The following is a 230,686-nucleotide window of genomic DNA, read 5'->3' on the forward strand; positions in this document are numbered from 1 at the left end:
GCGACTCTGCTTCCTTGAACATCTCCAGCCCGATCATCGCCTCGGTCCGCAGCGACTCGTCGCGTGCGTCGAGCGGGATGTGCCCGGCCTCGGCCTTGGAATAGTGCTCCACGATCGCCGAGTTGTTCTCGCGCCGGTTCACGCCCAACTCGCGCTGCCCCAACGCGACCGCCCGGGCCGTCAGGAGCGACATCTCCGCCAACTGCTGGGGCGACAAGGCGCCCTTGGCGACCAGCGGCAGGACGTTCGTGTTGATCGAGCCGAGGGCCTCGGCATATTTCTGCGAGGCGAGTAGCGTCTGGGCCTCGTGCAGCACCCCCGAGTGGTCGGGCTTTGGCGCACGCAGGAACGCGATCACCACGCCGGCGATGAGGAGTCCGACGCCCGCGAGCGTAACCGGCACCTGCCAGACACGTGCCAGACTCGGGGTCGTGGCGGGCGCACCCTCACCACTCGACGGAAGTTCTCCCGTAGTGGCCGCCTCTGGTTTGGCCGCCGTCTCGCTCACGCTCGGTCCTTTTGGACGTGCCGGGCGAGACACCCTCGTCTCGTCGGCACGCCAACCCTGCGCGTCCGATATCGGCCAACGCGCAAGACCGGCATGAACCAAATCGGCGTTTGTTGCGCGTCTGGGGCGGGCCGCCCCGCGTGTGCCGCCAAGATCGACCTAGGCCGGGTCCGTTTCCACGCGGATCACAACGACCGACCGCGAGTACCGGTCGCCGGGGTGGCGCCACTCGGGATCAACCAGCGCGACGATACCCAGGGGTGGGAGGCTCCATTTCAGGACGTTCCGAAGGAGGCACATACTGAGTGAGGGACGCTCCACAGGCCCCGTCCCCTCGGGCCCGCCGCAGCCGGCGTCGATCACCTCGCACGCCGTCAGCATCTTCCCGAACGATCGCCCCCAGAACGCCTCGCCGATGGTCCCGGCGACGCATCCCAGAATCAGGCCCACAAGCACGACGAGGAAGGCCCGCCCACTCACGAGTCCCTGCACGGAGAAGGCCTCGACCAGGGACGACCCCATGCTCGTCGCGGCCACGACCGCCCAGATCGAGAAGTCGAGCAACGTCGCCATCATCCGTCGCCCCGGCTCGGCGAGCGCGAACCCCGTGGGAAGGAGCACGCCTTCGCGCGTGTCCGCGCGGACCACAAAGAGCAGCACGACCGCCGTGATCGCGACGAGCAGCAGCATGATCTGCCACACGTCATTCTTCGAGATTGCCGCGACGAGGCGCGCGTCGCCGTCATAGAGCGTCGCGCCCGTCACGCTGGACAACTCGGTGATCCTGCTGAGCGCTCCATCGCTCGCGGAGGCCGCTGCAAAGGCGACAATCATGCGGTCCAGTCCCGCGATCGGGATCACTATCCCTCCGCCATGTGGCACGTCGGCGAGCGTTCGAAACCCTCGGCGATCGAGCGACTCGCGCCAGAACGACATCGTCGGTCCACGGTCGCACCAGCGCAAGAGCCACTCCCCCACGTTCGTCACGCCCCCCTCGACGCTCGCCCCGATCGGGTCGATGCGCGTCGAGTGGGTCCACACGCATGACACGAGTGCCGGCCCATCGTCATTCGATTGGAAGATCGATGCTGGTCGCTCGCCCGGCGACGTGAATCCACGATCCCGGCTGGCCTTCACGCGTTCATCGAGCCGCGATCGAACACCCTGGAGGGCGGGCCCCTCCCACACGTCGATCGTGCCGCCTTGCTCGAGAGCAAGGCGAATCAGCAGCACCCGATCGCCCCGAACGAGCACGTGCCATCGATGGGGATCAAAGGGCGATCGGTCCTCACTCGCCGAAGCCTCTCTCGCGGGTTTGGCCGACACCTCGCCCCGAAGTTCGTTGGGGAGTTCGACATCGAACCAGCGCGTGGGACCCGCCGCCCGAAGCGAGAGCCGCCACGTCGTGCCGCGTCCTACGGCCTCACTCGTCAGCGCCACAGGCCCCGTCTCTCCCGCGGCAAAGCCCAGCACCACGCCATCGCCTTCCAGCGGCGGATGGATCGTCGCGCCCTGCACCGGCTCATAGCGCCACAGGTCCAGCCCACCGGCGGCCCGGATCGCCCGGATGGAAAGCACGCGCCGCGATCGCGCGTCGGAATTGCCCATCGGGCTGCGCTCGAGCACGTACACACGATCATCCCACGCCGCGGCTTGCCCGATGGTGTGCGCGAACTGGGCCGCCAGTCGATAGCCGCCATCCGAGACGCCACGCCCCTCGGTACCCAACCCTGTCGCCGCGCGCCGGGGCGGCAGGTGAAAGAGCGTGCTCCCCCCGGAACTCGTTGGTTTCACAATCCAGGCGTGCGTCACGAAGGGAAACGCCTCGTCGCCACCACTCGCGCTCCCGGCCCCGAGTACGTTCGGATCGGCGCCGCGTGCGACGAGCGAGATCGCGAGCACCGCCACGAAGGTGATGGTTCGAACCATGGAGCGACTGAAGAACGTCCCATCAATCATCGATCGCCTCCACGCTCGATGTTCGATCCGCCTCGCGGCTCATCGATCGATCGCGTCGGCGATTGAGCCGTCCCCGGCTTAGGCGCCTCATCGAGCGCGTAGAACTCGTCCACGCGATAGATGCCCTTCAGTCGCTCCAGATCGAAGTTCGCGCCCTTGATCTTGTCCACGCCTGGATTCTTCACGTCGTTCAGTCGCATCGTCACCTTCGCGGGCATTCCCGGCAGGTCCACGTCCAGATTGGCGGGCATCGCCGCCCCTGTCAGCGCCTCGCCCTCGACCGACACGTCCACCCAGCGCGAGAGTTCGCCCGACGCCGCGATCCCGCCCTTGGCGTCGAGCAACTCGATCTTCACCGGGAGGAAGGTGACTCGATCGAGCACGTAGCGCTTGCTCCCCCACTCGCGTCCTCGGCCTGGGAGCACGATCTCGAGCCGCCCGTCCTTACGGAGCGTGGGCACAACGAGATTCAGCGACGACTCGTCCTCGGGAAGAGGCATCACGCCGAGCATTTCCAAGAGATCCAGCGGATACACCGGCACGCCGAACGCCGCCGCCGACTGGGGCGAGGCGAGGCGGTGAAGCCCCACAAGCCCGAGGCGCTTCTCGCCGCTGAGATCCAGCCACCAGTAACGCGACGAGTCCGAACCGAGCACGAAGTAGGTCTGCGAGACCTTGTCGATCCGGAGCGAGACTTTGCGCGGGCGCACGAGCAGGAGGAATCCCTCGGCGTTGTTCTCGACCGCCTTGCCCTCGTTGTCTCTGCTCTCGACGTGGATCTCGGCGTTGGCGGTCACGCACTCGAGTCGGCGGATGCGCGCGTTGTACGCCGAGGCGACTTCCGCGTACGTCACGCCTGCGGCCCGCGGCCCCTTGGATGGCGCCGATTCGACCGTCGCCCCGGGATCAATCCGACGCGGCGCCTGGGCTGTCCCGGGAGATGGTTTGGGCGTGCTCTGGCAGCCCGCGAAACCCATCGCGATGCCGGCGACCACGCCGATCACACCGTGCCGAAGGCCCGCGCCCCAATGGAGATTGCGCGTCGATGTCCACGGGGTCAATCGCCGGCCCCCGGCGCGCCACCCGATGAGCCTTCGCCCCCCGTGTCCATGATCTGTCCGACCTGGTCCAGCGCCTCCTGGATCGCGCTCTCGCTCAGACCCGGGTCTGGAATCGAGAACGTCTCCTGTGGCGTGGGGTCCTTCACGCTGACCTTGCGTTGCACGCTCAACTCGCCCTCGCGCTGCGAGACGACACGAAGAACGCGCCGGCGTACGAGCAGGAGCGTGAGCAGATATCGAAAGCCGTTCCGCCGGGCGTCGCCCTCGACCGTTGCGTCCCGCGCGAGTTCCTCGAAGAGATCAAGAAGATCCGCATCACCCAGGAGCGGACGCTTCTTCTCCTCGCTCGTGCCCATCGTGCTGCGCCACGACGCGAAGAGGACAAACGGCGCCTCGGGGCGTGAGCCGTGCTGCCACGCGTCCAGCGAGTAGTCGAGGCGTTCGAAACCACCAGAACCTTCCGGCGGATCACGCTCCACCAGCGCGGCGACATAGGCCTGCCCAACCTCGATCGGGGTCCCGGTCGCGGCGCACCGTCCTGTGGCCCGAATCAACGGGTACGAACTTCCGGTCATCATGACGGGGCATCGTAGCCGACGGCGGCAATTCACCACCGACGCATCAACCCAGCCCGCATTGAACCTCGAAGAAACGCGCCGAGGTCCCGCCCTGGCCAACGGCGAAGCGAACGCTCTTGCCACAAGTCGGACAGGTCGCGACGTACCGATCGCCGTCTTTGCTTCGATACACGCGCAGGTAGTCGCCGCGACACGAGAACCTCACACCCAGCCAGGGGCGAGCAGACCCGGTGTTTTCCCCAGTTCTATCGCGCGCATCTACATCAACGATGTCCACAGTTCCCGGCTGGCGCGGCATTTGAGGATCGATTTCCACGTACTCTCAATCGACAACGTGCCTTGCTCGGATTGAGCAGCAGTACGGACGCATTTTGTTAGGTTTCTATGGACTCTGTTTTCGGTCGCTGGGTGGTGAATGCCGATGGAACTGACGGCTCGTTGCCGAGTCGGAATCCCGGGTATAGTGTCCGCTCGCTTCGGAGGGCCGATTCTGGATGTATTGGGCAGCAGACGACCGGAGGTCGTTTGAGGTTGCCTCGCCCCCCGTGGAACGTTCGACGATGACCTCCCTATACGCTTCCCCCACCATCACGATCCTGCCCGATCCGCCGCCGCCGCCGACGGCGATTGGTCTGATTGCGGGCGGGGGTCGCCTGCCGATCCTGGTGGCCGACGGGTTGCGCGCGCAAGGCCATCCCGTGCATGGGCTTGGGCTGTCGAATCAGTATGAGTTGGAACTCCCGTCGCGTTGCTCGACCTTTGAGGAGGTCGGGCTGCTGCGGATCGGGTCGTGGGGGCGGATCCTGGCCCGCAAGGGCGTCCACCATGCCATCATGGTCGGCAAGGTGGACAAGGCCAAGTTGATGCACGACCCGTGGCGGATGTTCAAGAATCTGCCCGACGTGCGCTGCGTCGTCAACTGGTACAAGCACCTGCGCCACGACCGCCGGTCCCATGCCGTGCTGACCGCGATCGCCAACGAACTCGATCGCTGGGGCGTGGCGCTGCTCGACTCGACGGCCCCGATCACCAATGAACTTGCCGCCCCGGGGATCATGACGAACCGTCGTCCGACCGCGGAGCAGCAGGCCGACATCGATTTCGTCTGGCCCATGCTGGGCGAGGCGCTCCGGCTGGATATCGGGCAGGCGATCGCCGTGCGCGAGCGCGACGTGATCTCGGTCGAGGCGGTCGAGGGGACCGACCAGATGATCGACCGGACCGGGAAACTCTGCCGGGCCAAGGGGTGGACGCTCTGCAAGGGCGCCCGCACCGGGCACGATCGTCGCAGCGATGTCCCGACCGTCGGCATCAACACGCTCCGCAAACTCCACGAGAACGGCGGCGGGTGCCTGGCGCTCGCGGCGGGCGATGTCATCATGCTCGACAAGGCCGAGATGATCGACGTGGCCGACCGATTGGGCATCTCGATCGTCGGCGTCCCTCCCGCGCACGCCTGAATCCCATCCCCAAGCACGCGATGGATGAGCCGAAGTATGTCTCCCGCGGCGGCCTGAAACTCCGGCACGCGCTGGAGACTTTTTCAGTTGACGCCCATGGAAACGTCGCCGCCGATCTGGGGTGTTCGACGGGCGGCTTCACCGATTGCCTCCTCCAGGCTGGCGCGACAAAGGTCTATTCGGTTGACACGGCCTACGGCGAACTGGCATGGACGCTGCGCAACGATCCGCGCGTGGTCGTCATGGAGCGCACCAACGCGCTGCATGCCGAGGCACGCGAGCGTGTGGATCTTGTCGTCGCGGACATGAGTTGGACGCCCCAGCGTCTGGTGATCCCGGCGGCGCTCCGCTGGTGCAAGCCGGAGGGGCGGATCATCTCGCTTGTCAAGCCGCACTACGAACTCAAGGACGTGGACCCCAAGGGCGTGCCCCGAGGCGGTGTGCTGAGCGAGGAGCGAGCCGAGGCCGAGTTCCAGCGTGTATTGACGACGCTGCCGGGGCTTGGCGTCCGCGTCCTCGGCTCGACGAAGTCGCCGATCCTGGGCGGCGGGGGGAAGAGCAAGGGCAATGTGGAGTATCTCGTCCTGCTCCAACCGGTGTAGGTTTTTTCAGTAATCTGAATCGCTACTCACGATTCTGGACGAGATTGCCCTTGTGTGGGCCGGCTGTCCGATGGAGAATGGACCTTATCCATTCGACTAGGGAGGCCACGATGCGTTCCCACACGACCCGTGCGTTCACTCTGATCGAACTTCTTGTCGTCATTGCGATCATTGCGCTACTCATTGCGATTCTTCTTCCGGCGCTCGGAGCGGCGCGTGAGTCGATGCGATCGACCAAGTGCGCCAACAACCTCCGGCAACTGGCCGTGCTCATGACGACGTACACGGTGGACAGCCGCGACGTCTACACGCCCCACCGCTCGTCCGGCGGGAGCGCCTTCGATATGGATTGGTGGTGGGGAACGCTTATCTTTGATACGCCGCTGGGGACGCGCGCCACGCGCGAGTCGGCACCGATCGAGGCTCGGCGCGGGATGTACGAGATTTTTCGCTGCCCCAGTTTCCGAGACGGGACGAGGGTGCATGGCTTCGACTGGTCGTGGGACTTTTCGATCCACCGGGCGTCCTACGGCTTCAACGGATTCTGGCTCGGATTCTCGCCGTATGACGGCTCGCTCGCGTCGCAGTACAACGCCGGTTGGGCCAATCGAGACGGGCGTCCACTGATCACCACACGATTCGTGCGATCGTCGGACGTCTCACGCCCATCGAACACGATCTTGTTCTCCGACTCGAACCCGACACCGCATGGCGATTGGTCCGCCTCGCTGTGGTTCCCGCATCTCGAGTCCCAGTTCGAAGGGGTCTACACGCTGCACTCGAAGAAGGGGAACGTCGCGTTCACCGATGGTCACCTGGGCAAACTCGACGACGAGACCGCGAACCGGCTTGTGACCTCGAGACACCTGTGGGACCCGCGATATCCGTCATCGAGCGGCCGCTGGTGGTGAGTCGCTGTATCACCTCTCCGGCGAGGCAAGGCTCTTCCATCCTGCCGCGGGCTCGTCGGTGGGGTGGAGTTCTCGCCAGAGGCGTTCGAGGAGCGGGCGCAGGCCGAGTTTCGCCGCCCCGCTGATCGCGAGGACATCGCGCTCGGGTTGCAGCGAGAGTGCCGAGCAGAAGTCGTTGACCGCGGCACGCTGCTCCTCCTCGCCTCCAAGCAAGTCGATCTTGTTGAGCACGACGATCTCGGGCTTGTCGGCGAGGGCGTTGGAATACGCCGAGAGTTCCTCGCGGATCGTGCGATAGTTGTCGGCCGGATTGCTCCCGTCAGGCGGCATGGCGTCGAGGAGGTGCACGATGATCTTGGTGCGCTCGATGTGGCGGAGGAAATCGTGCCCGAGCCCCGCGCCGTGGGCGGCGCCCTCGATCAGCCCCGGGATATCGGCGAGCACAATTCTCCGGCGCGGATCGACCTCGGCGATGCCGAGTTGGGGGCTGAGCGTCGTGAAGGGATAGTCGGCGATCTTGGGGTTCGCGCGGGTGAGGGCCGCGAGGAGCGTGGACTTGCCCGCGTTGGGCATGCCGACAAAGCCGACGTCGGCGATGAGTTTGAGTTCGAAGCGGAGTTCGAAGCGTTCGCCCTCGCCGCCGGGCGTGGCCTTGCGGGGCGTCTGGTTGACCGCTGATTTGAAGTGCTCGTTGCCGAACCCGCCTCGTCCGCCCCTGGCGATGACGATTTGCTCCTCGGGGCGAAGGTCGTGCATGAGTTCGCCGGTCTTGTGGTTGAAGACCATCGTGCCAGGCGGAAGTTTGATGATGAGGTCCGGGGCGTTCTTGCCGTGGCACTGCTTCTTGCCGCCGGCCTCGCCCTCCTGGGCGCTCCAGAACGGGTTGCCTCGGAAGTCGTAGAGGGTGCTCATGCCGCCCTCGGCCTGGAGGATGACCGAGCCGCCGTCGCCACCGTCGCCGCCGTCGGGCCCGCCCTTGGGTTCGGCCTTTTCACGGCGGAAGGAGACATGCCCGGCCCCGCCGTGGCCGGCTTGTACGGTGATGATGGCGCGATCGACGAACATCGACGATCGTATGGACCGCCGATCGTGCTCGCGTGGCGAGACGCGTTAGGCCGCGCGGGAGAGTAAGCCGCGGTGGAAGCAGGCAAAGAGCCGCTCCCGATCGCCCTCGCGGGCAAAGCGGGTGAAGGCCAGGGCCATGCGGACGGGGCCCGCCTCGGCGTCGTCCATCCACACGACGTTGCCAAAGGCGAAGACCGAGCGCCCGGGTCCGCCGATCTTCTCGGTGACATACTCGGGAAGGTCGATCCGGATCGCGACGCCGGCACCCGGCTCGAGGGCACGATCGAGTTCGAACTGGACGCCGCCCTCGGAGATGTCGTAGGCGTGCCCGTCGAGAGTGAACTTCTCGTCCGAGAGCAGGCGGATCGAGAGGGGGGCGTGCATGGGAAGGAGCGCGAAGCGCTCGAAACGACGACGATTGGTGATGTATCCGCTCATGGTGCCTCGCCCGGTCTGGTGGTGTGCCGTGGATCGACCCTCGCAGACCCGTGCCCGCGACGCGTCCATAGATGAGGTATCGGACCCGGCACGGGGCGACTTCAGGCAACCTCGGACAAATCGGAAACTTGCCGTGTTTGGAGCACCACGCTGCAGGTCGAGTTCACCGGCCCTGCGGGGGGATCCCCCTGCCTTCGCCCGTATCAGGCGCCCCGCACGTCTGGCGGCTCGACGATGACCTGGACGCTCAGGCGGTCGATGGGCTGGCCCACGATCCTGGCGATCTCGGCCCTGGTCTCACCCTGGAGCGCCTCGAGCAGCGGGCGAATCACCGACTCGGGAAGATCGACCACGCGACCGTCGGGAAGCGAGGCGTGCGCGTGGGGCGAGAGGTCGGCATCGAATCGGCAGGCGCCCTGGCTCTTGCCCCCACCACGCGTGTCAAACGTCGGCACGCGTCGGCACAGCCCGGCCACACAGAGCGCCTCGAGCGTGTTGTAGACCGTCGCGAGGCTGAGGCCCGGTTCGCGCTCTCGCACCTGCGCGTGGAGTTCCTCGGCGGTCGGGTGCGTGCGGGAGTCACGGAGCGCGGCGAAGACAACCTCGCGCTGGCGCGTTGGGCGGATGCCGTGACGCTCGAGCGTGGGCCCGACGGTCTGAGTGTGCGCCTCGTGGTTGGACGGCGTGTCGCGCATACGGGTCTCGAACGGTTCCGATGAAATGATAGGAACTTTGGTGTGGATCCGGTTCTTGGGTCCTCCTGACGCGGCAACCGGGCGTTCGCATTCGCGTACCGTGTTGTGCCATGCCGATTCGTGATGGGGACACACGCGAACACGACCTGCTCTGCGAGGACTGCGGGTATGAACTCCGCGGGCACTCGGCTGACGCGTCGTGCCCGGAGTGTGGGCTTCGCGTTGCCGAGTCAGTGCCGGAGGCACGCACTGGATCTCCATTCCAGATCGCACCCTCGATCACGTCATGGGCGGCGACCTGCTGGCGCGTGCTCCGCCACCCGCGAACGACGATGCGGCGGGTGCGCGTCGAGCGATCGTCGGCCAAGCGATTGCTGCTCGTGAATCTCACGCTTGCGGGATTGCTCGCGGCGGGGCCATGGGTCGGCGTGCTCATCGGCGACCCGGCGCGATCGGCCTCGTCCCTGGGGCCCGTCCTGGGGCGCGTGGTCTTCGCGCTCGTCTTTGTTGCCGAGGTCGCGATGGTGGCGCTCATCATGCTCGCGCTCACGTGGATCGAGCAGCGCGGCATCCGGTTCTTCGCCGCCAAACGCGGATGGCGGCTCACGCGCGACGCGTCGTGGCAGGTCTGCGCCCACGCGAGCGTCGGATGGATCCTTGCGTCCGGGCTCGCGTTGCTCGGCATGGCGTCGCTCTACGCGATCCTGCTGGTGACGCATCGGGCGCCCACGTCCACCATCACGCTCAAGCCCTATGTCAACTACACGATCAACTCGAGCAGCGTGATCTACGCGATCATCATCGGCTCGGGGTTCTTCGCGGGGCTGCTGGTCTTCGAGTGCCTGGTGTACGTTGGCGTGCGATCGTGTCGATTTGCGAATCCGGCGAAACCGGCCACGCCACATCCAGCGTCCGCCGAGCCGATTTCGGCAGGACCGGCACCGAACACGTGACGCCGTCGTATCGGACGCCCTCCGAGCCCGCCCTAAGTCGCGACGATCATGCCGACAGATGCCGTCTGCGCCGGTTCGTGGCCGCTCGGCCTAGACTCGCCCCGACGCCATGGACACGGCCCCGGAGGAATCGTCGAAGGAAGGGAGTCTGGGGGACCGCGCCACCACCGCACCACCCAGCGACGCGTCATGGCTTGATGCCATGCTTCGCTCCTCCGTCCTGCGCCACAAGCACTTCCGAAACGTCTGGATCGCGTCGATCGTCTCCAACATCGGGAACTGGATGGAGATGATGGGCGTGCAGATGACCGTCGCGAAGGCGACCGGTTCTCTCACCTCTTTGGGCTACTTCGCCGCGGCCCAACTAGCGCCGATCCTAGTGCTGGGCCTGCTCGGCGGGATCGTGTCCGATCGTGTGAATCGGCGACGCCTGCTCGTCTTCACGCAGATGCTCCTCATGATCGTGGCGCTCGGGCTGACGATCCTGTCCTACACCGGCGGCGAACACCTCAACCAACTCGTCCCTGAGAAGGTCCCCGGCGGCGAGCACCGCGGGCTGATCGCCGGGATGTTCCTGCTCTCGCTGGTGCAGGGCATCGTGATGGCGTTCAATATCCCCGCGTGGCAGGTGCTCACGCCGAGGCTCGTGCCGCGCGATGAACTCACGCGCGCCATCACGCTCAACGGGATCCAGTTCAATCTCGCGCGCGTCATCGGGCCGGCGCTCGCGGGGTACGCCCTGCACCTGTGGGGCCCGACGCCCGTCTTCGCGCTGAACTCCGTGACGTTTCTGGCGATCGTGATCGCGGTCTGGTTCACGCCCGACGCGCCCGCGCCCGCGAATCCGCCGACTCACCCCTGGACGCAGATCACGCAGGCCTTCGGCTTCATCTTCAACAATCGCGGGCCGCTCGCCGTCTTCATCGCGATGGTGCTCATGAGTTTCCTCGCCGCTCCGCTCATCCGCATGCTCCCACTCGTCGTGATCGACGTGCTGGGGGTTTCCGAGGAGGCGTCAGATGGCGTGACGGGAATGCTGATGTCCATGCTGGGCGTTGGCGCCGTCGCCGCCGGGATCGGCATGCGATTCGTCCCCTCCTGGTATCCCAAGCACCACTTCATACCGCTCGCGCTCTTCGGCGCGGGGGCGAGCATCACGTTCTTCAGCATGACGACCACGATGCCCTTGGCGATTGCGAGCATGATCCTCGTGGGGGTGTTCTGGATCTTGGGATTCAACCCCGTCTGGGCGGCGATGCAGCACCTCGTCCCCGACAGCATGCGCGGACGCGTTCTCTCGGTCGCGAACGTGGCGGCGTTCGGCGCCAATGCGCTCGGGAATATCGCGGCTGGGTGGATCGGAGATGCTCTCTCCAAAGTGCTCGGCAGTCGAGCCGTCGGAACGTCCTTCGCGGAAGGCTCGCTCTCGATCCTTCTGACGATTGCCGGGCTGATCATGATCTTCTATCGCGTCCCGGAGATCGACGGGCTGACGCCCGAGCATCCCGAGTACAAGCCACGCCGCAGCCTCATCGCGGGCGTGCTCGCCACGGCCCATCGCCCGAGAACCGGCGATCCCACCACGCTGGCGAAGTGAACCGATCCACGCCTCGCGGTGTACAGTCCACTGCATGACGCCACGCAGGCCCACACGACCCATCACGCTCGGCGACGACCGCGTCGGGCGCATCACCATCGGAGGCGGCCTCCCCGACGCTTCGGGCGCCCCCACCCTTCCCTCGCCCGTCAGCGTACAGACGATGACAGCGGGCTTTACACACGACGTCGAGGCGTGCGTCACCGAGATCAACAAACTCGTCGCCGCCGGGGCCGACGTGGTTCGTGTCGCGGTCCCTGAGAAGAAGGACACGCAAGCGCTCAAGGAGATCATCCAGCGCGTGCGTGTGCCGATCGTCGCTGATGTCCACTTCCACTTCCAGCGCGCCCTCGAGGCCGTCGAGGCCGGCGTCCACAAGGTCCGCCTGAACCCGGGGAACATCAGCGACCGCGCCCAGGTGATCGACGTCATCCAGGCCTGCCGCGCCCGCAACCTCCCCATTCGCGTCGGCGTCAATGAAGGCTCCATCATCGAGCGCAAGGACAAGCAGAAACGCCAGAAGGAACTCGGCGCGATCTTCTCCAACCAGAAGAACGGGCACCTCCTCGCGATCATGATCGCCAAACTCGAGGAATACCTCGACATCTTCTATGAGCAGGACTTCCACGACCTGTGCATCAGCGCCAAGAGCATGGACGCCGCGTTCGTCGTCGATGCATATCGCGAGATCTCCTCGCGCTTCGATCATCCGCTCCACCTGGGCGTGACGCATGCCGGCCCGCGCGAGACGGGCATGATCCGATCCGTCGCCGCCCTCGGTGCCCTCCTCGCCCAGGGCGTCGGCGACACCATCCGCATCAGTTACGCGAGCGACCCCGTCTTCGAGGTCGAGGACGGGCTGGAACTCCTCTATTCCCTCGGCCTGCGCGAGCGCAAGGGCGTTGATCTCATCGCCTGCCCCACGTGCGGGCGCATCCAGGTCGATCTCTTCACGCTCGTCCAGGATGTCCGCACTCGGCTCAAATCATCCATCACGATCCCGATGAAAGTCGCCGTCATGGGCTGCATCGTGAATGGTCCGGGCGAAGCCGAGGGCGCCGATGTCGCCGTCTTCGCGGGCGATCGGCGTGGCATCATCTACGTCCAGGGTGAGCGTGTCGCCAATGTCATGGAGCACGAGATCCTCGATCGGTTGCTGCTGGAATGCGAGTCGTTCCAGTCGCGCGTCCTCAAAGGCGAGGCAAAACTCGGCGAGAAGAAGGTCGAGATCCTCCCACCCGACCCCCTCGGGGAACTCGGGAGCGGCCTATTACGAATCGCGAGCGGCGAGGTCGACCGCGTACCCAACGCGCCCACGCCGCTCACCGTGAAAGGCCGCTGAACACGGCAGTTTCGAAAGGCCGACGCCTCCATGCCCAACAACGTGACATGGATACCACGGCCGGCCTCACTTCTCGTCCATCCTCACGCGTGCCGTCTCGCCACTTCCGCATGATCACTAACCCCGCTTTCGTACTGTCGCACGAGGACGCCTTGACCGAGGCCCGTTCCCTTGCCGCCGACCCGAGACCGCTCGCACGCCCTGTCGTCGTTCTCGGCGGCTATCGCGCCCCGGCATTCGTCTCGAATCGGCTCGCCGACCGACTCGCGCGGCTCACCAGCGGTCGAGACGAGGACTTCCTCCCCATCGCGTATCCGTGGCTTCCCAGCGTACCCCGATGCGTCGATCGAGCCGCAGAGTTCATTTCTGCTCATGCACCCTCGCGTGCCTCGGGCGAGATTGACATCGTCGGCATCTCGATGGGTGGGCTTGTGGCACGGGCCTTTGCCGCGCGTGCTGCCCGCGATCCTTCGCTCCCGCGCGTGAGGCGCGTCTTCACGCTCGCGACGCCCCATCGCGGCGCGTCGCTCGCCAACATCGTCCGACCCGACACCGCGGCAAAGCAGTTGCACAAGGACAGCGGATTTCTCCGTGAACTCGACGAGCGCCTCGAGCGTGAGCCGATCGACCTGACGTGCTACGCGATCCTCCACGACTGGTGGGTCGGCGCCACCAACGCCTCGCCGCGCGAGCCGCTCCCCGGCTGCGTCCCCATCTGGATCGACGGCGCGACGGCGATGGAGCGTGCGTTCGCCCACTTCAGCGTCTGCCGCGCGCCGAGATTGCTCGTCGATCTCGCGCGGCGACTCACGGGAAGAACCCCGCTGGCCGGGTTCTCCTCGCCGCCGCCGATCGACTGATAGAGCATCTGGAAGCGTTACGGCATTCGCCCGGTCATCGAGTCCACGCCGAGTTTCTCGCAAGCCTTTCGGAGCGCACGCGTATCGCTCGAAGACGTCACCACAGCACCACGCTCGGCGATCGCTTGCGTGAGCGCGGGCGTCGAGACGATGAGGCCCAGCGCTCGTCCCGGCTCCCCGGCGAGGCGCTCAATCGCTTTGACCTCTCCCCGCGCCAGGCCCAGTTTCCTTCCCGCCAGAAGCAGGGTTTCGCCGAGCGGGTCGGCCTCGAACGCGCGCCGACGAGCCGCGGACACACTGATTGCAACTACGCCGATGCATACAACCACGCCGCCGAGCCACCACGTGGGGTGCCAGTTCGCGGAGCCCGCACTCGGAGTCGATCTCTCGTTCATCACGATTGATTCGCCAGAGGTCGGCGCCGACGAAACATCGCCGGGGGCCGTGATCGTTCCTGGAACTTCGACCGATCGCCCATCCGCATCGACGAGTCGCACCGGTTCGGGCTCTTGCTCCCCCCCGAACGTCGAGAGGATCACGGTCACATTCACAGCCACAAAGAGTGAGACACCGATCGCCCAGATCCACTTCGATCGCGTGCTCTGTCGCGGCGGCAGGGGCATGGTCTGTTCGAACGCTCCCGACGTCACGTGTTCGCCTCCATGAGTCGGATCTCGCGCTCGAGCCGCAGGACCCAACCCCGCGCCCTCGCTCGCACGCGTGGATCCCCATCGGTCGCCACGAGTTCACCCGCCCGCCGGACGACGGCCGCCGCTTCGGGCAAGCGCCCCGCGCCCAGTCGCACGCTCCGCGACGCCGTCCACACGCCCGCGAGCCGGTGCGGGGCTCGCTCGTCATTCAGCATCGCGAGCAGGTCGCGCGAGGCCTCGCTCGCCATCGCCGCGGCCTGGGCGTGCTTCGATTCGATCTGTGTGCTCGCGAACTCGACCAGGCCTCGTACGGCCGCACCTCGAGCGCGATGGTGATCGTCCTGCTTCAGTTCGCGAAGCGCGGGCGGGAGTGAATCCTCCCCATGCAACCCTCGCGTGTGCTGACGCCGGAGCGCCTCGGCAGCGTTGGCGCGCACGCGTCCGTCGTGATCGCGAAGGGCGCCCAGGAGCACGCCCCTTGCGGGAAGCGAGGCGACCGACCCGAGTGCCGCCGCCGCCGTCGCTGCGACGCGGTCGTCGCCGCCCTCGCGCACATGCGATTGGAGCAGATCGCCAAGTGGCTCGGCAACCTCGTCCGCGAGGTCGAGGGCGCGCACCAGGGCGAGCGCCTCGAACCGCTCACCCTCGCTGCCCCTGGCGAGGGCGAGGCGGATCGTGTCCAACTCGCGTTCACGATTCATCCGGAGCCGTTCACGGGCGGCATTCCGCCACAACGCGCCCGAACCCGGGAGAGTGTGCGAGAGTTCTGTGCTCGCCCAATCGCGCACGCTCCGCGACTCCACGCGCGACATCGAGAGGAGCGAACGCCGATGGTCCTCGTCGTCTCCCGGACCACGCGCTCCCTCGCCCGCCGCCGACCATCGCACGAAGGCCGACCGAGCCACGCGATCGTCGCGGTCGAAGCACAAGTCCTCGACACCACGGCGATCGCCGAGCCGTGCGAGGGCATGGCGGACCATCGGTTCGGCGTCCACAAGCAGCGGCTCAACCGCGCGACGCCGGAGTTCGGTCGGGGTGCGTGTGGCGCGCGCGATCTCCACTAGCCCACGACGGGCGTGCGTCGAGAGCCGAGCCACGCGCTCGGTTCGGGGTAGGAGGCCATCCTCTTCCGTCGCGCGTCGCCCGGGCTTGGAAGAGCCTGTGAACTTCTCATTCGATGTCGCCCCAGTCGTGCCCGACGTTGCTCCCGCGCCGCCCGCGGATATCGGCTCTCGCCATGAACGAAGAACCCGACGCGGCTCGATCGACTGGAGTGCCGCCCGTCGTGCAGGCCGGAGCGCCAGGTGCCACTGGCCCAGCACCGCCTCGTGGTCGTCCAGGTCCATCGCGTGCGCGAGCCTTTCGACACAGACCGATCGCCACGACTCGTCAAAGGCCCACTCCCACGCGCGCCGCCGAACGATCGACGAGGGATGCCAACGCACGATCCCGCGCATCGCGGCATGGGCGACATCTGGCTCGGCGCGCATCCACCGAGCCAGCGGATCATCCGACATCTCGCGGGCGGTCGTCTTTCGATCGAGCATCGCGATCGCGGCAAGGAGCACGCCCTTGCGCCGATGTTTCGCGAATCGCCCGAGCGCGAAGGCGAGTTCCTCGCGCAGCCGCAGCGCCGAGTCGTCATCGAGCACCGCAACATCCACGCGCTCGCGGGCCGTGGGATCGTCGAGGAGCGAGACCACGCCGGGGTCGGCGCAGGCGCCAAAGGCCAGCCGCAACCAGGCCCGCTCGGCCTCGTTGGAGACACGATCGTCCTGGTCCTCCAGCAAATCCGTGAGCGGGCGCGCCAACGCGGGGAGCATCGTCGAGGCCGCCACGGTCGCGACCGCCGCTCGAGAAGTCGCATCCGGTGCCGTGAGCACCAGTTCGCACACCCGCTCCAGTCGCTCCGGCGGCACAGCGTTCACAACCGCGCGCGCGTCCTCAGACAATCCCGGATACGCCCTGATGAGCGCTCGCAACGCGACATCCCGGGGAACCAGCCCAAACACCTGTGGCCCACGGGCCCATCGCGCGAGCCACGACTTGGGCTCTGGTAGCGTGGCGATCTCCAGCAGCGCCCCTTCGATCGCTCCACGCTCGGAATCATCCCCGACACTCGCCGAAGCAACCAGCGCCTCCCCCAGCGCGAGGGCGCGGGCCGACAATGGCAACCTGGAGAGACTGCGAAGGCGATCGGTCTGGGTTGGACTGGTTCGAGACATGGAATGGATTGTGGACACGGCTGCGACGCGCAACCTTTGCTCCTCGCTGGTCCAACGACAACTCGCCGCGGAGTCACGCGAACATTATGTGAATCAATCGGCTCGTAAACCGTTGACAGGTCCGGAAAATTCGAGTAAGAATGAACACTCGTCGAGTGTGTGGCGGCAGGCCAGGACGGCGTGCTTGGCTCGACGGCGATGGATTCTGGACGGGCTTGTCGCTTCTGGACGGAAGCGCCGGCCTGAACTCGTGCCAAGATACCCGCTCGGCGTCATGCCGGCGAACTTCACGACCCAGCCTTCCACCGCATCATGGATGTGGCATCGGTTACCAGTCGAGGTTTGGGGGAGTGTATCTCCGACCCTTGGCTGGTATGTCGTTTGGCCCGCTCGATGGATGTCGATGGGCCTGCCGGAGTCGTGCCTCACCCGAGAGTTTGTGGGTGAGGCGCCCGCGGGACCGCCCGCCTTGGACCACCCATGAGCAGCCAATCCACCCGTACCACGGTCCACACCCACCAGATGGTGGTCTACAACCGCGCCCTCCACCCCGAGCACTTCGAACTCAAGGCCCGCCGACTCGTCAAGCACGAGGGGATGGAACTCGAGGCCTGGATCATGGGCCATGGCACCCACGTCCTCCGTTTCGGGCACCGTGGGTCGTGCGCCTGCGAACTCCTCACCGACCAGCACAAGAGCCCCAGTTCGGGCGTTCTCGCGGCGTACCCCTGCCTCGGCGAGCACGATCACGAGTGCGTCGTCGATCCCCTCCGAATTTCATACATGCTCTCCATCCAGACAGAAACCGTCCCCGAGAGCGTCTTCCAGGCGACTATGAGAGAAATGAAATCCGCGGTCGAGACCAACGACCGACTGGTGCTCGAATGGAGCGATTCGGCGGGCCCCTGCCTGAGCGTCATCGAGTTTGAGCCGTTCCCGAACCAGATCCACGCCCACTGCTATCACTTCCTGGCGCAGGGGCACATGATCCTGAAGACCTCGACGCTCTTTGAGGGGCGGTAAGGCACCCCATCGGCGCGTTCGGCCGCTCCCACGTCGTCTAACACGATTCGCCTACTATTCCTGCGTGAGCACCTCGCCACGTCATGTCCTGCGAATTACCACGCCCCGGTCTGGGGCGTGAGCGCGACCGTCGCCATGGTCCATTGACCTCCGCAACGGCACCGATCACACAACAACCGGGGCCGACCACGATTCCCAGCCGGCTGGGTCCATGACCCGAGTGTGGCCTATGTCGCATACCCCGTACGATCCATGAACAAGCCTCCGACCCGGCGGCATCCCCTGTTTCGACAGGCGGCCCCCGAGGTCAAACCCGAAGGACACGACCGATGTCGAATCCATCCACGCCAAGCACCGCCTCGACCAAGGCCGACACAGGAAAGGCTGATGCGGGCAAGCCGGACAAGAACCGTTACAAGTCCACGCTAAACCTCCCCGCCACGTCGTTCCCGATGAAGGCGAACCTCGTGCTGAACGAGCCGCAGAGCCTCTCGCGCTGGGACCAGATGGGCCTGTACGAGCGCACGCGGAAGGCCCGCGCCGGCAAGGCGAAGTTCACGTTCCACGACGGGCCGCCCTATGCCAACGGGAGCATCCACCTCGGCCACCTCATGAACAAGTGCCTGAAGGACTTCGTCGTCCGCAGCAAGACGATGCAGGGCTTGGACTGCGCGTACGTCCCCGGCTGGGACTGCCACGGCCTCCCCATCGAGCACAAGGTCCTCACCGAACTCAACGAGTCGGGCAAACTCGGCAAACTCATGTCGCTGGAGGAAGCGCCCCGCAAGATGGCGATCCGGCGTGAGTGCCAGAAGTACGCCGAGAAGTTCCACGCGCTGCACACCAAGCAGATGAAGCGATTGCTCACGCTTGCCGACTATGAGCATCCGTACCTGACGATGCAGCCGGCGTACGAGGGCGCGACGCTGGAGGTCCTCGCGGGGCTCCTCGAACAAAACCTGGTTTATCGCGCGGTCAAGCCCGTGCACTGGTCGATCGCCAACGAGACCGCGCTCGCCGAGGCCGAACTCGAGTACTACGACCGCGAGGATGTCTCGGTGTTTGTGGATTTCGAGGCGATGGACGCCGACGCCGTGTACGACGCCTTCGGCCTTCCGCCGCATCCTTCGAGCGATGACGAGTACGCCGACGAATCGACGGGCGATGCCGCGCCCGGCGTACGCCCGCACCAGCGTCCATGCTTCATGATCTGGACGACGACACCCTGGACGCTCCCCGCGAACGTCGCGGTGGCGGTGCACCCGAAGATCGAGTATGCGCTCGCGCTGATCGATGGCAACGTCACGGTGCTCGCGGCGAACCTCGTGGAGCGGACCGCGAAACTCACCAAGGCCGAGCGCGTCGCCGTGCTCGCGACGACCATGGGCGAGAAACTCGAGGGCCTGCGGTACACGCATCCGTTCGTGACCGACGTCCCCGAGTGCGCCCTGCAGCGCGCCTGCGACCGGTCCAAGGTCTGGTCGATCGTCACCGCCGACTATGTCACCGTCGAGGATGGCACGGGCCTCGTCCACACGGCACCCGGGCACGGCACCGAGGACTACCAGACCGGGCTCAAGCACACGCTCCCTGTGTATTGCCCCGTGCGCGGCGACGGGACCTATGACAAGACCGTTCCGCAATGGCTGCAGGGCCTCGACATCTGGAAGGCCAATGACCTCGTTGTGAAGCACCTGCGCGACAGCGGGCATCTCTATCACGAGCAGAAGTTCACGCACAGTTATCCACACGACTGGCGCAGCAAGACGCCCGTCATCTTCCGCTGCACCGAGCAGTGGTTCGTGGGCGTGGACGAGCCGACGAAGCGCGAGAAGAAGGGCTTGCGCGAGATGGCGCTCGAGGCCATCGCCGCGCCCACGCCGGGTGCGAAGCCGACCGTCGCGTTCGTCCCCGAATGGGGCCGAAACCGCATGCGCGGCATGGTGGACTCCCGCCCCGACTGGTGCATCTCGCGCCAGCGCGCGTGGGGCCTGCCCATCCCCGCGTTCCTCATGAAGGACGCCGACGGCTATGACGCTGCACTTATGACGCCGACGACCGTGCGTGCCGTCGCGGCGATCGTGCGCCAGAAGGGCGCCGACGCGTGGTTCACGCTCGCCCCAACCGAACTCCTCGCGGGATATTCGCCCGAGAACGATCCGGACCTCAAAAACGACCCGCGCGTGCGCGAACTCGCGATCAAGGCGATGAGGGACGGCACGCTCCGCAAGGGCCCGGACATCCTCGACGTCTGGTTCGAATCGGGCTCGTCGTGGAATGCCGTCATGCGTGAGCGGTCGCTTGGGTTCCCCGCCGATCTGTACCTGGAAGGCTCCGATCAGCATCGCGGCTGGTTCCAGTTGTCGCTGCTGCCGGCGCTGGGCGTGACGGGGGCACCGCCCTTCCGCACGCTCCTGACCCACGGCTTCATGGTCGATCGCGACGGACGCAAACTCAGCAAGAGCCGCCCCGACGCGCACCGATACGAGGTCGACAGCCTCTGCACCGAGTTCGGCATGGACGTCATGCGCTGGTGGGTCTCGTCGCTCAACTATGAGAACGACGTGAAGGTGGACGTCGAACTCTTCTCGCTCGCCGGCGAGAGTTACCGCAAGGTCCGCAACACGCTGCGCTTCATGCTGAGCAACCTCGCGGACTTCACGCCCACCTGCCCCGGCAAGCCCGGGCACTGCGTCGATTTCGCGACCATCCCCCCCACCTCCATCGACGCGTGGGTCCTGGGCGAGTTCAACACGCTCGCCAAGGCCGTCGTGAGCGCGTACAACGCCTACGACTTCCGCACGGCCCACCAAGCGCTCTTCGACTTCTGCAACTCGACGCTCTCGTCGGTCTATCTCGCCGCGGTGAAGGACCGGCTGTACTGCGACGCGGCCGACTCGCCGCGCCGGAGGCAGACGCAGTCCGTGCTCTTCGATCTCGCCGACGGACTCGCGCGCCTGCTCGCGCCGATCGCGTGCCACACGGCCGACGAGGCCTATCGCGCCCTCTGGAACATCGCGAGCGACGAGCGAGAGACCTCCGTCCACCTCAAGGAGTTCGTGACCGCCTTCGACGTCAAGGTCCACCCCGCCTTCGATCGCGTCATGATCGCGCGCGAGAAAGGCCAGGGCGCGCTCGAAGCGGGCAAGGCCTCGCTCGGTGTTGAGAACCCGCTCGACGCGGGCGTCACGCTCCCCGATCCCGACGGCGTCCTCCGCGAGTTCGACGCCGTCGATCTCGCCGACCTGCTCGGCGTGAGCGAGGTGCGGCTCGACGCCAACGCGAAGGCGCCCGCCATCCACGACCTCCGCGATCGCCCGCGCTGCGAGCGATCCTGGAAACGCGACGGCACAGTCCGCCAGCGGTCCGACGGCGGGATGCTCTCCGACCGCGACGCCAAGGCCGTCGGCGTGGCGTGAACGCGGCAGATTCGCGTCCGAAAACACACCTTCGCGCCCCCCGCGTTGCCCAAACTCAACGTCACGTTTGAGCCGCGCGCCACGCGCGCCGATGCTTGTGGGATGCCCGATCGACCCAAGCCCAACAAGCCCGGCGCGAAGGGGAAAGTTCTCGGACGCACGATCCGCGAGCATCCCGCGACCGATCCCGACGCCTCGCCCGTCGAGGCCGTGCGCCTGGGTGCGCTCGTCCATGAACTCCGCAATCTGCTCGATGGCTCGATGCGCTTCGTGCTCCTCGCACGCAAGGAACTCGAGCACGGCGTTGGTGTCGCGAGCACCGCGTCGGTCGATACCGCGCTGCGCCAACTCGACGTCGCCTCGCACGCCCTTGAGCGCATGTCCGGCCTCGCGCATGCCGCCCTGCAATCTAACTCCATGTCGATCGGATCGGCGCTCCTTGTCGGGGCCGCACCCATCACGCTGGCGCAGGCGATCGACCACGCGGCCCTGGTCACCTCGGCCGTCGCCTCGCCGAGGACCAAGATCCTGACGAGCCTCGACCCCGCGATCGCGGACCTTCCCGCGGGGCCTCTGTACACCGTGCTCCTCAACGCGTTGCGGAACGCCGCTGAGTCCATCGGTCGGACCGATTCGGACGCCGCCCTCGCCCAAGGTCTCATCGAGATCCGCGCCATCGCGGTCACTCGCCCGAGTGGCGCGACGACTCGTACATCGACGGGCCATGTCCACGACACGTGGATCGAGGTCGAGGTCCTCGATGACGGCATCGGCCTCGCCACGCCGCCGGGCGTCCCCGCGCGGCTCTCCCTCCAGCCCACCCCGAGCCATCGCTCCGCGGGATTCGGCCTCGCCATCTGCTATCACATCGTCCGCGAACTTGGCGGCACGCTCGAACTCGCGACGCGCGTCCCGTCGCGCGAGGCCCCGCGCAAGGGCGCCTGCTTCCGCGCCATCGTCCCGCTGCGCAGCGCGAGCGACGAGACCATCGGCGCCTCCTCGGAGGGGGCGGCATGAGCCTCCGCATCGCGCCACCCAAGGGCTCTGCCGGACGCGTCCTCATCGTCGATGACGACCCGATCGTCGCCGACTCCCTCGCCGAGTTCCTCAGTAGCGACGGCTTCGACTGCGCCACCGCAGGCAACGCCGGCGAGGCCATCGCGATGCTCCAGCGTGCCAACGAGGACGCCGACGCCGCGCCCTTCGATGTCGTGCTCTGCGACATCTCCCTCCCCGGCGAGAGCGGGATCGAACTCCTCCGCGACATCCGCCGCAAACGCCTGGGCTGCGCGGTCGTCATGCTCACGGGGTATGGCACGATCGAGTCCGCCGTGGAATCGCTGCGCCTGGGCGCGAGCGATTATCTCGTGAAGCCCATCGTTGATGCCGAGATCCGCTCGAGCCTCGATCGCGCGCTCCAGCAGCGGGCGCTCCTCGCGGAGAATCGCACGCTCCGCACACGCCTCGAGGGACGCCTGAGCGCCAGCGAGGTCATCGGCTCCGACCACCGCATGGCGAGGATCTTCGAACTCGTCGAGGCCGTCGCGCCCAGCAAGACCACCGTCCTGATGTGCGGCGAGAGCGGCACGGGCAAGAGCCTCATCGCCCACGCCATCCACCAGCGCAGCCCGCGCCACGACAAGCCCTACGTCGAACTATCCTGCGGGAGCATCCCCGAGACGCTGCTGGAGAGCGAACTCTTCGGGCACTCCAAGGGCGCGTTCACCGGCGCCCACGCCGACAAGGTCGGGCGCTTCCTCGCCGCTAACACGGGGACGATCTTCCTCGACGAGATCAACTCGGCCTCGCCCGCGATGCAGTTGAAACTCCTGCGCGTGCTCCAGGAGCGCCGCTTTGAGCCAGTCGGCAGCACGCAGACGATCGAGGTCGATGTCCGCGTGATCCTCGCGAGCAACCAGCCGCTGGAGCAACTCGTCGCCGAGGGTCGCTTCCGCCAGGACCTGTACTACCGCATCAACGTCGTGCCGATCGAGTTGCCGCCGCTACGCGACCGCGTGAGCGACATCCCCCTCCTCGCCGAGCGATTCCTGCACAAGCACTCGGCGGACCTGGGGCGACAGGTCGTCGGCTTCACGCCCGACGCGATGAAAGCGCTCATGGCCTATCGCTACCCCGGCAACGTACGCGAACTTCAGAACATCATCGAGAGGGCCGCCGTCCTCGCCAAGGGGCAGACGATCACGCCCGCCGACCTTCCCGAGCAGATGGTGCATCCCGACGCCGCGCCGACGCACGCGGTCCACTCACCCGGTACAGACGACGCCGACGTGCCGTGGGAGCCGATGACGCTCGACGCCGCCCTTCGCGAGCCCGAACGCCGCATCCTCCTCAAGGCGCTGCGCGCGAACCACTGGAACCGCCAGAAGACAGCCGAGCAACTCGGCATCAACCGCACGACGCTCTACAAGAAACTCAAAGCCCTGGACATCGAGCCAACCGAAGACGACATCCGCGACGCTGGGTGATGGCCCTTGGCTCCGCGCACACAAGAGCCGGATTGTGGGAACACACGAGGCCGATTCCATCTACCGTCGTCGCCGACGCGCAGTTGCGGCGATCCCTACAAGGATCAGTGAGCCGAGCACGCCGGGCGGGGATGGTGGCGACGAAGCCGCGTGCACCGACGTCCACAAGGCCGATGTTGCCGCAAAAATGGAGTCCATCGTTCGAAACGAGAAGCGAGCCGATATTACGATCAAGCGGCACATCCACGCCGTGCAGTTGAAGAAACTCGTTCGCCCTCATCGCACCGGTCTCCTGCGTCCAGATCCAGGAGCCGCCGCCGGCGCTCTGGCTCAGCGAGCCCACGAGCACGCGGCCATCGAACGACGCGTACCGTGGAAAGATGTTCGCTCCCGCGAGCGGTCCACCGAACACCCAGGGCTCGACGACGCCGTCGCGGGAGACGTACCGCAGGCCGGGTCCCGCATCGGAAACATAGAAGATCATACGTCCGTCGCCGCTGATCGCACCGACGCCGCCGATCTGGATCGGGACTCCCGCCGGATCGAGAACCGGAGTGAGCGACGCCGCGCCGTCCGCCCAGATCCACGGCCGATCCGTCGACAATGAACTTGGAGCCCAATCACCGACCACGATACTTCCATCGCTCGACACCCCGTTGGTCTGGTTCCATGTGCTCCCGCCGGGGAAGGGGGGGATCTGGGCACCGCCGGATTCCGTCCAGCGGTACGCCGTCTTGCGGCCCTCGCCCGGACGGTCGAAGCCCGCGACGAGCATCGCCACGCTCCCGTCGTGGTTGAGATGGGTCACGAACCCCTGGCGCTCCTGTCCGACGAGCGTCAGGTTCGGAAGATCGCGCGTGGTGCCGTCGTCGTAATACAACCGTGGCGGCGCCAGCGCGCCGCTCGTGCCGATCGAGATCACACGCCCGTCCCCGGAGATGACCGCGCCGAATCCGACACCATACTCCGTTCGCGTTCCGCCCGGGGTGTACCGGAAGACTGGTCCGCGGGCGGAATCATCTAGATTGAAGCTGTATCCGACGACCACCCCGGAATCAGAAATGCTCGTCACATTGGTGCGTGTGAAGCCCGCTAAGGGTTCAATGTACTCGATCGAGGGCGTCTGGGCGAGGGCCTGCCCCGCCAGACTCAGGAAACCGACGGCACTTCCGATTGCCGCCCGAACCCAAACCTCCCGCCGAGCCGTGGTCCGCACTGTACCGCTGTTCGTCTCGCACCGCATCTGGCCGCCTCCAAGCCCCGTCAGGTTGGACCCTGTCACACTGGGGCCTCCAGGGAGGAATGTGCACCACGATTCCGGTTTGTCAACCAAAGTGGCCAGAACTTAGAAGATTCGGGGAAACGACGAGGCCCGCGCTCACCTGCACCCGACCCCAAGCGCCTACTTCGACGCCATCGGCAGGAACTTCTCCACCACCTCCAACGCCGCGTGGAGATATTTCGGGTTCCCCTCGCGCTCGATCAGCGCCGGGGCACACGCCGCCGCCAGCACTCGACGCACGCACGCCAGATGCGCATAGTCGCCATCCTCGGCCGCTCCCCCTCCGCTCCCGCCACCACCCATCCCCCGCTCCCGCCGCAGCCGCGCCAGTTCCGAGACCGGCTTGATCCCGTGCAGGAACTGCTCGTGCCCCCAGAACTGCCGCTCGAGATAGAGCGCATCCTCCAGCCAGTGCCCGGGATGCACGAGCGCCATGTCGATCAACACGCACCCCCCCTCCCCCGCCGCATCGTTTCCGCTCTCTCCCGCAGTCGAGCAAAACGGCGCACCGCCACCAATCGCAAACCCGTTCTCCCCCCCCGGCATCGTCGGCGTCCCGTTCTCCTTTGAACGCCGCATCGCGTTGCCCGGGTGCACATCCCCATGGCACCACGCGTTGATCGGCCTCGCGTGCCACGTGTTGAGCAGCCCCGGCAGCGCCCGCCCCACTTGCCGCAACGCCTCGCTCCACCGCGGTGCATCGGCAATCACATGATCCCGCGCCTCCTCGCGCCCGCGCGCAATCAGCGCCTCCCAGTCCGGCTCCTTCACCGCCCGACCGGCCTTCGAGTCCACCGGATGGGCCGCCACCGCCCGCGACTGGAACTCCACCACCGCCTCGAGCATGTCTCGCACGTCCTGCTCAACGAGGTGGCACCCATGCCCGCCCAGCGGCGAGCCCGACAGCCGCTCCACCACCACCCACGCCAGGTCATACCCCCCGACCTCCGTCCCGCACGCCACAACCCTCGGCACAGGCAACCCCGCGCCATCCGCCCACCCCTGGTCGTCCACCTTCCCAAGCCGCGATGTCCAGCGATACTCCACAGGACCCACCGGCAACTTCACGAGCACCGGCACACACCCGCCGTTCTCAAAGGACCACAACGAGAACCCCGTCGCCGCCCCTCCACGCTGCCACTGCGAGCGGAACCACTCGATCGGGCCCAATCGCCCGCCGCAGTGGTCCCGCAGCACCGGCTCCAGCATGTGCGCCAGACCATCGGCGTCCTCGGCCGACATCCCAGCATTCACCCCGTGTTCCGCCATCGCACCTCCAGAATACACCCACTCCACGAAACCCTCAACTCGAACTCGTCGCGTCGATCACGCCTCGCCAGAACGCCCCCCCGCCGCCTCCCACGCCCGCCACAACGCCTCCATCTCGTCCAGATTCAGATCCTCCGCCCGCCTCGATGGATCAATCCCCATCGGCATCTCAAACCCCCGCCCCAGCACCGATCCCAGTTGCTTCCGCCGCTTCCCCAGCACCATCTGGGCAAAGTCGAACAGCCCGCGCGCGTCCAGATCCTGGGTTCCTCCCCGCCGCCGGATCGCCATCATCACGCTCGTCACGTCAGGCCTCGGCCAGAAGCACTCCCCCGGCAGGACCGCGACACGCTCCACCTCCGCCACACGCTGCGCGAGGATCCCCACAGGCCCGAACTCCTTCGACCCAGGCTTCGCCATCATCCGATCCCCAACCTCGCGCTGGATCGTCACATACATCCCCCGGCACACCGCCCCACCGTCCGCGCCCGACCATTCCGCGAGCAGCGTCGTCATCACCCCCGTCCCCGCGCCATACGGCAGGTTCGACACCAGCACAAACTCATGTCTCCTGGCTCTCTCCATCGCCGCCTCTATCGCCGCACGCAGCGCCGGCGCAAGCGTCCGCTTCCCCTCCAGGCAATCGCCCTCGACCAGCACGAATCGCTCGCTCAGCGATGCGTATCGCTCACGCAGATGCGCGCACAACCCGCGATCGATCTCCGCCGCCACTACCACGCACCCGCGTGCCACCAACTCATCCGTCAATGTCCCCGTCCCTGGCCCGACCTCGAGCACGACATCCCCCGCCCCCACGCCCGCCGCATCGACGAGTTTGCGGATCAGGTTCTGGTCGAGCAGGAAGTTCTGCCCGAACTGCTTCCGGGGCGAGAGCCCGCGCGACTCCAGAATCAGTCGAATCTCGGCCAGTGACTGCATGCGTTACCACGCTCCCGAGAGGACCATCTCCACCGCCGCCGCCACGCCATCCTCGTTGTTCGATTTAGTCATCCGTTTCGCCGCCCGCTTCGCCTCCTCCACGCCGTTCCCCATCGCGATCCCCAGCGCCGCGTTCTTGAGGAGCACGACGTCATTCACCTGATCGCCGATGGCGCAGATCCGCGCGACATCCCGCCCGCGCCGCTTCGCCAACGCACACACCGCGTCCCACTTGTTCGCCTTGCTGTGGAACACTTCGAGGATGTGCGTGGACTCGCCGTCCTCCTCCTCGCGCACCACCGCCGGAAAGTTGTGCATCACCGTCTCGCCGCCGAACTCGCCATGGATCGCGCGTTCCAACGGCATCAACCGACTCGCATACGAGCACGCCCCCACGCGCACTGTGTGCTCCGGATGCTCATCATCCTCCACCCGCCGAACCTCGCGATACTGAATCCGATGCTCGTCGAACCACCACCGCGTCGTCGGGTCCAGCCGCTCCCCGCCGCGACCCGTCACCACGAGATAGTCGTACCCCGTCTCCAGCGGATCCTTGAGGACCAGGGCCGCGTGCCCGTGATCCACGATCCGCGTCGTCACGCCCCGCGCCACGTCCGTCGGCAAGCCGAACCGCTCACGCGTCCTTCGCTCCACCGGGCACGCGATGATCGACCCCCCCGCCACGACCACGTGCTCTTCCTGCCGGATCCGCTCGAGCGCCCCCAGACACTCCACAAGCCCACGCCCCGTGCAGATCGTCACCAGCACCCCTGCCTTTCGCGCCCGTTCGATCGCCCCGACGTTCGCCTCGCTCACGCGACCGCGCGAGTCCAGAAGCGTTCCATCGAGATCGATCGCCAGGACGTCATACGCCGGCGTGCCCGCTCGCCCTTGATGTGGAGTTTCAACCTCGCGTTGGCTCACGGCCTGAGCGTACGCCCATCACCGCTGATCGCGTCGCCGCCCGTCGCCCCGAAGACGATCGCGTTCTTCCCCAGGCGCTTGCTCTGCATCGACCGCTCGTCGGCCTTGCGCAGGAGTTCCGTCGCCGACGCCCCGTCCCACGGATACGTCGCCAGCCCGCCCGACACCGTCAATGTTCCCGGGGCGCTCCCGCCCAGTTTGGGGAACCGGTGCGCGTTGATCTGCGACTGGAACCGCTGCGCGATGTCGAACACGGTCTTGGGGTGCTTGCTCTCGGGCGAGCGCGGCCCGCGCGGGTCATAGAAGACCACCGCGAACTCGTCGCCGCCGATCCGACAGACTCGATCGCTCGGACGGATCACGCTCTGCATCAGGCGCACCGTCTCGACGAGGATCTCGTCCCCCGCCTCGTGGCTGTACTGGTCGTTGTACCGCTTGAAATCATCGATGTCGAACATCAGCACGGTGACGTTCCACCGCTGCTCACGCGCCGCCTCGATCGCCGTCGCCAGATAACGCTCGAAGTATCGACGGTTCCACGCCCCCGTCAGCGGGTCCATGAACGCGGCCTGACGCAACTGCATCTGCTGGTCACGTAGCCGCAGCCAACTCGCCAGCCACGACGCGTGCGCCAGCAACTCCGACGCGTCCGAACCGCTCGCCAGAAGCCGTCCGTACACCACCGCCTGGTAACTCACCGGCACGCCCACCACGCCGAGCGCCTGGGGCGCACTCGGCTCGGCGGCGACAAACTCCACCGTCGGATCGCCGCAGCGACCTCGAATCTGCTCCAACGCCACCGGCAGAATGTCACGCCCCTGCAGCATGCACTCGACGATTGGCCCATCACCAAGATCGAGCACCGCCGCACGAGGCCCAAAGTCGGTCATCGCGCCCTCGGGAGGCTGGGGCAAAGACTGCTCGCTCTCCGCCGAAACAGGCACCGAGACGCGAGAACTTTCCGTCCCTTGCACGCGCCCCTCGGTCGGGACGCTGAGCAGGCTCCGCACGCCCTCGCTCGCCGAAGAGCCATCGATCGACGCGTCCAGAAGGCCCTTCGCCTCCGACGTGTCCTGCCCGACAATCCCGCACACTCTCACGCCCGGATCGACCATCCGAAGCGCGCGGAGAAAATCCACAAACCGCTCGCGTCCGCCGCCATCCTCGGCCGACCCAAGCCACGCCTGCGCGTCGCCCGCCAGAATCACCACAGACTGCGTCGGCGATTCCTCGTCGATCGGCGTCGCGAGTTCACCGATCGCCTCGTACGCCGCGCCGACTCGGACCAACTCAAAGTGGGCATCGCGACGCAATGTGGCGTCCAGCCCCGTCCGTCCGACGAGGATCACCCGAACACCCGTTGTGTGATCGATCAAACCCACCAACCGCGGCCTCCACGCAGAATCCCAGTCTTTATCGTCCCTTCAACCACCCGAATCGAGCAGACCCACCCGATTCACGACCACGATCGCACCATACCCAACACCCCATAACTCATTCACGATTCCGTACGCCCGTGCTCGTTCCCCGGATCGCCCATCAGCATCCGCAGTTCCTCGGCCGTAAGGTCCGGGCCGCTCGCCGACTCCGGATCGCGATCCGCGACCACAGGGTCCGAGAACGCATGTCCCGTGAACCCCGACAACCGCAACTTTGGGCCGCCCGGCGCGCTCGAGTCGCCACGCCCCCGGATCACGTCGGCCAAACCCGATCGGACCACGACTTCGGGCTTTGTAGGCACGTCCTTGGCGCCGCCCGCGGCACCAGTGCTTCTTAGTTCAGCCGTGCTCGAACGCGAGAGCGCCGTGCCATCAAACTTCCAGATCGGCGTCTCCGGGCGATATCGCTCCACGACGCCGATCACCGCACCGAGTTCTTTCAGTCGTCGCGGCTCGACGACCAGCAGCACGGCCCGCGTGCCGCCGTTGTCCCGGACCACATCCGCGAGCGTCATCGCCCCCGAGGTCCACTCGCTCCAGGTCAGGCCGCGCCTTCGGAGCGCCTCGCCGAGTTTCGGATGCACCTCGCCGGCGTGATAGACCACGCACCGCGCCCGCCCGGATTCCGTTCGTGTTCCGCCCGATGGCTCCGCCATGCCCAGAGCGTAGGTCGATCGCGTCTCCGATCGGCCTGCGGAATCACCGGCGAAGTTCGTCGGCGATCACCCGGGCCACACGCCTTGCCCCGTCCGCCGGACCGAGTTTGCCCAAATTCTCACGCATGTTCGCACGCACGCCCGCGTCGAGCCTCGATTCCACAGCCGTCCAGAGTGCGGCGGCGTTCTGCCCCGGCTCAATCAGGTCGGTCACGAGCACCGCGCCGCCGACCTCGACCAGCCGCGCCGGGTTGCGCGCCTGGTGCGCGTCCTTGTGATAGGGATACGGCACGAAGATCGCCGGCACGCGGTTCGCCCAGACCTCGGCGACGATCCCCGCGCCCGAGCGCCCGATGGCAAGATCGGCGGCCACCCAGGCGACGCCCATCTCGCGCATGAGCGCACAGACATGCGCGCGCACACCCAGCCGTTCGTACGCCTCTCGCACCTCGCGCTCGTCGTCCTTGCCGGTCTGGTGGATGATCTGCCAGTCGGCGAGTGCGTCGCGATGGGCCTCGACCATGGCGACGACACCACGGTTGATGCTGCGCGCGCCCAGGCTCGCGCCGGTGATGAAGAGCGTTGGACGATCGGGATCGAGGCCGAGTTTTTCGCGGCACGACGGAGCATCCGCGGCGGCGATCGCGGCGGTTCGGACGATCGGCGGAATCCGTGGCCACGACGGCGGCCCAGCGTCGGCGGTCGTGAGCACGCGCGTGGCAAACCGGGCAACGAAGCGGCTGGACAGACCCGCGACGGCGTCGAGATTGACCATGATGACGGGAATGCGCGCGCGTCGCGCGCTCCATGCAACCGGGGCCGCCACGAAACCACCGAGGGCCACCACCGCGCGCGCACCGGCGATCAATCGCGACGCGTCGGTCGTGCTCGTTCTCCAGTGTGCCGCGAAGGCCAACGCGCGCCGCGGGGAGAGGCCGAACGGTCGGGCCTCGAGCGGCGTGAAGTCCACGGCGGTTCCGGCAAGTTTCTCGTTGGAGAGGATCGCGCGGTCGATGTCGCGGGTGGAGCAGACGAAACGGAGGCATTCTGATGTGACCGATGGGTCACATTCGAGGAGTTTCTCGGCGATGGCGAGGCCCGGGTAGATGTGCCCGCCCGTGCCGCCGCCGGCGAAGACGACTCGCGGCGTGCTCATGCCGGCACGAGTGCGTCGAGGGCGACCTCGTCGTCGTACTGGGTGCGATCAACGGCGAGGACGAGGCCGAGGGAGAAGGCGGTGAGGATCCAGCCGGTGCCGCCGGAACTGAGCATGGGGAGGGCGATGCCCTTGGTCGGGGCCATGCCCGTGGCGACGGCGAGATTGATGAGGGCCTGGAGCCCGACGGTGGAGACGACGCCGAGTACGAAGAGGCGGAGGAGTGGCGACTTCTCTCGGGCGTAGATGGCGTATCCCGCCCAGACGAGGGCGAGGAAGAGGCCGACGACCAGCCCGGCACCGGCGATCCCGAGTTCCTCGCAGATGACGCCGAAGATGAAGTCGGTGCGGCCTTCGGGGAGGTAGCCCATTTTCTGGAGGCCGAAGCCCAGCCCGCGTCCGAAGCCGTCGCCATTGGAGACGGCGAGGAGGGACTGGATCATGTGGTAGCCTGTGTCCTCGGGATCGGCGTAGGGGTTCAAGAAGGCGGTGATGCGGTCGATGCGGTAGGGGTTGGTGATAATGGCGGCGGCGAGACCGGCGAGACTCAACGGGACGAAGATGAGGAACTGCCAGAGTTTCGCGCCCGCGGCGAGGAGGACGACGCAGGCGCTGGCGGCGATGAGGGCGCCGGTGCCCAGATCCTCGAGGACGACAAAGGCGGCGACGAGCGCAACGGCGACGAGCGCCGGGACGAGGCCCTTCCAGAAGCGGGCGAGTTCGCCCGTGCGCGCGGCGCTCGCGGCGTACCACGCCATCAGGCCCGCGAGCCCCCACTTGGCGATCTCGCTGGGCTGCATGGTGAGCGCCTTGGCGAAGGGGAGGGCGATCCAACGGTGTGAGCCGTTCTTGGAGAGGCCGATGAAGGGGACATAGACAAGAGCGCATACGGCGACGAGCACGAGGCTCGCGGCGAGGAGGAGGGTGACGCGTCGGCGGGTCTCGCCGGGCATGGGTGAGGCGGAGGCGTTCTCGAATGCCGCGACGAGTCGACGCACGGGGACGTAGGTCCCGGCGATGAGCGCGGCGAGGGCGAGGGCCATGTAGGCCGAGGATCTCGAGAGGACGATGGATTGGAAGGTGACGCCGTCGGTGGCGGGATGTCCGGCGCCGACGAGTTGGACGCTCATGTCGGCGGAACTGACCATGACAACGCCGAGCGTCAGGAGTGCGAAGACGCAGAGCGCGATGATGTGCCCGGGTCGGAGCATCGGAGGAGTGATATCGGCGAAGCGGGTCGACGCGGGCCAGAACGGAGTTGTGATGACCAGAAACGAATCGCCCGACCCACACGAGTGAGTCGGGCGATTGATTGTGCATCGATTGGACCGGTTGGCGTTAGGGTTCCATCTCGCCGGCGTCCTCGGGCTTGGGTTCGGCTGGAGCCGGGGCGGCTTCATCGGGGGACTTGCCCGAGGCGGCCATTTCCTTGGCCCGTGCGGTGGCCTTGACGACCTCTTCGGCGCCCAGGATCATGCCGGTATTCTGGAAATCTTCCCGGCTGGAGAAGATCCCCCGGAGGCCTTCCATCTCGTCCTGATCGGGCATGACCATCGTGCCGACGCCGACGACTTTGCCGTGGAGATCGAAGACGGGGAGGCCGAGAGAGACGATGCTGTTGGAGGAGTCGAAGTAGATGTGGCGAGGCTTCCTGGTGATGCCGCTGATCCTTGCCTGGCTGATGAGTGTGGCGCGATCGAAGAACTTGCCCATGCGTCGGATGCCGAAGATAGTGTCGCCGATGTCTGGTGTCGCGGCGTCGGCGAAGGAGACGAAGGGATATCCCTCGGCGGCGGGCTCGTTGATCTGGATCCAGGCGAGGTCGAGTTCGCCATCCTTCGCGATCATTTTGGCGTCGACGCCCTGGGTGTCATCGCCGATGAGGACCTTGATGTCGGTGGGGGTGAGTGAGGCCCCGCCTCCGAACCGTGACATGAATCCGCCGAGATAGGTGTTGGCGACGAGCACGAGACCGGGTTGCTCCACGATCAGCCCGGGGGCTTCCATCTCCATGTCCTCGTCGAGTCCGGCGGCACCTCCCTTGAGGACGTACTTCACGGTGACGAGGGCCGAGGCGCGAGTCTCGGCGAGGGATTTCATCGAGTCGGCGACGGGATCATCGGCGCGGACGCGGGAGTCGCTGGGCGCGAAGGCCGCGAGGGCGAGGAGCGTGACGGAGGCGGCGGCGGCGAGGAGGACGCGATTGGTGCGGGACATTCGGGATTCCATGGTGGCTCCGGGTGAGGCTCCCCATTGGGGAGTGAAGGGTGATCGGGCTTGGTCAGATGGTGCGGAGGAAAAAGAGCGAGCACAGTTTGTCGCTGGGAAGAGTTGTAGGAGAAGAAGACCCAGGCAGGACGCCTGGGCCACGAGACTGGGTCGGGACGCAAGTGTTCTCAGGGCTTAGGGGCTTCCTTGGCGGTTTCCTCGGCGGTTTTGGGCTTCCAGGAGGGCTCGGCGAACTTGAACTGGGTGCGCTGCCCACGGAGGACGACGAAGGTGACGCGCTCGGGCTGGTCCTTGGCAATCACGTCCATCGCGTCGCGGTAGGACTTGATGTCGGTGATCTCGGTGTTGTTGATGCGCTGGATGAGATCACCCATGAAGATTCCGGCGGTCCCGGCCCAGCCGGCGTTGTCGGCGTTCACGACGATGACACCCTGGATGGTGTCGTCCCAGCGGTTCTCATCGCGATCGAAGAAGGTGAGTTCGCGGACGGTGAGTTCGAAGTCCTTGTTGGTGTCGCGGAGGGCCTCGTCCTCGCCGATGCGGGTGCGCTCGAGGGGGACGTTGACGGCAATCGATTCGCCCTCGCGGGTGAGGGTGAGGTTGGCGTCCTCGCCGATGTTGAGTTTTCGGATCTGTCGCTGGAACATCCCGGCGTCCTGCATGCCGCGGGGGTTGAGTCGATCGCCGTTGATCGCGGTGATGATGTCGCCGACCATGAGGCCGGCGGTGGCGGCGTCGGTCTTGGGGTAGACGCGCGTGACCCGGAAGCCGACGAGGTCCTTGTCGCCGAGTTGCTCGGCGAGGGTGCGGAGGATGGGCTGGGTGGCGACGCCGATCCAGGCCTTGGGGATCTCGCGCGGCGGGTCGTGGGGCTTGTCGCGGCGCGGCTTGAGGAGCGTGATCTGGTTGGAGCCTCGTCGCTCGAACTCGACGAGGACGTACTCGGGGAGCGGGTCCTGGTTGGCGATGTCCTTGTAGATATCGAGGAGGTCCTTGAGGGAGTCGACGGGCTTGGAGGCGATGGAGCGGATGATGTCGCCGTAGCTGAGTGAGGGCTCGGCGAGGCCCGCGGGGCCTCCGGACGTCACGCCGCGGACGAGGGCGCCTTTGTTGGAATCGAGGCGCCAGGCTCGGACGATCTGATCGGTGATCTGGGAGGCGGAGAGGCCGAAGAGTCGCAGGGCGGCCTCGTCGGGATCGTTGCGGAGGAGTCGCTCGGTTGTGGCCGAGACGCTGAGTTCGTCGTGATCGCGCAGGACGACGAGGTTGATGGTGCTCCCGACGGGGGAGTCGGCGATTGCCCGGGCGACGGCGGGGATCTGCTCGGGGAACCGGGCGGAGACGGGCTGGTCGTTGAGTTTCACGATGACATCGCCGGCGTGGATGCCGGCCTTGGCGGCTGGGGAATCGTCGTCGACGGAGTTGACGAGGATGCCGTCGTCATAGCCGGAGCGTTTGATGCTCTTGAGGGAGATGCCCAGGGTGCTGCGGATGACCTCGCCGTCTTTGATGATGCGGCTGGTGATGTTGCGGGCGAGTGCGGCGGGGATGGCGAAACTCATGCCGGCGCCGCCCCGGGCGTTGACGCCGACGAGTTCGCCCTTCATGTTGACGAGGGGGCCGCCGGAGTTGCCGGGGTTGATGAGGGCGTCGTGCTGGATCCACTGGGTGAAGACCTCGGGGGAGGAGTTGAAGTCGAACTCCTGGTCGGCGAGGTCGTCGCCGGAGGACGAGGTGAAGACGCGCTCGGTGTTGGAGACGATGCCCAGCGTAACGGAGCGGGAAAGGGCGAAGGGGGAGCCCATCGCGAGGACGTAGTCGCCGACCTGGAGGTTGTCGGAGGTGGTGAACGAGGCGTTCTGGAGCGGACCCGTTTCGTTCGGATCGATCTTGAGGACGGCGAGGTCGGTCATGGGGTCCTCGCCGATGAGTTTGGCGGGGATCTCGCGTTTGTCGGCGAGGGTGACCTTGAACTCGCGGCCGTCGTTGACGACGTGGGCGTTGGTGACGATGTATCCCTCGGGGCTGAAGATCGTGCCGCTGCCGACGGATTGGGACTTGTTCTCCTTGCCGCCGTAGTAGGAATAGGAGACGACGCGGATGTGGACGAGGGCGGGGGCGACCTTGTCTCGGGCGAAGGAGATGGCGTCGCGGATGTCTGGGGTTGTGCCCGCGGGCTGATCGGAGAGCGTGTGGTTAGGGGCAACCTCGAGTGGCGTCGTCTCGGGAGCGGTCTCGTTGGCTGGTGCCGTGGCGGCGCAGCCCAGGAGCGTGGAAACGGCGAGTGAGACGGCGAACGCGTGTGTGTGCATGAGTTATCCCATCGGATCGCCGAGGTGGCGAAGGTTCGGGGCGAGAGTGGATCAACGCCTGGACGAGTGTCGAAGGGGTTCGACTCGCGAGCGGCGCGGAAGATCCTTGGCATGCCGAGGGCGGCGAGCCGATGGGAGTGACTTGATGGTCACGAGGATCCGGTCGGAGCTGGGCCTGGCGTGATTCACGTTGGACCGAGCGGCCGGGATCCGGAATCGCAAGCCCGACAGGCGACCAGTTGTGTGACCTGGCGTGCGACCTGGCGGAGTTCGTGGGCTATATTTTGGCGGATTTGCTTGGGGATTGGTGTAACGGTAGCACGACTGACTCTGACTCAGTTAGTCTAGGTTCGAATCCTAGATCCCCAGTTTTCAAGCACTTACGTGTAGCATCTGCGCCCAGCCCGACTCTATAAGTCGGGGTGTTTATGTGCGCTTGCGATACGTGGACTCCACGTCCGGGAACTTGGGCTTGAGCGGGGGTCGGGGCGGGTCGATGTTGGACATGGGTTGTTCTTGGGCCACGCGGCGGCGGGGAAAGTGTCCTGTGCCGGGCGTGTGGCGTCGGGAGGCGCATGTCGAGGCGTCGTTGGTTGTGGTGTGTCGCGGCGTTGCTGGCTGGGGTGGCCGGCGGGCCGTGGTGCGCGCGCGTGGACGCGGCTGGGGTGACGCCGGCTCGGGCTCGGGTGCTGCTGGAACAGGGGAACGGGCGGTTTGCGCGCGGAAGGCCGGTGCGACCGAACTCGAATATCGCGCGCGTGCGTGAGACTGGGGTTTCGGGGCAGAGTCCGATCGCGACGATCGTGGCGTGCTCGGATGCGCGGCTGGTGGTCGAATCGATCTTTGATCAGGGTGTCGGTGACTTGTACGTCGTGCGTTCGTTGGGGAACGTGGTGGGCGAGGACGCGCGCGCGAGCGTGGAGTATGGCGTTTCGCGGTTGCGCACGCCGCTGGTGGTGGTGCTGGGGGATAGCAAGTGCGGGGCGGTGACGGGGGCGATCCTTGGGGGGAAGGCACGCGAGGCGTGCGCGTCGGCGGCGGCGGCGATCGACCCGGCGGTGGCGACGGCGAAGCAGTTGTGGCCTTTGGCGCAGGGGTTGGACCTTGTGCCCCACGCGGTGAAGGAGAACGTGCTGCTGCAGATGGCGGCGCTGCTGCGGCGGAGCGAGAGTGTGCGTGAGGGCGTGCGTGAAGGGACCTTGGCGCTCGTTGGTGGCGTGTATGACGTGGACACGGGGCGTGTGACTCTGATTGGGACGCATCCTGATGAGCGGGCGCTGCTCGAGATGGCGCTCGAGGTTGTGCCCGAGGTCGTGCCGCGTGAGGTGCGTGAGCGGGAGCCTGTGATAGAGGCAAAGCCCGAGCCGAAGGATAATCCGCCTGAAGTGATCGTGCCTGAGGCGCCTGTGGCGATCGCGACAGCGCCCGAGCCTGTGGTGGTGGAACGGGTAATTGAGCGTGTGGTGGAGGTGCCGGCGCGAGATAACGGTGATCGTGCGACGTTGATTCCGTGGCCGATCCTGGTGCCTGTGCCGATGGTTCGCGCGGAGAACGATCGAGCGGGGGATGGCCTGAACTCGACGGAACCAGTGGCTACTGACAGTCCGCGAGTGACAACGTCGGTTGAGACGGGTGCGATTGCGATACCTCCCGAGTTGGGAATGGCAGCGGAGAAGGAATCACGAAGCAATGCATGGCGTGACGCGACGGTCGCTCTTGTGGGTGGGTTGGCCGGAGTTGGCTTTGCGGCTTGGATCCTTCGGCGACGGAAGCGTGAGGCCGTTGCATTGGGCGTGAAGGAGCGGTCGATCGGGGAGCCGGATCGCACACCAGACAACTCAATGCCGGAGGCTTGCGAACCGCGCGACTCGAGTCCTGTGGCGGCGGTACAGATTTGGGTCGGTGAGATCGGCGACGTGTCCTCGACGGTGAACGTGATCGTGCCGAGGGAGCCGATGACGATGACGTCTTTGGTGGGCGAGACAGAATCCGAGGACTCGGTCACGACGGACGCTGCTGAACCTTCCGCGATCTCGACGGAGCGGACACGCTTGGCATTCGCGGTGATGGACGAGATCGAGGACGAGTGCGCGTCGGTGTCGACGCTTGGAATCGCCGGCCCGGTGGTGGGCGAGTTCGCGGCACATCGGAAAGTAGAGTTGGCGAGCGATGGCGAGCATCGACAGTCGAATAACACTTGTGATGTGCCACATTCGATCGAGGATGAGGCGAGCGGCGTGATGGAGGCGGGAACGATCGATGGAGAGATCGTGCCTGTGGCGAGTGGACATGGGTTCGTGGCGTTCGAGGATGAGCCGACAGACGAACCGAGGAGTCCCGGCGACGACCAAGGTGATATCCCGATCGAGTCGATCGTCGAGCGTGTGATCGCGCGGATTGGATCGATGGCCGTTGAATGTGGTGTTGAGACGCCCGCGGAGATGGACGAACGTGTCGGATCGGTTGAACCGGTTCCGTTCGAACCTATCGCCCCTGTTGTGGAGTTCCCACCGGCTCAAGAGCCTGACACGCCATGTGCGGCTGACGTGTTCGTTGGCTCCTGGAACGAGGAGAACGAGAGGGACGAGGCGGCCTTGGAGTCGCGGCTGGATGATGTCGCACACGTCGTCGGCGAGATCGTGGAATGGCTGAATGAGGCGAGCGTGGTGAGGGGCGACTCGAACGAGCGCGATTGTGCGTCGTTCGACGATGCCGCGGCGGTCGACAATGCTCCAGCAGCCGTGGACGAGGCCACGGTCGATGTCACTCCCACCGAAGCAACGGCTGAAGTGTTCGCGGCGATCGAGATGGGAATCGAGCCAACCGAGTTTGAGCGAGGGATGATCTCGAGTGGTGATCTGGGCGGCAACTCATTGGACGCGGTTGTGCCGCGTGACGCCGACGAAGCGGAGACACCAGACACAATTGACGCGGGCGCGATCGACATGGTTCCGGTCTTCTCGGCCTCGACGGGAGTGCATCCCAACGGGCAGCGCCCCGACCCGGCAACTGATTCGACGACTCAAGGGCGTTCGTCTGATTCAGAACACGAAGACGCGAGGGCCTCTGAGGAGTTGCCGCCGGGAGTGGAACCCCTGTTGGAAGTTGAACCGGCTCTGGATCACGCACGCAAAGCGGCTGAGATTTCAGCCGCATCGCACGGACGGCGGGTTCAACCGATACGAGTGCTCGAGTCGAGCGTGCCTGAGCGTTCGCGTGGCACATCGACCGTTGATGCCGAGTCACAGACCGACGGGGCCGTTGGGGGAGATACCGGGGCGCTCCTGCGATCACTTGAACGGCTGGCGGATCAGTCGAACTTGCTGGCGTTGAATGCCGCGATCGAGGCGGCGCGGGCCGGGGAGCATGGGCGCGGGTTCGGGGTGGTGGCGTCGGAGATGCGCCGGCTGGCGACGCAGGCGACGCAGACGACGCGGTCGCTGGGGGCGATGCTGAAGAAACCCGCGACGGGCGAAGGCGGGACGCCACGGAGCACATCGGCGGAACCGGGTGCGGATTCGGAGCGCACTAGACTGCACGGGGCGCGCGGCGGGAACGTGGCACGCTGAGACCGCGCGTGGACGAGGCTCGGTGAAATCGGGCAAGGGTGACGATCGAACGGAGGTGCTGGATGTCACGAGTCGTGGGCGATCCTGGCGAGATTCGGCGATTCGCGATGGACCTCAAGCGGTTCAATGGCGGGCTGGCGTCGCAGATGGCGGTGCTGCAGACGCGCCTGAATGACCTCGGGCAGACGTGGCGCGACCAGGAGCACGCGAAGTTTGCCGAGAACTTCGAGCAGACGATCAAGATCCTGGCGCGGTTCACCGAGAGCGCGGACCAGTACATCCCGTTTCTCATCCGCAAGGCGGAGAAACTCGAGGAGTATCTGCATCAGCGGTAGCGGCGCTCGCGGGTGCACCATGCTCCCGCGACGCGAGCGTGGGAGGCGTGCATGCGTGAGGCGGCATCGGTCCGGTCGATCGAAGCACTCCGGCGGTTCCGCGCGGCGTTGCAGTCGTTCATCGAGGCCGCGAGCGCGGCGATCATCTCCGCCGACGTGGATGCGCAGCGGACCGGGCAGTGGCTGACGATGGAGCGGCCGGCGTTCTGGAAGCATCGCGTGCGTCAACTCGAGGACGAGGTGACGCGGGCGAGGCAGGAGATCTCGAAGAAGATCATCACGCAGGCGCCCGAGCCGCCGAGCCTGGTGCTGGAGCGCAAGGCGCTCAATCGGGCGATTGGCACGCTCGACCGGGCGAAGGAGCGGCAGGCGGCGACGAAGAAGTGGGCGAGCGTGTGGGAGCGGGAGTCGCTGTTGTGCAAGGGGCCGATGTCCGGGCTTTCGGACGTTCTGCACGGCGAGTTGGTGGATGGTGTGACGCGTATCGAGCGGATGATCGATCGGCTGGATGACTACCTGCGGGCGGTGTCGCCCGAGGCGCCGATGGATGTTGATGAGGGCGTGATCGAGAGTGCCGCGCGGACGCCGACGGCGCATGCGCCGGGCGTGACGGTGTCACGGGGTGGAGGTGATGCGCCCTCGCCGACGGAGCGATTCGGGGCGTTGCGTGATGTGGCGAGGGAGGTACGCGAACGGGCGCGGGTGCCACGAGGCGAGTTGCTGCTGACGGCGTTTCCGGCGGGGGAGCCTGTGGAGAGCGACGCGGAGGCGCTGCGGTCGTTGTCGCTCGTGGGCGAGGCGGTCGATCCACGGCAGACGCTGGCGATCTCTTGGCGGTGCGTGAGCGAGCATGAGGTGGTCTTGGCGCGATTCGAGCCGAGGGATGAGACGGATAGCGGCTGGAGCGTGGGCCCGATCCATGACGCGAGGGTGAGCGGGGCGTGCTGGAGGGTGGCGGTGTCGGCGCTGTTGGAACTCGTGCCGGGGCTGGCGTCGGTGCTCTCGTTGCGTGTGGGGACGATGGTGGTGCTGTCGCTGGGGAACGTGCTCTCGGTTCTCGGGCCCGACGACGAGGACGCGTGGGCGGGAGGATGGACATGAGCGTGACGGCGGCAAAGGCGGCGTTGACGGACGCGCTCAAGGAACTGCACTTCGCGTGGTCGCGGGTGCGGGCGGACTGGGACGACCCGGCGGCGGAACGCTTCGAGCGCGAGGTGCTGGACCCGATGGAGCCCAAGGCCATGGCGGCGGCGAAGGCGATGGATGAACTGGCGGAGTTGATCTCGCGGGTTCGGCGGGAGTGCGCGGATTCCGGCGACGTGGAATAAGCCTGACGCGAGAGATCGGGGGATTCTCACAAGAATGGAATCTCGGAGAATCCTGCCAGGGATCCGCAACGCGAGAGGCCGCGAACGGGTATGCTGGGTGCGCGATGGGTCGGGGTTGTTGCCCCGGCAGTAACACCCGCGGGGCCTCAGCATGGGCTACTCGCGGGGCGGACGCGGGACGACGGGCACCGACACACAGCCATGAGCGACGCGAGTTTCACAGGTCGTGAGCGGGGCATCGTGGGCGGATTTGTGCCGCTCATGCTCGAGCGGTCCAGGTCGGACGCGGCGATGCAGAGCGCGCACAAGGAGTCGATCGCGACGGCGGATCGGACGTATCGCGGCGTAGCCGAGGACGCGCGACAGCAGGCGGAGACGGCGCGACAGGCCGCCGACGCGGAACTGGCGAGCGAACTGAAGCGGGCTGGAGATGATCTCGAACTGATCCGCGAGGCGACGACGCGCACGATGGAGGCGGAGGTCGCGGCGTTCCAGGAGCGTCTGGGATCGATCGAGAATGCCGCGGAGCGAGAGTTGGACGATGCGGCGTGGCTTGCCGAGACGGTGGTGGAATCGGCGGAGCAGAAGGCCTCGGGGGATTTCTCGAACGCGAGCAAGGCGCACACGCACGGGCAGGCGGAACTGACGCAGATGCGCGCGCGGGCGAGTGATTTGCTCGCGAGGCAAGGGCACGAGGGGCTGACGGAGGCGTCGGAGTTGATCGAGGGTGTGGAGCCGCCGCCGCCGGTGGTGGGCCAGCGCGATTATGACGAGGCCCGGGCGCGGGCGACGGCGGCGCTGGCGACGCTGGAAGAGCGGCTGACGCCGGCGATCGTGCGCACGCCGACGCTAGTGGTGATGGTGCTGCTCTTCGGGGCGTTCGGGTCGGCGGGGAGCGCGATCATCGCGACGCGGACGGGGCGGCTGGAGCCGTGGGCCGCGGGGTTGACGGGCGCGGGATTCGGCGTGGCGCTGGCGATCGTGGTGCAGTTGTTCCTTCGGCGGGCGCTGCGCGGTCGGGTGCGGACGGCGCGCGAGGAGTTCGAGAAATCGGCGGAGCATGCGCGTGCGATGGGCGATGCGTGGATCACGCAGGCGGAAACAGAGCGAGATCGGCAGGCGGGAGAGATCCGCCTGCGGCGCGAGAGCGAGATCCGCAAGGCGCGTGAGCGATTCGCGGCGATCAAGCAGGAACTCTCTCGCAAGCGTCGCCTGGAAGAACCGTCGCTTCGAGAGAAGCACCAGTCGAAGATCGCGAAGGCGACGCAGGAGCACGACGAGGCGGCGCGGCACGCGCGGGCCGCGCACGCCCAGCGTGTCGAGGCGATCACTTCACGCGAGCGGACGGTGACGGAGGAGGCGACGAAGAACCGCGAGGATGCGCATCGCCAGGCGGACGCGACGCTGCGGGACGAGCGCGAGGCGATGACGCGGCGTTGGACCGAAGCGGTGGCGAATCTGGATGACGAGTACGAGTCGCTGGTCGCCCAGGCCGAACGCTTGTGCCCGGCGTGGGATGACGAGTCGTGGGCTCGGTTCACGGCGAGGGAGCAGGTGCCCGAGGCGATCCGGTTCGGGACGCTGGAGGTGGACCTGGCTTCGGCGCCAGGTGGATTGCCGACGGATGGATTGCGTGTGCCGGCGCAGACGCACTTGCGGCTCCCCGCGATGCTGGATCTTGCGGGCCACACGAGTGGTGGTTCTTCATCGGAGGGCCCGCCGCGGCGAGGATCTCTCATCGTGCACACGGGTCCGGAGGGGCGCGCGACGGCGCTCAAGATGCTGGAGAATGTGCTGCTGCGCACGCTCACGGCCTTCCCGCCGGGCAAGGCCCGCTTCACGATCATCGATCCCGTGGGACTGGGGCAGAGTTTCGCGGGGTTCATGCACCTGGCGGACTATGAAGAGGCCCTCGTCGGCGACAAGATCTGGACCGATCCCAAGCGCATCGAGCAGAAACTCACGGACCTGACGGAGCACATGGAGAATGTGATCCAGAAGTATCTGCGCAACGAGTTCGCGTCGATCCAGGACTACAACGTGCAGGCGGGGGAGATCGCCGAGCCGTTCCGGTTCCTGGTGATCGCCGATTTCCCCGCGGGAATCTCGGAGGCGGCGGCGAAGCGGCTGGCGAGCATTGCCGAGAGCGGGCCACGCTGCGGGGTGCACACGCTGATCGTCGCGGACAATCGGCAGCGCCCGCCGGCGTATGTGCCCATGAGCGATCTCGAGCGGAGCGCGACCGTGCTGCAATGGCAGGGAACGGGAGGCGGGAGCGGCGCCGGTCGATTCGTGTGGAAGGACGAGGTGCTGGGCAAGTGGCCACTGCGGCTAGAGATGCCGCCGGGCGACGGCGAGTTCAATCGATTGATCCACGCCGTCGGGCGATTGGCGAAGGACTCGAACCGGGTTCAGGTGCCGTTCGAGACGGTGACGCCGCAGCCGGCGCAGCGCTGGACCGGGGACGCGTCGGAGGAACTCCGCATCCCGGTCGGGCGGAGCGGGGCGACGAAACTGCAGTATGTCTCGCTCGGGCGCGGGACGGCCCAGCATGCGCTCATCGCGGGGCGCACCGGGTCGGGCAAGTCCACGCTGCTGCACGCGCTGGTCACGAACTTGTCCTTGTGGTACAGCCCGGATGAGGTCGAGTATTACCTTGTGGACTTCAAGAAGGGCGTGGAGTTCAAGACATACGCGACGCATCGCGTGCCCCACGCGCGGGTCGTGGCGGTTGAGAGCGAGCGTGAGTTCGGGCTGAGCGTGCTGCGCCGGCTCGACGCGGAACTGACGCGGCGCGGCTCGCTCTTTCGCGATGCGGGCGTGCAGGATCTTGCGGCGTATCGGCGTCACGCACGGGGCGCGGGGCTTGGCGTCAGCCCGATGCCCATGCCCCGGACGCTGCTCATCGTGGACGAGTTCCACGAGTTCTTTGTCGACGACGACAAACTGGCGCAGGAGGCGGCGCTCCTGCTCGATCGGCTTGTGCGACAAGGGCGTGCCTTCGGGATCCACGTGGTCCTCGGCTCACAGACGATCGGTGGGGCGTACAGCCTGGCGCGGAGCACCGTGGGGCAGATGGCCGTCCGCATCGCGCTGCAGTGCTCCGAGGCCGACTCGTATCTCATCATGAGCGAGGACAACCCGGCGGCACGCCTGCTCTCTCGCCCGGGCGAGGCGATCTACAACGACGCGAGCGGCATGCTCGAGGGGAACAGCCCCTTCCAGGTCGTGTGGCTCCCCGAAGAGAAGCGCGAGGCGTGTCTGAAGCAGGTTTCGGTGCTTGCGGACCAGATGCAGAAGCGTCCGCCTGCGCCCGTGGTCTTTGAGGGGAACGTGCCCGCGGACCTGGATCGAGACGCCCGCGAGTTGGGCCTGGGGCGATGGGTGGGCCAGACTGCGGCCCCGCGCGAGACGGGCGCGACCGCCCCACTGCCGCGCGTGTATCTCGGCGATCCGATCTCGATCAAGGAGCCGACGAGCGTGTCGCTGCGGCGACAGAGCGGGAGCCATCTGCTCCTCGTCGGGCAGCAGGAGAGCGCGGGGCTTGCGCTGTGCGCGTCGTCGATTCTGAGCCTGGCCTCGTCGCACGCGCAGGGTCTTGCGAGTTCGGGCGAGGCGTTCGTGCACATGCTCGACGCGGGGACGGTGGATGCCGATCAATCGCCGGTGCTGGTCCATGCCGCGAGGGCGCTGGGTTCGCGGGCGACGTATGGCGGCGTGCGAGACGCGGGCGCGATCGTCGGGCGCGTCTTCCAGGAACTCGAACGCCGCCGGCAGGACGAGCATGGCGAGTTCGCGCGGCAATACCTCATCGTTTTCGGGCTGCACCGCTTCCGCCCGTTGCGACGGAGCGAGGACGACTTTGCGTTCGACTCGGACACCGACGTCGAGACGCGTGCGGACAAGCAGTTCGCCCGGATCGTCCGTGATGGGCCGACGCACGGCCTGCACGTGATCACCTGGTGCGACAGCGTGACGTCTTTGGAACGGACGCTCGATCGGCGGGCGGTGCGTGAGTTTGATGCGCGGGTGGCGTTCCAGATGAGCGCGAACGACTCGAGCGCGCTGGTGGACAGCCCGCAGGCCGTCGGGCTTGGGCCGAATCGGGCGCTGTTGTACACGGAGGAGACGGGGCACGCGGAGAAGTTTCGGCCGTATGCCCTTGCGGATCCGCAGTGGCTGGCCGAGCAGTTGCGATCGATCCTTGCCGCTCCGGCCGGGGGGACGAGCCGTTTCCTGTCGTAACACCATCCAAACACAACGGGCGACGATCCCGGCCCGAATGTGGTTATCCGGCAACTTTCGGGCATGACGCCCCGGGATCGAGCCGATCCTCTCCAGGCGATACAGTGTGAACCCGCGCGATCGGATCGTCGCGGGTTGTGGTCCTCTCTCGATGTGGGACCTCGGACGCGTGGGAGTAGTGAGCAATGAAGGGTGTGATTCTCGCGGGCGGGCTTGGGACTCGGCTTCGGCCTTTGACCCTCGTCACCAACAAGCACCTCTTGCCGGTGTATGACCGGCCGATGATCTATTACCCGATCCAGTGCCTGCTCACGGCGGGCATCCGCGACATCCTCATCGTCACCGGGGGCGAGCACGCGGGGGACTTCCTCAAACTGCTGAAGAACGGCAAGCACCTGGGGATCAACCACCTCGAGTACGCCTATCAGGAGGGCGAGGGCGGGATCGCCGACGCGCTGCGCCTGGCCGAGGAGTTCGCCGACGGCGGGAAGATCAGCGTCGTGCTGGGCGACAACATCGTGCAGCACAACATCCGACGCGCGGCGGGGGACTTCTTCTCGCAGGCGTCTGGGGCGAAGCTGCTCCTGAAAGAGGTCCCCGATCCGCAGCGATTCGGCGTCTGCCGATTCGAGGGCGAGGGGAAGGCACGCCGGATCGCCGAGATCATCGAGAAGCCCAAGGACCCGCCGAGCAAGTGGGCCGTCACCGGGATCTACTTTTATGACGCGGACGTCTTCAAGTTCTGCAACGCGCTGAAGCCGTCGGCTCGCGGTGAACTCGAGATCACCGACGTGAACAACTATTACCTCAAGCGCGGCGACCTCACGCACACGGAACTCGATGGATGGTGGACCGACGCGGGGACGGTCGAGAGCCTGCACCGGGCGGCGAATCTTGTCGCCGAGGGCGGGGCGAACCTTGTGGATGGCAAGCCCGTGGACCTGACCGCGGTGGCAACGAAGGCGTAGCGGATCGCGCGTGAGTCCGGCGTGTGAAGAGTTTTTTTGCGATCGAGTGTTTGGAGCGATGCATCGATGCAACCGGTTCGTGCCATCTCGCCTCGTGTGTGGACGCCTGGGGAAGGGACGCTGCGCCAGGCGTGGGACGCGGCTCGTGAGAAGATCGAGCCGATCGTGTATCCGCTCGCGTTCTTCACGGACGACCGCGGTTTCTCGCTGATGAACCTCATGCAGGGCGTCGTCGAGCCGAGCGGGCAGGTGAACTTCAGCGTGCAGTATCCGGGCGTCGTGAAGGCGTGGCACGCGCATCGATTGCAGACGGATTTCTGGGTCTGCGTGCAGGGGCATCTCAAGGTCGGCTGCTATCGCGAGTCGGACCACACGGCGTGGGCCGTCGTCACGGGCGAGAGGCGGCCTGCGATCGTCATCATTCCGCCGCCGTTGTGGCACGGTGCGGCCACCGTCGGGCCGACGCCCGCGAGCCTGATGTACTACCTGACGCACGCCTTCAATCCGCAGCAGCCCGACGAGAACCGGCGCGCGTGGGACAGCGTCGTCGGATTCCCGTGGGCGCCCGAGAACAAGTGAGGGCATCGCGTGCGTGTGCTCGTCATTGGAAAATCGGGGATGCTGGCGCGGGCGCTCGCCGGGGAACTGACGCATCGGCGCGTCGCGTTCGAGGTTGTCGGGCGGCCCGAGGTCGATCTCTCGAAGCCATCGACGATTCCCGGCGGATTCGCGGGGTTCACGCACGTGATCAACGCGTCGGCGTGGACCGATGTCGACGGGGCCGAGACGCATGAGCGCGAGGCGACGGTGGTGAACGGCGAGAGCGTGGGCGTGCTCGCGAGGGCGTGTGCGGCGAGCGACACGACGCTCGTGCACTACTCGACGGACTATGTCTTCAATGGGCGGGCGAATACGCCGTACTCGATCGACACGCCGCGTGATCCGGTGAGTGCGTACGGGCGATCGAAGGCGAAGGGTGAAGCGTCGCTCCAGGAGACTCATTCTCTTGCCCCTCGCTGGCTGTGCCTCCGGACGAGTTGGCTTTATGCCCCGTGGGGGAAGAACTTTACGCGGACGATCGCCAGGGCCTCACGGGAGCGGGACGCCTTGAAAGTCGTGATCGATCAGCGCGGGAGGCCCAGCAGTTGTCTGACGCTCGCGCGGACCACGCTGGATCTCCTCGAGAAGAATGCCACGGGCATGCTGCACGCCTGCGATGCGGGCGAGTGCACGTGGTTCGAGTTCGCGAAGGAGATCGTGCGGCTGGCGGGACGCGAGGGGACGTGCCGTGTCGATCCGTGCACGACCGACGAGTTCCCGCGCCCGGCGCGACGGCCGGCATATAGCGTACTGGACCTCGCGCCGACCGAGGCGCTCGTGGGTCCGATGACGCCTTGGCGCGAGGCGTTGGCGGAGGTCTTCGCGCGGCTGGAGGCTTGATGGATGATTCGGAGCGTCAGTACGAACTCGCCGGATCGCCGATGACCGGCGAGCCGTCGCCTCGGGCTTCGTTCGTTGCGAATGTCGCGCTCTCGGTGCAACTTGGCCTGCTGGCGATCTCGCTCCTGATGGTTGTCTCGATGTGGATCGTGCAATCGAAGTCGGGCGGGTTGTCCGGGCCTGGCTTGGTCGATCCGAAGGTCGCGCCGCGATGGTGTCTCACGGCCAGTCTGGCGATGCTTGTCGCGGGGATTCTGCTCGCGGTGCAACTCGCGAGCGCGTCGTGGCGCGAGGGGCGATCGCTGGGACTGGGCGTGACGATGGCCGGGCTGGCGGGCGTGGGGTTCGCGTGGGGCTCGCCCAAAGATGGCGTCTTCTGGGTGGCGTGGGTCGTTCTGGGGTGGTCGGCGACTCTGACAGTTGCGGGGCTGTCGATTGCGATTCTCGCGGTGCAACGCTCGATGAATCGCTCGAAATCACGCTGAGTTCAGGGGTTGTGAGCAGCCAAATGCCGCTCCCGGCCACCCCAGGAACCGCCGATACACTTGTCTATGAGCATCGCATCTTCCGGTGGGCGTCACAGCCCCACTTCGTTAGGTATGAGTCAGGGTTCGGTCCCTTCGGCGACGCATGGCGGGCGTCTCGTCGCCAGCGGCGTCGTGGCCCAGGCCGCGGATCAGATCATGCAGGAAGTCGAGCGCGCCCGCGGCTCGATCACCGGCGTGCGTGGGCCCATGAGCGACCTCAAGGTCTCGTACGACGACCTGCTCGCGCGGGCGACGGCCGTGCGCGGCCGCGGGCTGCTGTATCCGTACATCTCCTCGGGCCTGGGGAACGGCGCACTCGTCGAACTCGCCGACGGCTCGGTGAAGTGGGACATGATCTGTGGCATTGGCGTGAACTTCTTCGGGCACGCCGACCCGGACCTGATCAAGGCCTCGATCCTCGGGAGCATCGACGACACGCTGAAGCAGGGCAACCTGCAATCGGGGTTCTCGTCGTATGAGTTCGCCGAGACGTTGCTCGCGGAGGCGAAGAAGCACAGCCGCCTGAAGCACGCGTACCTTGCGACGGGCGGCGCTATGGCGAACGAGAACGCGCTCAAAGTCTGCATCCAGAAGAAGTTTGTCGATCATCTCACCTCGCTCGGCGCGAACGCGAATGCGAAGCCCGAGCAGTTGCTGCTGGGCGCGAGTCCCACGCCCCGCGTGCTGGCGTTCAAGGACTGCTTCATGGGTCGCTCGCTGACGATGGCGTCGATCGGCGACAACCACGCGGGGCGTGAGGGACTGCCGATCGTCTTCCCGGTGGACTACATGCCGTTCTGGGATCCTGCGGCCGCCGAGCGTGTGGGCAAGGCGCGGTTTATTGACATGGCCGTGGATCACCTCGAGCAGTACGCGCATCGCTACCCTGGGCAGCACGCGTGCTTCATCTTCGAACTCGTGCAGGGCGAGGGCGGCTTCAACGTGGGCGACCGCGACTTCCTCAAGGCGCTCATGGACGCCTGCCGCCGGCACAAGATCGCGATCTGGGACGACGAGATCCAGACGTTCGGTCGCCTCGAGCGCATGTTCGCGTATGAGCACTTCGATCTGGGTGACTACGTCGATGTGTTGTGCGTCGGCAAGATGACGCAGGCGTGCGCCACGCTGTGGACGCCCGAGTTCAATCCACGATCGGCGATCCTCTCGGGGACATTCACCGGCGAGGGCCCGTCGTTCCGCGTCGGGCAGCGCGTGATCGAACGCCTCCGCGACGGCCACTTTTACTCCAACGGAACGACACCCGGCCTCTTCGCCCAGCACCATGCGAAGTTTCGCGTGCACACCAAGACGCTCATCGCGAAGCACCCCGAGTGGTTCCCCGCGGTCGAGTCGCTCGGCGGCGGCGGCGAGAAACTCATCGGCGGCGCGGGGGGGATGATGCGATTCACTCCGTTCGGCGGCGTGAAAGACAAGGTCAACAAGGCCTGCAAGGCGCTCTATGACGAGGGCGTCGTGCTCTTCTACTGCGGGCACGGGCCGTACCACGTCCGCATGCTCCCGCCGCTTCCCTCGATGAAGATGGACGACTGGCCCAAGGTCTTTGAGTGCGTGGAGCGCGGGCTCGCGAAGGCATCGGCGTGATCGCGGCGTTGTGACCCCGACGTAGTGATCCAAGGTTCATCGGCACCCCGCGTGCCGCGGCGACTGTCAGGAGCGACTTGTGTTCGTCATCCGCCAATCTAAACCCGATGATGTCCCGAACTTCCTCCGCCTCGCGCGGATGGTGTTCTTCATCAATCTGCCGCCCAACGAGGCGATCCTCCACGCGAAGGTCGAGCACTCGATGGCGTGCTTTCGCAAGGCCGCGGGTGTGAAGGAGTCGGCGAACGCTCCGGCACGACGGCGAAAGTCCGCCGGCGGCTTCGCCGAGAGCGAGGGCGACAGCGAACTCTTCGTCTTCACCATCGAGGACACCGAGACCCGCAGCGTCATCGGCACGTCACAGGTCCGCGCCCACCAGGGCGGGCCCGGCGATCCCAACTGGTCCTTCCGTATCACCGAGAAGACCTTCCGCAGCGAGCGCCTCGGCTGGGGCACGACGCACAAGGTCGGACAGTTGTATGGCGACGAGACCGGCCCGAGCGAGGTCGGCGGGCTCATCATCCAGCCGAGTTATCGCGGGCACAAGGATCGCCCCGGGCGGCTTCTCTCGTTCATCCGATTCCACTGGATCGGCCTGCACCGCAAGCGCTTCGCCGACCGTTTGCTCGCCGAAATGATGGCGCCGATCTCCAGCGACGGCGACAACGTCTTCTGGGATCATTTCGGACGCAAGTTCATCCCCGTGAAATATGGCGAGGCCGACCGGTTCTGCCAGCACAATCGCGGGTTCATTCCCGAACTCTTGCCCAAGGACGAGATCTATCTCTCGCTCTTCCCGCTCGAGGTGCAGAATCTCATCGGGGCCGTCTCACGCGAGACGATCCCCGCGCGGCGGATCCTTGAGAGCCTCGGCTTCCAGTATCGTAACTTCGTCGATCCCTTCGATGGCGGCCCGCACCTCGATGCCGTCACCGACGACGTCCCGCTCGTGAACGCGACCCGGCAAGTGACGCTCGTCGAGGCCGATGAGGATCGCTGCGACACGCCAGCGATCGTGAGCGTGACGGGCGAGGACGGCGAGTTCCGCGCGACCGAGGCGCTCGTGCATGCGACGAAGGCCGGCGTCGGCGTTCCGCGGGCCGTGCTCGATCTGCTCGGCGTAAGTGAGGCGAGCACCGACGGTGCGTGGACCCCGCTGTCGAAGTGGGCCGGGCGTTCGTCTTCGAGCGGCGAGACTCCGGTGACACGCAACGGACATGTGAAGGCCGCGAAGGCATCGAAGCGATCCGATCGATCAACCGCGCGGACGCCGAAACCTGCTTCTCGCTCCTCATCAAAGCCATCTTCGAAGCCCGCCAAATCGAAGCGAGCGCGTTCGTGAGCGGCCAGGCCCACCACCCCTCGCTCTCTCGCGGGCCCGCGGACCTCATCGCCGGCGAGTGGCGTTCGCTGGAATCAGGCGCGGGTGAGCGCATCGTCTCGACCAATCCGGCCCATCCCTCGCGCGTGGTCTGGCAAGGCGTGGATAATCCATCCCATGTCGACGCCGCCGTCGCCGCGGCGAGATCGGCCTTTGCCGAGTGGTCCAACTGGCCCTTCGAGAAGCGCGTGGGCGTGCTCCGCGCTTTTCAACGCATCGCCAAGTCTCGTGAGGCGGCCCTCACCGAACTCCTGCGCGACGAGATCGGCAAGGCGACGTGGGATTCCAAGGGTGAGGCGGGCCTGCTCTCGGGGAAGGTCGATATCACGCTCGACGACTCCGAGCACGGGGCGATGCGTCGTGTATCGGCGTTCGATGTCGCCGTGGGCCCGACGCGCGCTGGACGCGCGTGGTTCAAACCGCATGGCGTGATGGCGGTCCTCGGGCCGTTCAACTTCCCGATGCACCTTCCCAACGGGCACATCATCCCCGCGCTCGCGATGGGGAACACGATCGTCTTCAAGCCTAGCGATAAGACGCCCGCGTGCGGGCAGGCGCTCGCCGAGATGTACCACGACGCGCTCGTTGAAGCCGGGGCGCCCAGGGGCGTCGTGAATCTCGTGCAGGGCGGCGCGAAGGTCGCGGCGTCGCTCGCGTCGCACCGCGACATCGACGGTGTACTCTTCACCGGTTCCTGGGACGTCGGCCGACGCATTATGCAGGCGAATCTCGATCATCCCGGTCGCATCCTCGCCCTCGAGATGGGCGGCAACAACCCCGCGATCGTGATGGACGATGCCGATCTCAGGCAGGCACTGGTCGAGATCGTGCGATGCGCCTTCGTGACGAGCGGGCAACGTTGCACCTGCACGCGGCGCGTGATCGTGCATGAGAGAGTCGCGGATCGATTCATCGGCGCGCTCGTGGAGAGTGCCAAGCGCCTCGTCGTGGGCGATCCCGCGACGGAGGGCACGTTCATGGGCCCTGTGGTCGCGAAGGGTGCTCGCGATGGGATCCTCCACGCGTTCGAGTCACTCGTGAAGGCGGGGGCGAAGGCCCTGCTCTCGTGCGAGGCACGGACCATTGACGCGAAGGACAACGGCTGGTACGTCTCGCCCGGCATTCTCCGCGTCGATCGTTTCACGAAGAATGCCGATATCGCCACACCGGGTGGCGGGGTCGATGTCGAGGTCTTTGGACCGTTGCTTCGCGTCAGCGTGGTGAAGACCCTTGACGAGGCGATCGAGCAGGCCAACGCAACGTCGTTCGGGCTTGCGGCCTCGATCTTCACGCACAAACAATCGTCGATTGAACAATTCCTTCGCGACACTCGCGCCGGGTGCCTCAACGTCAACACCGGGACCGCGGGGGCGAGCAGCAAACTCCCCTTTGGCGGCCTGGGGCACTCGGGCAACCACCGCCCCGCCGGCGCGTTCAGCCTTGATTACTGCGCCTACCCGATCGCCGGCATGACCGAGACCGGTGCCGCAAGCACCATGGCCCCAGGGATGACGATCGACGACGCGTGGTTGATAGGGTAACGGCTCACCCCGGCGTCACGGTTCGCTGCTCGATCCGCTTCTCGCTCGTCGTCTGGATCACGCGATCGATGAAGTTGCCCGGCGTATGGATCGCGTCGGGGTCGAGCGAGCCGAGGGGGACGAGTTCATCGACCTCGGCGAGGACGAACGCCGCCGCGGTCGCCATCATCGGGTTGAAGTTCCGCGCGGTCTTGCGATAGACGAGATTGCCGAAGGGGTCGGCGCGGTACGCCTTGACGAGCGCGAGGTCGGCGTAGAGCCCGGTCTCGAGGACGTACTCGCGCGGCGAGGCGTGCTGTTCCGCCTGGTCCTTGAGATTCTGGATCGCTCGGCCCGCGTAGCCGCGACCGGGGATCGTCGCGCCGCAGCGTCCATCGGTCGGGCGGAAGAGTTGGCGTGTCTCCTTGCCGTCGGCGACGATCGTGCCCGCGCCCGTCGCCGTGTAGAACGCGGGGACCCCGGCGCCGCCCGCGCGGATGCGCTCGGCGAGTGTCCCCTGCGGGTTGAACTCGACCTCGAGTTCGTTCGAGAGGAACTGCTTCTCGAAGGTCGCGTTCTCGCCGACGTAACTGGAGATCATCTTCCTGATCTGGCGCGTCTGAAGGAGCAGGCCAAGCCCGAAGTCGTCAACGCCGGCGTTGTTGCTGACGCAGGTGAGTTGCTTCACGCCCGAATCGCGGAGGGCGGCGATCAGATGCTCGGGAATGCCGCAAAGCCCGAATCCGCCGACCATCACGGTGATGCCGTCCTTGAGAACGCCCTTCTGCTTGAGGTCGGCGAAGGCGTCGCGGGCGGACTGGTAGACCTTGGACTTCGCTCCGGTGGAATTCGCGTCGTGTGCCATAGGCGGAAGGGTACGCGACCGGTGTCTCTCTCGCGACCGAAGTTTGGTCCGGTTCGATCGTGAGCGAGGCCTATTCGCCGAGCGCACGAAGGAGGACCGTCGCGTAACTCCCCGAGGGGAGCGTGAACGACACCCGCCGCAGGAACATCTTCGGCGATCGCGGCGGAGCGAACTCGTCGTGCTCGGCCCGAGACATGGAGAAGTCCGTCGCGCTCGCGATGAGTAACCGATCCACCGAGCGGAACATCGGGCGGCGCAGTCCGGGGAGTTGCAGATCCTTGAGCGTGATTCCAGCCTTTGCCAGCACCGTCGCGAGCGGCTCGGCCCATGGTGCCCGTGGCCTCAGTTCCATCGATGCCGTGGGGAGCACAAGCCGATCCACACCGCCCAGCGATTCGAGTGCCGGGCGCACCGTTGCGGGCGAGGCGAACTGCAGGATGCCGTGGTCGTCCATCACGGCGCACGTTGTAGATCCCGCGAGGCGCATCGTGAGCAGCGCCGCCGTCTCGTTCCACAGCCAACTCTGGAAGGCGTCGACCGCGAACTGCTGGGTCTGGGGCGAGATCGACGCGAACGCCTCCGTCGGCGACTTTCCTGCCGCCAGATGCTCGATGGGCCGACGATCCGCGCACGCGGGCAACTCGCGCGCGAGTTCCTCCCATCGCCCCCACTTCGTCGCGCACAACCTTGTGAATGCACGCTTCGTTCCCGTGTCCTTGCGTGCCGGTGTCGCAATGAGCAGACGGATCCCCTCGACATAGTCCCCCGCAATGAGCGATCGAGCGGCGAATCCCTCCTTGTGCCGCGCCGAGCCGAATCGCTGCGAGCCGAAGTAGTTCGTGAACCAGAGCGTCGCGGCGTTCGAGTCGCCCTCGGCACGATACTCGTGCGCGAGGCGCTCCATCTCGCCGACGCGTTGGCGGTCCAGCCCGCGGACGACGATCTCAAAGGCGTTGTGTCCGATGTCCGCCGCGACGAGCGCCCGCGGCGCGAAGCCGACGGGCTCGTACGAGAGGCCGGGCCCCTCGAGCCGCGCGAGATCGCGAGCATCCTCAAACTTCACGCTCAGGTGCTGCGTAGTGACGGCGTGTTTGTCCTTCAGCCCCGCGTGGGCCACGCTTCCTGGCTTGACACCGAGCAGTCGCCCCAACGCGATCGACGCCTCGGGCGTGGTCTTCTGGCGTTTCTCGCAAAGGAAGACCGCGAACGGTGCATCCTTCGACCACTCTGGTCGGATCGCCGCGAGCGTCTCGTGTTGGAGAACCTCGCGCACGCGGAAATCTTCGGCGACTCGCCGCAATGTCATGGCAGATCATTCGTCGGGTGAGGGGAGGGGGTGCGGAGAGGGGGGCGTCACGCTCCGGGGAACATGGAGGCCATCATGCGGGCGGCGTCGTTGGCGCCGTCGTCGTTGCCGGCGTCCATCCAGCCGCCGACGGCCTCGATGCGCTCGCGGACGTCGCCGATGAACGTCACCCGGATCCCGAAGTTCTCGCCGACCTTCACCGCCTCGCCGAAACCGACGTGTCGGTTGTGGACGAGCAGATCGAGTTCCTCCTCGGCGTTCTTGGTGAGTTCGATGATCGAGCCGGGGACGAGGGCGGTGATCTCGCTGACGCGCAGTTTCCGCTCGGCGACGCGCACGATGATCGGCACCTCGAGGGACAGGATCTGCTTGTACGTCAGGTCGGACATGCACGCTCCCGCGCCCCAAGCCGAAAGGCCTCAGGCGTCCGCCCGCGACACGCACGGCGCAGCGCGGGGCGCGGCACACGTCGCAACACCCATGCCAGGCGCTCCGATCGGCACGCTGACCTCCTGAAACGAGACGCCCCGCCGTTCCGTGCGGTCGGGCGGGGCGCTACGTCCTGTGTGTGGACGATTTCTGTCCGTGGCGACCCCGAGGATCGCGACGTGGTTTACTTCCGGCGGCGGCGGCCAGCCATCAGCATCCCGCCAAGGGCGAGGCCGAGGGTGCCGGGGGCGGGGACGAGTTCGGCGGTGAAGATCCAGTCGTTGCTCTCGATGTAGGTGTTGGGGTCACCGGCCATGAGCCAGCCCCAGCCCGAGATCCCCGCGAAGCCGCGGTGGCCCAGGTCGTTGTCCTCGTCGCCGAAGCGGAAGGCGTGGTTGCCGTCGCTCTTGTCGTAGAGGTTGATCGGGCCCAGGGGTGTGCCGATGACGCCCTGATTGTTCCCCGCGTCGGAGGAGACGTACACGTCGTCGTCGCCGGGGACGGGGCCGACGTTCAGCGAGTACGTGAAGTCGAAGGTGTACAGGGCCTGATAGACATCTGCGGCGTATGTCCCGCCGATGTCGCGTCCGCCGTAGGCCTGACCATAGATGTGGATCGAGGTCCCGTCGTAGTCGAGGAACATCGCCGACGAGGCGTGGTCAAAGTCGAAGGTGAAGATGTCGTGTCCACCCGTGACATTGAACAACTCGTCGAGGCGTGCGCCGTAGGGGGGCGGGACCTCGTTGCCGTCGGGGTGGTTGTGGAGGCGATAGGTGCCGGTGTCGATCGTCACGGCGGAAGCGCCAGCGGCGAAACCACCAAGCCCAACCGCAACAACCGCAGCCAACGCCAAGCCACTCACTGTGTTTCGTGCGCCTGTCATCGATCTCTCCTCGTGCCCCCTTTCGGGGACTGGGACTCTCGTCCCGAAATGCCTTGCATCCAGCCCGGGCGCAAAGACGGCCCGGCGCGGATCTCTCTGGGAGCCAGAATACCGGATTTCCCCGGCAGAACAAGCGATTTCTTATCGAACTGTCCACACGCCACCCAAAACAGGGGAAAACCCTGGGATTTCGCGATCCAACCCTGTGGAAATGGGGAACGTAGGAACGCCGCGATGTCAGGCTGGGCGATCTACAGGCCGGAGCAGTTCGAATCGTGGACTGCCCCCGCGAACACCAACACCCACCCCGACTCCGCTCCACGCCGGACTCACATCTCAGAGCCGCTCCGCGCGATTCTTGCGCCACAATCCGCAAGGAACCGCGTTCCAGGCCTCCCAGGGGCCTTCGACCCGTTCGCCGGGAAACTCCTCCTCGCGGGGGATGAAGAGTTCCTGATCAGGATTGCTTCCCACCCGATTCGGAATGCTCCGGACCCGATGAGGAATGCTCCATTCCTGATTGGGAATGCTCCATTTCCCATTTGGGGGACTCCACACCCGATGGGGAATGCTCCATTTCCCATCGGGGGCGTTCCACCCCCGATGGGGAATGCTCCATTCCTGATTCCCTGGACTCCATTCCTGATCAGGAACTGTTCATTTCCGACGGGGCGGGCTCCATCCCCCACCCGGTGGAGCGCCCTTCGGACGCCCCGGGGTCCAATGCCGCTCGGAGGAAGAGTTCCTCCGACGGAAGGCGTTCCACAAGGGATCCCCTTTGCTTTGCATCTGATCCCCTTTGTTCCACATTTCGGGCACGATGCCCATCGGACAACCCCCGTGGGGGCCCCGAGAGCCGGAATTTTCGCTCCCCGGCCCCACAGCAGGCCGCCAATCATGCATCGTGGGACCGGGACGATCGAGCGGGGCCGGGCACGCGCAGTTGCTGCCGATCCGCCCGCCCGGGCGTCTCCATAGGCTCCTCGGATTCTCCTCATTCCGCATTCTCCGCGAGCCTCGTCACCTCCTCCGCCTCATGCCCCGTTCCCATCCCCTTCGATTCCCATGACCGATCCCAAGACTGAGAACACTCTCGACCTCTTCGGGCAGCCCGCGAGTGCGCCGAAGAACGCGACGCCGGCGCTGGGCGCGAACCGCGAGCGCGAGGCCGCGCTCGTCGCCGCGTACATCGAGGCGTGCCATGATGGCAAGACGCTCGATGATCTGCCCTACACCGATGAGTTCGAACGCCTGTGCGCGCGCATCGAGCCGTTCTTCGCCGCGAACCCGGCGTTGATGGCTCCGCGCGAGCGGCGGCACGAGATCCTGCGCCTGCTGCAGAACATGAGGAAGGCCTCGAAGTTGCCGACTCGCAAGGCCGTGTCGGAGATGGAGGCCAGGCCCGCGGCGGGTCTCGACGCCCCCCCCCACGCCGCGAGCGGGACGATGCCCATCCGCGTCACCGAGCAGGAAGAATCGCTCGTGCGCGATCTCATCGCCAAGCACACGGGCCTGGAGGGCAGGACCGGCGTCGGCAAGCGCGATCGACTGCCGTACTCTCCCGAGTTCGATGCGCTGCGCGACGAGTTCGTGCGGACGAGCGGACGCGACATCAGCGACCACGACCTGTGGCGACTCATCGCGAAACTCGCGAAGTAGTCACACTCACCTCTTCACTTGCTCACGCCCCCACCTCTTCACCTCCCCACCTGCTCACCTCATCACTCAGGAACTTTGCCGGTCATGTCCAACCCCCCCCACGCCCCCCACGCTCTCCGCACCTTCCTCACCGGACTCGTCGACTACGCCGGGCTCTTTCCGCCCGCGAAACTCGACATGGTGAGGGCCGTCGAGACCTACGCCCGCTGTGCCCGCGGCGAGCACGAGTGGATGCTGGGTCGATTCATCTGCCCCGCGGCGAGACTCGGCGAGTTCGAGAAGGCCGCGGCCGGTGGAGGCATGCTGCCGGGCACGCTCGCGACGAGCGGGTATCGCGAGCATGCCGAGCATTCAGGGGGACGTGAACCGTGGCGGCTGAGCGTGCTTGTCGATGCGAGCAGCAGCGCGGCACTCGACACGGATCTCGACGCGATCGCCGCCTTCAACGAGCGGCACGCGGAAGAGGATCAGGGGCTGGCCGTCGTGGACGCGGTGGAACTGAAGGTGGATTCACCTTCGAAGATCGATCGCGTGCTCGATGAGATGCCCGAGTACCTCTCGCCGTTCTTTGAGATCCCCGCGATGGTGGAGAGGGGCGAGGACTGCCGCGGGTTCGTGGCGGCACTTTCGGGAAGTAAAGCGTCCGCGAAGATCCGCACCGGGGGCGTGACGCCCGAGGCGTATCCGAGTGCGGTCTCGATCGCGGTGTTTCTGCGGGCGTGCCATGCCGCCGACGTGCCCTTCAAGGCGACGGCGGGCCTGCACCACCCGATCCGCTCCGAGCACGCGCTGACTTATGAGCCGGGAAGCGTGCGCGGCGTGATGCACGGGTTCGTCAACGTCTTCCTCGCGGCGGCGTTCGTGCGCGTGCTGGGCACACGAATCGACGACCACACGCTCGTGAAACTCCTGAGCGAGACGAGGGGGCAGGCGTTCGCGTTCACCGACGAGGGCGTGACGTGGACGCCCTCACCCACGGGAGCTGCGGTCGGAATCTCGGCGACGGACCTCGCCCGCGTCCGCGAGTCGTTCACGCTGTCGTTCGGCAGTTGCTCGTTTGATGAGCCGGTGGAGGATGTGACGGGGTTGGGGTGGATGTAGACAGCACGCGACACGCATGAGGAAACACGCGATCTCTACGACCGCGCCGGAGGCGGTCCCGCGAGGGGATCGGCCTGGGGCGTGACCGACGGCGTCGGCGTTGGTCTTGGCGTTCTCGACTCGATGCGGCCTGTGGTGCCCGACTTCTTCATGACGGCGTGGAGTCGCCACATCTGGTACGCGGACCAGACGTGGGCGATGGCGGCGAGGGCGAGGGGGATGTCGAAGGCGTGGAAAATCTCGTAGAGGGTGATGCCCAGGGCCTGGAAGATCGTGCCGCGGACGCCGACGAGCGTGGCGTGGATGGAGACGTACTGGGCGGCGCGCCGCGGCGTCGGGGCGAAGGCGACGGGCCCGAGCATCCAGCCCATGCTGGCGCCGGCGTGGGCGATGCCATAGAAGATGCTGATGGCGAGCAGGTCGGCGTGCCCCCGTGCGAACATCAGGCCCATGGGATAGAACGTGAGGAGGAAGAAGGAGAGGGCCGTGCTGCGAACAGCGCCGAGGCGATCGAGCAGCCACCCGGCGGGGAGGATCATCGCGACCACCGCGATCTGATACGGCACGTGGGTGGAGTTGGCGATCGTGTCGTAGGGAAGATTCAGTTTGTCGGTGACGAGGTTGGGGAGGAGCGCGGTGGCGATCATCCAGCCAACGCCATAGGTCATGTAGGCGCCCTCGTAGCGTGTGAAGGCTGGGTCCTCGCGGAGGACCTCCTTCATGTGGACAACGGGGTAGAGCAGGGCGCGGACGGGGTGCTCGCCGCGCTTGGTGGCGAGGACGCGTCGTGCGTCGTGGCCTGTTCGCGTGGCGAGGAAGGTGAGTACGCCGACGCCGAGTAACTGGGCGAGAACGAGGGCGGGCATGAAGACGCGGAAGGAATCCGGATTGGCGTTCTGGACTTCGCCGAGGAGGTACCCGATGCCGCCGCTGACGAGCATGGAGGAGCCCCAGATGATGGAGTAGACGCGCCCACGGGACTTGGCGGGGTAGAGCGATCGCAGGAGATCGCCCGCGGCGGGGTGATACGCCGCGCCGCCGATTGAGGCGATGACCTGGGGAATCGCGAGGAGCCAGAAGTTGGTCGCGAGCGAGGTGAAGGCGAGGGGGAGCGAGGCGACGATCCAGTAGATCGCGGCGTATGGCTTGAACCGCAGTCGCGAGTAGAGGTCGTTCCAGAAGATCGAGAGGCAGAAGAGGACGACGGGGGCGGCGGTCAGGATCACCACGTGCCTCGCGTCGGCGTCGAAGTACTTCTTCGCGATGATGGGAACGATGAACCACGCCGCGAAGGACGTTGATTGGATGAGGATCACGCCCAGGACGTGGAGCGGGAGGAGCCAGTGGGGAACGCTCGAGGACGCGGGCGGCAGGCTCGCGTCGGAAGCCGACGGCACGGATCTGGACATGGACGGAGAGCGTAGGACGCCCGCTCGATCACGCTTCATCCACCCCTGCGAGTGTCAAGGAATGTGCGCGTTCAAGCGGATTCGGCGGCGTGCTTGAGGTCCTCGAAGTCCTTGGCCATGCACTTCCTGATCGTGCCCTTGAGCATCCACCCGGTGAGGGCGCTCATGATCCTGGCCGGCGTGGTGAGCGGCGTGGCCTTGAACTTCATGGTGACACTGGTGGACGTTGGGCCGGCCGGCTCGAAGACGAAGGTGGAGACGTAGTGGCAGCCGTGGTTTCGGCATTCGACGGTGTATCCTCGCGGCGGGTTGAACTCGGTGATCTCCATCTCCTCGGTGGCGTCCTTGCCGAACATCGTGCGTGTCTCGCGGAATCGGGTGCCCTTGCCGATCGGGGCAGGTGTGAGCAGGACGAGCGACGTGATCGCCGAGACGTTCTTCCCGGCGTTCTCGAGATCGGAGTAGATCGCGAAGACCCGCTCGACCGGGGCGTTGACCGTCGTCTCGCACGTGATGCCGGCATCGAGAGCCATGGTGTTTCCTCGGTGCGACGACGGACCGTTCCACGACGACGATCGCGTGTCGTGTGGCTAGTTTACCGGGATTTCAAGGCTTGTGCCCGCGCCAGGCGGCGGATGAGGCCGACCTTGAGCATCACCGACCCGGCGATGGACACGACCACGCCCACGGCCATGATGGCGAGGCCGGGGATCATGGAATGGGCGACCTGTTTCCCATCGGCGAGAGGATCTGATGTTCCCACGGCACGCGCGTCGTTGCCCATCGGGTCGTTCAGTGCCTCGGCATACACGCCCAACACTGGCCGGAGCGCCAGGAAGAGTCCGACAAGCGCCACGAGAAGCCCGATCACCAGGGCGATGCCGCCGAGCACGAGCGTGACTTTCGACGGAGTTCGTGGACGTGACGCGGTGTCGCAGGGCATGCGGGTCTACTCGCCTCCTCCGCCTCCATCACCACCACCCCCGGCACAACCGGAGTCGTGGCTGCCGGCATCCCCAGACAGCAACCCCTAGCCGTGCCGACCGTCATCGTGAGGGACATGATCGAAGGGGAATGCGCCGAAATGGGGTGACACTCCGCGCTTTCTCGGCGCGTGAGCAGGATTCTGGCGTGTCATGATCGCCTTCGACGCGCCGATGAACAGCGACATCGCTCCCAGCACGCCCATCACAAGGACCACGACGGCAAGGCCGGTCTGGTAGGGCGTCATCGAGGCGTGAGGCGGCGATACACCTTGCGTCGTTGATGGCGTGATCGGTGCACGCGTGGATTGGATAAAGATACCAAGACCGATTGCCGCGGCAAGTGCGGCGGCCCACATCCACACGCCGAACCGGGTCTCGGGACGAGACCACATGCGCCGCATCATGTCATTCAACTCTGTTGGAGGCTGCTGTTTCACGAGGGATTGTTGCGGGGGTGGACGCGCGGCGCGAGAGTGACGCCAAGAAAACGGCCCCGGACGAATCCGGGGCCGTGCGAAGCTTGCTGGAACGTACGTTGTTGGATTCAGCAGCCGGCGTTGAAGCGTGTGAGGTAGTACAGCAGATCGTCGACCGTGACGCCGCCGTCGGGCGTGCCGGTCGCCGATCCATCATCGACGTCGGCGACGAGGCTGCCGGCGTTGAACTGGGTGAGGTAATAGAGCAGATCGTCGACGGTGACGCCGCCGTCGGGCGTGCCCGTGCCCGAGCCATCGTCCACGTCGGCGACGCAGCAGGTCTGCACGGTGAGTGCGGCGGCGGCACTGGTGGCCGTACCGCATGCATTGGTCACGACGCAGTCGTAGTTCCCAGCGTCGGCGGGTGCTACTGCGGCGATGGTGTAGGTGTCGGCGTTAGCGCCCGAGATGTTGCTCAGGTCCTTGCGCCACTGGAAGGTCGCGCCGCTTCCGCTATACGAAACGGAGAAGGACGCGAGCATGCCGGTGCACGCCGTCGCGGGCTGAGGATCGGCGGTGATCGACACGCCTTCGCCCACCGTCAACGCCGCAGCCACACTCGTGTCGCTTCCGCACGCGTTGGTCACGACGCAGTCGTAGTTCCCGGCGTCGGCGAGCGCGACAGCGGCGATCGAGTAGGTGTTGCTCGTCGCGCCGCCAATCGGCGTGCCATCCTTTCGCCACTGGAACGTGGGCGAATCGCCAGACACGACAACGACGAACGAGGCGATCGAGCCAACACAGGCGCTGACCGGCGAAGGATCGCTGGTGACCGAGGCCGGGGCGCTTACCGTCAGACTGGCCTGGTTGCTGTTCACGATGTTGCAGGCGCCGGTAACGACGCAGTCATAGTTTCCCGCATCGCCGGCGACGACGGAGGCGATGGTGTAGGAGTTCGAGGTCGCGCCGCCGATGTTGATCCCGTTCTTGCGCCACTGGAAGGTGGGCGCGGTGCCCGAGGCGGCGACGGTGAAGGTCGCGGGCGAGCCGGGGCAGGTGGTCACGGGGTTCGGCTGGCCGGTGACCGAGACCTGGGTGTTCACGCCGAGTGAGGCGGCGTTGCTGGTGATGGTGTTGCAGGTGTCGGTGACGACGCAGTCATACGAGCCCGCGTCGCCCGCGATGACGGAAGCGATGGTGTAGGAGTTCGAGGTGGCGCCGCCGATGTTGGTGCCGTTCTTGCGCCACTGGAAGGCTGGGGTATTCCCAGACACCGCAACGGTGAACGTCGCGGGCGAGCCGGGACAAACGGTCGCGGGGCTTGGCTGTGAAGTGAACGAGGCGCTCCCGAGAATCGTGAGCAGCGCCGGGTTGCTGGTGACGTTGCCGCAGGTGTCGGTGAGGACGCAGTCATAGAACGCGGCTGAGGCGGGCACAACCGAGGCGATGGTATAGGAATCGCTGGTAGCGCCGGAGATTGCGACGCCGTTGCGGCGCCATTGGAACGTAGGCGAATCGCCGTTCCATGTGATGGAGAACGTGGCCGGAGACCCGAGGCAGGTCAAGACCGGCTGGGGCTGGGTGACAACTTCGGCAGAGGGGACGACCGTGAGTTGCGCCGGGTTGCTGGTGGTGGAGCCGCAGTCGTTGGTGACGACGCAGTCATAGAACGCGCCCGAAGTAAGGACGACGGAGGCGATGGTGTAGGTCGTGCCGGTGGCGCCGGAGATATCCACCCCGTTGCGTCGCCACTGATAGGTGAGGGTCCCGGTTCCGGTCGCGGCGACGGTGAAGCCGAATGATGTGCCCGTGCAACCCGTCCCGCCGACGGGCTGGGTCGAGATCGTGGGCACGTTGCACGCCGCACCGGCGTCGTCCCAGCCGATGGCGTCGAGCATGTCCTTGTCGGCGGTCTTGTAGAAGTTCGGCGAGAAAGTCACGCCGGTGGAGAGGATGGGCTGCATGATCCCGATGGCGCTCGGTGGGCTGAAACTCTGCTGGAAGAAATGGCTGGCCTGGTTCGGGCTGCCGTCCGACATGCGGTACTCCGCCGAGATGAGATCGCTGTTGGCGTCGTCGTTGGTCGGGTTGTTGAAATCGATCTCGCGCGCCGCGGTCTGGAACTCGGCGGTGGTGTCGGGGTTGGTGTCACCGAGACCGGCGCGGTCGACGCGAGCGAATCGGAAGAGATCGAGCGCCTCGGGACGTGTGCCGCCGTCGGCGTTGGAGGTGAACCCCTGCGCGTGACCGACCTCGTGGACGATGGTGTCCACGAGCGAGAGGAGCGAGCCGCCCACGCCATTCGTGGGATCGAAGTCAAAGGAGAAGGCGCTGTTGTACTGCATGCTCGCGTCACTGTTGGTGACGGAGCCGATCGTGGCGCGGTAGTTGGCGCGGGTCCAGTCCATGCTTGTCTGATTCGTGACCGTGGCGCTGGTCGCGTTGAATCGCACGGGGAAAGACGAGCCGGTGGGGAGGAACGATTGGATCGTGTCGTTCCCGTCCATTCCGTTGATCAGCCCATTGCGCACGTTGGTGTACGAGATGTTCGTCACGTAGTTCGAGCCGGTGGCGCCGATGACGCTCCCGCCCAGGTTCGCCCACGAGACGCTCACGGTGATCGAGATCGGGTCGGACCACTGGCTCTCGATGTAGGCCTCGGCGGCCGCAAACGACGCCGCGGCCCCGGAGGGAGCGCCCGTCGCGTTGATGTTGAAGATCACGTTGAGGCCCGCGGCCCGGGAGTTGATCCCGCCCCGAGGGACGCCGCCGATCGTGTTATCGACCACAAGAAGATTCTGAACCTCACCCATCTGTCGCTCGTGGTCCCGGGCGATGCGATGGAGGTCTTCCTCGGTGAGCGCTCCCGCGGGCGTGCCGCACATCGGACGCCAGCGATCCTCGGTGTCGATCGAGATTTTCTCCTGCGTCGCGTAGAGCGTCGAGGTCTCTTTGTGCTGGTTGGTGGCGAACGTCGGCACGCCGCGACGGGCGACCTGGCCCATTGCGGGCACCGCCAGCGTCGAGAGGGCCATCGCTGCCAACAGCCCAATGCGGGAAACAAGCACCCCTCGCGCCTGGGGCGCGTCCGTTCCACTATTCATGTTCATGAGACCCCTTCCGAATACGTACTCGAGAATCCGAAACTGTTCGCCCACTCTACAGCAATGGTTCTCCGCAGAAAAGGGCGTTTTTACGTCCGACATTGTGCGAATATGAATCGGAACCGTACATTATCCGAATATTGTCGATTCAACCCGCATCTGTTGCGGATCGTTCAGGAGAACCCCGGCAGACACCGAACTTTGACCTTGCCAGAACATGTCCGGCACTAAACTCACCCCCATGATCGATCTGAAGCAACTTCGAGAGAATCCCGCCCGCTTCGCGCTCGGCGCCAAGGCCAAGGGCGTCCATGTGGACATCGAACGTCTCGTCTCGCTCGATGAGCAGCGTCGCGCGATCACCCTCGAGCGCGAGAAACTCCGGGCCGAGCAGAACCGGATCTCCAAGGAGGCCGGGCCGGCGATCGGCAAACTTCAGGGGCAACTCAAAGGTGCGCACGGCGACGCGCGATTGGCGATCGAGCGCGAACTCGACGAACTCAAGCAGAAGCCCGCACAGTTCAAGGCCGCCATCCAGGAACTGGAACATAAAGAGGCCGCCCTTTCCACCGATATCCACGACCTGCTCCTCGCGGTTCCCCTTCCCCCTGATCCGGATGTTCCCGAAGGCAAGGGCGCCGAGGATAACGTCGAGGTGAAACGATGGAGCGCACCCAAGAGCCAGGCCCATCCCAACGGCTTCGACACGACAAAGTCCTTCGAGGCCAACAAGGGCTTCAAGCCCAAATCCCACATCGAAATCCTCCGCGACCTTAACCTCTGCGACTTTGAGCGAGGCGTGAAGATCGCCGGTTCGCGGAGTTACGTGCTCAAGGGCGCGGGGTTCCGCCTGCACCAGGCCGCCCTGCGATACGCCTTCGATTTCATGGTCAGCAAGCACGGCTTCACGCCGATGTCCGTCCCCAGTCTCACTCGCGAAGAAACCATGATCGGCACGGGCTTCTTCCCCGCGGGGCGCGAGCAGGCGTACCAGATCGAGGAATCCAAGCGTGGCGGCGGGTACGACCTCTTCCTCGCGGGTACGGGCGAGGTCGGGCTGATGGGCCTGCACATGGGCGAGATCCTCGACGAGGCGCACCTGCCGCTGAAGTATGTCACCGTGTCGCCGTGCTTCCGTCGCGAGGCCGGGGCCGCGGGCAAGGACACCGCCGGGCTCTATCGCATCCACCAGTTCGACAAGGTCGAGCAGGTCGTGATCTGTCGCGCGAGCGAGGAAGAGTCCCGTCGCTGGCACAAGCAGATGATCGCCTTCGTCGAGGTGCTGCTCCAGAGCCTGGAACTCCCGTATCGCCTGCTCCAGTGCTGCACGGGCGACCTGGGCGTTAAGAACGCCGACATGGTGGACATCGAGTGCTGGATGCCCGGACGCGGCGAGATGAAGAACGGCTCACCCACCGGCGACTTCGGCGAGACCCACTCGGCATCACGTCTCTACGACTTCCAGTGCCGCCGGCTGAACATGCGCTACCGCATGGGCGGCGAGCAGGGCGCGGGCGAGACGACCTTCTGCCACTCGCTCAACAACACCGTTCTCGCGAGCCCGCGCGTGCTCATCCCGATCCTCGAGATGCACCAGCAGCAGGACGGGAGCGTCCGCATTCCCGAGGCGCTCCGCCCGTACATGGGTGGGATCGATCGAATCGGCCCGGCGTAATCACGCGGCGCACGCTTCCTCCACGGGTGACTCTGGATCGCGTGACGACCAATTTCGCACCAAGTGGGCCAAGTCTCGCCAAGATCGCCGGGGTTTCCAGCCGATAATCGTGGGTCGGGTCCGGTCTGTCGGCCCGCATCCGGGAGCCTTCCTCGTGCGTTGCACCTGCTGCGAGTCGAGCCATCTCTTCGACGTCCTCTGCCTCGAGGGCGTGCCGGTCTTCTGCAACGTGCTATGTGAGACGGTCGAGGACGCGCGCGCGTTCCCGCGCCACGACATCCGTCTCGTCATGTGCCGCGAATGCGGACATCTCTATAACGCCGCCTTCGATCCCGCCCAGGTTGAGTACTCCGGGACCTACGAGAACGCGCTTCACTTCTCGAGCGTTTTTCGCGAGTACCAGGCTCGCCTCATCGAGGAACTCGTCGAGCGCGACGGCGTTCGCGGCAAGCACATCGTCGAACTCGGCTGCGGCGACGCCTCGTTCCTGAGCGCGCTCTGCGAGAAGGGCGCGAACACGGGCATCGGCTATGACCCGGCATTCGACCCCGCGCGCGCGACTATCCCCAATCCGGATCGAGTCACCGTTCGACGCGAACTCTTCACGCCCGCGACAGCCGCAGGTCAGCGGATCGATGTTGTCTGCTGCCGGCACGTGCTCGAGCACATCGACACGCCGAACACATGGCTGAAGGGCGTGCGTGACAGCGTGGCGCGCGCAACAAGGCCTGCGGACACGCTGCTCTTCTTCGAGGTCCCCAACGCGGCGTACATGCTCCGTGCCCTGGCGATCTGGGATCTGATCTACGAGCACTGCAACTACTTCATGCCCCGGGCGATGGCACGCGCGTTCCAGCGTGCGGGTTTCCGCGTGGACCGGACCGACGAGGTGTATTCCGGGCAGTTTCTGACGCTGCGCGCGCATCTGGCGCCCGCGAACGCTCCGGCCGCGATCGAGCCGCGATCGACCGAGGACGAGTCGAATGAGACGCTCTCGCACCAGTTCGGCTCGGCGTGCCGGGAGAAGATCTCGCAGTGGCGGTCGCGATTCGGCGGATGGGGAAAGTCCGGCAAGCGCGTCGTGCTGTGGGGCGCGGGGACGAAGGGCGTGATGCTGCTGAATCTCGCGGACGCCGATCGGGCCGCGGTTGGAGTTGTCGATCTGAACCCGCGCAAGCACGGGCATTTCATCGCGGGGACAGGGCAGCCGATTCTGTCGCCGGGCGAATTGGCGAGCGTCAAGCCCGATGTCGTGATCGTGGTAAATCCGGTGTACGAGGCGGAGATCCGGCGTGACCTCGCGTCGCGCGGGCACTCGCCGGAGGTTGTGCTCGCGTGAGCGAGTCTCGCGGCGCATCCACCGATCCGACCTTCAGCGATTGCTTCGAGGGGCCGCACCAAGGGCGAGAGATCGTCGATGCCGAGGGCGTCGTGTCGATCGATCATGGGGAACTGCGAATCCGTCCGCTCGCGAAGCCCGGGTTTGGGCGGGCCGGGGTTCGATATGGCGACACGCCGACTTCGCCCCGCACGCTCGTGTATGCATCGATCCTCAACGGGCACAACACGTCGCAGACGTATCGATTGAAGAACCTTGCGAGGCAGGTGTATCGCTTCACGAAGGGGAGTGGGAGCACGCCGCACGCCCTGCACGTGCTGTATTGGCTCTTCCACCAATCCCGCGAGTCGTTCGTGCGGCGGTTGTGGTGCTGGGCGTGGGCACGATTCGCTCCGCCCGATCCCGTGATCAAGGACAATCTGTCGTTCGGCGTGCGTCGTCCCGGCTCGTCGAGCGTGACGCCCGATGCGGACTTTCTCGGGCTGGTTATGCATGCCGCGTCGCATGACTGCGGCGAGTTGCACGCGATCGGCGCCACCCGGACGAGGCTCCTGCGCGGCGTGCAGAACGTCCCATTCCATGTCGCGATTGTGCTGCGTGAGCGAGAAGCGATCGTGCTCTTTGGCGGCGTGCCCGGGGCGCGATCGCACGGGCCTGGTCCGGGCCTCATGCCGATCGCGGTCGTCGATCGTCCGGCGTGGTTGGGCGATCAGGCGACGCTGGAGTTGCAACAGGCGGTCCTCGGCGAGATCGGATTCTCGGTGGACACCCGCGTGTGCGAGATCGGCGCGATGGCCGACTCGCAGGACAAGATGGGATCCAGTGACACTCACGCGGGGCTGATTCTCGTTCGCACACGGCGAGACGTGGACACCCTTTCCGTGTTCGTTCGCGCCGGTGCGTTGGAACTGAGAGTGGGACCGACGAGTGTCGCGTGGGTACGGCATGAGCATGGTCACGAGGTCACACTCTGTGAGGATTCACGCTCACTGCGGCTGGCCAATGGATCCCGGCTCGTGATCGTGGACGATGGCACGCACATGGGCGCGAGCCTCGATGGCGTGCCCGTGATGGGCGAGTTTGCCAACGACCAGATACGGCTAAGCGATCACGCTGCGCCGCAGGGCGGAGCGCCTCTGGTTCGCGTCGTGACGGGCGACGGCACAACGCTCGAAGCCCGCTCAAACACGACTACGTCTGAAGGATTTGAGATCGAGGTCTTCCCTCGTTCCGTGACGCCGGTTACTACGGGGAGCACGACCTCGAATGCCCGATCCGCGACCGGCATGACAACCGGCACAACGGCCATGAAGTCGACCGGACACTCGACCGAGTCCTTCGCTCCGTTTGTGTTGCCCAAGGATTCACGCGTGGTCCTGGACGAGATGTTCCCCGACGCCGGAGATTCTGCGGGCACACTCGACACGCTCTCCAATGCGCTCGGCACCTGGCAACGCACGCTCGGCCACGGCGTCATCGAACGGATCGCCGGTGGTGGCGCTCGCGTGCGCGCGGCGGTCGGTAGCCCGTGCCCCAATCGCACGCTCTACACGCTTCCCTGGCGCGATCCGTCGTACGCGGCATTGCGTGTGGAGATGACGCCGCCTGGGTCTGGGCGAGGTGAAGGGCACGACGGGCGTTCCGGCGTCGTCTTCGAGCAGGACGCGAAGAACTCGATCATCGTGAATCTCTGGCTGAACGATGGCTATGAGGGGGCGTCGATCTCGACGTTCTTTGTGGTCGATGGGTTTGACGACATCTACTCGGCGGTGTGGACCAATGTTGGCGATCGCGTCTCATGGGGGAAACGCTTCGCGCTCGACGTCACCATCGATGGCGAGTTGATCTTCATCACCCTCAACGACGAGCCGGTCCTCTGGAGGCGGATGTCCGACGTGTATCCAAAGCGTGGACCGCTGCGGATCCATCGCGTCGGGCTCGCTTCGAACTGGGAATGGGGACTGGACACGGGGACGATCTTCCACTCTTTCACGGCTCGCATGCGGGCCACGACGTAAGGCACGATCAGCATGGAACACTTCAACACAGTCGTGATTGGCGGCGGGATCGTGGGTCTCGCGACGGCGTACAGGCTCCAGTCGCTCTCGTCGGCTTCGGTCGCGGTCATCGAGGCCGAGGGCGAACTCGCGACGCACCAGACGGGACGAAACTCGGGCGTGATCCACTCGGGGCTGTACTACAAGCCCGGCTCGCTCAAGGCGACACTCTGCGCCTCGGGGCGGGACGCGATGTACGACTTCTGCGCGCGCCACAGCATTCCGCACGAGCGATGCGGGAAGGTCGTGGTGGCGACGACGCCGGAGGAGATCCCGAGGCTCGACGAACTCGAACGCCGCGGGCGCGCCAATGGACTGACGTCGATCCGGCGGGCGTCACGCGAGGAGATCTGCGAGCGCGAGCCGAATGTCTCGTGCGTCGCGGGATTCATCGTCGAAGAGACGGGGATCGTGTCGTATCCGTCGGTCGCGAGGCAACTCGCGCGGTTGATCAATGGTTCGGGCGGGAGCGTGCGAACGAATGCGAAGCTGCTGAGCGCGGGCGTCGAACCTGGCCAGTTCACGCTTGAGACCTCGGCAGGACCGATTCGCGCGTCGTCGATCGTCAACTGTGCGGGGCTTCAGTGCGATCGCGTGGCGAAGATCTTTGGCGTGGAGCCGAACGTGCGGATTGTGCCGTTCCGGGGCGAGTACTACGACCTGCTGCCGCATGCGCGCGGGCTGGTGAAGGATCTCATTTATCCCGTGCCCGATCCCGCGTTTCCGTTCCTTGGGGTTCACTTCACGCGCGCGGTGGATGGGACAGTGGAGGCGGGGCCGAATGCGGTGCTCGCTATGGCGCGCGAGGGATATGACTGGGAGACCTCGTCATGGCGCGACCTCGCCGACATGGCGCGATACCCGGGTTTCTGGAAGTTGATCAACAGGCACTGGCGCACGGGCATGATGGAGGCCCGGAGGTCATTGAGCAAAGAACTGTTCCTCGGTGCTCTCCGGAAGTTGATACCGGACCTTGGCCTCGAGGACATCACGCCGGGACGCGCGGGTGTGCGAGCCCAGGCGGTTGAGGCGGATGGCGGCCTCGTTGACGATTTCCGCATCATCCGAGGCGGCGGGATGGTCCACGTGCTCAACGCGCCCTCGCCCGCGGCGACGGCGTCGCTTGCGATCGGTGCCACCATTGCCGACATTGCCGCCCAGGACTTCCATCAGGCCCGAAAATAATGGATTGGGACAATCTCCGTGTTGAAGGAAAGGGCTTGGGGGGCCGATCCTTCTGCGGTATCCTTCCGGGGTTGCTCTTGTCGGCGAACACCCCGTACAACGCACGAACGTTTCGTGCTCGGATGCTGTGCGCGTTCTAGGGATTTTCAGAAAGGTGTGGATGTCCGGGGGTTCGTCCAACTCGACGCATGTCTCGCTGGCGATGCCGGTGTACAACGGCGCGCGATTCATGCCTCGCGCGCTGGAGTGCATCCGGTCGCAGACGCACCGCGACTGGACGCTGCTCATCAGCGACAACGCCTCGACGGACGCGACGGAGTCGATCGGACGCGAGGCCGCGGCCGGTGATTCACGCATCCGGTACCACCGGCACAGCGAGAACATCGGGGCGGCTCCGAACTTCAACTTCGCCTTCAAGCAGACATCCGGCGCGTTGTTCAAGTGGTGTGCGCACGATGATGAGTTCGCGCCGACGTTTCTGGAGGCGTGCGTGAAGGCCCTGGGCGAGAATTCCAAGGCTGTGCTCGCGCACACGAACACAAACTCGATCGATGACTCGGGCGAGGTGCGGTCGCGAGATGGATATGAGTCGCGTGTGCCGTCGGATCGTCCCTCCGCGCGGTTCCGGGCGGCGATGGAGATGGCGTATCCGACGATCGTGTGGGGGGTGATGCGTCGCGACGCCGCCGCCCGCACACCGCTCATCGCGAGTTTTGTGGGGTCGGATCGGTACTTTCTCGCGGAGTTGCTGCTGAGCGGGTCGCTTGTGGTGGTGCCCGAGTATCTCTTCTCGGTGCGATTCCACGAGGGGCAGTTCGCGGCGGCGTTCGAGAAGAACTCTGCGGCGGAACTCTTGCGGTGGTTCGACCCTCGCGCGAAAGCGGGCGGGATCGGGACCGCGTGCCGATCGGCGCTGCACATCGCCGGCACGCTCGCACGCTGCGAGGCGTCGCTGGGCGAGCGGGTCCGCTGCGTGTCGTATCTCACAGGTCGGATCGCGCGCCGGGTTCGCCGGCGGTTGTTCGGAACACGCCCTTTGCCCACGCCGCCCCCGTCGCACATGGGCGCGCAGGAGACCGCTTCATGAAGGTTGCCATTCTTGCCGGTGGAGTCGGCTCTCGCCTCGCCGAGGAGACCGAGATCAAGCCCAAGCCGATGGTCGAGATCGGCGGCAAGCCGATCCTCTGGCACATCCTGATGCACTACGCGCGGTACGGGCACAAGGACTTTGCGATCGCGCTGGGGTACAAGGGCGACTACATCAAGAAGTATTTCACCGACTACGCGTCGCTCGCCGGATCGATGCGGATCAGCCTCCGCTCGGGGAAGGTCGAGCAGTACGACGCGCAGGTTCCCGACTGGAACCTCGACCTCATCGACACTGGGCTGCCCACGCTCACGGGCGGGCGCATCAAGCGGCTCAAGCCCTACATCGGCAACAACACGTTCATGCTCACGTGGGGCGATGGGGTCGCCGACGTCGATCTCGACAAACTGCTCGCGTTCCACAAGTCGCATGGCAAACTCGCCACCGTCACGACCGTCCGCCCCACCGCTCGTTTCGGGCACATCGAGTTCGATGGCGATCGCGTGGCGAGTTTCTCCGAGAAGCCGCAGACCGCCGAGGGGTGGATCAACGGGGCCTTCTTCGTGCTCGAGCCGCAGATCTTCGACTACATCGAGGGCGACACGACGCAGTGGGAGAAGGAGCCGATGGAGGGCCTCACCCGCGACGGGCAACTGATGGCCTACAAGCACACCGGGTTCTGGCAGTGCATGGACACGCTCCGCGACAAGAAACTCCTGCAGGATCTCTGGGACGCGGGCAATCCGCCGTGGAAGACCTGGGCCTAAAGACATCGCACTCACCTTCCGGTTCACCACTCACGATTCACGACTCACCATTCACGTTCCGTTCGCTCTGGGGGTTCTCATGAAAGTTCTCGTCACGGGTCATCTCGGGTACATCGGCGTCGTGCTTGTGCCGCTGCTCCAATCGCGCGGGCATGAGGTTGTCGGCTATGACAGCGACCTCTACCGGCGTTCGACGTATGGACCGGCGAGCCGACTGCCCCAGGTCCGCAACATCCAGAAGGACATCCGCGATTCGGAGTTGAAGGACGTCGAGGGCTTCGACGCGATCCTCCACCTCGCGGGCCTCTCGAACGACCCGCTGGGCGACTTCAACCCGTCGCTCACGTATGACATCAACTATCACGCGTCCGCACGTCTCGCCGAACTCGCGCGCAAGGCCGGGGTCTCACGGTTCATCTTCTCGTCGTCGTGCTCGAACTATGGTGCCGCGGGCGATGCGCCGGTGGATGAGTCGTCGGCGTTCAACCCCGTGACGCCGTATGGCGAGTCGAAAGTGCTGACCGAGCAGGCGGTCTCGAAACTTGCGACGGACTCGTTCTCGCCGGTCTTCCTCCGCAACGCGACGGCGTACGGCGTGTCGTGCCGAATCCGCTTCGATCTCGTCCTCAACAACCTGACCGCGTGGGCGTACACGACCGGCAAGGTGCACATCAAGAGCGACGGCACGCCGTGGCGCCCGATCGTGCACATCGAGGACATCTCGCGCGCGTTCGTCGCGACGCTGGAAGCCCCCAAGGAGAAGGTCCACAACCAGGCCTTCAACGTCGGCGCGACGAAGGAGAACTACCGCGTCCGCGAGATCGCGGAGATTGTGCACGCGACCGTGCCGAACTCCGAGGTATCCTTCGCCGAGGGCGGCTCCCCCGACAAGCGGAACTATCGCGCGAACTGCGACAAGTTCACGAGCACGTTCCCTCAGTGGGCGCCCAAGTGGACGGCGAAGGCCGCCGCGAAGGAGTTGCACGACAGTTTTAAGGCTGTCGGCGTGACCCTCGACGAGTTCGAGGGCGATCGCTACAAACGGATCGGGCAACTCAAGGCGCTCCTCAAGGAGGGGCAACTCGACGAGTCGTTCCGATTCACCCGATAGTCTCTACTCGACCTCGTGGCACAGGCGTCTCGCCTGTGCCACCACAATCTTCAGACGTCACCATACCACCGACTGATTTCGAACCCAAGGATCCCCATGGCCGCCGATACCGCCTCCGTGTTCACTCCCGCGTTCGTCGAGAAATGCAAGCGCGTCCGTTGCCGCATCAGCGGCGAGGTCGGCGTGGAGCCCGTCGTGGACCTGGGCATGATGCCGCACATCAACGCGCTGCTCACCAAGGAGCAGCTCGGCAAGATCCGCTCGGGCGAGGTGAAGGAGCCGATGTGGCCCCTCGAACTCATCTTCGCCCCGGAGAGCAAACTTGTCCAGATCACCGAGACCGTGGACCCGTCGATCATCTTCGGCGCCGATTATCCGTACTTCTCGTCGTTCATGGACGCGTGGCTCGCCCACTGCAAGAACCACGCGAAGCACCTGATCCAATCGCGCGGGCTGAACATGAACAGCCTCGTCATTGAACTCGCGAGCAACGACGGCTACATGCTCAAGAACTTCGTCGAGGCGGGCGTGCCCGCGCTCGGCATCGACCCCGCTCCGGAGCCGTGCAAGGCCGCCGAGAAGATCGGCGTGCCGACGATGTGCGCGTTCTTCGGCGTGGACCTCGCGCAAAAACTCGTGAACGAGGGAAGACGCGCCGACGTCGTCATCGGGAACAACGTCATGGCCCACGTCGCCGACACCAACGGCTTCGTCAAGGGCATGGGCATGCTCCTCAAGGACGACGGTACGACCTCTGTCGAGAACCCCTATCTCCGCGACTTCATCGAGAAGTGCGAGTTCGACACGATCTATCACGAGCACCTCTGCTACTACTCCGCCACCAGCGTCACCTACATGTTCGAGAAGAACGGGCTCTATCTCAACCACGTTGAGCGCATCCCGACGCATGGTGGCTCGCTCCGGTACTACGGCGGGAAGAAGAAGAACCTGCAGGACTCGGTCAAGAACATCCTCGCCGAGGAACGCGATCTGGGCATGGACAAGCCCGGGTATTACCGCGGCTTTGCCCAGCGCGTGCATGGCATCCGCGAGACGATGCGGAGCCTCATCGCCGACATCCGTCGCCAGGGAAAGACGGTCGCGGCGTATGGCGCAGCAGCGAAGGGAGCCGTCATGCTCAACTTCCTCGGCGCCGACCACACCCAGATCGACTTCTGCGTGGACAAGAACCCTTTCAAGCAGAACAAGTTCATGCCCGGCGTGCACGTCCCGATCCTGCACCAGGACGAACTGCTCAAGCGCAAGCCCGACTACTGCATCATCCTTCCCTGGAACTTCAAGGAAGAGATCATGCAGCAGCAGGCCGAGTATCGCAAGCAGGGTGGACGCTTCATCGTACCGATTCCAAGCCCCGTGATCGTCTAAGCCATCATGTCGAGATCCACGCACAACACCGGCCCGCGCTTCGACGTCCACCACGACGCGGCGGCCCAGTGCCCCAACTGCGAGCACCAGGGGCTCACCATCTTCTATGAGGTCCACGGGATTCCATGCCATAGCATGATCCTGCTCGATTCCGCGAAGGAGGCGAGCGACTATCACACGGGCGACCTGCGCCTGGGCTTCTGCGAGTCCTGCGGCTTCATCACCAACACGCGATACGACATCGCGAACTCGGAGTATTCACAGAAGTTCGAGGAGAGCCAGGGGTTCTCCGCCACATTCAACAAGTTCGCCCGCGAACTCGCGAAGCGGTACGCCGATCGATATGACCTCGCCGGCGACAAGGTCGCACTCGAGATCGGCTGCGGCAAGGGCGAGTGGCTGTGCGCCCTGTGCGAGGAATCCGGCGGGCGCGGCATCGGGATCGATCCGGGATACACACCGAGTCGATTGACAAGCCCCGCGGCCGATCGTATCGAGTGGATCATTGATTTCTACGGGCCGAAGTTCGCCCATCTCCAGGCGGACTTCATCGCCTGCCGGCACACGCTGGAGCACATCCAGCCGACGCTGGAGTTCATGCGATCGATCCGCGCGACCATCGGCGATCGCAAGGACACCATTCTTTTCTTCGAACTCCCCGAGGTGCTCCGCGAACTCGAGGAGGGCGCCTTCTGGGACATGTACTACGAGCATTGCACGTACTTCAGTCCGGGCTCGCTCGCGCGGCTGTTCCGCAAGGCCGGGTTCGACGTGACGTACCTGAGCGTGGAGTACGCGAACCAGTACATCATCCTCGATGCTGTTCCCTCTGATACGGAAACCAAAGCGAGACTGCCCCTCGAGGACGACATGGCGAGGCTACGCGCTGGCGTGAAGACGTTCGGCGAGACGGCGTCGCGTGTCGCGAGGTATTGGAGCGACTCGATCCGTGCCGCCCACGCCAGGGGCGAGAAGACCGTCGTGTGGGGAAGCGGGAGCAAGGGCGTCTCGTTCCTGACGACGCTGGGCCTGCGCGACGAGGTCTCGTGCGTTGTGGACATCAACACCTTCCGTCAGGGCAAGTTCATGGCCGGCTCCGGGCACGAGATCGTCGGGCCCGAGGCGCTGACTCGTGTTCGCCCGGATCACATCGTGATCATGAACCCGATCTATGTCCCCGAGATCAGCGAACAGGTCCGCTCGATGGGTCTTTCACCGAAGATCGTCGCGGTCTAGTGGTCCATTCCCAATAGCCGATACCATCGCCGACGATGTCTCTGCTCTCTTCCATCGAGTCGGCGTGTTTCACGGCACTTCGGCGCCTTCTCTCGGCCCGCGCCAGGGACATCACCTCGGAGACAGGCTCGCGATCCTGCATTATCATCGCACCACACCCGGACGATGAGGTGCTCGGGGCCGGGGGCACGGCCGCGTTGAAAGTAGCCGCAGGATCAGAGGTGACGATTGTGATCGTGACCGATGGGCGGCAGTCGCACAAGTCGACGAAACTCGCCAGCGAGGCTCTTGTCGCGATGCGAGAGCAAGAAAGCGTTGATGGTGCGGCACGACTGGGCGTTTCCAAGGATCGGTTGCTCCATCTCCGCGTGCCCGATGGCGAGACCGACAACAACAGAGACGTGATCCGCTCGGCGTTGCTTGCGATACTTCGTGATCGATCCCCAGCGGAGATCATCTCGCCCAGCCCGATCGATCGGCACGCGGACCACCGAACGCTCGGCGTGCTCGTGGGTGAGATGCTCGCCACGGATGAGATCACGGTGCCCGTTCTCGAATACCCGGTGTGGTTCTGGAGTTTCGGCGCGTGGCGTCCGCGTTCCGGCGGGGCCGGTCCTGTGTGGTCGATGGTGCGCATCGCGAGGGCGCTCCTGAGTAAGCCTGTGGTGTCGGTCGATGTACGAGCACACTTGACGCGCAAGCGTCGCGCACTGGCCGAGCATCGCACGCAGATGGAGAGCATCACGGGCGAGCCGGACTGGGGCGTGCTCGACGAGCGGTTTCTTGCACATTTTTTCGACGGGCGTGAACTCTTCTTCCCGCTCTCCAAGGAGAAGGCGACGCTTCGCGCCAGACGGGGGTTCGCGTGAGCAGCGCCGTGCGTGTCATGCACGTCATGCCCGACCTCGCGATGGGCGGCGGACAGCAACTCCTCCTGCGCAACATCTCGGGCATGACGCCGGGCGCGATCGAGCACCATGTCGCGAGCGTCAAGACCGATCTCGAACTCCGGGCGCGATTCGAAGATCTCGGTTGCTCGGTGCATCCGTTGAACGTACGCCAAGGGTCGGACGCCCCCGGTGCGATTGTCCGCCTTCGTTCGCTCGTCCGTTCGCTTGGTATTGATGTCATCCACACGAATAACACCGGCTCGGATCGCCGCGCCGGGTATCTCGCCGCGAGTGGGCGTCCAGTCGTGAACTCGCTCCATGCCGAGGCACCAGGACCGACACGCTCGTTCGCCATACGTGCGTTCGATCGGGCCGATGGGCTGCTTTCGCGGCGTGCCGTCCACTCGATCGTCGCCGTCTCGAACTCAGCGCTCACGAGTTGGACGCCCTGGCTCGACGCGCATCGCGTCGCGGTTGGGTCTCGCGTCGTGAGGCATCCGGGTCTTGATTTGACGAGATTTCCTGAGATGAACGCGGGCACACGACGGTCGTGGCGCGAAGCACATGGTCTCGGCCTTGGATCCGTGGTCCTCGTCCACGTCGCGCGGCTTGTGCCCGGCAAGGGTGTGAACTTCTTCCTGGATGCGCTCGCCGCGTGTCGTGCAGTAGGTCTCGATGCTGCGGGCGTCATCGTCGGCGACGGGCCCGACCGCGCGATGCTCGAGTCTCACGCGGTGTCACTCGGCATCACCGATCACGCCAGATTCCTCGGTCCTCGAGATGATGTCCCCACCATCCTCGCGGCGTGCGACCTCATGGTTTTTCCCTCGCTCAGCGAGGGTTTCGGGCTTGCACCGCTCGAGGCGATGGCCGCCGGGCTCCCCGTTGCCGCGTTCGCGCTGCCGTCGCTCACGGAGTTCATCGAGCCGGGGCGCAGCGGCGAACTCGTCGCGCGGGCCGATGGTGAGGCACTTTCCAGGGCGGTCGTCTCTCTCGTGCGTGACGCGGGCATGAGACGCTCCTTCGGCGATCGCTCCCACGCCATCGTGCGCGAGCGATTCGACCAGCGGATCGTCTCGGCGTGGTGGGTCGATCTCTACACCTCGCTCGCGGGACGTTCGACGTGATCCGTCGCCTGCGAGGCACAATCAGCGGCGTTTGTCGCTGGTGGCGAACACGACGCCCCGTCGTCGTCGAGAATGGCCCGGGCAAGGGCCTGCGGCTATCGCTCCGATTCGCCAGCGCCGACTACACATCCGGGCGCAATGAAGAGGCCGTGCAGCGTGCGTTCGTGGATCTTGTTCGAGGCGTTGGCGACGCGTGCGTGCTTGATGTCGGCGCCAACATTGGCTTCTTCGCGCTCCTGGCGGCCCGCGAAGGGAAGTTCGTTGTCGCGTATGAGGCCGTGCCACGGCTCGCACGAGAGATCGAACGCCACGCCCAGTGGAATGGAGTCGCGCCACTCGTTCGCGTGGATGGACGAGCCGTGTCCGACTCCCCGGGAACTGCCAGACTCACGCTCGCCCGTCATCCCGGCGGGGCGGCGCTCGACGCCTACGCGAGCGTCCCCGATGCGTACGCCTCGATCGATGTGAAATGCACGACGATCGACGCCGAGTTTACTGCGGGGAGGCTCGATCGAATCGGCGCAATAAAGGTTGATGTGGAGGGCGCCGAACTGGCGGCTTTGCGAGGCGCGGAACGCACGCTGCGTGAGCAAGCCCCGGGGCTGCTCATCGAGGTTGATACGTCGAGCCGCGACGCGGCCGAGTCACGCGCGAGAGCGATCGAGTCATACCTTGCCGGGCTTGGGTATCGCGTTCACAGACTCGAGTCGGCGTACGACGCGGCGTGGACAGTGATCCATCTCGTGGGGGTCAGGTCGGTTACCCGTGCGTGATGGCGCGGCAGGTGTAGGGCCAAGTTCCTCGCTGAAACTGACGTCTGGGCTGAGCACTTCAAGACCCCACGCGGAGCGTGGGGGTACCCAAGGCACGTGTTGTTGTGCGCGAGCAATCGAGAGAAACAGGGGCGATAGAGAAGTAGTCAAGGTCGGCTCGGATAGCCGATCGTGCTTGATCATCCGAACGCCTTGCGATAGTCGGCGAGGAACTTCTCCAGGCCGATGTCCGTCAGAGGGTGCTTCATGCACTGCTGGATCACGCTCAAGGGACACGTCGCGACATCGGCCCCGGCGAGAGCGCACTGGAGCATGTGGTTCGGGTGGCGGATCGATGCCGCGAGAATCTTCGTGCGAAAACCGTAGTTGTCATAGATCGTGCGGATTGAGCGGATGAGGTCCATGCCCTCCTCGCCCACGTCGTCGAGTCGGCCGATGAACGGGCTGACGAGGAACGCCCCGGCCTTGGCGACCATCATCGCCTGGAGCGACTGGAAGCAAAGCGTCATGTTGGTCTTGATTCCCTCGTCGCTGAAGATCTTGCACGCCTTGAGCCCGTCGATCGTGCTGGGGAGTTTCACGACGATGTTCGGCGCGATCTTCGTGTGCTCGCGGCCTTCCTTGAGCATACCCGCCGAATCCGTAGCGATGACCTCGGCCGAGACCGGGCCTTTCACGACCCCGCAGATTTCGGCGAGACGCTTGGTGTAGTTCACGCCCTCCTTCGCGATGAGCGTCGGGTTGGTGGTGACGCCGTCGAGCACGCCGAGGTCGTGGGCCTGCTTGACCTCGTTGAGGCTGGCACTGTCGAGGTAGATTTCCATGGCGGAGGGTAGTCGGGCGAGGACTCGTGAACCGCGAAACCAATCGTCCTGTCGGTTGCGAACGCCCCGCGGAACGCCAAGTATTCGCGATGCCGCGACCACACCCGCAATCCGTACCAGGACTGATAGAGGACCTGCCATATGGCGTGCGGCTGTCGCCGAGCGGCGGGCAGGGGCTCTTTGCGACGCGCGGAATCCCGCTCGGCACGCGCGTCATCCAGATGCGGGGCGAAGTGCTCCACCGCGATCAGGTCGACTGGAGCCGTCACTGGTCCATGCAGGTGGATCGCGACCGGTATCTCTGCAATGACGAGTCGCACACGGGCGTGGACCATTTCCTGAACCATTGCTGCGAGCCGAATCTCGGCTTTGTCAACGGCGGCATGCCGCGACACGAGCCATGGCTGGTCGCGCTCCGCGAGATCCACTCGGGCGAGGAGTTGTCGTGGGACTATTCCACGTCGATGGGCGAGCGCGGGTGGGCGATGGAGTGCCGATGCGGGTGCGACACGTGCCGGCGTCGCATCGTCGGGTTCTGGGACCTCGATGACGCCACACGTGCACGTCTCGCGCCGAACGCGCTGGCGTATCTCGTTGATCGACCGCTTCTCGGACGCGAGTGAATCGAACGCCCTCCCAGGCGTCACCGCCCGCCGCGGCCCATCTATCCCTGTTCATTTCGACGAACGTGCAGACCGATCCACCACATGGGACCGCGCGTGCACTCGCGCGTGGTTGCGCGTGGAATGAGCCGGTCCTACGTCCGGCGACGGTCGCCAGAGCGTTGGAAGTTGGGGAGCGATGATGGCAGGCACGAGCCGGGGACGCATGTTCAGCAAGGTCGAAGCGTTGCTCCTGGTGCTCATGATCGGGACGCTCGGCGCTGTGCTCATGCCGCAACTCTCGAGCGCCGGCGAGGATCGCCGCATCGGTGAACTCCAACGCTCGCTCGAATCGCTCCAGCAGTCGATCGATCTCTATCGGGCGCGCGACGCGTCGGGAAGATATCCGGACCTGCTCGGATCGGGCTGGAAGCCGCTGATCGAGCGGGGTTTTCTGGAGAGAGCGCCCGAGAACCCGTTGAACGGGCATTCGGACGTTTCGCGGGTTGCATCTCCGGGCCACGGATGGCACTTTGATCCTCAGACAGGTCGATTGGGCGCGTGTTATTTCGACGAGCCGAGTGGAACGATCACGGAGCGCCCGTAGGCGAGTGATCGATGGAGGAGTCCCGATGTGCGTTGACATGATGAACGGACGATCGATGACGCGTGGCCCCCGAGCCATGGCGCGCCGAGCGTTCACGATGGTCGAAATTCTCATCGTCGTGGTGATCCTGGGGATCCTCGCGGCGCTCGTCGTCCCCCAGTTCGCCAACGCGACCGAAGAGGCCGGACGCACCGCGACCATCGACTCGCTCACGAAGATCCGTCGCGCGATCGACGTGTACTACATCCGAAACGGGAACTTGTGGCCGAACATCATCGAGGACAACGGGCAGGCCGCCTGGGGTGAACTGATGACCAACACCTCCAACACGTATCTCCGCGAGGTCCCCCACAACTACTGGGTGCCCAGTTCGGCGGCTCGAGTCGTGATCTTCGGCACGGCGCCGGACGTTGCCTATCAGACCACCCACGGCTGGATCTTCGATCCGACGACCGGGCGCGTCTGGGCGGGTGGATTCGACGGGCTGGACCAGGCCTATCCGAAGCCGTGATAGTCCGGATAACCCCATGGAACGCCGGTGTATTCGCGACGGATTCCCTGCATGGGCGATCCGAGAACGCCGATGTCATCGAGGCCCGCGGTTGTCGCGGCGAACTCCAGAACCGTGCAGAAGGACCACATCCATGAACGCCCCGAATCAGACGACCAACCCCGCCCGCGCCTCCTCGAGGACGTACCTGAACGCCGTGCTGACGGCGAACGCGCTGTTCCTCGGCCTGGTGGCGTTCAACGGACTTGTGCCCTCGGACCACACCGCGCTCTCCGGCTCCGTCGCGATCGCCCAGCCGTACGTCGGCGTGGGCCAGCCCGACGACGTGGACGGCGGTCGCGTGAGTGCCGCCGAGCAGCGGAAGCAGATGATCAACGAACTCCGCTCGATGTCGTCGCGTCTCGACCGGATCGAGGCGACGATGCGTGCGGGACTGAATGTGAAGGTGCTCTCGATGCCGCAGATGCCCGACGACAAGAAGGCCGACGCGGGCAACCAGAGCGAGAAACAGATCAAGCCGGAATCGCGGATCGAGATCCGCACGGACGCGCAGGGCGGCAAGTAATCGGCCGATCCGGTGGCGTCGTCCGGCGTGGGGAGTGAGGGGGGAGTCATGGGAGTTCGCACACACGCCGGTTCGTCTCGCACACGTCGCCTTGGCGCGAGGCGCGGCTACACCCTCGTCGAGGTCCTTGTCGTCGTGACGATCCTGGGGATCGCCGGGGCGATGGTTGTGCCCGTATTCTCGCAGACAAACATCCTGCGGGTGCAGGCCGCCGTTCGCCAGGTCGTGGCGGACATCACCGTCGCGCAGTCGGACTCGCTGGCGTACCAGACAGGCCGCGCCGTCGTCTTCACGCCGATGGTCGGGACCACACCCAGCACCTATCGCATCGTCGAGGTCAAGGGCGGCGCGATCGACATCGCGACCAACACCCTCGAGACCCGCGACTTCACCAACTCGGAGTACGGCGATTCCAACATCGTTGGGGCCGATTTTAGCGGAACTACCACCCTCGTCTTCGACGAGATCGGAAGCCCCATCACCGGCGCGGGAACCGGAGTGGCGGCGGGCGACGGATATCTGGATATCACCGGCTCGGGCGAGACCTATCGCGTGCACGTCGAGGCCTACACCGGACGCGTCACCGTCGAGAAGCGTTGAGCACGAGTCACCACACAGTCGGCGGAGGCGAAGACATGACCAGCGGACAGCAGCACAGCCCAAACACGAGGTCCTCCTCGCGAGGGATCCTCATGACGACGGCGATCGCGTGCACGCTCAGTTTCGCCCTGGTCATCTGGCTGAAGTTGCGGGTTGTGACCAGCGTGCCGCGCCAGGCCTACGCCGATCCCGATCAGAGCGCGCCCGTGGCCACTGACCCCAAGGACTCATCGACCACGGCCTCGCATCACACGCCCAAGGGCGAGTGAGTCGGATTGACGTGCCCGTGAAGTGATCCACGCGTACGACATCACTCTCAAACTCGGTTTCGCGATGATCCTCACCCTGGATCCGATCTCGGATCGAGGGAGTAGGTCTCGCGCACTTTGTGCGAACTCCAAGGAGATCGACCCCGCGCACAACCTGCGCGTCAGCCTGTGCCGCTCGCAACGGTCGTGTGGTTTGCGACGGATAGCCCAACCGGGATATTGATGCCGCAGAGGCGTTCCCGGGGGAACAGGAAAACTCGGGCCAAAGTCGGGGGTGTGAAACGACGACGAATGAGAGGCCGGGTTCCTTGGTCCGTTTGCCAAGGTCCCGACAACGCAGTCAACGTCCGGGCAGTGGGCCCGACCGTCACGATCGTTTCCCAAGTTCAGATAGGAAGATTTCCATGGCAACGAAGAAGGGCTCGCACAATGGCTTTGAGAACGCGGCTCGTCGCGTGACCGGTGGAGCGATCGTCTCGACGCTCGCTCTCGCGGCACTCGCCGGCACCCCCACCACCCTCCTCGCGCAGAACGCGCCGACGGGCGGCAACGCCTCCAGCGTTCCCCCCGCCGCCACCGAGGGCGTCAAGGGCACGAACTTCGGCGAGGACGCTCTCATCGACCTCCACGTCAACGACGAGGATCTCGGCAACGTCCTCCAGATGCTCTCGCTGCAGAACCAGCGCAACATCATCGCGAGCAAGAACGTCTCCGCTCGCGTCACCGCCAACCTCTACAACGTCAGCTTCCGCGAGGCCCTCGATGCCATCCTCCACGCCAACGGCTTCGGCTACATCGAGAAGGGCAACTTCGTCTATGTCTACACCCTCCAGGAACTGACCGAAATCGAGAAGGCCAACCAGGTCATGACCAGCAAGGTCATCCGCCTCAACTACCTCAGCGCCGTCGATGCTGCCGACTTCGTCTCCTCGCTCCTCAGCGAGAAGGGCTCCATCAAGTCCAACGGGAAGGTCGAGGCCTTCGGCTCACTCGACGGCCCCACGGGTGGCGAGAACTTCGCCCACGGCGCGACCCTGCTCGTCGCCGACTTCGAGGAGAACGTCAACGAGATCCTCGCCCGTCTCGCCGAACTCGACACGCCTCCCTCCCAGGTTCTCGTCGAGGCGACCATCCTCCAGACCCGCCTCAATGAGCAGAACGCGTTCGGTGTCGACTTCGCCCTCGTCGGCGACATCGACTTCGCCGACTTCGCCGCGCCACTCCAGGTCGTCAACGCCCTGCAGTCCGACGCCACCAATGCCGGCTCCACTGCCGACGGCGAGGGCATGGGCCTGGTGAGCAGCGTCGGCGGCACCAGCGGCGCCAACACCCTCAAGCTCGGCATCACCAACGGTGACGTCTCGGCCTTCATCCGTGTCCTCGACGAGGTCACCGACACCACCATCCTCAGCAACCCTAAGTTGCTCGCCCTCAACCGCATGCCCAGCCGCGTCCTCGTCGGTCGTAAGGTCGGCTACGTCAGCACGACGTCCACCGACACCGCGACGACCCAGACCGTGCAGTTCCTTGACACTGGTACGCAGTTGTACTTCCGCCCCTTCGTGAGCAACGACGGCAAGATCCGCATGGAACTCAAGCCGCAGGTCTCGGAAGCACAGATCCGCGACGTCCAGGACTCGGGCGGGCAGACCGTCACGATTCCCGACGAGATCACCAACGAACTCGTCACCAACGTCATCGTGCGCGACGGCGAGACGATCGTTCTCGGCGGCCTCTTCCGCGAGTCCACCACCGCCACGCGTCGCCAGATTCCGTTCCTCGGAGACCTCCCGTGGATCGGCGCGGCATTCCGCGGGAACGACGACGTGACCGAGCGCAACGAGATCATCTTCCTTATCACGCCCAGCATCGTCAACGAGGCCACCCTCGCCGACATGGGCGCTCGGGGCATGGAGTTCGCCGATCGCGCCCGCACCGGCGCCCGCAACGGCGTCCTTCCGTGGAGCCGCGACCGCATGAGCGCCGCCCGCAACGTCGAGGCCGAGCGCCTCTTCCGCGAGGGCAAGAACGACGAGGCGAACTGGAAGCTCTCCTCCTCGCTCGCGCTCAACCCCGTCCAGGCCGACGCCATGGCTCTCCGCGAGCGCGTCACCGGCCAGGTCAAGACCTCCGCGGGGCGCAGCATGCTCGAGGAGATCATCCATGGCGAGAGCATCCTCCGCCGCGGCGAGACCCAGGTCCGCTCGGGCGAGCCGGTTCCCTTCGACGTCGCCGAGTTCTGGCACGTCAACCCCGGGCAGAACGCCAACGTCACCGTTCCCATGAACGAGCCGTCCGCCCAGCCCGAGGACTTCAACAACTGGGACGAGCCGACCGACGGGTCCATGAACGTCATCGTCGAGCCCGCGCCGGCTCCGGCTCCCGCGCAGCCCGCGCCCGCAGCGAACCCGGACAATCAGTCCGTCTTCACCCCCGCGCCGCAGTCCAACAACACCAATCCCTCGAGCGGCGTCCGCATCGAGACCAGCGCCAGCGATCAGGGCCTCGAGCCGAACCTCGATGAGTTCAACCTCGACGCCGCCCCGGAAGTCGAGCCGGCTCCCGAGCCCCAGAGCAAGGTCGACAGCACGGAGTTGCGTCGCCTCGCCGACACCCTCCCCCGGGGAGCCACGTCGGGGATGTTCCGCTGGATGATCGTCCGGAATTCCGAGAACTCTTCCTTCACCCCGGCCTCGCGCCTGTCGATGAACTCCAACGACTGAGTTCTCGGCACTCCCGCACATGACACACGCGGGGGCGTCGAGAGACGCTCCCGCGTTTTCGTTCCGACACACGACACGAACACAAGAAAAGGACACCGATTATGAAGACCCGTTCGCTGATTCTCGTCGCCGCCATTCTTGCCACCGGCTCGCTCGTCGGATGCTCCGGACACGGCGCCTCCACGGCCCAGCACGTGAGCAGCGCCAAACTGAAGATGGACGCGATCAAGGCCGCCACCCAGTGGCAGACCTCGCACCAGGCCTTCCTCGCCGGCGATCTCAACAAGGCTCTCAAGCATGTCAACATCGCCCTCGAACTCAACCCTTCCGTCACCAAATCGCACGTGCTGCGCGGGCGAATTCTGATGGAGCAGGGCGAACTCGAAGAGGCCGGCCTCGCCTTCAACAACGCCGTCGCCATCGATCCCAACGCCGTCGATCCCCAGTACTTCCTGGGCGTCCTCCACGAGCGCTTCGCGCAGAAGGACAAGGCGCTGGCGTTCTACACCAAGGCCGTCGAACTCGACCCGGAGAATCCGCAGTACGCGATCGCCGCGGCCGAGATGATGATGGACCTCGACCGCATGCTCGAGGCCAAGGACTTCCTCACGCAGCGTCTCAACACCTTCGAGCACAACGCCGGCGTCCGCCAGACGCTCGGGCACATCGCCATGATCGAGAAGGACTACGACAAGGCGGCCGACTTCTTCGAGATCGCCCGCATGCTCAGCCCTGATGATTACGGTATCCAGGAGGACCTCGCCCGCGCCCAGGTCCAGACCCAGGACTACGCCGGCGCCGAAACCACGCTCGCCCGCCTCATGTCCAACGACGCCTTCAAGGAGCGTCGCGACCTCAAACTCCTCCAGGCGACCTGCCTCATCAAGACCGATCGCCCCGTCCAGGCGCGCGACATCCTCTTCACGCTCACCAACGACCACGTCGGCAGCGCCGACGCCGAGGCGTGGATCGCCCTGGGCAACGCCTGCTACCTCGTCAACGACCTCTCGAACCTTCGCTCGGCGGCGAACCGCGTGGTGGCGCTCGCGCCGCGTCGGGCCGAGGGCTACTTGCTCCGTGGCCTGCACGCCCGCGAGACCAAGGACTTCCCCAATGCCGAGCGTGCGGTCCGTCAGGCTCTCGCCATCGAGCAGACCGCCGACGCCTTCATGCTCCTGGGCATGATCTATCAGGACTCGGGCAAGGACCGCCTCGCCCAGGCCAGTTTCGAGAAGGCCCAGCAGATCGCCGCGTCCGACTCCTCCACCACCAACGGCACCATCACCAACGCCTCCGACGCGGCCGACCTCCCCACCGAGTAATCACGGGCCACGCGCCCGCTGGGCGCTCGCCCATCGAATCCGTGTAATCTCCTTTCTGTGGCGGCGGAACGCGCACGAGCGCGTTCCGTCGTTTTTTTGTGCACCCCCACCACCCACGCCGCGCCCATACCCGCCCATGAAAACAGGCCCCCTAGAGCGGGGCCTGTGAACGAGGTCATGTGGTTGTTCAGGTGCGCCGACTCGCACTCGGCGCGTGGTCATGTCTTATTCGTCCGACGGCTCTTCGTCGTCGTCCATCGCCGCGCTCGCCGGAGCGTTCTTGAGTTGGGCGCCGCGGATCGCGAGGACGGCCTGGCGGAGTTCCTTCGCGAGATCCGGGTTGTCCTTGATGAACTGCTTCGCCGCCTCGCGTCCCTGCCCGACGCGCGTGGACTTGTAACTGAACCACGAGCCCGACTTCTCGACGACGTCGCAGGCCACGGCGAGATCGAGCAGGTCGCCCGACGCCGAGATCCCCTCGTCGTACATGATGTCGAACTCGGCATCGCGGAACGGCGGGGCGATCTTGTTCTTGACGACGCGGGCACGCGTGCGGCTGCCGATGGTTCTCTCGCCATCTTTCAGAGCGCCCGTGCGACGGACGTCGATTCGGACCGAGGAGTAGAACTTCAGGGCGCGTCCGCCGGTCGTGGTCTCGGGGCTGCCGAACATCACGCCGATCTTCTCGCGAATCTGGTTGATGAAGAGGACGGTGCAGTTCGATCGGGCGATCACGCCGGTCAGTTTTCGCATCGCCTGGCTCATGAGGCGGGCTTGGAGCCCCACCACCGCGTCGCCCATCTCCCCCTCGATCTCGGCCTTGGGCGTCAGCGCCGCCACCGAGTCCACCACGATCAGATCGACCGCATTGGAACGGACGAGCATCTCGCAGATCTCGAGCGCCTGCTCCCCCGAGTCGGGCTGGCTGACGAGGAGTTCGTCGATGTTCACGCCGATCTTGCGGGCCCAGGAGGGGTCGAGGGCGTGCTCGGCGTCGATGAAGGCCGCCACGCCGCCTTCTTTCTGGGCCTGAGCCGCGATCGTCAGGGCGAGGGTCGTCTTGCCGGAGGACTCAGGTCCGAAAACCTCGACGATGCGCCCACGCGGGACGCCCTTGCCACCCAGGGCCAGGTCGAGGGAGATCGAGCCCGTGGAGATGCCGGGAATGGCGAGGAAGGCGTCCTCGTCCATCCGCATGATGGCGCCCTTGCCAAAGGTCTTGTCGATTTGCTGGAGCGTCCGGTCGAGCGCCTGCTGCTTGGCCCGGTCTTCGAGTTTGATCTCGACCTTGGGGGCGTCGTTCTTCGGTGCGCGCGCGGACTTCGACTCTGTTGCTGTGTTCGAGGCCATGCCGGCCCCTCCCTTCTTGGGTGCCCTCCCTACGGCCGCCGGAACGGACGCGGTTGGACGGACCCAGCGTGAGGCGGCCTTGGACCAACCATGATCCAAAAACCGGTCAGGGGCGACGCTGGACGCGAGCCTGACATAAACATGATACCAGAACCCAAACGTTCGTCAACAGTTTGGAGTGTGAACGGAGAATGATCGATATCAAAGCCATGCTGGACAATGACTTGCGTCCACGAGATTCTTCACGCATGGGGATTCGAGAGAAACTCCAGTCCCGCATGAACGCCCTAGCGGTCTCGTCGCTCGCGCACACGCCGACGTGTCCGAGGTGTCATCAGACCATCCCATCGGAGGATGTGAACGTCGTCACGGATGTTGCCTTCTGTCGGGCGTGCAACGTGACGACGTCGCTCTCGGGTCAGGCGAGCAGCGTGCCGCTGGATCCGAATGTCGACATCACGAATCCACCAGCGGGCGCCTGGTATCGCGACGACGGTCTCGAACTCCGCGTGGGCGCGTCGTGCCGATCGCTGGGGTCAACGCTCGGTCTGCTCTTCATCTCGGCGTTCTGGAACGGCATCGTCTCGATCTTTGTGGCGCTTGTGATCTCGGCGACGCTTCACAACCTGGGCCTCGCCCAGCCCAGTTGGTTCCCCGCACCGAAGATGAACGGCTCGACGATGAGCGTCGGCATGACGCTGTTCTTGTGGCTCTTCCTCACGCCGTTCATCCTGATCGGGTCCGCGATGATCGGTGCGCTTCTCACGTCGATGATGGGGCACACCGAGGTCCGCGTGCGGGGCGGCGAGGGGAAGGTCTTCACCGGGATCGGATCCATCGGCTTCACGAAGCGATTCGACGCCACGGGCGTGAACGAGATTCGTAACGAGGACCGGCAGTACCGCGACAGCGACGGCGACAAGCGCACGAAGAAACAGATCGTGCTCGAGATCACCAACGCGAAGCGGATCACCTTCGGGTCGATGCTCCGAGATGATCGACGGGCGTTTGTGGCAAGTGCCCTGGCAAAGGTCCTCCTGCCACAAGACCGTGGCTCGTATCGCTCCGCGGTCTGAGCCTCCATGGCGAGTTGGATCAGGCGACCTTGAACCGCGAGACCGCTTCGACGAGTTCGCTGGACTGCGACGCCAGCGTCTCGGCGGCACGCGTCGTGCGCTCGGCGCCTTCCGCGGCGGACGTCGAGACCGCGGCGATCTCCTGGATCGCGGCGCTGATCTGATCGCTCGCCGCACGCTGCTCTCCGGCGCCCGCGGCGATCGAACTGATGTTCTCGGAGACGTCGCTCGCGGCCTGGACGATCCGATGGAGCGTCTCCCCGGCCCGGGTCGCCCGCTCGACGCCGATCTCGACCTGCGAACTCCCGGTCTTCATCTCCTCGACGCTGCGCTGCGTCTCGGTCTGGATGCCCGTGATCGAGTGCGCGATCTCGGCCGTTGCCTTCTGCGTGCGATCGGCGAGTTTGCGCACCTCATCGGCGACGACGGCAAAGCCGCGGCCGTGCTCGCCGGCTCTGGCGGCCTCGATGGCGGCGTTGAGCGCCACCAGGTTCGTCTGGTCGGCGATGTCGTTGATGACGCCCACGATCTCGCCGATCTCCTGCCCGCGCCGACCCAGGGCCGAGACCAGTTCCGACGTCCGGGTCACGGCGTGCGAGATCGACTGCATCTGTTCGATGGTGTCGTTCACCACGTTCACGCCCTCGCCCGCGACCGAGCCCGACTCGGCGGCACGGCCCGAGGCGGACTCCGCCTTGTGGGCGACCTCGATGGCCGACGCCGAGAGCTCCTCGATAGCGGCCGCGATCTGGTTCACGCCCTGCGACTGTTGCCGGATCGAGTGGGTGGACTCGTCCGCCGCTGAATCGATCTCCTGGGCGGCGCGGGCGACTTCCTGCGCGGCGCGGGTGACCTGGGTGATCAGTTCGCCGGTGCGGATCGCCGTCTCGTTGCAACTCTTTGCCAGGTCGGCGATCTCGTCGGTGGTGCCGACGGTCACACGCCCAGTGAAGTCACCGGCGGCCATGTTCGCGAGAAGTTCACGGCACGACTCCAGAGGGCGCGTGATCGAGCGGACGATCAGATACGCGGCCGTGAGAGCGCCCACGCCCATCACACCGATGGCGACGAGGATCAATGATCGCGCGTGCGCCAGCGTGGACTCCGCGGATTCCCGCGCGTCGTTCGCGGCCTTCTCGAAGAGATCCGAGGCCGAGCCCTGGAGTACCTCGAGATTCTCGAAGGCCGTGATGAAGTTGGGGAGATCCGCCTGGGCCCTAGCGCGATCGGTCGCGGCGTGCGAGACGAGCTCCTCGCCGGCGCGGATGTAGTCCTCGAGCGCGGGCGCGATCCTGGTCAGGGTCCGCCCCACTTCCTCGGGGAGTTGCAGTTGACGATTCGCCGAGAGTGCCTCCTTGAAGGACTTGGCGTGCTCCTGCAGCGAGTCGATCGCGGCCTTGGATTCCTCGGGCGTCGAGGCGAGCAGGGCCGCGAGCACGTCGGCCCGGATGGCGTCGTGCATCATGTCGCCCTCGAGGTGGTGTCGCAGGCCCGCCGTCGTGTTCACCACGCTGTCCAGCGAGTCTTTCGAGTCTCCGAAGCCGGACATCCCGATGGTCCCGATAACACCCGCGGCACAGATCCCGCCGAGCGAGAGGAAGTAGAGTTTCTTGGTGACCGAGATGCGCATGCTGGGAATCCTTTGGAAATCGCCTGGTGCTAGTGTGCGAAACCGTCTTTTCAGGCCGGCGCAGACCTCGACTTGGGACATCGGCCCGACGTCGAGCAGCCTGAGTCGCCGCATGCAGGGCGAGGCGTGTTCGGGCGGGTCTATCACGACATCCCCCTCGGGGAGGGGGTAGTCCTGCCACAAGCGTGAGCGAGATCCGCAACGAGGATCGGCAGTGGCGCGGCTGCGACGGCAACAAGCGCACGAAGAGGTCGATCGAGCTCGAGTTCACCGATACGAAGCGGATCACATACGGGTCGATGAGACGATCGGCGGTCGTTTCTGGCGAGCGCGCTGTTGCCGAGCGACCGTGAGATGGTGCGAGCCACTAGGTGTGGATGGCTTGTTCCGGCGGCAGACCGCGTCGCGGCTCAGGCGATCTTGAACCGCGAGACGGCCTCGACGAGTTCACGCGACTGGGACGCGAGGAGTTCGGCGATGCGCCTCGTGCGGGCCGTTCCCTCGGCCGACGACGACGAGATCGAGGCGATCTCCTGGATCGTCGCGCTGATCTGATCGCTCGCGGCTCGCTGCTCTCCGGCTCCAGCGGCGATGGATCGGATGTTCTCTGTCACGTCGCTCGCGGCCCTGACGATGCGCTGGAGCGTCTCCCCCGCCTGGGTCGCGCGCTCGACGCCGGTCTGGACCTGGGCTCGTCCCGTCGCCATTTCCTCCACACTCCGCTGGGTTTCATGGCGGATAGCCTGGATCGACTCGCCGATCTCGGCGGTGGATTTCTGGGTGCGATCGGCGAGCTTGCGCACCTCGTCCGCGACGACGGCGAAGCCGCGCCCGTGCTCGCCGGCGCGCGCCGCCTCAATTGCGGCGTTCAGCGCCAGCAGATTCGTCTGATCGGCGATGTCGTCGATGACGCTGACGAGCTCGCCGATCTCCACGCCTCGCTTGCCCAGTTCCGTCACGAGCTCGGAGGTGCGTATGACAACGCTGGAGATGGACTGCATCTGATCGATGGTCTCGTTCACGACGCTCACGCCCTCGCCCGCGACCGAACCGGACTCGGTGGCACGCCCCGAAGCGGTCTCGGCCTTGCGGGCCACCTCGATGGCGGACGCTGACAGTTCCTCGATGGCGGCGGCGATCTGGTTGACGCCCTGGGACTGCTCCTTGGCGGAGGCCGTGGACTCCTCCATGGCCTCATCGATCTCCTGGGCGGCGCCTGCCACCTCCCTCGCGGAGCGCGTGACTTGGGCGATCAGTTCGCCCATGCGTGTGGCGGTCTCGTTGCAACTGATCGCGACGTCTGCGATCTCGTCTTTCGAACGGACAGTCAGCCTGCCCGTGAAGTCTCCCGCCGCCATACGCCCCAGGAGTTCGCGGCAGGCCGCGAGGGGACGCGTGATTGAACGCACGATGAAGAATGCGGCGGCGAGGGCGCCCACACTCATGAGCGTGACCGCGAGGATGATCAACGCCCGGGCGCGGGCCATGGTCGCCTCCGCGGCGGATTGGGCGTCGCTGGCGGTCTTCTCGATCAGGTCAGATATCGTTCCGAGTTCCACTTCGAGGTGCTCAAATGATTCGGTAAACTTGGGCATCAGGGACTCGGCACGGGCGCGCTCGGTCGAAGCAAGCGAGACCACGCCTTCCGCGGCGTCGATGTAGGACTCAAGGAGGGGCGCGGCTTTGGTGAGCTCGGCCCCCACGTCGCCGGAGAGTTGCAGTTCGCGATTCTCCGCGAGGAGACGCCTGAAGTTCGAGGCATGCTCATCGAGCGACTCCTTGGCCGAAGCGGCGTCCTCGGGGCTTGCGGCGAGCATGGCCGCGAGCACGTCCGACCGGATCGCGTCGTGCATCATGTCTCCCTCCATGTGATTCCGGAGGGCGGGGGTCGCCATGACCACGCTCTTGAGCGCCGCTTCCGAGTCATGAAACGCGGAGATCCCAATGGACCCGATAACCGCCGAGGTGACAACCCCGCCTAGAGAGAGGGCATAGAGCTTGCGGCTGACGGTGATTCGCATCTGGGATACCTCGATAACTCTGTGGGCACCACGTGCCCGGGGGATGGAAACGCACAAATGGACGTTGGCTCATGGACATCGGGCGTGGCTGGAATGGTCTTGAATGAGGCAAGATGCCAGAACTCGTGCGACTGGCACACCCTGCATAAAACAACAACCTCATTGGTGCGGAAAGGGGTAGCCTTCATCTGCACACACTCCGGAGACGCCGAACGTGAACCGCACCGCCACGACCTCTCAGTCTTCCAGCAGCCCTTCCATGCTCCGAGACCTCGCCGATGGCATGCTCATCGATGAGTTCAAGATCCGCCAGGGGGGCGGGGCGAAGGCCATCGAACGCCAGCACGAGAAGGGGCGGCTGACGGCCCGTGAGCGGGTTGCACGGCTGGTGGATCCTGACCATTCGAAGTCGCCCCACGCGGAGCGTGGGGGTACCGGAGGCTTCCAGGAACTTGGGTTGTGGGCCGCGCATGGCATGTATGGCGAGTTCGGCGGGGCGCCAGCCGCGGGTGTCGTCACGGGCATCGGCGTGGTGCACGGTCGCCGAACGATGATCATTGCGAACGACGCGACGGTGAAGGCCGGGGCGTTCTTCCCGATGACGTGCAAAAAGATCATCCGGGCGCAGACGATCGCGATGATGGCGCGCCTGCCATTGATTTATCTGGTGGACAGTGCGGGTGTGTTTTTGCCATTGCAGGAAGACGTCTTTCCGGACACCGACGACTTCGGGCGGATCTTCCGGAACAACGCGGTGATCAGCGCGATGGGCATCCCGCAGATCGCGGCGATCATGGGGTATTGTGTGGCCGGGGGCGGATATCTGCCGGTGCTCTGCGACACGCTGCTGATGACGGAAGGCTCTGGGTTGTATCTCGCCGGGCCCGCGCTCGTGAAGGCGGCGATCGGACAGGACATCACGGACGAGGAACTCGGCGGGGCCGAGATGCACGCGAGCATCAGCGGGACGATCGATTTCAAAGAGAAGGATGATGAGGCGTGCATCGAGCGCGTGCGCTCGCTCGTCGCGAAGTACTCCGACGCCTCGATGCCGAGATGCCGAGATGCCGAGATGCCTTCGTCTGCATCACCCGCCCGGCCGGCCACGGGCATCACGTCGTCCTTCACCGATAAGCCTGGCGCGCAGTACGACGTGAAAGAGATCATCGCGTGCCTGGTGGATGCGAAGGCTCTCGGAGACTCTCAAGCCACCGACTTCGACGAGTACAAGGCCGAGTACGGGCAATCGATCGTCTGCGGCTATGCCACCATCGGCGGGCACGCGTGCGGCATCGTCGCGAACCAGAAGAAACTCACCCAGAAGACCATGGCGGGCGGCAAGGCCGGACCCACCAAGAGCGTGAACATGCCCGGCGTGATCTATGACGACTCGGCGGACAAGGCCGCCCGCTTCATCATGGATTGCAACCAGCGCAAGATCCCGATCATCTTCCTCCATGACACGACCGGCTTCATGGTCGGGCGCGACAGCGAACAGGGCGGCATCATCCGCGCCGGGGCGAAGATGGTCAACGCGATGAGCAACTGCATCGTGCCCAAGATCGTCGTCGTCATGGGTGGCTCGTACGGCGCGGGGAACTACGCGATGTGCGGGCGGGCCTTCGATCAGTTCCTGTCGTTCGCCTGGCCCAACGCGAAGTGTGCCGTCATGGGCGCCAACCAGGCGACGGGCGTGCTGACGACGATCGAGGAGGCGAGCCGGAAACGCAAGGGTGAGACGATCGACGAGGAAGCGCACAAGGCGATCTATGGCGCGATCCACGCGGCGTACACGGAGCAGGCCGACATCCGCCACGCCGCCGCCCGGGGGTGGGTGGATCGGTTGATCGAGCCGGAGAAGACCCGCGACGAACTGATCGCGGCGCTCGATGCGGCGAATCAGGGGTGGGACTACTCAGCCGGGTTCAAGACGGGAGTGTTGCAGACGTAACGACTGCAACCCATATGGTGCCGTGCTCCGCACGCCCCTAGGGTTGGTCCATGGACGTCAATGATCGCATCCGTCAGTTCGAGACCATGGTCCGCCCCGAGGCCGACCCGACCAATGACATGGCGTGGTTCAGCCTTGGACAGGCCTATGCCCAGGCCGGGCGTCATCGTGACGCCGCCAACGCCTTCACGCGCTGCACCGCCCTCAACCCGGCGATGAGCAAGGCCTATCAACTCGCGGGGCAGGCCCTCGTCGAGGTCGGCGACACCGAGAAGGCCGCCGAGGTGCTGACCGCGGGTTACGTCTCGGCCGGTGAACGCGGCGATCGACTGCCCCAGAAGGCGATGGGCGAACTGCTTGCGGCAATTGGGGCGACGGTACCTGAGGTCAAGGCAAAGGGTCCCGCGGCGGGCGCCAGCGGCGGCACGTTCGTGTGCGGTCGAACCGGCAAGCCCGGGCACCAGATGGCCCGACCACCCTTCAAGGGACCCGTCGGCGAATGGATCAAGGACCACATCTCGCAGGAGACCTTCAACGCGTGGATCTCGCAGGGGACGAAGGTCATCAACGAACTTCGCCTGGACCTTTCACGCGAAGAAGATAGCGACACCTACGACAAGCACATGCGCGAGTACCTTGGCATCGATGATGAGTTGTACGAGTCGCTCATGCGCGTCAAGGGTGTGTAGAAACGGCATTAACAGGCGGGACGCCTGTTCCACAAGATGATGAAGGGCTTTGGAGCCTTGCTTAGTCGGCCTGGGCCGTGGGGCGCGAGGAGTCTCGCAGCGACGCTGCGGACTCACTGGCGGACATGATCCGTCCGGCGAAGACGGCGAGCACGATCACGCCCACCGCGGAGATGGCCGCCGCGACGCGACGAGCCTGGAAGGGCGAGCGGGCGAGAGCGTCCTGCGTGGGCGTCGCCGCCTCGAGCAGGGGGGCGCTCATGAGGCGCAGGTAGTAGAACGCGGCGATCGCGGAGTTCAGGCCGAGCACGATGACGAGGGTGATCTCGCGCGCGCTGATCGCCGACGTAAACAGCGGCAACTTGCCCCAGAAGCCAAGCAGCGGCGGGAAGCCCAGAAGGCTCAGGCTCGAGAGGACCATCGTCCAGCCAAGCAGCGGGTGCGACGAGCAGAGGCCGCGGAGATCCTCCACGCGATCGATCTCGCGAGGCTCGCCCTTGCTGTCGCGATCGGGGGACTTCTCGAGTGCGGCGACGACGGCGAAGGCGCCGACGTTCATCACGCCGTATGCCGCGAGATAAAAGAGGACCGCGGCGATGCCGTTGCGTGAGAAAGAGCCATCGCCGGGGCCGGCGATGACGCCCACGAGCATGTAGCCCGAGTGGGCGACGGAGGAGTACGCGAGGATCCGTTTCACCGAGGACTGCAGGATCGCGAGGACGTTGCCGACGGTCATGGTGAGGGCGGCGATGACCCAGAGCACAACGCGGACGGCGACGGGCAGGCCGTGGTCCACGCCCTCGTGGCCCGTCCACCCGATGGTGGCGCAGAGGAGGATGATCGCGAGAAATCCGGCGGTCTTGGGAACGAACGCGAGGAAGGCCGAGACCGGGGCAGCGGCGCCCTCGTATACATCGGCGGTGTAGAAATGCATCGGGACGGCGGCGATCTTGAAGGCGAACCCGACGAGCGCCAGCATCACGCCCGCGAGCGTGATCGCGTTGAGGCCGCCGGTCGAGATCGCCTCGTGGATGGCGTTGAGTTTCGTGGAGCCGGTGCCGCCATAGATGAGGGCGAAGCCATAGAGGAAGACCGCGGCGCCGAGCGCGCCGAGGAAGAAGTACTTGACGCCCGCTTCCTTCGCGCGATCTCGCGACGAGGAGATCGTCACCATGATGTAGGTCGGAAGGCTCGTGAGTTCGAGGGCGAGGAAGAGCCAGATGAGATCATCGGCCGAGGCGCAGAGCATGAGGCCCGTGATCGAGAAGAGGAAGAACGCGTAGAACTCCGCCCGGTTGGTGCGGAGCGGATTGAAGGACGCCTTGCCCGAGGCGACGAGATCCTCCTCGTGTCGATCGACCGTTCCGGCGGCGAGGGCGAGCAGCAGGAGCGCCACCAGCGCGATCATCACCTTGGAGTACATCGCGAGCGAGGGGAGCATCGTCTGGCCCATCGAGGCGTTCACGACCTCGCCCACGGGCGTCGTGGTGTACGCCGAGATCGCCGAGACGACCAGACCCAGGCCGGCGATGAACGGCGTGGCTCGTCGCGACGCCGCCGATTTCGACAGCCCCACCACCATCACCGCGCACGTCGTCACGAAGAGGATGATCTCGGGATAGAGATAGGCGAGACGATCGATCATGGGTGGAGTTCCTCGGCGAGCGAGGCGAGGGGTGAGGAGGTTTCCGTCGCCGCCGGGGTGTGATTCGTGGACGAACGCGGGGCGGGAGCGTCGGTGGACTTGCTCTCGGCGAGCGCGGCATTGCGGGCCTGGCCCAGGGCCTTCACCGTCTGCGTGATCGGGGCCTCGAGCGGGTCGGTGATGAGCGAGGGATAGACGCCCAGCACCACGCACAGGACCGCGAGCGGGATGAGCAGGCCGATCTCGCGACGCGTCAAATCCGCCGGGAGTGCGTGCTCATCGTGATGATCCGTGGCGTGATGCGCGTGCGGCTCGAGCAGTTTGCCCCACACCACCTTCCCCAGCATCAGGAGCAGGTACATCGCCGCGACGATCATGCCGATGCCGGCGATCGCGGCGTACCACGGGCCCAGCGAGCCGAGCGTCGCGCCGGGGATGGCCGCCCCCAACGACCCCCACTCACCCGACCCCCACGCGCTCGAGGCGCTGAACGCGCCCTGCAGGCAGAAGAACTCGCTCACGAAGCCGTTCAGCCCGGGAAGGCCGACGCTCGCCATGGTGAAGAAGACCATGAACGTCGCCCACACGGGCATCTTGGTGGCCAGCCCGCCGAGTTCCTTCATCGAGCGCGTGTGGTAACGCTCGTACATCATCCCGATGAGGAGGAAGAGGGCTCCGGTGGAGAGCCCGTGGTTGATCATGTAGAGCACCGAGCCTTGCAGCCCGACGTTGTTCATCGCGAAGAGGCCGAGCATGCAGAAGCCCAGGTGGGCGACCGACGAGTAGGCCACGAGTTTCTTGACGTCGGTCTGCACCCAGCAGATCAGGCCGCCGTAGAGGATGCCGACGATGCACGCCGCCGCGAGCAGGGGCGCGTGCTCCTGCACGGCCAGGGGCGTGAACGGGAGCACAAAGCGGAAGATGCCATATGTCCCGAGTTTCAGCAGCACGCCCGCGAGCACCACCGAGCCGACCGTCGGCGCCTCGGTGTGCGCCAGAGGGAGCCACGTGTGGAACGGAAAGAGCGGCACCTTCACCGCGAAGCCCAGCAGGAGGGCGAGCATCACCCACCCCTGGATCGCGGCGGGAAGCGCGGCGCTCGTCGCCTCGAGCGTCTTGATGTCGAACGTGAGCGTGTTGCCCATGTCCACGTGGCACCAGGCGACGTACGCCAGGCCCGCGAGCGTGATGATCGAGCCGGTGAATGTGTACAGGAAGAACTTGATCGCGGCCTTCCTGCGATTCGTCGAGCCGAAGAGGCTGATCAGGATGAACATGGGGATCAGCGTGAACTCGAAGCAGACGTAGAAGAAGACCAGATCGCGGGCCGCGAACACGCCCGTGACGGCTCCCTGCAGCACGAGGAACCAAGCGTAGTACGTCCGCTCGCGCGTCGTGATCGCGGTGGTCGAGGCCAGCACGCAGATCGGCCCGAGCAGCACCGTGAGCGCGATCAGGAAAAGCGAGACGGCATCCGCCCCCACCGAGAGCGTCACACCGAGTTGCTTCAGCCACGGCACCTGCACCGCGAACTGGAAATCGGCGCTGTTGGCATAATCAAACGTGAACAACGCGTACGCGCCGCCCAGGAGCGCCGCCAGCGTCGTGAAGAGCGCGATCGGCCTCGCCTGACGCGACGGCCCGAGAGCGACGACGATCGCGGCGACGATGGGGAGCAGGATGAGCCAGAGAAGAATCATGGAGGTGTGTGCTTCGTGTGACTAGTTCCAGGCGACGACAAGAACAATGGCCAGAATCATCGCGATGCCACCCGCCATGCCTAGGGCATAGCCGTGGAGCACGCCCGACTGGCTGGGACGGATGGCGTTCCCGGTGAGGCGGGGCAGGATTCCCGCGAGGTTCACCAGCCCATCGACGAACATGCGATCGATGAAGTGGAAGATGTGCGCGAGCACGAGGATCGGCTTGCGAATCAGGAAGTCATAGAACTCGTCCACGTACCACTTGTGCTGCGCCCAGCGTGGGATCGAACCAAGCATGGGGAGCAATCTGTCGGCGTTCGCCGTCGCCGCGGTCGTGCGCCCGAGGAAGTGGAGGACGAACGCGATCGCGATGCCCAACGCCCCGACCACGCCCGAGACGAAGTACATCGCCTTGTGCGGGTCCATCCCGAAGATCGTGCCTGCGTGGGCCTCGTGGGGATGCGCGACGAAGTTCGGCACAACGCTCAGGGCCGCGTGGGCGTCGGCGACGTGCTCGCCCGCGCCGGCCTCATGGTGGGCGAACGGCGAGGCGAACTGGGCCGTGGAATGCTCCACGAGCGACGCGATCGCGCCGTGCTTCCCACCGACAAAGAACAACCCCATAGCCGCGATCGCCAGGATGGCGAGCGTCGCGAGGACGGAATTGATCGCCCAGCCCGGCGCGTGGGGATGGGCGTCGTGATGCCCGTGATCGTGCGCGTGATCGGCACTGTGTGAATGCCCTTGGTCGTGGCCATGATCATGGCCGTGGTCGTCGGCGTGGGCGGCGTCGCTCCCGTGTCCCTCATCGCCCATCTCGAACTGCACGGGTCCCATGAAGACACGGAAGAAGACGCGGAAGGTGTAGTACGCGGTGAGCCCGGCCGTCAGCACAAGGATCCACCCGACCATCGACATCCCGGGCGTGACGAACGCCTCGGCGAGGATCATGTCCTTGGAGAAGAACCCGGCCGTGAAGGGGAACCCCGCGAGATTGAGGCACCCCACGAGCATGCCCACGCCCACGATCCGCCACCCGGGCATCTTCATCACGCCCGACAACTTGCGCAGGTCGAGTTGCCCCCCAAAGCCGTGCATCACCGCGCCGCAGCAGAGGAAGAGCAGTGCCTTGAAGAACGCGTGAGTGACGACGTGCGACACGCCGCCCGCTGTCGAGAGCACCGCCAGCCCGGCGAACATGTACCCGAGTTGGGATACCGTCGAATAGGCCATGATGCGCTTGATGTCGAACTGGGCCATCCCGATCGTCGCGCTGAAGAGGGCCGTGAGCGCCCCGACCCACGCCACGATCGGCAGGGCCGTCTCCGAGAGCAGGAAGAACGGGAACATCCGCGCGACGAGGTACACCCCGGCCGTCACCATCGTGGCGGCATGGATCAGCGCCGAGACCGGCGTCGGGCCTTCCATCGCGTCGGGGAGCCACACGTACAGAGGCAACTGCGCCGACTTGCCGAAGGCCCCGCCAATGAAGAGCAGCGGGATGATCTTCGCGATCATCGGGATATCGCCCAGTCTTCCGGCCTTGAGGGCGTCCAAGTACACCGCGGCCTTCTCGAAGACGACGCTGTACTCGACGCTCCCGAAGTGGACAAACGTCAGCATGATGCCGAGCGCCAGGAAGAGATCGCCGATGCGGTTGACGATGAAGGCCTTCTTCGCCGCCGCCACCGCCGCCGGCTTCTTGTAGAAGTAGCCGATGAGCAGGTACGAGCAGAGGCCCACGCCCTCCCAGCCGAGGTAGAGCAGGACGAGGTTGTCCGCCATCACCAGGCAGGCCATCGAGAAGACGAAGAGGCTGAACGCGGCGAAAAACCGGTTGTATCCGCTGCCGACATCGTGCGACATGTACTCGCTTGCGTAGAGTGCAATCAGCGTCGCCAGCCCGGTCACAAAGAGCATCCACAGGACGCTCAACGAATCCATGTAGAACGAGAAGTTCGCGACGAACGACGACGTGTCCGAGGTCTTGATATCGAGCCAGCGAAAGGCCTGAACGACCTGGAACGAGGCTCCATGTCCCTCGCCGCCACTCCAGCCGTGCCCGTTCGCCGTGAAAAAGGTTGCCGCGGTGCAGACGAACGCGAGCGCGAGGCACGCGACCGTCATGTACGCCGGGAGTTTCGATTTGACGCGCATCGCCGCAAAGATCGCGTTGAGCACAAAGGCGAGCATGGGCAGGCCCACGATCGCCAGCACAAGGCCGCTCGAGAGACCCAAGGCCGCGTGCTCGGCATCGCCAGCACCAGGCGTCGCGCTGGTCATGCCGGCGAAGGACGGTACGACGTGGGACAAGGTTTGGTGGAGAGCGTCAAGCATGGCGGCGTCGATCGAGATCGGCGAAAAACTCACCCCTTCAGGTCGGACCATTCCTCGGCAGACAACGACTCGTTCCGGCGGAAGAGCAGCACCACGAGCGCCAACGCCATCGCCGCCTCCGCTGCGGCGATCGTCAGCACGAAGATCAGGAACGTCTGCCCGTTCATGTCCAGGTGGTACCGCCCGAACGCGACGAGCGCGATCCCTGCGGCCTGGAACATCAACTCCGTGCACAGGAACATGATGATGAGGTTGCGCCGGGTCAGGAATCCGATCAGCCCCAGCGTGAAGAGCACCGCCGACAGGAAGAGATAGTGCGCCAGCGTCGGGTGCGACACAAAGGCCGGGTACGCCAACTGCGCGAGCGTGGAGGACGTAGTCGACATCGCGGTTGTCATCATGACATCGCCCCCTCGACCCGCTCGGCCGCGTCACTCAACCGGCGCGATTCGTGGAGTTTGCGATCCTCGTCGATCTGCACCTGCTTGCGCGACAGGACCACCGCGCCGAGCATCGCCATGAGCAAGATCACGCCGGCGATCTCGATCGAGCCGGGGTGGTCGCGCAGCAGGTTGAACCCGACCTGCTCGACGTTGGTCAGACGCAGGTCCTCGGGCCACTCGTTCCGTGCCAAGACCCGCTCGCTCTGGTCGGCCTTCACGATCGTCAGGAACTCGCCGCTCGGTCCCATCACAGCACGATCGCCGGCCTGAAGCAGCCCGTGCGCCTCGAGAATCCGGTCAACCTTCCGCGGCATGTCCACGAGTTGCGACGAGACCGCCCGTGGCGTCGCCTCGGGAAGTTTCGGAATGCCTCGGAAGAGCAGCGTCGTCAGCACTGCGAGTACGACAAAGCCGGCAATGGTCGCCGCGATCGGCTCGCGGGCCACCGTGTCATACTCCGCGAGCACCTCATCCTCGCCCTCGGCCGGCGCTTGTGTCGCGAGCATGATCACGAAGAGGTACGTGATGAGGATCGCCCCGGCGTACACGATCACCAGTGCCGCCGCCATGAACTCCGCCGATAGCAGCACGAGGATGCCGGCGGTCGAGAGTACGGTCATGATGAACCACATCGCCGCATAGACGGGCCGCTGGTGCGTGATCATCCGCAGTGCCGACCCGCACCCGAGCAACGCGAAGACGTAGAAGAACGGATTGGTGAGCCCCACAGAGTTCCCGGGAGCCGCATCCGCCGCGTGCTTGGCGTTCATGCCCAGCACGATAAAGACGATCCCCGCCGCCGCCCCAGCCAGGAGCGCGCCCAGCACCTGCGGGTTCGGGCCCTTTCGCGGAAGCGACATCAGCACGCCCACGGCCCCGAGCGCGACGCAGGCGTACAGCAGAATCGGTTGGATCAGGTCGCTCACTCGGGCGATTCCATGCGGATAGAGCGGTCGGAAGGACCTCCGATCGGGGCACACGCCACCGATCAGGGTCAAGAGCCATGGGAGTGTTCGCCCGTTCGATCCGGCGCGGCACCCCATAAGGCCCTGAGGATAGTGCCCGCTGACCCGATCTTCAACCAACCAACGCCGCACCAACGTCGGCTTTGGGCACGCGTGCCGCTACGCTCTGGGTGCGATGACGCACGCGGCTGCCTCGACAGTTCCCGCTCCAGCAACCCTTGGCTGGCGACGATGGTTCCCCAACGCCTTGACCGGCATGAGGTTGCTCATCGCCATCGCCTTCTTCACCCTGTTGGCCGTCTGGAACTATCCCGCCCGCGAACTCGTCGTCTCCCCGCGTCATCCCCTGATCGCGTATCTCGTCGCCGCCGCACTCTTTGGTCTGGCCGCCGTCACCGACGCAATCGATGGCCCGCTCGCACGGCGCTGGAAGGTCGTCTCCGCCTTCGGCCGCATCATGGACCCCTTCGCCGACAAGGTCCTCGTCGTCGGCGGGTTCATCATGCTCGCCGGCCCGACCTTCGGCACGCCCATCGCCGACGGTGAGGGCGGCCTCGAGATGCTCCACGTCAGCGGCGTCCACACCTGGATGGTCGTCGTCATCCTCGGGCGCGAACTCCTCGTCACCTCCATCCGCGCCGTCGCCGAATCCCAGGGGCACGACTTCTCCGCCACCTGGTCGGGCAAGGCCAAGATGATCCTCCAGGCCTGCGTCATCCCCCTGATCCTTCTGGTCCTCGGGTTCACCAGAATCACCCCGGGCACCTGGGGGCGCTGGGTCATCGACATCGCCGTCTGGCTCACCGTGGGCGTCACGATTCTGAGCGGGATTCCCTATCTCCACAGGGCGATGCAGATTTTCGGGCGTCAGTAGCCTCATTGCGTTCGCGGGGCAGTCTCCTGTTGACCTTCCGAGTCGTTTCCTGTACGTTGATATCCGGCTGCTCGCGGGGGCAACTTTTTTCGGCGAGCCCACATCATGAACATTCGACGCTGCGCATACATCGGAGCCGTGCTCGGTGTTGTCGTCTTTACTTTCCGCGCCCTCGCCGTCGACCCGCCCATCCGATTCCAGAGCGTCGCCACCGGGCTGACCCAACCCATCTTCGTCACCCACGCCCCCAACGACCCCTCGCGGCTCTTCATCGTCGAGCAGCGTGGCAAGGTCAAGGTCATGGTCAATGGCGTCATGCAGCCCACGCCCTTCATCGACGTCGGCGCACGCCTCACCGGCTCCGATGGCTATGTGCTCGAGTACGGACTCCTCGGCATCGCCTTCCACCCCGACTACCAGAACAACGGCTACTTCTATCTCAACTACACCGTCGGCACCTCTAGCCTCGCCGACACGGTCATCGCACGTTTCCGAGTCTCGGTCGATCCCAATGTCGCCGACCCCAACTCCTTCCAGCAGATCCTGCGGATTCCGTACACCGTCAAGCAGCACCGCTCGGGGTGGATGGACTTCGATCCCGCGGGGTATCTCTACATCCCCACGGGCGACGGCGGCGAGACCGATCCGCAAAACAACGCCTCCAACACCAACGTCCTCATGGGCAAGATTCTCCGCCTCGACCTCAATGGCCCCGACGGAATCCCCGGCACAACCGACGACGACGGCTTCCCCGCCGACGCCAACAAGCACTACCAGATCCCCGCGACCAATCCGCATGTTGGCGAAGCCGGATTCCAGCCCGAGATCTGGGTCTATGGCCTGCGCAACGCCTGGCGATGCTCCTTTGATCGCGAGACGCACGATCTCTGGATCGGCGACGTCGGGCAATCGGCACGCGAAGAAGTCACCGTGATCCCGCCAACCACCAACGGCGGATTCCTCGGCTGGCGCTGCCGCGAGGGTACCTTTGCGACCGGATACGCCGGCTGCCCCGCAACACTTCCGCCCTCGCTAGGCCCGACCTACGAGTACACCCACGCCGTCGGCACCGCCATCATCGGCGGGTACGTCTACCGCGGCTGCGCCATGCCCGATCTCCAAGGCACCTACTTCTTCGGCGACTGGAATCGAAAGATCTTCTCGTTCCGATACGTGAACGACACCGTCACCGCGTACGTCGAACGCACCGCGACGCTCCCAATCCCAGGCACCTTCGTCTCCTTCGGCGAGGACTTCTACGGCGAGATCTACGCCTGCAACTGGTCCACCACCGCCGGCGCTGGCTCGATCTTCAAGATCGTTCCCGTCACTCCCGCGCCCGACACCAACGCCAACGGCATCCCCGATTCCTGCGAATCGAACTCCTGCATCGCCGACACCGACGACGGCTCGGGCACAGGAACACCCGATGGCGGTGTCACCATCGACGACCTCCTCTACTACCTGGATATTTTCGCCCAGGGGTCCATCGCCGCCGACGTGGATGATGGCAGCGGCACAGGCACACCCGACGCCGGTGTCACCATCGACGACCTGCTCTACTACCTCGTCCGATTCGGCGAGGGGTGCTGATCACGCCCACGATCGCCCAACGCCAGTCGACCTCGACACCGGCGCGTCTACCCTGATGCTCTCGCGGCTGGGCCATCCCCTCCATGCCGCGAGCACACCCAGGAGCTTCATGGCGATCGATCCCTTCCAGCGGCGGCCACTCCGCCTCATCACCACCTTCGGCCTGGGACACATGCGCCCCGCCTCGGGGACGTGGGGCTCGCTCCCGCCCATCGTCCTCGCCCTCATTCTCGTGGCGGTCGGCCTCGGGCCCGCCGATCACCGCGCGTTCTTCGACGCCGCCATGGTCCTCATCGCCGTCGTCTTCTCCTGGGCGTGCGTGCGCGACGGCGACTTCGCCGAGGCACGATTCGGAAAGAAAGACCCGGGCCAGGTCGTCGCCGACGAGACCGCCGGCCAGGCCGTCACCCTCCTCATGCTCCCCACCGCCGCGATGCAGGACGTGCGCGCCGCGATCTTCACGATTGTCCTGTCGTTCTTCGCCTTCCGCATCTTCGACATCCTGAAACCCTGGCCGGCCCGCTCGCTCCAGCGCGTCCCAGGCGGCTGGGGGATCCTCATCGACGACCTTTTCGCGGGTGTCTACGCCGGCGTCGCCGTCTGGCTCGCGTGGCATCTCGGCGTCGCCTGGCGCGGCTGAGATCCAGCACACCAACTCTTCACCGCCAATGAAACAGGCCCCAGCAAACTGCCGGGGCCTGTGTCGTGCTTGGACATTCCATCAGAAGTGAAGCCAGCGAGTTACTGCGCGGTCTCGGCCTTCGCCCGCGGCTTGCGGGCCTTCTTCTCGCCGCCCTCGGCGTTCTCCGCCGGAGCCGCGCCCTCGGCCGGAGAGTGCTCGCTCGCCGCCGCCTCGGGCTTCTCCTCGTCCAGATCCAGTTCGCGATCAGGATTGATCTTCAGTTTCAGCGTCGCGTCGAGGTCCGAGTCGAGTTTCACGTGGATGTCGTACGTCCCGAGGCGCTTGATCGTCTCGTTGATGCGGATCTCACGCGGCTTGACCTTGTAGCCCTTCTCGGTCAGCACCGTCGCGAGTTCCTGCTGCGTCACGCCGCCGTACAGGATGCCCTGATCGTTGCACGAGCGGATCAACTCGATCGAGATCCCCTCGATCTTCTTGACCATGTCCTCGCGCTGCTTGCGGAGGAGCGCGAGCTGCTTCTGCGCCTCGGCCCGCTTCGACGCGAGTTGCTGGATCAACTCGTCGCTGGGCGTCGTCGCCAAGCCACGCGGCAGGAGGAAGTTCCGGGCGTACCCGAGACGAACGCCGACCACATCGCCGACGATGCCCAAGCTATCGACGGACTCGGTGAGCAGAAGTTTGACGGTCTTGGCCATGATGCTGTCCTTGTCTCCCGCGATATTGGCTAGGCGGGGAAAGTGAGGAGCCGGAGAGCGACACCACGTCGAACCGACCCCAACGGGGGTGAGATGTGAACGGAAAGTGTAGGCGATCGACCCCGAGGCCGCCCGTCCCACGCGTGCGATCTAAGTCCAACCCAGAGAACGATCTACACAATCTCGTGGCACAAGCATCCCGCCTGTGACTACCCGTTCTACTGGACCAACTCCAACGACTTCTCAAAACGGAATGTCATCCGGCTCAGGCTCATGCGCCGGCGCAGGCCGCCCGGAACCAGTCCCCGAGGCCGACCGTGAAGCCTGCCGAGGCGCCGACGAGTAGTTCCCGCCGCCGCCACCACCTTCGCCTCCCCCACCGCCGCCGCCTTTGCTGTCGACGAACTGAAAACTCTCGACAACAACCAACATTTTTGATCGGTTCTGTCCGGAGTCCTTGTCCTGCCATTGATCGAGTTTGAGGCGCCCCTCGATGAATATGGGGCGGCCCTTTGAGAAAAACCTCGCGATATTCTCAGCCGTGCGACCCCAAGCTTCGCAGTCGACGAATGTTGTTTCTTCTTTCTTCTCACCGTCAGGACTAGTCCAGTGCCGGTTCACAGCCAAGCCAATCCGAGCAACTTGATTGCTCCCAGATGTTGAACGAAGTTCAACATCACGCGTGAGATTGCCCATTAAAAATACTTTATTGAGATTGCCCATACGCGCATGGTATCCGAAACCATGCCCGTGGGGAACAGAATCCGGCCAAACCGCCATCCACTCACACCAAATCCACACCCCGTCAACCGGTAAATTGACAACCTCCAGCTAGACCCTTCGGCCAGACCGGCTCCTCCGCCGCAAACCCCGAATACCTGAATACGAATGCCGAATCACGAATGCCGAATGCCGAGCCCCCAGTGCCCAATGCCTGGTGCCTAATGCCTACCCCTTCGGCACATAGGTCGCCCCCGCCAGCACATCGAAACTCACCAGTTGCCCCGCCTCGAACTTCTCCGCGACCTGCCTCGGGTCCGTCGGCGTGCAGTGGATCACCGTCCCCGCATCCACCACCACCGCCCCGCCTTCAACGCGAACCACGACACCTTGCACGCGACGAGGCCGCCCCGCCACAGGCTCCACGAACCGTCCGCCCGTCTGCACGACATCGATCCGCCTCGCCTGCGCGTGGATCGTTCCGATGAGGCGCCCGCCCTTGGCCGCGCGGATCTCACCCTTGGGCACCAGGTGCAACTGGTAACTCGTGTTCGGCACGCCAAAGACCAACAGCGCCGGCCGCCCCGACACCGACGAGGTCATCCCCTCGTACACCCCGCGTGCAAGCCCGGCATCAATCTTCGTCGTCGGTGAAGGCGTGATCATGGCCGATCAGAATAGGAACCCCGATCGCGCCCCATCCACGCCCTCATCCTTCCCACCCTTCTCAGGCTCACCCCCACGCTCGGGCACGCACGCGATCAACTCCCGCGAATCGTTCCGCGGGTTGTTCACAAGCGACCGAACACCATGCCCCACAAGGACCCCCTCCGGCGCGGGTCGTATCAGGCTTTGTGCCGCCTCCACAGGCCCGCCCACCCACGTCCACGCGTCTCGCGCCTCGAGGATCACCGGCATGCGATCGTGCATCCGAGACATGAACCCGTTCGCCGACGTCGTCACGATCGAGAACGTCGGCAACGCCCCGTCAACCATCGACTCGTGCGCCGCTTCCCACACCCCCGCGGCAAGCAGCGGCCTCGAGTCCGCACGCGTGAGATACCACGGCCGCTTCCGCCCGCCCTCGATCCCCGAACGCTCCCACTCATAGAACCCGCTCATCGGGACGATGCCACGCCGCCGCGCAAACGCCCCGCGATACGCCGGCTTCTCCGCGATCGTCTCCCCGCGAGCGTTGATCATCCGCGAGCCAATCGACGAGTCCTTCGCCCACGCCGGCACCAGCCCCCACCGCGCCAGCACGCACGCGATCTCGCCGCCGGCATCCCCGGCACACAGCAGCATCGAACGCTGCGTCGGCGCCACGTTGAAACTCGAGCCGATCCCGCCCGCGAACGGCGACAGCGTCACCCCGTCGGGGAGAAACACCCGCATCAGTTCATGGAGGTCCGCCCACGAGAAATCCCGTGTGAATCGCCCGCACATGCCGAACTCTACGTGTTCCGCACCAACTGCGCCTCAGGCCGCGTCGCTGCTCTGGTCGGGCGTCCACGCCTTCGTCCCCGCCACGCCGTCCCGCGTCACGAAGAAGAAGTCCGCGCAGATCGGATAGGGCAGGCGCCGATAGTCGTGCTCGACGCGCCCGTGCAGCCGCTTGAGGAACGGATCGGGCCCCGACGACATCGCGACGAACATGTCCCGCGCCGGCGTCGCCACGTAAAAGTCACCGCCGAGTTGCGGCGCGAGCCGATCGTGCAACCCACTCAACAGCAGGCGGGCCGCGTCGTACCCGTCGTGCTGCGACAGGATCGCCGCCCGCCCCCCCTCCTTGCTCTCCACCAGTTGCACCTCGAGATCCGGCGCGTAGTCGTCCAGATTCTTCCGCGCGATCTCCTCCATCTCGTCCACATCCAACTTCCAGCGCACCATCTGCTCGGTCGTGATGCTCACCGTCATGTTCGGGAGGTCCGTCACAAAGACAACCACCGTGTCATTGACAAATGGCACGTGGGCCACCTGCTCGCGCGACAGGTGCTCAAAGATCGACTCGGGCTGGATCCGGGGCATGATCCGGTGACGCGCAAAGTCCAGCGTCATCGCGTTCGCCTGTACCGAGTCGCTCGCGAATAATTGCTCGATGTAGTGCGACACGATCTCCGTCCCGCGCCCCGGCTCGTGGTTCACCATCCGGAAGAGGTTCTCAAGGTCCAGGCGACGCCCGTTCACCAGGAGTTCGCGAGGGCCCACCAGGTCGATCGAGTACCCGGGTTGACGCTCGCGCAGCATCGTCGCGACCTGTTCGGCAAAGGCTTCCGGCTCGTGAGGCATGAGACCCATCCGCGCTCTCCCCCGCTGTCGTCCGTGGGCCTCTCACCACAGAAGCGGGGCCGCTCCACGCGTACCCACCACGCCCCTCCGGCGGTGCCGTGGGCCAACCATCGACCGATGCGACCCCGATCTGAACCTCCCGTTCGGGTTCTCGAGTCAGACCGCCTGTGATTCCGGTCCAAACGGTCCGAGACGCGCCGACTCACACCTCGAACAGACGAAAGCCGCATCGGCGTCACCGCCTATAATCACCGCTCGACCCAGACTACACCCACCTTCCCCGGGCACTTTCTGCCGCTTCGATCGACGACCCCACCTGAACCATCGCCCACCAAAGCCTCTACCCGACCACACAACCCTCCGGACACGCCCTACCCCAGCGTGATATCCTCCAACCAAGGATCGTCCGGAAAGATACCGAACGTACCTTCAAGCACCGGCTCAACGAGCCCTCTTCGGAGAATCACTGTGACCGAACAGGAAATCGAATCCAAGGTCATCGAGATCGTCGCCCAGCAACTCGGGCACGACAAGGCCAAAATCAGCCGGACCATGAGCTTCACCGAAGATCTGAACGCCGACAGCCTCGATCAGGTCGAACTCGTCATGGAACTCGAGGAAGCCTTCGAGACCGACATCCCCGACGAGCAGGCCGAGAAGATCAAAACCGTCGGCGACGCGGTGGACTTCATCAAGACCCAGCACGGGGTCGAATAACCCGTCTCCACGGGCCCGCCGCCCGACCCCTGTTGACGGGCGAGTCCAACCACCTCCCCTCGGAGCCGCACGCGCCGTGAGCCTCAACCCAGCCCAACCCAACGAGCGCCGGGTCGTCATCACGGGCATGGGCGCCATCACCAACCTCGGGCTCAACGCCAGGGACACCTGGGCGGGCATGCGCGAGGGCCGATCCGGCATCACCACCCTCGAAGGCGACGACTTCACCAAGTACAAGAACTGGACCGTCTCCGTCGCCGGGCAGGTCAAGGACTGGGATCCCACCCCCCTCATCGACGTCCGCGAGCAGCGCCGCATGGACCGCTTCTCGCAACTGGGCGTCTGCGCCGCCCACGAGGCCATCCAGCACTCGGGGATCGACTTCGCCAAGGAAGACCCCGAACGCTGCGGCGTCGTCATCGGCGCCGGAATCGGCGGCATCAAGACCATCGAGGATGGCGTCATCACGCTCTCCGCCAAAGGTCCAGACCGCATCAGCCCCTTCACCGTCCCGCGCCTCATGGCCAACGCCGCCGCGGGCAACATCTCCATCCGCTTCAATCTCCAAGGACCCGCCTCCACCCACGCCACGGCCTGCGCGAGTTCGGGGCACGCGATCAGCGACGCCGTCGTCGCCCTGCAACGCGGCTGGGCCGATGTCATGCTCGCCGGCGGCGCCGAGGCCGCCTGCACGCCCCTCTGCATCGGCGCGTTCATGGTGATGAAGGCCCTGAGCACCAACAAGGACGCCTCGGGCGCCAGCCGTCCCTTCGACAAGAACCGCGACGGCTTCGTCCTCGCCGAAGGCTCGGCCCTCTATGTCCTCGAGACCCTCGAGCACGCCAAGGCCCGCGGCGCGAACATCCTCGCCGAGATCGTCGGCTGCGGCAACAGCAACGACGCCGGGCACATCACCGCGCCCGACGAGCAAGGCCGCGGCGCCGCCCGCTCCATGAAACTCGCGCTCATGGACGCCCGCCTGAACACGGGCCAGATCGACTACATCAATGCCCACGGCACATCCACACCCCTGGGCGACAAGGCCGAGGTCGCCGCCGTCCTCTCCACCTTCAAGGACCACGCCCGCAAATCCGCCGGCGGCAAACTCCTCATGAGTTCCACCAAATCCATGCACGGGCACGGCCTTGGAGCCTCTGGAGCCATCGAGACTGTCGCCTGCATCCACGCCGTTCGCGACGGCGTCATCGCCCCCACCATCAACCTCCACGAGCCGGACGAGGGCTTCGACATCGACCTCGTCCCCCTCCACGCCCGCGAGCGGCGCATCAAGTACGCCATGAACAACACCTTCGGCTTCGGCGGGCACAACGTCACACTCATCATCGCCCGCTTCGAGGGCTGAGCAGACTCTCCAAAACTCACGACACACAATATCTCGTGGCACAGGCGTCCCGCCTGTGTCTACTACTTCTACTTCTTCTCGCCGCTACGTCGGCAACCCAAGGTCGTCGCCGCCCATCTCGTCGTCCGCGTCCGGCCCGCCACCATCGCGGAACCCCGACACAGGCCCCGTCTTCTTCCCAGGCGAGAACGCCACGCTCCCAGGCTCGAACGGCGAGCCGAAACTCTGCGCCGCCTGACTCGGCGACGAGTATCCCGAGGCCTGCCCGCTCGGTCTCGCCTCCATCATCGATCCCCCACCAATCGAGCCGCCCATCCCGCCGCCGCCGAACGAGTGCGGCTCCATCGCCGTCGCGTCGTAGTTCATGAACCGCGTCCGCCGGTTGTCCCACTTGAGTTCCACGATCCCCGTCGGCCCGTTACGCTGCTTCGCGATGATCAACTCCGCCATCCCCACCTTCGTCGGGTTCTCGATCGCCCAGTCCTGGTTCTGGACGTGGTAATACTCCTCGCGGTGAAGCAGGATGATCACGTCGGCGTCCTGCTCGATCGACCCCGACTCGCGAAGGTCGCTCATGCGCGGGCGATTCCCCTCGCGCTGCTCGCTGGCGCGGTTCAACTGCGAGAGGCAGATCACCGGCACGTTCAACTCGCGCGCCAGCGCCTTCACACCGCGCGAGATCGCCGACACTTCGACCTGCCGGCTCTCGCGCGCCGCCCCCGGCGCCGTCATCAACTGGAGATAGTCGATCATGATGACCTTCACGCCGTGCTGCGCCACCATTCGCCGCGCCCGCGCGCGCAGCGACAGCACCGTGAGGTTCGGCGTGTCGTCGATGTACACCGGCGCGTTCTTGAGATCGTCCGCCGCCTCCAGCAGCCGCCGGAAGTCGTCATCGGGAATCCGATGCCCGCCGCGCAGCATCTGCGACGAGACCCCAGACCGCGCGCTCAGCATGCGCTGCACGAGCGCGTTCTTCCCCATTTCCAGGCTGAATATCGCCGTCGGCACGCTCCGGGTCGCCGCCGCCCCGGGGACGGGCACGCCCCCGATGGAAATCTGCTCCGCCATGTTCAGCGCCAGCGCCGTCTTCCCCATCGACGGCCGCGCCGCGACGATGATCAACTCGCCCGGCTGCAACCCCGCGAGCAGTTTGTCCAACTCGTGGTAACTCGTCTTGATCCCCTGCCCGCCCGTCCCGTCGAAGTCCGCCGCCTCGATCCGCTGCATCTCCGCGTCGAGCAACTCCGACAAACTCTGCGGGTCCGCCGATTCCTGCTCCTGCGCGATGTCGAAGACCATGGTCTCGGCCTTGTCGAGCACCTCCTTCGCCCCCTCGGGACCAAGATCCCCCGAGTGATACGCGTCGTACAGGATCTGCCCCGCCGCGTCGATCAACCGACGCAACTTCGCTTTCTCCGCCACGATCCGCGCATAGTGCTTCGCGTTCGCCGCGCTCGGAACGGCCTCGGCCAACTCCCGCAGATAATCATCCCCCCCGATCAACTCCAACTGGTTCTTGCTCCGCAGCGTGTCCTGCAGCATCACCAGGTCGCCGTCGCTCCGCGCGTCGTACACCTCCACCAGCGCCCGGAAGATGTGCCCGTGCGCCTCGGTGTAGAAGTCTTCGCCACTCTTGATGTGCGACAAGACGTCCGCGATCATCCGCGGGTCGAGGATCATCGAGCCCAGCAGCGACATCTCCGCCTCGACGCTTCGAGGCGGATCCTTCTCAAACAGTCGCTGCGCCGAAACCCCCGGCCCCGCCCCGCCGCGCCCTCGTCCACGACCATCCCTGTTGAAACGGCTCTCGCCCACTGCGTCCATGCGGCCCTCCAGATGTGGTTGTAGGCGCTTCCCGCCCTCGCACACCCGACAACTTCCCCACACCCCGTCCTAGGCTTTCCTAAGGGCATTCCACTCCATCTCCTTCACCCCCTCGTGGCGCGGGCTCTCGCCTGTGTCTACTCCTACTTCCGCAACTCTCCTCGATGCCCTTTGGGACATTGTTTCTCTCCCCAAGGAGCCGCCCATGAACCCCTCCAATCCCGCCATTCCAGTCCCCGAGGCCCTCCTCGAACACCTCCGATCCCACCATCCTCTACCGGCGCCGCTGCCGACCGCCCCATTCGCTCTCTTCAAGTCCTGGCTCGACGCCGCCGAACGCCACCGCCACACGCCCAACCCCAACGCCATGTGCGTCGCAACCGTCGATCCCGACGGCACGCCCTCGGCCCGCATCCTCCTCTGTCGCGGTGTCGACATCGCCCAAGGCAGCATCACCTTCTTCACCAACTACACCAGCGACAAAGCCGCCGCCCTCGAGGCTTACCCAAACGCGTGCGTCAACTTCCACTTCGACCACGCCGAGCAACAGGTCCGCATCAAGGGCCCAATCATCAAGGCCTCGCCCCAGGCCTCCGACGAGTACTTCAACGCACGCCCATGGGAGAGCCGCCTCAGCGCCTGGATGAGCCACCAGAGTCAGCCCCTCGCCAGCCGCGAGGAACTCTTCGCGCGCGTCCCGGGCATCCTCCAGAAACTCAACCTCGCCCCGGACGAGATCCTCTCCAAGGGCAACGACGCCCCCATCCCGCGCCCACCACACTGGGGCGGATACCACCTCATCGCCTCCAGCGTCGAACTCTGGCTCGGCGGCCCGGGACGCCTCCACGACCGTGCCCGCTGGACACGATCCGTCACCCTCCACGCCTCCACGCCCAGAACCGGCCCCTGGAGCGTCACACGGCTCAATCCGTGACGCCACGTCTCGCATTCGACGCCACCAGCAGCGACTGGATCATCCGATAACCCGCACGGAAGACCCAGATTCCAACCCACACTCAGGGGAGGTCCGCGCCATGCCGATGACCTCGTGGTGGTGGTGATTTCCATCACCCAGTCCATCGCGCCCAATCCCCAACTCACACGATGCCTCCCAAAGCCGACTCCACGACCGCCACCCTCCCCGCGCCCATCGCGTCCTCGCTCATGGACCGGCTCGCGACGCTCTCGATCCCCACGCCCGATCCCGTGGCGTTCCGGATCCTCGAACTGGGGTCCAACCCCGACGCCGGCATCCGTGAATACGCCGCCGTCCTCCGCTCCGATCCTGCCTGCGTCGCGCGCCTCCTTCGCCTCGCCAACTCCGCCTTCTGCGCCCAGCGTACCTCGGTCACCACGATCGAGCGCGCGTGCATGCTCCTGGGTGTCGGCCGCGTTCGCGCGGTCGCCCTGGGCATCCACCTCTCAAGGGCCGCCCAAGGCAGCACCGCCGATTCCTTCACGCGCCAGGTCTGGGGCGAGTCGCTCTTCCGTGCCTGCCTCGCCTCCTCGCTCGCCAAACTCTCCAACCCGACCTATCAGGGCGAGGCCTTCGTCATCGGTCTCCTCCTCGACGTCGGCGTCACGCTCCTCACCCGACTCTACCCGGGCCTCTACCCCACGCGTGAGTCGCGCGATCTTTCCCCAGCCGTCCGTGCCGCGTGGGAACGCGAGCACCTGGGCGTCTCCCACGCCGATGTCGCCGCCGCCCTCACGCTGATGTGGAAACTCCCCGATCTGCTCGCGTTCCCCATCGCTCACCACCACCAGGTCCCGCGAGATCTCACGCGCCCCGAGCCGGTCCATCGCCTCCACCGTCTCGCCTACGCCGTTGGCATCGTGGAACTCGCGGCCTCACCCGCGCGCACCAGGCCCGACACGCTCCCCAGCGTCGCCTCTCCCACGCGTCACGCCATCGCTGAACGCCTCCTCACCATCGACCACCACCAGTCCGAGGCCGCTCTCGCCGCCGCCCGCGCCGAGTACGCCCTTCTCGCCGACACCTTCACCGACATCGCGCAGCCGATCGACATCGCCGACGCCATGCTCGAGCGCATGCAAACGTTGCTCACAACCACGGTCGACCAACTCCTCCTCGAGACCATGGGCCCAGGCCCCAACGAGCCCCTCGCCCAACTCACTCTGGGCGGGCACCGCATCGAGATCCAACGCGAGAACACCGGCAAACTCACCGCCTTCCTCTATGACTCCAAAGGCCAGAGGCTCGTCGGCCACTCCTTCTTTCCTTCCGACGAGTCCGCCTCGACGATCGCCGGCGCGCTGGGACTCTCGATCGCCCCCAACGACGACCTCGAGCCGCTCAACCGTCTCCTCGATCAGGCTTCGACCTCCACGCGTCCGTCCTAGTCCGCGACCGACGCACTCGACTTCGCACCGCGCGACTTCCCGTGCGCGTGCGACGCGACGACCTCCACAATCTCCACCAGGCCCATCGCTCGCGCGCCGCGATCACGTCGATCCGCCCCCAACGCGTACATCCGCGCCCACAACCCCAGTAGCACGCCATACGCCCACACCGGCGATCGCCCGGGGTCGTACATATTCGTCGGCTCCGAGGTCAGCCCGTTGAGTTCCACGATCCCGAACTCACGCCCCTCGCGCAGCGCCTCCACGCTCGTGTACCGAAGATCAAAGCGTCCAAAGTCCAGCCCGCCAAAGTCGCGCACCATCGTGTCGATCGCCGCACTCAACTCGGGTGTCACCAGGTGCGCCCCGTCCCGAAAGAGCGTCCCCTGCGCATGATTCCCGGCCTGCGCCAGCCTCACCTCGTCGCCGGCCCCGGGCACGCGCGACAGTTCCGCCGCGAACCGATCCAGAAACACACCCGCCTGCCGCCGATATCGCGGATGTGTGAGAATCAACTCCTCGAGCGTGCGAACGCCGTTGCCCACAAGAACCGGGAACTCCTTGTGCGTCACCGCATAGATGGACCCGAGCGCGCCCGGGTCCGTTTCTCGCCTCCCCGGATGCCGGACCCACAACACGCCGCACTCGTGAGGCCCCGGGTGGTACGCCTGCACCACCACGTCCGCGGAGATCTCCCCCAGCACCTCACGCAGCCGCGTCTCATCACGTACCAGCCGCACCGAGTGCCCGCGCTCCCCCTTGTCGGCCTTCACGATCACCGGAAATCCGCCCAGACGTGCCTCGGTCCGAATCGCCTCGAGCGCACACTCCACGCGTCGCTCCAGCGACTCATCCGCCTCCACGAGCATCGCCGTGAGCACCCCCGGTCCGCGCGACGCCATCACCGCATGCCCCGCCTGCACGAACTGTTGCACGATCGCGTGCTTGCTCTCGCCGGCGATCCCGCCGCCCTGCTCGATCCCCGGATTGCAGCACGTCGGCAGCAACGCCCCGCGATGCCGGATCGCCAGCCACGCCGCCCAGGGCACTACCGGCATGTACCACGCCCACGTCGGCCAGTACTCATGCCGCCACAATCGCCCCACCCACGCCTTGATCCGCGCCCGCCCGCGCCACGACGCCACGTGCACCAACAAACCCACAGTCCCCGCCGCCACAAACCCCTGAATCAAAAGCCCCCACACGCCCCACTCGATCGTCAGTCGCTTGCACACGCCGACCGCGATCACCGCCCCGACCATCGCGAGGCCGCCAACAACCACGCTCCCCATCAGTCGCCACACCAGCAACCACACCGTGACGATCCAGCCGCCCCGATCACGTTCCCCAGCCGTCGCACGCCCCACGCCCACCGCCGAAGCCCGGCGTGACCGCGTCTCAAACGTGCTCTGCAGCACCTCGATCGCCACGCCGCGAGACATCCGCAGTCGCCAATCCGCGCCCGACACCCTCGGCCCCACGCAGCCCAGCCACGACACGTCCATCAAGCCCGCCGAACGCCGCCCCACCACCCACAATCCCACGCTCTCCACCACTAGCCCCACCATCACGCCCACCGCCGCCACCGCCGGATCCAGCGACGCCCGCCCGATGAGCAGCGACACCACAACCCCCGCGAGCACCGGACCACGCAGACACACTGCCGCGATCACCAGCACCTCCACCCACCACGGCACCGCGTCCACCACCCGCCGCATCACCGACACCACCCACTCCCCCACGCCCCGCCGCGCCACGCTCAGGTCCTCAACACCCGCCCACGCCGTTCGCGCCCCATCACCCTCCGCCCCGCGCGCCACCCGATCGATCCACGCCGCGGACACTGCCGTCTGCAAGATCGGTAGAAAGTGATCCGCCTCCAGGATCACCAGACGGCTCGTCGAAATCAACGCGTGCGCCGACTCCGCCGAACGCTCCGGCGCCAGCGAGTCGTACTTCCCATGCAGGATGAGCGTCCGCACGCCATGCTCCCCCACGCGCCGCATCGACTCGCCCAGATCCCGTTGGTCCGACTCGTCGAACGAGTCCAGCCACGCCGTCCGAGTCGCCGCCGTCCCCAGCGCCCCAAAGTGTGGCAGCACCTCCACGCCCCACCCCAACCCCAACTCGCCGACCGCGTACTTGAAGTGCTCGAAGCGATAACTCCCCGAGCCTTCGAACCTCTGCTCCCCGATGCTCGCCATCAGCGTCATGCTGGCCGTGCGCTCGCTTTGCGCGTCGGCCATATGGACCACCACGCCCCCGCCATTCGACCACCCGACGAGACTCACCCGCTCCACGCCCATCGCCCCCAGCACATCCCAGCACGTCCGCGCCGTCGCCCGCATCGATCGGGCGCCAACCGGGAATCGCCCGCCGCCCTCCAGACGCGTCCCCGCATATCCAAAGAGATCGATCGCCGCCACGCGAAAGCCCCGCCCCGCCAGCGCCTCGCCCAGTCGCCCAAAGTCCCGCGAACTCCCCGGCGAGCCGTGCACCAGAAACACCACCGGCCCGCCCCCTCCTCCATCTCCATCCCACTCCCCCCACCGCGACACCACAAACCGCGCCGAGACCCCCGCCGCCAATCCATCCGCGTGATACAGCGGCGCCTCCACCACGATCTCGTTCGCCTCGAGCGCGATCTCCCGCGCCGGCGAACGCCGCTGCACCACCCACGACGCCGCCACCGCGATCGCCCACACCGCCAACGCGATCACCATGAATCGCCGGCGGCGCGCGCGACGCCTCGCCCATCCCACGCTCACGCCGCCATCACTCGAGGTCGCCCCGCTCATGCCCCCGGCACGCTGACCTGCACCAGTCGCCGCCGGCGGATCTCCTCGCTCCCCAACTGCCCGCACGCCCCCATCATCCGCCGCCCTTTCGTCCGACGCCGCTTGGCAAACACACCATGCTCGTACAACTCCTCCAGGAACCGCGTCACCGACTCCTCGCTCGGCGCCGGCCAGGGCGACTCGCGCCGCGGGTTGTACGGGATCACATTCACGATCGCCCGCCTCTTCCCCTTGCGATCCACCAGCGGCATCACGAACTCCGCCACCTCCGCCGCCGCCTCCATCGAGTCGTTCACGCCGGGAATCAGCACATACTCCACGCAGATCTTGTTCCCCGCGAACTCCGGCCACTCGCGCAGCGCCCGCTGCACTTCCGCCAGATTCCACTTGCGATTCACCGGCATCAACTCAGACCGCACCGCGTCGTTGGGGGCATTCAAGGACAACGCCAATCCCAACCGATGCCACCCCGGCTCGCGCACCTTCTCCGCCAGGCGCCGGATCCCATCCACCCGCCCCACCGTCGAGACCGTGATCTGGCTCATCGCGATCCCCGCCCCCACCTGATCCGTCAGCACCTCGATCGCCCCCAGCACCGCCTCGATGTTGTCGAGCGGCTCCCCCATCCCCATGAACACGATGTTCTGCGGGCGGATCCCCACCTCGTGCGCCGCCGCGTGCCACTGCCCCACGATCTCCGCGACGGTCAGCGACCGGATCAGCCCCATCTGCGCCGTCTCGCAGAACCCGCACCCCATCGCGCACCCGACCTGGCTCGACACGCACAGCGTGTACGTCCGCTCGCCCGAACTCCCGATCATCGGGATCAGCACCGACTCGATGTCCAGATGCGGGAACCGCTCGCGGTCCACGCCATCGGCCGGCAACCGCTGCACGAACTTCACCACCTCGCCCTCGTCCGACTCCTCGCGCAGCATCCGCACGATTCCCGCCCGCTCGACCCTGATCTCCCCCGCTTCCCCTCCCTCGTCCGTCGCCACACGCATCACCCCGTCGCGCACCATCGCCCGATACGCCGCGATCGCCCCGCCCCGCCCGCCAACCCGTTTCCCATCCGCGCCCTCATGCACGATCCGCCCCCCCCAGCCCCGCCCCCCCCCCCGCCCACGCGACCACCGCGCCGCGAACGCCGCGCTCGTCATCGACAACGGATTCTCCCCGCCCATATCGCTCGGCATCCCCAAGCGTACGCGACGCGGCCTCTCCCCCCCCGCCCTCCCCGCCCTCCCCGCCCTCTACCCGACTCACCCCGAACCACGCCCACCCGCCGAGTCGCCCCAGAGCGCACGACGCTCTCGTCCTGTCGCCCGCCCGACGATCGTCGCGATCGCCCCTTCCCGCGCCTCCCCACCGTCCGACAATCCTTCTGTTCGGGTGCGGCGGACTTCCAATCGCCTCCGCGACGTCCACGCCGAACACGGCAAGGTCCGAATCGAAAACGGCGACGAGCAAAGCGTCCCGGTCAGGAACCAAAGCGGCCACGGCGACGACCAAAGCGTCCCGGTCGGGAACCAAAGCGGCCACGGCGACGACCAAAGCGGCCACGGCAACGACCAAAGCGGCCCGGTCGGGAACCAAAGCGGCCACGGCGACGACCAAAGCGGCCACGGCAACGACCAAAGCGGCCGCCGGGAGTGTTCCCGTGCCCGCCGCAAGACCTCCGGCGGGCGTGGGAAGAGTTCGCCCGCCCGCCCATCACGCGAACACCCCCACCCCGCGCGCGAGCACCCCCGCCCCGCGCGCGGACGAGCGAGGTCCGATCACGCCTGCGGGCCGGGCCGAGAACAATGGAAGATCGAACAACGAACCGGGGTGTCGGCGATCGACACCCACGCCGTGGGGTTCTTACCGTCGCCGCCGCGTGGTTGCGAGGGTTCCGCCAAGAATCAGTGAAACCAACGTGCCAGGCATTGGGATGGTGACCAGAGCGCCGCCGGTCGGACCACTCCGACCCGCGAAATGCAGTCCATCACCCGAGACCACGAGGCCTGTGAAGAACGATTCTAGATTGACATCGACGCCGTGGTAGGCAAAGAAGTCGGCGGCACGCATGGCACCTGTAGATTCTGTCCAGACCCATGAGCCTTGCGCTCCGAGTGATCCGACGAGCACGCTGCCGTCGTACGATGCACCACTCGGAAACAACTCCGTGAATCCGGCAAGGTCGCCGAGCTCGAGCGGTGTTGTTACGCCATTCGTGATCATGATCGCGGGCGACGCGAACTGACCGGAGTTGTACACGCCATACTTCTTGGTCCCATCGCCGCTGATCGCGGTGAGTCGGCCGTTGAAGATCGCCTGGCCGTTGGGATCGAGCACGGTGTCGAGGGTGGAGCCGCCGCCCGTCCACGACATCGGCACGGCGGGCACCGACGAGTTGGGCGCCTGCTCGCCCACGACGATGCTCCCGTCGCTTGACATGCCGTACGCACGATTCCATGTGCTCCCGCCGGGAATGGGGGGAAGGCTGGTCGTGTTGCCGTCGAGCGTCCAGCGATAGGCGGACTCGTTGGATACTCCCGTCCCCACGCCGAGCATCGCGACCGTGCCGTCGATGTTCAGATGGGAGACGCCGCCGGTGCGGAGTTGGCCCTGGTAGACCACACCGGGGAGGACGCGCTGGGAACCATTGGTATAGTGCAGCGTCGCGATGGGCCCGTTAGGGCCGCCGAGGGTCTTGATCCCGATGACCTGCGCATTGCCCGAAATGCGAGCGTCGGTGCCCGAGGGATAGAGCACGCGATTCCCCCCGGGTGAATATCGAAGCACCGGAGACGTGCCCGGCCCGGAGCCGGAGTAACTCAAGGCCACGACAGTCCCGTCGTCGGCGATGTCGCGGATCGAGACAAACGTGAACCCCGCCGAGGGCTGGATGAACTCGATCATCGGCGTCTGGGCGAGGGCGGATGTGGTCGGCGTGGTCAGGCCCGCGAGGACGACCAAAACACCAACCGCCGCCCGAACCCTGGCGGAGGTCTTCGCCCGGTTCGCCGACGGGCCCGTCCGATCTTGATGGTCGCTTCGCATCTGGCCGCCTCCGATCGCCCCACTACGGAGAATGTGCGCCATGTTTTCCAGAATGCCAACCAAAGTTGGCGGAATTGTGATTCCCGATTGCGAACTCGTGATCGTGGGCTCGTTTTTTTGCTCTTCACGGGTGAATCCCGCGTTGCGGATTTGCCGCGATCGTGGATAATCAGGCCGGGCGAGCGGTCGCCCATCCTGGAGGCACACGCATGGGCATGTCACGTCGCCAGTTTGTCGGTTCCGGGCTTGCGGCCCTGGCGGCGGGACTCTCCGCGCGATTGACCTTGGGTGGAAGGCCTCCGCTTGGGCCTCCTGGGCATGGCGGTCGCCCTCGCCCCGTGCCGGCGGGTGTGCCGTGCGACACCGGGGGCGTGCCGATCGGGTTCAGCGGGCCGCTGCGTCCCCTCGCGTGGACGCCCGAGTCGGTGATGGTGGACGGGCTGCCCTTTGAGCCGTGGTGGCTGGGCGAGTCCTTCCGCGCGGCAGAGATCCCGTTCCATCGACCGGAGTTGCCCCTGCCGCCCTTTGAGCCCCCCGAGCCTCAGGAGACGACCGAGGTCGTCGTCATCGGCGGCGGGCTGGCGGGACTGACGGCGGCGTACGAACTCCGCGAGTTCTCGCCGATCGTCTTTGAACTCCACCCGCGCTTCGGCGGGACGGCCCAGGGCGAGACCTGGCGCGGCACACCGTACTCCCTGGGCAGCGCGTACTTCATCGCGCCCGACGAGGGGTCGTATCTCGAATCGCTCTATCGAACGCTCGGCGTCGATCGGATCGTCCACGAGAGCCCCCCCACCGACGATCCATATGAACTCAACGGGAGCGTGGTCGGCGACCTGGGTGCGCTCGGCACGCTCACCGCGGACGAACGCGAGGCCTTCCGCCAGTATCGCGATCTCGTCGCGTTCTATGGCGAGAACTATCCCGAGATTCCCCTCATCGACAACGGGCCCGGGGGGAACGACTGGATCCTCGACCTCGACCAGATGACGCTCGAGCAATCCGTGCGGAACGCGCTGACGGTGCCCGTGCCCGAGATTTTGCGCAGCGCGATCGAGGGGTACTGCTTCTCGTCGTTCAACTCGTCGTGGCGGCAACTCTCGGCGGCGAGCGGGTGGAACTTCATCGCCGCGGAGGAGTTCGGGCGCTGGGTGCTCCCCGGGGGGAACGCGGGTCTGGTCGCGGCGCTCGTGGATCGCCTGCGTCCGCTGGAGCGCGGGACGCGCCGCGGTTGCGGGCCGGCGCGCCTCCGCGCGGGGTGCCGCGTCGTGGACATCCGAAAGCAGGGTGACGAGCACATGCTCGTGACGTGGAAGGGCGTCGATGGGGCGCTCCGATCGCTCACCGCCCGGCGCGTCGTCTTTTCCTGCCCCAAGCATCTCCTCCGCCACATGATGCCCGAGGTGCACACGTACGACCCCGAACTCGCCGAGGCCACCCACCGCGTGAGCACCGCGTCATACATCGTCGCCAACGCGCTCATCGAGGGCGAACTTCCCCCGCAGTTCCAGGAGTACTACGACCTGTTCCTGTTGGGGAACGGGTCGTATCCGGCGACCGACGCCGAGATCCCGCCCTTCGCGAGGATCACGGACGCCGTCAACGCGGGCCTCTCGCTCACCCCGACGGGGAACCCGGGAGCACCATCGAGACACGGACACCATCATCACGGGCACACCGGCCGGCGCCATCCCCACCACGCCCCGCAGTCCTCGGTCCTTACCATGTACTGGCCCCTCCCCTTCGGCACGAGCCGATTCACGATCATCGAGGACGAGGCGTGGCTGACGCACGCCCGGTCGGCGGCGGCGCAGGTCCGCAGCCTCCTTAGTCTCATGGGCGTGAACGAGCAGCGCGTGCGCCAGATCCGGCTCGCGCGATGGGGGCACTCGATGCCGATCTCCACGCCCGGATTTATTGCGTCAGGAACGCCCGAGATTTTCCGCAGGCCGTACCTGAACCGCGTGTACTTTGCGCACTCGGATAACTGGGCCCTGCCGGCGGTGGAGACGGCGCTCCTCGAAGCGAAGTTCCAGGCCGACCGCGTCGCGGCGAGCCTGTGATCGCGAGAGACCTGTGATCGTGAGAGGACTCAGCGGGCGGCGCGGGCGTCTTCGTCACGCTCGCGGGACTGGCGATCCGCACGGCGGCGGGCGCTCTCGTCGAGAAGTTTCTTGCGGAGTCGGATGCTCGTGGGCGTGAGTTCCACGAGTTCGTCGTCCTCGATGTACTCGAGCGCCGCCTCGAGGCTCATCTTGCGGGCCGCCTTGAGGACGACCGTCGCGTCCTTGCTCGCCGCACGGAAGTTCGTGAGTTGCTTGAGTCGCGTGATGTTCACCGTCAGGTCGTTGTCGCGGTTGTGCTCGCCGACGATCTGCCCGGCATAGACCTTGTCCTGGGGGACGACAAAGAGCGAGCCGCGGTCGGAGAGCGCCTCGATCGCGTACGACGTCACGCTCCCGGTCTCGAGCGCGATGAGCACGCCCTGGGCGCGATGCGCGATCTCGCCCGCGACGGGGGCGAACTTGAGGAACGAGTGGTGCATGATCGCCATGCCCTGCGTCGCGGTCAGGATGCGTCCCTTCATCCCGATGAGGCATCGCGAGGGGATGTGGAAGAGCATGTGCGTCGTGCTCTCGCCGCGGGGCTCCATCTTCTTGAGTTCGCCCTTGCGTCCGCCGACGAGTTCCATGACCGAGCCGACGGTCTCGTTGGAAGTGTCGATGACGAGTTCCTCGATCGGCTCGTGCATCTCGCCGTCGATCTCCTTGAGGATGACCTCTGGCTTGCCGACGCTGAGTTCGAACCCCTCGCGGCGCATGGTCTCGATCAGGATGCCCAGGCTGAGCACGCCGCGCCCGCTGACCATGAACTCGTCGCTGCTCCGCCCCGGCTCGACGCGCATCGCGACGTTGCGCTGGAGTTCGTCCATCAGGCGATCGCGGATCTGCCGGCTGGTGACGAACTCACCCTCCTGCCCCGCGAAGGGCGAGTCGTTGATGCGGAAGAGCATCGTCATCGTCGGCTCCTCGACGCGGATCGTCGGGAGGGCGACGGGGTTCTCAAAGTCCGCGACGGTGTCGCCGATGTCCACGCTCTCCAGTCCCACGATCGCGCACAGGTCGCCCGCCTCGACGCTCTTGACCTCGGTCCGCTTGAGCCCCGAGAACTGGAGGAGTTGCGCCACCTTGCTCGAGACGAGTTTCCCGTCGCGCTTGATGACCTTCACCTGCTGCCCGGCCTTGATGGTCCCGCTGAAGACGCGGCCGATCCCGATGCGCCCGACGTACTCGTTGTAGTCGATGTTCGTGATGAGCACCTGGAGCGCCTTGTCCGTCTCGGCGAGCGGGCCGGGGACTTCCTTCACGATCGCCTCGAACACCGCGCGGAGATCCTTGGGCCGATTCGCCGGATCGGGCACGGGCCACTCACGCGTCGCCCAACCCTGCTTCCCCGAGCAGTACAGAATCGGGAAGTCCAGCGCGTGGTCATCGGCCCCGAGATCGACCAACAGATCAAAGATCTCATTCACCACGTCCGTCACCCGCTGGTCCGGGCGATCGACCTTGTTCACGATCACCACCGGCTTCAGCCCCGCCTCGAGCGCCTTGCCCAGCACGAACTTCGTCTGGGGCAGCGGGCCCTCCGACGCATCGACGAGCAGGCAGCACCCGTCGGCCATGCGCAGCACACGCTCGACCTCGCCTCCAAAATCGGCGTGCCCCGGCGTGTCGAGGATGTTGATCCGATAGTCATTCCCGTCGGCGCTGTGATAGTTGACGGCACAGTTCTTGGACAGAATCGTGATGCCGCGCTCGCGCTCGAGCGGGTTGCTGTCCATGATCAGCCCGTGCTGCCCGCCCTCGAGTTTCTCGAGTTCGCCCGCGCGGAAGTTCCCGCTCTGCTTGAGGAGCGTGTCCACGAGCGTGGTCTTGCCATGGTCGACGTGCGCGATGATCGCGACGTTGCGGATCGAGTCGTTCCGCGATCCCTGGTTGGTGCTGGTGGTGGAAACGTCCGTGCTCATAACCGTCATGCTCGCTCCGACTAGGTCTGTGTCCGCGTTCTCCGGCGTCGGCGGTCGGCGCGCACCGACGACTCCCGACCCCACACCCGACATCACTCAAACAACTTCCGAATACGCCCGAAGAAAACGCCGTCAATGGTAGACTCCGTGCCACGGCCACGCCGATTCCCCCACATCCGTTCCCCAATGACCACGTTCTTTGGTACACTGGACCGGCTCGATCGTGGGGTTTATCCAGGCGCGACCCGTTCTCGGCACTCTCCCGGCGTTCTGCCGTGTGTCCCGCGCCCACTCTCGGAGGACCACCATGACGAACATCCGCCAATCCCTCAACTTGACCGCGCAGGGCACGATCGCCGCGCTCGCCCTCGGCACGCTCGTCACGGCGACTCACGCCCAGACCATCGGGCCAGACCTCGTCAACTCCAGCCTCAACGACGTCGCCATGAACGGCACGAGCGCCGATGGCACTATCACCGGCTATTCCTGCGGCAACGTCACCTGCAATCGCGGCGACATGAACCTCGATACCTCGCCAAACACATCCGTCCGGCCCATCGTCGGCATGAACATGTACCGTTTCGTGCCCGGCACGCTCAACGCCTTCCAGCAACTCGGCCAGGGCTGGGGAAAATGGGTCGCTCTACCCATCAACGGCAGCCACGCCTCCTGCGGCGGCGACTGCAATGGCGGTGGCGTCGGCAATATGCCCCCCAACTGCGCCGACCTCTATTCCTCCGGGTTCAATAGCCCCGGAGGCATGTGCCCGCGATCCCAGGTCAACGTGACCCTCGGCACGCTCGCCGGAGGCCGCGGCTCCAATACCGGCGAGGCCAGCATCTCCACTCGTGTGCAGGTCCCCACCTCCGCCGTCACCACCCAGCTGCTCGGCGTCGTCTACTTCTTCGAGACCGTGGACTCACTTCCCGCCGACGCGACGTATGTCCGCCCGGGCCAAACCGTCGCGGTCAACGCGATGAACAACGCCACGAGCCAGCAGATCAACATCAACCCGGCGACCAAGCAAGCGACGCTTGTCGGCGGCTCGGGCGCGGGCGGGGCGCAACTGCTCCCTGCGATCGCCCGCTGGGCCGAACTCGATGACGATGTCGTCCTCGTCACCGCCGACCACGACGACACCCCCAACCCCAACGCCTCCTTCCCTAACACCTTCATCCGCTCACGCTACTACCTCGCGGGCAAGGCCACCGACCTCGGCGGCGGCTCGTGGCACTATGAGTACAACGTCTACAACCTCAACTCCGACCGTGCCGCCGACACGCTCCGCATCCCGTTCCCGTCCTCGGCCACGCTCAGCGGTGTGTCCTTCCACCATCCTCGATCGCACTCCGGCGAGCCGTTCACCAACGAGGCGTGGACCGCCGTACGAAGCGGAAGCGAACTCGTCTTCGCGACCGAGAAGTTCGACACCAACCCCAACGCCAATGCCATCCGCTGGGGGACGATGTACTCCTTCGGATTCACCACCAACGTCGCCCCTGACCAAGGCTCGCTCACGCTCGAACTCTTCAAGCCCGGTTCGACGGCCTCGATCCAGGCCTCGGGAATGACCGTCCCCGGCACGCCGGCTTGCCTCGCCGACGTGACCGACGACGGTGGCGTGACGATTGACGACCTGCTCGAGTATCTCGATCGATTCAATGCGGGAACCATCAACGCCGATCTCGACGGCGACGAGGGAGTCACCATCGACGATCTGCTCCTTTATCTCGAACACTTCTCCGCCGGCTGCTGATCACCACATGAGACATTGATTCCGAGTGCCCCCCGCGCACGCGTGGGGGTATTTCTTTCCTTGTACTCTGCTCAACTGGCCCAGCATCCGCACGGATCGTGTGCCCTGCGGTGGCACGGATACGTCCTACCTGCCCGGTGCCTTTGCGCGCGCGCCCGACGGGTTCATGATCGCGGGCCTCACATCAGGGCGGTGCAAGAACGACCACGGGTCCGCCGCCCGCCACGTCGCGCTCTGGGGTGTGGAGTCGATGGCTCCCCCACCAATGCCGACGAGAATCGGATCTGGTTCATACCGATCGCCAGGCCACGAGGTCGCGGGCGGAACACTCTCAAAGACCGACGAAAGGGCCGGAAAAACAGGGCTGAACGCGCCCGATCTAGTCATGCCCATGTTCTGCGGCCGAACGTTCCCGATCACGAACGACGGGTCGTAGGCACGTCCGACAGTGCCGATTGTAAGACCCGTGGAGACTCTGGTCGGTCTCGCACGATGGCCCGTCCGCAGGGGCTCGGCTCTCGACGCCGTATCTCCAGGCGACATGTCTGCCGACGCGGCCTCGGTCGCCGGCTGGATCGCAATCATGGGCGTCCCCGCGGGCGTGCCGAGGTTCTGGACGTACATCACGAGCCCTGCGGCCACCAGCACCGATGCCGCGAGCATGATCCGTGCGGTCACGGCGCGCCGGCGCGTGCTGCTGGTGAGGAATGGCCTGGCGCGATGGGCCGCGCCCAGGATCTGGCCCATCAGGTCGGGCGCTTCCACCGGATCCTTCAGCGTGGCGAGCGCGCGGCGCAACTCCAGCGCGCCCCGCGCGATCTTCGGATCGTCGCGCAGCACGCGCTCCAGGTCCTCACGCCCCGACAGCCCGTCCCAGGCGTCCATGATCGCGTTCAGGCGATCGGTCTCGGGCTCTCTGGTGGTCTCTCGAGTTGTCTGAGGTGAATCGGTCATGACGAACAATCCTCGGGGAAAACAACAAAGTCCCCATCCAAGGCGCCGGAGCCGGCGCAATCATCCACGAGCAGAAGTTCTCTCAGTTTCAATCGAGCCCGATGCAGGTGGCTCTTGACCGTCCCCTCGGGCAGGCCCAGATGCTGGGCGACAAGCCACACCGGCCAATCGTGCTGATAGAACAGCAGCACGATCGTCCGCTGCACCTCGGTTAGTTCCAGGATCGCCTGCTCCATGTCGCCTCGGAGTCTCGCACGATCGTCTCTCTCGAGTTCGGACTCGCTGGTCTCGCCCCCGCCGCGTGCCGCCTCGAGCATCTCGTCGGATGCACGGACCGCCGATCGTCGTTCCAGATGGTTGTAATAGGTCCGCCGAGCGATCGTGAAGAGCCATGTCGAGAAACGGAACTGGCTGTCGAAGCGGTCGAGATTGGTGAGCGCCTTGACGAACGCGTCCTGCACGATGTCCTCGGCCAGGTCCCGCTTGCCGCATATCCGCAGCATGAACGCGAAGAGCGAGGCCTGGTGCGCGCGCACCAGCGACTCCGCCGCGCCGCGGTCCCCCCGCAGGCATCGACGGATCACACGCCGCTCTGTCGCTCGGCTCATCGTCGCCATGCATCAGACTCTACCGGTGGGCGTGCGGGCCGGTTGCGAAGGAACCTGACGAAAATCCAAACCTTCCAAAACACAAACGACCGCCGGGGGAGTCGTCCCGGCGGTCGCAGGAGCGTGATATGTAGACGCTGGTTGCCTTGTGTGAGTGGTTCTGTGCTATCAGGCTGCCCTGGTCCGACGCTTGCGCATCGGAGTGGCGGCCGTGGCCTTCAACTTCTCCGCCGGGATCTCGGGGATCTCGCCCGTGAGTTGCTCGACGAGTTCCAAGGGGTCGCCGGCGTAGAGGTCCGCGCCCATCTCCTCGGCGAGGCCCTCGGCCCGCTTGAAGACGCCCGCGCCCACGGCAATCTGGGTGTTCGGGCTGGCATTGATGGTCCGGATCGTGTCGATCACCTCGCGGATGCCCGGGAGATCCGACGCCGCCGACGCGAACATGACGACATAGTCCGGGCGAAGTTCGTGGACCTGCGCGAGGATCTCGTCGCTGGGCAGCCCGCCGCCGGCGAAGCAGACGCGCATCCCGCGGGACTCGAGGAGGTCGACCGCCATCTGGGCGCCGAGTTCCTCGCCCTCGGAAGAGCCGCAGCACGCGAAGACGGTCTTGGCGGTGTTGTTGGTCTGGGAGAGCCGCCGGGCATTCTGGTCCACGAGTGTGCGCAGGAGGCGCGTCGCGTAGTGATAGCCCATCTTCGAGAGTTGATCGGACCTTCTCAGGCGATCGATCATCTCGTGCGCCGGCCAGAAGATCATCTCGATCATGTGCTCCGCGGAAAGATCGCTCGCCGCGGCATCGATAATGGACCTCGCCTCGCGCCGGTCGCCGTTGACCAGCGCCTCAAAGAATCGTTCCAACGTGGCCTCGTGATTCATCACCTTGCTCCTGAAGTGGGCGTCGATGCGGCTCCGCCGATCCGGCCCATGGATTCGATCGCACGGTGACTCCGCAGCCGTGGACCGAACGCGACCAACGCGTCGGCCACGCTGCCTATCGACCTTGGTGCCGAGATGCACAGGAGTTCTGAGGGGTCTTGCGCGGGGCCGATAACACCCGCGCACATTCCGCGCCCTGGAAACGAGGTCTCAACGTCCGGAAACAGGCCGAACTGCCCGATAACACGCGCAGATCCCCATGGTGAGGGACCGGCACTCCGCCGACGTGAACCCGGCCTCGCGCAAGGCTTGCAGCATCTCGCCACGGGACATGAACGTGCCGACACTCGCGGGGAGGTACTTGTACGCGCCGGAGGTGTCGCGGGAGATCATGGTGGCGGTGAGCGGCATGATGCGCGCGCAGTAGAGGCGATTGATCCAGCGGCCGATCGCGAAGTTCGGCTGATCGAACTCGAGGATGACGAGGCGGCCATTGGGGCGGAGGACGCGGTGGAACTCCGCGATCGCGCGCGCCGGCTCGGCGACGTTGCGGATGCCGAAGGCGATCGAGACGATGTCGAAGGACTGATCGGCGAAGGGCAGGGCCATGGCGTCGGCCTGGAGGTACTCGATCTTGCGCGCGCAGTTGGGTTCGAGTTTCGCCTGCTTGGCGCGCGCCTGGTCGAGCATCTCGGCGGTGAAGTCCGCCCCCACCACTCTCGCGGCACCGGACTTTGCGAAGGCCTGGGTCAGATCTCCCGTGCCACAGGCGACATCGAGGACGTGGTCGTTGGGCTTGACACCGGCGATTCGCACGGCGATCTTTCGCCAGGACTGATCGAGCCACAGCGAGTGGAGGCGGTTGTTCAGGTCGTACGACGGTGCGATGGCGGCGAACATCCGCCGGACCTTGTCGGCTTTCTGCTGGTTCGCGTGCGGGCGGGCGAGTTCGGCCTTGGACCAGGCTGGGGAGACATCCGCGGCGCCACGGTCGGGCGTTGGTGGTGTCGAACTATGATCGGCCGTGTTCTGGCGATCGGATGTCTGGCGGTCTGTGGCGGGCATCAGGGTTGATCGTACGACGGCGATGGGATGAATCTCACTTCATGCTGAAATGAACATTCCAGAGAAGGTGGATCTCATGCGGATTGAGGGTATTCAGAGCGGTTTTTGTGGCTGGCGTCGGGGCCTCGTCGCGGGCATGGTCTCGACGGTGTGCGTGATAGGCCTAGGCGGGTGCGTCACGAACGAGGCGACGGGGCGGAGCATCTTCGCGATGTTGAGCCCGCAGGAGGAGATCGCCTTGGGTACCGAGGCCGCGGGCCAGTTCACGCAGGAGTATGGCGGGGCGGTGAAGAGCGCGCCCCTGAACCAGTATGTCACGAACCTCGGGCAGCAACTCGCGAGCAAGACCGAGGGCGATTACCCGTCGTATCCCTGGGAGTTCACGCTGCTCGACAGCGACGTGGTCAACGCGTTCGCGCTCCCCGGCGGCAAGGTGTTTGTCTCGAAGGGGCTGGCGCGAAGGTTGACCAACGAGGCGCAACTTGCCGGCGTCATGGGGCACGAGGTCGGGCACGTCACGGCCCAGCACGGCAACCAGCGGATCAGTTCGCAGACCGCGTTCAACGTCGGGCTGTCGGTGGCGGCGGTCGTCGTCTCGCAGAGCGACAACAAGCAGGTCCAGAACGTGGGGACGCTGGGCATTCCCGCGCTGCAGATCGGCGGGAACCTGGTGATGCTCAAGTATGGGCGCGACGAGGAGCTCGAGGCCGATCGGCTCGGCGTGCGCTACATGACGCGCTGCGGGTACAACCCGATCGGGCAGATGCAGGTGATGCAGTTACTGGCGAGCCTCTCGGCGAACTCGGAGAGGCAGCCGGAGTTTCTCTCGACACATCCGGACCCGGCGGCCCGAGTGGCGGCGATCCAGTCGATGCTCGCGGGGGAGTATGCCTACACGCAGAATAACCCCGAGTACCGGCTTGAGGAGCAGCGGTTCCGCTCGCAGTTCCTTGCGACGCTGGCGGCAATGGAAGGACGCGGCTGGACCGAGGGTGTCGTGAACGCCGGGGTGGTCGGGAGTGAGGATCCGGCTGCGGTGCTGGGTCCGTCATCGATGTGGTGTGCGCATTGTGCGGCGGAGGAGCGAGGTACACACTCCACAGCCGTCCACTCGGACGCTGTTGAGAACTGAGAGATTTGTTCTGGTGCCTCGGGTGAAGTTGTTCATGGCTGATCTGGAGATCGGCGGCAGCAGATATATCAGGACACCGCTCTAGAGAGCGGTGCCACCTTGAACGAGGAATGCATGATGGCGCGAATGGTGAAGCACGAGGGGATGGGGCCGATCAAGATTGATCCGAACGCCGAGGGCGAGGGGGCATGGCCTCGCGATGATCATGGGAATCTGAAGCCGGTGTTCGTGTGCTCTTGCGGGATCTCGAGTAGTTTTCCGTTTTGTGATGGATCGCACAAGCAGTGCAAGGCCGAGGTCACAGGGAAGGTGTACACCTATGACCCGGTGACGAAGCAGGTCACGTCGGAGGGGGCGTGAGCACGCTTCACGTGAAGTCGAGAAGAAGTAGAAGAAAGTAGAATTGGGAGCACCACGCGGAGCGTGGTGGTACCCAAGGCCTGTCGGCGCGATCAGCGCACGCCCATGGCCTTGAGGATGGCGTCGAGATCGTCGGCGACCTTGATCGGCGGATTGCTGATTCGGCCATGCGGCCTGGCGTGGGAGAGGTCCACGGCGGCGGCCTTGGTGTCCAGTCCCGTGTGATACGCGACGGTCACGTCGGGGTCTTTGAGCAGGTGTCCGGTGAGCACGCAGGCAACCGTGTCGGTGGGCTTGATGAGGCCTTCCTTGCGGAGCATTCGCACGCCGGCGACCGAGGCGCCGCTGGCCGGCTCGCATCCGAAGCCGTATTTGCCGACGAGGGCCTTGTGCTCGACGATCTCGGCGTCATCGACGCAGCGGACGACGCCGTTCATCGCCCAGAGCGCGCGGAGGGCTTTCGTGAGATTCACGGGGCGGTTGATCTCGATGGCGGTCGCTACGGTCTTCGCCCGCTCGTTGGCGGCGTCCATGCGTGCGTACTCGCGGGCGATGGCCTCTTGATCGAACCGGCCGGTGAGATCTGGATTGATGCCGGCTGTACCGGGTGCGGGCGAGTTTGAGTTCGGCGTCCACTTCAGGCCCAGTTCGTTGACCACGCGGTCGAGTGTGCGCGCGCCCTTGGCCTGGATGACGGCCAGCCGCGGAATCTTGGTGACTAGTCCAAGGGCCTTGAGTTCGAGGAAGGCCTTGGCGAAGGCGGAGCAGTTGCCGAGGTTGCCGCCGGGGACGAGGATCCAGTCGGGGACCTGCCAGTCGAGGCCCTCGAGAATGCGGAGCATGATGGTCTTCTGGCCCTCGAGTCGGAAGGGGTTGATGGAGTTCATGAGGTAGACGCCGACCTCGGGCATCTTCTCGGCGATGTGCTTGACGCGGGCGAGGCAGGCATCGAAATCGCCGGCGACCTGGAGCGTCGTCGCGCCATACTCGAGGGCCTGGCTGAGTTTGCCATAGGCGATCTTGCCATCACCGATGAAGACGAAGCACTTCATACCGGCAAGGGCGGCATAGACGGCGAGGGCCGCGGATGTGTTGCCGGTCGAGGCGCAGGCGACGCGGGTGGCGTTCACCATGCGGGCGTGGGTGAAGCCCGCGGTCATGCCGTTGTCCTTGAAGGAGCCCGAGGGGTTGAAGCCCTCGTATTGCAGCATGACGCGCCCGCCGTGGTCGATGTCCATCCCGAGTTCGCGGGCGAGGAGGTCGGCCCGCTGGAGATTCGTGCGACCCTCGCCGAGGGTGACGATGTCGGCCTCCTTGGAGTAGAACGGGAGGAGTTCGCGGAAGCGCCAGACGCCCGAGAAATCGAGCATGGAGGTTGAGGGCGACTGACCGGCGGCGGATCGCGGGCCACGTGTGCTGCTCCGGGCCTCGAAGGTGTCGAAGGAGGGGATCGCGTCGCGTCGCCACTCGTAGGCGACATCGAGGAGTTGCCCGCAGGACTTGCATGCGACGAGGACCTCGTCCACGGGGAACTCGGCCTTGCAGTCGGCGTTGATGCATCGCTGGAAGGCGCGGGCCACGGAGTTGCCGGACGCGGCGTGACGAGGGGACGGTTGTGCGGCGGTGGGCATGAGGGATCGTACGACGAGACCGGCACAAGGCTAACGATTGGTCATGGGCGAGCAAGGCAAGGACCACGCAACCGGGAACGACACCGCGGAAGCGACGGGCGGCGGGAATACGACCCCACTCGAATTCGGCGATCACACGCCACGGACGAGGCCGCCGCGCCGGCTCTGGCCCTACATCACGACGTATCTCGTGCTCCAAACGTTCGTCGCGATGGTGGTGTCGAACATCGTGCTCGGCAACTCCTTTCAGTCGGTGGACTCGATCCTGACCGCGATCCGGTATGGATTGTCGAATGTGGAGGGTGCCGTCGGCGCGTTCGCGCTGGCGGTGCTGCAGTTGTGCTTTATCGTGCCGGTGCGCAAGCCCGGCGAGCGTGACGATGCGCGAGTCTCGTGGTGGCGTGTGTTGGCGGCGGGGCTGGGCGTCGGCGCATGCGCGATGGGGGTCGGGTTGGCATTGCTGCACATCCTTCAAGTCTTTGGAGTCTTCCCGTTCACGGGCGATCGCGAACGAACGTGGTGGTTTCTTGGCGGGATGTTTGTGATCGGGTTGCCCCTGGGCGCGTACTTCAAGCGGCGATTCCGGGGCGGGATGCCCGTGACGTTCTCGCTGATCGTGGCGGGGATGGTGTGCGGCCTGCTCGTCGGCGCGATGGCGGGCGCGGCGCTGGGCGCCTGGGGACTTGTGACGAGCAACTCGCCGGGCGATCGGGTGGCGGCGACGTCGATCGTGGCGAGCGTGATTGTGGGATGGATCGTCGCGGCGCCACTGGTGTTGGCCTTCATGCGTAGAGGACCGAAGTCGCTGCTCGTCGAGTTCCGCCTGGCGCGCCTGGCGCAACGCCTTTTCATCGGAACGGCAATCGAGGCGCTCGCGATCCTGCCGATCGACGTCATGGTGCGGCGACGGACGAGTTGCTACTGCAGCGAGGGGACGTTCTGGTCGCTGATCCTGATGGGGTCGGCTGGGCTTCTCGCGCTGGGGCCGATGGTGTTTCTCCTGCCGTTGGGTCGGCGCCGCCAGAGATTGGTCGATGGGTGCTGCCCGGCGTGCGGGTATGACATGACCGCGACACCCAAGGCGGAGCGGTGCCCGGAGTGTGGCGTCGGATGGCGGGTCGCGAATGAGCCCGCTGATTAAGGGGCGATCGGAGGATCCGTGGGAGATATTGGGTCGAGACTCGATCCCGGGACGAGAGTTTCAGGAAGTTTGTCCTTTGGACGGTAGACACGCAAACTCTTGACCACGATCTGACCACCGGATCGTGACCCCGAGAGGGTGAGCAGTCCTCCGATTTGCGTTGTGGACTTGCTCCAGAGAAGACTGTCGGTGGTCTGGCACACGACTCCGTCAACGATGAGCATCGCCCTGGACTGGTCGATATCGAGGATGATGTGCCGATCCGGTTCGCCCACGGGGTCGATCTTGAACGAGTCTGTGGTGTACTGGTTGTCCTTGCGCTTTGCAGTGGAAATCGGTGGAGATAGTCTCACATCATCCTGGCGGATCGTTGTGCTGAAATAGGGTGTGCCCGCGCGCGGGTTAACCCCCGGCTTGAGTCCGATGGAGATCGACGAGGCTGGTGAGTATTTCGTTGGCGCCGGGTTCGGCTTGATTCTCACCTCGCAGTCGATACGAACTCGACCAGTCAGCCACAACTGAGAGAATGCGCTCGCACCAACGGGCACCATGGGTATGACTCGGCTAAGATCCAGCACAGATGTGCTCGCCTGGGGGTCGTCGATCCAGTCGCACCGCCCTTCCCAGACCGGCCTGAGTCTGAGCGAGAGCAGATCGATCGTCTCGCCCGCATCGAGCGCGATGTAGAACTCCTGGATCGTGAGTCTCTCTTCGAGTGCCCATCGGATCGAGTGTGACGTGGAGTTGGTGTGCAACGTCGCGGTCGCCGTGAGCGCCTCAGACCACTTGCCCTCGCGTTCGAGCCGATCGATCTTTGTGACCTCCTGCCGGATGTCCGAGCCGAAGCGCAAGACCCAGCGACGCACACCATTTATATCGAAGTTGAAGGTGTCCGAATCGAGTGGCACATAGGTGCGATCGGTCAGTTCGAGCAACTCGTCGCGTGCGATCGGCTCGCTGATGAGCCACGCCTGAGCCAGCGCCAGCGTCCACGAGGTATTGCGATCAATGCCAGGCCGATCGTGCCCCCAGAGCGGACGGAGGCAATCCGTGTACGCCGTGAGTGTCTCCTTTGGGAGTGAACCACGACGCCGCTCCCCCGTGTCGCGAGAAATCGATCCCGCATCCATCGAGGCCCGATCCGCAAGCCCGAGAGCGACCAAAGCGATCCGCTCCCCTCCATCGAGTTTCACGGCCTCTTCAACGCGACGAAGGAGCGACACGCGATCACGCGGCGAACCTCCCCAACGATCCAGCTTGGAGGACGCGAGTCGCGAGTACGCGGCGGCGTACAACGGGTCGGCACGAGTCGCCAACTGGAACCAAAACTCCGGCGTCTCGTGAGAGTTATTCGTGGATCCGGTGGCCAGACTGATGAGTTCCGTGGCCGCGTGCGGGCGATGTGGCGCCAGTTCGTGCGCGCGCCGGAGCGAGGCGTACGCGCCATCCATGAACATCTGCATGGCCTTGAACTCGACCTCGAGCGTCTCGCTGGCGTCGGCCGACCCGCGAGCGCTCCACGCCGAATAGAGTTTCACCACGCCGTCGAAGTACGCGGCCATCCAGGGATCGGCTCCATCAAGTTCGGCGTACAACCGGGCCGCTTCCAGATAGCACACCGCATCGAGATCATCATCGAGGTAGTCGGCGATCAACGAGGCGACCACACGAATACGCTCTCCCTGGAACCTCGGATCGTGCACGGCCGAATCGATCGCATCGACTATGACTGGCGCCAACTTCTTGACTCGCTCCAGATCCTCTTGTATATATCGCGAGGTCCGCTCCTCGTCTGATTCATCCTTCTTCCGCGTCACCGCACCCTTTCCGCCCCTTCGATCATCCATGCGCGCGAGATTCGAGGTGGACTCGGCAGAAAGCACGATTGCCAGCCGAAGAAGCGACGAACGCGTGAGATCGCCCATCGACGCGGTCTTTTCAGTATCAATGTACACGTGCGGCGCGCGTCGCTCGAGACGATTCGCGCCAGAGATCATCGATTCGATGAAACTCAGCGTGATCGAGTCGGCCGTCTTCGAGAGACGCACGCCCTTGAACTCGGGAGCAGCGTCCCAATCGATGCGGTGGATGCGGGTCTGATAGACCACGCTCTCGGCCAACTCGTCGAGGAATCGATCCAGGCCCGAGGCGCAAAGAGGTTGACTCATGGCATAGGCGGCAAGGTCCTCGCGCATCGCATTCGCGATCTGGACACGCGTCCACAACTCGCCGGATGTCCAGGGCGTCGGCTCGTGGTCCAGATCGACCAACTTCAGATATGCGGACTGCACGGGTGCATGCGTCCATGGCGCCGCGTTCAGTCCAGGTTCATCCCTCACCTCGGACGAGTTGGATTCGCTCGCCCCTTTGGACACGAACGACAAGCAAAGCACCAGGCCGATGACGATCGCGAAGACGAAATTGGCTCGTTTCATCGTCCCAGCGTACCCGAACGTCCCAGCACACGCAACCGGTTCGGCACGGCAAGCCGCAAGCCAACCATGAAACTTACATTGTTTCTTAGTCGACCGTGAGCAACCTGCCCGGAGCGAACCGTGCGCCCGTGTGCTCGAGCATCCGGTTGAGGGCGAGCAGGGCCGACTCACGGGCCTGGGGATGGACCTTGACGACGTTCACGGGCTTTGGCGAGCCATCCTTGCTGAAGGCGCCGGCGAGGTGGTCAAGGACCCAGAGCAGGTGGGCCTGATCGATGCGGTACATCGTCGTGCAGAGGCACTGGCACTCCGAGAGCATGCGGACGTGGACGTGGCGCTTCGCGGCCTCGTTGGCGAGGCGGTTCACGAGATTCGTCTCGGTGCCGATCGCCCAGCGGCTGTGCTCCGGGGCCTTGCGGATCGTGTTGATGATGAACTCGGTCGAGCCCGAGAGATCCGCGAGATCGACGACGCTCTTGGAGCACTCGGGATGGACAAGGACGCGCGTGGGCTCTTCCTTTGGATTGGCGCGGTCGTGGGCGCGGATCGCGGCGATGTGCTCGGGGCGAAAGAGTTTGTGGACGGAGCAGTGCCCGGCCCAGAGGATGACGCGCGAGGCGAGGATCGCGTCGGGTGTCGACCCGCCGAGGGGTTGTCCCTTGCGTGCGAGTTTGGGGTCATAGACCGTGGTCTCGCGATCGGTATCGATGCCATACGCGGCGGCGGTGTTCCGGCCCAGGTGCTGATCGGGGAGGAAGAGGATCTTGATGCCCGTGCCGGGCTCGACGCCGTCGGCGAGGGGTTCGGTGCCGCCGTTCATCGCCCAGCGGAAGACCTCGTGGGCATTGGAGGAGGTGCAGCACGCGCCGCCGTGGTCGCCGACGAAGGCTTTAATGGCGGCGCTCGAGTTGACGTAGGTGATGGGGACGACGCGTCCGGTCCAGCCTTGTTCGCGGAGCGACTCATGGATGGCGTTCCATGCGATGACGGTGTCGTCGAACTGGGCCATGTCGGCCATGGAGCAGCCGGCGGAGAGATCGGGAAGGATCACGTCGACGTGCTCTGGTGTGAGCATGTCGGCGGACTCGGCCATGAAGTGCACGCCACAGAAGACGACCCATTCGATGGGCGGCTTGCCGGCAGTGTTCCCGCCCGGTTGGGTCGCAACCTTGGCGGCGAGTTGGGAGAGTTTCAGCGAGTCGCCGGTGTAGTCGGCGTGGCGGATGACCTCGTCGGTCTGGTAGTGGTGTCCGAGGATGATGAGACGCGAGCCGAGTTCCTGGCGACGGCGCGTGATCGCCGCCGCGAGTTCATCAGCGGACGCGGTCAGGTATCGATCGGGGAGTGAGGGCTGCCACAGCACGAGAGGTGTCCTCCGTGCGATGGTACGGTGACTCGAAGGGCGAGGTTCTTGGACGTGCCCGACGGCTTACGCGGCATGGTCGAGGCGCTGGTCGGCGGGCTTGGCCTCGATGAACTGCACGCCAAGCATCTGCTCGCGAGAGTCCGTCGGGAGAACCCGCACAACCTGGGCGTGGAGGGCGGCGTTGCCCACCAGGATGTGCTGCCCGCTCCAGGCGATGACCAGGTCCAACTCGTCGGTCGTCGCGATCGGTCGAGAACTGAGCACGCGGACGAGCGCCCCGCCCGAGGAAATATCGCACAACAGCCCCGCGAGATAGCGCTGCGTCGGCCTGTGGAAGACCTTGCACAACTTGCTCGCGTTGCGGCGTTCGAACTGGCGTCGATCGTGCGACGTGGTCGCCATGTTCTGACTATCGACCATGCCGGGCGTCGGCTTTGGTGGGTCTATCCCGAGTGGCGAAGTTGGGGATCGGGCCGCATTCGTGGCCAATCGCCGCACTCCCTGCGTTGCGATTATCGGGCGTCGCGAGCCTTCCGGAGCAGATCACAGACTTCTCGGACCGCCCCGTTGCCACCGGGTCTTCGTGTGGCGAAGCGCACGCGAATCAGAACATCGTCCCAGGCGTCGGCGACAGCGATGCCCAGACCGACGTGCTCCAAACACTCGAGGTCGTTGACGTCGTTCCCGACGTAGCAGATCTGCTCGAGGCGGAGGTTCTTCTCCTTGGCGACACGTTCGAGGACGGGGAGTTTGTGGACCTGTCCCTGGATGCAGGGGATCTTGAGTTTGTCGCAGCGTCGCTGGACGACAGGGTTCTCCTCCATGGAGAGGACCATGACCTCGATGCCGACTTTCTTGAGCATGCCGATGCCCATGCCGTCGGACCGGTTGCAGCGGACGCGCTCCTGTCCATCCTGTGTCACGATGACGGCGTTGTCGGTCATGACGCCATCGAAATCGAAGACGACGAGTTGGATGTCTCGGGCGATGGCCTCGGCGCGCGGACGCTGGCGCTCGAAGTAGACGCCGCGGAGGAGACGGGCGAAGTGGCTGGGACTCTGGTGGAATACCGGCCAGGGGTGGGCGATGCAGCGCACGGCACTGGGCGGATCGGCGAGGCGGGCGCGCGTGGTGGCGAAGGCGGGATAGTCCATTGCGGGCTGGATGGAGCGTGCATCGGGCGTGATCGAGATGGAGCCGCTCAGCGTGGTGGCGAGGGCCGCCGAGGGGCTCGTGTGTGCGCGGAGCCAGTCGAGGTCGTGGCGTTCAAGACCAACCAGGAGCGGATGCACGACGATCACGGGGTCATGCGCGACGATGCCGAGTGTGGCGCACGCGTGCTCGAAGACGTTGCCCGCGTCTTTGGTGCACTCGCGAAACTCGGCGTTCGCGCGACGGGCCTCCGGCTCGAACTGACGCGGGGCGATGAGTGTGGGGGTCGTGCCGCTCTCGTGGAGCGAGCGCAGTGTCTCGGCGAGGACGGTCCCGCCGGCGAGGGGTGTGGAGAGCAGCGTGTGGAGCGTTGGACGATCGTGTGGGACTGGAACGAGTGTGCGCGGCGTGGTCATCGCGGGACCGTATGCCGGGCGCGTGGGTGTTCACCAAGTACACATGAGTTGCTCGTCGGTACGCGGCTCTCGAACATCGTACGGCAAATGTTGGAGAGGCACAAAGACACAGGCGTGACGCCTGTGCCACGAGGTTGGGTAGAGTGGCGACCTGAGACTCAGCCGGCTCGGCGTTTGGCGGACAGGACGCCGATGTGCTCGGTGCCCACGGCGAGAGCGAGGGCGTGGACCTCGAGTTCGCGGGGCAGGATCGCCTGGATGCCGAAGCGGGCGCGAGTGACGCGTGAGGCGGCCGTGCCGAGCATCTCGCGCCAATCGACGTCGTTGAGCAGTTCACCGATCGCGGTGGCGAAGGCCTCGGGGTCGCTGGGTAGTCGCAGTCCCGTCGCGCCGTGCTCGACGACATCACCAAGGCCCGGCGTGTGGGCGACGATGACCACGGCACCGCTCGCCATCGCCTCGAGAACAGTCTTGGGCTGGCCCTCAAGGTCCGACGCCTGGGCGTAGATCGTGCAGCGCGACATGAGCGACAGCAGTTCGTGATGTGGCATCCGCGGGAGGAACTCCAGGGGCGCACCGAGCGACATCGCGAGTTGCTCGAGCGTCCGCTTCTCCGGGCCCTCGCCGACGACCACGAGTTTCACCTTCTCGCGTTTGTCCTCGGGAAGATCGGCGATGGCGCGGACGAGCAGGTCGACGCGCTTGCGCGCGATGAGTTGGCCGGCGAAGAGGATCAGGCCCGGATCGCGATCGGACGCCGGGACGGGGTCGAAATCGGTGAGGACGTAGTTCGGGACGACGCGTGTGCGCGCCGGGTTCAGCCCGTACCGCCAGGAGAGGTCCGAGACCATCTCGCTGGTCGTGCCGACGACGACATCGGCGGCCTGGCAGAGGAGTCGCTCGCGAAGCCCGGCATCATCGGCGGCCTCGGAGTGCGGGCCATGCTCGTGCGTGACGAAGCGTGTCCAGAGGTAACCGCCGCGGGCAACGAGTCCGACGTCCTTGCCCTGGAGTCGGAGCCACTCGGTGAGCCGGACGGCCGCCTCACCGCCGACCATCTGGTTGGTCTTGACGACGACGCGGCGCGCGTCGCGGAGTTTTTCGTTGACGAGTTCGGGGAGTCGCGCCATGTACTCCATGATGTTGATCTGGCGCTCGTTGCAGACGAGGTGGACCTTGGCGGCCTCTTCGGGCGTGCAGACCTCGCGCAGGGTGTTGAGGTCCTCGGCGTCTCCATAGGTCACGAGGACCAACGAGCCGTAGCGTTTGAGGACCTCGCGGTACATCGCCCACTCGCGTCCGAGCAGGCCGGCCTGCTTCCAGCCCTTCAGGGACATCCCGAAGGTGAAGACAAGGACGAACGCATCGGCTACATTCGGCGGCACGAGGGACTCCCGGAGCGCCCGGGCCACACCCAACCCGGGCGAGGCCGCCAGCGCGCGACATGGAGCCTGTATCGGCGAGCGCGCACGGGCGCTCCAGCAGAGGTGCGGCAAGTGGGGTGAATGAGGAGGATGCGGCGGGATGGCCCGAGAATCAGCCTCGTTCGAGTGCCCGGAGCGGCCCTGCCTTAACCAGCGTCTCCTCCCATTCGGCCTTTGGATCGCTGTCGGCGACGATCCCGGCGCCCACGGCGTACTCGACCTCATTCCCCTGAATCAGGGCCGTGCGGATCGCGACGTTCAACTCGAGATCGCCGTTGTCGAAGAGGCCGCCGACGCAGCCGCAGTACGGCCCGCGTGATCGCTCCTCGAGTACATCGATGAGTTGCATGACGCGGATCTTGGGGGCGCCGGTGATGGACCCTGGCGGGAACGTCGCCGCGAGGAGCGCGTCAAGCCCCACGTCGTCGCGCAACTTGCCTTCAACCAACGCCGTGGCTTGCAGAATCGAGGTGCCGATCCCAGGTAAGGACGATGGCGTGCCATGCTGTTCGATCGTCCGGGGCGAGGCGACTCGGACGGAGCCAACCTCACACACACGCGAGAGGTCGTTGCGCATCAGGTCCACGATCATGTGGAGTTCGGCCCGCTCCTTCTCGCTCGACCAGAGTTCGTCGCGTTGTTCGAGCGATCGGCGTGTGCCCTTCATGGGGCGCGTTCGGACCCGGCGCGTGCCGGCATCGAACTCAAGGAACAACTCCGGGCTGGCGCTGGCGACGGCGTGGTGGACGCCCGCGTCGTTCCATTCCACATACGCTCCGTGCCAGGGATCGGCCGCCTCGAGCAGTCGCGCGAAGACGCCCCGCGCCGAGCCAAGGAGCGTGGCACGCATCGCGTGGGTGAGGTTGATCTGATAGCAGTCTCCCGCGGCAATGTGCGCCTTGGCGCGGGCAACGCCGGACATATAAGCCTCTGGTGCGGTCTCGATTCGAATGTCGCGCACGCCCGCGGGCACCACGGGGCTTGCGGGCGTCAGGAGCATTCGAGTCGCGTCGACCTCGGCGAGCGCTCCCGTTCCCCACCACGCTCCGTGTTCGCGATCGTGGATCAGTTGATCGCGGGTCTGAAACGCGGCAACGAGCGGCCATGTGGCACGATGTCGGCTGGAGGCCGTCGACTCAAAGGCCCCCCCAAGGTCGTACGAGAGCATGAGCAATGAGGACAGGGCGACCGGCTCAACGTGTGAACCGAGAACGGCACGTTCTGGCGTCTTTGCCGTCGGGCGAGATATCTGGCCGAGCCTTGCGAGCAAATCCCGTGCTCCATGGAATGTGTCCTCTTGGTGGTGCGTCTCAGGACGAGCGAGATACGACCAACGACGAGGCGATGTCGGCGTCGAGGTCGCCGGAAGCACGCCAAGAGACCACGCTTCTGGCCAACGGACCAAAATGTCGCCAGGAGACAGTCCATCAAGGTGAGGCAACCGCGTCGGACGCCAAACCGCCGGGGAGCACTCAACGGGGTTCTCGTTTGTGGTGGAAGTCACGATTCGGCCTGATGTTAGGGTGATCCTATCGGGCACTTTTCTGGGGATTGCACCGGGCTCATTGTCGCCAGTGCGTGGTAAGTTTCCTACACTTCCGGGCGCACCAACACACGGGAGAATCCCGGCGGGCCGCCGCTGCCCAACCCATTCGATCCTCGCAGGAAGTGTCCCCACGGAGCCGATCGCCACGACCAACGGCGGTTTGGGATCATTCGTACCCCTCCGGGTCCAATCCCAGACGACGAATGGACTCTCCAGAGCACGGCCCGCGGTCGGTCCCAACGTCCGATTGAGAAAGGTTCAGTTGTCATGCCCAAGTCGTTGTCGAAGTCGTCGAGCAAGTCCACCGTCACCCACGCCGCGCAGTCCGGCTCGAAGAAAGTAGTCAAGAAAGTGGCCAAGAAGACCCACGTCCTCGGCGAGGTCGGCGCCGCCGCCCCCGCCCCGATCATGCGGAACAAACCGGGCAAGATGGTCTTCTTCTTCGGGAAGACCAAGACCGAGGGCCGGGCCGAGATGAAGCAACTGCTGGGCGGCAAGGGCGCGAACCTCGCCGACATGACGTCGATTGGGCTTCCCGTGCCCCCCGGGTTCACGATCACGACGGACACGTGCGCGGCGTACTACAAGGCCGGACAGCGCCTCCCCCACGGGCTCATGAACGAGGTCCACAAGAACATCGCGATGCTCGAGAAGGAAACGGGGAAGAAGTTCGGGAGCAACGACAACCCGCTCCTCGTCTCGGTGCGTTCGGGCGCGGCGGTGTCGATGCCCGGGATGATGGACACGATTCTGAATTTGGGCCTGACCGACGCCGCCGTCGTCGGCCTCGCGAATGCGACGGGCAACACCCGTTTCGCGTACGACGCGTACCGGCGCCTCATCAACATGTTCGGCGACGTCGTCATGGGCGTCGATCACCACTACTTTGAGGAGGCTTTCAACAAGATCAAGCGGAAATACAGCGCCACCCAGGACACCGATGTGCCCGAGCAGGGCATGGTCGAGTTGTGCGAGGCGTACAAGGCCGTCTATCAGCGCTACGTCGGCGAGGTCTTTCCCCAGAACCCCTTCAAGCAACTCGAACTCGCCATCGAGGCGGTCTTCAAGAGTTGGAACGGCGATCGCGCCATCTCGTACCGGCGTATCGCCGGGATCCAGGGGCTCAACGGGACCGCCGTCAACGTCCAGACGATGGCCTATGGCAACATGGGTGATGACTCGGGAACCGGCGTCGCCTTCACGCGGAATCCGGCCACCGGCGAGAACGAGTTCTATGGCGAGTTCCTCATCAACGCCCAGGGCGAGGACGTCGTCGCCGGCATCCGCACGCCCCAGAGCGTCGACCAGATGCCCAAATGGAACAAGAAGGTCTATCAGCAACTCCTCGAGATCAAGACCAAACTCGAGAAGCACTACCGCGACATGCAGGACATCGAGTTCACCATCGAGCGCGGCAAGTTGTACATGCTCCAGACGCGCAACGGCAAGCGCAACGGTGTCGCCTCCGTCAAGATCGCCTGCGAGATGGTCCGCGAACGCCTCATCGACGAGAAGACCGCGATCCTCCGCATCCCCGCGCAGGACCTCACGCAACTTCTCCTGCCGAGTTTCGACCCCTCGAAGAAGAAGGCCGAGGTGCTGACGACGGGGATCCCCGCGAGCCCCGGCGCGGCCGTGGGCAAACTCGCCTTCACCGCCGCCGAGGCCGTCGAGCGCGCCCACAAGGGCGAGAAGGTCATCCTCGTCCGTCGCGAGACCAGCCCCGAGGACGTCGAGGGGATGCACTCGGCCGTGGGCATCCTGACGAGCACCGGCGGGCGCACCAGCCATGCGGCGGTCGTCGCGTGCGGCTGGGGCAAGTGCTGCGTCGTCGGCGCGGGCGAACTCCAGATCGACGAGGCCAAGGGCACGCTCACCGTCAAGGGGAACAAACTCTCCCGCAACGACGTCGTCTCGCTCGATGGCGGGACGGGCGAGGTGATGGCGGGCGAGATCTCCACCGTCGAGCCGAAACTCTCCGGCGACTTCGCCCAGGTCATGAAGTGGGCCGACAAGTATCGCAAACTAGGCGTGCGCACCAACGCCGACACCCCCGAGGACGCCGACCGCGCCCGCGGCTTTGGCGCCGAGGGCATCGGCCTCTGCCGCACCGAGCACATGTTCTTCGAGGGCGACCGCATCAAGGCGATGCGCGAGATGATCCTCGCCGAGACGCTCGAGGCCCGTGAGAAGGCCCTCAACAAACTCCTCCCCTTCCAGCGAGACGACTTCATCGGCATCTTCACGAGCATGAAGGGCTTGCCCGTCACCATCCGCCTCATCGATCCGCCCCTCCACGAGTTCCTCCCCCACGAGGAAAAGGCGCAGAAGGAAATGGCCCAGCAACTCGGCGTCTCGGTGGACAAGGTCAAGAGCCGCGTCACCGCCCTTCACGAGATGAACCCCATGCTCGGGCACCGCGGCTGCCGACTCTGCGTCACCTATCCCGAGATCCTCAAGATGCAGGTCCGGGCGATCGTCGAGGCCGCCATCGACTGCCTCCGCGACAACCTCAAGGTCTACCCGGAGATCATGATCCCCCTCGTCGGCACCAAGGCCGAACTCGACGCCCTGCGAGCCCAGGTCGAAGAGACCATCGCCGCCGTCAAGACCGAGGAGGACTACCGCCCCAAACTCGACATCAAGATCGGCACGATGATCGAAATCCCCCGGGCCGCCGTCACCGCCGATGAGATCGCCCAGTCCGCCGACTTCTTCTCCTTCGGCACCAACGACCTCACCCAACTCACCTTCGGCTACTCGCGTGACGACGTCAACACCTTCCTCCCCGATTATCTCAGCAAGGACCTCCTCCCCGCCGACCCCTTCCAGACCATCGATCAGGGCGGCGTGGGCAAACTCGTCAAGATGGGCGTCGAACGAGGCCGCTCCACCAAGGGCGACCTCAAGGTCGGCGTCTGCGGCGAGCACGGCGGCGACCCCAAGAGCGTCCACTTCTTCCACAAGGCGGGGATGGACTACGTCTCCTGCTCGCCGTTCCGCGTCCCCATCGCCCGCCTCGCCGCCGCCCAAGCCGCGTTGATGAAGTGATCGAGTGACGAATCTGATTTCGAAGAACACCCACGCGCCGCCGCGTGGGTGTTTTCTTTGATGGCCGCCACTCCGAGGCGGGACTCAGCCTTAGGTGGCACCGCTCTCCAGAGCGGTGCTCGCATCTCATATCCTCCCGCATGTACTGCCTCGGCTGCGGCTACAACCTCGCGGACATTCAGCCCATCGGTGATCCGCCCCGGCACATGTGCCCGGAATGCGGTCGAGCATTCGACCCTCACGACGATCGGACCTGGACAACCTGGACTGGCCGGCACGCCGTGCGTTCCCGCGGTCTTGATGCTGTCGTAACCATCACCTGGCTGTGCGCGAGATGGGCGCTATTTGCGAGTATCTACCTGTGTGTGTTCTTCATCGGGTTGCTCTTTCGAGTCACGGTTCCCTATGAACTGCGATGGCTGATGAGCATGTTCTTGATCGCGTCCATCCTCTTCATCGGCGGGGGCATCATTGTGGCCTTGCCGGTCGCTTGCGTGCTGCTCTTCTCCGCGACCCGATACGAGATCCGCGCACGCCGCAATCCCAAGCGATCCGAACGACTGACCTACCACATCATGGGGACGTTCGGGATCCTCCTGATAGACGTCATCTTGATTTGCTCCGGGGTGTAAACGCACGAACCCGAGACCGAGACCCAATCTCACCCAGACCTCCACCGGTTGTACTCCCACCGCGTGTGAATCGATGTCCACGCGCATGGCCAGACCTCGCCGTCTTCGCCCCTAGAATCCCCCACCAAAGGAGGCACGTCGATGGCATACTACTTCAAACTCGGAAACCTCCCCAAGCAGAGGCACGTCCAGTTCCGCCGCCCCGACGGCGCGCTCTATTCCGAGGAACTCTTCGGCACCGAGGGGTTCGTCGGGCCCAGCAGCACCATGTACCACATCCACCCGCCGACCCAGGTCAGCGGCTGGAAGACCCTGTACAAGACCAAGCCCGAGTACGTCGAGGAAGACGTGATGCGCATGCGTCACGCCAAGACCGCCAAGATGAAGGCCCGCGGCGACTCCGTCACCGGACGCGTCGTCCTCTATGGCAACAGCGACGTCGAGATGTCCGTCTGCGTCCCCAAGGACCAGATGGACTATCACTTCAAGAACGGGCAGGGCGACGAGTGCCTCTTCGTCCACTTCGGCAGCGGGACCGTCTACACCATGTTCGGAACGCTCAAATTCGGGAAGAAGGACTACATCGTCATCCCCAAGGGCACCATCTATCGCATGGAGTGGAACCCGCTCAAGGACGCCGACCGCCCGGAGAACTACACCAAAGACGAGATGCCCTTCGGCAAGTTCGTCTGCTTCGAGACCGCCAACGGCAGCCACATCGGACCGCCGCCGCGCTATGTGAGCAAGGCCACGGGCCAGTTCCTCGAGCACTCGCCCTATTGCGAGCGTGACCTGCGCGTGCCCGAGTTGCCCCTGACCTTCGACGAACTGGGCGAGTTCGAGGTGCGCATCAAGGCCCGCGATTGCGTGCACTCGTACATATACTCGTACCATCCGCTCGACATCGTCGGGTGGGACGGCTGCTACTACCCGTACTGCTTCAACATCGACGACTTCGCCCCGATCGTGGGCAAGTTGCACATGCCGCCGCCAATCCACCAGACGTTTGAGGGTCACAACTTCGTGATCTGCTCCTTCTGCCCGCGCGTGCTCGACTTCCACCCCAACGCCATCCCGATTCCCTACAACCACAGCAACATCGATAGCGACGAGATCCTGTACTACGTCGAGGGGAACTACAAGGCCCGCCGCGGCATCGAGGTCGGCTCCATCAGCCTCCACCCGCAGGGCATCCCCCACGGGCCGCACCCGGGCACCGTCGAACTCAGCCTCGGGAAGACTTTCACCGACGAGTTGGCCGTCATGTGCGACACCTTCCGCCCGATGTTCCCCACCAAGGCCGCGCTCGACATCGACGACATCTCCTATCCAGAAAGTTGGCGAGCCGACCACCACGCCCCGCTCCAGCAACGCCACGGCAGCAACGGGCACGCACCCAAGCCCGACCCCAATCGCGTTGGCAACGTCTGGGCGACGTGATCGAAACACAACCGCACTCAAGTGATCGATAGAGAACCCCACGCACTCGTGGGGTTTTTCATTGGGATTGGATGACAGGCAGTGTCAGACGAGCAGGCTCGCCGGCTTTTCGAGCATGCTCTTCACCGTCGCGAGGTATTTCGCCGCCATCGCGCCATCGACGACGCGGTGATCGCTCGACATCGTCATCGACATGACCTTCGCCGGGACGACCGTGCCGTTCTTCACGATCGGCTTGTCGAGGGCGGCCCCGACCGCGAGGATCGCGACATTCGGCGGGTTGATGATCGCCGTGAAGTGGTCCACGCCGAACATCCCGAGATTGGAGATCGTGAACGTCGCGCCCTCCATCTCCTGGGGTGACAAGCCCTTGGCCCGGGCCTTGTCGGCGAGTTGCTTGGTCTGCGACGAGATTTGACGCAGGCCGATCGCGTCGGCGTTGCGGATGGTCGCGACGACCAGCCCGCCGCCCTTGGCCTCATCGAGCGCGATGGCGACGCCGACGTTCACCTCGCCCAGAATCTCGATCGACTCCTGCCCTTTGGTGGCCACCCACCGGCTGTTCACGAATGGATGCTCATGCATCGCCAGAGCGCACGCGCGGACGAGGAAGTCGTTCACGCTCAGTTTCACGTTCTGCGTCGCGAGTTGCTCGTTGAGTTGCTGGCGGAGCGCGAGGAGCGCGTCCATCTCGACCTCGACCGTCACCTGATAGTGCGGGATGGTCTGCTTGCTCTCGACAAGGCGCGTCGCGATCACGCGACGCATGTTGGAGAGCGTCACGGTGCGGGCGGCGAGGACCGGAGCGCCCGGCGCGAAGGCGGGCGAGGGCGCCGGAGCCGCGCCGCCGCCGCGGCCGGGAGCGACCTTCGCGCCCACACCGCCACGGATCGCTTCTTCCACATCCTTGCGGACGATACGACCGCCGGGGCCTGAGCCTTCGAGCGACGCGAGATCGATCCCGGATTCCTCGGCGATCTTCTTGGCGAGTGGCGAGGCGAAGACGCGGTCGTGCGTGCCGTGCCCGACACCGTTGGACGTGTGCGACGTGCCGCCAGTCGGGCGATCGATGACGGCGGTCGATCCCGCGCCACCCGACGAACCACCGGCGTTGGACGAACCCGCACCCTCGGCCTTCACGCTCTTTGCAGGGGCGGCACCGCCGGCGCTCGCCTTGATCTTCGATGCGTCCTCGCCTGCCTCGGCGAGCACCGCGATCACGGTGCCGACGGCCACCGTCTGCCCCTCGCTCACCCCGAGCGAGGCGATCGTGCCGTCATCAAACGTCTGCAGTTCCATCGTGGCCTTGTCGGTCTCGATGTCCGCGATGACATCGCCGGACTTGACCTGCTGACCTTCCTTGACGTTCCACTTGACGACGGTCCCCTGCTGCATGGTGTCGGACAGGCGGGGCATGGTGATGGAGATTGACATCAGACGATCCTCAGAGTTGACCTCGAACCAACTAGACCGACACCTCTCGGCACCGAATTACGCCAGCGTCTTCCTCACCGCCGCCGCGATCTTCTCCTTGTTGGGGAGATACGCGTACTCCAGGTTCTTCGCATACGGCGTCGGCACGTCCTCCGTGTTCACTCGCACCGGCTGATAGTCCAGCCAGTCGAAGCATCGCTCACAGATCTGCGTCACCACCTCGCTCGCCACGCTGGCGAACGGCCAGGACTGGTCCACCACCACCACGCGCCCTGTCTTCTGCACGCTCGCGATGATGGAATCGATATCGAGCGGGCGGATCGTTCGCATGTCGAGCACGTCGCACTCGATGCCATCCTTCGCGAGTTCCTCGGCGGCCTCAACGCAGAAGTGCACAGGACGACCGAAGGACACGAGCGTGCAAGACTTGGTCTCGCTCGCGGCCTCGCGCACGAGTCGCGCCTTCCCGAACGGGATGTAGTACTCCTCCTCGGGGACGTGGGCCTTGTCGCCCAGCATGCGCTCGCTCTCGAGGAAGAAGACCGGGTCCAACTCACGGATCGCCGTCTTCAGGAGGCCCTTGGCGTCGTACGGATTGCTGGGGATCGCGATCTTCATCCCGGGGACGTTGCTGTACAACCCCTCGACGCACCAGGAGTGGGTCGAGCCCAACTGACCGCCCGCGCCGTCGTTGCCACGGAAGACGATGGGGCACCCCCACTGCCCGCCGGACATGTACAGCATCTTCGGCACGTTGTTCAGGATCTGGTCCGCCGCAACAAGGCTGAACGACCACGACATGAACTCGATGATGGGCTTGAGCCCGTACATCGCCGCCCCGACCGCCAACCCGGCAAAGCCGTTCTCGCTGATGGGGCTGTCGATGATGCGCTGGGGCCCAAACTCCTCGAGCATCCCCTGGCTGACCTTGTACGCCCCGTTGTACTGGGCGACCTCTTCGCCAAGAAGGAAGACCCGCGGGTCGCGGCGCATCTCCTCGCTCATCGCCTCGCGGAGCGCCTCTCTGAACTGGATGACGCGATCGCCCTCGCGCGGCGGGAGGGGCTTCTCGAAATCGGGCAAGGCGGGAAGATTCAGCGTGCTGACCATGGACTCGTTTTCCGTTTCTCTTCAATGTTCGAGAGGTGTGGCGATCGGGCCGTATCGTGGATATCGGCCTCTCATGCCCCCGGGATTCGCCCAAGGCGACGGGGCACACCGATACCGTCCACGACCAGCCACGATCGTAGCGTCCTGAGCCATTACCGGGGGTTTTGCGGGGCCAAAGCAGACGGCGGCGGGATGGACTCCCGCCGCCGTGGTATAGGCGTTCAAATGTGTCTACAGGCGGCCTCAGCAGCCGGCGTTGAAGCGCGTCAGGTAGTAGAGCAGGTCGTCGATCGTGACGCCGCCGTCGCGGACGCCCGTTCCCGAGCCATTGTCCACGTCCGCGCATCCCGAGCCAGTGCCGAAGATCCCGATGTAGTAGAGGAGGTCATCGACCGTGGCGCCACCGTCGGGCGTGCCGTTGCCGCTGCCATCGTCCACGTCGGCGATGCACGTCGGCGCGCCGGGGACGGGAAGCCCGCCCACGCTGACGGAGGTCGGCGTTCCGGGCTTGAAGAGGCCCATCGAGGCCGAGCCCGTCGTCGGGGCCGAGGTGGACGTGAACCAGAAGTTGTACATCGTTCCCCAGCGAAGGGCGTTGGTGTTGGGGTTGTCTTCGTACTTCTCGGGGCTGGCCCACGTGACGGTGCAGTTGCTCACGTCGCTATTCCAGTCGGCGTTGTCATAGGGATCGTCGTGGTAGTCCACCGAGTGGAAGCCGATGTTGGTGACCACCGAGCCGAGCGGATTCGGGACGCTGAGCGTCGTGCCCGCGCGGTCGGAGTTGAGGTTGTACACGGCATAGTCGTACATCCACGTCCCGTTGCCCAGGTCGGTCGCCTTGCCGCCGATGAAGTACCGTCCCTCGCCGGGGACATCCACGGTCTGGATGACGATCGAGGTGTCGGGCTGATTGAGTCCCAGTCCGTGGTCGCGCCACGCGAAGATCGCCGCGGTCCCTTCCTTATCCACGTCGGCGAGGCTCCAGACATAGGTCGGCGTCGCGCCCGTCCGCGCCACGCTCATGACGCGGTGCGTGGCGTTGTTGAGCTGCTGCGCCGGCTCTTCCTCGGCACAGACATACAACCCTTCGCCGATGAAGATGGCGTTAGGGTGGTTGGCCAGGCTCATCTCGCTCTCGTCGATCTGCACGCGACGCCAGATGGCGTTGCCTGTCCCGCCGGGGATCGCCGTGAAGGTCCCCTCATAGGGATTGATCCCCGAGCGATTGCCCAGCCGGCTCTGCCCGCCGTTGAACCCGCTGGAGTAGGTATCGCGGCAGCCGGGGCGGAGCGTCCCCGCCGGACCGGCTGTGCACGTCCCGCAGCCCGACCCGTTCGCCACGCAGCACCCGTGCTTGGCGTTGCCGATGCCGATCTGCATGAGTCGGCCGTTCTCGAGGCGATACGCGTTCATCGCCAGGGCCGGCGTCCCGCCGTTGATCCATGCCAGGGGCGCGTCGCCGAGGTTGCACGTCTGGCTCCCCCACGCGTAGCCGTGGACCGTGCCGACGGGTCCATAGTGCGAGGCGCTGTGCATGCTCTGGTGGGTGATGTCGGGCCCGCCGAGCGCCGTGGGGGCCAACGCCGCCAACGCCGCGGCCACGCCACACATGAGGCCTGCGCGGACCGACACACGGGAAACGTCACGAATCTGTGCCATGGAGAACTCCCTTCAAACCGGCCTGTAGCGAGAACGAACGCCACGCCCAGGCCCCAAGCCGAACCCACGAAGGACGAGAAGCCCAGTATACAGGGAATCCCCTTGGGGCACAACCCGCCCCCCTACTGCCCCCTCGCGGGGAAATGGCCAAAGGACCAAATGGCCAAATTGCCAATACAGAGGCCCCCATCATCCGTGGCCCCATGAAACGATGCCCTTTGGGCCATTTGGACAGTTTGGCCATTTCAAGCGGCCAAGTCGGCTACCCGTTCTTGCGCTCGAAGTCGCGCATGAACGAGGCCAGGGTCTCGACGCCGCTCATAGGGAAGGCGTTGTAGACGCTCGCCCGCACGCCGCCTGTCGAGCGGTGGCCCTTGAGTTGGTCCATCCCCGCCGCCTTGGCCTCCTTCACAAACTTCTCGTCCAGGGCCGTTGCGTCCTTCACCTTCGGGTTCACTTTGAACGAGATGTTCATGAGGCTGCGGCTGTCCTTGCGGGCGTGCCCCACAAAGAACTCCGTCGAATCGAGCACGTCGTAGATCACCTTCGCCTTAGCCGTGTTCCGCGCGTGCATCTTGCTGAGGCCGTCCTTGCCGCAGGTCTTCTCGATCCACTTGAAGACCAACCCAGCAACATAGATCGGGAAGACCGGCGGCGTGTTGTGCCGGCTCTCGTCCTTGGCGTGCGTGGCATACTTCAGCATCGTCGGCAGCGGACGCACCGCCTCAAGCAAATCCTCGCGGATGATCACCAGCGTCGTCCCCGCGATCCCGATGTTCTTCTGCGCCCCGGCATACACCATCCCGAACTTCGAGATGTCCATCGGGCGCGAGTAGATGTCGCTGCTGGCGTCACAGATCAACGGAACGCCATCGGGCATCTTCGGGTACCGGAACGTCCCGTCAGCATTCCGCCACTGCGTGCCATAGATCGTGTTGTTCGAGCACATGTGCACGTACGCGGGCTTCCCACCCCCACCCCCCCCACCCCCGGCATACGCGATCTCGTTGTCCGCGGGGCAGTACGCGTGGCTCACCTTCCGCCCGTCCCACGCCTCGTGCACGTTCTTCGAGTAGAACTTCCCCTCCTCGAAGGTCTTCTCGGCCCAGTATCCGGTCGTGAGATACTCCGCGCTCCCGCCCTCGGGCAGAAGGTTCGCGGGGATCATGAAGTTCTGGCTCGTCGCCCCGCCCGTCAGGAAGAGGATCTTGTAGTTGTCGGGGACGTTCCCCACGCGCCGGCACGCCGCGTGCGTCTCGGCCCACATCGCGTCGGCCGCCTTGCCGCGATGGCTCTGCTCGGCGATGCCGATCCCCGTCCCCATGAGGTTCATGAGGTCGTCCTGGGCCTCGCGGATGACCTCCTCGGGGAGCACGCCCGGCCCCGCCGAGAAGTTGAAGGCTCGCCCGGGGCTCAAGTGATCGATGTCTACGCCGTGCGAGGACGAACGGACGCCGGCTGCGTGTGTGGTGGTCATGGGGAACACTAGGCACTAGGCATTCGGCATTAGGCATTCGCCATTGGGCAAGAGGAACAGCAAGAGCGGATGCGCCAACGGTAACCCCGGCGGTTTCCCTGGCAAATAAACCCACGTACCTGATGCCTGGTGCCTGGTGCCTACTTCTTGAGCACCACCGTCCCCGCGATGATGTCGTGCAGGCCCTGCTTCTTCTGGGTGAAGCCCGCCATGATCCAGCCGATGAGGAACGTGAACCCGTTGACGACCTTGCCCAGCATGCGCAGGTTCGCCTTGCCGAAGGAGATCCGCTGCCCGTTCGTGTCGGCGACGATGATCCCCAGCGCCCGCTTGCCGAAGGTCGCCTGCTTCTCGCCCGACTCGAGCATCGCGAAGTACAACCACGTCGCGACGATCGCGGCCAACTGCACCAGCAGCATGATGCCTCCGGCAATCGCCCCGGCCGCCCCCCCGCCACCACCACCACCACCACCCGGTCCGCCCGAACCGCTCACGCCGGCCACCATCCCCACCAGGAAGGCCAGCACGAACGTCACGATCACGATGGGGACCGTGATGATGAGGCAATCGAGCAGGTACGCGGCGAAGCGCACCCAGAACCCGGCATAGTTCGTCGGGTCGATGGTGCGATCACCGGCAAAGCCGATCTGCCCCGGAGCCGTCGGCGGGGCGGCGTGCGTCCCGGCCTGGGCCGCCCCCGCGAGCGTCGCCTGCAACTCCGCGACCGATCGCGCCGCGACCCAATCGCCCATCCCCTCGCGCCACACCAGCGTCTCGGGGCGCACCTGCCCCACGCGGATCAGTTCGACCAGCCGCCCCATCGGCACCGGCCCAAACCGCGACGACCCCAGCGCGTAGTACCAGCCGTCGGATCCACCACCCGCCCCACCGGCCCCCCCGGCCATCGGTTGCTGCATGTTCATGGGGGGAATATATCGGAAAACCCGGCGTCGTGCCGTGAAGGAGAAAGGGAATGGGGAATAGGCAATGGGCAATGGCACTCGACCACCGCCGTCTCATCAATCCTCACGAATGCCGAATCACGAATCACGAGGGAGGAAATGGCCAAATGGACAAATGACCAAATGGCCAAATGAAAAAGGCCCCGGAATCCTCCGAGGCCCCATGGCGGGTGGCGTGGATTGATCCTGCCTTGGGTGCCATCAGTCGGCGGCTCTGCGACGACTGATGCAAGCGCCACCGGATGCGTCGTGTCCCTCACCAACGCTCGGACTCCCGGCTGGCCGAGTCGGCGGGAGCGGATCGATAGCCACGGGTCCCGTGCAATCGCCCCCCCACCCCGCGTGCCACCGCGCCGACGACCACGCCCAGTCCTCGGGTCGCGGGACCAGGCCCCGGCAAACGGGGTTCTCATGGATGTAACGTAACTTCTCGTCGAACTCGGCGAGACTGGAGATGTTGCGGTCGTACCCGCCGCCGCGTTGCCAGATTCGGATTGTTCCATCGGAGCCTCGGATCTCCGCGAGGGATCCGGCGTCGCGCCCACGCCACCACCCGATCGTCTCCTGCGCCGTCGATCGCTTGAGATCGTGGAGGACCTTCGCGACCGGCCCGTCGGGCAGCCGCGGCCACAGCAGGAGATGCACGTGCTCGGGCATCACGACCCAGGCGTAGAGATGGAACTTCCATCGCGCCCTCGTCCGCTCGAGATGGCGGGCCAGACAATCGCGAGTGTCGGGATCGAAGAGGAGCGGCAAGCGCCGGAAGCACGAGAACGTGAGGAATCTGGCGTGATGGGGGTCCTCGTGCCGTCGGAGGTGCTTTCGTGGGGGAGGCGGGGGCGGGGGTAGAGCGTCGGACGGGACGGTCATGGCGTCAGCGTACGCCTCGCATCAGTCGGCCCAAAGCGACCGACTGATGGCACCCAAGGCATGACCAAAGCCATGCCACCCGCCGGGCGAAGCGCATGGGGGGCCGTCCCACGCCACCCGCCTACCACCGGCAAAGGCTGTGAAGACAGGCGCTCTGATCGCCTCGATCGTTCGTGGCGCTTTCAAACGGAGTCCAAACAACGAGGCGTGAATCCACGTTCACGTTCCGCCGCTCGCACAATCGACTTGCCGACACCCTCGGATCTGGTAGGATCGTGCTGTGGGTGCGCTAACTCTGTTGTCTCTCTCACCACCTTGGATGGGAAGGGCGTCATGAACACACGTCGTCGTTTCGTTCTTGCGTCGGTCGTGATCTTCGGATCCGCCGCCACGGCATCGGCCCAGACCGCCGTGGTCGCCTTTGACGATCCCGGCAACTTCCACCTCTACGACCAGACCGCCACCGCCGCTCCGAGCGATGGGCAGATCCGATTCCGGGCCAACACGTTCTCGGCCAGTTGGCCGGGGCCGGGCGTCATGGACGCGGACTTTTTCTATGGTTTCGGCTCCGCCGGACCCGGCGTGACCGGCGTCGAGAGCCCCATCTCGTATGTGACGCTCACGAATGTGCTCGTCCGGCGTGATCCCGCCGATCAAGTGCCCGGCGCGATCTATGGCTTCCAGAGTCTCTCCTTCTCCATGCCCAACATCGGCGCCATCTATCCGCAGGGGATCCAGGTCGGCGCCTTCTTCACGGGCTCACTCGTCGACTTCGATAACGATGGGTTCATCACCGGCACCGTCCTCCTCACGACCAACATCGATGGCGGGCTCGGAAACAACGCGCTGGAGTTCAGCGTCACCAACGCGGCCGTGGTTCCCGGCGGCTCGATCCCCTTCAGCATGAGCGCGCTCGCCGGACCAAACTCCGCCGAAGGTTTCTCGCTGGGTCTCGGGCTGTCGTGGTCGGTCCAGGGCGGCGATGGGTTCGAACTGCCCGGCAGCGCCCACGCCATCGCCATCGAGGGCGGCACCGGGTTCAATCCCCAGGTCCCCGCGCCCGCATCGCTCGCTGTTGCGGCTCTCGGAATCACGGCCGTGACACGCCGCCGTCGTTCACGGCGTGAGACGCGATAGTCATACTCCAACACATAGCGCACGAAACACACTCGATCGGGTGCCGAGGGTCGTGCGCCCGGTGCCACCAAAGTCCGGCGCCACCTTTTCTCCATTCCACTTCCCCGTCTTCCCGGACTTTGGTGCGGTGCGCTCGAGGCGAACTCGGGGACTCTTCGACACTCGTCACGCCCAACACACTTCAAGTCCGGAGGAATGGGGGGGGCGGGAGTTGTGGGGGGCGCTCGTCGCGGGGCGATGCTTGTGGAGACCGGCCGGCGGCGTGTGTGTCGTCGCCTTCTACTTCGATTTCTTCGGCCGCGTCTTGCTGGCCCCGGGCTTTTTGGCCGCGTTCCTGGCCGCCGACTCGATCTTCTTCTCCCTCGTCATCCGGGCCTGGTCGAGGACGTGCGAGGGGTCGAGCCTGCTCCCCGAGTGCGGCGTGAGCGCGGACGTCCGCGACTTCCCACCCGAGGCCTTGGCTCCTGTCATCCCCTTGACCTGCGCCCCGCCACCCTTGCCGCCGCGACTGCTCCTGATCGATGACATCGCCGTCTCCTCGTTCGCCACCAACGCCCTACCCCAGGAACACCAGGGCCCGTGAACACCAGGGCCCACGACCCCGGCTTGCGATGGGGACAGAGATGCTACGGCTGAGAGCGACGCGGGGGCGCCGAGGGGATGCAGAACGCGGGGGCGCCCGTCCGCACGAGGACCATCGTCCCATAGTCTCCCGCGTTCGGGCCAATCACCACGCGCGGCCGGTCTTGATCTTGCCAAGGCCTTCAACGCCCGGTAGATTGCGGGGGGCGGGGAGGGGGGGCTTCGATCACACGGCCCCGACGACGGCACGATCACGACACAGGAGACGCGCCATGCCACACGCCACGAGGGTTCTCCGTTGGGCCATGGTGGCCGCGCTGGGTGTGGGCCTCGTCCCCGCGTCCCTTGTGGCCCAGGTCTGTCCCGCGCAGTGGAGCGCCGACCTGGGCACGCCGGGTATGGGCAGCACTGTCAACGCCCTCGCGCTCCTGCCCAATGGACATCTCATCGCGGGTGGCGGGTTCACCTCGGCTGGTGGCGTCACCGCGAGCCGCATCGCGCGCTGGGATGGCACCTCATGGTCGCCCCTGGGCACGGGCATGAACGTCACCGTCCTCGCCCTCGCCGCGATGCCCAATGGCGACATCGTTGCCGGTGGACAGTTCACCGTCGCCGGGAGCGTGACGACGTCGTGGTACATCGCGCGATGGGACGGCATCGACTGGCAACCGATGGGCGCGGGCCAGGCGGCCACCGTGCGCGCCCTCGCCGTCATGCCGAGCGGCGACGTCATCGCCGGGGGCGCGACGGTGGAACGCTGGGACGGCACGGCGTGGTCGCCCGTCGGCACGCCGCTCAACGACCTCGTCTTCTCTTTGGCCGTCATGCCCAACGGCGACCTCATCGCCGGAGGACAGTTCAACTCCATCACCGGACCGGCCGACCGCATCGCCCGATGGGACGGAACGGCGTGGCAGCCGATGGGGAGCGGGATGGACGCGAACGTGACCACGCTCGCCGTCATGCCCAACGGCGACCTCATCGCGGGCGGGGGCTTCACCACGGCGGGCGGCGTCTCGGCCAATCGCCTCGCGCGATGGAACGGCACGGCGTGGTCGGCGCTTGGCACGGGGATGAATGCGACCGTGCAGGCCATCGCTCCATTACCGAACGGCGATCTCCTCGCCGCCGGCTCGTTCACCACCGCAGGTGGAGTCTCGGCCAATCGTGCCGCACGCTGGAACGACGCGTTCTCGATGTGGACGCCGCTGGGCACGGGCCTCAACGGTGGCGTGAACGCCCTTGCTGTCACGCCCATGGGCGATGCGATCGCGGGAGGCTCCTTTACCACGGCCGGTGGGAACTCCTCGCTGCGCCTAGCGCAATACTCCTTCGGAGGCGTCGCGCCGGCAATCTCGTCTCAACCCTCGACGCTCACCGCCAAGGAGGGCGCCATGGCGGCCTTCCGTGTGACCGCGACGGGATCGACCCCGCTGAGCCTGCAATGGCGGAAGAACGGCGTCCCGCTCGTCGATGCCGGGTCCATCTCCGGCGCCACGAGCGACACCCTCATCATCAATCCCGTCACCGCCGGCGACGCCGCCACGTATGACTGCGTCCTCTCCAACACCTGCGGCACGCTCGTCAGCGATCCCGCCGCACTGACCGCCACCTGCACCACCGACGTCGACAACGGCACCGGCACGGGCACGCCCGACGGCGGCGTCACGATCGATGATCTGTTGTATTACCTCACACGCTTCAACGCGGGGTGCTGAATCAACTGTGAGTTCTCGTGGGCGGGTGTCGAGGACGAGTGCTTCGCCCACACCGCAATGAGGAGCACGGCTTGTGGGGGGGGGGATGGCCCAGAGCCGCTACTGTCTCGGGGCACTCGCCCGGTGTGTGGGAAACGAAGGAGACGGTAGACGCCGGCTCGGAGAGCCGGCCTACTGCATGTGCGTCAGTGGTCGGCGTGGTTCGTGGCGGGAGTAATCTCGACGATGGACCAGCCGGTGCCGTCGGGCCAGGCGGTCTGGTTGTAACCATCGAGTTGCAGGTGCTGCGCCGTCGCGGGATGGTCTGGCGTGGGCCGGTGCTCGGTGGACTGGTTCACGGTTGACGTGTCCTGCTGGGCGCGAAGGAAGAATCGCCACGAGGCGAGTTGGCGGTTCTGCCCCGGCTCGACGATAGGGTGGTCCTCGGTGGCGTCGGGCCGGGGCGGCGGCTGGGGAATGGAAGACTCGAGACGCGCGAGGAGCGAGACGCGTGCGCCCTGCTGGATGACCAGAGCACGCAGATTCGAGCGCGAGAGGCCGTCGCGACGCACGCCGCCGGCGTCCACCAGCAGCGAGTCGGCGACGCTGACGCCGATGAGATCGCCGGTCGCGAGGTCCACCTCGACGCAGGCGTCCTCGCCGACGCCGATCCCAAGTCGCGTGCCGCTGGTCTCGAGGGCCGCGACGAGCCGGCCGAAGCGGTGCCTCTCGAAGAAGTGCGAGTCGGTGATCGCCCAGGGGAGAAAGCCCATGCCCTTGCCGATCCGCGGGCCGAGGGGAGGCCGTGTTGATTTCTCGTCCGCGTCGTCGTCGGGGCCCTTGCTCGTGCGCGTGGAACGGATGCCCAGCGCCTCGGCGCTGCGCCCCGTCAGGAACATGGGGTCGGACATCATCGCGTCGCCGGCGCTGGTCCCGGCGATGGTGCCGCCGCGCGCGAGCAGGCGCCGCATGGCGAGCGACTCGGGCGTGTCCGCGTCGTCCTTGAGGTATCGCGCCGTGATCCGCTTCTGATCGCCGCCGGTAAAGAACATCGCATCGGCGGCGTCCACGAGCGCCACGGTCTCCTCGGTCGGGGTCTCGCGCGTGATGGTGTCGATCCGGCACGTCGGGCAATACGCAAGGATGGACTCGGTCTTGCCCTTGGAGTTGGCCTCCTGATCGAGGCTGGCCGCCGTTGCGATGAGTATGCGCGGCTCGCGTGCGGACCCGGCGCTGTGCCGCGCCAACTCGATGAGGCGGTCGTAGACAGGTCGATTGTCGTCATCGAGCCCGCCACCGATGATGAGCAGGTGCCCCGCGCGTCCCGCTCCCTCACGGCTGTCACTTCCTTGACCGCGACCACGGGCGTCGCGATTCGACGCGCACGCCGCCATGGCCAGCGCTACAAGAACTCCCACAACACCGCGAAGAGCCGAGTTCATTTTCATGGGGCGATCCTATCCGGGCGAGCACGCACGACCCGCCGAACATTCGGTTGCTCACCAGGGCGGGATTGGCCGGGCACGGTCGCAAGAGATACGTCATGGCGCCCGCCGGCTCGTTCGTGATGAGGCTTCGCGAGTAGCTCGTCTCAGCAGCATGTTTCCACAGCATCGATCACTGATCCGCGTGCGGTAGTGATGCCACAGATCTCCGTTATTCGTGGTCGTTCGTCCCCGGTTCGGATCGACCTCCCACGAGTTTCCGGACGCAAGACGGCCTTTTGTTTCTCGTCATTCTCAGGTACGATCTTCCCTACCCCGGCGCTATGGCATGGTTGATGTTTGACCGTGCCGATTGAGTTTCTTGTGACCAGCGCCGGCGTCCCTGGAGTTCGTTCATGAAACGTGCCACTCTCGCGTTCGTGTCCGTGCTTTCAGCCTCGTCGCTCACTCATAGCCTAGCCCACGCCCAACAGTGCGGCCTGCGAAACAGCGCCCGGATGGCCCATGGTATGTGCGACAGCGGCGGAGCGGCCGAGACCCGACCTGACACGGGCATTGTCAGCGCAGGACCGATCGTCACCAGCGCGAGCGTCAGCCCCACCAACGCCTGCGGGTGCAACTCGGAACTCTCGGTGCTGATCACGTCAGACTATGGATCGCTCTCATACCTCGGGAGTGGTGTCGGATCCTCGTGCTCGTGCTGCGGCATCTTTCTGTGGATCGACCAGGGCGACGGTGACGCCAAGGCCCAGTTCTTTGATCGACTCACGATTGCCTCTGCGACGCTCCCCGCCGGCACGCCTGTCACCGTGCGCGCGAACCTTTCCCTTGTCGGAGGACACGTTGCCAGCAACTCGGCGAGCTTCCCCCCCACCGAGAGCTCATTCAGCGCCAGACTCGACGTCACAGGGCCCGTCGGCAGGTTTCTCTCGATCAACGACACGCAGGGCACGACGAATGACGAGTTCACGCTCGTCGTTGGACAATCTTTCGACATCCGTGGGCGGCTCGACAGCCTGCTTCGAGATCGCGTCCTGCAGGGGCTGAACCAGACCGGCTCCTTCGAAGCCAGCCTGAACGCCGTGGTGTGGTTCGATGTCTTGACCGCCGGCGCGGGGCTGACTTCGTGCAGCGGACACGACTATGCCCCCGTCATCACGTGCATCGCCGACGTGGACGACGGCACGGGCACGGGCACGCCCGACGGCGGCGTCACCATCGATGACCTGCTCTACTACATCCAGATCTTCAACATGGGCCTCGTCGCCGCAGATGTGGATGATGGCAGCGGCACGGGCAACCTCGACGGAGGCGTGACGATCGACGATCTGCTGTATTACCTTGTGAGGTTCAATGCCGGATGTTGATAGACGATGACACGGTGCATGGTGTCATCGAAACTTTGTGCGATGGGGTTTCTGGCAAGGATCATCTTGTGCGATAGCACCGCATTCGATCCGTGACCGTTTCGATGTGGGGAGACACACCATGAGACGCGTAGTGATGATCCTTCTGTTCGCAACACTGAACTCCATGGCCTGCGCCCAACCCCAACTCCGGGCCACATCGCGCGCGGTCTCGGAGGCGTTTGGGCCAGGGCCCGGCGACGTGTCGGCGGACTCGGGGGTGCTGGCCGTCGCGCCGGCGAGCGCGATCTCGTCGGCCATGGACAACAACGTGGAACGCGGCGCCTTTGGGATGTGCCTTGCCGAGTGCGACGCGGACTTTTCAGGGTTCCATTTCTCCGCGTCCGGCACGGGAGAGACCTCCGGCGCGGGTATGTTCCTGACCGCGTTCGGCACCGGCTCCATCAGCGATCAGATCACCATCACGTCCACGACACTCCCGGTCGGCACGCCGGTCATGCTGCGGTTCACGGCGGCCACGACCGGACACGCGACCGTCACCGATCAGGACCCGGTGGTGGGCGTCATCGCCTCGTTCGGCCTGTGCACATCCTCCTTCTTGTCGGGCTTCGGATCACTCTCTCAGACATGCGCCTCCAACGTGGGTGCGACGTTCACGTGGTCGCGAACGCTCAATGTCACGCTCTCGGCCAACCGGCTCAGTGGCAATGGCCCGATCATGTCGGGCATCTCGGCCGATGTGCACGTGCTGCACACCATCGAAGTCCTGACACCAGGCGCGCTCGTGTCCGCGCAATCAGGGCATAACTATGCCCCGCCGATTGTCTGCATCGCCGACGTCGACAACGGCACGGGCACGGGAACCCCCGACGGCGGCGTCACCATCGACGATCTGCTCTACTACATCCAGATCTTCAACCAAGGCCTCGTCGACGCCGACGTCGATGATGGCTCGGGCACGGGCACCCACGATGGCGGTGTGACGATCGACGACCTTCTCTACTACCTCACCCGGTTCAATGCGGGGTGCTGAAGTGGCCTTGTGATCGTGCGACATCCTGTGTAGATTGTGGTAATGACGAACCTCCGCCATGGCATCGGCTCATTCCCATGCCCAAGAACCACCGAGTCACGCCGAGTGACATGCTTGGCGCGCTGTCGGGGCTTTATCTCGATGGTCGCGGCAGTCACGTCGCTCGCGGTTGTGCATGTCGCCTCCGCGACCATCCACTATGTGAACGCCACCGCCTCGGCCGGCGGCGATGGGGTGACGTGGGCGACGGCGTACACCGATGTCCAGAGCGCTCTGGGCGTGGCCGTCGTGGGTGATGAGGTGTGGGTCGCCGAGGGAGTGTACAGGCCGGAGGACAACACGTCTTTCGTCGTCCTGCCGGGAGTCTCGATCTATGGCGGATTTGCTGGGACCGAACTCAATCTCGACGATCGCGTGATCGCCGCCCATCCCACGACGTTCGAGGGCGCCGGACCACGGACCATCACGGTCACGGGCACAGCACCGGCCGCGAGCACGCCGCTCACGATCATCGATGGGCTGATCGTTCATGGCGACGGCACGCAGGCCCCGCCACCGCCAGCCGGGAGCAATCGATACATCAGCGGCGGTGGCCTGTCTCTCTATCAAGCGAACGTGCTGCTATCACGATGCACGGTGAGGTTGTGCCGATTCAGGGTGGATCAGGCTCGCTTTGGGACGGTTGATGGAGTGGGTCTTCTGGCTGGATCTTCGGTACTTCACATCGAGGACTGTCTCTTTGAAGACAATCTCACTCCCTTTGGCCACTTTGCGGGGTGTGCTGCCGGCTCGACGTACATCGGCCCTGGCAACGGGGCCGCCTTGTATGCCGACTCTTCGAGTATCGCGGTGACGGATTCGAACTTCACGAACAATAGATGCGGCAGCGGGGGAATCGGTGCCTGCTCCTCAAGAAATTCACAAGCCGGAGCGAACGGAGGTGCCATCGCATCGGTCTTTGGCTCGCTTGCCGTCTCCCGATGCGTCTTCGAGAGGAACATTGCTGGGAACGGCGCTTCATCAACGAATACATCGTCGGGTGCGGGAGGACTCGGTGGAGCGATCTTCTTTCGTGGGTCCGGCACCAACGCCATGACCATAGACCGAACTGTGTTTGTTGGCAACACCGCCGGGGCGGGCGGCAATGACAACAACCAGACGGGCGTCTCACCCAGTGGTGACGGCGGCGCGGTCGCCGGGATCCGCTTCGGTTCCACGAGCCCCGCCGTGTTCTCGGGGTGCATCTTCATCGCCAACCAAACCGGTAACGGTGGCAACTCCGTCGGACCCAATCTTGGCGGAAGCCCGGGTTTGGGATCCGCAATCTCGCTCAACTCCGCGACAACCATTTCCAACTGCGTGTTTGCGGGTAACTCCATCGGTCGATTCGGGAACAACCACTTCATACCGTCGAATCCTCCCACGCGCGGCCTCCTCGACGCATCCCTCGCCACCATCCGCAACTCGATCTTCCTCAACAACACCGGCTCGGCCACCACCCCCCTGCTCGCCCAACTCGGCGTCTACCAATCTATTGAGCACTCCTGCGTCGCGATTCCGCAAGGCCCCACCACCAACGGCAACATCAACCTCGATCCCCGCTTCCTCGACCTCGACGGGCCCGACGACATCCTCGGCACCGCCGACGACGACTACCGCCTCGCCCCGGACTCGCCCTGCATCGACGCCGGCCGCAACGATGCGTATCCCGCCACAGCCACGCTCGTCGATCTCCTCGGCAATCCCCGCTTCATCGACGACCCCGCCACGCCCGACACCGGCCTGGGCACGTCCCCAATCATCGATATAGGGGCCGTGGAGTTTGTTCCCATCGCTGCGCCCTGCCCCGCCGACCAAGACGACGGTAGCGGCACGGGCACCCGCGACTCCGCCATCACCATCGACGACCTCCTCTATTTCCTCGGCGTCTTCCAGTCCGGCAACGCCGCCGCCGATCTCGACGATGGTTCCGCCACCGGCACACACGACGGAGCCGTCACCATCGACGACCTGCTCTTCTTCCTCGATCACTTCAACGCAGGGTGTTGAGGGAAGAAGGCATCAGGCACTAGGCACTGGGCACCAGGGTATGTGAAACGGCCATGGCAGAGTGGCCACGGCCTTGGCGACGCGCCCCACGAATGCCGAATCACGAATCCCGAATGCCGCTCCAAGAATGAAGCCGGCCAACGCCGTTGCCCCGATTACGACCGCCACCACGTCGTCGAGCCGTAGACCGCGTGGCCCTGCAACTGCTCGGCGATTCGGAGCAACTGGTTGTACTTCGCGTTGCGGTCGCTTCGGCAGGGGGCGCCCGTCTTGATCTGGCCGCAGTTGGTCGCCACCGCGAGGTCCGCGATCGTTGCGTCCTCGGTCTCGCCCGAGCGGTGCGACATCACCGCAGCATACCGGTTCCGCGTCGCGAGGTTCACGGCCTCGAACGTCTCGCTCAGCGTTCCGATCTGGTTCACCTTCACCAGGATCGCGTTGGCGCACCCTTCCTTGAGCCCGCGCTCCAGGAACTTCTTGTTAGTGACGAAGAGATCGTCGCCGACGAGTTGGACCTTCTCGCCCAGGCGGGCTGTCAGTTTCTTCCAGCCGTCCCAGTCGTTCTCGGCCAGGGCGTCCTCGATCGAGCGGATCGGATAGTTGTCGCACCACCTCGCCCACATGTCGATCATCTGGTCGCTCGACATGACCTCCTTGGTCGACTTGAACATGCAGTAGCCGTGCTTCTTTTCCTTTTCGGCCTCGTTCCAGCACTCGCTGGTCGCGGGGTCGAGGGCGACGAAGATCTGCTCGCCCCACTTGTAACCGGACTTTTTCACGGCTTTCTCGATGATCTTGAGGGCGTCCTCGTTGCTCTTGAGGTTGGGGGCAAACCCGCCCTCATCGCCGACGGCGGTGGAGAGGCCATCATCGTGGAGGACCTTCTTGAGGGCGTGGTAGATCTCGACGCCGGCGCGGAAGCCCTCGCCGAAGGTGTCGAAGCCCCAGGGCTGGATCATGAACTCCTGGAAGTCGACGGTGTTGTCGGCGTGCTTCCCGCCGTTCAGGATGTTGAACATGGGGACGGGGAGCGTCTTGGCCGACGACCCGCCGAGGTATCGATACAGCGGCAACCCGCTGGCCTCGGCGGCGGCCTTGGCGACGGCCATGCTCACGCCCAGCGTCGCGTTGGCGCCGAGGTTGGCCTTGTTGGCCGAGCCGTCGAGGGCAATGATGCGGGCGTCGATCGCCTCCTGCTCGCGGGCGTCGTGGCCGAGGAGTTCAGGCCCGAGGCGCTCGTTGACGTTGGCGACCGCCCGCAGGACGCCCTTGCCGCCCCACGCCGTCCCGCCGTCTCTGAGTTCGACGGCTTCGTTCTCGCCGGTGGACGCGCCCGAGGGAACGGCGGCCCGTCCCAGGGCCCCCGAGTCGAGGAGCACATCCACCTCGAGCGTGGGATTGCCGCGGCTGTCGAGGATCTGGCGGGCGTGGACGGTGGTGATCTCAAAACTCATGGTGGATCCATCTCCTTGGCAGCGGACGGTCAGGTGACGCCGGTTCACGTCGGCGGGGTCAGCACAGGATACGACGCGCCCCCGATGGCCATCACATTCGACCGTGCGGGGGATCGGGCATCGGCCACTCGTGTGAACGGGGCTATCGTTGGGACACAGGCGGAGACCTGGAGACGATGCCGACCCCTCCACCACATTCCACGCCCCCAACTCCCCCGACCCCTGCGCCGCAGGGTCAGCCGGGCTTTGCCCAGCGCGCCCAGCGCTTGAAGGCCGACCTCATCGAGCAGGCTCGTCGCGTGCAGGCCCTGAGCGAAGCGGCGTTCGAGGCTGTCTTTACCCGCAATAAGCCTCTGGCCGACCGCGTGCCGCAACTCGATGATGTGATCGACCGGGCCGACGTGGCGATCGAGAAGGCCTCGGTCGCGCTCTTGCTCGACGCGACCGCCGCCCACGCCACCATCACCGAGGCGAACCTCCGCCTGATCCTCACGATCGTGAAGATCAACAACGAACTGGAGCGCATCGCCGACGTGGGCGTGGACCTTGCCGCCCTCACCAGGCCGAATCTGCCCAACGCCGCCCCACACCCCGCCTTCCCCGACACCTTCCGCGTGATGGCCAACAGCGTCATCGGGATCCTGCGCGATGTCTCTCAAGCGCTCCTCCACGACGACCCCGTCCTCGCCAAGGTCGTCCTCCAGAGCCAGCACACCGTGACGGCGTTCAAGGACGCGCTCCTCCGCGACGCCGAGGAGAAGATCTCCAAGAGCGCGATGCCCCTCGAGTTCGCCTTCCAACTCCACGAGATCGCGGGCCTCTGCGAGATCGTTGCCGACCACTCGACCAACATCGCCGAGCAGATCATCTATCTCACCACGGGCGCGATCGTCCGCCACGAGGCGACGAGCTGGGTCGAGGTTCCCTCGGCCCCAAACTCCGGCGGCGCCGCGGCGAAGCAGCCCTGACTCCCTTCGAAACGAGCACAACCTGCCTCATCTCGTGGCACAGGCGTCTCGCCAGCGTCTACTCGTTCTGCATGGACCTCTGCCGTGGACCTCTCCACTTAGGCAATCCCGCGACCGATCTCGTCGAGAGCCCGAAGCGCCCGCTCGAACTCTTCGACCGGCGTGAACACCCCCGGACTCAGCCTCAAAACCCCATGCGGCGATGTGCCCAACGCCGAGTGCACCCCGGAAGCACACAACAACCCCGATCGCGCCAGCACGCCGAACTGCTGCTCGAGAATCGCCGCCAGTTCCGCTGGCTCCACGCTCTCGTGCGCGAACGAGAAGACCGGCACACGCTCGCCCGGTCCTGATTCCTTTCCCGGGCCGATCAACCTCATCCCCGGCATCACGCCCCGGCGAGAGACGAACTCCAAGCCGCACAAGATGAGTTCCGCCTCGTGGGCCGAGATCGATTCCACGGTCCGATTCTCGACCCACTCGAGACTCGCGAGCAGTCCCGCAAGCCCGACCACATTTGGCGTCCCGGCCTCGAACCGTGTGGGCATCGTTGTGGGCTGTGATTCCGATTCGCTTCCCTCGCCGCCCGACCCGCCGACGCGCCAAGGATCGATCCGATCCTCCACGCCGGCTCTGATGTACAACCCGCCCGTGCCGCTCGGGCCGAGCAGACCCTTGTGCCCCGGAAACGCGACGAGATCCGCGTGTTGATTCAATACATCCACCGTCACGTGCCCGATCGACTGGGCCGCATCCACGAGAAACAGCACTCCCCGTGCCCGGCACGCCTCCCCCACCGCATCCACGGGCTGGATCGCCCCCGTTACGTTGCTCGCGTGAGCCAGGACGACGAGAGCGGTCTCTTGCTCCATCGCGCCGATCACCTCAGCCGCGCGCACGCGTCCCGCCCCGTCCGCGCCGACGAGTGTCACCCGCGCCAAACACTGCTGCTCCATGAGTCGGAGCGGGCGGAGCACCGAGTTGTGCTCCATCACGCTCGAGACGACATGCACAGAACGCGTTTTTCCATCGCTGACTCTCGACGCCGTTCTCACGACGCCCTGGATCGCAAGGTTGAGCGCATCGGTCGCGCTCGCGGTCAGGACAATCTGTTTCGCTTGCCCACGCACACCGAGCAGCCGCGCGAGAGACTCCCGCACGCGCTCGATCGTCGCCCTCGCCGCAAGGCTCTCGGCATAGCCCCCGCGACCGGGCGATCCCGGCGACTCCAGCGCGCGGACCATCGCCTCACGCACCCCCGGCGCTTTCGGGAAACTCGTCGCCGCGTTGTCCATGTACACGCGATCCACGCCGGGATCCTACGAGACCCTCAGCACGCAACCGTCAGATCGTCATCGCCGGTTTGGGCTGGGGCTTGGGCGCCTTATAAAACGGCATCGCCACCACCGTCGCCTCGAGCGCCCCGCGGTCGCCGCCCGGATCGATCTGAAGGCCCGTGCCCACGGGCGTGTGTTCCACGTCCACGAACGCCATCGCGATGCACTTCTCCAGCGTAGGGCTTGGCGCGCCGCTTGACACAACGCCGATCTCCTTCCCGCCGCTCTTGACCTTCATCCCTTGGCGTGCCGCACGTTTTCCCGCGATCTCCAGCCCGACCAGTTTCTGCTTTGGGCCGCCCTCGCTCTGGGTCTTCCGAAGCGCGTCCAGCCCGATGAACTTCTCACCGCGATCCATCTGGTCTTTGTCCATCGCGATGGCGAAATCCACGCCGCACGAGAGCGCGTTGATCTCCTCACCCAGTTCATGCCCATAGAGCGGCATCCCCGCCTCGAGCCGCAGCGTGTCGCGTGCCCCAAGCCCGATCGGCTTGATCACCGCGTCGGGCCCGTCCATCGGGACGCCCTGCAGCATCATCTTCATCGCCATCGACACCGCCGACGCCGGAAGGATCGCCTCCACGCCGTCCTCCCCCGTGTATCCCGTGCGGCTCACGATGATCTTCACGATCAGGAGGTTCTTGGTCGCGAAGCGATACCGCTTGAGCGTCGGGATCTCCTTGCTGAACTTCGAGACCAGGTCCATGACCTTCGGGCCCTGCAGCGCGATCATCGCCGAGTCCATCGTCTCGTCCTTGATCTTCACCGCGAAGTCCGACGCCGCGCGGACCTGCTCGAAGTGCCCGAGAAGTTTCTCGCGGTTCGACGCGTTCACGACGACCAGGAACTCGTCGTCGTCGATCCGATACACGATCACGTCGTCCCGCACTCCGCCCTGCTCATTGCAGACCAGCGAGTACCGGCACTGCCCGTGGTCCATGTCCACGATCTTCCGGGTGCACAGACGCTCGAGCAGTCGCCGCGCGTGCCGACCGCTGAAACGCACCCTCCCCATGTGCGAGACGTCAAACAGCCCGCCACGCGTGCGGACCTGCTTGTGCTCCTCCTGGATCCCCGAGTACAGGATGGGCATCTCCCACCCCGCGAAGTCCACGAGGCTGGCCTTGTGATCGACATGGAACTGATGGAGCGGTGTGCGGAGCACTCGGAACTCTCCTTGGAGATTCTGGGAAAACGAGCCAAGAGCGATTCGATCACGCGAGCGTGGATCGCGAGGACCATCGTACGGCGATCAAACACTCTCGGAATACCGGCACTTCTCAGCCGCCATTCGACCACGGCGCATTGTCGATCAGCCGCACCGATCCCAGTCTCGCCGCGATGAGTGCCCGCGCCGGCCTGCCCACCTTGACCTCGAGCAGCGACGCCGCATCACGGACCACGGCATACTCCGCGATGATCCCCGCCTGCGAGAGCGTCTCGGCCATGACCTGCTCCGCTCTTCGCGGTTCCTTCATCATCGACGCCTGACGAAGCGCCCAGTTGAGCGCTCCGGCCCGCGCGCGATCTTCGGATGTCAGGAGCCGATTCCGGCTGCTCATCGCCAAACCGTCGGGTTCACGCACCGTCGGCGAGGCGACGATCACGACGCCAAGCCGCTCCAGGCGGACCAGTCCCTTCACGACCTGCAACTGCTGCCAGTCCTTCTCGCCAAAGATCGCCGACGCGGGCCTGACGAGTTCAAAGAGCCTCGCGACCACCTGGCACACGCCCGCGAAGTGTCCGGGGCGGAACCGATCTTCAAGATTCGGCATGGTCGCCACGCCCGGCAGACGCCGCGTGTGTTCACTCGCGCCTTTCGGATACACCTCGTCCACCCCGGGCGCGAAGACCATCGATGCCCCGGCCCGCTCGCAGACCTTGACATCCGCCTCCAGCGTGCGCGGGTACCGCTCAAAGTCCGCCGCCTCGTTGAACTGCGTCGGGTTCACAAAGACGCTCACGACGCACCCGCCCGAAAGCCCGCGCCGTCGCGCCAACTCCGCCCCCCGCATGATCAGTTCCGCGTGTCCCTCGTGCAACGCACCCATCGTCGGTACGAGCACCGACGCGCGCGCACCGGCGATCTCTCGAAGTTCCTCGGCCGTGGTCACGACTCGCATGGGGCCAATCGTAACCCCAACGCCGCAACCCTCGCCGAGACCCAAACTACGCGTTGTTGCGCCCGAGCGTTGCCATCCACTCGTCGATCAGCACCTGGTCGGGAAGCGGCCTCAGGTCGATGCTCAGCCGGTGCATCCCGTCCGTGTCGTACTCGCACGACCCGACCTGTCCAAAGAGCGGCGTCGGGCGATCGTCGATCATGTGCACGGCCAGCAACACCAGGCGACCGATGTGGACCATCCGGCGCGACACGAAGACCACCGAACTCCGACCCAACTCCTTCCCCTTCGCGCTGAACCACGCGCCGGGGCGGAGCCGATCGTCGATCTCCGTCACCTCGAGTTCCGCCTCAAAGGCGAACATGCCCGGCTTGCCCGAGCGAGCCGCCCGTGGAGTCGGCGCCGGCGCGGCACTCGCCCGCGCGGGGGCCGATCGACCGGGCGGCGGCGGAACCGCGCCAGGCCCCATCGGCCGCGACACGCCGTTCCACCCGGAGGTGCTCCGAAGAATGTGAGGTTGGCCTGAGTCACGTCCCACGACTCAGCCCATCGGCGGTTGGTCGCTAGAAGTTCAAACTGGGCAATCGCCCACGATTCCCGGACCCGGGCGATCGGTCTCGACAATCATTGACGGTGCCGCTCAACACGCCGGAAGACTGGACCAGATTCCTCCTGCACGCCGCAAACCAGGGGCTTCCCGCGGAGTTGCGCGACGCGCCGGTGTCGGGCGATCACGCGAAACGATTTGTGGACCGGTTCTCGGACGAACTCGGGCACCGCCGCACCCTCGATCGTCCGCTTCTCTCTCGGTTGCTCGGTCTTGACGTTGAGTCGCCCACACCACCCGCGTGCACGGCCGAACGATTGTGGTGGTCGGTTGTTGGTAACGCCGAATTCGGCCTTGACGCGCGCGCGATTGGACCTTTGTGCGGTGTCGATGAACGGGCGACGATCGAGACGTGGACGGAAGACGAACTCGCCGGGCTTCATGCGCTGGCGGACCTTGCTGCGGCCGGGCGTCACGACGCGTGGCGTCGCGCGCGCCACCACATGCATTGGCTCATCGCGGAGTTGCAGCCGGACAACGCGACAGCCCACCCGTGGGGGGTGCACGCGCTGGCGGCGCTCGCGATCGTGGAGCGAAATGCCGAGGCACGCCACTACGCTGAGGCGCTTGTGCATCACTCGTTCGTCAACATGGGCCGCCCGGATCGGTTCTCGGCGTGCATCCTGCTCGACGCGGCCCGTACGCTCGACGCGCTCGTGCGAGTTGCTCGCCTCAACAGCCTTGATTGAATCGCAATAGGTAGTAGAGCAGGTCGTCGATGGTCACGCCGCCGTCGTGGGTTCCTGTTCCCGAACCATCGTCGACATCGGCGCTGACGAGTCCCTGGTTGAAGATCGCGAGATAGTACAGGAGATCGTCGATGGTGATGCCGCCGTCGGGTGTTCCGGTGCCGCTGCCGTCATCGACGTCGGCGACACAGGTGGGCGAGGTCTCATCGAGGCGGAGGAGCCAGGCCTGCGTGCGACCGTTAGGATCCACGCCGTACCCCACGATCGATCGGCCATCGGAGGAGATCCCGGTGGCCTCGATGAACGTCCAGCCCGCCACCATGGCGCCGCCTGCGCTGGCGACATCGACGAGCCGTCGCATGCCGTCGGTTGGTGTCCAGAGAAACGCCTCACTGCCAGCGTCGGTCGTCGCACGGCCCACGACGACGGTGCCATCGCCTGAGACCGCGCGGGCCACGCTGTCCACCGGGCCACCATCCAGATCGCCCAGGGGCGAGATGGTCACGCCGACGCGTCGGAAGGCCTCGCTCCCGTTAGAGGTCGTCGCCGCCCCGACGATCGTCGAGGCGTCGGCCGAGATGGCGAGCGCCCGCATGTCGCCCGTTGGAAGAATCCTTGGAAGCGACGCCGGCGTCGAGAGGAGCCAGACGAGCGCGACCGTACCGATTGAGTCCAGTCCTTCGCCGACCGCGAACTGTCCATCGGGCGTGATGGCATTCGCCGATCCAAGCGTGACCCCTGCGGGGAGCGCGAGCGAGGCGATGGATGGATTCCAATCGCACGCGAGCACGCCAGGGCCGGCCGCGCTGGATCCCACGATGCGTGAGGCATCGTTGGAGATTCCCGTTGCGACGCTGAAGTAGACCCCCCCGCTGAGTTCGCCCAGTTGCTGCAGCAAGCCGCCGACCCATCGGACGCCCTCGCCCCCTTGGAACCCCGCACTTTGTCCGACGATGACGCCCGAGTCGGTCACGGCGCTGGCCGTCGCCTCATATGTTCCGCCGGCGAGTTCCGGCAAGGGCTGCATGCCCCCAGCCTCGGTCCATACGAATGCTGCCGGCCCCGGGGTGATGGAGGCCTGACCCACGATGTAGGTGCCATCGGGTGAGATCGCGTTCGCCCGGCTGAATCCCGGAGCGGGGGCGAGATGCCCAAGACCGGTGAACGTCGCGCCAGCCCAGGCCTGCGATGACCCCATGACCCCAAGCGGGAGACACATCCAATGCAAGATTCTGCGGGTGGACGCCATGTCTGCCCTCCGCCCGGCCGACGCTTACCTTCGCGTCGGCACGAACTCCAGGAGTTCCGCAGGGACGTCCCTGATCCCTCGCCTGATCGCCTTCCCTACAGCATAGCGCAGCGAATCACGACGACGCTTCTCGACGCGCTCGGTGATCGCGATGCCCTGGCGGGCCATCTCCTCGAGGGCGAAGCGCCAGGCGTGGTACTCCTCGAGGCACCGCGGCTTGTAGGCCCCGATCCCGATCGCGTGGTGCCCGATCTCGTGGAGAAAGATCGCCGCCGACATGGGCCCCTTGGGCTTGGGCGACTCGATCAGGCGGACGACCTTGCCGTCCTGATATGTGACGGTCCATGCGACGCCGGACATGGACGTTCGCCATCGCCGGACGCGCACGCCGTGGATCGCGAGCAACTCGCGCGTCATGCGTTCGTAGTTCGAGGCCGCGCCGTTGAGTTGTGACGCGGCTTTCACGCTCCCACCGGTCGGAGATTTCCGCCTTGTTCTCGGGGTCGCAGATCGTGTGGGCACTGGCGCAGGCGCCGCGAGTGTCACCGGCCGAGTTGACGGCGACGGTGGATGGACCTTGGCGCGCACTCGCGGCTTGTGCCGACCAAGCCCGAGCACATAGTCCCACAACGTCGGGATCATTCCTTGGGGTCCATTCATGACGAACTGAAGCGTAGCGGGAACTCACCAGACCCCGCAACTTTTTCCTGTGTTCGTCAGGGCGCGCCGGGAACTTCGAGCCTCTCGCCATCTCGCACGGTTCTGCCTCGTGCGAAGTCAGCCCAGGGCATGGCCCGCTTTCCCGCCGGGTGGACTTCGATGAGGCGAAGGGCGATTGCATTCGCGCAGGTGACGAGGCCTCTGGGCGCATCAACGATCGTGCCCGGCTCACCACCTTCCAGTGTCTTCGCAGGATCTTCTTCGACAGCCGCCCTCAGGAGTTTCAGCGGTTCGCCTCGGAATGACACCGTCACCGTCGGCCAGGGGTTGAGGGCGTGGATCTGTCGCACGCACACGTTCGCCTCGCGACCAAAGTTCGGTACGCCATCGGCTTTGGAGAGTTTCCGCGCGCGTGTCACGTGAGCCTGATCCTGAGGTTCACCCACGAGTGTTCCTGCGAGATGCCGACTGAGCACATCCTGCACGAGTTCAGGCCCCATCACGGCAAGGCGATCGTGCAGATCGCCCGTCGTGTCGGTGGGGAGGATCGGCGTGCGCTGGCGCCCCAGGACCAGCCCCGCGTCCATGCGCTGGGCGAGCGTAATCACGCTGTTGCCGGTCTCGGCGTCGCCCGCGAGGATGGCCGCGTGGATCGGGGCGGCCCCGCGCCAGCGCGGCAGGAGCGAGGCGTGCAGATTGATCGCGAATCGATCCTTCAGAAGTTCCTCGCCGAGTTTCTGCCCGAAGGCGATCACGACGAGAGCGTCGACACCTTCTGTTGTGGATCGAATGTCCTGGCATGAGTCGCTCTGGTTCACGTCCTCGACACGAAGCAGACGAAGTCCTCGCTCCAGGGCGAGACTCGAGATCGGCGTCGGCGTGGGCTTCCCACCACGTCCGGCCGGGCGATCCGGTTGAGAGACGACGAGCACGACCTCGTGGCGATCGGCGAGGGCCGTGAGCGTTGGAACACCGAACGCGCCCGAGCCGAGGAACGCGAGACGCATCGGACGATGACGGTCGATCGTGCGTGTGGTCACTGAGCGGCCTCGCGCTCCAGGGCGCGGATCGCCGAGCGATTCTTCAGGCGGTGGATCTGGGGCATCTTGTCGATGATGAGCGCGCCATCGAGATGGTCGTTCTCGTGCTGGAGGCACCGCGCGAGCAGGCCGCCGGCATGCTGGGTGAACTCCGTGCCATCAAGCCCTCGGGCGCGAACCGTGATGAGGGCCGGGCGTTGCACCGGTCCGCGGATGTCGGGGAGGCTCAGGCACCCTTCCTCTTTGGACTCCAACAGGCCGCCTGCTTCCGACAGCACGGGGTTGATGTACACGACAGGCCCCTTCGTCGCGGTCATCGGCTCGCCCGACGCGGATCGGCCGTCGTCCTCGGGTATCTCGACGACGAACATCCGCCAGGAAAGGCCGACCTGCGGAGCGGCCAGCCCGATACCCTCTTCCTCACGCATAAGGTCGATCATGCGGGCGGCGACCCAGCGGACCTCGTCTGTGATGGATGGCACATCGCTCGCCTTGGCGCGCAGGATGGCCGCTGGATAGTGGACGACATAGAGCGTGCTCGGATCGACCGGCATGCCCGATCGTACCCGGCGCGTCACCACAACCCAAACCGCCCCCGATCGCGAGTAGCCAACCCGCGTCGGATGCTTTAGAATCCGCACTTCCCGGCCCCGCCAGCGCCGAAGCGCCGGCCGAACCGCCGATACCTCCCACCGCACCAACGCGGAAGGATCCACACCTTGGCGCTCTTCCCCTGGAAAAAGTCCGCAGACGAAGGCAGCACCCCAAGCGAGCCGATCACCTTCTCGCCCGAGAAGGCCAAGCGGTTCTTCGATCATGCGCGCGTCGTGGACGAGGCTGAGAACTATGAGTATGCCGTCCAATCGTGGCTGAGCGGGCTGAAGCAGGACCCCACCGCGATGGATGGGCTGGAGGGGTTCTTCTCCTCGATCGCGAAGTTCCTCGGAACGGCCGCCGCGAAGAAGGGTTTGAGCAAGGAGGTCATGAAGAGCGTGAGCGGGCGGACGCCGCTGGATCGGTACCTCGCCTCGCTCGTGGACTGGGGGATGAAGCCGACGGACGCGGGGTGCGCGGTGAAGGCGTTCGACAGCGCCGTCTCGCTGGGTCTGGAACAACCCGCGGACTGGATCGGGCATCGGGCCCTTGGTGCCGCGATGCGTGACAAGCCGCGGAAGGATCTCTTCCTGAAACTGACCGAGGGGTTCGAGAAGATTCGGAACTATGAGCGAGCCGTCGTTGCTGCCGAGCAGGCGAGCAAGCTCGATCCATCGAACGGCGACCTCTCGGCGAAGGTCCGCTCCCTCGCGGCCCAGGCGACGATGACCCGGGGCGGCTTCGACCAGTCGGGCGAGCAGGGCGGCTTTCGCCAGAACATCCGCGACCAGTCCAAGCAGCGCCAACTGGAAGAATCCGAGCGCATCGTCAAGACCGAGGACACGCTCGATCGGCTCGTCGCCGCGGCCGAGGAGGATTATCGCGCCCGCCCCACCGATGTCCCCGCGATCGAGAAACTCGGGAAACTCTGGGCCGAGCGCGCCAGGGGCAACGACGAGGCCCGCGCCATCCGCCTTTTCATGGACACTCACGAGAAGACCAAGCAGTTCCGGTTCCGCGAACTCGCGGGCGATCTGAAACTCCGCCAGGCCCGGCGCGAGGCCCAGTCGCTCAAGGAGGCCGCCGCGGGCGGAAGCCCCGACAAGCAGACGGCCTTTCAGGACGCGATGAAGCGTCTGGGCGACCTCGAGGTCGAGGAGCATCGCCTCCGCGTCGAGGCGTATCCGACCGACATCACTCGAAAGTTCGAACTCGGACGGCGGCTCTTCATGACCGAGCGCTATGAGGAGGCGATCCCGCAACTGCAGGAGGCCCAGTCCGACCCGCGCAGCCGTCTCCATGCACTCAACATGCTCGCCCAGTGCTTCCTGAAGATGGGCTGGGTGGATGAGGCAATCGAGACGTTCCGCAACGCGCTCGCCGGCAAGGAAGTCATGGGCGACACGCAGATGGATCTGCAATATGGCCTGATGACGGCGCTGCAGGCCAAGGCCGAGAACGAGCGGGATCTGCCCTGTGCCGAGGAGGCCGAGAAACTCGCGAGTTCGATCGCGATCAAGCAGATCACGTACAAGGATGTGCGTGCCCGGCGCGAGACGCTCAAGAAACTCGTGCTGGATCTCAAGGCGTAGCGATTCTTCGCCATCGCGCGGCGACGAAGCATGAAGCCCAACCATGAGGCGCGGCTTTCATCGACTTCCGATGGATCTCAGGGCACTCCCTTACGATCGGGCTGCGTGTTGCAATGCCTGCCCCGGCACATTCCATTCCTCGCGCAGCACGTCCCAGCCCAGTGTGTCGGTGTAGCCGATCCCATCGATCCATCGATCGAGGCGCGTGTGCTGTGACTGGCGGAGACCGAGTCGCGTGGGAATCGCGCACGAGGACGTGTTGGCCACCGAGGCGAAGATGTGCACGCGCCGGAAGCCGAAGCCGCCGGACGATTGGTCCGTGAACAGCCACGAGAGCATCGCGGCACAGGCACGTGTCGCCACGCCCTCGCCTCGCGCGCTCTCTCTGAGCCAGTACCCCGTTTCGGCGTTGCCCATCGCGGCATCCACACGGTTGAACCCCGTGCCGCCGAGCAGTTCATCGGTGCGGGCGTCGAAGACCCCAACGACAAACCCCATGGTGGCACCGAGTTCGGGGTCGAGGACGTTCTCCCTCGCCCTGGCCATCAGACGGATCGAGTCCAGCGCGGCCTGTGCCGAAAGGTGCTGTGTCGCCGCCCAGGGCAGCCAGGGGTGGAGCGTTCTGCGCGACGAATCCACGCCCTCAAAGAGTGCCGGAGCGTCAGATTCCTCGAAGGGCCGGAGCAGCAACTCACGCCGGCCTGAGACCGAACGCGCATCAAATCGCGTGGGCATCGGCGTGGGCGCGCACCACCGTGCCGGTCTCGACTTGGTCTCTCGCTCGTGTTCCCCGGTGCCTGCCATGGTCAACAATACCGACGTGCCCAACGACGCGCGCTACGCCCGCCAACGAATCCTGCCCCAGATCGGCGACGAGGGCCAGACGCGACTCTCGTGCGCCCACGTCGCGATCGTCGGCGTGGGCGCGCTCGGGACACAGTGCGCCGACCTCCTCGCCCGCGCCGGCGTTGGCCACCTCACGCTCATTGACCGCGACATCGTCGAACTCACCAACCTCCAGCGTCAGACACTCTTCACCGAGGCCGACGCGGCACAGTCGCTTCCCAAGGTTGTCGCCGCCGCCCAGCGGCTCCGCGAGGTGAACCACACGATCGTGATCGACGCGATTCCCGCCGACGTGCGTCCGTCGAACATCGCCACGCTCCTCGCGCTCGACGTGAATGCATCGAGCGACGCAGAAGTTGGATCACGCGCTCGCCCCACACTCATCCTCGACTGCACCGACAACTTCCAGGCGCGATACCTCCTCAACGACGTCGCGGTGCGATTCTCTCTTCCGCTCATCTACGCGGGCGTCCTCGGCACGAACGGCACACAGTTCACGGTCCGCCCCAGCCCACACGCGATCGCCACGCCCTGCCTTCGCTGCGTCTTTCCCGATTGCCCTGCTCCAGGCACAACGCCCACCTGTGAGTCTGCCGGCGTCCTCGGGCCGGCGGTCGGCGTGATGGCCTCGCTCCAGGCCGCCGAGGCGATCCACGCGATCGTCGATCCCGCGTCGATCCCCGCTCGCCTGCACACAATCGAGGTCTGGCCGTTTGGAGTGCGATCGATCGACCTGGGGCCACCGAATCCTGAGTGTCCGTGCTGCGCCCATCGACAGTTCGATTTCCTCGACGCGACTCGACACGAATCGCAGGCCGAGTCCACGCTCTGCGGGCAGAACGCCGTGCAGATAGTCCCGATGTCGCAAGCCAGGCTCGACCTCGCCTCCATCGCGAGTTCGTGGCAGTCCGCCGCCGGCGTGAAGACCTCAACGGCCAACCGGTTCTTCGCGCGGCTCGAACTCGCCGACCACGCTCTCCGACTCACGCTCTTCCCCGACGCACGGGCCATCGTCCAGGGCACGACCGACATCACCATCGCGAGGAATGTGTATGCTCGATACGTGGGGCTATGAGCGGCATCACAAGAGACTTGACACGAAGAGCACATAGAACGAAGTCCAACAGAGACGAGAACACGAAGTAGGAGTAGTCACAGGCGGGACGCCTATGCCACGAGGGCGAGTCGAGAATGCCCTTACACACACGCCACACAAAAACACGGAACTGACTCATGGGCCAGATCGCCGAACTCACGCTTCCCGCCGCCAATCGTGTCCGCGACAACGCCGTCGCGCTTTGTCATGGAGTCGATCCGAAAGTCGCAGCGCACCGCCCCACCTTCGAGCATGATGGGAAGCCAGTCACGATCGAGACTAACCACCCCGTCTTCATCCTCGGGCACTTGGCGATCTATCCGCCGATGATGCTCACGCTCCTTGGGCGGGACGCTTCGAGAGTCCAAGTCCCCGAGTCCTACACCACGCTCTTCGGACGCGGGGTGGAGAGCCACGACGCCCGGCACATGCCCGAGGGTCTCGCGTATCCGTCGTTCGACGAGGTGCGTGACGCGTTCATCGCCGGGCACGACGCCGTCGTCGCCGCGATCCCGACCATCGACGACGCACTGCTGCTCTCCAACACGCCCAAGGACTCGCGCTACGCCGAGCGTTTCCCAAAACTCGGCCAGGTCTTCCAGTTCTTCATGCTCACCCACCCCATGCTCCACCTCGGGCAGTTCAGCACCTGGCGCCGCTGCATGGGCCTGGGTCCGTCGGTGCCCTGAGTCGGGTGGCACTCCTCCAGGTGGCACCACTCTCCAGAGTGGTGATGAGTTCTCTCGCCTTCAGTTCTTCATCTACTACACCTCGTGGGGCAGGCGGCCCGCCTGCCTCTACCTCGTCTACACACTCTGCGCGTAGAGCAAGATCATCCTCTCACAAACGGATTCGACCGCTTCTCACGCCCGATCGTCGAGGTCGGCCCGTGCCCGGGAAAGATCACCGTCTCCTCGGGAAGCGTGTACAACTTCTCACAGATCGACCGCTCGAGCGTCTCGAAGTCGCTCCCGGGGAAATCTGTTCTCCCGATCGATCCGGCAAAGAGCGCATCGCCGACGAGCGCGACGCCGCCGCCCTCAACGACCAGCGTGATCCCCCCCGGCGAGTGCCCCGGCGTGTGCCGGACTTCAAACTTCACGGCACGCTCGCCCGATCCCCCCGAGTGCGATACATCAAAGATCTCGACGATCTCGCCATCCTTCAGCAGCCGATCCGCGGGCGGTGCCGTCACCGGGAAGCCGCCGAGCATGCTGAGATTGAGTTGCGGGTTCGTCAGCCACTCGCGCTCGGCCTCATGGATCATGATCGGCGCCTCGGGAAACGCGCTCTTGATCGCGCCCACGCCCGCGATGTGGTCCATGTGCGCGTGCGTCAGGATGATCGCCGTCACGCGTGCCCCGCGTGATCGGATCGCCTTGAGCATCCGCTCGGCCCCCATCCCGGCATCCACGACCACGCACTCGCGCTCGCCTTCGGGACGGTCACGTTCGCCCGCCCCCCCCGCCGGCCACACGACCATGCAGTTGGTCTCGAACGGCCCGAGCGTATAGACCTCGATCTCCACCGGCCCATGGCGATGGACCGGCGAGTTTCCCGTGTTTTCTGGGGGGTTGGACATGGGCGATACTATTCGTGACGCCACGCGTGCAAGGACCACGCGGCATCCACAGGAATCACCACCATGCTCATCCGCAACATCAACGACGTCCCCATGGCCCCCGTCACCATGCCCGGCGTGAACGGCGCGACCATGGCCATCATGGTCGGACGCGAGGACGGCGCCCCCAACTTCGCCCTCCGCCAGTTCAAGGTCGAGCCCAGGGGCAACACCCCCCGCCACAGCCACGACTACGAACACGAGGTCTTCATCGTCGACGGCGGCGGCACGGTGCTTCTTGAAGGGGCCGAACGCCCCGTCAAGTCGGGCGATGTCGTCTATGTCCCCGCCGACCAGGAGCACCAGTTCAAGGCCGGCGAGAAGGGCCTGCGATTCCTCTGCCTCGTCCCGGTTCACCGCAACTGCGGCGACCCCACGCCCGGAAGTTGAGGAGGGGAAATCGACCTCGTCTCGTGTCACAGGCGTCCCGCCTGTGACTTCCTTCTCCTACATCACTTCCCATTCCCTCCCATGATCCATGCGAGAGTCCTGATCTCATGCCCGAACCCTCCGATCCACCACGCCCGCTGACTTCTCGCCCCTCCACCGGCGACGGCCTTCCCTTCGCCCTGATTCTCACCAGCCTCTATCTCGCCCTGGCCGTCCTCTCCGCGTTCCTTCTCCCCGCCGACCCATCGTGGGTTCGGCCCCTCGTGGCGATCCTGCTCCTCGCCCTCGCGCCTATCGCCTTTATGCTCACGCTCCTTGCCGCACGCCTCAAAGGCACGGGCGCCATGCTGGCCCGCCTGAACGAACTGCGGTCCACCACGCTCGACCTCGCCGATCGTGCCGCGCTCAGCGACACCGCCCGCCGCGCCCTCTCGCGTCATGCCGAGCGCGACATTCTCGTCGAAGCGATCGAGGCCGACCTCGAGGCCCGGGACTGGGAATCCGCCCTCGCCCAGATCGCCGTGCTCGGCGACACGCTCGGGGCGCGCTCCCTCGCCGAGACCTATCGCCAGCGGATCAATGACGCGCGCTCGGGCGCGGTGGACGCCGCCCTCGATGCCGAACTCGCCGAGTTCGAGCGTCGGCTCTCGCTCCGCCACTGGCAGGCCGCCCACGAGCGTGCGGCACGCCTCGCGCGGCTCTACCCCGATTCGCCGCGTGTCGTCGGGCTCATGGAGCGCCTGACGCGCGCGCAAACGCTGTACAAGGTCGATGTCGAGCGCCGGTTCCTCATCGCCTCGCGTGAGGACCGGCCCGACGAGGCCCTGGAACTCCTGAAGGAACTCGACCAGTACCTGACCGAGGTCGAGGCCGAGCCGTATCGCGAACTGGCGCGGGGGATCATCTCCAAGGCCCGCGAGCATCTTGGGGCGGACTTCAAACTCGCGGTCCAGGACCGCCAATGGGACCGGGCCGTCGTGCTGGGCGAGCGGATCATCGCGGAGTTCCCCAACAGCCGCATGGCCGCCGAGGTCCGCGAGATGATCGACCAACTCCGCACCCGCCGGGCCGGCCAGTCTCAGCCCTCTTTCAACCAGTAGACCTGACTCCCGCCGCTCCCACCGCAGCCGCCCTCTGGATTCGATACCCAAATCCCCCTCTGTCTCCCTCTGTGTACCCTCCGTCTTCCTCCGCGTTCGCCTTGCCTCCCCTTCCCCCCTGGCGAGCGGAACCCGCTTAGTATTTCGCCCACACCGGAATCTGTTCGCGTTCCCCGAACGCTCGTCCCCGCCACCTTTCCGAGCGAATCACACGCCGTGTCCAAGGTCATGACGACCAACTCCGATCTCCGCCCGACCACCCGCGCTGTCGCGGTGTCGCGGCCGCATGGTCGTGCCGTGGCCTCGACGGGCCTCGTTGGGGTGCTCATCGAGTCCACCAAGCCGCGGATCGTGCGACTCGTGGTCATCACGGCCTCGGTCGGACTTGGGCTCTCGGCCCTGACGCACGGCTTCCGCGATTCCGGGCTTCCCGGGGCCTCACTCGGATGGACGGATCCCTCCGGTCTCGGCCTTGTCCGCCTGATCCTGATCACCATGATCGGGACGGCTCTCAGTGCCGCGGGGGCGAACTCGATCAACCAGTGGATGGAGCGGCACCGCGACGCCCTCATGCCGCGGACCAGGCGTCGCCCGCTCCCGACGGGGCGTGCCGAGCCGCTGCAGGTCCTCGCGTTCGGCGTCATCCTCAGCGTGCTGGGCGTGATGACGCTGCTGCTCCTCTCGACGCCGCTGCCGGCGCTCCTGAGCGCGACGTGCATCCTTGTCTATGTCCTGCTCTACACGCCGCTCAAGCCCGTGACGCCGTGGGCGACGCTCATCGGCACGATCCCCGGCGCTCTGCCGCCGCTGATCGGGTGGACAGCCGCATCGAACTCCCCCGGCCTTTCTGCCCTGTGGGAGTCCGGCGGGCTCTCGCTCTTTCTCCTCATGACCGCGTGGCAGATGCCGCACTTCATGGCCATCGGCTGGATGTACAAGGACGATTACGCGATGGGCGGGTACAGGATCCTCCCCGTCGTCGATGAGACGGGACGCAGGACGGCCCGCTCGATCGCGCTGTGGACGCTCGCCCTCTTCGCGCTCTCCTTGCTTCCGGCGTGGATGATGCCGCGCTGGGTCGGCCTGCCCTACGTCGTCGTCGCCTCGGCGGCGGGGGGCGTCTTTGTGGCCCTGGCCCTGCGGCTCATCAAGGAGCGCACCCGCGAGAACGCCCGGGCGGTCTTCTTCGCCTCGATCGCCCACCTCCCGCTCATCCTCCTCGCGATGGTCGGCGAGGCCCTGGTGCGGGCGATCCTGCGCTAGCCCCCCTCCCACGCCCTCCCCCCCACGTCCCCCCCGATTATCTCGCGGGAATCGCCGCATTCCCGAACCAGTTCCTGACAAATCACCCCTCGCGGAGGAGTTTCTTCGCTGCAGGAATCATTCCTGCAGCGACAAGAACGATTTCTGTCGGTACAGAAACGACATTTGTCATTGAAGAAATGATTTCTGGTGGTGCAAAGACGATTTCTGGGGGACGAGAAATCATTTCTCGGGGACCAAAAACGATTTCTCGGGGACGAAAAATCATTTCTCGTGGTGCAAAAACGATTTTTCGAGGACTAAAAGTCGTTCCTCGAGGACCACGAACGACTCGATGCGGGCCACAGCCGATCGCCCGAGGCCTCCAAATGCCTACTCCACGACGCGCAAGAATGGCCTAAGGGCCTGGGTCTGTACCATGTCTCGTCGTCCCCACCACTGAAGTCCGGAGGAGCAGAACTTCGTCGCCACGCACAACGGCCTTCCGCTCATTGTCTTCTCGCAATCAGGTCTCGCATCTGCTCTGATTTGTGGGAGTAATGACGCCGATTTCGGAAGGCCACTTGCGCAAGATGCTTCTGTCGCACTAATGGGTCCAGGTTTCCATCAACGATGTTTGTAGACTCGTAGAACGTGACCCATTCCAAGCCATCAAGCTTCTCCAGTGGCATCAGAGAGTCGATTTCCCCATCGTTGTTGAGGAGTAGCTTTTTCAACCGTGGCAGCTCGCCAACTTCTTTAATCGAGGTGATGGCTCGGCACGTGTGAACCTCCAACTCTTCCAGGTCTTTCAGCTCCTCAATGCCCGCGAGAGAGGTCAGCCGTCTCAAGTTGCCGAGTCGCAACGACCTGAGTCTCTTCAGGGTGTTCAACCCATGCAGTTTCTTTACCGGCGCATTCAAGATGGTCAGCGATTCCAGATTCACCAGTTTTCCAAACAATTCGGTGTCTTTGCCATTGTAGCGATTGACGAAGAGGTCTTTGAGTGTCACGCATCCAAACAGCGATTTTGCCTTGGGACGCCACTCCAGTCCACAGTCTTCAAGCTCTGGGAACGCAGAGAAATCGATCTCGGTCGAGCAATAGGTCGTCACACCAAGATTTCGCAGTTTGTGCAGATCGTGAATCGGTCCCACGTTGCGGATATTGAGGTCGAGAATATCAAATGACTTCAACCACGGCAGCGATGCCAAGAACGAAAGATCCTGACCCCTCCAGCCCTTTGCTTGATTCAGTTCAAGCTCGACGACGTCATTGCTTGCCAGGTACTCGATCATCACGTCTGACCACTCGGACTTGAGAATGGCACGACGACCGTATTTTCCCGTCTCCAGAACGATGGTCATACAGGACATCCTAAGAAATCACAGGTGCCGGGTGCCGTGGGACGGGCGCTTCGCCCGCCCCACGATTGAGCGCGCTGCCCGAGACCCACTACCTAACGGCGTTTCACGCCCGAACCTCCGGCTCGTTCACTTCTCGCGCCCGCCCCCGCCCGCCCCCCCACGAGCGCCTCGATCTCCCTGACCCCCTTGGGGATCGCCGCCGAGAGGTTGGTGGAGCCCTTGGGCGTCACGAGGATGTCGTCCTCGATCCGCACGCCGATCCGTTCGCTGGGGATGTACAGGCCCGGCTCGATGGTGACGACCATGCCCGTCTGCAGGGGGAGGTCGGGGTTGGCGTCGTGGACCTCGAGGCCCAGGTGGTGCCCGATGCCGTGGATGTAATAGTCCTCGACACCCCCTCCCCCGGCCTTCTTGAAGACCTTGCGTGCCGCGGCGTCGACCTCGTGGATCCGCACGCCCGGGCGGATCGCGTCGATCGCGGCCTGCTGGGCGTCGAGGACGAGTTCATAGATCTCGCGCTGGCGGGGCGTGAACGTGCCGCCGACGGGGTACGTCCGCGTGATGTCGGCGCAGTAGCGGTCCACCTTGGCCCCCGCGTCGACAACCAAGACCTCGCCGTCGTAGACCGTCTGGTCGTTGGCGTTGTAGTGGAGCACGGTGGAGTTGAGCCCGGCGCCGACGATCGGGTTGTAGGCGTTGCCGTTCCATTGGCAGCCGTGCTCCATCGCCCACGCCTCGCACGCGCCCTCGAAGGCGCGCTGGAGGTTCCGCTCGTTGGTCTTCGGCTTGAGGGCGCCGGTGAGGGCGAGGAGGCCCGCCGCCGTCGCGTCGATGGCGCGTTGCATCGCGGCGAGTTCGGCCTTGGACTTGATCGACCGCAGCGTGGGGAGGAGGTCGGTCTTGTCCTCGACGCCGCACCCCGGCACGCGCTCCATCACCTTGCGGAAGACCGCGAGGTCCGCCGAGACGGGTGCGTCGTAGACGCTGAAAGGGTGGAGGCAGGCGAACTTCTTTCGTTTCCGCGCGATGGCGGTGAGAAGGCGCGCGAGGGCCGTCGTCCGCATGATCGTGTCGATCTTGAGTTTCGATTTGAGTTCGCCGCCGATCGGCTCGCGGTAGCCGTCCCAAGCCTCCATCTCCGGGTTTGCGGGGCGGAGGAGGAGCGTGACGCGTTTGGCGGAATCCTCGGCCTCGGGGTCGAGCAGGAGCACAGCCCCCGGCTCATCGATGAGGCCCGTGAGATACTCGAAACTCGCGTCGGGCTGGAACGTGCCGTGGAGGCCGGCCCCGCCTCCGTCGGGCGAGGCGAAGATGAGGCCGATGGATGATTTCAGTTCACGCAGGACGCGCTCGCGGCGCTGCGCGAACTCGTCGGCGGAGATCGCGGGCGGCGAGACACGCGTGGACGCGGCCGCGGCGTTGGACGTTGAGGGCGACGATTCCTGGCGACGACGGCTGGGCATAAGGAAAACTCCGAGGTTGATCCAAAGACGCTCGAGAGAGGCACGCGACCGATGGCACGATCCGGGTCGCGGGCACCGCGAACCTCACGGTAGCGGAGGAGTCGCCGCGACGCGTGTCAGCACGGCGTCACGGGCCGTGACGCGGAGTTCGACCCCGGCCAATCGCATCCGGCGCGGGCGGTGCTCGTCGTCCAGGATCAGAGTGGCGGCCTTGTTGAGCGTCCGGGCGGAGAGCCGGCTGGCCCGGTGGCAATCGAGCAGGTCCATTGCCGCCATCTTGATAACGCCCGAGAGGACGCCCGGCGGTTGCGAGCGGAGATCCGCCCGTGGCCAGCGGATGGATGCTTCCACCCCCCCACTCCCGCCCACGCGCACGCCACGTTCGACGATCGAGGCACACTCGTCGTCGAGCAATCTCCCTGCCGCACGAAGGGCCGCCGATGACGCCGCGAGGTGCTCGAGGGGCGCACGATTGCTTCCGCGTTGCGATTCTCCGATCACTCGAAGGATCGGCACCACGCGATGGCGGATCGCGGCCCGAAGGCGCGAGGTGTCCGCGTTGGTCCGGTCGATCGCCCACGCGACGCCGGACATGGCACACAGCGCCTCGGCATTCGCCCGCGTGATCCCCAGCATGGGACGGATGAGCGTGATGTCTTGAATCTCGGATTGTTTTAAGGCTTTGGTCTTCTCGCTCGAGATCGCCCGTCGCTCGTGAAGCCCCGCAAGGCCGGTTGCGCCCGCGCCGCGCAGGAGGCGCATGAGGATCGTCTCCATCTGGTCGTCCGCGTGGTGGGCGGTCGCGACGAAGAGGCAGCGCTGCTCTCGCGCCATGGCCTCGAGCGCCCTGTAGCGTGCCCGGCGCGCGTTCGCCTCGGCGTTGCCCTTCATCGCTCGCACGTGGACGTGGCGCTCGACGAACTCAAGATCAAGTGATTCGGCAAGTTGCCGCGCGATGTCGCGATCGGCGAACGACTCGTGCGCCTCGCGGAGGTCGTGCACCACATGCCCCACCACGATCCTCGCACGTTTCGCCCTTGTGGCGAGCGCGAGAGCGAGCGCACACGAGTCGGCCCCACCCGAGCAGGCCACCAGCGTCGGGCGCTCCGCGTCGCGGACGGCACGTCCACCGGTCAAGCGTCGCCAGGATGAAATGATGGCGCGGAAGGTCGCGGTGACGTCGCGGGAGGGCCGCTCGACCTCCCCATTCGCCTGAGTTTGTCGCGTTCCTGGTGGATTCGGCACGCGAAGCCCATGCGACGATCCCCCTCCCGCGGGATGGCCTCTGATCGAAGTGTTCAAGTGTCTCGGCACGCAGGAATCATAGAGAAGGCTCAACACGCGCCGAAACGGCCGGCTTGGGGCGCAGGAAATGCAGAGTTTGCGCGGCGTTGGCCGATGGTGCTGGATCATGACGCTGTCGGTCCATCCTGTGCTCGCCGAGGCGACGCCCCTGCCCGGCGTCCTTGCGCTCGAGGCCGACGTGCGCGGCTGGGTGGTGATGGGGATCCTGCTCATCGGGCTCGGAGTTGTCGTGTATGCGGCATGGCTGGCACGGCGAGCGCTCGCCACCCAGCAGTCAACTCGACCAACACCAACCGAGCGCGACGTCGAGTCGCTGGCTCAGGCGATCGCGAAACTCCACGAGGTGGCGCAGGTGCAGGCGCGCGAGATCGTCTCGCTCAAGAGCACGCTCGCGCGAATGGAACGCGAGAACGCGGCCGCGAGCGCCATCGCCCGCGCGACGGAAATGGCAGCCAGCGAACGGGACCGGCACGACGATCGCCGATACGACGATCGCCACGATCACCGCACACCCACCGGCATGGCCGAGATAAAACCGATGCCGCGTGCTGATGAGCAGGTTGGGGATCTTTACGGCGATCGTGCTCAGAATCGAGGCGAGCGTGAGTTGCAGGATCGGCTCGCGATGTCCGAGCCGATGCGGCGCGAGCAGCCCCCAGTAGCAACCACGCCCCCGATCGATCCGCTGCACCGCACGATCCACACGCTCAGCGACGAGGGGCTCTCGCCCGCCGAGATCGCGACGCGGGTCGAGCGGCCGGTGGGGCAAGTTGAACTGATCCTCGCGCTGCGGCGGGTCCTCTCGCCGGCGTGAAGCGGGCGCTGAATCGTCGGCTCATCGACGAGCCGCGTCGAGGGCGAGGATCTCGAACACGATGTGGGCCGCGAGAAAGGCCGTGATCCCTGCGGGATCGCGATCGGGGAGAACCTCGACGACATCGGCGCCGACTACGTCGATACCCTTGAGGGATCGCAGGAGTTCGAGTGCCTCGGTGGAACTCAGGCCGCCGACGTTGGGCGTGCCCGTGCCCGGCGCGAAGGCGGGATCGATCGCATCGATATCGAAGGTGAGATACGCCGGCCGTGAGCCAATCTCGCGGACTTTCGTGGCGAGGGAGCGCTTCCCGGCATCGGTCGCGACCTCCTCGCGAGTGAGGATCGTCACGCCATGGTCGCGGGCGAACTCGAGATCCGTCGGCGTGTTGAGCGGCCCGCGCACGCCGATGGAGACCATGGCCATCGGGTCAATCAGTTTCTCCTCGATCGCGCGCCGGAAGGGCGAAGCGTGCCCCCAGGACTCGCCCCAGACGTTGTCCACCGTGTCGAGATGGGCGTCGAAGTGCACGAGCGCGAGGGGCTGACCGACGCCCGCGTGCGTCGCCTTGATGTTCGCGTAGGCGATGGAGTGGTCGCCGCCGACGGCGAGGAGTCGTGAGGGATTCCCGGTTCCCCCGTGCGACTTGGCCTCATTCGTCGCCCACGCCGCGATTCCCTCGAGCGTTTCTTTCAGGGCGTAGGGCTGAACCGGGGCGTCACCCGCGTCGGCGATCGAGAGTTTCTCGACAACGCTCACGCGGTGCGTCATGTGGTACGACTTCACGTATTGCGATGCATCGCGAATGGCACGCGGGGCGAAGCGCGCGCCCGGGCGGTAGGTCACGCCCGAATCGAACGGCACGCCATAGAGCAGCCAGTCGATGGGCCTGTGGGCGGCGTCCACATCCTCGGCCCGCGGATACCGGCAGAAGGTCGAGATCCCCGCGAACCGGGGCGTCTGACGCGGGTCGGGGAGGATGGTCCGGGGGCCCTTCGGACTGCTGCTGTTCGTCGGCATGAGCGAGGGTAGTCGCCACGCGGCCGCTCGTGCCCGGGACTCATCTCTCGCCGCTTCGTCGATATGCTTCATGCACGTGGCGCAGCGTCGAATTCTGCATGACGAGTACTTCAAGAAGGCCAAGGCCGAGGGGTATGTCGCGCGCTCGGCGTACAAACTGCTGGAGATCCAGGAACGCTGCAAGGTCATCCGCCCGGGCGACCGCGTGCTCGACCTCGGCTGCGCCCCGGGTTCGTGGCTGCAGGTCGTCGACAAGATCGCGTGCTCCACGGCAAGGAGCGGGCGAACGGGTGCCGCCGTGGGCATCGATCTCAGCGAGACGACCGCGCCCCTGGGTCAGCGTGTCGTGACGCTCCGGGGCGACGCGTTCACCACCCCCGTTGCGGAGTATGCCGAGGCGCTCGCGAGCATCACGGGGGCGAAGGAACCACTCGACGCCTCGGCCGGGCTGTTCCATGTGATCCTCAGCGACATGGCGCCGAGCACCAGCGGGCATGGGGACGATCTGCTGTCGGCTCGTCTCTGCCGGCGCGTGCTCGATGTCGCGATGGACGCGATCGTGCCCAACGGCAACCTCGTGATGAAGATCCTCGAGGGCGCGGAGTATCCGGAAGTCCTTCGCGAGTCCAAGGCGATGTTCCGCGACGCGAAGGGGTTCAAGCCCAAGTCCAGCAGGGATGTCTCGCGAGAGATGTTCATCATCGGGCTCGGGTTCAAGGCGGCGAGGAACCTCACGCACAAACCGCACCCCGGCGCGCGTCTCCCGGAGCCCCACGCTGACGGCGGAGGCGGCTCGTGACGTTTCTTAGCCCCGGGGCCGCGATTCTGGCCGCCGCGATCGCGGGGCCTCTCTTGCTCGCGATCTATGTCTTGAAACTCCGGCGTCGCCCGGTACGGGTCTCGAGCGTGGTCTTCTGGGATGAGGCGACACGCGACCTCGAGGCGAATGTGCCATTCCGACGCCTGCGGTCGAGTCTGCTGCTGATCATCCAGGCGCTCGTCCTCGCGTGCCTCGTGCTCGCTGCAGGCCGGCCGGTGATCGGATCGTCGAGTGGCGAGCGCCTCGTGCTCGTCATCGACGCCTCGGCCTCGATGAGCGCCCGTGACGGACCCAACGCGACGACACGACTCGATGAGGCGAAACGAGTCGCGTTGCGCGTCGCGAGATCAAACGCTGGTGGCATGCTCTCAAGGATCTCGGGCGGCGGCGGCTCGGTGTGCATCGTTCGGTTCGCTGCGGACGCGGAGGTGCTCCAGGCCTTTACCTCGTCAACCAATCTCCTTCGCACGTCAATCGATGGGATTGAATCGACCGATCAGGCCGGCGATCTCGCGAGCGCCCTCTCCCTCGCCCGATCTCTCGCGACGAGCGTCGGCCCGGGTTCCACCACTGGGGATATGGAGTCCGCGGGAGATATCGCTGCGGGAGCGCGGATCATCGTCATCACCGACGACGACGCTGCGATTCCCATGGATCCCGCGATCGAGGCTCTCTCGGTCGCTCCACCCGCGGCCGAGGCTCGTCCCACACCGCCGCCGGGCGTTGCGCCCCACAACACCGGGATTGTCGGGCTGTCGGCCGCACGCCGCGCAAATGACCCCACGAACGCGATTCTCTTCATCGACGTGCTGAGCACGGCGAGGGAGCCGCGAGTCGTCGAGTGCCTCGTGCTCGTGGACGGACGCGACGCCTCGTCGGCCTCGATCAAGATCCCAGCCGCCTCGGACAAACCCGCACGCTCGAGCGCCATGATCACGATCCCGCTTCCCCGGGGAGGTCTTGTCACGGCGCGCCTCGCCGAGCGGGATCTCCTGGAATCGGACAACGCCTCGTCGATCCTCGTCCGCGAGCCGCTCAGCCCCACGATCGCGGTCGTCCGGGTCGAATCAACGCAAACCGTCGGACTCGGTTGGGCTCTCCGCGATGTGCTCGAAGAACTTCGTCCCAAGCGACTCGACATCCTCTCGCCCACCAACTATCTCGAAGCCAGTACGAAGGGCGCGATCCACGCCGACCTCGTCGTCTTTGACGGGTGGACGCCACCAAGCCCGGCCCTGGGCGCCTCGCTGAGTTTCGGCTCAACCGGCGCGATCCCGGGCGTCATTGCCACGCCCCTTGACGCGCGCGCGACGCGGTCCGTCGTCCTGTGGGAACGCGACCACCCGGCCTTGCGCACACTCTCGCTCGATGGGATCATCGCCCGCATGGACACTCGATGGTCGCTCGACGCCTACGCCGCGCCGGAGTGGACGCTCCGTGACCTCGCCACAACCTCTGACGGCCCCATGATCATCGAGGGCGATCACGCGCGCGATCGTCACATCGCCTGCGTCTTCCGCCCGGAACTCTCCAACTGGCCCCTCCAGCCGGGATTCGCGCTCTTTGTGGCCTCTGCCGTGGAGTATCTCACGCTCGATCGACTGGGCGGGGTCTCGATGTCGTACACGACAAGCGACCTCATCCGCATCGATGCGGGCGAGGCGCCGATCACGATCGATGGACCGATTACGCGCACGATCGATGCCGGCGCGCCGATGCACGCCCAGCGCACGCTCGGCACGCTCCCCAAGGCCGGCGTCTACACCGCCACAACCGGGGGCAAGACCACGCTCATCCCCGTGAATCTCGAGAGCGCGGCCGAGTCTTCGATCCCGCTCACGTTTCGGGAACGAGCAGACAACCCACGACGAGCGAGTCGCTCCGAGGACGATCGGTCGTTCTGGCCATCGTTCGTGCTGCTGGCGCTCGCTCTGCTGGGTGTCGAGTGGCTCATCTACGCGAAGCGCACGCGCGTCTAGCGCTTGCCCGTGGTCCAGGCTCGCGTGTCGATCGCCGCGCGCCCCGGCTCGTGCTGCCAGGGGAGCATCGCGCGAGGCCACGACGTGCGACGCCCCGCGCTGTCCGATCGCACCACGCTCACCAGCAGCGTCCCATCCGACGCGATGCACTCCTTGGGCACGGGCAATCGGATCGACCACGTGCCCGATCCGCGTGATTCGGTGGCGACCGCCGACACCGACGAACGCACCGACGGCGTCTCGACGATGTCCGCGCGACGTGCCTCCTCGGCGATCTGCCCGGCTCGATTCACGCGGAGCACGCTCCGCGGATTGCCGTAGGGTCCAAAGTAGAATCGCACGGTGTCCTCGGTCGCCTCGGCGATGCCGCGAGAGGTGCCGTCGGTCTTGGCCTGATCGAAGGTGCAGGTCAGGACGATCTCAAACATCGGGCCAGTTTGATCGGGACCCTCGAAGGTACGCGCTTGGAGCATGCCCTTGGCCGACCAGGAGTCGGGAGCCACCGCCGTGCGACCATCCATCCAGTGGTCCATCGACAGGTCGCGGAGCATCGGGCCGATGGTCAGACCCGGCGGCGTCACGGGCGTCGCATCCCAGGCCACGGGCAACTCTTTGGACCAGGTGCCTAAGTGCGCCTGGGGCATGCGTGGGCCGACCGCTCCAACACCGGCAGGAGATCGCAATGGGATCTGCAGCGTCTTTCCCGGGTCGAGTGCCGTGAGCACGGGCTTCTCCTCGGTGCTCGCGCTCGACGTGGTCCACGCGAGCGTGGGGAGGGTCGCGAGGTTGGCAATGCCGATGGTGGCGACTCTACCCTCGGCGGTCGAGTCGGAAAGGCCCGCGTCATCCACGATCCACGCGACTGCCGGTGCTCTTTGATCCAGCCAGCGTTCGACGGACTGTGTGCGAGATCGCGGCGTCGCACGAGGATCGAGGATTGAAAAGAGCAGTTGATCGAGGGACGCGTGGTCGCTGGGCCACGCCGGGGCGATGACGCTGGTGCCAAAGTCCACGACCGAGGTCAGGGCCCGACGAAGACGCTCGCACAACCCCGAGTCGTCCTCCCAGACTCGTGCGAGGGCGACCGCCCAGCGGTCCTCGTTCTGGCGCGCGATCGCCTCCGCCACGCGCGACTCGAACGCCTTGGACGAGCCGACGCTCTGGTGCAACGGACGAAGACCGTCGGTCAGCATGCGATAGCGCCATCGCCCCAGAGGATTTCGAGACTCGGGCCAGGAGAGGGCCGCGAAGTTCTTGCTCGTCGCGAGGTCGAGCGACATCGTCGCCTCCCAGGGCCCTCCTGCGTCGAGGAGTTTGGGGTTCGAGCGTGCCGAGTCTTCGGCCGAGGTCAGCCAGTTCACGTCGATCTGCTTCGTGCGGAATCGAATCACGCTCCCGGGGCGCCCCTCGGGGACATCGATCACCAGGACGAGCCGCGATGCCGGCCCGGCACGGAATGTCGTGAGGTCCGTGCGCGTCAACGGGCGGTCCACCCAGATCCCCGGGAGCGGGAGCCATCGGTCCGCGTTGAGTTCGTCACTCCCCACAGGCGACGGGATGACGCGGAGTTCGTGCAGACGGACCGGGCACAAAGTGCCATCCTCGAAGACCGCCGCGACCACGCCCGAGGCCTCGACACGCAGATCGCTCAACCACTCGTCGCCGATAGGCACGACCTGCGTCCGCCCGGCGATCGCGTCGAGGCGCGGGCGGGCATCGCTGGGCGTGCGCCCCGGGCCGCTGGAGCATCCCGACGAATACGCAACGACGAGCGCGAGCAACACACCGATCAGATGTCGAAACACGTCACGCATGTCAGGCTCTACCGAGGTGTGCAAAGGTTCAGGACGCCTGGAGTGGCAGGGTCTGCACGAGGTTGCTCACGATCGCGTCGGCGGTGATCCCCTCCGCGTGGGCTTCGAAGTTCAGGATCAGGCGGTGACGCAACGCCGCGAGCGCCACGGCCTTGACGTCGTCGATCGCGAGCGACGGCCTTCCCGAGAGGAGCGCCTTGCACTTGCCCGCGAGGACGAGCGACTGAGCCGCACGAGGCGAGGCCCCCAGACGCACGTACTGCTCGACCATCGGCGAGGCGAACCGCTCTGGACGCCCTGCGTGCGTCGCGAGGACCAATCGCACGGCAAAGTCGCGCACGTTCCCAGGGACGGTCACGTCACGGAGCGCTCGCTGGTGGGCGAGAATCCGCTCGGCGTCGAGCGTCGGCTCGATGGTGGGATCATGCGCCCCGGTCGTCCGTTCGACGATCAGGCCCAACTCTTCGCGCCCGGGCACATCCACAAGCACCTTGAAGAGAAACCGGTCCAACTGGGCCTCGGGGAGGGGATACGTCCCTTCCTGCTCGACGGGATTCTGTGTCGCCATCACGAGGAAGGGGCTGGGAAGCGCGTGGGTCTCGCCGCCGACGGTGACGCTCCGCTCCTGCATCGCCTCGAGCAACGCCGACTGGGTCTTGGGCGTGGCGCGGTTGATCTCGTCGGCGAGCAGGATCTGGGTGAAGACGGGGCCTTTCTGGAACCGAAACTCGCGCACGCGTCTCCCAGAATCGTCCTCATGCTCCGCGACGACCTGCGTCCCCGTAATGTCGGCGGGCATGAGGTCCGGCGTGAACTGCACACGATTGAACGACAGCCGCATCGCCCCCGCGAGCGATCGGACCAGGAGCGTCTTCCCGATGCCCGGCACGCCTTCCAGCAGCAGATGCCCGCCAACAAAGAGGGAGATCAGGGCGTGCTCGACGACGTCGGCCTGGCCTACGACGACGCGACCGATTTGCGCGCGCACGCCCTCGAAGTCGCTCCTGAACTGCTCGATCGCCCGCTCGGCCAGGCGGGCGGGAGAGTCCACGGACCCAACGGGAGATTCGGGGGAAAGCAGGGGAACACTCATCGGGGGCATCGTAGTGCCATGTCATCGGCGGCCATTACGGGCCGTGGGCCTCGGTCGGCGGTCGGTGGCCGTTGGCCTTCCAGCGGCGCATGGATTCGAAGGCGGCAATATCGGCGACCATCGTCCGCTTCAGGAACGACTGGATCTTCTCGCGTTCGGCGGCCCAGAACTTGTGGGCCGGGCATCCCCGCTCGTCGCAGCATTCGGCCTCAGCGAGCATACAGCGAGTCTGGATCGCGGGATCGTCGAGCGCTACGCAGACATCATGCAGCGAGAGTTCGGTGGCCGGCTTTGCCAGGGCGACTCCCCCGCCAACTCCCCTTTGAGTAGTCACCAGACCCTTGCGAGCGAGGACATGGATCAGTTTCGCGAGGTAAGGTCCGGGAACTTCTGCAGCGTCAGCAATATCTTTGACGAGAACAGCCCTACCGCCGGCGGATGCGACGTAGCCCATGGCCGTAATGGCATATCCAGTCCCTTGGCTCAGCATGATTTAGGCTCCGGAATAACGACTCCTAAATGACCCGAGCATCGTCAATACAAACCAAACATAAACCAACAATCATGCACGAATGGTCACACATTTCGTATCAGAAAAGCGCTCACAGTATTTCTTGACATATTTATCCAGAAAGATATCGTCCTGTCAAGACGATATTCGGATCGTTTTTTCTTCTATTGGCCGGGTTCACCCCGAGGAGATTGGTCCATGTCCGCATCCTCTCCCCATGCTCCTGCCAGCGCGTCACGATCGCCGGGGCTGGAGTCGTTCTCGTATGACGATGCCATCGTGCGCAAGTTTCTCCTCGCCACGGTGGTCTTCGGCGTGGTGGCGATGCTGGTGGGCGTGATCGTCGCGATCCAACTTGCCTTTCCCCAGGCCAACCTCACCGAGTTCGGGTCGTTCGGGCGATTGCGTCCGCTGCACACGAATGCGGCGATCTTCGCGTTCGCGGGGAACGCGATCTTTGCCGCGGTGTACTACTCGACACAGCGGTTATGCAAGGCGCGGATGTGGTCGGACCGGCTGAGCAATCTGCACTTCTGGGGGTGGCAGGCGATCATCGTCGCCGCGGCGATCACGCTGCCGATGGGGATCACGCAGGGGAAGGAGTATGCGGAGCTCGAGTGGCCGATCGACCTGGCGATCGCCGTGGTATGGGTCGGGTTCTTTGGTGTGAACTTCTTCATGACGCTGAAGAACCGGCGTGAGCGTCACATGTACGTCGCGCTGTGGTTCTACATCGCGACGATCGTCACGGTCGCCGTTCTGCACGTGGGCAACAGCATGTCGCTCCCGCTCGCGCTCGTCGAACTGGCGCACGGGCGGATGCCCAGCGGCTCGGATTGGATGAAGAGCTGGTCGATGTACGCCGGCGCCCAGGACGCGATGATGCAGTGGTGGTATGGACACAACGCCGTGGCGTTCTTCCTCACGACGCCGTTCCTTGGGTTGATGTACTACTTCGTGCCCAAGGCCGCGAACCGTCCGGTGTACTCGTATCGCCTGAGCATCGTGCACTTCTGGTCGCTGGTCTTCATCTATATCTGGGCCGGGCCCCACCACCTGCACTACACCGCGATCCCCAACTGGGCGAGCACGCTGGGGATGATCTTCTCGGTCATGCTCTGGATGCCGTCGTGGGGCGGCATGATCAACGGCCTTCTCACGCTCCGCGTCTCGTGGCGCGATATCACTAGCGTGGATCCGATCATCCGGTTCTTCATCCTCGGCGTGACGTTCTATGGCATGTCCACGTTCGAGGGCCCACTCCTTTCCATCAAAAGCGTCAACGCCCTCTCGCACTACACCGACTGGACCATCGCCCACGTCCACTCCGGCGCGCTCGGCTGGAACGGGATGATGACCTTCGGGATGCTCTACTGGCTCCTCCCGCGCGTCTTCCAGACGAAACTCTGGAGCACGAAGCTGATGGTGGCCCACTTCTGGACCGCGACCATCGGCATCCTGCTCTACGTCATCGCGATCTATACCGCGGGGATCACCCAGGGCCTCATGTGGCGGGCCTTCACGGAGAACGGCGAACTCCAGTACCCCAACTTCCTCGAGACCGTGATCCGCCTCATGCCCATGTACTGGATCCGCGTCCTCGGCGGGACGCTCTTCCTCTCGGGCATGATCCTCGCGGGCGTCAATATGCTCATGACCTGGCGCACGCGTCCGTCGACGTACGACGTGCCCGTCCACGAGGCCGCCCCGCTCAGCGCGACGTTCGTGGATCCTCCGGTCCCGCAGAGCCGGCTCGAAGCGAACACAGATTTCGCCAAGGAGTTCGACTCCAAGGTGATCCAAGGCTGGTTCCACCGCGTGTGGGAGCGCAAGCCGATGAAGTTCACGGTGCTGACGATTGCCGCGGTCCTCGTGGCGTCGCTCTTCGAACTCATCCCGACGCTACTCGTGGGCGGGTTTATTCCGAAACTGGCGCAGGTGAAGCCGTACACACCTCTCGAACTCGCCGGTCGTGACGTCTACATCGCCGAGGGCTGCTACAACTGCCATTCGCAGATGATCCGCTCGCTCTTTGCCGAGACCGAGCGGTATGGCGAGTTCAGCCGGCCGGGCGAGTCGCAATATGACCATCCCTTCCAGTGGGGCTCTCGCCGCATCGGTCCGGACCTGGCTCGCGAAGGTCTCCGCCAGTCGGCGAGTTGGCAGGCCGATCACCTGTACCGCCCGCAGGATCTCAGCGCCGAGTCCATCATGCCGTCGTATCCGCACCTCTTCACGCAAGACTTGAACTTCGACGCGATCCAGTCTCGCGTGAACTCGATGGCGATGCTGGGAGTGCCCTACGGCGACATGATCAAGAAGTCGAACGCGACCGAGCACGCCAAGGTCCAGGCGAAGGAACTGGCGCAGCTCATCGCCGTCCAGGGGAGCCAGACCGCCGGCGAGGGCAAGCGACTCGAGGACAAGAAGGCTATCGCCCTGGTCGCGTACCTGATGCGTTTGGGTGTGGATTTCTCCAAGCCAGCACCCGCGGAAACCCCGGCGGTCGCCGATCAGCCCGCCATCCCAACACCCCCAACACCGTCCGTGTCCTCCGTCGCGCCGCACCACCAGGAGGCCAGCCGATGAGTCTCAGCGAGATCATGGGGTCGCTCCAACTCTGGATCTTCCCCGTTGTGTCCATGGTGATCTTTCTCGTCGTCTTCGCGGGGGTGTGCGTGTCGATCTTTGCCCGGCGGTCCAAGCAGGCCGCTGGTGAGGCCGCCCGCATCCCGCTCGAGGACGCGCCGATCGTGACGAACCCCGGAACCCACTCGCCCCTCGCGCCCTCCATAGTCTCGGGCAAGGAGCACGCATGAGCACCCCCCACCCCACCTCCACGCCCCATATGCAGCAGACCTCGAGCACACCACCCAAGGACCACCTGAGCGATCACGAGTACGACGGGATCCAGGAGTTCGACAACCCCACGCCCGGGTGGTGGCACCTCATCTTCATCGGGAGTGTGGTCTTCTCGCTCTTCTACTACGCCTTCTGGGAGATGAGCCCCCTGGCCCCGACGCCCGTCTCGGAACTGGCGAAGCAGAACCTTGTGAAGGACCGCAAGATCTTCGGGAGTGTGGGCGACATCAAGAACAATCCCGAGGACCTCTTCAACCTCATGAAGAACGAGTCGCTGATGCGTGTCGCCGAGTCGAAGTTCGCCGCCAACTGCTCCCAGTGCCACGGTCCCAAGGGCGGCGGGATCAACGGCGTGAACCTGACCGACGACTCGTACAAGAACGTGAAGACCATCACGGACCTCTACACCGTCATCACCAAGGGCGCGAATAACGGCGCCATGCCCGCGTGGGAGGCGACAATGAGCGAGAAGGAGCGCGTCCTGATGGCTGCGTATACCGCTCGCCTCCGCGGGCAGAAAGCCGACAATCCAAAGGGTCCCGAAGGAGTTCCGATCCCGCCGTGGACCGAGCCCAAGAGTTGATCGCGACGTGCGAACCATGTGGGCGTTGTGTGTATTTCCGAGTGTGAGTTGACATGGTCGCACCTTCGCAGACGAATCACGAGCACGCCCCGTCCGCCAGGCCCGAGGGGACGCTCCCACCCGATTCGATCTCGGTCCTTTCCACGCTTCGTGACGACGGCTCGCGGCGATGGCTGAAGCCCAGGCCCAGCCCGGGGAAGTTCTGGAATCGCCGACGGGCCGTCGCCTACATCCTGATCGCGATCTTCACACTCATCCCGTACATCAAACTGGGCGGACACCCCATCATCCTGCTCGATGTCGCCCATCGAAAGTTCCACATCTTCGGGACAACTTTCCTCCCCACCGACACGCTCTTTCTCGCGCTCCTTGTCCTGAGCGTCTTCGTCACGATCTTCCTGCTCACGGCGTTGTTCGGGCGTGTGTGGTGCGGCTGGGCTTGCCCACAGACCGTGTACATGGAGTTCCTCTTCCGCCCCATCGAGCGGTTCTTCGATGGCACGCCGGGACGAGCGAAGAAGGGCTTCCTCCAGACCACGCCCGTGGGACGCGTGCTGAAGTACATCACGTTCTTCGTGATCTCGTGCTACCTCGCGCACACGTTCCTCGCGTACTTTGTCGGCGTCGATCAACTCCGCGTCTGGGTCACGCGATCGCCATTCGAGCACTCGAGTTCGTTCCTCGTGATGGCCGTCGTCACCGGGCTGATGCTCTTTGACTTTGGGTTCTTCCGCGAGCAGACGTGCCTGGTGGCGTGCCCGTACGGGCGGTTCCAGTCGGTCCTGCTCGATCGCAACTCGCTCATCGTGAGTTACAACAACCGGCGTGGCGAGCCGCGGGGCAAGGCTAGGAAGCCCGCGTCCTCCAGCGATGTCTCGCTCCCCGTCGTCCAGGGTGATTGCGTGGACTGCGGCCTGTGCGTCGCGACGTGTCCGACGGGCATCGACATCCGCAACGGCTTGCAGATGGAGTGCATCCACTGCACCCAGTGCATGGACGCGTGCGACGCGGTCATGACCAAACTCGGGCGCGACCCGGGACTTATCCGCTACAGCAGTACCGCCCGCAACGAGGGCGAGGTCCGCAAGCGCTTCCGCCCGCGCGTCATCGTCTATCCCACGATCCTGACCATCCTCCTCACCACGCTCGGCGTGCTGCTCACGCATCGTGACCCCGTCGACGCGACCATCTTGCGTGCACGTGGCATTCCCTTCACCGAGTTGGATTCGGGCGAGATCGGCAACAACTTCTCGATCAAACTCGTCAACCGCCTCGACCACGCGACGAGCGTCACGCTCACGCCGCACAAGGGCATCACGGGGATCATGGGCGTCTCGGGCCCGATCGCGTTGGAGGTCGACGAGACCAAGTCCGTCCCGGTGATGCTCGTGGCGCCCCCCGAGGGCTTCCATTCCAGCCGCCTCGCCGCCGAGGTTCTCGTGACGGGCGAGGAGAAGTTCGAGCACGCGTTGTCGGTCTCGATGATCGGGCCGGCGAAGAATGGATCGGTCAAGAGAGAGCCACCCTCGAGTTCCACGTCGCCGAGCACGCCGCAGTCCGCGCCTGTTGCACCTTCGCCATGAGCAAGATCCTGTTCATCGCCTTTGTGGTCGTCTTTGTTCTCGCGAACGCGGGGATCGCGACGTGGACCATCGTGGCCGCCGCACGCCACCCCGATCCGGTCGTGCATGCGCAATCCACGACCGATCCAAGGGAGATCGCCGCGTACGCCAGGCCCGCCTCGACGCTGCGCTGGCACGCAGTGCTGGAGTCCGACGCTGGAGCATCTCGCATCCGCCTCGTGGACGCCGACGGCACCTCGATCCGATCGGCCATGCTGTGGCTCGAGTCCGCCGACGACACCTTCGCATTCGCGGCCGAGTCCGAGCCCGGAATCTATGACGTTCCCACGGGAGTGAAGCCAGATCGCTTTGTCCTCCGCGCATATGGCATCGCCGCGACAGGGACCATCACGACGGAGGCGCCGCGATGATTGCCCTTGCGTTGGCGGCCCTTGTCGGCGGACTCGGCGGCAGCCTGCACTGCGCGGGAATGTGCGGGCCGATCATGATCGGCGCGACCGTGCCCCTCACCGTTGGGGGCAGCCCCACGCCATGCAACGCGCGCGACACCCGTCGAGCCACAATCCTCTACAACGCAGGGCGCGGGCTCTCGTATCTCCTGCTTGGCATCGTCGGCGGTGCCGTGGGCGGCGCGGTGAACGTGCTGGGCGATGCACGCGGGCTTTCGAAAGCGGCCGCGATCCTCTCCGGGTCGATCCTCATGGCGTGGGGCGTGCTCGCACTGCTGCGTTCCACGCGGTGGGGTGCGCAGACGCTCGCGCCGTACTTCGGCGTGCCGCGTCCGATGCGATCGCTCATTGCGCGGCTCCATGCTCGCGCCGGCTCGCCACGACTCGCCCCCGCCGCTCGCCCGCTGCTCATCGGCGCATGCTCGGGACTCATCCCCTGCGGCTGGCTCTACGCCTTCCTCACCTCCGCCGCCGCCACGGGATCATCGCTCCAATCGGCGATGCTCATGCTCTTCTTCTGGCTCGGGACGCTTCCCGTAATGGGGTCGCTGGGCCTGGTCGCGTCGAAACTCTCGTCGCGCGCCCGGCGGGCGCTCCCGGTCGCGTCGGCGGTCGTGGTCGTCTTGATGGGCGCCGCCGTGATCGTGTGGCGGGCCGCCCCTCTTGCAGGATCTCCCTCGCCCGATGCCGCACCGGTCTGCCACGGAGACGCCCATGTCGCGCGCGCCGGCCACTAGTTTCGCACGGGTCGAGCGCCAATCGGATCGTGCGGCCACGCCGATCTCCACGAAGAGCACTGTCGCCTGCGCCCACTGCGGCCTGCCCGTCCCCGGTGCCTTCCGTGCCGATCTCAACACGCCATCGTTCTGCTGCGCCGGATGCCAGACCGCCCACGAGATCATCCATACCTGCGGCCTGGAGCGGTACTACGAACTGCTGCAGAACGCGGCCAATCCCGTCCTGACCAAAGGCCGCTCCTTCGCCGAGTTCGATGATCCGGAGTTTCTCAAGGCCTCGGTCGCCACCACGCCCGAAGGCTTGTCCTCGATCGAACTCGTGCTGAGCGGCGTGCACTGCGCGGCGTGCGTGTGGCTCGTCGAACGCCTGCCCCGACTCGCGCCCGGCGTCCTCAGCGCCCGCCTCGACATGCGCCGGTCACGCGTTCGACTCGCGTGGAACCCGGGCGCTATCGCGCTCTCCACGATCGCGCGCACGCTCGACTCCATCGGCTACACACCCGCGCCGATCCGTGACGCCGCCTCGCAGACGCGACACCTCCGCGACGATCGCGCCCAACTCATTCGTCTCGGCGTCGCCGGCGCATGCGCCGGCAACGTGATGCTCTACGCGATCTGCCTCTACGCGGGAGTGCTCGAGGGCATCGAAGCGGGACACGCCCTGCTGTTTAGCATCCTGAGCCTCATCGTCACCACGATCAGCGTCGCCTGGCCCGGGCGCGTCTTCTTCCGGAGTGCGATCGCCGCGATCCGCGCCCGCACTCCCCACATCGATGTTCCTATCGCCATCGCGCTCGCCGTGGGCTGGACGTGGAGCCTGTACTCGACGGTCACGCGATCCGGAGATGTCTACTACGACTCGCTCGCGATGCTCGTCTTCGCGCTGCTCGTGGGACGCTATATCCAATCGCGCCAGCAGCGACGCGCCCACGACGCCGTCGCCGCGCTCTTCGCGCTCACGCCCACCTGGGCCCGTGTCGTCGAGGATGGCACGACGCGGGAGGTCGCCACCGAATCCCTTGCCGTCGGCATGCTGATCGAGATCCACTCCGGTGAGGCCGTGCCCGCGGACGCGACCATCACTGCCGGCGCATCCCACTTCGATCGATCGCTCCTCACCGGCGAATCGACGCCCATCGAGGCGATGCCCGGCGGCACCATACTCGCCGGAACAACCAATCTCTCGTCCACCATCCGTGCGACGGTCATCGCCTCCGGGCCAGCGACGCGCCTGGGCGCGATCACGCGACTCATGGAAGACGCAGCGACGCGTCGCGCACCGATCGTGCAACTCGCCGACCGCATCAGCGCGATCTTCGTCATCGCGACGATCGTCCTCGCGATCATCGCCGCAGGCGTCTGGGCCCATGCCGGCGCCTCCAAAGCGATCTCGCAGGCCGTGGCCATGCTCGTGGTGACATGCCCGTGCGCGCTCGGCCTCGCGACGCCGCTGTCTTTGAGCATGGCGATGGGCAAGGCCGCCCGGTCCGGTGTCCTCATCAAGGGCGGCGACGCGCTGCAGCGCCTCGCCAACCCGAAAACAATCATCCTCGACAAGACCGGCACGCTCACCCAAGGCCGGATGTCCATCGTCGCGCACGTCGGCGACATCCGCGCCCTCGCCCTCGCCGCCGCACTCGAGCGCCACTCCAATCACCCCATCGCCCGCGCGCTCGCGGCCTATGAGCACTCCTCTCCGCACGAGCCAACCGAGGTGCATGCCGAGCCGGGACGGGGCATCGAGGGGCAAGTGGACGGCTCGCGCGTCCTTGTCGGCCGCCCCGACTTTGTCGCCGAGCGATCAGAGAGTGCCACATCCTTCGCCGATTCGCTCGCATCGTGGACGAACTCGGGTCACACACCGATCCTCATCGCGATCGATGGAAATGTCAGTGCCGCCGTCGCGCTCGGCGATTCCGTGCGTGACGAAGCGCTGGCGACGAGCCGGTTGCTCCGTCGCACGGGGGCGAGTCTCTTCATCGCGTCGGGCGATCACCCCGCGGTCGTCGCCCGCGTTGCGAGCACGCTCGACATCGCCGACGCCCACGGGCACATGGAGCCCGAGGACAAGGTGCGACTCGTCGAGACGCACCGCGAGCACGGCACCGTCGTGATGGTCGGCGATGGCGTGAACGATGCCGCCGCCCTCGCCGCCGCCGATGTGGGCATCGCGGTCCGTACCTGCAGCGACGCGAGCGGCGTCCACGGCGTCGAGGCCTCGCTCGCGGCGGCGGATGTCTCGCTCGCCACGCCCGGCATCGCCCAGATCGCTGATGTCCTCACCGCGGCACGCCGAACGATGCGCGTCATCAAGCGGAACCTGGTCGTGTCGCTCGGCTACAACGTGATCGCCGCGTCGGCCGTCCTGCTGGGCGTGGTCACGCCGCTCTTCGCCGCGATTCTCATGCCCGTGAGTTCGCTCAGCGTCCTCGCTCTGGCGACGATGTCTCGGACGTTCGACGCGCCGCCGCCGGCTCGTTCAGGGCAACGGGCCACACGGAGGGTCGGCCCATGACGATCCTCTATGTCATCGTGCCGCTCGCGTTGCTCTTCGCCGGTGCCGCGGTTGTGGCGTTCATCTGGGCGACGCGCGACGGGCAGATGGACGACCTCGACACGCCGCCGGTACGCATGCTCGACGACGATTGAACGCGCACGCTCTTATCCGCGTCGATCCGCGCGAAACAGCACCGCCACGTGGTTCACATTTGTCCCTGTCGGCCCTGTCCGAACCACGCAACCGGCAGCCTCGAGCACCCTTGCCGAATCGTGATTCACAAGTCCGCGTGCCGCATCGACTCCGCTCGCTGATGCAATATCTTCGGTGCCGCCATCAATCACCGCCCCCGCGTTTGCCGTCGGCCCGTCCACGCCGTCGGTGGAAAATACCAACACGCCGACGCCCTCATGCCCTGCGATCTCCATCGACGCGGCCAACGCGAACTCCTGACTCGGCCCGCCACGGCCAGTTGACTGTTCGACATCAACGGTCGTCTCACCACCCAGAATCCACGCGTGGCGACCACTCGCCGAAGCCTTCGCTTGTAGCGTCTCACGCACCCATCGCTGCGCGACTGTTGCCGCGTCGCCCTCGATGCCGCCACGAACGTCCATGACCGAGAACCCGCTCGCTTCCACGGCCTTCCTCGCCGCGTCGAGTGCCGTGGTGTTGTTCCCCACGATCGTGTGTCGCACGCGGGAGTATCGCGGATCGCCGGGCTTGGGTGTCTCTACAACCTCGCCCCGCGTGCCGCGTTCGAGCATTCGCACGACACCCGCACACATCGGGACGTCACGCAGGCGATATCGCGTGAGGACGCCAAGCGCCTCCGCGAAAGTCGTCGGGTCCGGTGCGCACGGCCCCGAGGCGATCGTGTCGAGCGGATCGCCGATCACGTCGGAGAGCACGATCACCTCGATCGCTGCGGCGTTGCACATCCCTGCCAGCCGCCCACCCTTGAGTCGCTCGACGTGCTTACGCACTGAATTGATCTCTCGGATCGTCGCCCCGACACGCATCAACCGTGACGACGTTTCCGCGATCTCGTCGAGCGACACGCCTTCCATCGGTAACGTCAGATGGGCCGAGCCGCCGCCGGATACGAGCACGAGAAGCCCCTCATCCGCCGAGACTTCTCGCACGAACGACTCCACACGACGCGCCGCGTCCACGTTCCGTGCCGTCGGCCTCGGGTGATCCGCGAACAGCACTTCGAATGTCGAAGGAAGCGATCCTCTCCAATCTCGTGGCCCAGGCGTCCCGCCTGTGTCTACTTCATCGACATCCGCGTCGAATGAACCATCGCCTGCTACCACAACTCCGTTCAACAACCTCGGGCCCAGCACCTTTGCCGCACCCCTCACCATGGCCACCGACGCTTTCCCGAACGCGACGACCTTCCACGTTCCCCCCACAAACTCCTCGGCTCTCGCTCTCATCGAGCGTTCCACCAACCATCCCGGCTCCACAGCCTCAAGCACCTCGCGCACCACGCGATCCGACACTGCCCGAAGTTCTTCCTGCCACGCGCTCATCATGTCCTCGCGCCCGACTTCGCCCTCGGCGTGAGCCGCGCCAGCCGCTCGATCGCCGCCTCCATCGTCTTGGGTTTCTTGCAGAACGCGAATCGAACCAGGTGCCGTGCGTCACGCCCATCTTGATAAAACGCGCTCGGCGGGATCGCCGCCACGCCCACCTCGCGCGTCAGTGTCCGGCAGAAGTCCCAGTCATCCTCGAACCCAAACGCCGAGTGGTCCGCCATGATGAAGTACGACGCCGCGGGCACGCAGACCTTGAAGCCCTGCCTTTCCAGTGCGCCAGCGAGCAGATCTCGATTGCCCTTGAGCAGCGACACGAGCGCGCGGATCGAGTCCTTCCCGTTCGTGAGCGCCACCGCCGCCGCGTACTGCAGGGGCGTCGCCGCACCATACGTCAGGAACTGGTGGGCCGCGCGCACGCCCGCTGTCAACCTCGGCGTCGCCACGACCCAGCCGATCTTCCACCCCGTCAGACTGAAGGACTTTCCCAGGCTCGACATCGTCACCGTCCGCTCGCGCATGCCGTCCAATATCGCGATCGGCACGTGCTCGGCACCCTCGTCATAGATCAGGTGCTCGTAGACCTCATCCGTGAACGCCAGCAGGTCGTGCTCCACGCAGAGACGAGCGATGGATTCCAACTCGATCTGCGTGAAGACCTTCCCCGTCGGATTGTGCGGCGTGTTGATCAGGATCGCCCGCGTCTTGGGCCCGATCGCGCGCCGGAGTTCGTCCTCATCGAACCAGAAACCCTCGCGTGCGCCCACGCCCCACGCCTTCGGCGGTCGCAAATTCACCACTCTGGGCACCGCCCGCGCCATCGCCAGGCACGGGCGATACGAGTCATAGAACGGCTCAAAGAGGATCACCTCATCGCCAGGGTCCAGCAGGCCCAGCATCGTCGACGCGATCGCCTGTGTGCACCCCGTCGTCACCGTCACCCACGAGTCCGCCTCGATCTCACCCAATGTATCGAACCCGCGCTCACGCCACGACCGCGCGATCGCCTCGTTGAGCGCCGGCACGCCCATCATCCGCGCGTACTGGTTGTGTCCCGCGCCGATCGCCGCAGTCGCTGCCTGCTTCACGAACTCCGGCCCGTCGAAATCCGGGAACCCCTGTGCCAGATTCGCCGCCTGGTGCTTCGTCGCCAGGGCCGTCATCTCGGCAAAGACCGAGGTCCCAAAGGGCTTCAGCGCCCCGCTCACCCGCGTCCCGCTCGTTCCATCCGTGTTCGACATGTCCACAGGATACTCGATTCGCCGAGTTCCTCCGACCCCCCCCCACGGCCACTACCAGCCATCTCGGCGTCCGCCCTTCCCCCTCCCGCGCAGGATCGCGATGATCACCGGGCCTCCCACAAGCGACGTCAGCACGCTGATCGGCAATCGCCCGAACTCCGGCATTGCCTCCCGCAACGCCGCCACCGCCAGATCCGCCCCGATCACCAGCGCCGCCCCCGCCACTGCGCTCAGCAGCACCAGCACTCGATGCGACGGGCCCACGAGTCGTCGCACGACGTGCGGCGCGATCAATCCCACAAACCCCACCGACCCCGCCAGCACCACCGCGCTCGCCGCGAGCACGCCCGAGGCGATGAACAGCATCGCCCGCAGCCGCCCCATCGCCACGCCGACGCTCCGTGCCTCGTCCTCACTCAGACTCGCGGCGTCCATCGCCGGCCCCAGCCACACACCAACACCCACGCCGATCGCCACGACCACGGCACAGGCCATCGGAGTCGCATCCGTGACGCGCACATCGCGGATCGATCCCGCCAGCAGCCGCGTGATCTCGACGCCGCCGTCGGGCATCAGGTTGCGGATCACCTCTGTTCCCGCCGCGCACAGCAGCCCGACCACCACGCCCACCAGAATCAGCGTCACCGGCTCGAGCAACCCGCGCCGCTGGCCAAGCAGATACACCACGGCCAGCGAGCCCAGTGCTCCGACCACCGCCGCCCCCGCGGCCCCAAACGCGACGCCGCCACTGCCCCCTACCCCGCCAGCCCACGCGCCGTACACAGCGCCAGCAACGCCCAGCCCCGCCCCCGATGACAATCCCAACAGGTCTGGGGCCGCCAGCGGATTGCGCATGAGCGCCTGCAGCATCACCCCCGACACCGCGAGGGCCGCCCCGACCAGCGCGCCCACCGCCACTCGATTGGCCCGCAACTCCAGCACAACCGCGCCGCTGCTACCTTCCCCACCCCCCCACCCAGCCCCCGCCAACCCCCAGACCCGCGCCGCCGCCACCACGACAAGCACGGCGACCATCGCCACGCCCCATCGCCACACCAAGGTCGTCGATCGCCGCCCGCCGTCACCCATCGTGAAGGCTAGGAAGGGGGCAATGGGGAATAGGCAATGGGCAATGGGTGTCGAACCGCCGGACCTGGCCGATTGTCCATTTGCCCGTTTGCCCCGCCCCGCGCATATCATCGCCCCCACGCCTTTTCGGGAGTCTTCTGTGGCCCTTTCCCCCTCCATCCGCTGCCGCCTCGTCACGCCCACCGCCTCGCTTCTCGATGAGCAGGTGACCTATGCCTCGATCCCCGCGTGGGACGGGCTCTTCGGCGTGCAGGGCGGGCACGCGCCCCTCCTCGCCCGCCTGGGCACGGGCGAACTCCGCCTCGATTTCGCCGACTCCAGCAAGGGCAAGGGCGGCCGGCGCAGTTACGCCCTCGATGGCGGCTTCGTCCGCATCGTGGACAACCAGTTGACGATCCTCGCCGAGCGTGCCGTCGCCGCCGAGCACGTCGTCGTCGCCGACGTCGAGAAGAACGTCAAGCAACTCGAGACCGCCCCCGCCACCGACCGCCGCGCCCGCGACCTGTCCTACGCCCAGACCCAGTTGAACCTGGCCAGGGGCAACCGCGGGATCTGACGGAGAGGCAACGGGCACTAGGCACTGGGCATCAGGTCGTGGGAGTGGGTCCGATTCTGTCTTGTCTGCCATCCGTCGACCGCTCCGGGCCGACTGATGCAAGGCTGCGATGACGCCGAATCGTCGTCGGCACTTCGACACGAAAGACACGGCACGAACAGACGCCTCCCCCCTCACCCACCCCACCCCACCCCACCCCACCCAATAGTCGCATTCAGTCGACAAGACCGGCCTTCGTCCAGGGGAGATGCCTCATTCCCCGGTGTTTTCCCTTGGATCGCACGCGCCGAATCGTGTGCAACGCGCGCTTTCTCGGAGAAAGCGCGCGTTGGCTCCCGCCCCGCGCGCGCCGATCGGCAAGAAACGCGCGTGTTTCGGCACTTTTCGCGCGTTGCTCGTCGGGAAGCGCGTGCCGACGCCCACACGTCGCGCGTCGCCCCGGGCGCGGCGCGCGTAGTGGCCGAGCCGGCGCACGCGGAGCGATCGAGAACCCCCGGCACAAAGGAACGATGCCGAACGAAGGCCACGAGAGATGAGCTAGGAGATCGGAGATAACGGCCCGGAGAGCCTCGTACCGGGCGGACTTACTCGTCGCCGTGGGTTGACGAAGGAACCGGCTCTTGCTTCGAGTCGGCGTCGTCGTCCTTCATGTCCTCGTCCGGCGAGTCTTTGGCCTTGGCCTTCGACGCATCAGTGCTCCCCACACCCCCCACACCCCCAGCCCCGATCGGCTCGAACTCGGGGAGCGGGTGGCGAACGTCGGTCCGCGCGAGGACACTCATCGACGGATCGACGACGGCGCCGACGACGCGCGTCTCGAAGTGCCTCGTGATCTCGACCTGCCGCTCGTCCGTCGGGATCGTGAGCCACTCGACGCGATCGTCGTCGAGCGTGACGCGGATGGGGAGTTCGATCGCGAACGCAGGGTTGTCGGCGTTGATGGTCTGCGTCTGCTCGACGCCCACGGTGAGTTCATTCGTCTGCGTGTTCCAGGCGAAGTCGATCGCGAGGGCGGGCATGCCCGGGCGGCGGCACCACTGGTCGAAGAATCGCTCGAGGCTCTGGCCGCTGACTTCCTCGAAGACCTTGCGGAGATCGTCGGTCTCGACGACTTTGTCCTTGAAGCGCTGGACATAGAGGCGAACGCCCGTGAAGAAGAGGTCGTCGCCCAAACGCTCGCGGAGCATGTGGAGGACGCTCGCGCCCTTGGCGTAGGGATCGTCGAGTTTCATAAAGACGCGGTCGGGGTCGTTGTAGCGCTTGGAGACCATCGGCGGGTACATCGGGGCATAGCCGCGGTTGCCCCGGCGCTGGCTTCGGGCAAATCCGGCGACGGACTTCAGGTACCTCGCCCGGGCCGCCTCCTTGCCGCCCTCCTGCATTCCCAGGTGCTCCTCCCAGAGGCACTCGGCGTACGACGCGAATCCTTCGTTGAGCCAGATGTGCTCCCACGAGGCGCAGGTGATGAGGTCGCCGAACCACTGGTGGGCGAGCTCGTGGCAGATGACATCTTCCCAGCGCTCGCGCGAGCCCGAGGCCGTACGGATGGTGTTGAAAGTCGCGGAGGTGTTCTCCATGCCCCCGGCGGCGAAGTCGCGGACGAGCGCCTGCCCATACTTCGCCCAGGGGAACGGCTCGGCGAAGACCTCCTCATAGAACGCGACCATCTCGGGCGTGCGTCCGTAGATCTCGCGGACCTCGTCCTCGCTGCCATAGGGGCAATAGACGGGCATGGAGAGGCCTGGGCGGGCGGAATCCGGCCCGCCGACGTCGATGACGCTGCACCTGGCGATAAAGAGCGCGACGAGGTAGTTGGCGTGGGGCCGGGACTGGAGCCAGTGCCAGGTGACGCGCGGCTTGCCAGGGGGGGCGTTGACATCAGGTGTTGAGGCGTCCTTCGAGAGCAGCGTGCCATTCGACAGCACCTCGTATCCATCCTCGACGGTGACACGCATCTCGGTCGAGAGGCGGTCGTTGGGGAAGTCGTGGCACGGAAACCATCGCGAGTTGAGTTGGGCCTCGCCCTGGCTGTGGATCTGGGGGAAGGAGTCGGTGGCGCCCTCCTTGGCGGCCTTGCGCGGCGGGGAGTAGGTCAGCCCCTCGCCCGAGCGCACGCCGGGGGCGTCGGGCGAGTAATCGAGTTCGTACTCGAGCACCAGGGCGACGGCCTCTCCCGCCGGCACGGGCGCGGGGAACTGGATCGTGACCGAGCCGCCGGTCTGGGTGAAGATGCAGGCTTGGGTCTCGCCGAGAGCCGAGCGGGAATCGGGCGCTGGGGTGCCGAGGCGGGCGGTGCGGACGTTGGGACCCTTGCAGTCCAGCGTGATCGACTCGCGGGCCTGGGCGATGGGCGTGAAGACGAGCGTCTCGGTCGCGGTGAGGAAGGCCTTGCCCATGTCGGGGATGTCGAGGTCCAGCGTCATGTGCTGGAAGTCGAAGAGGCGATGGGGTGGATAGCGGTTGTTCTCGCGGCCGGTGGTCTCGTCGATGCGGAGGTCCACGGGGTTGCGACGGCTGGGGGTCGCCGGGTCGGGCGTGGGCTGGCCTTGGGCGATCGCGGCAAAGGAAGACAGGATGGTCAGGGCGATCAGGACGATGGAACGCCGGGTCATAGTGAGCCTCGCTTGGGATATGTCGACCGAATCGTCTGCGTGACGCCCACGGAACGGCAACTCTATGGAGTGATTGGTCGCGGACGTGTCACGGGGGTCTCACGCCGTGTTTGGGAGTCCGTCGCGCGTGAATCGAACGGTGATTGATTGGACCTTTCGGGGCGGGCCGATACACTCTCCCATGCCCCCCCAGCCGCCGAGTTCCGCCCCGGGCCACGCCTCGGGATCGTCGTCCCCTGCGCCGAATCGTGACGCGGGGAAGTCGTCGCCTCCGCCGAGGGGCGCATTCACCGGGCTCGCGGCCCTCGCGGAATCGACGGAGGAGTCGGAGTACTACAGCCCGATCCCCAAGGGCTATCAACGTGGCTTCCATAAATATGTCGTCGTGCTGGGCACGGTCATGTCGGGCCTGGGCAAGGGGATCTTCGCCTCCAGCGTCGCCAAGATGCTGAAAGACAAAGGACTTTGCGTCGCGCCCATCAAGATGGAGGGGTACCTCAACCTCGATTCGGGAACGCTCAACCCCTACCGCCACGGCGAGGTCTTCGTCCTCGACGACGGCACCGAGTGCGACATGGACCTGGGGACGTACGAGCGCCTCCTCGATCAGAACCTTTCCCGCTGGAACTTCACGACATCGGGCCAGATCTTCGCGGACATCATCCATCGCGAACGCCAGGGGCAGTATCTCGGGCGCGACGTGCAGTGGATCCCGCACGTCACGGGCGAGGTGAAACGCAAACTCCGCGAACTGGCCGTCCGCGGCGACGGCACGAGGCCCGCGGAGGTCGTCTTCATCGAGGTCGGCGGGACCGTCGGGGACTATGAGAACGGCGTGTACATCGAGGCGCTCCGCGAACTCGCCTTCGAGGAAGGCCCCGGCTCGGTCTGCTTTGTGGCGTTGACGTACGTCATCGAGCCGCCGGCCTTGGGCGAGCAGAAATCCAAGGCGGCCCAACTGGGCATCAAGCGATTGATGGAGGCGGGGATCCAGCCCCACCTCATCGCCTGCCGGGCGACGAATCCGGTGTCGACGAAGGTGATGCAGAAGATCGCGATGTTCAGCAACGTGCCGATGCGTCGTGTCTTCTCGATGCACGACCGCGAGAGCATCTACACGATCCCCGAGGAACTCCGCCAGGAAGGGATGGATCGCGAGGTCCTCTCGCTCCTCAACCTCCACGACAAGGTGGACCTGGGCACCGAGGATCGCGCCCGGTTGGGCTGGACGAGTTTCGTCAAGCAACTCACGACGCCCAAGAGCAGGACCGTGACCGTCGGCCTGACGGGGAAGTACGCCCACCTCCGCGACGCCTACGCCTCGATCGACAAGGCCCTCGAGCACTGCGGGGCCCACCTGGGCGTGGACATCGACATCCGCTGGATCGAGACGACGCAGATTGACGACGCCTCCGCGGGGCACGCGCTGGCGGGGCTCGATGCCGTCATCGTGCCCGGCGGTTTCGGCAGCCGGGGCGTCGAGGGGAAGATCGCGTGCGTGCGCCACTGCCGCGAGACGGGTCTGCCCTATCTGGGAATTTGTCTTGGATTCCAGGTCGCGGTGATCGAGTTCGCGCGGAACGTCCTCGGACTGTCGGGCGCCTCTTCGACCGAGTTCAACCCCGACTCGCCGCACAAGGTCATCAGCGAACTCCCCGAGCAGAAGAAGATCGAGGGCCTCGGCGGGACCATGCGCCTGGGCGCGCAAGACGTCACGATCACACCCGGCACGCTCGCCCACTTCCTCTTTGGTGGGAAGTCGAGCATCCGCGAGCGGTTCCGCCATCGCTACGAGGTCGAGCCCGACTATGTCGAGCGATTCGAGAACGCCGGGCTGGTCTTCTCGGGTCGGCATCCCTCGCGGCCGATCATGCAGGTCCTCGAACTCAAGTCCGAGCCCGAGGCTGATCGAGCGGCCTCGACGCCTCGCGTCACGCACCCCTTCTTCATCGGGGCTCAGTTCCATCCCGAACTGACCAGTCGCCCGGTCCGCCCGCAGCCGATGTTCATGGGCCTGGTGGCGGCGACGATGACGCGAAAGTTCGGACGCTCGCTCCACGAGCCGATCCACGCCGAACTCCCGCGCTGGCTCCGCCCCACGCCTCGCAACTCGCACCAGCCGGCGTGATCGCGGGCAAGCCGTGCCCGGCGATCATTCGCATCACGACCGCGACGGGACGCCGAGGCCGAGCCACGCCTCGCACGTGCCCCGCCTCTTCGATCAGGAACGCCACACCGACCGCAGCGTTCCCGGCGTCGCGCGGGTGCTCTTCTGGAACATCCTCCACGGCGGCGGCCGCGAGCGTATTGCCTCGATCGCGCTCGCCATCATGGATCACCATCCTGACGTCGTCGTCCTCTGCGAGTTCCGCCGATCGATTGGCGGGCAGATCGTCGGCCTGCTCGCCGACCGCGGCCTATCCCATCACCACGCGACCAACCCCGGCACGACCACAACCGGTCAGAGCCGAAATGGCGTGCTCATCGCGTCGCGGTGGGCGATCACACCGGGCCATCAGGGCGTGCTGGGAAGGAAGTTCCCCGGACGATGGCTGGATGTCGAGATCGCCGAGTTGGGGTTAGCCCTATCGGGCATCCACGCCCCGGACGACACCCAGGCAGGGGTCAAAGCCGAGTTCTGGAATGAGGTGATCGCCCTCGCCCGTGTTCGGACGACCGAAAGTCGCCCGTGGCTCATCGCCGGTGACGCCAACACCGGGCGTCACGGGATTGATGAAAAGGGCAAAACGTTCCGATTCCCGGCGCTCCTGGGAACGCTCGTAACCCTTGGAATGGCAGACCTCTGGCGAGATGCGAATCCCGATTCCCGTGAGGTTTCTTGGCGCTCGGGCGACGCGAACGGGACTCGGATCGATACCGCGTTCGCCTCGCCGGCGCTCCGTCCGCGGGTCATTTCGGCCCGGTTTTCCCACGCCGAACGCGAGAGCGGCCTGTCGGATCACTCCATCCTTCTGGTGGACATCGCCCCCCAACCGGCGGAATTTCGGGGAGAAAACGCAAAATTTCTGCGTCCCGAAGAGGAAAACATGTAGCCAAATCGCTCCAACCACCGAAAAATCCAGCGGAAAACCGGCGTGTTGCCGGACTCGGCGCGAACGCCGATGGATTGAGGGAAACGAGTCGTCCGGCCCAGGATGGTCCAGACCGGGCGCCTCGATCACAGCCAACTTTGGAGAAAGTCATGGCCAAGAAAGCCAGCAAGTCGAAAGCAAAGTCGTCCAAGCCCGCCAAGAGCGCCGCCAAGGCCGCCGCTCCCAAGCCCGCCAAGATCAGCGCCGCTCCGAAGATCCGCTCCAAGAGCGAGGTCTACGGCCTGATCGCCGCCCACACGGGCCTCGCCCGCAAGCAGGTCTCCGAGGTCTTCGACACCATGCAGCAGATGGTTAAGGTCGATCTCAACGGCAAGGCCGGCATCTTCGCCGTCCCCGGCATGATGAAGATCGTCTGCGTGCGCAAGCCCGCGACCAAGGGCGGCATGCGTCCGAACCCCTTCAAGCCGGGCGAGATGATGGAAGTCAAGGCCCGCCCCGCGCGCAACGTCATCAAGATCCGTCCCCTCAAGGCCCTCAAGGCGATGGTCTAAAGCGAGACACCCCGGCATCTCGCCGGAATCTGCTACCAAAGGACGCCGGCCCACACGCCGGCGTCTTTTTTTTGATTAGCCGATCACAATCGCATGTGCTACTTCAGTTCACACGAGCAGTTCTTGCGCGGACCCTCGTAGAACGGCCCCTCAGTTCCGAAAACTCGCGACTTCCGCTGAACTCGTTATCCAGACGCGTCGATGCTCCCTCTGTCCCGGCACCCACAGCGCCGGGCATCGGTCCACAGACCAAGGGAGAAAGCCGTGCCCCATCGAAAGACCCGCGATTCACGCCCCGCCCACGCCACGAGCCCCGCGGAGGCGCCCTCACCGATCATCGAAACCTCGCGTCGAGCGCCGCGGAGCAAGGTGGCGCTCGCCGAGTGCCGGGTGCTCCTCGCGACGGATTCCGAATCGGTCCGCGAGCGGCTCATGACCATGCTCGACGGTCGCGTGCAGGAAATCGCCTCGGTCTCGACCGCCGTGGAGGCTCGATCTCGACTCGATCAGATGCGGGCGTATGACGTGCTCCTCGTCCACGACCATCTTCACGCAAGTGCCACGCTTCTCACCCACGCCGCCTCCACACGCAAGGACCTCGTGTCGATCTATCTCGCCGAAGCGGCGGCCCTCGACGAGGCCGTGCTCGCGATGCAGGCCGGAGCGGCTGATGTCCTCTCGCCCTCGCTCGCACCCAACGAACTCGCCACAAAGATCGAGTCCTCCCTTCGTCGTCTTCGTGATGAGCGTGATCTCCACTCCGGCGTGCAGCGCCGGGCCGATCGACTCGTGCGCCTGTGCCGCGTGCTCAACTCGCAGCGCCGCGAACTGATGTCCCAGGTCGTCTCGCTCTGCGATGATCTCCACAAGGCCTACGAGGAGATGGCCGGGCAGTTGGAACGCGGCACCTTCGCCGGCGCGTTCAACGCCCTGGTCCGCCAGGATCTCGACGTCGAGTCACTCCTCCGCACGGTCCTCGAGCATCTCCTGCCACAGACCGGCCCGACCAACGCCGCGATCTTCCTCCCCGCCTCCTCCGGCGACTTCACCCTCGGGGCGTACATCAACCATGATCGCCCGCGCACCGACGTCGAGATGACGCTCGACACTCTTGCCGCCACGCTCGCCCCCGCCTTCGAACGCCACACGGCGATCGAGGTCTTCGAGAACGACGAGTCAATTGCCCGCCACATCGCCTCCGACGCCGACTGGCTCAAGGACTGCACGAGTGCCGTGATTCCCTGTCGCCACGAGGGCGAGTGCCTCGCGGTGCTCCTGCTCTTCCGCGACTCGCGCGTGCCGTATCCCTCGACGCTGATCCCCACGCTCGAGACCGTCCGCGAGGTCTTCGCCTCGCAACTCGCGCGGATCATCTCGACCCACCACCGCCACAAGCCCGCGAAGGAACTCGACTTCCTCGATGGCGTGGACTTCGACACCGACTGGGACGACGACTCCCAGGGCGGGCTCGACGGGCTCGACGACCTGGCGGCGTAAAAGCGCCTATAGGTCGCTCGGCCACAGTCGCGAGTGTCCCCACACGAGTACTGGGGACACACACGCCCTCTCGACTCCATCGAGTTGGCGCGTGGTCACGACGTCGAAATCGATCCTCCGACCAGTCCGAGTTCCCATCCACGAAACCAGCCTCGGGCGGCTCCCAATGAGCATGTGACATAAGATACCGCGACCGGGCGCTGGGGCCCGGCGCACAATGCCACGTCGGCATGGGAGGTGGACATGTTCGACGCAATGCTCGGCGGAAATGCTGTCTGGTTCGGAGTTCCGGCGCTCATCGGAACGGGCATCTTTGCGATCCGTTTGGTCCTGATGTCCGTCGGCGGCGGCGATGGTGATCTTGATCTGGACATCGATCCGGAACTTCCCGCCCATCACGATTCCACAGCCGGATTCAAGGCGATCTCGTTCCAGAGCGTCATGGCCTTCGCCATGGGCTTCGGCTGGGGCGGGCTTGCCGGGCTCAACGGATTCCATTGGTCGGTCCCGGGATCGGTCGGCCTGGGCATCGTGTGCGGCATCGGAATGGTCTGGCTGCTCGCGATCCTGCTCAAGGCCGTCCACGATCTCCAGTCGCACGGGAACATCTCCATCGCCGACGCGCTGGGCAAGGAGGCCGACGTGTATGTCTCGCTCCCCGAGCACGGCAAGGGCCGGGGACAGATCCGCGTGGTGATCAATGAGCGAGCGAGGTTCCTCAACGCCGAGTCCGATTCCCTCGCCGCCCCAACGTCGTCTCGCGTTAGGGTCGTCCGCGTCAATGATGACAACTCGGTTCTTGTCACACCGGTCTCGACCTGACCGCACCATCCGTCCATTCGTCCATGCCCACGATCTTCGTTCGCCACGATCCGCACGACTCATGTAGGAGCGACCGTCCATGACGCAGATCACACCATCGGTTCTCGGCCTCTCGTCCACACTCGGGGCGCCCGGCGCGGGCGATTCGGTGCTCTGGACGCTCGGGATCGTCGTCGCGGCGCTCTTTCTGCTCCTCTTCTTCACCATTCTCATCACCCGGTACTACCGGCGCTGCCCGAGCAACCGCATCCTCGTCATCTATGGTCGCGTGGGGCGCGACAAGTCGTCCAAGTGTCTGCACGGCGGCGGAGCGTTCGTCGTCCCGCTCGTCCAGGACTACTCGTATCTCTCGCTCGAGCCGATCGTCATCGACATCCCGCTCGAGGGGGCGCTCTCGCTCAACAACATCCGCGTGAACGTCCCCTCGACGTTCACCGTGGGCGTCTCGACCGATCCGGTGCTCATGAACAACGCCGCCGAGCGGCTCTTGAATCTTCCCTCGCAGCAGGTGCGCGAGCAGGCCCAGGACATCATCCTCGGGCAGTTGCGCCTGGTCATCGCGACCCTCACGATCGAGGAGATCAACAAGGATCGCGAGAAGTTCATGACGCTCATCAATGAGAATGTCGCGAAGGAGGTCAACAAGATCGGGCTCGAACTGATCAACGTCAACGTCCGCGACATCACCGACGAGTCGGGGTACATCCAGGCCATCGGAAAGCGAGCGGCGGCGGAGGCGATCAATCGCGCCAAGGTCGAGGTGGCCGAGCAGGAGCGTGACGGCGCCGCCGGCGAGGCCGCCGCGGTTCGTGAACGGACAGTAAAGGTGGCGGGCGAACAGGCCGCGGCGATCGAGGGACAGAAGCAGGCCGAGCAGCGAAAGCGTGTCGCCGTCGCCGCTCTCGAGGCCGAGGCGATCAAGGGCGAGGTCTTCGCGAAACGCGATCAGGAGATCACCGTCGCCCAGCGCGAGGCCGAGACCATCGCGTCGCGCAAACTCGCCGAGCAGGAGCAGCGCGTGCGCGTCGCCGAGGCCGAAGCCGCTGCTGTCGTCGGCGAGAACACCTCACGCGAGCGCATGGCCCAGTCCCAGGCGCAACTCGCCGAGATTCAGGCCGAGGCCAAGCGCCGATCCGACGTCGCGACCGCCAAGGCGACCGAGGCCATCCTTATCGCCGAGCGTGAGCAGGAACTCGCCCGCCTCTCGAAAATGCAACTCGCGCCGCAGGAGGTCGAGAAGAAGCGCATCGAGATCGCCGCCGAGGCCGAGGCCGAGCGCCGCCGCCGCGAGGCCAAGGGCGAGGCCGACGCCATTCTCCTGAAGTACGAGGCCGAGGCCGCCGGTGTACAGAAAGTCATGGAGGCCAAGGCCGAGGGCTATCGCCAACTCATCCAGGCCTGTGGCAGCGACGCGACCGTCGGCCCGACCCTCCTCCTCATCGAGCAACTCCCCAAACTCGTCGCCGAACAGGTCAAGGCCGTGCAGGGCCTCAAGATCGACAAGATCACCGTGTGGGATCAGGGCTCGGGCGCGAACGGCACAGGCCGAAACGCCACCGCCGACTTCCTCTCGGGCATGATCGGCTCGCTCCCGCGCCTCCACGAACTCGCACAACAGGCGGGCATCGAACTCCCCTCGGCCTTGGGCAAACTCAACCGCCAGGCCGGGGCCGATGGACACATCTCGCCCGACCCGGAGTCCAACGGCAAGGCCGAGCCGAAGCGCCGCCCCGATCGGAATGAGTAAGGGTCAATCCTCGCATGGCGCGATCGAACTACGTTCGCTCGATGTGACTTGCTCGGCGCAACTGGTCCTATCAAACCACTTCCAGCCCTGCCGCTACACTTTCCGATGCCCGCAACTTTGGCCGACTCTATGCACAAGCCGATCGCCTCGATCATCGCCGACGAGCTCCCAGAACTCGTCACCATCCGCCACGATCTCCACCGCCATCCCGAACTCTCGTTCAAGGAATCACGCACCAGCGGCGTGGTCCAGCGAGAACTCGCCGCGCTCAACATCGAGCACAAGCCCGGGCTCGGCGGCGGCACGGGCGTCATCGCCTATCTCCCCGCGACGCTTCCCCACGGCAACGATCGCCCCGCGATCGCCCTCCGCGCCGACATGGACGCGCTTCCCATCCTCGAGCAATCGGGAAAGCCCTACGCCTCGGTCTCGCCCGGCGTCATGCACGCCTGCGGGCACGATGGACACACCACGATCCTCCTCGGTGCCGCTCGCGTCTTGATGAGCGTCCCGCGCCCAAGGCCCGTCCTCCTCGTCTTCCAGCCGGCAGAAGAAGGCGGCGGCGGCGCGGACGTGATGTGCAAAGAAGGCGCCCTCGCCGGCAAGAGCAAGGGTGGTCTGGGCAACCCCGTCGAGAAGATCTTCGGGCTCCACGGCTGGCCCCAACTCCCCTTGGGACGCATGGCCTCACGTGTCGGCCCGCTCCTCGCCGCCGTCGATGACATCGAGGTCACCGTCCGCGGCACGCAGTCCCACGGCGCCTACCCCCACTTCGGGCGCGACCCCATCGTTACCACCGCCCACATCATCACCGCCCTTCAGTCCATCGCGAGCCGCAACGTCGGCCCGCTCGATTCCGTTGTCGTCACCATCGGCGCCATCCACGCGGGCACCGCTAACAACATCATCCCCGAAGCCGTCCACTTTATCGGCACAATCCGCACGCTCAAGGACACGACCAAGGCCGTCGCCCGCGAGCGGTTCGTCTCCATCGTCGAGGGCGTCGCGAAGTCCATGGGATGCCACGCCGAGGTCCGCTACACCGACAGTTACCCCGTCACCGTGAACGATCGCGAGGCCACCGAGGACTTCTTCACAGTCGCCGATGCCGTCGCCGGACGCGACAAGGTCGATCGCCTCGAGAACCCGACGATGGGCGGCGAGGACTTCTCGTACTACGGCCGCCACGTGAAGGCCGCATTCTTTTACCTGGGCCTCTGCCCCCCCACGCTCCCGCCGGGCATCGCATCCTTCCCGACGCTTCACCAGCCCAACTTCGACTTCAACGACGACGCAATCCCCATGGGTGTCGAGACATTCGTTCGCCTCGCCACCACAGTCTGATCATCGCGACTCACGCGGTTTCCAATCCGCCGTGCGCGGATCGAATGGGCCAGTACTCGAGTTCGATCTCATCACGGATCGGCAGGCCGTTCGACGCCACGAGCGGCACGGGCTTGCCCATCTCGCGAACACGATCCATCGCCCCGATGTGCACCGCGACGATCCGCCACCCGCGACGCTGGTAGAACCCCAGCGCCCGAAGATTGTCGTTCGTCGTCGTGAGAATAAGCCTCTGGACTCGGGAATCAATCGCCCAGTCCGTCGCGGCGTCAAGAAGCGCCGCCCCCACGCCCGCACTCTCGTGCTCCGAAACCAGCGTGACGACCTCGGCATACGAAACCCCATCACGCGTGTATCGCACAATCGTGACATGCCCGACGGGCGGTGAACTCGCCTCGGCGCCAGCCATCCGCGCAACGAATCCGTCAAGCCGTCGAGTGTCGTAGGGAATCCCCAGCGAGTGGACCTCGGGCGATGAGAAATGCCGCGTCGCCTGCGACACGACAAACTCGCGCGTGACGTGCGTGATCGGCTCGATGCGGATCGCCCGCCGCGCCGTGTACCACGAGAGCACCTCACCCGCGTTGCGATCGGGCGGGAAGATCGGATACCACACCTTGCGCACTCGCCACGCGCCCAGACCGCTCGGCGTCCACGCCCGCTCCAGATACCACGCCATCCGCTTGATCAACGTGCTCGGACCCCCGCTCTCCACGGGCCACTCGAACGTCGGCAGCCGCATCGCCCTCGTCAGCCGCAACTCGCTGTCGCTCAGCATCGGGAACGGCACATGATTCCGCGCCACAAACTCGCGCTGGTGCTCGCTCGTGCTCGTGCTGATGCCAAAGACCTCGATGCCTAGCGACCGGAACTCGCCATGGAGATCGCGATAGCCGCAGGACTGGGGCGTGCACCCCCGCGCGCCAGGAACGCTCTCCCACTCCTCGCCGTGCGGCCCAGGATTCGGTCGCTCCCCGGGCACGCCCGTCCGTGGATAAAAGAACAACACCCGCCCGACAACCCCATTCGACGCGGCGGGCACTTCATCCATCGCCACCATCCGACCATCGGTCGCCATCAGCGACAACGCCGGCGGCGAAGTTCCGAGAATGTGCATCGCCGCCCCATCATCTGTGGGGATGGGCAAGCCCGTGGGCAGAACTCCGGGATCAGCACGATCGGGTTTCACCACGAAACTGTATCAAGGGGCTCCAACCTCACATGGGTGATCATGGCGTCGGGTATACTGCTCACACTCCGTGGGTGGAGGATGAGCCGGGCCCCCCGATGGGCCGACTGGCGAGAGCGATCGGAGTTTTCACGATGAGCGTCACGATGTTTCGGCTTTCGGCCGTAGGACTGGTCTGTCTCTGCACGCCTCTCGCCCTCGCCGAGGTGCGATTCGTCAACATCGCGCTCACGTCGGGCACCGACACCGGCGCGTCGTGGGCCAACGCCTATCGCGGCACGGGCGCCCTCAACCGCGCCCTTGCCGACGCCAACCCCGGCGATGAGATCTGGGTCGCCGCCGGCACCTATCGCGGCGAAGAAGACGCCACGTTCTCGCCCGCAGCCTACACGCTCCGCACCGACATCAGCCTCTATGGCGGCTTTGCCGGAACCGAGACCGCGCGCAACCAGCGCGATCCCGCCGCACACCTCTGCACCCTGAGCGCCGACGCCAACGCCGACGACAACGCCACCCTCAATCTCGCCGACAACTACGCCCACGTTCTCGAGGCGACCGGTGTCGTCAGCGGCGTGATCGTGGACGGATTCACCATCACCGCCGGAAACGCGGTCGGCGTCGGCTCCAATCTCGATCGCGGCGGCGGCGTCCTCCTCGTCGACGGAGCCAGCGCCACCTTTGCGAACTGCACCTTCACCAACAATCGCTGCACGTTCGGCGGCGGGGCAGGATACATCAACACCGCCGTCGCCTCATTCACCCGCTGCACCTTCGCCGACAATGTCGGTGGCAGTTACGGCGGAGCCTTCGACACCAACAACGGGTTCACGACCTTCGTTGCGTGCCGCTTCATCCGAAACTCCGCGGGCCGCGCCGGAGGGCTCGAGGTTTACGGCTCCAATGGGATCAGCACCATCCGAAACTGCTCCTTCATCGCCAATCGATCAACCGGAGCGGGCGGCAACAGCGGCGGTGGCGCCCTCTGGATCGGCCAGGGCGCTCAAGCCACGATCGCCCATTGCACTATCACGGCGAATCAGGCGATCCAAACATCCGCCGGTGGTATTCGCCTCAGCGGCGCCTCGGCCGTCGCCATCCGTGGCTCCATCCTCTGGGCCAACACAGGCACAGGCACCAACCAGAGCACCTGGCAGATCGGCGGCGGCGTCCCCACCGTCCGTTTTTCCTGCATCCAGGCCTGGGCCAGCGGCGGCGAAGGAATCATCACCGCCGATCCGCTCCTGCTCCCCACGGGCGCTCTTCGCTGGGGCTCGCCATGCATCGATGCCGGAGATGGCACGGCACTCAACGCGAGCGACACACTCGACCTCGACGCACGCCGCCGCGATCGAAACGACCCCGCCAAGCCCGACACGGGGCTCGCGACATCCTCAGGAAAAGTCCCCGACATCGGCGCCCTCGAGTTCCAGGGAAGTTCCTGCATCGCCGACCTCTTCGGTGGCGGCGACGCGAACACACCGGGCGAGCCCGACGGCGGCGTCACCATCGATGATCTCCTCGCTTATCTCGAAGTCTTCGCCAGCGGCCAGGACCTCGCCGACGTCAGCGGCGGCGAGGCCGAGGGCGCGCCAGACCAGGGCGTGACCATCGACGACCTGCTCTATTACCTCGAGCGATTCGCGGCGGGGTGCTGAAAAAAAAGAACCGGCGCACGAACACGCCGGTTCCTGGATCACGCATCAACGTCGGCTGACGCCTTCTTTCTGCCCTTCTTCTTCCTCGCGGGCTCGTCCTCATCAGGGAGTCGCGTGGGAGGTCCGCCGAAGTCCATCTCGGCGTTGAAGTACTGACGCAGCGCGTCGAGCGCAGCGAGATACGTCGCCTGCTCGGGAGGCGTGAGCGCCCGCCCCTTATTGCCAAAGTCGCAGAACGAGATGGGATCCGTCAGCCACATGCAGTGGCGGATGTAGTCCATCGCGGCATCGACCCGCCCGGGCGTGAACTCGAACTTCTCCAAGTAGTGTTGCTTGCTCATGGGTTCCATATCCGACTAATAAATTCGTGCGCGTTGATATCGCAGGCGACATCGCGCCCTTGGATGACACAACTATGACTCGTGCGTGGAATGCGGGAGACAGATTCGCTCCTCGCGAGCCAACGCAAGACCTTGGGGTGTACAGCGTGCGGATTGTGGAGAGGCGGACCCGGCCGATCAGCCGATGGAGCGCAGCCACGCCGCACGAGCCGGGAATGGCTCAGTATTAGTGCGGGACGTATCGAATAGGCGTGGCACGGCATGATCTCCAAAGCCCGCGTGCACACGCGGGGGCGGTCAGAATAGCCGATTCGACGCGGATGTCAAGACGAAGTTCCTGCACATCCCACGAACATTGTGCGTTCACTCCACCGTCACGCTCTTCGCCAGGTTCCTTGGCTTGTCCACGTCGTGTCCGCGGATCACCGCCGCGTGGTACGCCATCAACTGCAGAGGCACCACCGCCAGCATCGGGCTGAGAGGCTCGGCGATGTCGGGGATGTACAGCACGTCCTCGGCATACTTCTTGATGTGCTCGTCGCCCTCGGTTGCGACCGCGATCACGTGCCCGCCGCGCGAGCGGACTTCCTCGATGTTGCTCATCACCTTGTCGTACTGCCGGCCTCTGTTCGCGATGAAGACCGCCGGCATCCCCTCATTAATGAGCGCGATCGGCCCGTGCTTCATCTCCGCCGCGGGCATCCCCTCGGCATGGATGTACGAGATCTCCTTCAGTTTCAACGCACCCTCGAGCGCCGTCGGATAGTTGTACCCGCGCCCAAGGAAGAGCCAGTTCTCACGCTCGCAGTACTTCTCCGTCACCTTGCGGATCTTGTCGTCCTGCTCCAGGACGCGCTGGATCTTCTCGGGAAGCGCCTCAAACTCCTTGAGGAGATCGGCGCAGTGGTCGGCCGACATGAATCGGCGCCGCCCCATGAACAGCGAGATCATCGTGAGCACGCCGACCTGCCCGATGAAGGCTTTGGTGCTCGCCACGCCGATCTCCGGGCCCACGCGAAGGAAGACGCCCGCGTCGGTGTCCCGCGCGATCGACGAACCGACGACGTTCACCACGCCCAGCGCCATCGCCCCGCGATCACGCGCCTCGTGCAGCGCGGCCAGGGTGTCCGCCGTCTCCCCCGACTGCGACACCGCGATCACCACCGTTCCATCCTCGATGATCGGGTTGCGATAGCGGAACTCGCTCGCATACTCCGCGATTGCCGGCAGTTTCGCGAGGTCTTGCAGGAGATACTCGCCAATCATTGCGGCATGGAGGGCCGTCCCCTGCCCGAGCAGCACGATTCGCCGGGTCTTGGTGAGTTCCTTCGCGAGGTTTGCCAGCCCGCCCAGGACGACCTTGCCGTCCTTCGCGTCGATGCGCCCGCGGAGCGTGTTCGCCACCGAGCGCGGCTGCTCGAAAATCTCTTTCTGCATGAAGTGCGAGTAACTGCCGAGTTCAATCTCCTGGAGTTCGAGTTCCAGTTGCTCGATCTTGGGCGTGACGGGCACGTTGTGGATCGTGCTCGTGCGGAAGCCCTTGGGCGTGATCTTCACGACGTTGTAGTCGTCGAGCGTGAAGGCGCGCGTCGAGTGCGAGACGATCGCCGACGCGTCCGACGCGACGACGTACTCCTCCTGCCCGATGCCCACGATGAGCGGGCTTCCCTTTCGCGCCACCACCAGCGTCCCCGGCTCCTTCTCACAGATCACCGCGATCGCGTACGCCCCGGTCACCTCGCGCAGCGCCGCCTGCACCGCCCGCTCCAGGTCCCCTTCGTACAACTCGCCGATGAGCATCGCGAGCACTTCCGTGTCCGTCTGGCTGCGGAAAGCGTGCCCCTTCTCCTCGAGATACGTCTTGAGCGCGGCATAGTTCTCGATGATGCCGTTGTGAATGAGTGCAATGCCGACCTTGTCGTCGGTGTGGGGGTGAGCGTTGGCCTCGGTCACGCCGCCATGCGTCGCCCAGCGGGTGTGGGCGATGCCGAGCGTCCCCGACAGCCCGCCGCGATCGTCGAGTTTGGCCTCAAGGTTCGAGACGCGTCCCACCGCGCGCACCACGTCGATCGACCCCGCCGGATTCATGATCGCGACGCCCGCCGAGTCATACCCGCGGTACTCCAGGCGCTTGAGCCCTTCAAGGAGCAGGGACTGGCACGGGTTGCTCCCAACGTAGGCAACGATTCCACACATGGACAGAACTCCAAATCGCCTCGCCCCAAGGGCTTGCGACACCAGACTCTAGTCGTCCGAGAACCCCAGTCCCCGGCCGAATCCAACGACCCAACACCAAAGCACACCTTGATCGACGCGACAACCCCATCGCGCTCTCACGAAACACCGTACGCCGACCGATAACCTCATCGACAGGCCACACGATCACACCTCCACAACGCCCGGCAACCCTTTCCGGTTCGTCGGTGCCTCGAGTCCTCCAGTCCGCCCCAATGTTCACCGCCCAAGCCCATTCCTTCGTCCAGCAGGCCCGACTCGCGATCACCCTCGCATGGGTCGCTGGTTACACCAATGTCGTCACCCTCATCGTCCTGGGCACCGCCACCTCCCACGTCTCAGGCACAGGCTCCAAACTCGGCGAACACGCGATCGAAGGCCGGTGGCACCTCACGCTCATCATGCTCTGGCTCCTCGCCACTTTCGCGCTGGGCGCGCTCATCTCCGGCCTGGCAACCGAGCACGCCCGGCGCCGAGGTCGCGAATCGATCTACGTCCTCCCCATGGGTGTCGAGGCAGCCCTCCTTGCCCTGCTCGCATTGGCCTTAGATCTCGCGCCGACAGAATCGCTCTCCATCACCGCCTCCGGATCGTGGTTCTTCCTCGCCTCCGCCATCGCGTCCATGGCCATGGGACTCCAGAACGCCACCATCACCCACATCTCCCACGGCGTCGTCCGCACCACCCACGTCACCGGCGTTGTCACCGACATCGGTCTCGAAACCGCGAGACTCTTCTTCGACGCAAGTGCCAAGGACCATCCACCCCTCGTCCACCAGCCAACGACCCGGCGCATCGCGCTCCTCGCCTCAATCCTCGGCTCGTTCGTCCTCGGCGCTGGACTCGGCACCCTCGCCCACGAGCACATCAACAAGGCCGTCATGGCCCCGCCCGTCCTCTTCCTCCTCTGGATCATCGTCCAGGATGTCCTCCGCCCCATCGCCGAGATCGAATCTTCCACGCTCCACGACGCCTCGTCCGGCCTCGATCTCCCCGCGTCCCTCGCCGTGTACCACCTCCGCGCCGAGCGTGGCTCACGACTTCCAGACCTCTCCCTCTGGGCCGAGCGCCTCTCGCCCGCGATGCGTGTCGTCCTCCTCGACCTCCAGGGACTGGGCGAACTCGACCAGGACGCCGTGCACGAACTCGGCGCCCTCGCGGGGCTGCTCGCCGCACAGGAGCGATCGCTCGTGATCGCGGGGCTCAAGCCCCACCAGTTCCAGCAGTTGCTCCAGGGCCTCCCCAAGGGCACGCTCGATCCCCTGGACCTCTGCCCGGACCTCGAACTGGGCCTGGCGCGAGCCTTCAACCACCTCGACGAACCGAGCCTGTCCTGAGAAGCCCACACGCCGCGGCATGGATTTCCGCCACGCACGCGCTATTCTCATCCAGTTTGCGCGCTGAAGGAACTGTGGCACGGATCACAGACCTTCAACAGGCCGCATTCGTGACCTCTTTGGCCAGCTGGTAACTTGGCCGTGTGGAACTTTCGAGTCATCGCATGCCCAAACGCACCGACATAAAGACCATCCTCGTCCTCGGCTCCGGACCCATCGTCATCGGCCAGGGCTGCGAGTTCGATTACTCCGGCACCCAGGCCTGCAAGACCCTCAAGCATGAGGGTTACCGCATCGTCCTCGTCAACTCCAACCCCGCCACCATCATGACCGATCCGCAGTTCAGCGATCGGACCTACATCGAGCCCATCACCCCCGAGGCCGTCCGAAAGATCATCGAGAAAGAGCAATCCCTCGGCCCGCGCATCGACGCCATCCTCCCCACCCTCGGCGGGCAGACCGCCCTCAACTGCGCCTGCGCCCTCTACGACAACGGCACACTCAAAGAGTTCGGCATCGAGATGATCGGCGCCAATCGCGAGGTCATCCACCGTGCCGAAGATCGCCAGGCCTTCAAGGACATCTGCGAGGGGATCGGGCTCAAACTCCCGCGCGCCAAGACCGTCAAGACCCTCGCCGACGCCGAGGCCTTCCTCGAAGAGATCGGCCTCCCCGCCATCATCCGCCCCGCCTTCACCCTCGGCGGCTCCGGCGGCGGGATCGCCTACAACCGCGAGGAGTTCAAGGACATCGTCTCCCGAGGCCTCGCCGCCTCCATGATCCAGCAGGTCCAGATCGACCAGTCCGTCATCGGGTGGAAAGAGTTTGAACTCGAGGTCGTCCGCGACCGGAACGACAACTGCATCATCGTCTGCGGCATCGAGAACATCGACCCGATGGGCGTCCACACAGGTGACTCCATCACCGTCGCCCCGATCCTCACGCTCACCGACAAGGAATACCAGGCGATGCGCGACGCCGCATTCGCCGTCATGCGAGCCGTCGGCGTCGAGACGGGCGGGAGCAACGTCCAGTTCGCCGTCAACCCCAACCCGACACCGGGCCCCGATGGCAAGAAACCCTTCGAGATGGTCGTCGTCGAGATGAACCCGCGCGTCTCGCGCAGTTCGGCTCTTGCCTCCAAGGCCACGGGATTCCCCATCGCCAAGATCGCCGCTCGCCTCGCCGTCGGCTACACCCTCGACGAACTCAAGAACGACATCACGGGCACTACCAGCGCCTGCTTCGAGCCCACGATCGACTACGTCGTCACCAAAATGCCCCGCTGGACCTTCGAGAAGTTCCCCGAGGCCGACGAGACCCTCACCACCCAGATGAAATCCGTTGGAGAGGCGATGGCCATCGGTCGCACCTTCAAAGAGAGCCTCCAGAAAGTCATCCGCTCGATGGATGTCAAACGCTACGGCCTGGGCCTCGACCGCAACGACAAGTGGCTCGAGGCGATGCGCGCCGTCGAAGAGGGCCAACTCGTCCTCGATGTCATGGGCAATCCAGCCCCCAGCGGTGGCCCGAATCTCCGAGGCGGGTCTCAAAGCTCACCCTCCTCCACCGGCCTGCGCACCGCCGATGGCCAGCCCCTCGAGTGGCCCGTCTCGCACGAGACGCTCGTCCGCAAACTCGCCGTCCCCAGCCAGGGGCGCCTCTACTACATCCGATACGCGATGAAGATGGGCTGGAGCGTCGAGAAGATCCACGAGTTCACGCGCATCGATCCCTTCTTCCTCGATCAGATCCAGGAACTCGTGCAGTTCGAGGACGAACTCTGCGACTATCGCACGCTGCAGGACGTCCCCAAGGAGGTCCTCTTCCGCGCCAAGGAACTCGGCTACAGCGACGCCCAACTCGCCAACCTCTATCTCGAGAAACTCAACCCCGAATCCATCCTCCAGGTCCGTGAGCATCGCAAGAGCCTGGGCATCACGCCCGTCTACAAACTCGTGGACACCTGTGCCGCGGAGTTCGAGGCCAAGACGCCGTACTACTACAGCACCTACGAACGTGGCTC

The 230,686-nt window shown here is 65.6% G+C and carries 189 protein-coding genes and 1 tRNA gene (2 of these 190 only partly in view); 99 read left to right on the top strand and 91 right to left on the bottom strand.

All coding sequences use genetic code 11. The annotated features are described in order from the left end of the window. From IPK69_04090 to IPK69_04105, 4 genes are all read right to left on the bottom strand, one after another. Window positions 1–508, bottom strand: the 5' portion of a protein-coding gene (locus IPK69_04090; protein ID QQS09808.1) for a tetratricopeptide repeat protein. The gene continues 2,384 nt to the left of window position 1, outside the view; only the first 508 of its 2,892 coding nucleotides appear in the window; it begins with the start codon at window positions 506–508; its stop codon lies beyond the left edge, outside the window. Window positions 509–667: 159 nt separating this feature from the next. Next, window positions 668–2,467, bottom strand: coding sequence for an RDD family protein (locus IPK69_04095; protein ID QQS09809.1), 1,800 nt, complete (start codon window positions 2,465–2,467; stop codon window positions 668–670). After that, window positions 2,464–3,462, bottom strand: coding sequence for a hypothetical protein (locus IPK69_04100; GenBank protein QQS09810.1), 999 nt, complete (start codon window positions 3,460–3,462; stop codon window positions 2,464–2,466). Before IPK69_04100 ends, IPK69_04095 begins: the two co-directional genes overlap by 4 nt. Window positions 3,463–3,524: 62 nt before the next feature. Beyond that, entirely contained in the window at window positions 3,525–4,106 is a 582-nt protein-coding gene (locus tag IPK69_04105) for a hypothetical protein (GenBank protein ID QQS09811.1), read from the bottom strand. A gap of 560 nt (window positions 4,107–4,666) precedes the next feature. On the opposite strand from IPK69_04105, the gene lpxI reads away from it, so the two are divergent. The 3 genes from lpxI (at window position 4,667) to IPK69_04120 (ending at window position 7,079) form a co-directional block, all read left to right on the top strand. After that, entirely contained in the window at window positions 4,667–5,566 is a 900-nt protein-coding gene (lpxI, locus tag IPK69_04110) for a UDP-2,3-diacylglucosamine diphosphatase LpxI (protein ID QQS09812.1), read from the top strand. Window positions 5,567–5,586: 20 nt separating this feature from the next. Then, window positions 5,587–6,168: a methyltransferase domain-containing protein gene (locus IPK69_04115; GenBank protein QQS09813.1), complete on the top strand. Its 582-nt coding sequence runs from the start codon at window positions 5,587–5,589 to the stop codon at window positions 6,166–6,168. Window positions 6,169–6,278: 110 nt separating this feature from the next. Next, window positions 6,279–7,079, top strand: a complete 801-nt coding sequence (locus IPK69_04120) for a DUF1559 domain-containing protein (protein ID QQS09814.1) — start codon at window positions 6,279–6,281, stop codon at window positions 7,077–7,079. A 9-nt stretch (window positions 7,080–7,088) separates the two neighbouring features. On the opposite strand, the gene obgE is transcribed toward IPK69_04120, so the two are convergent. From obgE to IPK69_04135, 3 genes are all read right to left on the bottom strand, one after another. After that, window positions 7,089–8,144, bottom strand: coding sequence for a GTPase ObgE (gene obgE, locus IPK69_04125; protein QQS09815.1), 1,056 nt, complete (start codon window positions 8,142–8,144; stop codon window positions 7,089–7,091). Window positions 8,145–8,189: 45 nt separating this feature from the next. Further along, window positions 8,190–8,582, bottom strand: coding sequence for a PilZ domain-containing protein (locus tag IPK69_04130; GenBank protein ID QQS09816.1), 393 nt, complete (start codon window positions 8,580–8,582; stop codon window positions 8,190–8,192). Window positions 8,583–8,785: 203 nt separating this feature from the next. Continuing rightward, on the bottom strand, window positions 8,786–9,277 hold the full coding sequence (locus IPK69_04135; GenBank protein QQS09817.1) for a transcriptional repressor: 492 nt from the start codon (window positions 9,275–9,277) through the stop codon (window positions 8,786–8,788). A gap of 110 nt (window positions 9,278–9,387) precedes the next feature. On the opposite strand from IPK69_04135, the gene IPK69_04140 reads away from it, so the two are divergent. The 4 genes from IPK69_04140 (at window position 9,388) to IPK69_04155 (ending at window position 14,029) form a co-directional block, all read left to right on the top strand. Further along, the gene (locus tag IPK69_04140) at window positions 9,388–10,230 is read left to right on the top strand and encodes a hypothetical protein (protein ID QQS09818.1); all 843 of its coding nucleotides are present in this window, start codon (window positions 9,388–9,390) and stop codon (window positions 10,228–10,230) included. A gap of 109 nt (window positions 10,231–10,339) precedes the next feature. Continuing rightward, a complete protein-coding gene (locus tag IPK69_04145) occupies window positions 10,340–11,827 on the top strand; it encodes an MFS transporter (GenBank protein ID QQS09819.1) in 1,488 nt (495 codons plus the stop codon). A 34-nt stretch (window positions 11,828–11,861) separates the two neighbouring features. Next, window positions 11,862–13,169: a flavodoxin-dependent (E)-4-hydroxy-3-methylbut-2-enyl-diphosphate synthase gene (gene ispG / locus IPK69_04150; GenBank protein QQS09820.1), complete on the top strand. Its 1,308-nt coding sequence runs from the start codon at window positions 11,862–11,864 to the stop codon at window positions 13,167–13,169. Window positions 13,170–13,321: 152 nt separating this feature from the next. Continuing rightward, a complete protein-coding gene (locus tag IPK69_04155) occupies window positions 13,322–14,029 on the top strand; it encodes an alpha/beta hydrolase (GenBank protein QQS09821.1) in 708 nt (235 codons plus the stop codon). Between the two features lie 17 nt (window positions 14,030–14,046). Here the strand turns inward: IPK69_04155 and IPK69_04160 are convergent, their stop codons facing one another. Continuing rightward, complete coding sequence (locus IPK69_04160; protein QQS09822.1) at window positions 14,047–14,652, bottom strand: hypothetical protein; 606 nt, start codon at window positions 14,650–14,652, stop codon at window positions 14,047–14,049. 23 nt (window positions 14,653–14,675) lie between these two features. Next, a complete protein-coding gene (locus IPK69_04165; GenBank protein QQS09823.1) occupies window positions 14,676–16,904 on the bottom strand; it encodes a HEAT repeat domain-containing protein in 2,229 nt (742 codons plus the stop codon). Window positions 16,905–17,384: 480 nt separating this feature from the next. Here IPK69_04165 and IPK69_04170 point away from each other — a divergent pair, with 480 nt between their 5' ends. The 4 genes from IPK69_04170 (at window position 17,385) to IPK69_04185 (ending at window position 23,832) form a co-directional block, all read left to right on the top strand. After that, entirely contained in the window at window positions 17,385–17,927 is a 543-nt protein-coding gene (locus tag IPK69_04170) for a DUF2617 family protein (protein ID QQS09824.1), read from the top strand. A 329-nt stretch (window positions 17,928–18,256) separates the two neighbouring features. Next, window positions 18,257–21,346 (top strand): isoleucine--tRNA ligase, encoded by a 3,090-nt coding sequence (ileS, locus tag IPK69_04175; protein QQS09825.1) that lies wholly within the window; start codon window positions 18,257–18,259, stop codon window positions 21,344–21,346. Window positions 21,347–21,448: 102 nt separating this feature from the next. Beyond that, window positions 21,449–22,363: a HAMP domain-containing histidine kinase gene (locus IPK69_04180; GenBank protein QQS09826.1), complete on the top strand. Its 915-nt coding sequence runs from the start codon at window positions 21,449–21,451 to the stop codon at window positions 22,361–22,363. Then, window positions 22,360–23,832, top strand: a complete 1,473-nt coding sequence (locus IPK69_04185; protein ID QQS09827.1) for a sigma-54-dependent Fis family transcriptional regulator — start codon at window positions 22,360–22,362, stop codon at window positions 23,830–23,832. The genes IPK69_04180 and IPK69_04185 overlap by 4 nt, the downstream gene beginning before the upstream one ends. Here IPK69_04185 and IPK69_04190 read toward each other — a convergent pair. The 10 genes from IPK69_04190 to IPK69_04235 all read right to left on the bottom strand — a co-directional run bounded on the left by IPK69_04190 (window position 23,780) and on the right by IPK69_04235 (window position 36,038). Continuing rightward, window positions 23,780–25,114 carry a hypothetical protein gene (locus IPK69_04190; GenBank protein QQS09828.1) on the bottom strand — a complete coding sequence of 445 codons (1,335 nt, stop codon included), beginning with the start codon at window positions 25,112–25,114 and terminating at the stop codon, window positions 23,780–23,782. The genes IPK69_04185 and IPK69_04190 overlap by 53 nt on opposite strands. A gap of 120 nt (window positions 25,115–25,234) precedes the next feature. Continuing rightward, window positions 25,235–26,383, bottom strand: a complete 1,149-nt coding sequence (locus IPK69_04195) for a phosphotransferase (protein ID QQS09829.1) — start codon at window positions 26,381–26,383, stop codon at window positions 25,235–25,237. Window positions 26,384–26,440: 57 nt separating this feature from the next. Then, a complete protein-coding gene (gene rsmA, locus IPK69_04200) occupies window positions 26,441–27,322 on the bottom strand; it encodes a ribosomal RNA small subunit methyltransferase A (protein QQS09830.1) in 882 nt (293 codons plus the stop codon). A gap of 3 nt (window positions 27,323–27,325) precedes the next feature. Further along, window positions 27,326–28,246, bottom strand: a complete 921-nt coding sequence (locus IPK69_04205) for an HAD-IIB family hydrolase (protein QQS09831.1) — start codon at window positions 28,244–28,246, stop codon at window positions 27,326–27,328. Next, the gene (locus IPK69_04210) at window positions 28,243–29,622 is read right to left on the bottom strand and encodes a GGDEF domain-containing protein (protein ID QQS09832.1); all 1,380 of its coding nucleotides are present in this window, start codon (window positions 29,620–29,622) and stop codon (window positions 28,243–28,245) included. Before IPK69_04210 ends, IPK69_04205 begins: the two co-directional genes overlap by 4 nt. A gap of 122 nt (window positions 29,623–29,744) precedes the next feature. Beyond that, entirely contained in the window at window positions 29,745–30,341 is a 597-nt protein-coding gene (locus tag IPK69_04215; GenBank protein ID QQS09833.1) for a hypothetical protein, read from the bottom strand. 43 nt (window positions 30,342–30,384) lie between these two features. Continuing rightward, entirely contained in the window at window positions 30,385–31,497 is a 1,113-nt protein-coding gene (locus IPK69_04220) for a UDP-N-acetylglucosamine--N-acetylmuramyl-(pentapeptide) pyrophosphoryl-undecaprenol N-acetylglucosamine transferase (protein ID QQS09834.1), read from the bottom strand. Beyond that, a complete protein-coding gene (locus tag IPK69_04225) occupies window positions 31,494–32,708 on the bottom strand; it encodes an FtsW/RodA/SpoVE family cell cycle protein (protein QQS09835.1) in 1,215 nt (404 codons plus the stop codon). The genes IPK69_04220 and IPK69_04225 overlap by 4 nt, the downstream gene beginning before the upstream one ends. Window positions 32,709–32,835: 127 nt before the next feature. Then, window positions 32,836–33,714, bottom strand: a complete 879-nt coding sequence (locus IPK69_04230) for a trypsin-like peptidase domain-containing protein (GenBank protein QQS09836.1) — start codon at window positions 33,712–33,714, stop codon at window positions 32,836–32,838. A 179-nt stretch (window positions 33,715–33,893) separates the two neighbouring features. Beyond that, entirely contained in the window at window positions 33,894–36,038 is a 2,145-nt protein-coding gene (locus IPK69_04235) for a PDZ domain-containing protein (GenBank protein QQS09837.1), read from the bottom strand. Window positions 36,039–36,336: 298 nt separating this feature from the next. Between IPK69_04235 and IPK69_04240 the strand changes: the two genes are divergently transcribed. The 13 genes from IPK69_04240 (at window position 36,337) to IPK69_04300 (ending at window position 52,974) form a co-directional block, all read left to right on the top strand. Beyond that, a tRNA-Gln gene (locus IPK69_04240) sits at window positions 36,337–36,407 on the top strand. Between the two features lie 206 nt (window positions 36,408–36,613). Beyond that, window positions 36,614–39,607 carry a hypothetical protein gene (locus IPK69_04245; GenBank protein QQS09838.1) on the top strand — a complete coding sequence of 998 codons (2,994 nt, stop codon included), beginning with the start codon at window positions 36,614–36,616 and terminating at the stop codon, window positions 39,605–39,607. Between the two features lie 62 nt (window positions 39,608–39,669). Continuing rightward, window positions 39,670–39,942: a hypothetical protein gene (locus IPK69_04250; GenBank protein ID QQS09839.1), complete on the top strand. Its 273-nt coding sequence runs from the start codon at window positions 39,670–39,672 to the stop codon at window positions 39,940–39,942. 51 nt (window positions 39,943–39,993) lie between these two features. After that, a complete protein-coding gene (locus IPK69_04255) occupies window positions 39,994–41,043 on the top strand; it encodes a hypothetical protein (GenBank protein QQS09840.1) in 1,050 nt (349 codons plus the stop codon). After that, entirely contained in the window at window positions 41,040–41,270 is a 231-nt protein-coding gene (locus tag IPK69_04260) for a hypothetical protein (protein ID QQS09841.1), read from the top strand. The genes IPK69_04255 and IPK69_04260 overlap by 4 nt, the downstream gene beginning before the upstream one ends. Before the next feature lie 201 nt (window positions 41,271–41,471). After that, on the top strand, window positions 41,472–45,515 hold the full coding sequence (locus tag IPK69_04265; protein ID QQS09842.1) for an AAA family ATPase: 4,044 nt from the start codon (window positions 41,472–41,474) through the stop codon (window positions 45,513–45,515). 185 nt (window positions 45,516–45,700) lie between these two features. Beyond that, a complete protein-coding gene (locus tag IPK69_04270; protein ID QQS09843.1) occupies window positions 45,701–46,483 on the top strand; it encodes an NTP transferase domain-containing protein in 783 nt (260 codons plus the stop codon). Window positions 46,484–46,549: 66 nt separating this feature from the next. Further along, window positions 46,550–47,062: a dTDP-4-dehydrorhamnose 3,5-epimerase family protein gene (locus IPK69_04275; GenBank protein ID QQS09844.1), complete on the top strand. Its 513-nt coding sequence runs from the start codon at window positions 46,550–46,552 to the stop codon at window positions 47,060–47,062. A 9-nt stretch (window positions 47,063–47,071) separates the two neighbouring features. Beyond that, window positions 47,072–47,923, top strand: coding sequence for a dTDP-4-dehydrorhamnose reductase (gene rfbD, locus IPK69_04280; protein ID QQS09845.1), 852 nt, complete (start codon window positions 47,072–47,074; stop codon window positions 47,921–47,923). Next, complete coding sequence (locus tag IPK69_04285; GenBank protein ID QQS09846.1) at window positions 47,923–48,408, top strand: hypothetical protein; 486 nt, start codon at window positions 47,923–47,925, stop codon at window positions 48,406–48,408. Before rfbD ends, IPK69_04285 begins: the two co-directional genes overlap by 1 nt. Before the next feature lie 114 nt (window positions 48,409–48,522). Next, window positions 48,523–50,052: an aminotransferase class III-fold pyridoxal phosphate-dependent enzyme gene (locus IPK69_04290; GenBank protein QQS09847.1), complete on the top strand. Its 1,530-nt coding sequence runs from the start codon at window positions 48,523–48,525 to the stop codon at window positions 50,050–50,052. Window positions 50,053–50,131: 79 nt separating this feature from the next. Continuing rightward, window positions 50,132–51,394: an arginine N-succinyltransferase gene (locus IPK69_04295; protein ID QQS09848.1), complete on the top strand. Its 1,263-nt coding sequence runs from the start codon at window positions 50,132–50,134 to the stop codon at window positions 51,392–51,394. Then, window positions 51,391–52,974, top strand: a complete 1,584-nt coding sequence (locus IPK69_04300; GenBank protein ID QQS09849.1) for an aldehyde dehydrogenase family protein — start codon at window positions 51,391–51,393, stop codon at window positions 52,972–52,974. Before IPK69_04295 ends, IPK69_04300 begins: the two co-directional genes overlap by 4 nt. Window positions 52,975–52,978: 4 nt before the next feature. Here IPK69_04300 and IPK69_04305 read toward each other — a convergent pair whose 3' ends face one another. From IPK69_04305 to IPK69_04320, 4 genes are all read right to left on the bottom strand, one after another. Further along, the gene (locus IPK69_04305; GenBank protein QQS09850.1) at window positions 52,979–53,818 is read right to left on the bottom strand and encodes a CoA transferase subunit A; all 840 of its coding nucleotides are present in this window, start codon (window positions 53,816–53,818) and stop codon (window positions 52,979–52,981) included. Between the two features lie 70 nt (window positions 53,819–53,888). Continuing rightward, window positions 53,889–55,124, bottom strand: a complete 1,236-nt coding sequence (gene truD, locus IPK69_04310; GenBank protein ID QQS09851.1) for a tRNA pseudouridine(13) synthase TruD — start codon at window positions 55,122–55,124, stop codon at window positions 53,889–53,891. Between the two features lie 47 nt (window positions 55,125–55,171). Beyond that, on the bottom strand, window positions 55,172–55,513 hold the full coding sequence (locus IPK69_04315; GenBank protein QQS09852.1) for a FliM/FliN family flagellar motor switch protein: 342 nt from the start codon (window positions 55,511–55,513) through the stop codon (window positions 55,172–55,174). A 224-nt stretch (window positions 55,514–55,737) separates the two neighbouring features. Then, window positions 55,738–56,436 (bottom strand): PEP-CTERM sorting domain-containing protein, encoded by a 699-nt coding sequence (locus tag IPK69_04320; protein ID QQS09853.1) that lies wholly within the window; start codon window positions 56,434–56,436, stop codon window positions 55,738–55,740. Window positions 56,437–57,501: 1,065 nt separating this feature from the next. Between IPK69_04320 and IPK69_04325 the strand changes: the two genes are divergently transcribed. Both IPK69_04325 and IPK69_04330 read left to right on the top strand, forming a co-directional pair. Beyond that, a complete protein-coding gene (locus tag IPK69_04325; GenBank protein ID QQS09854.1) occupies window positions 57,502–58,095 on the top strand; it encodes a hypothetical protein in 594 nt (197 codons plus the stop codon). An 84-nt stretch (window positions 58,096–58,179) separates the two neighbouring features. Continuing rightward, a complete protein-coding gene (locus IPK69_04330) occupies window positions 58,180–59,196 on the top strand; it encodes a hypothetical protein (GenBank protein ID QQS09855.1) in 1,017 nt (338 codons plus the stop codon). Window positions 59,197–59,231: 35 nt separating this feature from the next. Here IPK69_04330 and IPK69_04335 read toward each other — a convergent pair whose 3' ends face one another. From IPK69_04335 to IPK69_04355, 5 genes are all read right to left on the bottom strand, one after another. Continuing rightward, window positions 59,232–60,605, bottom strand: a complete 1,374-nt coding sequence (locus IPK69_04335) for an MFS transporter (GenBank protein ID QQS09856.1) — start codon at window positions 60,603–60,605, stop codon at window positions 59,232–59,234. Window positions 60,606–60,676: 71 nt separating this feature from the next. After that, entirely contained in the window at window positions 60,677–61,138 is a 462-nt protein-coding gene (locus IPK69_04340) for an SRPBCC family protein (protein ID QQS09857.1), read from the bottom strand. 62 nt (window positions 61,139–61,200) lie between these two features. Then, complete coding sequence (locus tag IPK69_04345; GenBank protein ID QQS09858.1) at window positions 61,201–61,548, bottom strand: hypothetical protein; 348 nt, start codon at window positions 61,546–61,548, stop codon at window positions 61,201–61,203. Window positions 61,549–61,635: 87 nt separating this feature from the next. Beyond that, complete coding sequence (locus IPK69_04350; protein ID QQS09859.1) at window positions 61,636–61,983, bottom strand: hypothetical protein; 348 nt, start codon at window positions 61,981–61,983, stop codon at window positions 61,636–61,638. 152 nt (window positions 61,984–62,135) lie between these two features. Further along, entirely contained in the window at window positions 62,136–65,117 is a 2,982-nt protein-coding gene (locus IPK69_04355; protein ID QQS09860.1) for an immunoglobulin domain-containing protein, read from the bottom strand. Window positions 65,118–65,352: 235 nt separating this feature from the next. Between IPK69_04355 and serS the strand changes: the two genes are divergently transcribed. From serS to IPK69_04415, 12 genes are all read left to right on the top strand, one after another. After that, window positions 65,353–66,786, top strand: a complete 1,434-nt coding sequence (gene serS, locus IPK69_04360) for a serine--tRNA ligase (GenBank protein QQS10417.1) — start codon at window positions 65,353–65,355, stop codon at window positions 66,784–66,786. Window positions 66,787–66,940: 154 nt separating this feature from the next. After that, window positions 66,941–68,125, top strand: coding sequence for a methyltransferase domain-containing protein (locus tag IPK69_04365; protein QQS09861.1), 1,185 nt, complete (start codon window positions 66,941–66,943; stop codon window positions 68,123–68,125). Continuing rightward, entirely contained in the window at window positions 68,122–70,143 is a 2,022-nt protein-coding gene (locus tag IPK69_04370; GenBank protein ID QQS09862.1) for a hypothetical protein, read from the top strand. The genes IPK69_04365 and IPK69_04370 overlap by 4 nt, the downstream gene beginning before the upstream one ends. A 12-nt stretch (window positions 70,144–70,155) precedes the next feature. Then, complete coding sequence (lhgO, locus tag IPK69_04375) at window positions 70,156–71,367, top strand: L-2-hydroxyglutarate oxidase (protein QQS09863.1); 1,212 nt, start codon at window positions 70,156–70,158, stop codon at window positions 71,365–71,367. 160 nt (window positions 71,368–71,527) lie between these two features. Beyond that, entirely contained in the window at window positions 71,528–72,454 is a 927-nt protein-coding gene (locus IPK69_04380) for a glycosyltransferase (GenBank protein ID QQS09864.1), read from the top strand. After that, window positions 72,451–73,221, top strand: a complete 771-nt coding sequence (rfbF, locus tag IPK69_04385) for a glucose-1-phosphate cytidylyltransferase (protein ID QQS09865.1) — start codon at window positions 72,451–72,453, stop codon at window positions 73,219–73,221. Before IPK69_04380 ends, rfbF begins: the two co-directional genes overlap by 4 nt. A gap of 79 nt (window positions 73,222–73,300) precedes the next feature. Then, the gene (locus tag IPK69_04390; GenBank protein QQS09866.1) at window positions 73,301–74,332 is read left to right on the top strand and encodes an SDR family oxidoreductase; all 1,032 of its coding nucleotides are present in this window, start codon (window positions 73,301–73,303) and stop codon (window positions 74,330–74,332) included. A gap of 96 nt (window positions 74,333–74,428) precedes the next feature. Next, window positions 74,429–75,718 carry a class I SAM-dependent methyltransferase gene (locus tag IPK69_04395; protein QQS09867.1) on the top strand — a complete coding sequence of 430 codons (1,290 nt, stop codon included), beginning with the start codon at window positions 74,429–74,431 and terminating at the stop codon, window positions 75,716–75,718. Window positions 75,719–75,724: 6 nt separating this feature from the next. Further along, window positions 75,725–76,954, top strand: a complete 1,230-nt coding sequence (locus IPK69_04400) for a methyltransferase domain-containing protein (protein QQS09868.1) — start codon at window positions 75,725–75,727, stop codon at window positions 76,952–76,954. Between the two features lie 35 nt (window positions 76,955–76,989). Further along, the gene (locus IPK69_04405) at window positions 76,990–77,823 is read left to right on the top strand and encodes a PIG-L family deacetylase (GenBank protein ID QQS09869.1); all 834 of its coding nucleotides are present in this window, start codon (window positions 76,990–76,992) and stop codon (window positions 77,821–77,823) included. Next, window positions 77,820–78,971 (top strand): glycosyltransferase, encoded by a 1,152-nt coding sequence (locus IPK69_04410; protein QQS09870.1) that lies wholly within the window; start codon window positions 77,820–77,822, stop codon window positions 78,969–78,971. Before IPK69_04405 ends, IPK69_04410 begins: the two co-directional genes overlap by 4 nt. Then, complete coding sequence (locus tag IPK69_04415) at window positions 78,968–79,744, top strand: FkbM family methyltransferase (protein QQS09871.1); 777 nt, start codon at window positions 78,968–78,970, stop codon at window positions 79,742–79,744. Before IPK69_04410 ends, IPK69_04415 begins: the two co-directional genes overlap by 4 nt. Before the next feature lie 179 nt (window positions 79,745–79,923). Here IPK69_04415 and fsa read toward each other — a convergent pair whose 3' ends face one another. After that, the gene (fsa, locus tag IPK69_04420; GenBank protein QQS09872.1) at window positions 79,924–80,568 is read right to left on the bottom strand and encodes a fructose-6-phosphate aldolase; all 645 of its coding nucleotides are present in this window, start codon (window positions 80,566–80,568) and stop codon (window positions 79,924–79,926) included. Between the two features lie 89 nt (window positions 80,569–80,657). On the opposite strand from fsa, the gene IPK69_04425 reads away from it, so the two are divergent. The 8 genes from IPK69_04425 to IPK69_04460 all read left to right on the top strand — a co-directional run bounded on the left by IPK69_04425 (window position 80,658) and on the right by IPK69_04460 (window position 87,767). Next, complete coding sequence (locus IPK69_04425) at window positions 80,658–81,191, top strand: SET domain-containing protein-lysine N-methyltransferase (protein QQS09873.1); 534 nt, start codon at window positions 80,658–80,660, stop codon at window positions 81,189–81,191. A 205-nt stretch (window positions 81,192–81,396) separates the two neighbouring features. Next, window positions 81,397–81,777: a type II secretion system protein gene (locus tag IPK69_04430; GenBank protein ID QQS09874.1), complete on the top strand. Its 381-nt coding sequence runs from the start codon at window positions 81,397–81,399 to the stop codon at window positions 81,775–81,777. 37 nt (window positions 81,778–81,814) lie between these two features. Further along, window positions 81,815–82,288 carry a prepilin-type N-terminal cleavage/methylation domain-containing protein gene (locus tag IPK69_04435; GenBank protein QQS09875.1) on the top strand — a complete coding sequence of 158 codons (474 nt, stop codon included), beginning with the start codon at window positions 81,815–81,817 and terminating at the stop codon, window positions 82,286–82,288. A 133-nt stretch (window positions 82,289–82,421) separates the two neighbouring features. Further along, window positions 82,422–82,853 carry a hypothetical protein gene (locus IPK69_04440; protein ID QQS09876.1) on the top strand — a complete coding sequence of 144 codons (432 nt, stop codon included), beginning with the start codon at window positions 82,422–82,424 and terminating at the stop codon, window positions 82,851–82,853. 48 nt (window positions 82,854–82,901) lie between these two features. Further along, the gene (locus IPK69_04445) at window positions 82,902–83,453 is read left to right on the top strand and encodes a prepilin-type N-terminal cleavage/methylation domain-containing protein (protein ID QQS09877.1); all 552 of its coding nucleotides are present in this window, start codon (window positions 82,902–82,904) and stop codon (window positions 83,451–83,453) included. Between the two features lie 35 nt (window positions 83,454–83,488). Then, complete coding sequence (locus IPK69_04450; GenBank protein QQS09878.1) at window positions 83,489–83,722, top strand: hypothetical protein; 234 nt, start codon at window positions 83,489–83,491, stop codon at window positions 83,720–83,722. 404 nt (window positions 83,723–84,126) lie between these two features. Beyond that, entirely contained in the window at window positions 84,127–86,445 is a 2,319-nt protein-coding gene (locus IPK69_04455) for a hypothetical protein (protein ID QQS09879.1), read from the top strand. Window positions 86,446–86,546: 101 nt separating this feature from the next. Beyond that, window positions 86,547–87,767: a tetratricopeptide repeat protein gene (locus tag IPK69_04460; GenBank protein ID QQS09880.1), complete on the top strand. Its 1,221-nt coding sequence runs from the start codon at window positions 86,547–86,549 to the stop codon at window positions 87,765–87,767. A 225-nt stretch (window positions 87,768–87,992) separates the two neighbouring features. Here the strand turns inward: IPK69_04460 and recA are convergent, their stop codons facing one another. Beyond that, the gene (gene recA, locus IPK69_04465; GenBank protein ID QQS09881.1) at window positions 87,993–89,117 is read right to left on the bottom strand and encodes a recombinase RecA; all 1,125 of its coding nucleotides are present in this window, start codon (window positions 89,115–89,117) and stop codon (window positions 87,993–87,995) included. Window positions 89,118–89,308: 191 nt separating this feature from the next. Here recA and IPK69_04470 point away from each other — a divergent pair, with 191 nt between their 5' ends. Continuing rightward, the gene (locus IPK69_04470; GenBank protein ID QQS09882.1) at window positions 89,309–90,193 is read left to right on the top strand and encodes a hypothetical protein; all 885 of its coding nucleotides are present in this window, start codon (window positions 89,309–89,311) and stop codon (window positions 90,191–90,193) included. 19 nt (window positions 90,194–90,212) lie between these two features. On the opposite strand, the gene IPK69_04475 is transcribed toward IPK69_04470, so the two are convergent. Together IPK69_04475 and IPK69_04480 are read right to left on the bottom strand one after the other, a co-directional pair. Beyond that, a complete protein-coding gene (locus tag IPK69_04475; GenBank protein QQS09883.1) occupies window positions 90,213–91,823 on the bottom strand; it encodes a methyl-accepting chemotaxis protein in 1,611 nt (536 codons plus the stop codon). 410 nt (window positions 91,824–92,233) lie between these two features. Next, window positions 92,234–93,844 carry a methyl-accepting chemotaxis protein gene (locus IPK69_04480; protein ID QQS09884.1) on the bottom strand — a complete coding sequence of 537 codons (1,611 nt, stop codon included), beginning with the start codon at window positions 93,842–93,844 and terminating at the stop codon, window positions 92,234–92,236. A 259-nt stretch (window positions 93,845–94,103) separates the two neighbouring features. Between IPK69_04480 and IPK69_04485 the strand changes: the two genes are divergently transcribed. After that, a complete protein-coding gene (locus IPK69_04485) occupies window positions 94,104–95,795 on the top strand; it encodes an acyl-CoA carboxylase subunit beta (protein QQS09885.1) in 1,692 nt (563 codons plus the stop codon). Between the two features lie 50 nt (window positions 95,796–95,845). Further along, window positions 95,846–96,484 (top strand): Fe(2+)-trafficking protein, encoded by a 639-nt coding sequence (locus IPK69_04490; protein QQS09886.1) that lies wholly within the window; start codon window positions 95,846–95,848, stop codon window positions 96,482–96,484. 61 nt (window positions 96,485–96,545) lie between these two features. On the opposite strand, the gene IPK69_04495 is transcribed toward IPK69_04490, so the two are convergent. The 5 genes from IPK69_04495 to IPK69_04515 are packed head-to-tail and all read right to left on the bottom strand — an operon-like array spanning window position 96,546 to window position 103,538. After that, complete coding sequence (locus IPK69_04495) at window positions 96,546–98,129, bottom strand: NADH-quinone oxidoreductase subunit N (protein QQS09887.1); 1,584 nt, start codon at window positions 98,127–98,129, stop codon at window positions 96,546–96,548. After that, the gene (locus tag IPK69_04500; protein ID QQS09888.1) at window positions 98,126–99,829 is read right to left on the bottom strand and encodes an NADH-quinone oxidoreductase subunit M; all 1,704 of its coding nucleotides are present in this window, start codon (window positions 99,827–99,829) and stop codon (window positions 98,126–98,128) included. The genes IPK69_04495 and IPK69_04500 overlap by 4 nt, the downstream gene beginning before the upstream one ends. Window positions 99,830–99,850: 21 nt before the next feature. Continuing rightward, window positions 99,851–102,145 (bottom strand): NADH-quinone oxidoreductase subunit L, encoded by a 2,295-nt coding sequence (gene nuoL, locus IPK69_04505; protein ID QQS09889.1) that lies wholly within the window; start codon window positions 102,143–102,145, stop codon window positions 99,851–99,853. A 53-nt stretch (window positions 102,146–102,198) separates the two neighbouring features. Then, window positions 102,199–102,555: an NADH-quinone oxidoreductase subunit NuoK gene (gene nuoK, locus IPK69_04510; protein ID QQS09890.1), complete on the bottom strand. Its 357-nt coding sequence runs from the start codon at window positions 102,553–102,555 to the stop codon at window positions 102,199–102,201. Between the two features lie 11 nt (window positions 102,556–102,566). Beyond that, window positions 102,567–103,538: an NADH-quinone oxidoreductase subunit J gene (locus tag IPK69_04515; protein QQS09891.1), complete on the bottom strand. Its 972-nt coding sequence runs from the start codon at window positions 103,536–103,538 to the stop codon at window positions 102,567–102,569. Between the two features lie 214 nt (window positions 103,539–103,752). Here IPK69_04515 and IPK69_04520 point away from each other — a divergent pair, with 214 nt between their 5' ends. The 3 genes from IPK69_04520 to IPK69_04530 all read left to right on the top strand — a co-directional run bounded on the left by IPK69_04520 (window position 103,753) and on the right by IPK69_04530 (window position 106,684). Further along, a complete protein-coding gene (locus IPK69_04520; GenBank protein QQS09892.1) occupies window positions 103,753–104,451 on the top strand; it encodes a CDP-alcohol phosphatidyltransferase family protein in 699 nt (232 codons plus the stop codon). A gap of 105 nt (window positions 104,452–104,556) precedes the next feature. Next, entirely contained in the window at window positions 104,557–106,044 is a 1,488-nt protein-coding gene (locus tag IPK69_04525; protein QQS09893.1) for a PQQ-dependent sugar dehydrogenase, read from the top strand. A 109-nt stretch (window positions 106,045–106,153) separates the two neighbouring features. Continuing rightward, on the top strand, window positions 106,154–106,684 hold the full coding sequence (locus IPK69_04530) for a phosphatidylglycerophosphatase A (protein ID QQS09894.1): 531 nt from the start codon (window positions 106,154–106,156) through the stop codon (window positions 106,682–106,684). A gap of 101 nt (window positions 106,685–106,785) precedes the next feature. On the opposite strand, the gene rplI is transcribed toward IPK69_04530, so the two are convergent. The 5 genes from rplI to IPK69_04555 form a co-directional block, all read right to left on the bottom strand. Next, window positions 106,786–107,382, bottom strand: a complete 597-nt coding sequence (gene rplI, locus IPK69_04535; protein ID QQS09895.1) for a 50S ribosomal protein L9 — start codon at window positions 107,380–107,382, stop codon at window positions 106,786–106,788. A 243-nt stretch (window positions 107,383–107,625) separates the two neighbouring features. After that, window positions 107,626–108,105 (bottom strand): single-stranded DNA-binding protein, encoded by a 480-nt coding sequence (gene ssb, locus IPK69_04540; protein ID QQS09896.1) that lies wholly within the window; start codon window positions 108,103–108,105, stop codon window positions 107,626–107,628. A gap of 225 nt (window positions 108,106–108,330) precedes the next feature. Beyond that, window positions 108,331–108,768, bottom strand: a complete 438-nt coding sequence (locus IPK69_04545) for a hypothetical protein (protein QQS09897.1) — start codon at window positions 108,766–108,768, stop codon at window positions 108,331–108,333. 6 nt (window positions 108,769–108,774) lie between these two features. Further along, window positions 108,775–109,548: an SOS response-associated peptidase gene (locus IPK69_04550; GenBank protein QQS09898.1), complete on the bottom strand. Its 774-nt coding sequence runs from the start codon at window positions 109,546–109,548 to the stop codon at window positions 108,775–108,777. 33 nt (window positions 109,549–109,581) lie between these two features. Next, window positions 109,582–110,391, bottom strand: coding sequence for a DUF1444 family protein (locus IPK69_04555; protein ID QQS09899.1), 810 nt, complete (start codon window positions 110,389–110,391; stop codon window positions 109,582–109,584). A gap of 468 nt (window positions 110,392–110,859) precedes the next feature. Between IPK69_04555 and acpP the strand changes: the two genes are divergently transcribed. Together acpP and fabF are read left to right on the top strand one after the other, a co-directional pair. Then, complete coding sequence (acpP, locus tag IPK69_04560; GenBank protein QQS09900.1) at window positions 110,860–111,108, top strand: acyl carrier protein; 249 nt, start codon at window positions 110,860–110,862, stop codon at window positions 111,106–111,108. Between the two features lie 127 nt (window positions 111,109–111,235). Further along, window positions 111,236–112,471: a beta-ketoacyl-ACP synthase II gene (gene fabF / locus IPK69_04565; protein ID QQS10418.1), complete on the top strand. Its 1,236-nt coding sequence runs from the start codon at window positions 111,236–111,238 to the stop codon at window positions 112,469–112,471. Between the two features lie 84 nt (window positions 112,472–112,555). Here fabF and dnaB read toward each other — a convergent pair whose 3' ends face one another. Further along, window positions 112,556–114,298 carry a replicative DNA helicase gene (dnaB, locus tag IPK69_04570; GenBank protein QQS09901.1) on the bottom strand — a complete coding sequence of 581 codons (1,743 nt, stop codon included), beginning with the start codon at window positions 114,296–114,298 and terminating at the stop codon, window positions 112,556–112,558. A 205-nt stretch (window positions 114,299–114,503) separates the two neighbouring features. Between dnaB and pdxH the strand changes: the two genes are divergently transcribed. Then, entirely contained in the window at window positions 114,504–115,232 is a 729-nt protein-coding gene (pdxH, locus tag IPK69_04575; protein QQS09902.1) for a pyridoxamine 5'-phosphate oxidase, read from the top strand. Window positions 115,233–115,402: 170 nt separating this feature from the next. Beyond that, window positions 115,403–116,662 (top strand): HDOD domain-containing protein, encoded by a 1,260-nt coding sequence (locus tag IPK69_04580; protein QQS09903.1) that lies wholly within the window; start codon window positions 115,403–115,405, stop codon window positions 116,660–116,662. Here the strand turns inward: IPK69_04580 and IPK69_04585 are convergent. From IPK69_04585 to IPK69_04595, 3 genes are all read right to left on the bottom strand, one after another. Next, complete coding sequence (locus IPK69_04585; GenBank protein ID QQS09904.1) at window positions 116,659–119,460, bottom strand: alpha/beta fold hydrolase; 2,802 nt, start codon at window positions 119,458–119,460, stop codon at window positions 116,659–116,661. The two genes, IPK69_04580 and IPK69_04585, sit on opposite strands and share 4 nt — an antisense overlap. Next, complete coding sequence (locus IPK69_04590; GenBank protein ID QQS09905.1) at window positions 119,457–120,659, bottom strand: 23S rRNA (adenine(2503)-C(2))-methyltransferase RlmN; 1,203 nt, start codon at window positions 120,657–120,659, stop codon at window positions 119,457–119,459. Before IPK69_04590 ends, IPK69_04585 begins: the two co-directional genes overlap by 4 nt. Window positions 120,660–121,326: 667 nt before the next feature. Beyond that, window positions 121,327–122,508 (bottom strand): hypothetical protein, encoded by a 1,182-nt coding sequence (locus IPK69_04595; protein ID QQS09906.1) that lies wholly within the window; start codon window positions 122,506–122,508, stop codon window positions 121,327–121,329. 209 nt (window positions 122,509–122,717) lie between these two features. Between IPK69_04595 and IPK69_04600 the strand changes: the two genes are divergently transcribed. Continuing rightward, complete coding sequence (locus IPK69_04600; GenBank protein QQS09907.1) at window positions 122,718–124,571, top strand: NAD(P)-binding protein; 1,854 nt, start codon at window positions 122,718–122,720, stop codon at window positions 124,569–124,571. 29 nt (window positions 124,572–124,600) lie between these two features. On the opposite strand, the gene typA is transcribed toward IPK69_04600, so the two are convergent. Continuing rightward, window positions 124,601–126,535: a translational GTPase TypA gene (gene typA, locus IPK69_04605; protein QQS10419.1), complete on the bottom strand. Its 1,935-nt coding sequence runs from the start codon at window positions 126,533–126,535 to the stop codon at window positions 124,601–124,603. Between the two features lie 307 nt (window positions 126,536–126,842). On the opposite strand from typA, the gene IPK69_04610 reads away from it, so the two are divergent. Beyond that, the gene (locus IPK69_04610) at window positions 126,843–128,291 is read left to right on the top strand and encodes a hypothetical protein (protein ID QQS09908.1); all 1,449 of its coding nucleotides are present in this window, start codon (window positions 126,843–126,845) and stop codon (window positions 128,289–128,291) included. A gap of 126 nt (window positions 128,292–128,417) precedes the next feature. Here the strand turns inward: IPK69_04610 and IPK69_04615 are convergent, their stop codons facing one another. From IPK69_04615 to ubiE, 4 genes are all read right to left on the bottom strand, one after another. Next, window positions 128,418–129,245: a hypothetical protein gene (locus IPK69_04615; protein ID QQS09909.1), complete on the bottom strand. Its 828-nt coding sequence runs from the start codon at window positions 129,243–129,245 to the stop codon at window positions 128,418–128,420. Further along, complete coding sequence (locus IPK69_04620) at window positions 129,242–129,853, bottom strand: RNA polymerase sigma factor (GenBank protein ID QQS09910.1); 612 nt, start codon at window positions 129,851–129,853, stop codon at window positions 129,242–129,244. The genes IPK69_04615 and IPK69_04620 overlap by 4 nt, the downstream gene beginning before the upstream one ends. Window positions 129,854–130,021: 168 nt before the next feature. Next, window positions 130,022–130,732: a cobalamin-dependent protein gene (locus IPK69_04625; protein ID QQS09911.1), complete on the bottom strand. Its 711-nt coding sequence runs from the start codon at window positions 130,730–130,732 to the stop codon at window positions 130,022–130,024. Between the two features lie 210 nt (window positions 130,733–130,942). Then, window positions 130,943–131,797 carry a bifunctional demethylmenaquinone methyltransferase/2-methoxy-6-polyprenyl-1,4-benzoquinol methylase UbiE gene (ubiE, locus tag IPK69_04630; GenBank protein QQS09912.1) on the bottom strand — a complete coding sequence of 285 codons (855 nt, stop codon included), beginning with the start codon at window positions 131,795–131,797 and terminating at the stop codon, window positions 130,943–130,945. A 76-nt stretch (window positions 131,798–131,873) separates the two neighbouring features. Between ubiE and IPK69_04635 the strand changes: the two genes are divergently transcribed. Beyond that, complete coding sequence (locus IPK69_04635) at window positions 131,874–132,929, top strand: M48 family metalloprotease (protein ID QQS09913.1); 1,056 nt, start codon at window positions 131,874–131,876, stop codon at window positions 132,927–132,929. A gap of 117 nt (window positions 132,930–133,046) precedes the next feature. Then, window positions 133,047–133,289, top strand: coding sequence for a CDGSH iron-sulfur domain-containing protein (locus tag IPK69_04640; protein ID QQS10420.1), 243 nt, complete (start codon window positions 133,047–133,049; stop codon window positions 133,287–133,289). A 92-nt stretch (window positions 133,290–133,381) separates the two neighbouring features. Here IPK69_04640 and thrC read toward each other — a convergent pair whose 3' ends face one another. After that, window positions 133,382–134,920, bottom strand: a complete 1,539-nt coding sequence (thrC, locus tag IPK69_04645) for a threonine synthase (protein QQS09914.1) — start codon at window positions 134,918–134,920, stop codon at window positions 133,382–133,384. Window positions 134,921–134,963: 43 nt separating this feature from the next. Between thrC and IPK69_04650 the strand changes: the two genes are divergently transcribed. After that, a complete protein-coding gene (locus IPK69_04650; GenBank protein QQS09915.1) occupies window positions 134,964–136,061 on the top strand; it encodes a hypothetical protein in 1,098 nt (365 codons plus the stop codon). Here the strand turns inward: IPK69_04650 and IPK69_04655 are convergent. From IPK69_04655 to IPK69_04680, 6 genes are all read right to left on the bottom strand, one after another. Further along, window positions 136,058–138,496, bottom strand: coding sequence for a hypothetical protein (locus IPK69_04655; protein ID QQS09916.1), 2,439 nt, complete (start codon window positions 138,494–138,496; stop codon window positions 136,058–136,060). The genes IPK69_04650 and IPK69_04655 overlap by 4 nt on opposite strands. An 85-nt stretch (window positions 138,497–138,581) precedes the next feature. Beyond that, window positions 138,582–139,859 (bottom strand): quinolinate synthase NadA, encoded by a 1,278-nt coding sequence (gene nadA, locus IPK69_04660; protein ID QQS09917.1) that lies wholly within the window; start codon window positions 139,857–139,859, stop codon window positions 138,582–138,584. Between the two features lie 66 nt (window positions 139,860–139,925). Further along, window positions 139,926–140,264, bottom strand: a complete 339-nt coding sequence (locus IPK69_04665) for a PilZ domain-containing protein (protein QQS09918.1) — start codon at window positions 140,262–140,264, stop codon at window positions 139,926–139,928. 110 nt (window positions 140,265–140,374) lie between these two features. Further along, the gene (locus tag IPK69_04670) at window positions 140,375–141,016 is read right to left on the bottom strand and encodes an HAD hydrolase family protein (protein QQS10421.1); all 642 of its coding nucleotides are present in this window, start codon (window positions 141,014–141,016) and stop codon (window positions 140,375–140,377) included. Window positions 141,017–141,588: 572 nt separating this feature from the next. Next, on the bottom strand, window positions 141,589–142,815 hold the full coding sequence (locus IPK69_04675; GenBank protein ID QQS09919.1) for a glycosyltransferase family 4 protein: 1,227 nt from the start codon (window positions 142,813–142,815) through the stop codon (window positions 141,589–141,591). Window positions 142,816–142,966: 151 nt separating this feature from the next. Further along, a complete protein-coding gene (locus tag IPK69_04680; GenBank protein QQS09920.1) occupies window positions 142,967–143,854 on the bottom strand; it encodes an anthranilate synthase component I family protein in 888 nt (295 codons plus the stop codon). A 954-nt stretch (window positions 143,855–144,808) separates the two neighbouring features. Here IPK69_04680 and IPK69_04685 point away from each other — a divergent pair. The 3 genes from IPK69_04685 to IPK69_04695 all read left to right on the top strand — a co-directional run bounded on the left by IPK69_04685 (window position 144,809) and on the right by IPK69_04695 (window position 149,523). Beyond that, a complete protein-coding gene (locus IPK69_04685) occupies window positions 144,809–147,451 on the top strand; it encodes a pyruvate, phosphate dikinase (GenBank protein QQS10422.1) in 2,643 nt (880 codons plus the stop codon). 422 nt (window positions 147,452–147,873) lie between these two features. Then, window positions 147,874–148,083: a hypothetical protein gene (locus IPK69_04690; GenBank protein ID QQS09921.1), complete on the top strand. Its 210-nt coding sequence runs from the start codon at window positions 147,874–147,876 to the stop codon at window positions 148,081–148,083. 141 nt (window positions 148,084–148,224) lie between these two features. Continuing rightward, the gene (locus IPK69_04695; protein ID QQS09922.1) at window positions 148,225–149,523 is read left to right on the top strand and encodes a homogentisate 1,2-dioxygenase; all 1,299 of its coding nucleotides are present in this window, start codon (window positions 148,225–148,227) and stop codon (window positions 149,521–149,523) included. A gap of 84 nt (window positions 149,524–149,607) precedes the next feature. Here IPK69_04695 and IPK69_04700 read toward each other — a convergent pair whose 3' ends face one another. From IPK69_04700 to IPK69_04725, 6 genes are all read right to left on the bottom strand, one after another. Further along, window positions 149,608–150,957, bottom strand: a complete 1,350-nt coding sequence (locus IPK69_04700; GenBank protein ID QQS09923.1) for a 2-oxo acid dehydrogenase subunit E2 — start codon at window positions 150,955–150,957, stop codon at window positions 149,608–149,610. A gap of 57 nt (window positions 150,958–151,014) precedes the next feature. After that, on the bottom strand, window positions 151,015–152,067 hold the full coding sequence (locus IPK69_04705) for an alpha-ketoacid dehydrogenase subunit beta (GenBank protein ID QQS09924.1): 1,053 nt from the start codon (window positions 152,065–152,067) through the stop codon (window positions 151,015–151,017). A gap of 243 nt (window positions 152,068–152,310) precedes the next feature. Beyond that, window positions 152,311–153,726 (bottom strand): hypothetical protein, encoded by a 1,416-nt coding sequence (locus tag IPK69_04710; GenBank protein ID QQS09925.1) that lies wholly within the window; start codon window positions 153,724–153,726, stop codon window positions 152,311–152,313. Window positions 153,727–153,988: 262 nt separating this feature from the next. After that, window positions 153,989–155,203, bottom strand: a complete 1,215-nt coding sequence (serC, locus tag IPK69_04715) for a 3-phosphoserine/phosphohydroxythreonine transaminase (protein QQS09926.1) — start codon at window positions 155,201–155,203, stop codon at window positions 153,989–153,991. A gap of 140 nt (window positions 155,204–155,343) precedes the next feature. After that, the gene (locus IPK69_04720; protein QQS09927.1) at window positions 155,344–156,126 is read right to left on the bottom strand and encodes an RDD family protein; all 783 of its coding nucleotides are present in this window, start codon (window positions 156,124–156,126) and stop codon (window positions 155,344–155,346) included. A 240-nt stretch (window positions 156,127–156,366) separates the two neighbouring features. Next, the gene (locus IPK69_04725) at window positions 156,367–157,035 is read right to left on the bottom strand and encodes a transposase (protein QQS09928.1); all 669 of its coding nucleotides are present in this window, start codon (window positions 157,033–157,035) and stop codon (window positions 156,367–156,369) included. A 333-nt stretch (window positions 157,036–157,368) separates the two neighbouring features. On the opposite strand from IPK69_04725, the gene IPK69_04730 reads away from it, so the two are divergent. Then, a complete protein-coding gene (locus IPK69_04730) occupies window positions 157,369–158,172 on the top strand; it encodes a hypothetical protein (protein ID QQS09929.1) in 804 nt (267 codons plus the stop codon). Between the two features lie 279 nt (window positions 158,173–158,451). Here IPK69_04730 and IPK69_04735 read toward each other — a convergent pair whose 3' ends face one another. Beyond that, window positions 158,452–158,700, bottom strand: a complete 249-nt coding sequence (locus IPK69_04735; protein QQS09930.1) for a hypothetical protein — start codon at window positions 158,698–158,700, stop codon at window positions 158,452–158,454. A 326-nt stretch (window positions 158,701–159,026) separates the two neighbouring features. Here IPK69_04735 and IPK69_04740 point away from each other — a divergent pair, with 326 nt between their 5' ends. After that, window positions 159,027–160,472 (top strand): immunoglobulin domain-containing protein, encoded by a 1,446-nt coding sequence (locus tag IPK69_04740; GenBank protein ID QQS09931.1) that lies wholly within the window; start codon window positions 159,027–159,029, stop codon window positions 160,470–160,472. A 185-nt stretch (window positions 160,473–160,657) separates the two neighbouring features. On the opposite strand, the gene IPK69_04745 is transcribed toward IPK69_04740, so the two are convergent. After that, window positions 160,658–161,899 (bottom strand): cyanophycinase, encoded by a 1,242-nt coding sequence (locus IPK69_04745; GenBank protein ID QQS09932.1) that lies wholly within the window; start codon window positions 161,897–161,899, stop codon window positions 160,658–160,660. A gap of 494 nt (window positions 161,900–162,393) precedes the next feature. Here IPK69_04745 and IPK69_04750 point away from each other — a divergent pair, with 494 nt between their 5' ends. The 3 genes from IPK69_04750 to IPK69_04760 all read left to right on the top strand — a co-directional run bounded on the left by IPK69_04750 (window position 162,394) and on the right by IPK69_04760 (window position 166,345). Continuing rightward, window positions 162,394–163,263 carry a hypothetical protein gene (locus IPK69_04750; protein QQS09933.1) on the top strand — a complete coding sequence of 290 codons (870 nt, stop codon included), beginning with the start codon at window positions 162,394–162,396 and terminating at the stop codon, window positions 163,261–163,263. Window positions 163,264–163,399: 136 nt separating this feature from the next. Continuing rightward, window positions 163,400–164,296: a hypothetical protein gene (locus IPK69_04755; GenBank protein QQS09934.1), complete on the top strand. Its 897-nt coding sequence runs from the start codon at window positions 163,400–163,402 to the stop codon at window positions 164,294–164,296. Between the two features lie 114 nt (window positions 164,297–164,410). Beyond that, window positions 164,411–166,345: a hypothetical protein gene (locus IPK69_04760; GenBank protein ID QQS09935.1), complete on the top strand. Its 1,935-nt coding sequence runs from the start codon at window positions 164,411–164,413 to the stop codon at window positions 166,343–166,345. Between the two features lie 155 nt (window positions 166,346–166,500). On the opposite strand, the gene eno is transcribed toward IPK69_04760, so the two are convergent. Continuing rightward, window positions 166,501–167,799 (bottom strand): phosphopyruvate hydratase, encoded by a 1,299-nt coding sequence (eno, locus tag IPK69_04765; GenBank protein QQS09936.1) that lies wholly within the window; start codon window positions 167,797–167,799, stop codon window positions 166,501–166,503. Window positions 167,800–167,975: 176 nt separating this feature from the next. Here eno and IPK69_04770 point away from each other — a divergent pair, with 176 nt between their 5' ends. Further along, window positions 167,976–168,767 (top strand): hypothetical protein, encoded by a 792-nt coding sequence (locus IPK69_04770; protein ID QQS09937.1) that lies wholly within the window; start codon window positions 167,976–167,978, stop codon window positions 168,765–168,767. A gap of 98 nt (window positions 168,768–168,865) precedes the next feature. Here IPK69_04770 and IPK69_04775 read toward each other — a convergent pair whose 3' ends face one another. The 4 genes from IPK69_04775 to IPK69_04790 all read right to left on the bottom strand — a co-directional run bounded on the left by IPK69_04775 (window position 168,866) and on the right by IPK69_04790 (window position 172,708). Continuing rightward, a complete protein-coding gene (locus IPK69_04775) occupies window positions 168,866–170,077 on the bottom strand; it encodes an aminotransferase class V-fold PLP-dependent enzyme (GenBank protein ID QQS09938.1) in 1,212 nt (403 codons plus the stop codon). Window positions 170,078–170,111: 34 nt separating this feature from the next. Then, entirely contained in the window at window positions 170,112–171,269 is a 1,158-nt protein-coding gene (gene gcvT / locus IPK69_04780; protein QQS09939.1) for a glycine cleavage system aminomethyltransferase GcvT, read from the bottom strand. Between the two features lie 115 nt (window positions 171,270–171,384). Then, window positions 171,385–172,227: a pantoate--beta-alanine ligase gene (locus IPK69_04785; protein QQS09940.1), complete on the bottom strand. Its 843-nt coding sequence runs from the start codon at window positions 172,225–172,227 to the stop codon at window positions 171,385–171,387. Between the two features lie 46 nt (window positions 172,228–172,273). Next, a complete protein-coding gene (locus IPK69_04790) occupies window positions 172,274–172,708 on the bottom strand; it encodes a hypothetical protein (GenBank protein QQS09941.1) in 435 nt (144 codons plus the stop codon). 152 nt (window positions 172,709–172,860) lie between these two features. Between IPK69_04790 and IPK69_04795 the strand changes: the two genes are divergently transcribed. Continuing rightward, window positions 172,861–173,523 carry a hypothetical protein gene (locus IPK69_04795; GenBank protein QQS09942.1) on the top strand — a complete coding sequence of 221 codons (663 nt, stop codon included), beginning with the start codon at window positions 172,861–172,863 and terminating at the stop codon, window positions 173,521–173,523. Here IPK69_04795 and IPK69_04800 read toward each other — a convergent pair. The 4 genes from IPK69_04800 to def form a co-directional block, all read right to left on the bottom strand. Further along, window positions 173,507–174,721: a hypothetical protein gene (locus tag IPK69_04800; GenBank protein ID QQS09943.1), complete on the bottom strand. Its 1,215-nt coding sequence runs from the start codon at window positions 174,719–174,721 to the stop codon at window positions 173,507–173,509. The genes IPK69_04795 and IPK69_04800 overlap by 17 nt on opposite strands. Window positions 174,722–174,796: 75 nt before the next feature. Beyond that, window positions 174,797–175,237: a hypothetical protein gene (locus tag IPK69_04805; GenBank protein QQS09944.1), complete on the bottom strand. Its 441-nt coding sequence runs from the start codon at window positions 175,235–175,237 to the stop codon at window positions 174,797–174,799. Window positions 175,238–175,488: 251 nt separating this feature from the next. Beyond that, complete coding sequence (gene fmt / locus IPK69_04810; protein QQS09945.1) at window positions 175,489–176,472, bottom strand: methionyl-tRNA formyltransferase; 984 nt, start codon at window positions 176,470–176,472, stop codon at window positions 175,489–175,491. Next, window positions 176,469–177,026, bottom strand: coding sequence for a peptide deformylase (gene def, locus IPK69_04815; protein QQS09946.1), 558 nt, complete (start codon window positions 177,024–177,026; stop codon window positions 176,469–176,471). The genes fmt and def overlap by 4 nt, the downstream gene beginning before the upstream one ends. Window positions 177,027–177,191: 165 nt before the next feature. On the opposite strand from def, the gene IPK69_04820 reads away from it, so the two are divergent. Then, window positions 177,192–178,658, top strand: a complete 1,467-nt coding sequence (locus IPK69_04820) for a hypothetical protein (GenBank protein ID QQS09947.1) — start codon at window positions 177,192–177,194, stop codon at window positions 178,656–178,658. Between the two features lie 90 nt (window positions 178,659–178,748). Here the strand turns inward: IPK69_04820 and IPK69_04825 are convergent, their stop codons facing one another. Next, entirely contained in the window at window positions 178,749–179,393 is a 645-nt protein-coding gene (locus tag IPK69_04825; GenBank protein ID QQS09948.1) for a GNAT family N-acetyltransferase, read from the bottom strand. Between the two features lie 67 nt (window positions 179,394–179,460). Here IPK69_04825 and IPK69_04830 point away from each other — a divergent pair, with 67 nt between their 5' ends. Beyond that, entirely contained in the window at window positions 179,461–180,579 is a 1,119-nt protein-coding gene (locus IPK69_04830; protein ID QQS09949.1) for a ThiF family adenylyltransferase, read from the top strand. Between the two features lie 158 nt (window positions 180,580–180,737). After that, window positions 180,738–181,289, top strand: coding sequence for a DinB family protein (locus IPK69_04835; protein ID QQS09950.1), 552 nt, complete (start codon window positions 180,738–180,740; stop codon window positions 181,287–181,289). A gap of 143 nt (window positions 181,290–181,432) precedes the next feature. On the opposite strand, the gene IPK69_04840 is transcribed toward IPK69_04835, so the two are convergent. Then, window positions 181,433–182,128, bottom strand: coding sequence for an MBL fold metallo-hydrolase (locus IPK69_04840; protein QQS10423.1), 696 nt, complete (start codon window positions 182,126–182,128; stop codon window positions 181,433–181,435). A gap of 117 nt (window positions 182,129–182,245) precedes the next feature. Here IPK69_04840 and IPK69_04845 point away from each other — a divergent pair, with 117 nt between their 5' ends. The 3 genes from IPK69_04845 (at window position 182,246) to cyoE (ending at window position 184,974) form a co-directional block, all read left to right on the top strand. Further along, the gene (locus IPK69_04845) at window positions 182,246–182,611 is read left to right on the top strand and encodes a cupin domain-containing protein (GenBank protein ID QQS09951.1); all 366 of its coding nucleotides are present in this window, start codon (window positions 182,246–182,248) and stop codon (window positions 182,609–182,611) included. A 107-nt stretch (window positions 182,612–182,718) separates the two neighbouring features. Beyond that, window positions 182,719–183,711, top strand: coding sequence for a hypothetical protein (locus tag IPK69_04850; protein QQS09952.1), 993 nt, complete (start codon window positions 182,719–182,721; stop codon window positions 183,709–183,711). 216 nt (window positions 183,712–183,927) lie between these two features. Continuing rightward, window positions 183,928–184,974, top strand: a complete 1,047-nt coding sequence (cyoE, locus tag IPK69_04855; GenBank protein ID QQS09953.1) for a protoheme IX farnesyltransferase — start codon at window positions 183,928–183,930, stop codon at window positions 184,972–184,974. A 488-nt stretch (window positions 184,975–185,462) separates the two neighbouring features. Here the strand turns inward: cyoE and IPK69_04860 are convergent, their stop codons facing one another. From IPK69_04860 to tilS, 3 genes are all read right to left on the bottom strand, one after another. After that, complete coding sequence (locus IPK69_04860; GenBank protein QQS09954.1) at window positions 185,463–186,320, bottom strand: hypothetical protein; 858 nt, start codon at window positions 186,318–186,320, stop codon at window positions 185,463–185,465. A 92-nt stretch (window positions 186,321–186,412) separates the two neighbouring features. Beyond that, complete coding sequence (locus IPK69_04865) at window positions 186,413–187,783, bottom strand: aminopeptidase P family protein (protein QQS09955.1); 1,371 nt, start codon at window positions 187,781–187,783, stop codon at window positions 186,413–186,415. Window positions 187,784–187,867: 84 nt separating this feature from the next. After that, window positions 187,868–188,920, bottom strand: a complete 1,053-nt coding sequence (tilS, locus tag IPK69_04870; GenBank protein QQS09956.1) for a tRNA lysidine(34) synthetase TilS — start codon at window positions 188,918–188,920, stop codon at window positions 187,868–187,870. Between the two features lie 274 nt (window positions 188,921–189,194). On the opposite strand from tilS, the gene IPK69_04875 reads away from it, so the two are divergent. After that, entirely contained in the window at window positions 189,195–189,902 is a 708-nt protein-coding gene (locus IPK69_04875) for a hypothetical protein (protein QQS09957.1), read from the top strand. A 21-nt stretch (window positions 189,903–189,923) separates the two neighbouring features. Here IPK69_04875 and speB read toward each other — a convergent pair whose 3' ends face one another. Then, the gene (gene speB / locus IPK69_04880) at window positions 189,924–190,994 is read right to left on the bottom strand and encodes an agmatinase (protein ID QQS09958.1); all 1,071 of its coding nucleotides are present in this window, start codon (window positions 190,992–190,994) and stop codon (window positions 189,924–189,926) included. Between speB and IPK69_04885 the strand changes: the two genes are divergently transcribed. Both IPK69_04885 and IPK69_04890 read left to right on the top strand, forming a co-directional pair. Beyond that, window positions 190,993–191,721: an RlmE family RNA methyltransferase gene (locus tag IPK69_04885; protein QQS09959.1), complete on the top strand. Its 729-nt coding sequence runs from the start codon at window positions 190,993–190,995 to the stop codon at window positions 191,719–191,721. The two genes, speB and IPK69_04885, sit on opposite strands and share 2 nt — an antisense overlap. Next, on the top strand, window positions 191,718–193,721 hold the full coding sequence (locus tag IPK69_04890; GenBank protein QQS09960.1) for a BatA and WFA domain-containing protein: 2,004 nt from the start codon (window positions 191,718–191,720) through the stop codon (window positions 193,719–193,721). The genes IPK69_04885 and IPK69_04890 overlap by 4 nt, the downstream gene beginning before the upstream one ends. On the opposite strand, the gene IPK69_04895 is transcribed toward IPK69_04890, so the two are convergent. Genes IPK69_04895 through IPK69_04905 form a run of 3 tightly spaced genes read right to left on the bottom strand, consistent with a single transcriptional unit; the run spans window position 193,718 to window position 197,118 of the window. Beyond that, window positions 193,718–195,535 carry a hypothetical protein gene (locus IPK69_04895; protein QQS09961.1) on the bottom strand — a complete coding sequence of 606 codons (1,818 nt, stop codon included), beginning with the start codon at window positions 195,533–195,535 and terminating at the stop codon, window positions 193,718–193,720. The genes IPK69_04890 and IPK69_04895 overlap by 4 nt on opposite strands. A gap of 28 nt (window positions 195,536–195,563) precedes the next feature. Next, window positions 195,564–196,628, bottom strand: coding sequence for an AAA family ATPase (locus IPK69_04900; protein ID QQS09962.1), 1,065 nt, complete (start codon window positions 196,626–196,628; stop codon window positions 195,564–195,566). Between the two features lie 34 nt (window positions 196,629–196,662). Then, the gene (locus tag IPK69_04905) at window positions 196,663–197,118 is read right to left on the bottom strand and encodes an Rrf2 family transcriptional regulator (protein QQS09963.1); all 456 of its coding nucleotides are present in this window, start codon (window positions 197,116–197,118) and stop codon (window positions 196,663–196,665) included. 219 nt (window positions 197,119–197,337) lie between these two features. Here IPK69_04905 and ccoN point away from each other — a divergent pair, with 219 nt between their 5' ends. From ccoN to ccoS, 8 genes are read left to right on the top strand one after another with little or no spacing between them, the layout of a single operon-like run. Then, on the top strand, window positions 197,338–199,728 hold the full coding sequence (gene ccoN, locus IPK69_04910; GenBank protein QQS09964.1) for a cytochrome-c oxidase, cbb3-type subunit I: 2,391 nt from the start codon (window positions 197,338–197,340) through the stop codon (window positions 199,726–199,728). Next, window positions 199,725–199,958, top strand: a complete 234-nt coding sequence (locus IPK69_04915) for a cbb3-type cytochrome c oxidase subunit 3 (GenBank protein QQS09965.1) — start codon at window positions 199,725–199,727, stop codon at window positions 199,956–199,958. Before ccoN ends, IPK69_04915 begins: the two co-directional genes overlap by 4 nt. After that, window positions 199,955–200,584: a c-type cytochrome gene (locus tag IPK69_04920; GenBank protein ID QQS09966.1), complete on the top strand. Its 630-nt coding sequence runs from the start codon at window positions 199,955–199,957 to the stop codon at window positions 200,582–200,584. Before IPK69_04915 ends, IPK69_04920 begins: the two co-directional genes overlap by 4 nt. Window positions 200,585–200,637: 53 nt before the next feature. Next, window positions 200,638–202,167: a cytochrome c oxidase accessory protein CcoG gene (gene ccoG, locus IPK69_04925; protein ID QQS09967.1), complete on the top strand. Its 1,530-nt coding sequence runs from the start codon at window positions 200,638–200,640 to the stop codon at window positions 202,165–202,167. Next, window positions 202,164–202,577, top strand: a complete 414-nt coding sequence (locus tag IPK69_04930) for a hypothetical protein (GenBank protein ID QQS09968.1) — start codon at window positions 202,164–202,166, stop codon at window positions 202,575–202,577. Before ccoG ends, IPK69_04930 begins: the two co-directional genes overlap by 4 nt. After that, window positions 202,574–203,353 carry a sulfite exporter TauE/SafE family protein gene (locus IPK69_04935; protein QQS09969.1) on the top strand — a complete coding sequence of 260 codons (780 nt, stop codon included), beginning with the start codon at window positions 202,574–202,576 and terminating at the stop codon, window positions 203,351–203,353. The genes IPK69_04930 and IPK69_04935 overlap by 4 nt, the downstream gene beginning before the upstream one ends. Next, entirely contained in the window at window positions 203,331–205,868 is a 2,538-nt protein-coding gene (locus tag IPK69_04940) for a heavy metal translocating P-type ATPase (protein QQS09970.1), read from the top strand. The genes IPK69_04935 and IPK69_04940 overlap by 23 nt, the downstream gene beginning before the upstream one ends. Next, window positions 205,865–206,002, top strand: a complete 138-nt coding sequence (gene ccoS, locus IPK69_04945; GenBank protein QQS09971.1) for a cbb3-type cytochrome oxidase assembly protein CcoS — start codon at window positions 205,865–205,867, stop codon at window positions 206,000–206,002. The genes IPK69_04940 and ccoS overlap by 4 nt, the downstream gene beginning before the upstream one ends. 12 nt (window positions 206,003–206,014) lie before the next feature. Here the strand turns inward: ccoS and IPK69_04950 are convergent, their stop codons facing one another. From IPK69_04950 to IPK69_04960, 3 genes are read right to left on the bottom strand one after another with little or no spacing between them, the layout of a single operon-like run. Continuing rightward, window positions 206,015–207,391 carry a DUF4147 domain-containing protein gene (locus IPK69_04950; GenBank protein QQS09972.1) on the bottom strand — a complete coding sequence of 459 codons (1,377 nt, stop codon included), beginning with the start codon at window positions 207,389–207,391 and terminating at the stop codon, window positions 206,015–206,017. After that, entirely contained in the window at window positions 207,388–208,632 is a 1,245-nt protein-coding gene (locus tag IPK69_04955; GenBank protein ID QQS09973.1) for an aminotransferase class I/II-fold pyridoxal phosphate-dependent enzyme, read from the bottom strand. The genes IPK69_04950 and IPK69_04955 overlap by 4 nt, the downstream gene beginning before the upstream one ends. A gap of 51 nt (window positions 208,633–208,683) precedes the next feature. After that, window positions 208,684–209,721: an iron ABC transporter permease gene (locus tag IPK69_04960; GenBank protein ID QQS09974.1), complete on the bottom strand. Its 1,038-nt coding sequence runs from the start codon at window positions 209,719–209,721 to the stop codon at window positions 208,684–208,686. A gap of 139 nt (window positions 209,722–209,860) precedes the next feature. On the opposite strand from IPK69_04960, the gene IPK69_04965 reads away from it, so the two are divergent. Next, complete coding sequence (locus IPK69_04965) at window positions 209,861–210,277, top strand: F0F1 ATP synthase subunit epsilon (protein QQS09975.1); 417 nt, start codon at window positions 209,861–209,863, stop codon at window positions 210,275–210,277. A 584-nt stretch (window positions 210,278–210,861) separates the two neighbouring features. Here the strand turns inward: IPK69_04965 and IPK69_04970 are convergent. After that, on the bottom strand, window positions 210,862–212,889 hold the full coding sequence (locus tag IPK69_04970; protein QQS09976.1) for a M1 family metallopeptidase: 2,028 nt from the start codon (window positions 212,887–212,889) through the stop codon (window positions 210,862–210,864). A gap of 181 nt (window positions 212,890–213,070) precedes the next feature. Between IPK69_04970 and IPK69_04975 the strand changes: the two genes are divergently transcribed. From IPK69_04975 to IPK69_05005, 7 genes are all read left to right on the top strand, one after another. Continuing rightward, window positions 213,071–215,017 (top strand): CTP synthase, encoded by a 1,947-nt coding sequence (locus IPK69_04975; protein QQS09977.1) that lies wholly within the window; start codon window positions 213,071–213,073, stop codon window positions 215,015–215,017. 13 nt (window positions 215,018–215,030) lie between these two features. After that, window positions 215,031–215,942: an endonuclease/exonuclease/phosphatase family protein gene (locus tag IPK69_04980; protein QQS09978.1), complete on the top strand. Its 912-nt coding sequence runs from the start codon at window positions 215,031–215,033 to the stop codon at window positions 215,940–215,942. A gap of 149 nt (window positions 215,943–216,091) precedes the next feature. After that, on the top strand, window positions 216,092–216,493 hold the full coding sequence (locus tag IPK69_04985) for an HU family DNA-binding protein (GenBank protein QQS09979.1): 402 nt from the start codon (window positions 216,092–216,094) through the stop codon (window positions 216,491–216,493). A 264-nt stretch (window positions 216,494–216,757) separates the two neighbouring features. Beyond that, window positions 216,758–217,990, top strand: coding sequence for a hypothetical protein (locus IPK69_04990; protein QQS09980.1), 1,233 nt, complete (start codon window positions 216,758–216,760; stop codon window positions 217,988–217,990). 243 nt (window positions 217,991–218,233) lie between these two features. Further along, window positions 218,234–218,812, top strand: coding sequence for a hypothetical protein (locus IPK69_04995; GenBank protein QQS09981.1), 579 nt, complete (start codon window positions 218,234–218,236; stop codon window positions 218,810–218,812). Between the two features lie 79 nt (window positions 218,813–218,891). After that, complete coding sequence (locus IPK69_05000; GenBank protein ID QQS09982.1) at window positions 218,892–220,559, top strand: flotillin family protein; 1,668 nt, start codon at window positions 218,892–218,894, stop codon at window positions 220,557–220,559. Between the two features lie 105 nt (window positions 220,560–220,664). Then, window positions 220,665–221,903 (top strand): amidohydrolase, encoded by a 1,239-nt coding sequence (locus tag IPK69_05005; protein ID QQS09983.1) that lies wholly within the window; start codon window positions 220,665–220,667, stop codon window positions 221,901–221,903. 10 nt (window positions 221,904–221,913) lie between these two features. Here the strand turns inward: IPK69_05005 and IPK69_05010 are convergent, their stop codons facing one another. Further along, window positions 221,914–223,020, bottom strand: a complete 1,107-nt coding sequence (locus tag IPK69_05010) for a GNAT family N-acetyltransferase (GenBank protein ID QQS09984.1) — start codon at window positions 223,018–223,020, stop codon at window positions 221,914–221,916. A 206-nt stretch (window positions 223,021–223,226) separates the two neighbouring features. Here IPK69_05010 and IPK69_05015 point away from each other — a divergent pair, with 206 nt between their 5' ends. Next, window positions 223,227–224,747, top strand: a complete 1,521-nt coding sequence (locus tag IPK69_05015) for a right-handed parallel beta-helix repeat-containing protein (protein QQS09985.1) — start codon at window positions 223,227–223,229, stop codon at window positions 224,745–224,747. Between the two features lie 38 nt (window positions 224,748–224,785). Here IPK69_05015 and IPK69_05020 read toward each other — a convergent pair whose 3' ends face one another. Further along, on the bottom strand, window positions 224,786–225,088 hold the full coding sequence (locus IPK69_05020) for a hypothetical protein (protein ID QQS09986.1): 303 nt from the start codon (window positions 225,086–225,088) through the stop codon (window positions 224,786–224,788). A 363-nt stretch (window positions 225,089–225,451) separates the two neighbouring features. Next, a complete protein-coding gene (gene glmS, locus IPK69_05025; protein ID QQS09987.1) occupies window positions 225,452–227,284 on the bottom strand; it encodes a glutamine--fructose-6-phosphate transaminase (isomerizing) in 1,833 nt (610 codons plus the stop codon). A gap of 227 nt (window positions 227,285–227,511) precedes the next feature. Here glmS and IPK69_05030 point away from each other — a divergent pair, with 227 nt between their 5' ends. Next, window positions 227,512–228,660: a DUF1275 domain-containing protein gene (locus IPK69_05030; protein ID QQS09988.1), complete on the top strand. Its 1,149-nt coding sequence runs from the start codon at window positions 227,512–227,514 to the stop codon at window positions 228,658–228,660. 164 nt (window positions 228,661–228,824) lie between these two features. Continuing rightward, window positions 228,825–230,686: the beginning of a carbamoyl-phosphate synthase large subunit gene (carB, locus tag IPK69_05035; GenBank protein QQS09989.1), read on the top strand. The gene runs 2,083 nt beyond the window's last position; 1,862 of the gene's 3,945 nt are visible here — the first part of the coding sequence; it begins with the start codon at window positions 228,825–228,827; its stop codon lies beyond the right edge, outside the window.

Source organism: Phycisphaerales bacterium (assembly GCA_016699835.1).
Taxonomy (GTDB): domain Bacteria; phylum Planctomycetota; class Phycisphaerae; order Phycisphaerales; family UBA1924.

Excerpts from the sequence above, each read along its gene's own strand:
- IPK69_04095 (QQS09809.1), bottom strand. The coding sequence starts at position 2,467 with ATGATTGATGGGACGTTCTTCAGTCGCTCCATGGTTCGAACCATCACC.
- IPK69_04105 (QQS09811.1), bottom strand. The coding sequence starts at position 4,106 with ATGATGACCGGAAGTTCGTACCCGTTGATTCGGGCCACAGGACGGTGC.
- lpxI (QQS09812.1), top strand. The coding sequence starts at position 4,667 with ATGACCTCCCTATACGCTTCCCCCACCATCACGATCCTGCCCGATCCG.
- IPK69_04115 (QQS09813.1), top strand. The coding sequence starts at position 5,587 with ATGGATGAGCCGAAGTATGTCTCCCGCGGCGGCCTGAAACTCCGGCAC.
- IPK69_04120 (QQS09814.1), top strand. The coding sequence starts at position 6,279 with ATGCGTTCCCACACGACCCGTGCGTTCACTCTGATCGAACTTCTTGTC.
- obgE (QQS09815.1), bottom strand. The coding sequence starts at position 8,144 with ATGTTCGTCGATCGCGCCATCATCACCGTACAAGCCGGCCACGGCGGG.
- IPK69_04130 (QQS09816.1), bottom strand. The coding sequence starts at position 8,582 with ATGAGCGGATACATCACCAATCGTCGTCGTTTCGAGCGCTTCGCGCTC.
- IPK69_04135 (QQS09817.1), bottom strand. The coding sequence starts at position 9,277 with ATGCGCGACACGCCGTCCAACCACGAGGCGCACACTCAGACCGTCGGG.
- IPK69_04140 (QQS09818.1), top strand. The coding sequence starts at position 9,388 with ATGCCGATTCGTGATGGGGACACACGCGAACACGACCTGCTCTGCGAG.
- IPK69_04145 (QQS09819.1), top strand. The coding sequence starts at position 10,340 with ATGGACACGGCCCCGGAGGAATCGTCGAAGGAAGGGAGTCTGGGGGAC.
- ispG (QQS09820.1), top strand. The coding sequence starts at position 11,862 with ATGACGCCACGCAGGCCCACACGACCCATCACGCTCGGCGACGACCGC.
- IPK69_04160 (QQS09822.1), bottom strand. The coding sequence starts at position 14,652 with ATGCCCCTGCCGCCGCGACAGAGCACGCGATCGAAGTGGATCTGGGCG.
- IPK69_04165 (QQS09823.1), bottom strand. The coding sequence starts at position 16,904 with ATGTCTCGAACCAGTCCAACCCAGACCGATCGCCTTCGCAGTCTCTCC.
- IPK69_04170 (QQS09824.1), top strand. The coding sequence starts at position 17,385 with ATGAGCAGCCAATCCACCCGTACCACGGTCCACACCCACCAGATGGTG.
- ileS (QQS09825.1), top strand. The coding sequence starts at position 18,257 with ATGTCGAATCCATCCACGCCAAGCACCGCCTCGACCAAGGCCGACACA.
- IPK69_04180 (QQS09826.1), top strand. The coding sequence starts at position 21,449 with ATGCCCGATCGACCCAAGCCCAACAAGCCCGGCGCGAAGGGGAAAGTT.
- IPK69_04185 (QQS09827.1), top strand. The coding sequence starts at position 22,360 with ATGAGCCTCCGCATCGCGCCACCCAAGGGCTCTGCCGGACGCGTCCTC.
- IPK69_04195 (QQS09829.1), bottom strand. The coding sequence starts at position 26,383 with ATGGCGGAACACGGGGTGAATGCTGGGATGTCGGCCGAGGACGCCGAT.
- rsmA (QQS09830.1), bottom strand. The coding sequence starts at position 27,322 with ATGCAGTCACTGGCCGAGATTCGACTGATTCTGGAGTCGCGCGGGCTC.
- IPK69_04215 (QQS09833.1), bottom strand. The coding sequence starts at position 30,341 with ATGGCGGAGCCATCGGGCGGAACACGAACGGAATCCGGGCGGGCGCGG.
- IPK69_04220 (QQS09834.1), bottom strand. The coding sequence starts at position 31,497 with ATGAGCACGCCGCGAGTCGTCTTCGCCGGCGGCGGCACGGGCGGGCAC.
- IPK69_04225 (QQS09835.1), bottom strand. The coding sequence starts at position 32,708 with ATGCTCCGACCCGGGCACATCATCGCGCTCTGCGTCTTCGCACTCCTG.
- IPK69_04230 (QQS09836.1), bottom strand. The coding sequence starts at position 33,714 with ATGTCCCGCACCAATCGCGTCCTCCTCGCCGCCGCCGCCTCCGTCACG.
- IPK69_04235 (QQS09837.1), bottom strand. The coding sequence starts at position 36,038 with ATGCACACACACGCGTTCGCCGTCTCACTCGCCGTTTCCACGCTCCTG.
- IPK69_04245 (QQS09838.1), top strand. The coding sequence starts at position 36,614 with ATGTCGAGGCGTCGTTGGTTGTGGTGTGTCGCGGCGTTGCTGGCTGGG.
- IPK69_04250 (QQS09839.1), top strand. The coding sequence starts at position 39,670 with ATGTCACGAGTCGTGGGCGATCCTGGCGAGATTCGGCGATTCGCGATG.
- IPK69_04255 (QQS09840.1), top strand. The coding sequence starts at position 39,994 with ATGCGTGAGGCGGCATCGGTCCGGTCGATCGAAGCACTCCGGCGGTTC.
- IPK69_04260 (QQS09841.1), top strand. The coding sequence starts at position 41,040 with ATGAGCGTGACGGCGGCAAAGGCGGCGTTGACGGACGCGCTCAAGGAA.
- IPK69_04265 (QQS09842.1), top strand. The coding sequence starts at position 41,472 with ATGAGCGACGCGAGTTTCACAGGTCGTGAGCGGGGCATCGTGGGCGGA.
- IPK69_04270 (QQS09843.1), top strand. The coding sequence starts at position 45,701 with ATGAAGGGTGTGATTCTCGCGGGCGGGCTTGGGACTCGGCTTCGGCCT.
- IPK69_04275 (QQS09844.1), top strand. The coding sequence starts at position 46,550 with ATGCAACCGGTTCGTGCCATCTCGCCTCGTGTGTGGACGCCTGGGGAA.
- IPK69_04285 (QQS09846.1), top strand. The coding sequence starts at position 47,923 with ATGGATGATTCGGAGCGTCAGTACGAACTCGCCGGATCGCCGATGACC.
- IPK69_04290 (QQS09847.1), top strand. The coding sequence starts at position 48,523 with ATGAGTCAGGGTTCGGTCCCTTCGGCGACGCATGGCGGGCGTCTCGTC.
- IPK69_04305 (QQS09850.1), bottom strand. The coding sequence starts at position 53,818 with ATGGCACACGACGCGAATTCCACCGGAGCGAAGTCCAAGGTCTACCAG.
- truD (QQS09851.1), bottom strand. The coding sequence starts at position 55,124 with ATGACATTGCGGCGAGTCGCCGAAGATTTCCGCGTGCGCGAGGTTCTC.
- IPK69_04315 (QQS09852.1), bottom strand. The coding sequence starts at position 55,513 with ATGTCCGACCTGACGTACAAGCAGATCCTGTCCCTCGAGGTGCCGATC.
- IPK69_04320 (QQS09853.1), bottom strand. The coding sequence starts at position 56,436 with ATGACAGGCGCACGAAACACAGTGAGTGGCTTGGCGTTGGCTGCGGTT.
- IPK69_04325 (QQS09854.1), top strand. The coding sequence starts at position 57,502 with ATGACCGATCCCAAGACTGAGAACACTCTCGACCTCTTCGGGCAGCCC.
- IPK69_04330 (QQS09855.1), top strand. The coding sequence starts at position 58,180 with ATGTCCAACCCCCCCCACGCCCCCCACGCTCTCCGCACCTTCCTCACC.
- IPK69_04335 (QQS09856.1), bottom strand. The coding sequence starts at position 60,605 with ATGTCCAGATCCGTGCCGTCGGCTTCCGACGCGAGCCTGCCGCCCGCG.
- IPK69_04340 (QQS09857.1), bottom strand. The coding sequence starts at position 61,138 with ATGGCTCTCGATGCCGGCATCACGTGCGAGACGACGGTCAACGCCCCG.
- IPK69_04345 (QQS09858.1), bottom strand. The coding sequence starts at position 61,548 with ATGCCCTGCGACACCGCGTCACGTCCACGAACTCCGTCGAAAGTCACG.
- IPK69_04350 (QQS09859.1), bottom strand. The coding sequence starts at position 61,983 with ATGTGGTCTCGTCCCGAGACCCGGTTCGGCGTGTGGATGTGGGCCGCC.
- IPK69_04355 (QQS09860.1), bottom strand. The coding sequence starts at position 65,117 with ATGAACATGAATAGTGGAACGGACGCGCCCCAGGCGCGAGGGGTGCTT.
- serS (QQS10417.1), top strand. The coding sequence starts at position 65,353 with ATGATCGATCTGAAGCAACTTCGAGAGAATCCCGCCCGCTTCGCGCTC.
- lhgO (QQS09863.1), top strand. The coding sequence starts at position 70,156 with ATGGAACACTTCAACACAGTCGTGATTGGCGGCGGGATCGTGGGTCTC.
- IPK69_04380 (QQS09864.1), top strand. The coding sequence starts at position 71,528 with ATGTCCGGGGGTTCGTCCAACTCGACGCATGTCTCGCTGGCGATGCCG.
- rfbF (QQS09865.1), top strand. The coding sequence starts at position 72,451 with ATGAAGGTTGCCATTCTTGCCGGTGGAGTCGGCTCTCGCCTCGCCGAG.
- IPK69_04390 (QQS09866.1), top strand. The coding sequence starts at position 73,301 with ATGAAAGTTCTCGTCACGGGTCATCTCGGGTACATCGGCGTCGTGCTT.
- IPK69_04395 (QQS09867.1), top strand. The coding sequence starts at position 74,429 with ATGGCCGCCGATACCGCCTCCGTGTTCACTCCCGCGTTCGTCGAGAAA.
- IPK69_04400 (QQS09868.1), top strand. The coding sequence starts at position 75,725 with ATGTCGAGATCCACGCACAACACCGGCCCGCGCTTCGACGTCCACCAC.
- IPK69_04405 (QQS09869.1), top strand. The coding sequence starts at position 76,990 with ATGTCTCTGCTCTCTTCCATCGAGTCGGCGTGTTTCACGGCACTTCGG.
- fsa (QQS09872.1), bottom strand. The coding sequence starts at position 80,568 with ATGGAAATCTACCTCGACAGTGCCAGCCTCAACGAGGTCAAGCAGGCC.
- IPK69_04425 (QQS09873.1), top strand. The coding sequence starts at position 80,658 with ATGCCGCGACCACACCCGCAATCCGTACCAGGACTGATAGAGGACCTG.
- IPK69_04430 (QQS09874.1), top strand. The coding sequence starts at position 81,397 with ATGTTCAGCAAGGTCGAAGCGTTGCTCCTGGTGCTCATGATCGGGACG.
- IPK69_04435 (QQS09875.1), top strand. The coding sequence starts at position 81,815 with ATGATGAACGGACGATCGATGACGCGTGGCCCCCGAGCCATGGCGCGC.
- IPK69_04440 (QQS09876.1), top strand. The coding sequence starts at position 82,422 with ATGAACGCCCCGAATCAGACGACCAACCCCGCCCGCGCCTCCTCGAGG.
- IPK69_04445 (QQS09877.1), top strand. The coding sequence starts at position 82,902 with ATGGGAGTTCGCACACACGCCGGTTCGTCTCGCACACGTCGCCTTGGC.
- IPK69_04450 (QQS09878.1), top strand. The coding sequence starts at position 83,489 with ATGACCAGCGGACAGCAGCACAGCCCAAACACGAGGTCCTCCTCGCGA.
- IPK69_04455 (QQS09879.1), top strand. The coding sequence starts at position 84,127 with ATGGCAACGAAGAAGGGCTCGCACAATGGCTTTGAGAACGCGGCTCGT.
- IPK69_04460 (QQS09880.1), top strand. The coding sequence starts at position 86,547 with ATGAAGACCCGTTCGCTGATTCTCGTCGCCGCCATTCTTGCCACCGGC.
- recA (QQS09881.1), bottom strand. The coding sequence starts at position 89,117 with ATGGCCTCGAACACAGCAACAGAGTCGAAGTCCGCGCGCGCACCGAAG.
- IPK69_04470 (QQS09882.1), top strand. The coding sequence starts at position 89,309 with ATGATCGATATCAAAGCCATGCTGGACAATGACTTGCGTCCACGAGAT.
- IPK69_04475 (QQS09883.1), bottom strand. The coding sequence starts at position 91,823 with ATGCGCATCTCGGTCACCAAGAAACTCTACTTCCTCTCGCTCGGCGGG.
- IPK69_04480 (QQS09884.1), bottom strand. The coding sequence starts at position 93,844 with ATGCGAATCACCGTCAGCCGCAAGCTCTATGCCCTCTCTCTAGGCGGG.
- IPK69_04485 (QQS09885.1), top strand. The coding sequence starts at position 94,104 with ATGCTCCGAGACCTCGCCGATGGCATGCTCATCGATGAGTTCAAGATC.
- IPK69_04490 (QQS09886.1), top strand. The coding sequence starts at position 95,846 with ATGGACGTCAATGATCGCATCCGTCAGTTCGAGACCATGGTCCGCCCC.
- IPK69_04495 (QQS09887.1), bottom strand. The coding sequence starts at position 98,129 with ATGATCGATCGTCTCGCCTATCTCTATCCCGAGATCATCCTCTTCGTG.
- IPK69_04500 (QQS09888.1), bottom strand. The coding sequence starts at position 99,829 with ATGATTCTTCTCTGGCTCATCCTGCTCCCCATCGTCGCCGCGATCGTC.
- nuoK (QQS09890.1), bottom strand. The coding sequence starts at position 102,555 with ATGTCGACTACGTCCTCCACGCTCGCGCAGTTGGCGTACCCGGCCTTT.
- IPK69_04520 (QQS09892.1), top strand. The coding sequence starts at position 103,753 with ATGACGCACGCGGCTGCCTCGACAGTTCCCGCTCCAGCAACCCTTGGC.
- IPK69_04525 (QQS09893.1), top strand. The coding sequence starts at position 104,557 with ATGAACATTCGACGCTGCGCATACATCGGAGCCGTGCTCGGTGTTGTC.
- IPK69_04530 (QQS09894.1), top strand. The coding sequence starts at position 106,154 with ATGGCGATCGATCCCTTCCAGCGGCGGCCACTCCGCCTCATCACCACC.
- rplI (QQS09895.1), bottom strand. The coding sequence starts at position 107,382 with ATGGCCAAGACCGTCAAACTTCTGCTCACCGAGTCCGTCGATAGCTTG.
- ssb (QQS09896.1), bottom strand. The coding sequence starts at position 108,105 with ATGGGCAATCTCAATAAAGTATTTTTAATGGGCAATCTCACGCGTGAT.
- IPK69_04545 (QQS09897.1), bottom strand. The coding sequence starts at position 108,768 with ATGATCACGCCTTCACCGACGACGAAGATTGATGCCGGGCTTGCACGC.
- IPK69_04550 (QQS09898.1), bottom strand. The coding sequence starts at position 109,548 with ATGTGCGGGCGATTCACACGGGATTTCTCGTGGGCGGACCTCCATGAA.
- IPK69_04555 (QQS09899.1), bottom strand. The coding sequence starts at position 110,391 with ATGCCTCACGAGCCGGAAGCCTTTGCCGAACAGGTCGCGACGATGCTG.
- fabF (QQS10418.1), top strand. The coding sequence starts at position 111,236 with ATGGGCGCCATCACCAACCTCGGGCTCAACGCCAGGGACACCTGGGCG.
- dnaB (QQS09901.1), bottom strand. The coding sequence starts at position 114,298 with ATGGACGCAGTGGGCGAGAGCCGTTTCAACAGGGATGGTCGTGGACGA.
- pdxH (QQS09902.1), top strand. The coding sequence starts at position 114,504 with ATGAACCCCTCCAATCCCGCCATTCCAGTCCCCGAGGCCCTCCTCGAA.
- IPK69_04580 (QQS09903.1), top strand. The coding sequence starts at position 115,403 with ATGCCTCCCAAAGCCGACTCCACGACCGCCACCCTCCCCGCGCCCATC.
- IPK69_04585 (QQS09904.1), bottom strand. The coding sequence starts at position 119,460 with ATGAGCGGGGCGACCTCGAGTGATGGCGGCGTGAGCGTGGGATGGGCG.
- IPK69_04590 (QQS09905.1), bottom strand. The coding sequence starts at position 120,659 with ATGCCGAGCGATATGGGCGGGGAGAATCCGTTGTCGATGACGAGCGCG.
- IPK69_04595 (QQS09906.1), bottom strand. The coding sequence starts at position 122,508 with ATGCGAAGCGACCATCAAGATCGGACGGGCCCGTCGGCGAACCGGGCG.
- IPK69_04600 (QQS09907.1), top strand. The coding sequence starts at position 122,718 with ATGGGCATGTCACGTCGCCAGTTTGTCGGTTCCGGGCTTGCGGCCCTG.
- typA (QQS10419.1), bottom strand. The coding sequence starts at position 126,535 with ATGAGCACGGACGTTTCCACCACCAGCACCAACCAGGGATCGCGGAAC.
- IPK69_04610 (QQS09908.1), top strand. The coding sequence starts at position 126,843 with ATGACGAACATCCGCCAATCCCTCAACTTGACCGCGCAGGGCACGATC.
- IPK69_04615 (QQS09909.1), bottom strand. The coding sequence starts at position 129,245 with ATGACCGATTCACCTCAGACAACTCGAGAGACCACCAGAGAGCCCGAG.
- IPK69_04620 (QQS09910.1), bottom strand. The coding sequence starts at position 129,853 with ATGAGCCGAGCGACAGAGCGGCGTGTGATCCGTCGATGCCTGCGGGGG.
- IPK69_04625 (QQS09911.1), bottom strand. The coding sequence starts at position 130,732 with ATGAATCACGAGGCCACGTTGGAACGATTCTTTGAGGCGCTGGTCAAC.
- ubiE (QQS09912.1), bottom strand. The coding sequence starts at position 131,797 with ATGCCCGCCACAGACCGCCAGACATCCGATCGCCAGAACACGGCCGAT.
- IPK69_04635 (QQS09913.1), top strand. The coding sequence starts at position 131,874 with ATGCGGATTGAGGGTATTCAGAGCGGTTTTTGTGGCTGGCGTCGGGGC.
- IPK69_04640 (QQS10420.1), top strand. The coding sequence starts at position 133,047 with ATGGCGCGAATGGTGAAGCACGAGGGGATGGGGCCGATCAAGATTGAT.
- thrC (QQS09914.1), bottom strand. The coding sequence starts at position 134,920 with ATGCCCACCGCCGCACAACCGTCCCCTCGTCACGCCGCGTCCGGCAAC.
- IPK69_04650 (QQS09915.1), top strand. The coding sequence starts at position 134,964 with ATGGGCGAGCAAGGCAAGGACCACGCAACCGGGAACGACACCGCGGAA.
- IPK69_04655 (QQS09916.1), bottom strand. The coding sequence starts at position 138,496 with ATGAAACGAGCCAATTTCGTCTTCGCGATCGTCATCGGCCTGGTGCTT.
- IPK69_04665 (QQS09918.1), bottom strand. The coding sequence starts at position 140,264 with ATGGCGACCACGTCGCACGATCGACGCCAGTTCGAACGCCGCAACGCG.
- IPK69_04670 (QQS10421.1), bottom strand. The coding sequence starts at position 141,016 with ATGGACTATCCCGCCTTCGCCACCACGCGCGCCCGCCTCGCCGATCCG.
- IPK69_04680 (QQS09920.1), bottom strand. The coding sequence starts at position 143,854 with ATGCTCCTGACGCCCGCAAGCCCCGTGGTGCCCGCGGGCGTGCGCGAC.
- IPK69_04685 (QQS10422.1), top strand. The coding sequence starts at position 144,809 with ATGCGGAACAAACCGGGCAAGATGGTCTTCTTCTTCGGGAAGACCAAG.
- IPK69_04690 (QQS09921.1), top strand. The coding sequence starts at position 147,874 with ATGAGCATGTTCTTGATCGCGTCCATCCTCTTCATCGGCGGGGGCATC.
- IPK69_04695 (QQS09922.1), top strand. The coding sequence starts at position 148,225 with ATGGCATACTACTTCAAACTCGGAAACCTCCCCAAGCAGAGGCACGTC.
- IPK69_04700 (QQS09923.1), bottom strand. The coding sequence starts at position 150,957 with ATGTCAATCTCCATCACCATGCCCCGCCTGTCCGACACCATGCAGCAG.
- IPK69_04705 (QQS09924.1), bottom strand. The coding sequence starts at position 152,067 with ATGGTCAGCACGCTGAATCTTCCCGCCTTGCCCGATTTCGAGAAGCCC.
- IPK69_04710 (QQS09925.1), bottom strand. The coding sequence starts at position 153,726 with ATGGCACAGATTCGTGACGTTTCCCGTGTGTCGGTCCGCGCAGGCCTC.
- serC (QQS09926.1), bottom strand. The coding sequence starts at position 155,203 with ATGACCACCACACACGCAGCCGGCGTCCGTTCGTCCTCGCACGGCGTA.
- IPK69_04720 (QQS09927.1), bottom strand. The coding sequence starts at position 156,126 with ATGAACATGCAGCAACCGATGGCCGGGGGGGCCGGTGGGGCGGGTGGT.
- IPK69_04725 (QQS09928.1), bottom strand. The coding sequence starts at position 157,035 with ATGACCGTCCCGTCCGACGCTCTACCCCCGCCCCCGCCTCCCCCACGA.
- IPK69_04730 (QQS09929.1), top strand. The coding sequence starts at position 157,369 with ATGAACACACGTCGTCGTTTCGTTCTTGCGTCGGTCGTGATCTTCGGA.
- IPK69_04735 (QQS09930.1), bottom strand. The coding sequence starts at position 158,700 with ATGTCATCGATCAGGAGCAGTCGCGGCGGCAAGGGTGGCGGGGCGCAG.
- IPK69_04740 (QQS09931.1), top strand. The coding sequence starts at position 159,027 with ATGCCACACGCCACGAGGGTTCTCCGTTGGGCCATGGTGGCCGCGCTG.
- IPK69_04745 (QQS09932.1), bottom strand. The coding sequence starts at position 161,899 with ATGAAAATGAACTCGGCTCTTCGCGGTGTTGTGGGAGTTCTTGTAGCG.
- IPK69_04750 (QQS09933.1), top strand. The coding sequence starts at position 162,394 with ATGGCCCATGGTATGTGCGACAGCGGCGGAGCGGCCGAGACCCGACCT.
- IPK69_04755 (QQS09934.1), top strand. The coding sequence starts at position 163,400 with ATGATCCTTCTGTTCGCAACACTGAACTCCATGGCCTGCGCCCAACCC.
- eno (QQS09936.1), bottom strand. The coding sequence starts at position 167,799 with ATGAGTTTTGAGATCACCACCGTCCACGCCCGCCAGATCCTCGACAGC.
- IPK69_04770 (QQS09937.1), top strand. The coding sequence starts at position 167,976 with ATGCCGACCCCTCCACCACATTCCACGCCCCCAACTCCCCCGACCCCT.
- IPK69_04785 (QQS09940.1), bottom strand. The coding sequence starts at position 172,227 with ATGCGAGTCGTGACCACGGCCGAGGAACTTCGAGAGATCGCCGGTGCG.
- IPK69_04800 (QQS09943.1), bottom strand. The coding sequence starts at position 174,721 with ATGGGGTCATCGCAGGCCTGGGCTGGCGCGACGTTCACCGGTCTTGGG.
- def (QQS09946.1), bottom strand. The coding sequence starts at position 177,026 with ATGCCGGTCGATCCGAGCACGCTCTATGTCGTCCACTATCCAGCGGCC.
- IPK69_04825 (QQS09948.1), bottom strand. The coding sequence starts at position 179,393 with ATGCCCACGCGATTTGATGCGCGTTCGGTCTCAGGCCGGCGTGAGTTG.
- IPK69_04830 (QQS09949.1), top strand. The coding sequence starts at position 179,461 with ATGGTCAACAATACCGACGTGCCCAACGACGCGCGCTACGCCCGCCAA.
- IPK69_04835 (QQS09950.1), top strand. The coding sequence starts at position 180,738 with ATGGGCCAGATCGCCGAACTCACGCTTCCCGCCGCCAATCGTGTCCGC.
- IPK69_04845 (QQS09951.1), top strand. The coding sequence starts at position 182,246 with ATGCTCATCCGCAACATCAACGACGTCCCCATGGCCCCCGTCACCATG.
- IPK69_04850 (QQS09952.1), top strand. The coding sequence starts at position 182,719 with ATGCCCGAACCCTCCGATCCACCACGCCCGCTGACTTCTCGCCCCTCC.
- IPK69_04860 (QQS09954.1), bottom strand. The coding sequence starts at position 186,320 with ATGACCATCGTTCTGGAGACGGGAAAATACGGTCGTCGTGCCATTCTC.
- IPK69_04865 (QQS09955.1), bottom strand. The coding sequence starts at position 187,783 with ATGCCCAGCCGTCGTCGCCAGGAATCGTCGCCCTCAACGTCCAACGCC.
- IPK69_04875 (QQS09957.1), top strand. The coding sequence starts at position 189,195 with ATGACGCTGTCGGTCCATCCTGTGCTCGCCGAGGCGACGCCCCTGCCC.
- IPK69_04885 (QQS09959.1), top strand. The coding sequence starts at position 190,993 with ATGCACGTGGCGCAGCGTCGAATTCTGCATGACGAGTACTTCAAGAAG.
- speB (QQS09958.1), bottom strand. The coding sequence starts at position 190,994 with ATGAAGCATATCGACGAAGCGGCGAGAGATGAGTCCCGGGCACGAGCG.
- IPK69_04895 (QQS09961.1), bottom strand. The coding sequence starts at position 195,535 with ATGCGTGACGTGTTTCGACATCTGATCGGTGTGTTGCTCGCGCTCGTC.
- IPK69_04900 (QQS09962.1), bottom strand. The coding sequence starts at position 196,628 with ATGAGTGTTCCCCTGCTTTCCCCCGAATCTCCCGTTGGGTCCGTGGAC.
- IPK69_04905 (QQS09963.1), bottom strand. The coding sequence starts at position 197,118 with ATGCTGAGCCAAGGGACTGGATATGCCATTACGGCCATGGGCTACGTC.
- ccoN (QQS09964.1), top strand. The coding sequence starts at position 197,338 with ATGTCCGCATCCTCTCCCCATGCTCCTGCCAGCGCGTCACGATCGCCG.
- IPK69_04915 (QQS09965.1), top strand. The coding sequence starts at position 199,725 with ATGAGTCTCAGCGAGATCATGGGGTCGCTCCAACTCTGGATCTTCCCC.
- IPK69_04920 (QQS09966.1), top strand. The coding sequence starts at position 199,955 with ATGAGCACCCCCCACCCCACCTCCACGCCCCATATGCAGCAGACCTCG.
- ccoG (QQS09967.1), top strand. The coding sequence starts at position 200,638 with ATGGTCGCACCTTCGCAGACGAATCACGAGCACGCCCCGTCCGCCAGG.
- IPK69_04930 (QQS09968.1), top strand. The coding sequence starts at position 202,164 with ATGAGCAAGATCCTGTTCATCGCCTTTGTGGTCGTCTTTGTTCTCGCG.
- IPK69_04935 (QQS09969.1), top strand. The coding sequence starts at position 202,574 with ATGATTGCCCTTGCGTTGGCGGCCCTTGTCGGCGGACTCGGCGGCAGC.
- IPK69_04940 (QQS09970.1), top strand. The coding sequence starts at position 203,331 with ATGTCGCGCGCGCCGGCCACTAGTTTCGCACGGGTCGAGCGCCAATCG.
- ccoS (QQS09971.1), top strand. The coding sequence starts at position 205,865 with ATGACGATCCTCTATGTCATCGTGCCGCTCGCGTTGCTCTTCGCCGGT.
- IPK69_04950 (QQS09972.1), bottom strand. The coding sequence starts at position 207,391 with ATGATGAGCGCGTGGCAGGAAGAACTTCGGGCAGTGTCGGATCGCGTG.
- IPK69_04955 (QQS09973.1), bottom strand. The coding sequence starts at position 208,632 with ATGTCGAACACGGATGGAACGAGCGGGACGCGGGTGAGCGGGGCGCTG.
- IPK69_04960 (QQS09974.1), bottom strand. The coding sequence starts at position 209,721 with ATGGGTGACGGCGGGCGGCGATCGACGACCTTGGTGTGGCGATGGGGC.
- IPK69_04970 (QQS09976.1), bottom strand. The coding sequence starts at position 212,889 with ATGACCCGGCGTTCCATCGTCCTGATCGCCCTGACCATCCTGTCTTCC.
- IPK69_04975 (QQS09977.1), top strand. The coding sequence starts at position 213,071 with ATGCCCCCCCAGCCGCCGAGTTCCGCCCCGGGCCACGCCTCGGGATCG.
- IPK69_04985 (QQS09979.1), top strand. The coding sequence starts at position 216,092 with ATGGCCAAGAAAGCCAGCAAGTCGAAAGCAAAGTCGTCCAAGCCCGCC.
- IPK69_04995 (QQS09981.1), top strand. The coding sequence starts at position 218,234 with ATGTTCGACGCAATGCTCGGCGGAAATGCTGTCTGGTTCGGAGTTCCG.
- IPK69_05000 (QQS09982.1), top strand. The coding sequence starts at position 218,892 with ATGACGCAGATCACACCATCGGTTCTCGGCCTCTCGTCCACACTCGGG.
- IPK69_05005 (QQS09983.1), top strand. The coding sequence starts at position 220,665 with ATGCCCGCAACTTTGGCCGACTCTATGCACAAGCCGATCGCCTCGATC.
- IPK69_05010 (QQS09984.1), bottom strand. The coding sequence starts at position 223,020 with ATGCACATTCTCGGAACTTCGCCGCCGGCGTTGTCGCTGATGGCGACC.
- IPK69_05015 (QQS09985.1), top strand. The coding sequence starts at position 223,227 with ATGAGCGTCACGATGTTTCGGCTTTCGGCCGTAGGACTGGTCTGTCTC.
- IPK69_05020 (QQS09986.1), bottom strand. The coding sequence starts at position 225,088 with ATGAGCAAGCAACACTACTTGGAGAAGTTCGAGTTCACGCCCGGGCGG.
- glmS (QQS09987.1), bottom strand. The coding sequence starts at position 227,284 with ATGTGTGGAATCGTTGCCTACGTTGGGAGCAACCCGTGCCAGTCCCTG.